Annotated in this window: 177 protein-coding genes, 2 tRNA genes, 2 pseudogenes and 2 other annotated features; of the genes and pseudogenes, 148 read left to right on the top strand and 33 right to left on the bottom strand. The window is 48.9% G+C overall.

Features of this window, described 5'->3' with window-relative positions; all coding sequences use genetic code 11:
- Positions 1–16 precede the first annotated feature (16 nt).
- From KJS65_RS25015 to KJS65_RS25030, 4 genes are all read right to left on the bottom strand, one after another.
- Entirely contained in the window at positions 17–1729 is a 1713-nt protein-coding gene (locus KJS65_RS25015; RefSeq protein WP_213652536.1) for an extracellular solute-binding protein, read from the bottom strand.
- Positions 1726–3456: a sensor histidine kinase gene (locus KJS65_RS25020; RefSeq protein ID WP_213652537.1), complete on the bottom strand. Its 1731-nt coding sequence runs from the start codon at positions 3454–3456 to the stop codon at positions 1726–1728. The genes KJS65_RS25015 and KJS65_RS25020 overlap by 4 nt, the downstream gene beginning before the upstream one ends.
- 18 nt (positions 3457–3474) lie before the next feature.
- Positions 3475–5112, bottom strand: coding sequence for a response regulator (locus KJS65_RS25025; protein ID WP_213652538.1), 1638 nt, complete (start codon positions 5110–5112; stop codon positions 3475–3477).
- 444 nt (positions 5113–5556) lie between these two features.
- Entirely contained in the window at positions 5557–7092 is a 1536-nt protein-coding gene (locus KJS65_RS25030) for a glycoside hydrolase family 31 protein (RefSeq protein ID WP_213652539.1), read from the bottom strand.
- A 429-nt stretch (positions 7093–7521) separates the two neighbouring features.
- On the opposite strand from KJS65_RS25030, the gene KJS65_RS25035 reads away from it, so the two are divergent.
- The 7 genes from KJS65_RS25035 to KJS65_RS25060 all read left to right on the top strand — a co-directional run bounded on the left by KJS65_RS25035 (position 7522) and on the right by KJS65_RS25060 (position 15387).
- Positions 7522–8826 (top strand): ABC transporter substrate-binding protein, encoded by a 1305-nt coding sequence (locus KJS65_RS25035; RefSeq protein WP_213652540.1) that lies wholly within the window; start codon positions 7522–7524, stop codon positions 8824–8826.
- Between the two features lie 75 nt (positions 8827–8901).
- On the top strand, positions 8902–9771 hold the full coding sequence (locus tag KJS65_RS25040; protein WP_213652541.1) for a carbohydrate ABC transporter permease: 870 nt from the start codon (positions 8902–8904) through the stop codon (positions 9769–9771).
- Positions 9772–9945: 174 nt separating this feature from the next.
- A complete protein-coding gene (locus KJS65_RS25045; RefSeq protein ID WP_306432994.1) occupies positions 9946–11064 on the top strand; it encodes a carbohydrate ABC transporter permease in 1119 nt (372 codons plus the stop codon).
- A gap of 98 nt (positions 11065–11162) precedes the next feature.
- A complete protein-coding gene (locus KJS65_RS25050; protein ID WP_213652542.1) occupies positions 11163–13076 on the top strand; it encodes a DUF4832 domain-containing protein in 1914 nt (637 codons plus the stop codon).
- 54 nt (positions 13077–13130) lie between these two features.
- The gene (locus KJS65_RS30130) at positions 13131–13265 is read left to right on the top strand and encodes a hypothetical protein (protein ID WP_280531358.1); all 135 of its coding nucleotides are present in this window, start codon (positions 13131–13133) and stop codon (positions 13263–13265) included.
- A gap of 243 nt (positions 13266–13508) precedes the next feature.
- The gene (locus KJS65_RS25055) at positions 13509–14519 is read left to right on the top strand and encodes a phosphotransferase enzyme family protein (protein WP_213652543.1); all 1011 of its coding nucleotides are present in this window, start codon (positions 13509–13511) and stop codon (positions 14517–14519) included.
- A gap of 10 nt (positions 14520–14529) precedes the next feature.
- Positions 14530–15387: an SDR family oxidoreductase gene (locus KJS65_RS25060; protein ID WP_244864794.1), complete on the top strand. Its 858-nt coding sequence runs from the start codon at positions 14530–14532 to the stop codon at positions 15385–15387.
- Here KJS65_RS25060 and asd read toward each other — a convergent pair.
- Positions 15384–16190: an archaetidylserine decarboxylase gene (gene asd, locus KJS65_RS25065; RefSeq protein ID WP_213652544.1), complete on the bottom strand. Its 807-nt coding sequence runs from the start codon at positions 16188–16190 to the stop codon at positions 15384–15386. The genes KJS65_RS25060 and asd overlap by 4 nt on opposite strands.
- Before the next feature lie 483 nt (positions 16191–16673).
- Between asd and KJS65_RS25070 the strand changes: the two genes are divergently transcribed.
- From KJS65_RS25070 to KJS65_RS25080, 3 genes are read left to right on the top strand one after another with little or no spacing between them, the layout of a single operon-like run.
- Positions 16674–17282: an ECF transporter S component gene (locus KJS65_RS25070; protein WP_213652545.1), complete on the top strand. Its 609-nt coding sequence runs from the start codon at positions 16674–16676 to the stop codon at positions 17280–17282.
- On the top strand, positions 17275–18813 hold the full coding sequence (locus KJS65_RS25075; RefSeq protein ID WP_213652546.1) for an ABC transporter ATP-binding protein: 1539 nt from the start codon (positions 17275–17277) through the stop codon (positions 18811–18813). The genes KJS65_RS25070 and KJS65_RS25075 overlap by 8 nt, the downstream gene beginning before the upstream one ends.
- On the top strand, positions 18810–19619 hold the full coding sequence (locus tag KJS65_RS25080) for an energy-coupling factor transporter transmembrane component T family protein (RefSeq protein ID WP_213652547.1): 810 nt from the start codon (positions 18810–18812) through the stop codon (positions 19617–19619). The genes KJS65_RS25075 and KJS65_RS25080 overlap by 4 nt, the downstream gene beginning before the upstream one ends.
- 28 nt (positions 19620–19647) lie before the next feature.
- Here the strand turns inward: KJS65_RS25080 and KJS65_RS25085 are convergent, their stop codons facing one another.
- Entirely contained in the window at positions 19648–20730 is a 1083-nt protein-coding gene (locus tag KJS65_RS25085) for a YheC/YheD family endospore coat-associated protein (RefSeq protein ID WP_213652548.1), read from the bottom strand.
- Positions 20731–21015: 285 nt separating this feature from the next.
- On the opposite strand from KJS65_RS25085, the gene KJS65_RS25090 reads away from it, so the two are divergent.
- The 23 genes from KJS65_RS25090 (at position 21016) to KJS65_RS25200 (ending at position 46244) form a co-directional block, all read left to right on the top strand.
- On the top strand, positions 21016–22173 hold the full coding sequence (locus tag KJS65_RS25090) for a glycosyltransferase family 4 protein (RefSeq protein WP_213652549.1): 1158 nt from the start codon (positions 21016–21018) through the stop codon (positions 22171–22173).
- A gap of 63 nt (positions 22174–22236) precedes the next feature.
- Entirely contained in the window at positions 22237–27693 is a 5457-nt protein-coding gene (locus tag KJS65_RS25095) for a WIAG-tail domain (RefSeq protein WP_213652550.1), read from the top strand.
- A 213-nt stretch (positions 27694–27906) separates the two neighbouring features.
- Entirely contained in the window at positions 27907–28731 is an 825-nt protein-coding gene (locus KJS65_RS25100; protein ID WP_213652551.1) for a glycosyltransferase family 2 protein, read from the top strand.
- Positions 28732–28820: 89 nt separating this feature from the next.
- Positions 28821–29855, top strand: coding sequence for a glycosyltransferase family 2 protein (locus tag KJS65_RS25105; RefSeq protein WP_244864796.1), 1035 nt, complete (start codon positions 28821–28823; stop codon positions 29853–29855).
- Positions 29852–30610: a glycosyltransferase family 2 protein gene (locus KJS65_RS25110; RefSeq protein ID WP_213652552.1), complete on the top strand. Its 759-nt coding sequence runs from the start codon at positions 29852–29854 to the stop codon at positions 30608–30610. The genes KJS65_RS25105 and KJS65_RS25110 overlap by 4 nt, the downstream gene beginning before the upstream one ends.
- A 26-nt stretch (positions 30611–30636) precedes the next feature.
- Positions 30637–31368: a sugar phosphate nucleotidyltransferase gene (locus KJS65_RS25115; RefSeq protein ID WP_213652553.1), complete on the top strand. Its 732-nt coding sequence runs from the start codon at positions 30637–30639 to the stop codon at positions 31366–31368.
- A complete protein-coding gene (locus KJS65_RS29985; RefSeq protein WP_244864798.1) occupies positions 31365–32591 on the top strand; it encodes a GT-D fold domain-containing protein in 1227 nt (408 codons plus the stop codon). Before KJS65_RS25115 ends, KJS65_RS29985 begins: the two co-directional genes overlap by 4 nt.
- Before the next feature lie 48 nt (positions 32592–32639).
- Entirely contained in the window at positions 32640–34019 is a 1380-nt protein-coding gene (locus tag KJS65_RS25125) for a glycosyltransferase family 2 protein (RefSeq protein ID WP_213652554.1), read from the top strand.
- 133 nt (positions 34020–34152) lie between these two features.
- Entirely contained in the window at positions 34153–34440 is a 288-nt protein-coding gene (locus KJS65_RS25130; RefSeq protein ID WP_213652555.1) for a nucleoside-diphosphate sugar epimerase, read from the top strand.
- 30 nt (positions 34441–34470) lie between these two features.
- Entirely contained in the window at positions 34471–34809 is a 339-nt protein-coding gene (locus tag KJS65_RS25135) for an alpha-helical endospore appendage domain-containing protein (RefSeq protein WP_213652556.1), read from the top strand.
- The gene (locus KJS65_RS25140; protein ID WP_213652557.1) at positions 34806–35078 is read left to right on the top strand and encodes a hypothetical protein; all 273 of its coding nucleotides are present in this window, start codon (positions 34806–34808) and stop codon (positions 35076–35078) included. Before KJS65_RS25135 ends, KJS65_RS25140 begins: the two co-directional genes overlap by 4 nt.
- 26 nt (positions 35079–35104) lie before the next feature.
- A complete protein-coding gene (locus tag KJS65_RS25145; RefSeq protein WP_213652726.1) occupies positions 35105–35461 on the top strand; it encodes a hypothetical protein in 357 nt (118 codons plus the stop codon).
- 243 nt (positions 35462–35704) lie between these two features.
- Positions 35705–36790: a CgeB family protein gene (locus KJS65_RS25150; protein WP_374706218.1), complete on the top strand. Its 1086-nt coding sequence runs from the start codon at positions 35705–35707 to the stop codon at positions 36788–36790.
- Between the two features lie 59 nt (positions 36791–36849).
- The gene (locus KJS65_RS25155; RefSeq protein WP_244864821.1) at positions 36850–37962 is read left to right on the top strand and encodes a CgeB family protein; all 1113 of its coding nucleotides are present in this window, start codon (positions 36850–36852) and stop codon (positions 37960–37962) included.
- Between the two features lie 142 nt (positions 37963–38104).
- Complete coding sequence (locus KJS65_RS25160) at positions 38105–39526, top strand: glycosyltransferase family 4 protein (RefSeq protein ID WP_213652560.1); 1422 nt, start codon at positions 38105–38107, stop codon at positions 39524–39526.
- Between the two features lie 12 nt (positions 39527–39538).
- The gene (wecB, locus tag KJS65_RS25165) at positions 39539–40630 is read left to right on the top strand and encodes a non-hydrolyzing UDP-N-acetylglucosamine 2-epimerase (RefSeq protein ID WP_213652561.1); all 1092 of its coding nucleotides are present in this window, start codon (positions 39539–39541) and stop codon (positions 40628–40630) included.
- On the top strand, positions 40623–41609 hold the full coding sequence (locus tag KJS65_RS25170) for a polysaccharide biosynthesis protein (RefSeq protein ID WP_213652562.1): 987 nt from the start codon (positions 40623–40625) through the stop codon (positions 41607–41609). Before wecB ends, KJS65_RS25170 begins: the two co-directional genes overlap by 8 nt.
- Positions 41606–42454, top strand: a complete 849-nt coding sequence (locus tag KJS65_RS25175) for an SDR family oxidoreductase (protein WP_213652563.1) — start codon at positions 41606–41608, stop codon at positions 42452–42454. Before KJS65_RS25170 ends, KJS65_RS25175 begins: the two co-directional genes overlap by 4 nt.
- Complete coding sequence (locus tag KJS65_RS25180; protein ID WP_213652564.1) at positions 42415–43347, top strand: NAD-dependent epimerase/dehydratase family protein; 933 nt, start codon at positions 42415–42417, stop codon at positions 43345–43347. Before KJS65_RS25175 ends, KJS65_RS25180 begins: the two co-directional genes overlap by 40 nt.
- Entirely contained in the window at positions 43347–44066 is a 720-nt protein-coding gene (locus KJS65_RS25185; protein WP_213652716.1) for a glycosyltransferase family 2 protein, read from the top strand. The genes KJS65_RS25180 and KJS65_RS25185 overlap by 1 nt, the downstream gene beginning before the upstream one ends.
- Positions 44067–44151: 85 nt before the next feature.
- Entirely contained in the window at positions 44152–44589 is a 438-nt protein-coding gene (locus KJS65_RS25190) for a hypothetical protein (RefSeq protein WP_213652565.1), read from the top strand.
- Positions 44590–44823: 234 nt separating this feature from the next.
- Positions 44824–46044 carry a glycosyltransferase family 4 protein gene (locus KJS65_RS25195; protein WP_213652566.1) on the top strand — a complete coding sequence of 407 codons (1221 nt, stop codon included), beginning with the start codon at positions 44824–44826 and terminating at the stop codon, positions 46042–46044.
- A gap of 32 nt (positions 46045–46076) precedes the next feature.
- Positions 46077–46244, top strand: coding sequence for a hypothetical protein (locus KJS65_RS25200; protein WP_213652727.1), 168 nt, complete (start codon positions 46077–46079; stop codon positions 46242–46244).
- A gap of 72 nt (positions 46245–46316) precedes the next feature.
- Here KJS65_RS25200 and KJS65_RS25205 read toward each other — a convergent pair whose 3' ends face one another.
- The gene (locus KJS65_RS25205) at positions 46317–46946 is read right to left on the bottom strand and encodes a DUF1796 family putative cysteine peptidase (protein WP_213652567.1); all 630 of its coding nucleotides are present in this window, start codon (positions 46944–46946) and stop codon (positions 46317–46319) included.
- A 190-nt stretch (positions 46947–47136) separates the two neighbouring features.
- Here KJS65_RS25205 and KJS65_RS25210 point away from each other — a divergent pair, with 190 nt between their 5' ends.
- Genes KJS65_RS25210 through KJS65_RS25220 form a run of 3 tightly spaced genes read left to right on the top strand, consistent with a single transcriptional unit; the run spans position 47137 to position 48954 of the window.
- The gene (locus tag KJS65_RS25210) at positions 47137–47472 is read left to right on the top strand and encodes a hypothetical protein (RefSeq protein ID WP_213652568.1); all 336 of its coding nucleotides are present in this window, start codon (positions 47137–47139) and stop codon (positions 47470–47472) included.
- A gap of 19 nt (positions 47473–47491) precedes the next feature.
- Positions 47492–48553 (top strand): glycosyltransferase family 4 protein, encoded by a 1062-nt coding sequence (locus KJS65_RS25215; RefSeq protein WP_213652569.1) that lies wholly within the window; start codon positions 47492–47494, stop codon positions 48551–48553.
- 14 nt (positions 48554–48567) lie between these two features.
- Positions 48568–48954: a hypothetical protein gene (locus KJS65_RS25220; RefSeq protein ID WP_213652570.1), complete on the top strand. Its 387-nt coding sequence runs from the start codon at positions 48568–48570 to the stop codon at positions 48952–48954.
- A gap of 68 nt (positions 48955–49022) precedes the next feature.
- On the opposite strand, the gene KJS65_RS25225 is transcribed toward KJS65_RS25220, so the two are convergent.
- Positions 49023–49946 (bottom strand): NAD-dependent epimerase/dehydratase family protein, encoded by a 924-nt coding sequence (locus KJS65_RS25225; RefSeq protein ID WP_213652571.1) that lies wholly within the window; start codon positions 49944–49946, stop codon positions 49023–49025.
- 182 nt (positions 49947–50128) lie between these two features.
- Between KJS65_RS25225 and KJS65_RS25230 the strand changes: the two genes are divergently transcribed.
- Both KJS65_RS25230 and KJS65_RS25235 read left to right on the top strand, forming a co-directional pair.
- The gene (locus KJS65_RS25230; protein WP_213652572.1) at positions 50129–50716 is read left to right on the top strand and encodes a hypothetical protein; all 588 of its coding nucleotides are present in this window, start codon (positions 50129–50131) and stop codon (positions 50714–50716) included.
- A gap of 102 nt (positions 50717–50818) precedes the next feature.
- The gene (locus KJS65_RS25235) at positions 50819–51847 is read left to right on the top strand and encodes a YhcN/YlaJ family sporulation lipoprotein (protein WP_213652573.1); all 1029 of its coding nucleotides are present in this window, start codon (positions 50819–50821) and stop codon (positions 51845–51847) included.
- A gap of 149 nt (positions 51848–51996) precedes the next feature.
- On the opposite strand, the gene nagA is transcribed toward KJS65_RS25235, so the two are convergent.
- The 7 genes from nagA to KJS65_RS25270 form a co-directional block, all read right to left on the bottom strand.
- On the bottom strand, positions 51997–53172 hold the full coding sequence (nagA, locus tag KJS65_RS25240; RefSeq protein WP_213652574.1) for an N-acetylglucosamine-6-phosphate deacetylase: 1176 nt from the start codon (positions 53170–53172) through the stop codon (positions 51997–51999).
- Positions 53169–53897, bottom strand: coding sequence for a glucosamine-6-phosphate deaminase (gene nagB / locus KJS65_RS25245; protein WP_213652575.1), 729 nt, complete (start codon positions 53895–53897; stop codon positions 53169–53171). Before nagB ends, nagA begins: the two co-directional genes overlap by 4 nt.
- Positions 53898–53902: 5 nt before the next feature.
- Positions 53903–54778: a MurR/RpiR family transcriptional regulator gene (locus KJS65_RS25250; RefSeq protein WP_213652576.1), complete on the bottom strand. Its 876-nt coding sequence runs from the start codon at positions 54776–54778 to the stop codon at positions 53903–53905.
- A 221-nt stretch (positions 54779–54999) separates the two neighbouring features.
- A complete protein-coding gene (locus KJS65_RS25255; RefSeq protein ID WP_244864800.1) occupies positions 55000–56841 on the bottom strand; it encodes an FTR1 family iron permease in 1842 nt (613 codons plus the stop codon).
- 53 nt (positions 56842–56894) lie between these two features.
- The gene (gene efeB, locus KJS65_RS25260; RefSeq protein WP_213652577.1) at positions 56895–58184 is read right to left on the bottom strand and encodes an iron uptake transporter deferrochelatase/peroxidase subunit; all 1290 of its coding nucleotides are present in this window, start codon (positions 58182–58184) and stop codon (positions 56895–56897) included.
- A gap of 4 nt (positions 58185–58188) precedes the next feature.
- The gene (gene efeO, locus KJS65_RS25265; protein ID WP_244864802.1) at positions 58189–59055 is read right to left on the bottom strand and encodes an iron uptake system protein EfeO; all 867 of its coding nucleotides are present in this window, start codon (positions 59053–59055) and stop codon (positions 58189–58191) included.
- A 240-nt stretch (positions 59056–59295) separates the two neighbouring features.
- Complete coding sequence (locus tag KJS65_RS25270) at positions 59296–60315, bottom strand: LacI family DNA-binding transcriptional regulator (RefSeq protein ID WP_213652579.1); 1020 nt, start codon at positions 60313–60315, stop codon at positions 59296–59298.
- Positions 60316–60707: 392 nt separating this feature from the next.
- Here KJS65_RS25270 and KJS65_RS25275 point away from each other — a divergent pair, with 392 nt between their 5' ends.
- From KJS65_RS25275 to KJS65_RS25295, 5 genes are all read left to right on the top strand, one after another.
- A complete protein-coding gene (locus KJS65_RS25275; RefSeq protein WP_244864804.1) occupies positions 60708–61844 on the top strand; it encodes an ABC transporter substrate-binding protein in 1137 nt (378 codons plus the stop codon).
- 16 nt (positions 61845–61860) lie between these two features.
- Complete coding sequence (locus tag KJS65_RS25280) at positions 61861–62796, top strand: carbohydrate ABC transporter permease (protein ID WP_213652581.1); 936 nt, start codon at positions 61861–61863, stop codon at positions 62794–62796.
- A gap of 18 nt (positions 62797–62814) precedes the next feature.
- Positions 62815–63639 carry a carbohydrate ABC transporter permease gene (locus KJS65_RS25285; RefSeq protein WP_213652582.1) on the top strand — a complete coding sequence of 275 codons (825 nt, stop codon included), beginning with the start codon at positions 62815–62817 and terminating at the stop codon, positions 63637–63639.
- A 19-nt stretch (positions 63640–63658) separates the two neighbouring features.
- A complete protein-coding gene (gene melA, locus KJS65_RS25290; protein WP_213652583.1) occupies positions 63659–64960 on the top strand; it encodes an alpha-galactosidase in 1302 nt (433 codons plus the stop codon).
- 102 nt (positions 64961–65062) lie between these two features.
- Positions 65063–66589: a right-handed parallel beta-helix repeat-containing protein gene (locus tag KJS65_RS25295; protein ID WP_213652718.1), complete on the top strand. Its 1527-nt coding sequence runs from the start codon at positions 65063–65065 to the stop codon at positions 66587–66589.
- A gap of 209 nt (positions 66590–66798) precedes the next feature.
- Here the strand turns inward: KJS65_RS25295 and KJS65_RS25300 are convergent, their stop codons facing one another.
- Positions 66799–67092 (bottom strand): transposase, encoded by a 294-nt coding sequence (locus KJS65_RS25300; protein ID WP_213652584.1) that lies wholly within the window; start codon positions 67090–67092, stop codon positions 66799–66801.
- 233 nt (positions 67093–67325) lie between these two features.
- Here KJS65_RS25300 and KJS65_RS25305 point away from each other — a divergent pair, with 233 nt between their 5' ends.
- Positions 67326–67550 (top strand): helix-turn-helix domain-containing protein, encoded by a 225-nt coding sequence (locus tag KJS65_RS25305; RefSeq protein WP_036649309.1) that lies wholly within the window; start codon positions 67326–67328, stop codon positions 67548–67550.
- Between the two features lie 351 nt (positions 67551–67901).
- On the opposite strand, the gene KJS65_RS25310 is transcribed toward KJS65_RS25305, so the two are convergent.
- Positions 67902–68252: a DUF3888 domain-containing protein gene (locus KJS65_RS25310; protein ID WP_213652585.1), complete on the bottom strand. Its 351-nt coding sequence runs from the start codon at positions 68250–68252 to the stop codon at positions 67902–67904.
- 240 nt (positions 68253–68492) lie between these two features.
- On the opposite strand from KJS65_RS25310, the gene KJS65_RS25315 reads away from it, so the two are divergent.
- Together KJS65_RS25315 and KJS65_RS25320 are read left to right on the top strand one after the other, a co-directional pair.
- Complete coding sequence (locus KJS65_RS25315; RefSeq protein WP_213652586.1) at positions 68493–68963, top strand: hypothetical protein; 471 nt, start codon at positions 68493–68495, stop codon at positions 68961–68963.
- Positions 68964–69229: 266 nt separating this feature from the next.
- Positions 69230–69454 (top strand): annotated as a pseudogene (locus KJS65_RS25320) (helix-turn-helix domain-containing protein).
- Between the two features lie 154 nt (positions 69455–69608).
- Here KJS65_RS25320 and KJS65_RS25325 read toward each other — a convergent pair.
- Positions 69609–69839 (bottom strand): DUF2188 domain-containing protein, encoded by a 231-nt coding sequence (locus KJS65_RS25325; protein ID WP_136608353.1) that lies wholly within the window; start codon positions 69837–69839, stop codon positions 69609–69611.
- Positions 69840–70083: 244 nt separating this feature from the next.
- On the opposite strand from KJS65_RS25325, the gene KJS65_RS25330 reads away from it, so the two are divergent.
- Together KJS65_RS25330 and KJS65_RS25335 are read left to right on the top strand one after the other, a co-directional pair.
- Complete coding sequence (locus tag KJS65_RS25330) at positions 70084–70509, top strand: hypothetical protein (RefSeq protein WP_213652587.1); 426 nt, start codon at positions 70084–70086, stop codon at positions 70507–70509.
- A 690-nt stretch (positions 70510–71199) separates the two neighbouring features.
- Entirely contained in the window at positions 71200–71934 is a 735-nt protein-coding gene (locus tag KJS65_RS25335; RefSeq protein WP_213652588.1) for a class I SAM-dependent methyltransferase, read from the top strand.
- A 275-nt stretch (positions 71935–72209) separates the two neighbouring features.
- Here KJS65_RS25335 and KJS65_RS25340 read toward each other — a convergent pair whose 3' ends face one another.
- Positions 72210–72431, bottom strand: coding sequence for a DUF6199 family natural product biosynthesis protein (locus tag KJS65_RS25340; protein WP_213652589.1), 222 nt, complete (start codon positions 72429–72431; stop codon positions 72210–72212).
- A gap of 244 nt (positions 72432–72675) precedes the next feature.
- On the opposite strand from KJS65_RS25340, the gene sigY reads away from it, so the two are divergent.
- The 5 genes from sigY (at position 72676) to KJS65_RS25365 (ending at position 75747) form a co-directional block, all read left to right on the top strand.
- Positions 72676–73206, top strand: a complete 531-nt coding sequence (sigY, locus tag KJS65_RS25345; protein ID WP_213652590.1) for an RNA polymerase sigma factor SigY — start codon at positions 72676–72678, stop codon at positions 73204–73206.
- Complete coding sequence (locus KJS65_RS25350) at positions 73193–73606, top strand: YxlC family protein (RefSeq protein WP_213652591.1); 414 nt, start codon at positions 73193–73195, stop codon at positions 73604–73606. The genes sigY and KJS65_RS25350 overlap by 14 nt, the downstream gene beginning before the upstream one ends.
- 250 nt (positions 73607–73856) lie before the next feature.
- Positions 73857–74054 carry a PLD nuclease N-terminal domain-containing protein gene (locus KJS65_RS25355; protein ID WP_213652592.1) on the top strand — a complete coding sequence of 66 codons (198 nt, stop codon included), beginning with the start codon at positions 73857–73859 and terminating at the stop codon, positions 74052–74054.
- The gene (locus KJS65_RS25360) at positions 74051–74971 is read left to right on the top strand and encodes an ABC transporter ATP-binding protein (protein ID WP_213652593.1); all 921 of its coding nucleotides are present in this window, start codon (positions 74051–74053) and stop codon (positions 74969–74971) included. Before KJS65_RS25355 ends, KJS65_RS25360 begins: the two co-directional genes overlap by 4 nt.
- Positions 74968–75747 (top strand): ABC transporter permease subunit, encoded by a 780-nt coding sequence (locus tag KJS65_RS25365; RefSeq protein WP_213652594.1) that lies wholly within the window; start codon positions 74968–74970, stop codon positions 75745–75747. Before KJS65_RS25360 ends, KJS65_RS25365 begins: the two co-directional genes overlap by 4 nt.
- An 87-nt stretch (positions 75748–75834) precedes the next feature.
- Here KJS65_RS25365 and KJS65_RS25370 read toward each other — a convergent pair whose 3' ends face one another.
- Complete coding sequence (locus tag KJS65_RS25370; RefSeq protein ID WP_213652595.1) at positions 75835–76296, bottom strand: DinB family protein; 462 nt, start codon at positions 76294–76296, stop codon at positions 75835–75837.
- A gap of 128 nt (positions 76297–76424) precedes the next feature.
- Between KJS65_RS25370 and KJS65_RS25375 the strand changes: the two genes are divergently transcribed.
- The 4 genes from KJS65_RS25375 (at position 76425) to KJS65_RS25390 (ending at position 79139) form a co-directional block, all read left to right on the top strand.
- The gene (locus tag KJS65_RS25375) at positions 76425–76796 is read left to right on the top strand and encodes a hypothetical protein (protein ID WP_213652596.1); all 372 of its coding nucleotides are present in this window, start codon (positions 76425–76427) and stop codon (positions 76794–76796) included.
- Positions 76797–76872: 76 nt separating this feature from the next.
- Positions 76873–77622: a 2,3-diphosphoglycerate-dependent phosphoglycerate mutase gene (gene gpmA, locus KJS65_RS25380; RefSeq protein ID WP_213652597.1), complete on the top strand. Its 750-nt coding sequence runs from the start codon at positions 76873–76875 to the stop codon at positions 77620–77622.
- Positions 77623–77735: 113 nt separating this feature from the next.
- Positions 77736–78080: a DUF1904 family protein gene (locus KJS65_RS25385; protein ID WP_213652598.1), complete on the top strand. Its 345-nt coding sequence runs from the start codon at positions 77736–77738 to the stop codon at positions 78078–78080.
- Between the two features lie 129 nt (positions 78081–78209).
- On the top strand, positions 78210–79139 hold the full coding sequence (locus KJS65_RS25390; RefSeq protein WP_213652599.1) for a manganese-dependent inorganic pyrophosphatase: 930 nt from the start codon (positions 78210–78212) through the stop codon (positions 79137–79139).
- Positions 79140–79300: 161 nt separating this feature from the next.
- Here KJS65_RS25390 and KJS65_RS25395 read toward each other — a convergent pair whose 3' ends face one another.
- Positions 79301–79465 (bottom strand): hypothetical protein, encoded by a 165-nt coding sequence (locus KJS65_RS25395; RefSeq protein WP_213652600.1) that lies wholly within the window; start codon positions 79463–79465, stop codon positions 79301–79303.
- Between the two features lie 274 nt (positions 79466–79739).
- Here KJS65_RS25395 and KJS65_RS25400 point away from each other — a divergent pair, with 274 nt between their 5' ends.
- Together KJS65_RS25400 and KJS65_RS25405 are read left to right on the top strand one after the other, a co-directional pair.
- Positions 79740–80636, top strand: a complete 897-nt coding sequence (locus tag KJS65_RS25400; protein ID WP_213652601.1) for a TetR/AcrR family transcriptional regulator — start codon at positions 79740–79742, stop codon at positions 80634–80636.
- A 20-nt stretch (positions 80637–80656) separates the two neighbouring features.
- On the top strand, positions 80657–81877 hold the full coding sequence (locus KJS65_RS25405; RefSeq protein WP_213652602.1) for an MFS transporter: 1221 nt from the start codon (positions 80657–80659) through the stop codon (positions 81875–81877).
- An 85-nt stretch (positions 81878–81962) separates the two neighbouring features.
- Here KJS65_RS25405 and KJS65_RS25410 read toward each other — a convergent pair whose 3' ends face one another.
- A complete protein-coding gene (locus tag KJS65_RS25410; RefSeq protein WP_213652603.1) occupies positions 81963–82478 on the bottom strand; it encodes a hypothetical protein in 516 nt (171 codons plus the stop codon).
- 185 nt (positions 82479–82663) lie between these two features.
- Here KJS65_RS25410 and KJS65_RS25415 point away from each other — a divergent pair, with 185 nt between their 5' ends.
- The 3 genes from KJS65_RS25415 to KJS65_RS25425 all read left to right on the top strand — a co-directional run bounded on the left by KJS65_RS25415 (position 82664) and on the right by KJS65_RS25425 (position 85045).
- Complete coding sequence (locus KJS65_RS25415; RefSeq protein WP_213652604.1) at positions 82664–83197, top strand: GNAT family N-acetyltransferase; 534 nt, start codon at positions 82664–82666, stop codon at positions 83195–83197.
- Positions 83198–83289: 92 nt separating this feature from the next.
- Positions 83290–84045, top strand: a complete 756-nt coding sequence (locus KJS65_RS25420) for a class I SAM-dependent methyltransferase (protein ID WP_213652719.1) — start codon at positions 83290–83292, stop codon at positions 84043–84045.
- Positions 84046–84061: 16 nt separating this feature from the next.
- Positions 84062–85045 carry an MBL fold metallo-hydrolase gene (locus tag KJS65_RS25425; RefSeq protein WP_213652605.1) on the top strand — a complete coding sequence of 328 codons (984 nt, stop codon included), beginning with the start codon at positions 84062–84064 and terminating at the stop codon, positions 85043–85045.
- A gap of 62 nt (positions 85046–85107) precedes the next feature.
- Here KJS65_RS25425 and KJS65_RS25430 read toward each other — a convergent pair whose 3' ends face one another.
- On the bottom strand, positions 85108–85674 hold the full coding sequence (locus KJS65_RS25430; RefSeq protein WP_213652606.1) for a phosphatidylglycerophosphatase A family protein: 567 nt from the start codon (positions 85672–85674) through the stop codon (positions 85108–85110).
- A 233-nt stretch (positions 85675–85907) separates the two neighbouring features.
- Between KJS65_RS25430 and KJS65_RS25435 the strand changes: the two genes are divergently transcribed.
- The 10 genes from KJS65_RS25435 to lacZ all read left to right on the top strand — a co-directional run bounded on the left by KJS65_RS25435 (position 85908) and on the right by lacZ (position 99541).
- Complete coding sequence (locus KJS65_RS25435; RefSeq protein WP_213652607.1) at positions 85908–86975, top strand: GerMN domain-containing protein; 1068 nt, start codon at positions 85908–85910, stop codon at positions 86973–86975.
- A 134-nt stretch (positions 86976–87109) separates the two neighbouring features.
- The gene (rph, locus tag KJS65_RS25440; RefSeq protein WP_136608330.1) at positions 87110–87868 is read left to right on the top strand and encodes a ribonuclease PH; all 759 of its coding nucleotides are present in this window, start codon (positions 87110–87112) and stop codon (positions 87866–87868) included.
- Positions 87869–87870: 2 nt separating this feature from the next.
- A complete protein-coding gene (locus KJS65_RS25445) occupies positions 87871–88506 on the top strand; it encodes an XTP/dITP diphosphatase (RefSeq protein WP_213652608.1) in 636 nt (211 codons plus the stop codon).
- 148 nt (positions 88507–88654) lie between these two features.
- A complete protein-coding gene (locus KJS65_RS25450) occupies positions 88655–89533 on the top strand; it encodes an endonuclease/exonuclease/phosphatase family protein (protein WP_213652609.1) in 879 nt (292 codons plus the stop codon).
- 192 nt (positions 89534–89725) lie between these two features.
- Positions 89726–91276: a response regulator transcription factor gene (locus KJS65_RS25455; RefSeq protein WP_213652610.1), complete on the top strand. Its 1551-nt coding sequence runs from the start codon at positions 89726–89728 to the stop codon at positions 91274–91276.
- Between the two features lie 15 nt (positions 91277–91291).
- A complete protein-coding gene (locus KJS65_RS25460) occupies positions 91292–93094 on the top strand; it encodes a cache domain-containing sensor histidine kinase (protein ID WP_213652611.1) in 1803 nt (600 codons plus the stop codon).
- Between the two features lie 204 nt (positions 93095–93298).
- Positions 93299–94600 carry an ABC transporter substrate-binding protein gene (locus tag KJS65_RS25465; protein ID WP_213652612.1) on the top strand — a complete coding sequence of 434 codons (1302 nt, stop codon included), beginning with the start codon at positions 93299–93301 and terminating at the stop codon, positions 94598–94600.
- Positions 94601–94711: 111 nt separating this feature from the next.
- Positions 94712–95608 carry a carbohydrate ABC transporter permease gene (locus KJS65_RS25470; protein WP_213652613.1) on the top strand — a complete coding sequence of 299 codons (897 nt, stop codon included), beginning with the start codon at positions 94712–94714 and terminating at the stop codon, positions 95606–95608.
- Positions 95605–96429 carry a carbohydrate ABC transporter permease gene (locus KJS65_RS25475; protein WP_213652614.1) on the top strand — a complete coding sequence of 275 codons (825 nt, stop codon included), beginning with the start codon at positions 95605–95607 and terminating at the stop codon, positions 96427–96429. The genes KJS65_RS25470 and KJS65_RS25475 overlap by 4 nt, the downstream gene beginning before the upstream one ends.
- A gap of 43 nt (positions 96430–96472) precedes the next feature.
- Entirely contained in the window at positions 96473–99541 is a 3069-nt protein-coding gene (gene lacZ, locus KJS65_RS25480; RefSeq protein WP_213652615.1) for a beta-galactosidase, LacZ type, read from the top strand.
- 97 nt (positions 99542–99638) lie between these two features.
- On the opposite strand, the gene KJS65_RS25485 is transcribed toward lacZ, so the two are convergent.
- Positions 99639–100436 carry a histidinol-phosphatase gene (locus KJS65_RS25485; RefSeq protein WP_213652616.1) on the bottom strand — a complete coding sequence of 266 codons (798 nt, stop codon included), beginning with the start codon at positions 100434–100436 and terminating at the stop codon, positions 99639–99641.
- Between the two features lie 156 nt (positions 100437–100592).
- On the opposite strand from KJS65_RS25485, the gene KJS65_RS25490 reads away from it, so the two are divergent.
- Together KJS65_RS25490 and fucU are read left to right on the top strand one after the other, a co-directional pair.
- Positions 100593–101438 carry an AraC family transcriptional regulator gene (locus KJS65_RS25490; RefSeq protein WP_213652617.1) on the top strand — a complete coding sequence of 282 codons (846 nt, stop codon included), beginning with the start codon at positions 100593–100595 and terminating at the stop codon, positions 101436–101438.
- Positions 101439–101568: 130 nt separating this feature from the next.
- Positions 101569–101994: an L-fucose mutarotase gene (fucU, locus tag KJS65_RS25495; RefSeq protein WP_213652618.1), complete on the top strand. Its 426-nt coding sequence runs from the start codon at positions 101569–101571 to the stop codon at positions 101992–101994.
- 94 nt (positions 101995–102088) lie between these two features.
- Here the strand turns inward: fucU and asnB are convergent, their stop codons facing one another.
- Positions 102089–103933 carry an asparagine synthase (glutamine-hydrolyzing) gene (asnB, locus tag KJS65_RS25500; RefSeq protein ID WP_213652619.1) on the bottom strand — a complete coding sequence of 615 codons (1845 nt, stop codon included), beginning with the start codon at positions 103931–103933 and terminating at the stop codon, positions 102089–102091.
- 293 nt (positions 103934–104226) lie between these two features.
- On the opposite strand from asnB, the gene KJS65_RS30135 reads away from it, so the two are divergent.
- Positions 104227–104358: a hypothetical protein gene (locus KJS65_RS30135; protein ID WP_272915022.1), complete on the top strand. Its 132-nt coding sequence runs from the start codon at positions 104227–104229 to the stop codon at positions 104356–104358.
- A 74-nt stretch (positions 104359–104432) separates the two neighbouring features.
- On the opposite strand, the gene KJS65_RS25505 is transcribed toward KJS65_RS30135, so the two are convergent.
- A complete protein-coding gene (locus tag KJS65_RS25505) occupies positions 104433–104726 on the bottom strand; it encodes a magnetosome magnetite crystal formation protein family (RefSeq protein ID WP_136608317.1) in 294 nt (97 codons plus the stop codon).
- A 140-nt stretch (positions 104727–104866) separates the two neighbouring features.
- On the opposite strand from KJS65_RS25505, the gene KJS65_RS25510 reads away from it, so the two are divergent.
- Positions 104867–104940, top strand: a tRNA-Arg gene (locus KJS65_RS25510).
- Between the two features lie 387 nt (positions 104941–105327).
- The gene (locus tag KJS65_RS25515; protein ID WP_213652620.1) at positions 105328–106080 is read left to right on the top strand and encodes a hypothetical protein; all 753 of its coding nucleotides are present in this window, start codon (positions 105328–105330) and stop codon (positions 106078–106080) included.
- A gap of 189 nt (positions 106081–106269) precedes the next feature.
- Here the strand turns inward: KJS65_RS25515 and KJS65_RS30340 are convergent.
- Both KJS65_RS30340 and KJS65_RS25520 read right to left on the bottom strand, forming a co-directional pair.
- A pseudogene (locus tag KJS65_RS30340) lies at positions 106270–106387 on the bottom strand (transposase); the annotation flags it as partial.
- A gap of 250 nt (positions 106388–106637) precedes the next feature.
- Positions 106638–107549, bottom strand: coding sequence for a serine hydrolase domain-containing protein (locus KJS65_RS25520; RefSeq protein WP_213652621.1), 912 nt, complete (start codon positions 107547–107549; stop codon positions 106638–106640).
- 471 nt (positions 107550–108020) lie between these two features.
- On the opposite strand from KJS65_RS25520, the gene KJS65_RS25525 reads away from it, so the two are divergent.
- The 7 genes from KJS65_RS25525 to KJS65_RS25555 all read left to right on the top strand — a co-directional run bounded on the left by KJS65_RS25525 (position 108021) and on the right by KJS65_RS25555 (position 119613).
- Positions 108021–108779: an alpha/beta hydrolase gene (locus KJS65_RS25525; protein WP_213652622.1), complete on the top strand. Its 759-nt coding sequence runs from the start codon at positions 108021–108023 to the stop codon at positions 108777–108779.
- 20 nt (positions 108780–108799) lie between these two features.
- Positions 108800–109759, top strand: a complete 960-nt coding sequence (locus KJS65_RS25530) for an ABC transporter permease (RefSeq protein ID WP_213652623.1) — start codon at positions 108800–108802, stop codon at positions 109757–109759.
- Between the two features lie 17 nt (positions 109760–109776).
- Complete coding sequence (locus KJS65_RS25535) at positions 109777–110682, top strand: carbohydrate ABC transporter permease (protein ID WP_213652624.1); 906 nt, start codon at positions 109777–109779, stop codon at positions 110680–110682.
- A gap of 152 nt (positions 110683–110834) precedes the next feature.
- Positions 110835–112433 carry a type 2 periplasmic-binding domain-containing protein gene (locus KJS65_RS25540; RefSeq protein ID WP_213652625.1) on the top strand — a complete coding sequence of 533 codons (1599 nt, stop codon included), beginning with the start codon at positions 110835–110837 and terminating at the stop codon, positions 112431–112433.
- Between the two features lie 412 nt (positions 112434–112845).
- Entirely contained in the window at positions 112846–115008 is a 2163-nt protein-coding gene (locus tag KJS65_RS25545; RefSeq protein WP_213652626.1) for a glycoside hydrolase family 3 N-terminal domain-containing protein, read from the top strand.
- Between the two features lie 149 nt (positions 115009–115157).
- Complete coding sequence (locus KJS65_RS25550) at positions 115158–118517, top strand: GH36-type glycosyl hydrolase domain-containing protein (protein ID WP_213652627.1); 3360 nt, start codon at positions 115158–115160, stop codon at positions 118515–118517.
- Positions 118518–118620: 103 nt separating this feature from the next.
- Positions 118621–119613, top strand: coding sequence for a LacI family DNA-binding transcriptional regulator (locus KJS65_RS25555; RefSeq protein WP_213652628.1), 993 nt, complete (start codon positions 118621–118623; stop codon positions 119611–119613).
- An 85-nt stretch (positions 119614–119698) separates the two neighbouring features.
- On the opposite strand, the gene KJS65_RS25560 is transcribed toward KJS65_RS25555, so the two are convergent.
- A complete protein-coding gene (locus tag KJS65_RS25560) occupies positions 119699–120571 on the bottom strand; it encodes a TetR/AcrR family transcriptional regulator (protein WP_213652629.1) in 873 nt (290 codons plus the stop codon).
- 147 nt (positions 120572–120718) lie between these two features.
- Between KJS65_RS25560 and KJS65_RS25565 the strand changes: the two genes are divergently transcribed.
- Complete coding sequence (locus tag KJS65_RS25565; RefSeq protein WP_213652630.1) at positions 120719–121456, top strand: MBL fold metallo-hydrolase; 738 nt, start codon at positions 120719–120721, stop codon at positions 121454–121456.
- On the top strand, positions 121446–122537 hold the full coding sequence (locus KJS65_RS25570; RefSeq protein WP_213652631.1) for an AbrB family transcriptional regulator: 1092 nt from the start codon (positions 121446–121448) through the stop codon (positions 122535–122537). Before KJS65_RS25565 ends, KJS65_RS25570 begins: the two co-directional genes overlap by 11 nt.
- A gap of 61 nt (positions 122538–122598) precedes the next feature.
- On the opposite strand, the gene KJS65_RS25575 is transcribed toward KJS65_RS25570, so the two are convergent.
- A complete protein-coding gene (locus KJS65_RS25575; RefSeq protein ID WP_213652720.1) occupies positions 122599–123546 on the bottom strand; it encodes an MraY family glycosyltransferase in 948 nt (315 codons plus the stop codon).
- Between the two features lie 224 nt (positions 123547–123770).
- On the opposite strand from KJS65_RS25575, the gene KJS65_RS25580 reads away from it, so the two are divergent.
- The 7 genes from KJS65_RS25580 (at position 123771) to KJS65_RS25610 (ending at position 131296) form a co-directional block, all read left to right on the top strand.
- On the top strand, positions 123771–125210 hold the full coding sequence (locus KJS65_RS25580; protein WP_213652632.1) for an LpqB family beta-propeller domain-containing protein: 1440 nt from the start codon (positions 123771–123773) through the stop codon (positions 125208–125210).
- Between the two features lie 30 nt (positions 125211–125240).
- Positions 125241–126095: a phosphate ABC transporter substrate-binding protein gene (locus KJS65_RS25585; RefSeq protein ID WP_213652633.1), complete on the top strand. Its 855-nt coding sequence runs from the start codon at positions 125241–125243 to the stop codon at positions 126093–126095.
- A 146-nt stretch (positions 126096–126241) separates the two neighbouring features.
- The gene (gene pstC / locus KJS65_RS25590; protein WP_213652721.1) at positions 126242–127147 is read left to right on the top strand and encodes a phosphate ABC transporter permease subunit PstC; all 906 of its coding nucleotides are present in this window, start codon (positions 126242–126244) and stop codon (positions 127145–127147) included.
- A complete protein-coding gene (gene pstA / locus KJS65_RS25595) occupies positions 127144–128025 on the top strand; it encodes a phosphate ABC transporter permease PstA (RefSeq protein ID WP_136608301.1) in 882 nt (293 codons plus the stop codon). Before pstC ends, pstA begins: the two co-directional genes overlap by 4 nt.
- Positions 128026–128526: 501 nt before the next feature.
- A complete protein-coding gene (locus KJS65_RS25600; protein WP_213652634.1) occupies positions 128527–129195 on the top strand; it encodes a phosphatase PAP2 family protein in 669 nt (222 codons plus the stop codon).
- A gap of 177 nt (positions 129196–129372) precedes the next feature.
- Positions 129373–130086 (top strand): FadR/GntR family transcriptional regulator, encoded by a 714-nt coding sequence (locus KJS65_RS25605; protein WP_213652635.1) that lies wholly within the window; start codon positions 129373–129375, stop codon positions 130084–130086.
- Complete coding sequence (locus KJS65_RS25610; protein ID WP_213652636.1) at positions 130079–131296, top strand: CynX/NimT family MFS transporter; 1218 nt, start codon at positions 130079–130081, stop codon at positions 131294–131296. Before KJS65_RS25605 ends, KJS65_RS25610 begins: the two co-directional genes overlap by 8 nt.
- A 117-nt stretch (positions 131297–131413) precedes the next feature.
- Here KJS65_RS25610 and KJS65_RS25615 read toward each other — a convergent pair whose 3' ends face one another.
- Positions 131414–132193 carry a class I SAM-dependent methyltransferase gene (locus KJS65_RS25615; protein WP_213652637.1) on the bottom strand — a complete coding sequence of 260 codons (780 nt, stop codon included), beginning with the start codon at positions 132191–132193 and terminating at the stop codon, positions 131414–131416.
- Between the two features lie 301 nt (positions 132194–132494).
- Between KJS65_RS25615 and KJS65_RS25620 the strand changes: the two genes are divergently transcribed.
- Positions 132495–134240 carry an ABC transporter ATP-binding protein gene (locus KJS65_RS25620; protein WP_213652638.1) on the top strand — a complete coding sequence of 582 codons (1746 nt, stop codon included), beginning with the start codon at positions 132495–132497 and terminating at the stop codon, positions 134238–134240.
- Entirely contained in the window at positions 134233–136053 is a 1821-nt protein-coding gene (locus tag KJS65_RS25625) for an ABC transporter ATP-binding protein (protein ID WP_213652639.1), read from the top strand. The genes KJS65_RS25620 and KJS65_RS25625 overlap by 8 nt, the downstream gene beginning before the upstream one ends.
- Before the next feature lie 381 nt (positions 136054–136434).
- Here the strand turns inward: KJS65_RS25625 and KJS65_RS25630 are convergent, their stop codons facing one another.
- The gene (locus KJS65_RS25630) at positions 136435–137370 is read right to left on the bottom strand and encodes a ketopantoate reductase family protein (RefSeq protein WP_213652640.1); all 936 of its coding nucleotides are present in this window, start codon (positions 137368–137370) and stop codon (positions 136435–136437) included.
- Positions 137371–137527: 157 nt separating this feature from the next.
- Here KJS65_RS25630 and KJS65_RS25635 point away from each other — a divergent pair, with 157 nt between their 5' ends.
- Entirely contained in the window at positions 137528–138091 is a 564-nt protein-coding gene (locus KJS65_RS25635) for a TetR/AcrR family transcriptional regulator (protein ID WP_213652641.1), read from the top strand.
- A gap of 553 nt (positions 138092–138644) precedes the next feature.
- Here the strand turns inward: KJS65_RS25635 and KJS65_RS25640 are convergent.
- Positions 138645–138718 (bottom strand) — tRNA-Arg (locus KJS65_RS25640).
- Between the two features lie 370 nt (positions 138719–139088).
- Here KJS65_RS25640 and KJS65_RS25645 point away from each other — a divergent pair.
- The 52 genes from KJS65_RS25645 to KJS65_RS25900 all read left to right on the top strand — a co-directional run bounded on the left by KJS65_RS25645 (position 139089) and on the right by KJS65_RS25900 (position 195548).
- Complete coding sequence (locus KJS65_RS25645) at positions 139089–139934, top strand: hypothetical protein (RefSeq protein ID WP_244864808.1); 846 nt, start codon at positions 139089–139091, stop codon at positions 139932–139934.
- 141 nt (positions 139935–140075) lie between these two features.
- Entirely contained in the window at positions 140076–141401 is a 1326-nt protein-coding gene (gene tig / locus KJS65_RS25650) for a trigger factor (RefSeq protein WP_213652642.1), read from the top strand.
- 508 nt (positions 141402–141909) lie between these two features.
- Positions 141910–142500 carry an ATP-dependent Clp endopeptidase proteolytic subunit ClpP gene (gene clpP / locus KJS65_RS25655; protein ID WP_213652643.1) on the top strand — a complete coding sequence of 197 codons (591 nt, stop codon included), beginning with the start codon at positions 141910–141912 and terminating at the stop codon, positions 142498–142500.
- A 12-nt stretch (positions 142501–142512) separates the two neighbouring features.
- The gene (gene clpX / locus KJS65_RS25660) at positions 142513–143769 is read left to right on the top strand and encodes an ATP-dependent protease ATP-binding subunit ClpX (RefSeq protein WP_213652644.1); all 1257 of its coding nucleotides are present in this window, start codon (positions 142513–142515) and stop codon (positions 143767–143769) included.
- Positions 143770–143896: 127 nt separating this feature from the next.
- Positions 143897–144994 carry a flavodoxin-dependent (E)-4-hydroxy-3-methylbut-2-enyl-diphosphate synthase gene (ispG, locus tag KJS65_RS25665; RefSeq protein ID WP_213652645.1) on the top strand — a complete coding sequence of 366 codons (1098 nt, stop codon included), beginning with the start codon at positions 143897–143899 and terminating at the stop codon, positions 144992–144994.
- Positions 144995–145207: 213 nt separating this feature from the next.
- The gene (lonB, locus tag KJS65_RS25670; RefSeq protein ID WP_213652646.1) at positions 145208–146974 is read left to right on the top strand and encodes an ATP-dependent protease LonB; all 1767 of its coding nucleotides are present in this window, start codon (positions 145208–145210) and stop codon (positions 146972–146974) included.
- A gap of 88 nt (positions 146975–147062) precedes the next feature.
- Complete coding sequence (gene lon, locus KJS65_RS25675; protein WP_213652647.1) at positions 147063–149399, top strand: endopeptidase La; 2337 nt, start codon at positions 147063–147065, stop codon at positions 149397–149399.
- A gap of 15 nt (positions 149400–149414) precedes the next feature.
- The gene (gene yihA / locus KJS65_RS25680; protein WP_213652648.1) at positions 149415–150047 is read left to right on the top strand and encodes a ribosome biogenesis GTP-binding protein YihA/YsxC; all 633 of its coding nucleotides are present in this window, start codon (positions 149415–149417) and stop codon (positions 150045–150047) included.
- Positions 150048–150340: 293 nt separating this feature from the next.
- Positions 150341–150928, top strand: a complete 588-nt coding sequence (locus KJS65_RS25685; RefSeq protein ID WP_213652649.1) for a non-ribosomal peptide synthetase module — start codon at positions 150341–150343, stop codon at positions 150926–150928.
- 343 nt (positions 150929–151271) lie between these two features.
- A complete protein-coding gene (speD, locus tag KJS65_RS25690; RefSeq protein ID WP_213652650.1) occupies positions 151272–151670 on the top strand; it encodes an adenosylmethionine decarboxylase in 399 nt (132 codons plus the stop codon).
- A gap of 138 nt (positions 151671–151808) precedes the next feature.
- The gene (locus tag KJS65_RS25695) at positions 151809–152333 is read left to right on the top strand and encodes a hypothetical protein (protein ID WP_213652651.1); all 525 of its coding nucleotides are present in this window, start codon (positions 151809–151811) and stop codon (positions 152331–152333) included.
- 255 nt (positions 152334–152588) lie between these two features.
- On the top strand, positions 152589–153983 hold the full coding sequence (gene hemA, locus KJS65_RS25700) for a glutamyl-tRNA reductase (protein ID WP_213652652.1): 1395 nt from the start codon (positions 152589–152591) through the stop codon (positions 153981–153983).
- Between the two features lie 21 nt (positions 153984–154004).
- Complete coding sequence (gene ccsA / locus KJS65_RS25705; RefSeq protein ID WP_213652653.1) at positions 154005–154826, top strand: cytochrome c biogenesis protein CcsA; 822 nt, start codon at positions 154005–154007, stop codon at positions 154824–154826.
- A 7-nt stretch (positions 154827–154833) separates the two neighbouring features.
- A complete protein-coding gene (locus KJS65_RS25710) occupies positions 154834–155481 on the top strand; it encodes a precorrin-2 dehydrogenase/sirohydrochlorin ferrochelatase family protein (protein ID WP_244864810.1) in 648 nt (215 codons plus the stop codon).
- A gap of 2 nt (positions 155482–155483) precedes the next feature.
- The gene (gene hemC, locus KJS65_RS25715; protein ID WP_213652655.1) at positions 155484–156440 is read left to right on the top strand and encodes a hydroxymethylbilane synthase; all 957 of its coding nucleotides are present in this window, start codon (positions 155484–155486) and stop codon (positions 156438–156440) included.
- A gap of 12 nt (positions 156441–156452) precedes the next feature.
- Entirely contained in the window at positions 156453–158006 is a 1554-nt protein-coding gene (gene cobA / locus KJS65_RS25720) for a uroporphyrinogen-III C-methyltransferase (RefSeq protein WP_213652656.1), read from the top strand.
- Between the two features lie 23 nt (positions 158007–158029).
- Positions 158030–159031, top strand: coding sequence for a porphobilinogen synthase (gene hemB / locus KJS65_RS25725; protein WP_213652657.1), 1002 nt, complete (start codon positions 158030–158032; stop codon positions 159029–159031).
- 24 nt (positions 159032–159055) lie between these two features.
- Positions 159056–160357: a glutamate-1-semialdehyde 2,1-aminomutase gene (gene hemL / locus KJS65_RS25730; RefSeq protein ID WP_213652658.1), complete on the top strand. Its 1302-nt coding sequence runs from the start codon at positions 159056–159058 to the stop codon at positions 160355–160357.
- 32 nt (positions 160358–160389) lie between these two features.
- The gene (locus tag KJS65_RS25735; protein WP_213652723.1) at positions 160390–161256 is read left to right on the top strand and encodes an RluA family pseudouridine synthase; all 867 of its coding nucleotides are present in this window, start codon (positions 160390–160392) and stop codon (positions 161254–161256) included.
- A gap of 192 nt (positions 161257–161448) precedes the next feature.
- Positions 161449–162768, top strand: a complete 1320-nt coding sequence (locus tag KJS65_RS25740; protein WP_213652659.1) for a LysM peptidoglycan-binding domain-containing protein — start codon at positions 161449–161451, stop codon at positions 162766–162768.
- A 199-nt stretch (positions 162769–162967) separates the two neighbouring features.
- Positions 162968–163260, top strand: a binding site (T-box leader).
- 61 nt (positions 163261–163321) lie between these two features.
- Positions 163322–165988, top strand: a complete 2667-nt coding sequence (locus KJS65_RS25745) for a valine--tRNA ligase (RefSeq protein WP_213652724.1) — start codon at positions 163322–163324, stop codon at positions 165986–165988.
- A 70-nt stretch (positions 165989–166058) separates the two neighbouring features.
- Complete coding sequence (locus tag KJS65_RS25750) at positions 166059–167429, top strand: bifunctional folylpolyglutamate synthase/dihydrofolate synthase (protein ID WP_213652660.1); 1371 nt, start codon at positions 166059–166061, stop codon at positions 167427–167429.
- Positions 167430–167433: 4 nt separating this feature from the next.
- Positions 167434–168798 (top strand): UDP-N-acetylmuramate--L-alanine ligase, encoded by a 1365-nt coding sequence (murC, locus tag KJS65_RS25755; RefSeq protein WP_213652725.1) that lies wholly within the window; start codon positions 167434–167436, stop codon positions 168796–168798.
- 237 nt (positions 168799–169035) lie between these two features.
- Positions 169036–170289 carry an SPOR domain-containing protein gene (locus KJS65_RS25760; protein ID WP_213652661.1) on the top strand — a complete coding sequence of 418 codons (1254 nt, stop codon included), beginning with the start codon at positions 169036–169038 and terminating at the stop codon, positions 170287–170289.
- Positions 170290–170457: 168 nt separating this feature from the next.
- The gene (locus tag KJS65_RS25765) at positions 170458–170700 is read left to right on the top strand and encodes a DUF4321 domain-containing protein (RefSeq protein ID WP_213652662.1); all 243 of its coding nucleotides are present in this window, start codon (positions 170458–170460) and stop codon (positions 170698–170700) included.
- Positions 170701–170726: 26 nt separating this feature from the next.
- Positions 170727–171329, top strand: coding sequence for a Maf family protein (locus KJS65_RS25770; protein WP_213652663.1), 603 nt, complete (start codon positions 170727–170729; stop codon positions 171327–171329).
- Positions 171330–171368: 39 nt separating this feature from the next.
- A complete protein-coding gene (radC, locus tag KJS65_RS25775) occupies positions 171369–172058 on the top strand; it encodes a RadC family protein (protein WP_213652664.1) in 690 nt (229 codons plus the stop codon).
- 39 nt (positions 172059–172097) lie between these two features.
- Positions 172098–173132 carry a rod shape-determining protein gene (locus KJS65_RS25780; RefSeq protein ID WP_136608267.1) on the top strand — a complete coding sequence of 345 codons (1035 nt, stop codon included), beginning with the start codon at positions 172098–172100 and terminating at the stop codon, positions 173130–173132.
- 58 nt (positions 173133–173190) lie between these two features.
- The gene (gene mreC / locus KJS65_RS25785) at positions 173191–174063 is read left to right on the top strand and encodes a rod shape-determining protein MreC (protein WP_213652665.1); all 873 of its coding nucleotides are present in this window, start codon (positions 173191–173193) and stop codon (positions 174061–174063) included.
- The gene (gene mreD, locus KJS65_RS25790) at positions 174063–174593 is read left to right on the top strand and encodes a rod shape-determining protein MreD (RefSeq protein ID WP_213652666.1); all 531 of its coding nucleotides are present in this window, start codon (positions 174063–174065) and stop codon (positions 174591–174593) included. Before mreC ends, mreD begins: the two co-directional genes overlap by 1 nt.
- A gap of 77 nt (positions 174594–174670) precedes the next feature.
- Positions 174671–175327, top strand: coding sequence for a septum site-determining protein MinC (gene minC, locus KJS65_RS25795; RefSeq protein ID WP_213652667.1), 657 nt, complete (start codon positions 174671–174673; stop codon positions 175325–175327).
- Positions 175328–175330: 3 nt separating this feature from the next.
- Positions 175331–176125, top strand: coding sequence for a septum site-determining protein MinD (minD, locus tag KJS65_RS25800; protein ID WP_136608263.1), 795 nt, complete (start codon positions 175331–175333; stop codon positions 176123–176125).
- Between the two features lie 182 nt (positions 176126–176307).
- Positions 176308–176823, top strand: a complete 516-nt coding sequence (locus KJS65_RS25805; protein WP_136608262.1) for a DUF2179 domain-containing protein — start codon at positions 176308–176310, stop codon at positions 176821–176823.
- Between the two features lie 614 nt (positions 176824–177437).
- Positions 177438–178601 (top strand): ABC transporter ATP-binding protein, encoded by a 1164-nt coding sequence (locus tag KJS65_RS25810; protein WP_213652668.1) that lies wholly within the window; start codon positions 177438–177440, stop codon positions 178599–178601.
- A gap of 1 nt (position 178602) precedes the next feature.
- The gene (locus KJS65_RS25815; protein ID WP_213652669.1) at positions 178603–179262 is read left to right on the top strand and encodes an ABC transporter permease; all 660 of its coding nucleotides are present in this window, start codon (positions 178603–178605) and stop codon (positions 179260–179262) included.
- Between the two features lie 47 nt (positions 179263–179309).
- A complete protein-coding gene (locus KJS65_RS25820; protein ID WP_213652670.1) occupies positions 179310–180212 on the top strand; it encodes an osmoprotectant ABC transporter substrate-binding protein in 903 nt (300 codons plus the stop codon).
- A 13-nt stretch (positions 180213–180225) separates the two neighbouring features.
- The gene (locus tag KJS65_RS25825) at positions 180226–180924 is read left to right on the top strand and encodes an ABC transporter permease (RefSeq protein ID WP_213652671.1); all 699 of its coding nucleotides are present in this window, start codon (positions 180226–180228) and stop codon (positions 180922–180924) included.
- Between the two features lie 158 nt (positions 180925–181082).
- Positions 181083–181922 carry a M23 family metallopeptidase gene (locus tag KJS65_RS25830; RefSeq protein ID WP_213652672.1) on the top strand — a complete coding sequence of 280 codons (840 nt, stop codon included), beginning with the start codon at positions 181083–181085 and terminating at the stop codon, positions 181920–181922.
- Positions 181915–182769 (top strand): M50 family metallopeptidase, encoded by an 855-nt coding sequence (locus KJS65_RS25835; protein WP_213652673.1) that lies wholly within the window; start codon positions 181915–181917, stop codon positions 182767–182769. The genes KJS65_RS25830 and KJS65_RS25835 overlap by 8 nt, the downstream gene beginning before the upstream one ends.
- Before the next feature lie 104 nt (positions 182770–182873).
- Complete coding sequence (locus tag KJS65_RS25840; protein ID WP_213652674.1) at positions 182874–184118, top strand: Rne/Rng family ribonuclease; 1245 nt, start codon at positions 182874–182876, stop codon at positions 184116–184118.
- 57 nt (positions 184119–184175) lie between these two features.
- Positions 184176–184256: a sequence feature (ribosomal protein L21 leader region), on the top strand.
- 13 nt (positions 184257–184269) lie between these two features.
- Complete coding sequence (rplU, locus tag KJS65_RS25845) at positions 184270–184581, top strand: 50S ribosomal protein L21 (RefSeq protein ID WP_136608255.1); 312 nt, start codon at positions 184270–184272, stop codon at positions 184579–184581.
- A gap of 14 nt (positions 184582–184595) precedes the next feature.
- Complete coding sequence (locus KJS65_RS25850; protein ID WP_213652675.1) at positions 184596–184940, top strand: ribosomal-processing cysteine protease Prp; 345 nt, start codon at positions 184596–184598, stop codon at positions 184938–184940.
- Between the two features lie 5 nt (positions 184941–184945).
- Complete coding sequence (rpmA, locus tag KJS65_RS25855; RefSeq protein ID WP_076174421.1) at positions 184946–185257, top strand: 50S ribosomal protein L27; 312 nt, start codon at positions 184946–184948, stop codon at positions 185255–185257.
- A 388-nt stretch (positions 185258–185645) separates the two neighbouring features.
- Positions 185646–186281: a Spo0B domain-containing protein gene (locus KJS65_RS25860; protein WP_244864813.1), complete on the top strand. Its 636-nt coding sequence runs from the start codon at positions 185646–185648 to the stop codon at positions 186279–186281.
- A gap of 13 nt (positions 186282–186294) precedes the next feature.
- On the top strand, positions 186295–187608 hold the full coding sequence (gene obgE, locus KJS65_RS25865) for a GTPase ObgE (RefSeq protein WP_213652677.1): 1314 nt from the start codon (positions 186295–186297) through the stop codon (positions 187606–187608).
- A gap of 179 nt (positions 187609–187787) precedes the next feature.
- Complete coding sequence (locus KJS65_RS25870) at positions 187788–188225, top strand: ACT domain-containing protein (RefSeq protein ID WP_136608250.1); 438 nt, start codon at positions 187788–187790, stop codon at positions 188223–188225.
- 46 nt (positions 188226–188271) lie between these two features.
- On the top strand, positions 188272–189558 hold the full coding sequence (locus KJS65_RS25875; protein ID WP_213652678.1) for a homoserine dehydrogenase: 1287 nt from the start codon (positions 188272–188274) through the stop codon (positions 189556–189558).
- 41 nt (positions 189559–189599) lie between these two features.
- Positions 189600–190670 (top strand): threonine synthase, encoded by a 1071-nt coding sequence (gene thrC / locus KJS65_RS25880; RefSeq protein ID WP_213652679.1) that lies wholly within the window; start codon positions 189600–189602, stop codon positions 190668–190670.
- Positions 190667–191635: a homoserine kinase gene (gene thrB, locus KJS65_RS25885; protein ID WP_213652680.1), complete on the top strand. Its 969-nt coding sequence runs from the start codon at positions 190667–190669 to the stop codon at positions 191633–191635. Before thrC ends, thrB begins: the two co-directional genes overlap by 4 nt.
- Positions 191632–192522, top strand: a complete 891-nt coding sequence (pheA, locus tag KJS65_RS25890; RefSeq protein WP_213652681.1) for a prephenate dehydratase — start codon at positions 191632–191634, stop codon at positions 192520–192522. The genes thrB and pheA overlap by 4 nt, the downstream gene beginning before the upstream one ends.
- A gap of 3 nt (positions 192523–192525) precedes the next feature.
- Entirely contained in the window at positions 192526–193410 is an 885-nt protein-coding gene (ilvE, locus tag KJS65_RS25895) for a branched-chain-amino-acid transaminase (protein ID WP_213652682.1), read from the top strand.
- A gap of 167 nt (positions 193411–193577) precedes the next feature.
- Positions 193578–195548, top strand: coding sequence for a LysM peptidoglycan-binding domain-containing protein (locus KJS65_RS25900; RefSeq protein ID WP_213652683.1), 1971 nt, complete (start codon positions 193578–193580; stop codon positions 195546–195548).
- Positions 195549–196056 lie beyond the last annotated feature (508 nt).

The raw sequence follows: 196056 nt of genomic DNA on the forward strand, positions 1-196056 counted from the left end.
GGGATGAACGCCACGCTCAGCGCGTTTCCTTTAGCGATGCGTACCATTCGTTCACTTCGTCGGTCATTGCGTCGCCACCCAACGCGTGCCATCTGGCAACGACGCGATCGAAGTAAGTCAGCGGCTCCTGGCCGTAGACGATCTTGAGCATCGCATCGTGGAGCAATTCATCGAGGGCGTCGCCGATTTTTTCCATCATTGGCGTCGGTGCGCCGGTGAAGGCGTCTGTCTTATAGACGGTGGGATTGCTTTCGACGATGTTCCAGCCCCTCAGTTCTTGAGGCGTACGCTGCAGCTTGTTTTTGATGTCGTATGGTGTCTGGTCGGACACGCTTTGGTTGATGCGGGCGATCGATTCGCTGAGCAAGTTCGGGACAGAGGGGAGCGACAGGCTCAGCAGATACTTCTGGGGGTCCGCCAGACCGCCGGGCACCTGGCTCTCCCGGAATGTCAGCTTACCGCCCGAATAGCCGTAGTCATAGCCCTCGGCGATGCCCCAGCGATACGGTGATCCGGCAGGGGGATCGACGAAGTTATCGTAGACGAAGTTCATATACCTGAAAAAAATTTCGGGATTCGCCATGTCCGCGTTGATGGCGACCGCGCCGAATTCCGGGGGCGTGCCGCGCGTGCCGGACAGGCCTCCCGGCCCGGTGGGGATGGGATACGCGTCGAACTTGGCGCCCGGCACGCTTGCGGTCACATCCCCGAGCGGCCAGCCGGCGGCCCACAGCGGCGCCAAGATCATGCCGGCCTTGCCCTGCTTCCATGCTTCCGTCGCCTGAACCTCGTCGAGAATTTCGGCATCCTTCGGTACGTAGCCCCGCTCCATCCACCGCTTCAACGTCGCCAGTCCTTGCCGGACGCTTGGCTGGACCGAGCCGTAAGACAGCTTCCCGTCTGCGCCCAAGTTCCAGATGTCCGGCATCTCACCGTAAGCCCCGAACACGAAACCTGCGTCGGACATCCAGGAAAAAAACGAATTTTTCAGGCTGACGCTGAGCCCGTAAGTATCGTTTATGCCATTACCGTCCGGGTCCTGATGGACGAACGCATCCATGACGGACTCCATATCTTCGATCGTGGAGGGCGCCTTGAGGCCAAGCTTGTCGAGCCAATCCTGACGGATGTACAGCACCTCGTTCGAGTTCATTTTGCCGTCGAGAATCGGTACCGCCATCTTTTTGCCGTTGACCGTATACCGGTCCCACGCTTCGGGAGCTTGCTCCATGGCCGCCTTCCACTTGGGCGAGGCGTACTGCTCGAAAAGCTGACCGACGTCACGGAAGGCACCGGAGCGCAGAAGCGGATACAGATTTTGTCCGCCCTTGAACGTAACGATGTCGGGGAGCGGCTGTCCGGCCGCGATGGAGGTATTCAGCTTGTTGATGTAAACGTCCTCGTCTCCGGTCGTCGTCCACAGGTATTTCACCTTGATGCCGAGCTTCTCCTCGAATAGACGGCTCAGGACGTTGTTTTGCAGATCCTCGCCGTTTTTGAACTCGATGTCGGGGTACAGATGCCCGACGGTCGTCAAGACGGCGGGGGGCTCGTATTTTCCTCCGACGAAGGAAGGGGGAGGCTCTTTAGATATAGAGCCTGCCTCTGGCCTGTCGGGGGGGCCCTTCTGATCCTTCCAATAGACGAAGGAAAATAACATGACGAGGACAAAAAAGACAATCGCGAAGCCGAACAGTCCCGTTTGTTTCAACCATCTCCAGATGCTCATGATTCCAATCCCTCCTGTTCGCGAACCATTCTCCACCACAGCTTCACCTGGAGTCCGCCAAGTTCTCCGTTCTCAAGCTCCATATGAGCGTCCGGGCCAAGCAGCGCGCCCATCCGTTCATATACATTATGAAGCGCCCACGCGGTATTGGTATCCGAACCGCTGTAAATCGCGTTTCGGAGCGCGGCGAGTCGGCCGGTCTCGACGCCGCGGCCGTTGTCGGCTACGCTAATTTCGCAATATTCTCCGTCAATATGACCCGCAATTCGAATGTCTCCGACCGTGCGCAGCGGCTCGATGCCATGCAGAATGGCATTTTCCGCTAGCGGCTGCAGCAGCAGCCTCGGCACCTGCAGATCGAGAATGCTTTCCTCGACATCTATGGCGAAGACGAAGCGGTCCATCTGCAGGCTCTGGATCGTCAGGTATAGCCGGACGAGCTCCAGTTCCTCCCGCAGCGTCGTAAACGTATTCTCGAACTTGATGGATTGCCGGAAATAACGGCTTAAGCTCATGGACATGTCAATGACGGCCTGCTTTTCGTCGAGCTCGGCCATGCTCTTGATAAACGCGAGCGAGTTGTACAGGAAGTGCGGCTGGATTTGGGAGTGAAGCTGCCGCAGCTTTGCCTCCTTGGAGCGAATTTGCTCCATGTACACCTTTTCGATCAATTCCTTGATTTCTTTGGACATCTCGTTAAAGCGGTCGAACAGATAGGCGAATTCGTCGTTGCTTTCCTGGCGCAGCGTGATCGTATACTGGCCGGTCGTGATCTTTCGGACGCCCCAGATCAGCTTGCGGATTGGAATCTGCACGTCCCGGTAGAGCAGTAGGGCGAGCAGGATGCTGAAAAGGAGCAGAAAAATGCTGGAGAAATAGTACAACCGCTGGTTGGCATAGATCGGATCCAGCACTTCGTTGATCGGGGTATAGTCCGCGACGTACCAGTCTTTAAAGCTGCCCAGCGCGGAAAAGTTGACGAGATAATGCTCGCCGTTCAGTTTGATAAGCCGGTTACCGCTCGTTTCTTCTCCTACCCCGAGCAGACGGGTTAGCTCGCGGATGAACGGAAGCTTCTCCGTATCGCCGGTCAGTACGTCTCCGGCCGCAGAAAACAAGATCGGCCCATTGTCGTTCGTCCCCTTGGCACGGTCCAAATAATCGAGCACGTTTTTGGTGTCGATCTTGGCCCTGATGACATAGGACACCTTGTCCGGATCGAAACGGAATGTGTACGGATGCGCCAGATAATACGTCAAATACGCGCCGCCGTTGGCATGCTCGTACTGCCAGAATGGGCGGAAGTGCGTTTCCAGGTAAAGATCGTTAAGTGTGGGCGACGTGGCCAGCGGGGAGTAGGCAGGGCTGTCCTCCGCATAGACCACCGTGAATTCAGCGTTCCAGTTATTCAGGGCATGCAGCAGGTTCAATTTGTCCGACACCCGCAGCTTCAGCTTATTCAGCTCGAAGTCCCCTTCCAGAAAGGAAGGGGTCGCGAGCAGCCGCACATCTTTGTCTAGCACGAGAAAATCGCTGAAGGAAGATATTTTGGACAGATTGTTGTCGATGTCGCCGGCCAGAAACGTGAGCTCGTTCAGTTTCACGCGTTGAATTTCCTGTTTGATAAGCCGCACGCTGGAGCGGTTTGTCAAGTAGTACAGCAGCAGCGTGGAGACGAGCAGCAGGAAGATGACGAGCACGATTTTTGTAAATATGGTAAGCCTCATGCGAGTGTCTCCGTTCGGTCAGGAATATTGGTGGCGGAAGTCTTGGGGCGTTAGTCCGTAATGCTCCTTGAACAGCTTGATAAAATATTGCGGTTTGTGGTAGCCGATCGCCGAGGCGACGTCGCTAACCTTTAGTTCCGGCTTCTCAATAAGCATTTCCCGCGCCCGCTGCATGCGCATCTTGTACATATACTCGCTGATATTCTCTCTTGTCTTGTTCTTGAACAGGGAGGACAGGTACGCCGGATGCAGGCCGACGTGATCCGCTGCTGTCTGCAGCGTGGCGTCGGCGATTCGATCGGTGATGAACTGCCGGACCTTGCGGATGAGCACCGCCTGCTCGTTGTTCCATTCACTCTTGGTCATCTCCCGCAACCGGTCGAGCGTATGCAAGACCCAGTCCTGTAATTGACGCATATGGCGGAAACGGCTCGCATCGCCGGCCTTATCCGACTCTGCCGGAATGATGTCATGCAGGCTGAGCCCGTTTTTATGGGCAAAAAAGCTGAATGCGCCCATGGCGTGATAATAAAGCTCCAGAAGCGTCTCGCGCGACTCCATCCGTTTGTCTGTCACCTCCTGGAAAATGGCGTCCCACTTGGCGGAAATAGCCTCCCACTGGCCGATCTCGAACAGCTGGATCAACGGGGGGGATTCGTAAAGACTGTGGATGCGGTATGGTAAATCGGGCGCGGCGGCATCCTGCAGCCCAATGAACAGATCCGTTTCGCCGCCGAGATGACGGGCGAACACGGCCAGCGAGTCCTGGTATGTTCCGCGCAAACCATGCGCCATCACATGCCAATGGCTCACGACGATCGAGATGCTGCTTTTGAGAAAGTGCCTGACGTGACGCTGCAGTCTGGATGCCAGATGCTCGAGAGACTGCTGCCGTGCACGCTCCGGCTGCGGTTCCCGCTCCAGCCACGACGCCTCCCGGGCCTTGAGAATGAAGATTTCATGTTCGAATGGATCACGACCGCGCCAAACGTAGAACAGATCCGAGAACGTCTCTTCCGCGATATTGACGACGGCCGAGGCAAGCAGTGATTGGTCCTGCCAGTTCAATTCCTCTGCTGACGATTCGATGCGAAGGACGCACATTGCCGTTTCGTCGCTTGAACGAAACGGCATCTGATAATAGGCGAGCTTCTCTTCGAGCAGCTCAGTCGAAAGCTTCCGCCCTTGCAGCAGATCAATGAGCAGTTTTTCGCGCAGCAGAGGCATATGCTCATGCAGCAAGCGCATGGCATTCTCCTGCTTGCCCCGCTCGTCCCATTCAATTTGGAGGTCTTCCGTCAGGCGTTGCAGCATGCAAGCCAGTTCCCCATGGTCAACTGGTTTGAGCAGGTAGCCGTCCACCTGCTGACGGATTGCCTCCTGCGCGTAGTCCCATTCGCCGTAACCGGAGAGCAGGATGCTTTTGAAGTGCTTGTCATATTTTTTGATATGCTCGATCAGCTCAAGTCCGGAGATGCCGGGCATGCGGATATCGGTGATGATGATATCGACGGGATAGCTCTTGCAGTATTCGAGCGCCTCCTCGCCGGAGAAAGCCTTGTGAACCTTGCCGATGCCGAGCGTTTCCCACGGTATATTACGCTCGAGACTGTCCACGAGGTGTGCGTGATCGTCGACGATAAGCAGCTCATACATATTTGACACCTCCCAGAACGGTCTTCGGCTTATTGAGGACTGGCGCCTCTCCGGTGAAGGAGGTGCGTTCCCGATTTTTATAAAATACTAGAATTATCAGTTCACCACGAAATGGATCATTTCAATTGTAATCGCAAGTATATGAGACTTCTATAAAGCGTTCTGTCTTTTTTAGGATATCAGAAAATAATCATCCTCAAAGCATAACATCCTTGTATCGCAAGAAAAACTTCCGCTTAAGACGGACTGTCTTTCTTTGAAGTGCGTTTATAGACGTTTTCTTATGAAGGCACGCCGACGTTCTCTTTTGTTGATATATCTATACATTTCAGCAGAGCTGAACCATTCTATCTTTCATTAAAACTTACAATGGGGTCTTTTACTCTATCTGCGATCTTTCGCTGGCAGGATGGCCTTGATTTCGTTTTTGCCGGCGCCCGTGTCCTATTGATTACTGCGGTACCAGGGCAGCCGCGATAGGGGAGCCTCGACTTCCAGCTCGGTCGGACCGATGACCACGCTTCCGTCATCGCCCTGCCACCGACCCTCGGGGAAGACGACGCGCCTTGACGTTTGGCCTTTGACGACGACCGGCGCGACGAGCAGGTTCGATCCGAGCAGAAACTGGTCCTGTACGAGTTCATAGCCGCATCCGGGATATTCGAACTCTAGGCTGCGCAACATCGGCAGGCCATCGGCAGCAGCCTGGCGGGCGAGCGCGAGCAGTTCGGGACCTAGCTCTGATCTAAGCCGTACGGCGTCCAGGCACCAGGTCAGCTCCTCACCGCGCAGCACGCGCCAGGGGGCCATGGAAAACTGCATGACCGGAAACAGTGCGGCACATTGGGCGTACCGGACAAAAAGCTCGCTGTCGAAATGGAAGTCGGGGGAGTTGATGTCCCCGTCCATGCCGCCGCCGATCATGTCCGGGCAGTTGAATGCGTACCCGAGCAGTCCCTGCGCGATCGCGTTCGGAATCAGGCCGCCGAGCCCTCCCGTGTCCCAGGTATGCGTCTTGTCCCGCTGACGCTGGATGAGCGCTTGCCCGCCGAGCTTCCAGCACATGCGCAGCTCGATGAGTGGATAGCCAACGCCGAGGGACGCATAGGCCTCGCAATCCTCAAGCAGGCGCAGCGGGCGCGACCAGGCGACAGGCTGCGTCGTATCCGGCGCTCCGGGCAGGATAGGCTCGCCGGCATCGAGCTTGAAGCCGTCGACTCCGTAGTCCCCAGTCAGCCTGTTCATTTGCTGCCTGAACCAAGCCACGCCTTTCTCCTTCGTATAATCCACGACGGCACTGTACCCGTTCCACCAATGTCGAAGCACGGGCGCGCCACCCTCGCCCTTCATGAGCAGGTCGCTGCCGTGCAATTCCTTGAACATCGTGCAGTCCGGACTCACGTAAGGACACATCCAGAGCATTACCTTAAAGCCCATGCCGTGAAGGGTATCAATCATCGCCCGGGGATCGGGGAAGCGGTGCTTGTCGAAATCCCACATGCCGTAGTCTTCCATCCAGTTGTCGTCGATGATGAGAATGCCGGGCGGCAGCCCGTTCGCGAGAATTGACTCGGCGTAGCGTATGATCTTGTCCTGGGTAGGTGCATAGAACATCTCAACCCAGGTGCAGTATTGCGGAGCCGTAAACGCGAGCGCGTCGGGAAGCAGCCCGGAAGGCGGGAAGTGCGCGCCGGAGGCATGTCGGTAGGCGCCTTGCAGCGAGCGGTGCCCTTCCTCGACGATGATTTCGCCGGCACTGTCAAAGACGGACAGCCCGTTCTCGTCCACGCGGAAGGCGAACGGCTCCTCGCTCCAGATGTACCGGCCTTTGCTGGAGAGCAGCAAAGGCGAGGCCTGGTTGTCGTCCGTCGTGCGCAAATCCCTCGCATGTGCCGCCTGGCCGAACGGCATAGAACTGCCTTCGTTGATCGCGCCGCCCCACCAGTATTCGCCGGGTAGACGGGAAATTGTTTTGGTCATGGCTGAATTCTCCTTGTCGATAGCGGGCAAATTCTTGCGGATTTTATGCCCCAAATCATCTGAATTTTGATCCTGATTGTTAGATGATAGAGTTTATGAGTTTTCAGGGAGCTGAACAATTCTATCATCGCAAGAAAAACTTCAACTAAACGCGGTCTGTCTTCTGTGAATGTACGTGTCGACAGGCGCCTTTCTATTATGCAGACAACGTCCGCGACTGGGAAGAGGATCTTAAAAATGGGGCTTGAATCTTAAAATCCGGGCATTTAAACCCGAATTCGCCATGATTTATGATTATAGCGTCAAGAGCTCACGACGACTCAAACGGGGGAATGATGGTTGCGCAAATTCCCTATGTTCTAGCAGCTCGGACATGTTGGCGGAACGTTAAGGTACGGCATATTTCAAAATAACCGAGGGGGATTCACGATGAACTTGAGAAAAAAATGGGGGACGGCCGTCGCTGCGCTGCTCGCCTCATCGCTGGCACTGGCCGGCTGCGGTCAATCGAATGACGGAGGCAAGACTGCGGATAGCGAGCCTGCCGGCGGCAGCCAGAAGAGCGTGACGATTTCCTACGCGATCTGGGATAAAAACCAGCAGCCGGCGATGGAAGCGATCGCCAAAGCGTTTACCGGGCAGCACCCTAACATTGAAGTCAAGATCGACGCCATTCCTTGGGGCGAGTATTGGACGAAAATGTCCGCTGCCGCTCCGGCAGGCACGCTGCCCGATGTATTCTGGATGCACGGCGGCCAGTTCATCAAATACGCGTCCGGCCAGTTTCTGGAGCCGATAACGGACAAGGTACAGGCCGGAGAGATCGATCTGAACAACTACGCGTCCAACCTCGGCTCGATCTATACGATGGACGGGCAAAACTACGGCGTCCCGAAGGACTTCGATACGATCGGCCTGGCCTACAATAAGGAGTTGTTCGATCAGGCAGGCATAGCGTATCCGAATGATACCTGGGATTATGCCAAGCTGGCGGAGGTCGCAGGGCAGCTCAGCCAGCCGGACAAAGGCATTTACGGCTTCGGCGCCAAAATGGACACCCAGGCCGGCTACTGGAACGATATGCTGGCGTACGGCGGCCACATTTTAAACGCCGACATGACCAAATCCGGGTATGACGAGCCTGCCTCGATCGAGGCGTTAAAGGCCCGTTACCAGATGATCCTCGATAAGGCTTCGCCGACGCACCAGCAGATGACCGACACGGATTCGGTCGAGATGTTCAAGTCGGGCAAGCTCGCAATGATTTTTGACGGCTCCTGGGACAACGGTAACCTGGCTAGCAGTGACATCATTAAGGGCAAGTATAACTGGGCCCCGCTGCCGAAGGGCAAGGCGGGACGCGGCAATATCATCAACGGCCTCGGCAACGTTATGTCCGCGAAGGGCAAGCATAAGGAGGAGTCGTGGCAGTTCTTGAAGTTCCTCGGCTCGAAGGAGGCTGCCGAAATCACGGCCCAAATGGGCGCGGCGATCCCGGCGTTCCAGGGTACTCAGGATGCATGGGTGAAGTCCAAACCCGAACTGAATCTGCAGGTGTTCATCGACCAGGCGGCGGACGCAACGCCGTACCCGAGCGGCTCGAAGTCGTACCCGGTCTGGTTCGCGAAAGAGGGCGAGATCATGTCCCAGGCATGGGGCGGCGCGATCTCGATCGAGGAAGGCGCCAAAAAGGTTGCGGAAATGATGAATCAGGCGATCGCGGACGCGAAGTAAGCACCGTACGCAAGGTAAAAACGTCGAAGGCGTTCCGGTATCCGGGGCGCCTTCGGCAAATATGAGGTGAAGGCAATGAATTCGAAAAGCAGGTACGCATGGGCCTATTTGATGATCGCTCCGACATTGATCGGAACGTTGGTGTTCTGGAGCTGGCCGGCCGTCTACTCCATCTATCTGGGCTTCTTGAAGTCCGAAAACTTTGGTCTCGTCAGCCATTGGGTCGGCCTGGCCAATTACGAGAGATTGTTCAAGGACGCGGAGTTTTGGCAAAATTTACGAAATACGATGTTTTATGTCGTGCTGTTCGTGCCCGCGACGATCGTGCTTTCCACATTTTTCGCCGTGCTGCTGAACGCTAAGATCAAAGGCCGGTCCATTTATCGGGTCATTTATTTTCTGCCACAGGTCACGATGGCGGCCGCAGCTGCCATGGTGTGGGTCATAATATTCGCGCAGGATTACGGACTGCTGAACTCCGTGCTCGGCACCCATATCGCGTGGATCTCGGACAAACGCTTCACGATGTATGCCCTTGTCATGGTCGGCGTATGGGGCTCGATCGGCTTTAACATGCTATTGATCCTTGCCGGACTGCAAGGGATTCCGCGTCCTCTGTACGAGGCGGCCGAGATTGACGGCGCCGCCGGTTTCCGCAAGTTCCGCTCTATCACGCTTCCGCTGCTCACGCCGACGTTGTTTTTTACGTCCATCGTGCTCGTCATCGGTGCAACGCAAATCTTTGACAGTATCTATCTGATCATCGGCAAGACGAATGTTGCGCTGCCCGCCGTGCGCTCTCTCGTGTACGCGTATTACCAAAATTCGTTTATTTACTACGATCAGAACTATGGAGCGGCCATCGTCAACATCCTGCTGCTGATTAACCTGATTTTGACGGGCATTCAGTTCCTGCTGCAAAAAAAATGGGTGGTTTACGACTAGACCCATGCTTCCGAAGCAAGTTTTGTACGAAGTCAAATCAAGGAAGCCATGCTCACAAAACAAAGTAACGCTTCCGAAGCAAGTTTTGTCTGAAGTCAAATCAAGGAAGCCATGCTCACAAAACGAAGTAACGCTTCCGAAGCAAGTTTTGTCTGAAGTCAAATCAAGGAAGCCATGCTCACAAAACGAAGTAACGCTTCCGAAGCAAGTTTTGTACGAAGTCAAATCAAGGAAGCCATGCTCACAAAACAAAGTAACGCTTCCGAAGCAAGTTTTGTTCGAAGTCAAATCAAGGAAGCCATGCTCACAAAACAAAGTAACGCTTCCGAAGCAAGTTTTGTACGAAGTCAAATCAAGGAAGCCATGCTCACAAAACAAAGTAACGCTTCCGAAGCAAGTTTTGTACGAAGTCATATCAAGGAAGCCATGCTCACAAAACTTTTAGGAGGTACGAAAATGAGCAGCGCTGTCTCTGCCAAGCATAGAAGCAACCTTATTATTCATTTGATTCTGATCGCGGGGGCCGTCGTCATGGTGCTCCCATTCCTCTGGATGGTCCTCACGTCTCTCAAAACAACGACCGAGGCGACCCAGATTCCGATCGCTGTTCTGCCTGCGGAGCCCAGCCTTCGAGGCTATATGGACGCACTCAAGCAATCGCCCTTTTTGCACTACTATGCGAACACGCTGATGGCGGCGTTCATGAAGACGTCGTTCCCTGTCATCTTCAGTGCGATGGCGGCCTTCGCGTTCGCACGCATCCGCTTTCCGGGCAGAGGATTATGTTTTTTCCTGATCATCTCGGTCATGATGATCCCGAACCCGGTGTTCTATACGCCGCAATACTTGATGATGAGCAAGCTCGGACTGGTGAATACGGTGACCGCGCTCTGGATCACCTCGCTCGTCAGCCCGTTCGCCACCTTTTTGCTGCGGCAATTTTTCCTGGGCATCTCCAAGGAGTTGGAGGAAGCGGCAGTCCTGGACGGCTGCAATCCGTTTCAGGTTTTTAGCCATATTATGCTACCGCTCGTCAAGTCCGCGCTTGTCGCGGTCGTCATCATCCAACTGCTTTGGTCGTGGAATGAGCTGCAGTGGCCGCTCATCATCAACAGCTCCCCGGAGAAGCTGACGCTGTCGGCAGGACTGGCCACGCTCGTCTCCATGTTCGGTACGGATTATCCGGTGTTGATGGCAGGTGCGTTCATGGCCGTTATTCCGATGCTTGTCCTGTTTTTTATTTTCCAGCGGCGGTTTATCGAGGGCGTCGCTTTCAGCGCCAGTAAGGGATAGAAGGACTGCGCCGGAAAGGGGGTGAATGGCAAGGGCGGCGGGCATGCTCGCCGCTTGCTTCAAATGTGAATCCCATGTGAACAGGAGTGAAAGATAGGATGTTAAATGCAAGAATGGCAAGGCAAGGATGGAAGATGCTCGTCTTCGTTCTGCTCGGCTCGATGCTGCTCATGAACTTCAAGCTTCCGCATGCCGACGCCACCGGCGAGTGGCAGGCTCAAACATACGACCCCAACAAGCCGGGACTGGAGTTGAACCCGCTGAAGGGCTTCTTGCCTTTCTCCAAGCTGCCCTCGGAGAGCACTGACCCGAACAACAGCTTCCCCCATAGCATGGAATGGTTCTACGTCTCGCTCCGCGATCTGATGACCGGCTGGAACACGTACAATTGGGCACCGCTGGACGCCTATCTGGACGATATCGCGAGCCGGGGCAACCAGGCGGCCTTCCGCGTCTACGTGGACTATCCTGGACGCACGACGGGAATTCCGCAGTTTCTGATCAACGGCGGGCTCATGACCCGTGATTACGATCAGAACGGCAATCACGATACGGCCACGCACAGCTTGGCCCCGGATTGGAACGACGCCAATCTCAATTTGGCGCTGCGTCAGTTCGTCACCGCGCTCGGTGCGCGTTACGACGGTGATCCCCGGATCGGCTTCGTGACGGCGGGGCTGTACGGCTTCTGGGGAGAGTGGCATACCTGGCCTTACAATGCCGACCCGACGAATTGGGAGATGAACCCAGGCAACCGGGACGCGCTGCTGTCCTCGTTTAAGGATGCATTCCGCAAGACCCAAGTGTTAGCTCGGTATCCTTATTCCGCGAGCACGGCCGCTTTAAAAAACGCCTTTGGATACCATGACGATTCCTTCTCCTACGAGACGCTGTTCCAGAATGATTGGGACTTCTGGAGTCTCGTCACCCAGAACGGTCTGCAGAACATCTGGCAGACGCATCCGATCGGAGGCGAGCTTTATCCGCCGCTCCAGCAGGATCCGAGCTTCTGGCAGCAGTGGCCGAACCCGAACGGCGAAGATTTCCAGACCTCGGTCGAGACAACGCATGCCTCCTGGCTCATGTACGATCGAGTGTACAAATCCTCGCTTCCGAACGAGACCGCCTCGGCTAACGCACTGCGGGCGCATAAAATGCTTGGCTACACGCTGTACAACTCCTCGGTTCAGCTGGCCGACTCTCCGGCATCCTCGCTGAAGGTTGGCGTCAAGCTCCGGAATAAGGGCGTTGCTCCGTTCTACTACAATTGGCCGGTCGAGTTCGGCGTGCTGAGCGCCAATGATACCTGGATCAAGTCACTGGGGACCGCCAACTGGAATCTGGCAAGCGTCCTGCCTGGCGATACGGACTACGCCTTTTCGTTCAGCGCGAACCACAACCTGACTCCCGGCAACTACAAGCTGGTGATGCGGATCGTCAACCCGCTTGCTGGCGGCAAGACGCTTCGTTTCGCGAATACGCGGCAGGACGCGAACCGTGAGGGCTGGCTGACACTTACGGGCTTCCACGTGTCCGCGAGCGCCACGACTTCGACCGTACTGCCTGATCCGCCCGTGACGCCGGTCACACCTCCGCCTTCCGGCGCTATCGCCTATGAGGCGGAGGCGCCCGGCAACACGCTTGGTGGCTCTGCTGTCGTCGCGAGCTGTGCGACCTGCTCCGGCGGGAGCAAGGTCGGATATCTGGGCAACGGCAGCGGTACGCTGCGGTTCAACGGAGTCACGGTGCAATCCGCCGGCGACTACACGCTGAAGATCGCTTATTTGAACGGCGAAGCAAGCCGCTCCACCGTGTTAAGCGTGAACGGCGGCGCGGGCGTGCCGCTCAGCTTCCCGAGCTCCGGCGGCTGGGAGACGGTCGCCTCGCTTGAGAAGACCGTGCATCTGCAGGCCGGGTCCAATACGCTCCTGTTTACCCAGCCGACGGGATACGCGCCGGATATCGACCGCATCCTTGTGAGCGCAAGTCCGGTCGTTTCGAAGAAGCAATAAACGGGGTACCGCATGCCGCTGCATACGCTAGCATCCCGAAAAGGCTAAGACGGCGTGGATAACAGGCGGATCGCCGAGGAAGCCTTCACCTATGCGGACAAAGGGATTGGTCGACGCCAGCCGAATCGATTCCCCGCAGGCATAGAACAGATAAGGCAGACGGTCTTGAAGGACCGTCTGCCTTTTTGAATCTACTTCTTATTGCAACCTTCGCTGCATAATGCGGCGGGGGTATCTTTTGGATTCGCGAGGCTTTTGGGCTAGGCCATTGGGCGTTTTACGCTTTAGGGACGCAATCTTCCAGATCGCTTGGATCAGTTATAGGCTATATGGATCATTCGGAAACTCCATTCCCACGCCGTATGTTTGCACCAAATATGTTATTCTACCATTAAACCCATAATGCAGAAGATGACAAGGAGGAATGAACGAATGAACGAAGCTTTTAACGCGGATACAGAAGACAGCAGAAGATTGCTCCTGGTTCAGGCAGAAGCCGCACTAACAGCCGCACTTGAGCAGTATGAGTTAAATGAAAAAGATATTGATTTTATCCAAGTGTCTGAGCATGTGACGTATAAAATTAAAGACGAAACAGGATGTTCTTATCTGCTGCGCATTCATCCAGGTGTGGCATCTTCGAGAGAAATCGCCTCGGAAATGGAATGGCTCGATTATTTGTCCGAGAAGCGGGGCCTGGTGGTTCCGACAGGAGTTGTGAACCGTGAAGGTTCTTATGTAACTGAGGTGGAAACAGAACGCGGACGCGTCTGGCAGGTTTCGGTTCTGCGCTGGATCGAAGGAGAGCACGAAGAAGGGAATTACAGCGATCGGCAAATCCGGCAGATGGGTGTCCTGCTGGCGCAGATGCATCAAGCAGCCCGTTCGTTTCAGCCCCCGGTGGGATTTATTCGTCCAACCTGGGGAACAGAGATATTCGAGAAGGAAACGGCAAGGCTTAAAAAGCACTATCGAAGCTTCCTGACAGCGGAAGAATTCAGTCTGTATGAGCAGGCTGCGGGGAAAATCACAGACCATATGTCCGCAATGCAGAGGAATGAGGAAAGTTTTGGTATGATTCATGCTGATTTCCATGGAGGAAATTTGGTGTTCAAAGACGGCGACCCTTATCCAATTGATTTTGGACGCTGTGGTTTCGGTCATTATTCGTATGATCTGGCCCAGGCTTTCTTAGGGTTGTATCCGGGGCAGCGCCAGATATTTCTTGAGGGTTACGAAAGCCTTCTACCGATTATTGCAGATACGGATGGCATACATACGCTGGAAACCTTTTTTATCAAGTCGCTGATCGAAAATCAGAGCTATCATGCCCCGCATCCGTGGGAAGCAGCGGAGCTGCGGGAGAGCAAACCGTACAGCTTGGCATTAATCCGTCATTATTTGGATGCAAAGCCTTTTCTGTTCAATGGCATTCCCGTTTAAGGAGGGACACATGATGGGGACTTTGAAGGAGGGAGCTGTTGCGCTGGTTACCGGCAGCTCCAGCGGTTTTGGAATGCTGACATGCATTGAGCTGGCCTTGCGGGGGTTCGTCGTTATCGCAGGCATACGGAGAATGGAGACGCAGGCCAAGCTGATGGAAGCGGCGGAGCAGGCAGGAGTAAGTGCACGTATTCATACAACCCAGCTGGATGTAACGAACGATGCTGAGGTGCAGCAGGCAGCGGCATATATTTGGAATCAATATGGACGTTTGGATGTGCTCATTAACAATGCGGGGACCGCATATGGGGGCTTTATCGAGGAGGTGCCTGCCGAGGTCTGGGTGGAACAGATGAATACGAATTTTCATGGAATGGTACATGTCACGCAGGCGGTACTTCCTTTGATGCGGAAACAGGGCAAGGGCCGGATCATCCAGGTGAGCAGCATCAGCGGCCGCATCGGGTTTCCGGGCTACGGCCCTTATGCTTCTTCAAAATTCGCACTGGAAGGCTTCAGTGAATGTCTTGCGCTGGAGGTCAAGCCTTTTGGCATCGATGTGGTCATGGTTGAACCGGGGGCTTATGGTACACCGATCTGGGATAAGGGTTTTACGCAGATGAGCACAACCTCGGGTTCTCCCTATCAGAGGATGCTGGACAAAGTACTTGCCTTCTCGCGTAAAAGCGCACAACAAGGAGGCAACCCGAAAGAGGTCGCCAGGCTGGTTGCTCATATTGCCTGCATAGAGCGCCCGTCATTCCGGTACGCGCTGCCCCGAAGCACAAGGCTTACGATCGGAGCGAAGGCGTTGATGCCGGCGCGATTGTTCCAGAGGCTCCTGGCATCCGTCCTAGAGCGGTCCTAGCTGTTTTTGCGGGATGACGGGGCGTGAAGCGTCCCAAGAAGCTGTCCCATCCGCATCTGATCTCCAGGCTTCAGGTCTGGGCGCGGAGTAAAGATTCCGTCCTGGATCAGAAGCACAACGGTCGAGCCAAATTCAAAATAAGCCAAGTCATCGCCATTGTTCCATCGTGTTACGCTATCGTCATTATAACGAATGCTGCTCACATTCATGGCGCCTACCTTCACTACCGCGACTTCGCCGTATTCGCCAGCGATATAAGTAATCAGCCGTTCGTTGCGGCACAGAACCGACTTCATTTGCGTCATGCCAAACTCATTGACCGGATAGGCGCGTCCCTTGATATGCTCGCTTTCCGTGCGCACGCCGGTGATCGGGGAATGAATGCGGTGGTAATCGGTGGGACTAAGGTATAACACAAATACATATCCGTGCTTGTACAGCTCCAAATGAGGAGAGAAGTTCAGCAGCTCCGCAACAGAGTAGTCCTGTCCTTTTACATTCAGAATGGTCCCGGCGTTGATGTCGCCCATCGCGGTAATTTTGGCATCTACCGGGCTTGTCAGCACATCCCTTCCATCTTCAACAGGACGCATGCCCGGCTTGAGACGTCTTGAGAAAAACTCGTTCAGGCTCCGGTATTCATGAATCTCTTTTTCCGCTTCATGGGCGGGGATTTGATAGCTTTTTATAAAAACAGGGATGACTCCCCGGCTGAGCCTGCTGTGAGAGAAGCGTCCCATCAATGCAGAAAGCCACTTTCTCGAGGAGAGCTCTGTCATCAGCCTTAAAAATTCTTTTGCCATGCTTTATCTCCCTTCGGATGATGCTGCGTCGATCTATAGAGTTAACGTTCACAGCCGTCTTTTGGTTGCGAAAAAAGATGTGGCCGGAATCGATTTTTGCAAAATGCTGCTATTTGAACACTCTGAAATATATTGACATAGAAAGTCATTTTAAGCAATAACGATAGGTAAGTGACAAATCCGCCGATTATTTTCTTATTGCCAACAAACAGGAAGTTGGTGTATTTTGGAACCAGGATACGGATGCCTTTGTCTGAACAATTTTTGTGAAGGTACATCTGTTACATATGGAATACGGGGGCTTGAGTTGAATCAGGCTGAGATTGCAGCTGTTATCCGCTGCTGACCGGGTATCTGAACTGGATAATGCCAGCGTAGAGAATTCACGTTAAGACCCCTTTGGGGCTTATTTGACCGTCTCTCTTTGCATATCCAGGCGGTTTTTTTTATGCCTATTTTTGTGAAAAGGAGAGAGGATGTACGATGAACAACGCATTAATTACCGAAAAAAGAAGGGGGCTCCGGTTGAGCGATTTGCTGGTAACCATTCTGCTATCGCTTGTGATCGGTGTAGTGTACCATTTTTGGAGCTCGGTGTATGACCTGTTTAAACCGCTGTTTTTCCAGGCTGATGAGCTGGTGTATGGTGTCTGGTTTCTCGCACCAACGCTCGCGATGCTGCTGATCCGCAAACCTGGAGTCGCGATACTTGCGGAGGTTGCTGCAGCCCATGTGGAGATCATGTTCGGCAGCGAATGGGGCATCCAGCTGGTGCTGTACAGTGTAGTGCAGGGCCTTGCCGCAGAGCTGATCTTCGCCCTGCTGCGCTACCGCAGCTTCCGGCTGGGCACGGCTGCATTCGCAGGTGCAGCGGCAGCGCTGGGCTCCTTATTGGTCGATGTGTATTATGGCTATGTTACGGATTACACGCTTTGGATGATGTTGTTTAAATATGCGCTGCGTATCATCAGTTCAGCCGTGCTTGCAGGATATCTGGCGTTTGCGCTGGCAAAGGCTCTTGAGGCTACCGGCGTAACGCAGCTTCTGCGGCCGGTGACAAAACGGGATTACGAAGCACTTGACCATGATTGAGAACAGTGCGGTCGCACAAAACGAGGAAGCCGTTGCCGCAGCGGTTACCGGACTAAGGCTTAAATTTCCGGATGAGGGCAGCTTTGTATTTAAGGATTTGTCTCTTTCAGTCCGCAGGGGGGAGAAGGTTCTGCTGCTTGGCCCCAGCGGCTGCGGCAAATCGACTCTGCTGCAGGTGCTGGGAGGACTGATCCCGCATGTGATTGAAGTGCCGCTAAGAGCGGAGGATGTTGTGGTCCCGAGGTCAAGAGGGTATGTATTTCAGGACCCGGACACCCAGTTTTGCATGCCGTATGTGGATGAAGAACTGGCTTTCGTTCTGGAGAACCGCGGAATAAAGCGGGAGCGTATGATCCCGCAGATGCGGGGGGCCCTTGCTGCGGTCGGTTTGCTGCTGGATGAGCTTCATGTACCGGTGGACAGCCTGTCCCAAGGAATGAAACAGCGGCTCGCCCTGGCGTCTGTTCTGCTGCTAGAGCCAGAGGTTATTTTTCTGGATGAGCCGTCCGCACTCCTTGACCCTGATGGCCGGGAGCAAATGTGGGAGGCCGTGTGGCGCGCGGCGGAAGGTCGTACGTTGATTGTGGTAGAACACCGTATTGAAGAGATGGCGGACCGGGTGGATCGGATCATACTGTTTGCTCCGGACGGAAGCATCATTGGTGACGGAAGCCCGGAATGGATATTCCGCAACTTCCGAAAAGAGCTGCAGCAGTATGGAATCTGGTATCCGGGTGTATGGGAGGACTTCTTCCGAATTCTGGAGATGAGGCAGATGGAGCAAAGACCGGTAATGCCTGGTCATCAAGATCCACTGCTGGCTTTACGCCAATTTACAGGCTTTCGTGCGGATCATCCGGTGATAGAGGTGCAGGCAGCAGAGATCTATCCTGGTGACTTTATCGCTGTTACTGGCCCGAACGGAGCGGGGAAAAGCTCGCTCCTGCTGAGTCTGATGAGCCTTCTGCGTTTCAGCGGGCATTATTCGCTATGCGGAGAGCTGATGCCGGAAACAGCCGGTGCAAGGAGAAAAGAGCGAAAGAAGACCCTTCCCCCTTCAGATCGGATTGGATATGTATTCCAAAACCCGGAGTTTCAGTTTGTAGCCGATACCGTACTGGATGAGATCGGATTTTCCATGAAGACGCGGGAAAATGAGAGCTCAGAGCAGGTTGATGAAAAGGCTCGAGGCTTTCTTCATTCCTTTCATTTGGAGGGTTTGGAGCATCGCCATCCCTATCAGCTTTCCACCGGTCAGAAGCGGAGATTAAGCATGGCCGGAGCCGTTGTATGCGGACAGTCGATCCTGCTGCTGGATGAGCCTACCTTTGGCCAGGATGCCAGAAACACATTTGCAATTCTGAATTACTGCATGGAGATGCAGGCGGAAGGCGCGGCGATTGTCATGGTAACACATGAGGAGGGAATCGCCCGGCATGTCGCCTCTCGTGTCTGGGAAGTGTGTAATGGCGTGCTTAAGGAAGGAACGCCCGCTGGCCGGGAGCAGCCAGAAATGCGGGTGGGGACATGATTGAGCTGCTGACGCCTACTCGATCGACAATTTTGCAGAATGCCAATCCTGCCGTAAAGCTTGCTCTATTTATCGCTCTGTTCTTCGTCACGGTGCAGACTCGAAACATAGATTTCGCAATGGATCAGGCGATTGTCTATACGCTTCTCCTATTTATTCTTGGCGGCTTTCCGTTCCGGAAAACGCTGCTGCTTGTCCTGCCGTTCTTCCTGCTGTTTGTTTCTTCTTCCATCACGATGGTTCTGTTTGGCAAGGGAGATACCCTGTGGTGGCAGTGGGGACTGCTGCGCATTACCGAAGAGAGTTTTTACAGAGGCATGCATCTGGGATTCCGGTCGATTGCCTTTGCGGCGGAAGGACTGCTGTTTGTCAGTACGACCTCTTCCGTAAAACTTTTCTATGCACTGATGCAAAGCTTCAAACTAGCTCCGAAATTTGCATACAGCTTTATGGCTTCCATCCGGCTGCTGCCGATGGTGTGGGAGGAGTTTCTGATCCGCAGGCAAGCACTTCAGGTGAGAGGGGCACGGGTAAAAGGGAAGGGACTGAAAGGATTGGCAGAGCATATCCGCCTGTACGCCGTACCGCTCCTGTCCCAGAGCATCCGCCGCGCACACCGGGTTGCCGTCGCGATGGAAGCCAAGCAATTTGACGGGAAAGGTCCGAGAACATACTTCTATCCCTCAAAAGTATCCTGGATTGACGTAATTTCGATGATCCTGCTTGTCATTGCTCCCTGCTTGGCTTATATGGTTTCTCTAAGTTTTCAGTGGTTTGGCATTGCGGATGTACGCTATCACTCCTGATTCTTTGTGGACGGGGGTGATATGGACATCAGCGACCGAGCAAATACCGGGCATAGGCCATGGGCTGACGGTAGGTCTCCTTCCAGAGCTCGTTCAAACCAGCCTTGCAGAAGCCATACCGCTGGTCACGCCCGTTGCATTCGATAAAATAAGGTTTTCCTGCAGTTGAGAGACCGATATCCAGCCCGAAATCTGCTGCATAGGGAAGATGTAGTTCCAGTTTTTCGGCAACCCGCAATGCAAGCTTCCGCACGCTGGCAATGACTGCTTCAGCTGAAAGATCGGGAAGGCTTTCGCTAAGGACGGTTTCAACACGCAGAGCTTTCCCGCCTTGGGCTACATTGGAGACAAAGGTACGTGAGGAAGCAGCCTTGGCATACATGCCTGTAATACTCCAGCTTCCGCTTATTCCCCGCTGCACGGAAACGCGCAGATCATACGGCCGGTATCTGAATTCCGCTAAGGCAATGCGTTCCTGCACGAGATAAGGGACCTGGGAAACACGGCTTCGGAGCACCGCAGGGAGCTTCTTCTGGCGTAATGTGACTGTCCTCCAGCCATAGGATCTTCCGCTCGGCGAATAGGTAAGCTTCCAGTTTGAACCAGCATGATGCAGCCGTAGTATGCCTCGGCCGATGCTGCCTGCGCATGGCTTCATAATAATATCATCATAATGCCGCATCATTTCCGAAATGGAAGAGGATGTGGCATTTTTGGTTTCAGGAAGATAAGGCGACAGGGCTGGATCATTTTTGAGCAATTGATGTATTTCATCTTTTCCGTAGCGGTTAAAGCCGTTAAAAATAACAAATCCCTGACCCATAAGGGCATTGATTTTATGTTGAGACCCCGCATCCAGGTAGATAGCCCGATTATGAATAACGCGCGGAATAGGTATGCGGACGAGAGTATAGATGTTATCTCTTCGTAAATAGGCGGTGCATTCACCGCTGTCCATATCAATATCCTGAAGCCGGATGTAGCATGGAAGCAGTCCGTAAATGCGGGCGGCCTCCTCGTAGTTGGCAAGGGATTCCTGCCCGGTCCTTCCATGCGGAATGCCCCGGTGCATGGCCGCGTTCAGTAGAATTCCGACATAAGAAAACCACACATTTCACCCCTCCTACATTCAATTAGATAGCCTTCATCGTTCAAAATGATCATTGAATAAGCATTGCCTTGTGGCGTTTCATTCCTTTGGTTGTATAGTCTATGCGGACTGCATCGTACCAGTAATGGACGTTTGTCCGTGCGTATTCCGCCTATTTTTTATGACGGATAACCCTATTTGTCACCCGAGTACCCTAGTTCTGTATAGGCTAGAGTATAAGGAAGTAATTTCATTTTCTGATTTCTCTGGAAAGGAACTGCTTACTGGACAGGAGATGAACAGCAGTTGCATAAGCTAAAAGCCGCTGTGGTAACACCAGGTACATTTTTTATTCCTTCAGGCCGAAGCAGCTCGGTCGAACGGGTCGTAGAGCAGATGATTCCACGTGTGCCCGAAGGCTTTGACATCCGGATCTACGGATTGCAGGAACCAGACCATCCAGTGATCGGGAGCATCGACGGAGGAATACGGGTATACCGTCTTCCAGGCGGAGCCCGCTACGCTTCCGGAATAATCCGTTCTTTGAAGGAATGGAAGCCTCGGATCATCGATGTGCAGAACCGTCCATTTCTCGCCAGCCGGATTAAACAGGCTATACCTGGCGCGAAGGTCGTCACATCCATTCATTCACTGACGTATATTTCTCCACCTCATGCCGATCACCGGAACGCCGAACGTACTTTGCAGTCTGTGGATCGGATTGTTGTGAATAGTGTGTACCTGGAAAAAGAGCTTGGTGCCCGTTACCCCAACCTGAAGAATAAAATCAGCGTCAATCCTCTTGGCGTAAACCTGCCTGATTTTATACCGCGCTATAATCCGCATTCCGAGGCTTTGCGTGAATCCAAGCTGATGGACAGGGGATGGCAGGGGAGACGCATCATAATGTACGCCGGAAGATTACTGCCGATCAAAGGGGTGCATCATGTGCTTACCGCTCTTCCGAAACTGATTCGGGCTGTGCCGGATGTCATGCTGCTTATCGTGGGAAGTCCATTTTACGGCTCAAGCCGCCGGACTCCTTACGAAGCCCATCTGCATAATTTAGCGGAGCCCTATCTGAATCATGTCACGTTCATTCCCTTTGTCTCCCATCCGGCTATTTCATACTGGTACCATCTGGCAGATATTGTTGTTGTGCCATCCGCAGAAGGGGAGGCTTTTGGATTAGTCAATGTGGAGGCTATGGCTTCTGCTGTGCCTGTCGTCGCCTCCGATGCAGGTGGAATTCCGGAAATTGTGGAGGATGGAGTCAGCGGGGTTTTGCTGCCGCAGGCTTCCCTTGATAGTGAACTGGCACCCGAGCTAATCCGTCTCTTGAGCGATGAACAGCTACGCCGCTCGTTAGGGCAGGCTGGCCGCTTGCGGGTTGCACAATCTTTTCAATGGAAGCATACGGCAGAGCGATGGCATGAAATGATGCAAAAGCTGGTTTTACAGTGACAAAGGCCTATTCTGACGCATATGATGCCCAAGGATGATACGGTCAGGAAGGGAGCGAAAGCATTGAAAAAGAAAGGTAACAAACGGGTAGATAGACCGGTCAAACGCCTTTACTATGTGATGGATAATCCGGATATACATGAGCTGGGTATGATCAGTAAGCCGAGCATGGCGACCGAGCCGAAAAACGAGGATACAAATGCTCAGATCAGATCCATTACCACGGAACCTCAGCTGGAGGCGGAAATCTCCGTGCAGGCTGAAGCGTTGGTCTTGGAAGAAATGGAAGAGGAAAATTTAAGTATTGCCGAGACCGCAGTGGAGGAAGAACCCAGACTGGTGGAAGAAGCCGCAGTGGAGAAAGAAGCCGCCGTGGAGGAAGAACAAGAACTGAAGGAAGAACAAGAACTGAAGGAAGAACTCAGACTGGAGGAAGAACCCGCAAATATTCGTTTGCCGCAGCAGGTTGTGGAGCAAAGGTTCGCGGAAAAGAAGCTTCCGGATACGCTGCAGCCCTTTATCTATACGGAAGATTTGAGTGATGGAGCTGTAATCACCTCCAAAATTTCCTTGCGTGCCATTGATTCTTCCAGATTGAAGCCCGGTGCCGTAAATGGCGAGGCTATCGCCGATTATGCGGTTACGAATGTTCATTTAGCAGACGCAGCCGTTACTTCCTCCAAAATCGCTCCGTTTTCTATCTTGGAAGAGCATCTGGTTGACCACGCGATCAGCGGAAACAAGCTTCGGGATCATTCCATTGGCGGGGAGAAGCTTCGCGAAGGCAGCATCTCATCCGCGAAGCTTCAGGATCAGGCCATCGCATCGGATAAAATCGCGGACGGTTCCATCCGTTCACGTCATCTTGCCGAGTTGGTGATCTCAAGTGAATTAATACAAGAAGAGGCTGTAACTGAAAGTAAAATCGCCGGATCAAGCATTCGGGCTCATCATCTCGTTAATGGAGCGATTGACACCTCCAAGCTCGCGGATGGATCCGTGATTTCCTCAAAGATCCGTGACGGAGAAATTACCGGAGAGAAAATCAGGGAGAACTCGCTCGAAGGGACTCATCTCCGTAGTCAATCCCTGACGGGAGATTTGCTGGCAGACGGGGCAATTGGAAGCGACCAGATTGCACCAGGCAGCATCGGTTCGGTTCAGCTTGCAGATGGTTCTGTAATCAGCAGCCATCTCCAGCAAGGTGCAGTGACCTCCGATAAAATTGCACCTTTTGCTGTGACAGGCAATCATTTTGCGGAAGGAACCGTACATGGCAGCCATATTGGAGCAGGAGAGATTACCGCTGTGCATATCGCCGATCACAGCATTGATTCGGTTAAGCTGGCAGAGCAGTCTGTTGGTACAGCCCATATCGTCGAGCAGACCGTAACTTCTTCCAAAATTTCTGACCAGAGCATTTTGCCGAGTAAAATTGCCAATGAAGCGGTTCAGACCCGTCACCTGGCGCAGGGAGCGGTACGTGCATCCCAAATTGCACCGGATTCAGTGGCAGGAGAGCATATTCGCAAAAGAGCGATTCAAGGGGGACATCTGGCGGAAAACAGTGTGGAATCCACGCATTTGCAGCAGGCGTCCATTCAGGGCAGTCATATCGCTCAGAGCGCTGTTGAAGAACGACATATTGCGGAAGAAGCGATCGGGTCCAGCCAACTGCAGTCCACCTCTGTTACGGCAGAGAAGCTAGCCAATGCGAGCGTTACCGTAGAAAAACTGGCACCGCGTTCTGTTAGAGGACAGATTATTGCTGCGGAAGGAGTCCACGGTGAACATATTCAAGCCAGGGCTGTCAGCAGCCGGCATTTGGCGGAGCAGAGCGTAGAATCAGAAGCCATTGTGGACGATGCGGTCTTGTCTCGCCATATTCGTACAGGAGCCATAGCGGCTGAACATCTGCAACGTGGAATTATCGGATCGGATATTCTCGGTAAGAGTTCGGTTACTTCAGATCAGCTTGCTGCCAACAGCATTCAATCCAAGCATTTGAACCCATCCATCGTGGGACCGATTCATCTGACCGATCATGCAGTAACTTCATTAAAATTATCACCCGAGAGCGTGGCTACGGACAAAATACAGGATCTGGCCATTACGGCCAGCAAACTGGCGGACGGCAGCGTCTCATCTTCGAAAATTACCAAGGGAGCTGTGAACAAAGAACATGTGGCCGAAGGGGCTGTTCATTCCCTCGCCATAGAAGACGGGGCGGTTGAATTCAGGCATTTGGCAGCCGAAGCGGTTGGTTCGGAGCAGCTGCAGCCTGGAATTGTGCAGGAGATTCATCTGGCGAGCGGCGCGGTAAACTCGAAAGCCATCCAGGAAGCCTCAGTCACAGCGCTTCATATGGCAGCAGAGTCGGTGGGCAGCAGTCAGCTTCAGACCGGAAGCGTAACAGAATGGCATCTGGCCCCAGGGTCTATAGCAGCGGAAGCACTACAGGAAGAAGCGGTAACAGCAGATAAAATTGCACCAGGCGCGGTCGGGAATAGTCATCTTCAGCGGGAATCCGTAGCCTCAGCACAGCTTCGGGAGAAGGCCGTACAGAAATGGCATATTGCCCTCGGGGCGGTAGAGTATAGGCATTTGGCTGCCGAATCTGTCGGAGAAAGTCAGATGCAGCCTGGCATCATCGGGGAGAAGCATCTGGCGAGCGGCGCGGTAAACTCGAAAGCCATTCAGCAAGCCTCAGTCACAGCGCTTCATATGGCAGCAGAGTCGGTTGGCAGCAGTCAGCTACAGACCGGAAGCGTTACAGAGCAGCATCTGGCTCCAGGGTCTGTAGCATCGGAGGGACTGCAGGAAGAAGCGGTAACAGCAGATAAAATTGCACCAGGCGCAGTCGGGAATAATCATCTTCAGCGGGAATCCGTAGCCTCAGCACAGCTCCAGGAAAAGGCCGTGCAGAAATGGCATATAGCCCTCGGGGCGGTTGAACATAGGCATTTGGCCGCCGAATCTGTCGGAGAAGACCAGCTGCAGCCTGGAATCGTGCAGGAGATCCATCTGGCAGAAGGATCGGTGCATTCGAAAGCCATCCAGGATGCCTCAGTCACAGCACTTCATATGGCAGCAGAGTCGGTTGGCAGCAGTCAACTACAGACCGGAAGCGTTACAGAGCAGCATCTGGCTCCAGGGTCTGTAGCATCGGAGGCACTACAGGAAGAAGCGGTAACAGCAGATAAAATTGCACCAGGCGCGATCGGGAATGACCATCTTCAGCAGGAATCCGTAGGTCCAGCACAGCTTCAGGAGAATGCCGTGCAGAACTGGCAAATTGCCCTTGAAGCGGTAGAAAATAAGCATCTGGCTGCCGAATCAGTCGGAGAAGAACAGCTGCAGTCAGGCATCATCGGAGAGAAACATCTGGCAAGCGGCGCGGTGAACTCGAAAGCCATCAAGGAAGCCTCGGTCACAGCGCTTCATATGGCAGCGGAGTCGATTGGCAGCAGTCAGCTTCAGACCGGAAGCGTTACTGAACAGCATCTAGCCCCGAGGTCAGTAGCATCGGAAGCACTGCAGGAAGAAGCGGTAACAGCATATAAAATTGCACCAGGCGCGATCGGGAATGACCATCTTCAGCGGGAATCCGTAGCTGCAGCACAACTCCAGGAGAATGCCGTGCAGAACTGGCATATTGCCCTTGAGGCGGTAGAAAATAGGCATTTGGCTGCCGAATCGGTCGGAGAAGAACAGCTGCAGCCAGGCATCATCGGAGAGAAGCATCTGGCGGGCGGCGCGGTAAACTCGGAAGCCATCAAGGCAGCTGCGGTCACAGCGCTCCATATGGCAGCGGAGTCAGTTGGAAGCAGTCAACTACAGACCGGAAGCGTTACTGAACAGCATCTAGCCCCGAGGTCAGTAGCATCGGAAGCACTGCAGGAAGAAGCGGTAACAGCAGATAAAATTGCATCAGGCGCGATCGGGAATGACCATCTTCAGCGGGAATCCGTAGCTGCAGCACAGCTCCAGGAGAAGGCTGTGCAGAACTGGCATATTGCCCTTGAGGCGGTAGAAAATAAGCATCTGGCTGCCGAATCAGTCGGAGAAGAACAGCTGCAGCCCGGCATCATCGGAGAGAAGCATCTGGCGAGCGGCGCGGTAAACTCGGAAGCCATCAAGGCAGCCGCGGTCACAGCGCTCCATATGGCAGCGGAGTCGGTGGGAAGCGTAAATCTGCAGCAGGATGCCGTGCGGTCCATCCATCTTCATGAAAAAAGCGTGCAGCAAAGGCATATTTGTCCTGACGCCATCGTTCAGCGTCATTTGGCAGACAATTCGGTTGGTGCAGAGCAGCTCCAGTCCGAAAGCATTGCAGAGCACCATCTGACAGAGTCCTCGGTAAATGGAGGGGCCATTCAAGATGGTGCTGTAACAAGCAGTAAGATTGCTTACGAATCCGTCGGCAGCCATCAGCTGACATCGGACGCGATAGCGTCATATCATCTCCAGGCAGGCGCGGTACAGGAACACCATCTGGCAGATGAAGTGGTGAATACGAACCATCTGGCTTTTGAGTCTGTAGGCAGCAGTCAGCTTCAGACTGGAAGTGTGACGGAAATGCATTTAGCCCTGGGTTCCGTATCGGCGGAAGCTCTACAAGCCGAAGCTGTAACTGCGGGTAAGATTGCACCGGGTTCCATTGGTAATGAACATCTCCAGCAGGAATCTGTAGCATCTGCGCAGCTGCAGGTGAAGGCTGTGCAGAAATGGCATATTGCTCCTGGAGCGGTAGATTACATGCATTTGGCTGCCGAATCGGTGGGAGAAGAACAGCTTCAGCCCGGCATCATCGGAGAGCAGCATCTGACCAGTGAAGCGGTGAATACAGAAGCCTTGGGACGGGGGGCTGTAACAGCCGAGAAGCTGGCGGAATCTTCAATTGGCAGCACGCATATCCAGTCCGGTTCGATTGGCGGAAGGCATCTCGTTCCGGGTGCTATTCATGGAGAAGCAATTCGTGATGGCGCTGTCCATGGAGCCAAGATTGCGCCGGGCTCGATTGGCAGCACGCATATTCAACCTGAATCCATTCGTCCGCTTCACCTGCAGGCAGAGAGTATACAGGAGTGGCATCTGCAGCAGGGAGCCGTAAGCAGCTGGCATCTTCAGGAGCAGTCTATCCAAAGCCGGCATCTGGCTCACCAATCGGTTTCAGCAGCCCATCTCGCATTCGCGCCAGTACGAAGCGCTTCCCAGCAGCCAAGCGTTCAGCAGTTCGGTATTGCTTCATTCCGGATCGGAGAAGGCCAGATGCAGGTAGAAGTGCCAATTACATTGCAGGAGCCGTACCCAAGTAATCATTATGTGATTGTTGCGATGTGTAACCATTCCGATTTTTATGCTGTATTGAAAACCCAACGGGAGGATACGGCCTTTATCGAAGTCGTGCGCAGGCAGGGCGGAGCTGAGACCTTTGGCTTCCTCTCCTGGATTGCTGTGGGCTCCGCTCCAGCAGCCGTCGATGAATCCGGAGGCTTTCCATTTACAGGTCGTTCATAATTTTGTTTAGTTTCGAAATCAGCGATTTTTTCATTAGTAAGCGGAGATTTCAGACGCGGGGAATATTCCCCGCGTCTTTGTTTTACCAGAACGGGAATTCGGCTTGTAACCGAATTTCATGCACAAACGCCGCTTCCAGAGCCATAACGGACGCATAGGATACTCAAGGTAATATCAGCCGACTCGAACAGGGGGGGGGGGGAGTATGCCCGCATGCAAAAGCCATCCAGACGAAAGCGCCAGCCACAATGGAGACGAAAACGAAGCCGTACGGTAAGCCTTTTGGAACGCAGAAGCTGTGAGCACCCGGTCGTCTCGGTCATTATCCCTGCGATGAATGAACAAAAAACAATTGGAAATGTCATCAGGGAAGCATGGCAGGTACATGAGGCCTGTGAAGTAATCGTTGTGGCAAATGGCTGCACCGACCGCACAGCGGATATCGCAGCGGCGATGGGAGCTAAGGTAATACGGTTTGAGCGGCCGCTTGGACATGATGTGGGCAGAACCATTGGAGCTGAAGCATCCACGGGTCAAATACTGCTATTTGTCGATGCGGATATGAGGGTTTCATGCGGGCATTTGCGGCCCTTCGTAAATGCGGTATTGAATGGAACAGACATTGCATTGAACAGTTACCGCGGGCCGGTACAACATCGCCAGGTCCATCCTGTCATTTTAGCCAAGCATACGCTGAATTCGATGCTTAGACGCCCTGATCTGCTGGGTGCCTCGCTGACCGCTGTACCACATGCCATGAACCGCCGTGCAGCAGATATCATCGGGAGCCCCAATCTCTCAATCCCGCCACTAGCACAGGCTATGGCTGTTCATTCGGGTCTAAAAGTCTCAGCCGTCCATGACGTGCCCGTAGGCAAGCTGAATCGGCGCCGCAGGGGAACTGCAAACGGGCAGGATCCGCTGCAGCAGGTGGTCATTGACGATCATCTGCAGGCAATAGATTGGTACTTGTCACGCACAGACCCAAGAGGCGGTTACAGTGACCTTGGGCGGGACAGAGACCGGGTGGGAAGGTGAGACGAATGAGCATCAGAAAAAAAAGGTCTGGCCGACCAGAACGATCAGGCCGGCGGCGGAGTATGGGCAGAGCAAGGAAACATTCTCCTTTGAAAATAAAACACCGTACTTCTGCCACCTCCCGCAAAAATAAAGATCCTTGGGTTCGACGTGCGCTTAAAGCCGGATGGAGAAACGGAAGCCTGGAAAGGGCGGAAGCAGCAGAAAAGAAACTGCATTTTTATGAATCAAGCCTTCAGCTATCTTTCGTGGAATGGATGAACGCCAACATAAATCCAAGGCCTGGATATGCCCTGATGAAGCGTCTTTCGGCGGCCTATGTTCTAGGTTTCAACAAAGGAAAAGGCAGCTCGGAAAATGGAGTGCCTCTTCTTCTGCAGGGCACCGCGGCGGCTGTTGTCTGTGCGAGCAGTGAAGAAGACAGTCTTCATAATATGGTGAATGAGCTGGAGAGGCTGCCGCTGCAGGAAATTATCGTCGTGCTGAATGGCTGCAGGGACAACAGCTATACGATCTTAAACAGTCATCCGCTAGTAACCGTGGTTTATTATCCCGAGCTCCTGGGTCATGACGTGGGAAGAAGCATCGGAGCCAAATTGACTAGGGCTGATGCCGTTCTGTTCTGTGATGGGGATATGGTGATTCCAGCAGAACATCTTGCTCCCTTCTTGTATGCTGTAGACCGTGGATGCGATGCGGCATTGAATGATTTGAACGGCCTCCTTCCTTTGTTTATGCATCAGGATGAATTGACGCATTGTAAAAGCTTTTTAAATATGGCACTGGGCCGAAGTGATCTGGGGGCTAACTCTCTGACAGCAGTCCCTCACGCCCTTTCCGGGAGGCTAATTCGTGAAATGGATGTCCGGCATCTGATTGTACCGCCGAAGGCGCAGGCTCTGGCTATTCTGGAGGGGTACCGGGTGGAAGCGGTTCATACCGTCGATGTCTTTTCAGGAAACCGGAAGCGCGAAGGGAATGTGGGCAAGGGAAACGCAGTCGCAGATATGATTGTTGGAGATCATGCGGAGGCTCTTGATGAAATATTAAAGCGGCGGGAAGCTTCCGGTTCTATGAGGAGCTTATCCCGTATGGATGTCGCATTGCAGAGGAATGCCATATGAGACTGCGAACGGGATTGACCAGCATTATTATACCGACCTTTAACGGACTGTCTTTGTTAATCTCATGCGTTGAATCTATTCGAAGTTATACCGATACGCCTTACGAAATTATTGTAGTAGATAATGCTTCAACCGATGGAACGGATGCTTACTGTATCCGTGAGGGGATTATTTTTATATCACTGCCGGTAAATGAGGGATTCCCCAAGGCTTGCAATCTGGGAATGAAGGTGGCAAGAGGCGATTATTTATTGCTGCTTAACAACGATGTAACGGTGACGCGCAGCTGGCTGTCCAACCTGCTCATAGCTGCAGACAGCAGCGCAGACGTCGGCCTGGTGGGGCCCGTGACGAATGAGGCAAGTGGTGTGCAAAAGATGGAGCTTTCCTTCCGGGATATGCCTGATTTCCAGCGGGTCGCCGCTGAAAATAACCTTTCGGATGCTGGGCGATGGATTGAGGTAAAGCGGATTATCGGCATGTGCCTGCTGCTTAAACGAGAGGTCTTGCACCGAATCGGATATTTGGATGAGGTATTCTCGCCTGGTCATTATGAGGATGATGATTACTGCCATCGGGCGAGGATCTCGGGGTTCAGGCTTCTCATCTGCAAAGATGTGCTGGTACATCATAGGGGCAGCGCCAGCTTCAAGCAATCCCAGCCGGAAGAGCTGAAGGCATTAATAGATAGAAATCACCGGCTGTTTTTGGATAAATGGCATTTTGATCCGCGTGAATTTATCGAAGAACATTAAAGCAAACCCGAAGGAGGAGAAGTGCAGTGAAAGGCATCGTTTTGGCAGGCGGGACAGGAACAAGATTGTATCCGCTGACCCGGCTGATCAATAAGCATTTGCTTCCTGTAGGGAAGTATCCCATGATTGTCTACGGCATTGACCGGCTGCGGCATACGGGGATTACTGATATTTTAATCGTCATGGGCAAGCAGTCCGCCGGCTTGTATACCGATTTTTTAGGCAGCGGAAAAGAATTTGGCGTCAATCTGACATACCGGATTCAGGAAGAGGCAGGAGGTATCGCCGAGGCGCTGGAGCTTGCCCGAGGATTTGTGAATCAGGAAGAACGCTTCGTAGTGCTGCTTGGGGACAATTTGTTCATGGATGACCTGACTCCATTCGTAAATAGCTATGAACGCCAGCCGCCGGGAACAGCCAGAGTGCTACTAAAGCATGTGAAGGATGCCAGACGTTACGGAGTACCCGTATTTGACAAGAAGCAGCCAGAGCTGATCACAGAAATTGAGGAAAAACCTGCGGTTCCCAAGTCCTCCTATTGTGTGACCGGAATATATATGTATGATTCGGCCGTGTTCGATATTATTTCACAGATTAAGCCCTCAGCACGCGGCGAACTTGAAATTACCGATGTCAATAATGTATACGCGGCACACGGTAAACTGGAATATGATATTCTTCAGAAATGGTGGAGTGACGCAGGTACCTTCGAATCGCTCCAGGAAGCCGGTCGGCGCATGAAAGGGATGATCCCGTGAACCGGCAACTCAATAATACAGCAGCCTTCATTCCATTATGGAAGAAGGCTGTTGCTGTAAAGATCATCAGAAAGCCAAAAGTATTGAGTGATAAAGCTTCCGAATTACGGCAGGTAAAACCCGAAGCAGCACGGCAGACAAAACCCGAAGCAACACGGCAGACAAAACCCGAAGCAACACGGCAGACAAAACCCGAAGCAACACGGCAGACAAAACCCGAAGCAGCACGGAAACGCAAGCCGGGGAAAAAAAAGCGCTCTGACCGCCGCAGGTCAAACACTCCATTCAGACTTCCCCGCAAGCATGAACGCATTCCGAAGGGATCCCGCTATCGGAAGGCGGAACCGGAGCCGAAGCCGTTCGTTCCACCCGTATCAACTGAACCTACCGAGTCCTATACGGATGGGTCTGATATAGGGTACAGGGCAGGCGGTACAACCGGAGCAGAAGAAGAAATGGCATCATTACTTCCGCCCTACACGGTGCTGCCCGAAGTGTCTGCAAGAGAGATCATGGCAGCCGGCCTGCAGTTGTATTTGCCCCATCTAAAACCGCTCCTACGGCCGGAGGAAGTTTATCAACGACTTGAGCACTCTTTGGCTGGAGGTCAGCCGCTATCGGTCGTCCGGCTCGGAGACGGGGAACTCCTCGCTTTGGCTCATGATACTGTGCTTCCATTAGAGCATGCCAAATCGGCGGGACACTTTCTTCCGTTTGCCGGCATGACGCTGCCTGATTACCATGCCCGCAGCATACTTGCGGATGCGGTAAGGAAGGCGGATATTATCGGCATACCCTTTTCGCGTCTTCCTACGTATCAGGGGCTTTTGTTTCCGGTTCTGCGCTATTATGGCATTGATTACGGGCCGCTTATCTTTACCACCTCCACAATTAATTACGCGCTTCATGAATATGGATTCCTTCAGTCTTTGCTGCGGGATAAACAGGTGCTGGTGATCGGAAATTTGGCGGAAGAATTGGCTAGAAAGCTTACAGCATCCATGGTAAATGTCTCGGGAGTGATTTCCCCTGTCAACGGATTTCCGGATATTCCCCGCGTGCTTTCGGAAGCGTCGATGCATGCCTTTGATATTGCGCTGGTTGCTAGCGGTATTCCCGCAGTTGTCATATGTCAGAGAATAGCGACGGAGCTTGGGAAATCGGCGCTGGATTTTGGCCATTTGGCGGATAAGCTTATTTCGGGTGAACTGTCATACAGCTGATCATTGCTCCGTTTATATTCAAGTATAGAGGCAGGAGAGGGCTATCAGATGAAGAGAACTTTTAGGCGGAAATCGGTAAGGCCAGGCAGCAAAAAAAGGCGGAAACATATCTGGCTGGATACAGGCAGCAGTTACCGGCTGGGCTACGAGCGGGGTTATGCGCAAGGCACAGCTAAAGGAGAAGAGGCATTCGATCAGCCGTTCCACGGCACGAGTATCGTAATTCCAAGCTATAACCAGGCGGAGTATTTAGCCCGGTGCATTGAGAGCATAGAGACTCACACGATAGAACCCTACGAGATTATTGTAGTGGATAATGGCTCTACAGATGAAACCGGTGATTATCTGAAAAAGAGAGCGGGGCAGCTGCGTTACCGGCAGCTGGAAACCAACCGTGGTTTTTCCGGAGGTGTCAATCAGGGACTGATGATGGCCAAAGGCGATACCATTGTCATTCTGAACAACGATACCCTGGTGACTCCCGGTTGGCTAACCCATATGCTGCGGTGTCTGAAGAGTAATCCCATCATCGGCGCCGTTGGTCCGGTAACGAATTATATCAGCGGCGAACAGCAGATTGCCGTGCCCTACGAAACCGTAGAGCAAATGTGGGAATACGCAGCTTCCCGCGACAAACCGGATGAGACCAAGTGGAAGGAGACCGACCGGCTTGTCGGGTTCTGCGTTCTATTCCGGAGGGAGCTGCTTGGGCGGATTGGTTATTTCGATGAAGGTTTCAGAATCGGGAATTATGAGGATGATGACTGGATCATCCGGGTCCGGCTCTGCGGGTTAAAGCTTGTTATCGCCGGGGATTCTTTTATCCATCACTTTGGAAGCGTCAGTATGAAGAAGCTCGGACAAGAGCAGTTTCATGAGGTTCATGGTCATAATGAGCTGTATTACACAGGAAAATGGGGAAATCCTCATGTATGGGTGGATGAAGTGAAGCAGAATGGTTCTCTGTTCAGAAACGGTAATCCTAGCAATGCCGGGTCTCCTTCTGACTTTTTCCCATCTCATGTGGTCATCCGTGACCAGGGTGGACAGCAATATTTTCTCTATGAAGGAAATAAATATCCCTGCACCGCTATGGACGAGAAGATGGGGATTCGGCCCGTGGTGCTGTCCAGGCTGGATATCCGCAGCATCCCGACAGCTGAAACGGTTATGGATGAGAAAGCACTTCTGTCGGTGCTGAAGTTACCAATGGATGAGCCTGTAGAGGGTCAACTTGTAGGCAGCGGTGACGGAATTGTTTATCAATGGAGTAAAGGCTGCATCCGGCCGTTCGTATCCGATTTTGCGCTGGAACGGTGGAATTTGAAGGAACGGAGTATCTTGAATTTGTCGACGGAGAGGCTGCAGGCCGCTCCACATGGTCTGCCGGTTATCGCACCACCTATTTTGCAGAACCCTGTGCTGTAATAAATTTAGAACTCACTCCTGGTTAGGCGTAACTGTATGTAGGCTTGCGGCATAGGATATAGCAGGCAGAAGCGGATCAGGCGGGGCGGGCCTTCGCGGCCTTTCGCGAAAGCATCAACAGGAGGAATAGATCATGCAGAGCAAAATTGATGAAATGTTAACTCATATGTCCCATTCCCACCAGCAGATGGCTAGAGTTCTGGATGCTGAACGCCAGATGGCGGTTCGAATGGCTCAAATTATACACGACCTGCCGGATAACGATCCTGAATTTGATGGCATTAACGGGTTAATTGAGAACTCTGGACAAATCAATAAAAGCATCATTGCCTATCTGGGAAGTATCGCGGATCTTCAGGAAGCGCTCGCGGAGACTCTGAATCATGTTGTGAAAGAGCTCGGTAGCCATGAGGAAGAGTAAATGGAGACTTGATATAGGGGAGTGCTGCAGATGAGCAGGGAACAGGCCTTTTTGCATATGCTGGACGCCGCTTCCAAAATCCAGTGGAATATCGCCATGATTTTGGAAGCCAAAGCGGTGGAGGCGGAGAAAGTCCGGAATTGGGCACTGAATCATTTGACCGCGGATGCATTTCAGACCCATGATCATCAGCTTAATGAGCCTTTGCAGATTCACGGTCAAATCGTGGAACTGCTCGAGGGGCTGACGAAGCTCGAAAACGGACTTTGCAGCAACTTGAAAGCTGTTCTGGTTCAGGAGGAAAACGGGCTTGGTGACGAGGATGGCATGTTTGGCTCAGGGTTCGACCTGGGAGACATGGGCAAATGAGTATGCTCCTTAAAGAGCAGGAAGCTAAGCTTTCCATCATCGCTTCCATTGCAGACAGCCAACAGGCGTTAGCCCGTATTCTCAGCAGCATTGCGGATATATCCTCCCATTCAGAGATATCGGCCCGGAGTCTGAAAGAGAATATCCGACTTCTTACGCAGTATCAAGCTACCATGTGCGAGATGCTGCAAGGAATCAAGTTATGCCATCCGCGTAGCGGTACTCCTGCGCCTCCCTGGTTAAACGCATCCCGACTGCCGCATACATGACGACCGAAGTACAGGAGGAATAACGGATGAAGACCAAGAAGCGTGTTTCCCGGTCCGTAAAATCCGGCACCCGGAGGCGCAAGCAGCTTATTGCTCGCAAGGCCCGATTGCTGAGAACGAAAAAGCTGCGTCAGCACAAGGTCAAGCGCCAGCTCGTAAAGGGCGGAAAAAGAAGACATCAACGACTTGGCGTGGCCCGCAGAAAACGTAAGCGGAGATGGGTCAATCCCGTTCTTCCAGCACCGGTGGAGCAAAGTGCTCTGCCCCAGGCTCCGGATGCCGCATACACTGAAGGGTATGATGAAGCCTACAACGAAGGATTCAATGCCGGCTTCGCCAAAGGATATGAAGATGGACATCAGTTAGCCTATCAATCGAAATGAGGATTTCACAAGAATCCTGATATAAATAGCAGGTATGGGAACAGTCAAGCCTTCAGCTTCATGGGAAACCATGAAGTTGAAGGCTTTTTTGCTGCTTATTATGCGTGACATGCGCCAATTTCCTGCCTGAAAGGCTGTCGTCCATGATGCAATTGCCTCTTCCGCATATATTTATGATTATAGAATTTATTAGTTTTCAGCGGAGCTGAACAATTCTATTCTTTCTAAATCACAACAGGCAGGGTGAAAGCTGTGGGAAGAAAAGCTGCTGCAGGAAGAAACGCAAGTCACCGGCATGGTTACGGTGATGGGTACAGACTTGGCCTTTGCCAGGCGGTGGAAGAACGTGTGCCTTTGCCACAGCCTTATAGCAGGGACATGAAACTAATGTATGTTCCCCAAGGATTTCCTGCGATCGATCAGGGGGTGACAGCGGCACTCCGCAGCCTGGTCAGAGAATGTATCGTAGGGGAAGCACCAAACATGCTGGAAGTGGCAGCTCGGGAACGGCCCGATCTGGTTCTGGTCATGAATGGACTGCATGTATTCCCTGATAACCATCTGGAGGATATTGCTAAGATTCGCGGGATGGGGATGAAGACGGCAGTCTGGTTTGTTGACGATCCGTATTTTACGGAGGATACGGCCCCGATGTGCACAGGTTATGACATTGTGTTTACTCATGAATTAGGTTGTGTTCCATTTTATCGCGGACTTGGAGCTTCCAATGTGCATTATCTGCCTTTGGCCGTAAATACCGACATGTTCAAGCCGCAGCGCCCGGGACCGGGGCATTTGTATGATATTTGCTTTATCGGTAATGCCTTTTGGAACAGGGTGGCATTATTGGATGAGATGGCCCCGTTTCTGGAGGATAAGAAGGTGCTGATTGCCGGAGGGTATTGGGAAAGACTCACACAGATTCAGAGTCTGGGACGATCGCTGCATATGGGTTATATCGTGCCGGAGGAAACCGTTAACTATTACAACGGCGCAAAAATCGTACTCAATATTCACCGGCCGGACGAGTATGGGCAGGATAACCGGAACAGCCATCACATTAAAGCCAAATCCATCAATCCACGCACCTATGAAATCAGCGCCTGCGGCGCTCTACAGATTACCGACGTGCGTGAGGATACAAACTCGCATTACAGACCGGGGTATGACATTGAAACCTTCGGTTCGGTTAGTGAACTGCAGAATAAAATCAGTTATTACCTGGAGCATGAGGATAAACGGGTAGAGATGGCGTGGCGCGGGTTATGGACGACGCGAAAAGAACACTCTTTTGTTTCAAGAATGAATACGCTGCTAGAGCTTATTTAAATTAAAAAGGATGAGGAGCGGGTTACTACATGTCAACCATTAAGCACCGGAGAAAGACCATGCGGCATGAGGTAGTATTAACCCCGGCTGAAGAAGCACGGGCGCGTGGCCGCGAAGCAGGTTATCAGTCAGGACATGACGAGGGTTATTTAAAAGGGCGCGCCGATTATATTGTCAGCCAACATACTGCCTCATTTCCATTCCGCCAAGTCCATGTGCTCTATATCGCATCCGGTAAAGGATTTCCTTATTCCCCGATCGATGAGGCCATTTCCTCAACGCTGCGCGGAATGGTATCCCAGTTGACTGTTATTGAGCCGGGACAGCCAATCAGTGAAATTGCCTATCAAATTATGCCGGATCTGGTTTTGGTTCTGGACGGCATGTTTATCGAGAATGAGCAGCTTGATCTGATCCGCCAGCAGGGAATTAAAACGGCGATCTGGCTGACGGACGATCCGTATTATACAGATATGACCACGGAAAATGTAAACCATTATGATTATATATTTACTCTGGAATCCAACTGTATTCCATATTATCAGCAGCTCGGCTGCCCTCAGGTGCATCATTTGCCTTTCGCCGCTTATGCTGAGCATTACAAACCTGAAAGAACGCGGTCAGCTCAGCGCAGGGAAGTGAGCTTCATTGGCTCCGCGTACTGGAATCGGGTCGAGTATCTGAATCCGATTATGGACCGTCTGATGCAGCATAATACCATCATCAATGGTATCTGGTGGGACCGTCTGCCTAATTATGCCGCCTATCAGGACCGCATCGAGCTGAACAAATGGATGGGACCGCAGGAGACATCAGAAGCCTACAATGCATCCAAGATAGTCATCAATCTCCACCGCTCCCATGAGGATGATTCCGTGAATAACAACGCCGTCAAAATTCCGGCTGCATCTCCTAATCCGCGTACTTTCGAAATCTCCGCTTGTGCTACCCTCCAGCTAACGGATGCTCGCAGCGACCTCGTCAAATTCTACACTCCAGGCAGGGAGATTGAAACGTACAGCTCTCCGGAAGAGCTCCTCGACAAAGTCGAATACTATCTGACCCATGAAAAAGAACGCAGAGACATTGCTCTGAATGCTCTGGACCGGACGATGCGGGAGCATACCTACGGCAACCGTTTGAACCAAATGTTGTCCATTGTCTTCCCTTAGGCGGCAGTAGCCGCCGGCAATTTTGGACAGATGGAGGGGAACATTTGTCGTGCCGGTACAGATTTACTTCTAATATATTGTATTACTTGGGTCAAAGGAGGTGCGAATCGTACCCTGTACTTTTTGCAGTGGTCCCATGCACATGATAACGTATAAACCCAAACTCATGCTGTTCTCGCATGTCAGTAATACCGGCAGCATCACAGGGGCCGAAAAGCTCCTGCTGTTGTTCTGCCTGCAATTATCCCCTTATTTTGACTGCATCCTGACAGCTCCGCAGGAAGGTAAACTGACAGACTATGCCAGAAAGCAAGGCATTCAGGTACGAATACAAACCTACCCCCTACTGTTTAGCATGTATCATCCCGGTGAGCGGCTGGAACAAGAGGCAGAGGAACTCCGGAACCATCCGGACTTTGCATCCGTCGTCCGCTGTATAACAGAGACTGCACCGGATATCGTGCTGGCCAGCACCATTGTCAACGTATTACCGGCAATAGCAGCAAAAACACTCGGTATACCGGTGTTATGGAAAATCACAGAAATTATGCAAACAACTGAGTTTACGGCTGCAGCGATATCCGTGGTGGAGAAATACAGCGATTGTCTGATCGCCATTTCGGAAGCATCGGCCCGTGTCTTTCGGGGCAATGTTTCTAGGCCGATCACGCTGCTTCCCCCATCTTCCGATAATGAGCTGCTTCATCCATCCCAAAAGCTGATCCGTACCGGATACCGCAAAGTTCTTCGCCTTAAGGATTCCCAGTTCTGTATAGGCTATATCTCTTCCTTTATTCATCCTGAAAAGGGACTTCACGAATTTATCCGAATGGCACTCATTCTAGCTGAATCCTACCCAAACTGCCGGTTTGTCATGATCGGCAAGCCGGCAGATCATAAATATTTTGACCGCTGCGTTGCAGAAGTGAATGCTTCCGACTACAGAACCCGTTTTCGTTTTATACCTTTTGTGGAATCGGTTCATTCTGCATACAGCGCAATGGATATCCTTGCGGTTCCTAGCATGGTGAAGGAAGGATTTGGCATGACCGCACTGGAAGGCATGCTTTGCGGCAAACCGGTCATATCCTTTGATTCCGGTGGACTTGGGGAACTGATGGAAAATACGGGAAACGCGCATTTTACCGTACCGACGGGCGACTATGCCGCACTTGCTGTCAAGGCAGCTGAACTCCTGGGAAATCCCGAACTTATGCGAATCACCGGCAGCAAAAACGCAGATGCGGCAAGGACCCGGTATGGCATGGAAACATATCGTCAGAGGGTTCAGACATTTGTGTATGAGCTGCGAATTGGCTGTCCTGATTGGATGAGCGGAGGCATATCCCGCAGCGTATCAGCATACCGGGAACCTCAGCCCTTGCCTTTGCCGCCGATAAGGCAGACAGCTGAGGTGGTTAGACGGAAGGCAAGGAAGAAGAAAATAGCACAGGTACGCAAAATCCGGAGCAAAGCGCCTGCCTCCAGGCGTTATCATACGAAAAGAAAGAGAGGAGCCGGCAAGCGATCCAAACGCCGCTCCAAATCAATTAAACGAAGGTAGGAGACGGACGCTATGAGAATTATGACGATTTTGGGCACCAGACCCGAAATTATTCGCCTCAGCCTCATCCTTCCTAAGCTGGACCGGTATGCGGAGCGGCATGTGCTTGTGCATACCGGGCAAAATTTTGCAGATAGGCTGAGCGGGATTTTTTTCAGGCAAATGGGCTTACGCTCGCCAGATTATATTTTGCAGGACGCAGCTGCTTCACTGGGAGAACAGCTGTCATCCATGTTTTCTCAAATGGAGGCTATTCTGGAGAAAGAGAAACCCGATAAAATACTGCTGCTTGGTGATACCAACAGCGCGCTGTGCGCAGTACTCGCGGAAAGACTGGGATACCCTGTGGTTCATATGGAAGCAGGGAATCGCTGCTTTGATCTGAATGTACCCGAGGAAAAAAACAGAAAGGTCATTGATGCCATTTCATCCATTAATATGCCTTATACGGAGCAGAGCAAGAAGCATCTGCTGGCAGAAGGCTTCCCCAGCCGGCGCATTGTCCTGACAGGTAATCCGATCTACGAGGTCATGAAGCATTACGAGAAATCTATCGCAGAGAGCGATATTTTGAACAGACTCTCCCTGAAGCCGAAGGAGTATTTTCTGGTCACGGCACATCGCGCGGAGAATGTGGATCACCCGGTCCGTTTGCAGCAGATTGTAGAGGGGCTGAACCGGATTGCAGAGGCGTACGGACGCCGGATTATTTGCAGTATCCACCCGCGTACAGCATCACGTATTACCGGGCAACAATCATTATCGCTGCATCCACTGGTCGAATTCCACGAGCCCTTCAGTTTTTTTGATTTTGTCATGCTGGAGCGGTTTACCTGCTGCGCGTTAACGGATAGCGGGACCGTACAAGAAGAGTGCTGTATCATGCAGGTCCCTACCGTAACCATGCGGTCTACGACAGAGCGCCCGGAGACAGTGGACTGCGGCAGCAATATCGTGTCTGGTCTAGATGCTGAAGCAATATATCGAGCGGCTGATCTGATGATTAGTCTGAACCGGGGCTGGGTGTGTCCGGAAGGTTACTTGACGGAAAATGTTTCAGATAAGGTAGTTAAATTTTTGCTTGGAGGGAAAGTTCATGTTTGAAAATAAACGTATATTGGTGACCGGGGGCACCGGCTCATGGGGGTACGAGTTGATCGCCCAGCTGCTGGGGCTAAAGCCGAAGGAAGTTGTTGTCTATTCACGCAATGAATCTTCTCAGGTGGCCATGAGCCGGGAGTTTGAAGACAGACATCTGAGCTTCCGGATCGGAGATATCCGAGACAAGGATGCGCTGGTTACGGCATGTCAGGGCATAGACTATGTATTTCATCTTGCAGCGCTGAAGCATGTACCGGTTTGTGAGGATCAGCCTTACGAAGCGCTCAAAACCAACGTAATCGGCACTCAGAATGTCATTGAGGCATCCATTGAGAACAAGGTAAAGAAGGTATTTTATATATCTACCGACAAAGCGGCAAATCCATCCAATTTCTACGGTATGACTAAAGCCATCGGAGAAAAGCTTATCGTTTATGCAAATCTTCTGAATAGTGAAACCCGGTTTGTCACAGTTCGAGGCGGCAATGTGCTTGGTACCAATGGCAGCGTAGTTCATGTGTTTAAGGATCAGATTCGGGTCAAAGGGCAGGTTTCGATTACGGATATGGAGATGACCCGCTTCTTCCTGACGCTTCGGGATGCGATCAAGCTGTTGTTCAAGGCCGCTGAAGAGAGTTATGGCGGTGAAATATTCGTTATGACGATGCCTGCCTGCAGAATTGTCGATATGGCGGAAGTGCTGATCGAGGACTCCGGCAAAGAGAATGTGGAGATTATAGAATCCGGCATCCGGCCAGGAGAGAAGATTCATGAGATTCTGATGAGCGATTATGAGAGCCTGACGACGGTAGTGTATGACGAGGAATATCTCGTGATCCTGCCGACTCTTCATATGCCTGAGCTGAAGGAACGCTATAGTCACTGCCGAGCCGTATCGTTCAGCAGCTTTAGCTCGAATTACCATCTGATGAACAAAGAGGAGATCAGAGACATTCTCCAACGCGGGGGGTTCCTGCAATGAAGCTGCTAATTCTGGGAGGAAACGGGATGGCAGGGCATATGCTGGTCGATTATTTTAAGCGTCAGGGAAAGCATCAGGTATTCTATACAACCCGGGATCAACACAGCCCCGGGGGGCTTTTTCTTGACGCTTCTGAATCATGCATGGCCGACAGATTGCTGGAAATTGTCAGACCGGATATTGTGATCAATGCCATCGGTGTTTTGAATCATTATGCGGAAGAAGACCGAATCAATGCTTATCATATCAATGGCTTCCTGCCCCATAGACTGAAACGGACCGCTGATGTGCTTGGAATCCGTCTGATTCATATCAGTACCGATTGTGTGTTTGAAGGGACGCGGGGCAGCTACGAAGAGGATGATACACCGGATGGAACCAGCGCTTATGCCATGACTAAAGCGCTTGGTGAAGTCCGTGCACCAGGACATCTGACTATACGCACATCCATTATCGGACCGGAAATCCGAAGTCATGGCATCGGGCTTATGCATTGGTTTATGTCCCAGAAAGGGATCGTTACCGGTTACCGTAATGTCCTTTGGAATGGAGTGACGACGCTGGAGCTGGCCAAAGCTATCGATCAATTAATGATTTCACCGGTTTCCGGATTGATACATCTTGCCCATCCCATTCCGATAAGTAAGCATGACCTGCTGCTGCTTTTTCAGGAGATATGGAATATACGTGGAGTAACCGTGATGCCTGCTGAGCAGCCGGTGCAGGACCGGACATTGGTATCTACCCGAACAGACATTGACTATTCCGTTCCTCATTACCGAGACATGCTGAAGGAGTTGGAGAGATGGATGAACGAGCTTCCTTCCGCAAGCGTGTCGTACTGATTACTGGGGCTTCGGGCTTTACCGGCGGCCATGCCTGCCGGTATTTTGCCGGTAAGGGCCTGCAGGTAGCCGCCATGGTTCGGAAAATTCCTCTGGGACAGGTTCCGGAGGGGGTTACGTATTATGCTTGCGATTTATTAAACAAGCATGGGCTTGAGAAGTTGGTCCAAAGCATTGCTCCGGATTATGTGCTTCATCTTGGCGGCAAAAATTCAGTCCCGGAATCATGGGAGAATCCACTCCTGTATATGGAAACCAATGTACTTCCGACTATTTATCTCCTGAATTCACTGCGCTCGCTTCCATCCTGCAGAATTGTTATCGCCGGCTCCATGGCAGTGTTCCCGCTTGAACCTCCTTTTCAGCCTCCACATCCATACAGCCTCAGTAAGAGCCTGCAAAAAGCCGCTGCACTATCATGGGAAGTCTTGTTTGGCCAGGCTGTAATTCTTGCTGAACCATCGAATCTCATAGGTCCGGGACCTTCAACAGGATTTTGCGCCCTGCTCGCCCGACATATCGCAGCTTGTGAGCATGAAGGGAAAACCGCATCTTTTAAAATTTCTTCCCGGAATGCCCGGCGTGATTTTCTGGATGTGAGGGATGCGGTAAAAGCATATGATCTTTTACTGAAGAAGGGAACGCCGGGACATACCGTTACGATCAGTTCAGGAACCCAGCATACACTGGAGAAAATAGCGCTCAGTATGATGAATATTGCCGGCAGCAAGGCACCGCTGGAATGGGGGGATGAGCCGGATTCGTCTGTTCCGCTCGAACTCCAGTCACAAGGACAAGGAATGGCGGAGCTCGGATGGAAGCCGGAAATACCGCTTGAGACTTCGCTCCATGATGTTTTGCAGCATTTTCATAAGCGGGAAGGAGGGGCATGATGAGACCGCTGGTGACCATTATTATTCCTTTTTATAATGACCCTTACGTAGATCAGGCGGTGCAGAGTGCTTTGTCACAGAGCTACGCTCCTTTGGAAATCATCGTGGTGGACGACGGATCTACCAGCTATGCAGACAGGCTGGCTCCCTTTCGCTCTCATATCTATTATTTGGGCAAGGGAAATGGCGGAACCGCGAGTGCGCTGAACCACGGTATACGGTATGCATCAGGGGAATATATTGCCTGGCTTAGCTCCGATGATCTGTTTTATCCGGAGAAAATAAGCCATCAGGTCCAGTTTATGATGCAGCAAGGCGCTTTTATATCACATACTAATTTCAATGTTATAGACAGGTTCAGCCAAATCACCTCCTTTAGAGCAGGATGCTCCTTTTCGAATATACTGGATTTCTACCGGATTTTTATGAATGGCAATCCGGTCAACGGCTGCACGGTGATGATGAAAAAGGAATTGTTTTGCCACGTCGGTCTTTTTGACGAAAACTTGCCGTATACACATGATTTGGATTTCTGGAGAAGGGTGATCCAGGCTGGGTTTCCTCTTCCGTTTCTGGATGAACCGCTGGTAGGTTACCGCCAGCATGAGGCTATGGGGACGATCCGCCACAAGGCGGTGATTGAGCAGGAGTATGCCGTGACGCTTGGAAATGTGCGCAGTTCACTGGGACCGCTGATATCTATAATGGAACGATCTTGAACACTTTTGGATGGCAGCCCTTACAGTTCGTCCACGCGAACGTTGAAAGAATAGCATAGTTATAGTATGAAAGGAGGGAAAAACAATGCCAAATGTTTTGGTTGACAGTCAAATTTCTCAAAACGTCTCTACTGCAGGTGCTGTTGCCATTCCTGCAAGCACCACGCCGGCTTTGTTTGGATCTTTGGGTCTGAATACCGCTGCCGCTGGTCCGAATCTTTCCGTGCATTTTTCGGCTACGGTTACGCTGAGTGCGGTTGTTGCTGTCCTTGTTCCGATTACAATCACGATCGTTAGAGTTGTCAGCGGTGTATCCTTCCCCATCTATACTGCAACAGAAACTCTTCCGGTAGGGACACTGCTGCTTACGACCGATGCCTTTACGATATCCGGGGTGGATTTGCTTACGACTAATCCCGAATTCGTTGTCTATCAGGCCTTTATCAGCATTCCGGAAGGACTTGCGGTAGTTCCTACGCGGGTAGGACCGGAGAGCTTCCAGGCAGTGGCTTTCTCAGACTAATATTATAGGATGATTTATGGCTGGTTTTTTCAGCCTCGGGCACCGGTTTCCGGTGCCTTTTTTTAATTCTAGGCATATAACACCAGCGGAGCTTAGTCGATAGACGTTTTTTTATGGTTGATGGGTTCAATAGTCGGGTCGGAACTGGATTTTTATCAATATAGTATATTGTCCGCTAATGATGGATTACCCTTAATGAATCCGGCCCTGCCGGACCCATGGAAAGGAGAAGGCATGAAGATATTACTGGCAACCTACTGGCTGATTCCCCATGTCGGCGGGGTATGGAAATATATGCTGCAGATTCAGCAACGGCTCGAAGCGATGGGACATCAGGTTGATCTGCTCGGCAACAGCCCGGATTACTCCAAATTCCATATCATCAACCGAGGCCAGGAACTGCACAAGACGGCCCTGCGGCCTTTATTATCTGCAAAGCTGTCGGCAGCCCATACTCCACTACTACACCGCGATTCGATTATTAATTTCTATGAAGAAGACCGCTACAATATGGAGTTGTCTGCTGCCTATTTTGGTCTGGGGCAATATGATGTTATTCATACACAGGATATTTTTGCTGCGAGAGCACTGAGCCGTGTGAAGCCTGCGCATGTCCCGCTGGTCGTTCAGGTTCATGGTTCCGTCAGTGGTGAGCTGCATAATCACTTTCGGCTGAATCCGCAGCTTGGTATTCAGGATCATTCGCCCGCATGGAAATATTTTAACTCGATTGAGTATTATGGCGCTTCTTCAGGACAGCTGACGATCACCTCCACCGAGTGGCAGAAAAATGAGCTCGTGCATGACTTCGGCGTGCCGGAGCAGCGGATTGAAGTCTTTCAGTACGGACTGGATGCCATCCCGTTCTGGCAAAGCGCGCAGCTGGGAACCGATATCCAAAAGCCCCCAGGCAAAAAGGTCATTATTTTCCCCGCCAGACTTGCCTTTGTTAAAGGGATCGACGTGCTGATTTCCGCGCTTGGGATGCTAAAATATATGCGGAATGACTGGGTGTGCTGGATTGTGGGAGAAGGGGAAAAGCATGAAGAACTGCAGCAGCAGACGGCAGGCCTTTCCTTGCAGGACGATGTGATTTTCATGGGTGAACGGCGCGATATCCCGGCATTGCTGATGCAATCTGATATTTTTGTGCATTCCTGTATTCAGGATAACCAGCCATTCTCGGTCATGGAAGCGCAAATTGCCGGACTGCCTGCATGTGTCTCGAATGCCGGAGGGCTGCCAGAGATGGTTGAGCATAACGTAACGGGATTGGTCTCGCCGGTAAAGGATCCGCTGACACTTGCGCAGCATCTCAATTTGCTCCTCGAAAATAATGAATACCGGCTTATGCTAGGACAAAATGCGGCTCAGTGGGCGAAGGAGCACTGGTCCATGGATCAAATGATTGCAAGGCTTCTGAATGCGTATGGAAGGGCGGCGTCAAGCCTATAAATTTAGCATGAGAGATGAAAGGAGGATGAGCCGTGCCAGGAGATCCATATATGGTCATCGGAGATTTGTATAACCGGATCTTTGCAGTGCAGTCATCACATATCGGTGTGCTGGTAGACTATGCAGTCTGGAACCGGATTTTTGAACAATTACCCCCGAATTATACCCTTCCTGATATGGAAGTTTTGACTTTTGATTGATCATAATCGTGAAAAAAAGGGGGCCGCCTGTAAGCAGGATATCTGCTTTATGGGCTGGCCCCTTTGGTTAAGTTAATCTTCGTTTAGATGAATCCCGTTAAAAATGTCAGTCCAGAGATGATCATTCCCATCCCATTTCTCGTCGTTGGGCAATTGAATAGAGCAAATCTTTTCAAGCGGCCAGTCTGTCTCCACCACGTTTGGTACAGCGGTGTGATTGATAAGCAGGACTTTGAAATCATGCGCCACAAGGCCAGATAAGACGGTCTGAAGCTCCTGTGCATGCTCGAAGGACCCTTCGGTCCGGATAAAAAGGATGTTGCGGCTGTAAGCCATTTTCTCCATAAAGCGCTGTACACGGCGGTCATATTTTGCCTTTACTTCCGGGTATGCGGCGAGATAGGGAGGAAAGTTGTTGTGCGTAAAAAAATCATGATTCGAGAGGAAATCATAGTTGGTTTCTCTGACCAGATAAAGCTGGTCACTGATCCGTTTTTCTACGACCAGATTGTTGTACTCCATAAAATTGGCAAAATGGTTCCGCAGCAGGCGATTCACGTCAGCCAAATTGTAAGTAGCCATCCAATCAAGCGGGCCGGCATAGGGGCGCAGATCTAACTTCTCAAGCTGCATGGAAGCCAGACATAAATCTCCAAGGCTGAAAATGGCATCATAGGTCCCTTTGAGATCAGCTATCCGCATGTTTGAGTCCTTCCTTTCATAGGCGAATTTTGAATTCTTCACTCTATAGTAAATGCGCTTTGCTCCAAGTTCGCCTGTATGCTCGTTTACTCCTGTCTGATATTTAGGTGAGCGGCTAAAGCCATACGCCCGTACCATTGGCCGGGAAAATCATACGATGGGATATGACTAGATTTCAGGAGGATGGGTTATGTCCATATTACGACTCGAATCAGCGCCCTTTTCCCCAATTGATTGCCGTTATATTGAATCCTGTGATATTGAGGTAACCAACGGCGGAACTGAAGGCTTTGAGATGCTCGTTCACGGCTATGGCAATCAGGGGCTTTTTTATGTACAGCTAATTCATGTAAGTCCGGGCAGTACCGTACCCTTATATGATATTTTGACGGGATATCTGCCTTTTCAGCTTGTACTGGTAACGAATGTGAACCATTACGACCATACCTGGGTTACCGTAAGAGTCCGCGATCATGGCAATTTAATTGCTTTATATACGCAGGAGGATACCATCCGTACGTTATAAACGGGGGGAGGGATATGACATGAATGTATTGTTTGTGTTCTATGTACCTAGCGGCGGTATGGATACGCTGAATCGGCTGCGGTGCAAGGCTCTGAAAAAATACGGAATTCATGCTTCCTGCCTCTACTACTTTTGGGGGGCGGGAGTGCAAAACAATGATGAAGTTCCGATGTATATCACCAATAATGATGATGAAATTCGCGGCATACTAACTTCCGGAAACTATGATGTGATTGTAGTTACAACGGATCATACCAGTTTTCCGAGATTCAGAGAGCTTGGCTATACAGGTAAGCTGGTGCTGGAAATTCAGGGTTATGGTCCAAAAGAAAATGCCAGAAAGCAGCTGATTGAAGCACTGCCTTATGTGAACAGATACGCCGATGCATTACTTAATCCCTGCACGCCGCATATTGCTGCATTGTTCCGGGAATTGTTTCCCCATATTCCCCAGTTTCATTTTCCAAACTGCTTTGATTCCGAAGCCTTCACGTATCGGCCAGCAGCCAAACCGGAGCATCCTGTTATCGCCTGGCTTGGGCGGATGGAGGATAATAAAAACTGGAGGGAGTTTCTTCATATCGGCCACCAGCTCTCCTACTATATTCCTGATGTGAGCCTGTGGATGTTTGAAGATCCCAATCTGTCCGATCCCCATGAACGTGAGCAGTTTGAGCAGATGGTCCATAATTTGGGGCTTCGTTCGCGTCTGACTCTCCGTTCGAATGTGGCCAATGCCCAGATGCAGTATTTATTTTCGTCTATTGGCGATTCGGGTGGGCTCATGTGCTCCACGTCCAAAGTGGAAGGAGGCCCCCTATCCGTCCTGGAGGCCATGAGCTGCAGATGCCCGGTACTCGCTACGAATTCAGATGGGGTGGCATTATTTATCCGTCATAACGACACCGGCAAGAGCTATACACTTGGCAATATCGCGCAGGCGGTACAGGAAGCACTGGATTTGATGACCAATACCGAACACAGGGAAAACATCCGGAACAACGCTCTCAGGCTGCTGCAAACCGAGTTTAACCCCCATTTATATTGCTTAAGCTTCATACGTATGCTGAATCAAATATAGAGGAGATGGAGACGATGACACTCAAGTATAAAACCAGGCAGGAAGCCGTAGCGGGTTCATTTGACTCGTTTGTAGTAGGGGCTGATGAGATCGTGCTGACCTCCGTTACGCTGGAAGGGATTTCTGAAGGAGACCGGGTAGTTCTGGCCATTGATGCATCCTGGTTAAAACCGTTGTGTGATCTCGGGGAGCTTGAGTTCTTTTTGAGAAGGGATATGCCCGATGGACCTGCCGTGTACTGGACACTGGAAACCTGCTTTGCCAAGGCCCGCACGAGAGAAAATTACACACTGGTCGCAGACAGCAGCATGCGTCATTTCTATTTAACCGTACGCTCCAGCGAACAGAAGGCACGTCTTGTCGCGTATGCTTTGGAAGGAAGCGTATTTACTCCGGAATGACTTGTAAGACGGAAAGGCCGACCCGGTGTTAAATAATGCATGGATCGGCCACACACTTTCGCTGACGTTCATGATACGGGTTTGATGAAATGAAGGTAGGTTTCTTGAAGTCCTTCCTCGATGCTGAATTGATGCTTCCAGTTTAGGCTGCTGCGGATTCGGTCGTTCGAGAGACAGCTGTTTCGAATATCTCCAGCCCTGGCGGATCGGTTTTGAGTAGGGATGTCCTGGCTGTGGTACTGCCTGAGCAGAGCAACCAGCCGGTTGACGGAAGTTGCTGTGCCGGTGCTGACATGAAGTATATCGCGGCTGTCTGAGCTTTGGGCTGCCGAAAGTGCCGAAACGACATCTTTTACATAAATAAAGTCTCGGGTCTGCTCTCCATCTCCGTTAATTGTAAGGGGCTTATCCTGCAGGAGCTGGTTTAAGAAAATGGAAACAACTCCGCCTTCGCCTTTGGAGGTTTGACCGGGACCATAGACGTTGGCAAAGCGTAGAACCGTCCAATCGATATCAAACAATTGGCCATAAAGACGGATATAATGTTCAGCTGCATATTTGGACAAGCCATAAAATGAGATAGGCATAGCTGTGTCGGTTTCTTCAAGCAATTCCTTATCCAGATTGCCATACACTCCCGATGTCGAAGCAAAAATGAATTTACGGACGCCAGCCTTCCTGCAGCCCTCCAGCATATTCAAAGTCCCACCGGTATTGATCTCCATATCCAGCCTTGGATTGCTTATAGACTGCTGAACATCCGCCTGTGCGGCTAAATGAAATACCGTATCCGGCTTCAAGGAGATGATCGTCTGAAGCGCCGCTGGACTCCGTATATCCTCAACATGCAGAACAGCAGAGGGATGGACCTTTCCAGCCGAGCCAGTGGACAGATTATCGATGATATGGACATGCTGCTTCAATTCAACCAGTTCCTGTACAAGATGAGACCCGATAAATCCGGCTCCGCCTGTTACCACCACCGTTTTCATGTCATTACCTCCTGAAGGATGGGTTATGATCTATCGTATGTGGAAGGTAATTTATTGGCATTAGGCATCTCCCTATTTCAGTGGGGGAGTTCAGGAATTATAGGAATGAAGGGTAGTAAAGATCAGTAACTGGGGTAACATGTTAATAGTGGTATAGGTTCATAGGAAAGGAGATAAAGACTTTGAATAAAAAATGGATACCCGCCATCATCATCGTTATATGTATGATTCTGATTGCCTGTGCAGCCTATTTTTTCCGTCCTTATGAAACGAAGGATCCATATCCAAAAGGTACCGTTTCCTCACCGGCAGAGACAAAGGAACAATCTGGAGCGGAAAAAACTGAAGTTTGGATAAACAAGGATGTGACTTCCATTGAGTGGGATGGTAAAAGAACTTCATGGATCCTCAAGCAGGCAAGCAAAGAAGAGAATGTGGCAGATAGCGGATGGACTCTGAACGGGGAACCGATCACTACTGATCATGTAAATATGATCATCTCGAAAATGAATGCGATGCTGACCAAGGATTCGGATTCCTCACGAAAAGCTTCTTCATTAAAAGCCGAAGTCATTGATTCAACCGTTACTCTCTTAAGCGGTCCGGACAGCAGTGATAAGGTATACCAGATCGCGGTTGAACCGGCGTATCCGGAGACACTTTGGATCGTTCCGGCTGGAAAATCCATGGTATATCCAGTAACTTTAAAGGATGTGCAGCAACTGGAAAAGGAAATTGACCAATTGAAGGCTGCATCACATGCAGAATAACATTATGGCATCGGAATGCCAAATCCTTTCAGCATAGCGTCATGATCGCACGGTCATCCTAAAAGATGTTACTACATCAAACTCATAACGGAGGATGAACTCATGATGCGATCCAAAGCGATTAGTCTTTCGATATCTGCTGCACTGCTTGTAAGCGTGGCTGGTGTGGCTGGTTGTACAACGAAAGAGCCTGCCAACACCAATGTCCGCACAAAAAATGTCCATGATGCCCGCGGGCTGAACGGAATGAACGGACGCCTGAATGTGAATTCCTTAAGAGACGGAAATCGCTTATCGACGTATAGTACGGATGGGGCAAGACATAACACCAGCAACCTGACGTCTTCCCAAGAGCTTGCAGACAAGGTTGCAGCATTAAAAGAAGTTCGTACCGCAAATGTGCTGCATACAGGCAATAGTGCATATGTGGCCGTAACTCTGGAAGACGGTACCAAAGGCCATATGGGAACCAAAGGTATCACAGGGAACTATGGTATGAAAAGTACCAATAGCAATTTCCGCAGCAGCAGCTTCGGAACGATGAACAACAGCAGCTTTAATAATAACAGCGTTGGCAGCGGCTCCACGAGCGCTAATAACCGCGGTTTGTACGGCACGATGGGGACCGGCAGTTATGGCATTATGCGTGGTGTGACTGGAAATGGAACAGGAACAGGAACAGATATGGGAACCGGAACAAGCCGGTTGCATAATTATACTACTAGCTCTGGCGAACCCATTACGAAGAGCAATGGATTCAATGCTACGACATCGGGAACCTCTGGCACGAATGAAACCTTATCCGAGAATAAGGACAACGTGAGTGCGGAAATCAAAACCAAAATTACCGATGTCATCAAAAAAGCAGATCCAAATATCACCAATGTATATGTTTCTGCTAATCCTGATTTTGTCCAACGGGTCAGCAATTATGCAACCGAGGTGAAAAACGGCCATCCGATTCATGGTATGGTATCCGAGCTTTCAACTATGTTTGAACGTATTTTCCCGATGCACACTGGAACTGATAACAATATAAATACCAATAATACGAACCGTGTGACACCAATGGGTAACACACCTTCCGCACCACTCGGCAAAACGCCTGCTGGCCATCATATGATGCAGTAACCAATGAAAAAGCAGCCTTCGCGCCTAAACGCGACTGCTTTTTTATTTTGGCTCAGAATTAGACAAGTCAACCTACCATGATCAAAAAAAGCCCTCCAGATATGAAGAATCCAGAGGACTTTAATAAATCATTGTTGTGTAGTAAAGAATTAAAATACCTGGCGTCCACGTACCCATACGCCTTGAATGTTCAAGCTGTCATCCAGCAATAGAACATCGGCCTGCTTACCTGCTTCCAGCGTACCTGTGCGGTCTTGAATACGAAGACGTTTGGCTGGATTATAGCTGGCAACGCGGGAAGCATGTTCTACGGTCAAGCCTACGGTTTCAACCAGATAGCGGAAGCCCTTAATCATGGTCAGCGTGCTTCCGGCCAGACTGCTCGATTCGCCTTTCAGCATGGCGATACCGTCTTTGACTTCCACTGGCAGGTCGCCAATGGTATAGTCGCCGTCCGGCATACCCGCAGCGGACATCGCATCCGTTATCAGAATGAGGTTATCATTGGTTTTCAATTTAGCGAGAATAGAAATGCAGGCCGGATGTACGTGAATGCCGTCAGCAATAATTTCGGCATGGATCCGGTCATCGCTAAGAACGGCGCCGGCTGTTCCCGGTTTGCGGTGATGGAGCGGTGTCATGGCATTAAACGTATGCACGCCTTGACGGAGACCGGCTTCCACCGCGGCTTCCACTTCCTCATAAGTAGCATCCGTATGACCCAGGGCGGCATTGATGCCATGCGCATCCATCCAGGCAATAGCGTTCAACGCACCTTCACGCTCTGGAGCCAGGGTAACTTGTTTAATCAATCCAGGATACTGAGTTTCCCAGGCTTCCAGCCATTCCACGTTCGGATTGACGATATGCTCCGGATTTTGGGCCCCAGGCCATTTCGGACTGATAAAAGGTCCTTCCAAATGCACGCCTTCGATGATGGTGTAAGGCATATCCTGTTGTTGGTATTCACTGACTTCCTTCAGCACCTTATCAATCGAAGCTTTAGGAGCGGTCATCGAGGTGGCAAGCATGGCTGTTGTCCCTTGGGAACAGTGGAATGAGGTAATTTTATCAAGCTCTTCCTTGCCAGAATACATGAAGTCCTCGCCACTCCCGCCATGCACATGAACGTCGATGAAGCCTGGAACGATGTATCCGTCTGTTTTTTTGCATCCCGGGATTAACTCCTGCCAACGTTCCGGCAGATTTTGAACCTCGCCCGCATAGACAATGCTGCCGTCTTGAACGGCGACAACGCCTTCTTCAATCACTCCGCCCGGAATAACGACTTTTCCGTACAGCAGTTGGCCTGATACGTCACTCATGATAGCAACCTCCCAGCTCCTTGATCCAGTAACACGACAACGTTAGGGTGACATTGCAAAAGTGATGCCGGGCATTGGGACGTAATCGGCCCCTTTAAGGCCCGTTTGACGATTTCAGCCTTATCTTCTCCGCGAACGAGCAGCAGGATCTGCTTGGCTTTCAAAATGCTTCCTACGCCCATCGTAACGGCCTGAGTTGGTACGTCAGCGAGTGAAGGGAAGAAGCGTGCATTCGCAGTCCGTGTTTTTTCCTGAAGCTCAACGACATGCGTCCCGCCAACAAGGCTTTCATCCGGTTCATTAAATCCGATGTGTCCATTATGTCCCAGTCCAAGAATCTGAAGATCCACCGGGCCATACTCTTCCAGCATCGTATCATAATTTCTGCATTCGGCTTCGAGATCTGCGGCATTACCGTTAGGTACATGCGTATTTTCCATTTTGATATCGATATGGTTAAAGAGCTTGTCGTTCATAAAATAACGGTAGCTCTCGGAATGACCCTCTGGCAGACCTACATATTCATCCAGATTGTAACTGGAAGCTTTGGCAAAGCTGACAAGTCCCTGCTGATTCATTTCAATCAGGCGCCGGTAGATGCCGATCGGCGAACTGCCTGTCGCAAGGCCCAGCACCGACCGCGGTTTCGTGTGAAGCAGACTTGCAATGAGGCTCGCACCGGTGGAAATAAAATCGGCCTCCTGCTTAAATGTGTAGATGTTCATACTTGTTAATGACCTCCTTTTGGTTTTCGGTAGTTCCGGACATTCTGATAAGATTGCTCCAGCTTGGGAACATACTGTCCGAACTGCTCGCTGCTCATGCCCATGAAAAGAATATCAATAATATGAAGCTGGGCTACCCTTGAAGCCATATCGCCTCTGCGCATGCCTTCCTCGAGAGAAGAAACAAACAGGGGAATGTCGGCCAAGGATGCCAGCGTGTTGCTGCTGTAAGAAGTAAGGGTAATGGTCCGTGCTCCGCTGTCTTTGGCACAGGCAAGAGCATTGAGCGTTTCCTCGGTTTCCCCGGAATATGAAATGGCGACAGCCACATCCCGGTCCGTGAGTGTCGAAGCAGATGTGATCTGCATATGGGGATCTGCGAAGGCGGTGCAGTTTTTACCGATGCGGATCAGCTTCTGGTAGAAGTCGAGTGCAACAACCGATGAGGTTGCAACACCATACAAATCGATCCGCTGTGCCTTACACAGCAGCGTTATGGCCTCTGAGAGCCGGCCCATATCCAGCAGTGAAGTGGTATCCCGGATGGAGGTGAGATGGTTGGCTTCCATAGCCTCCACAATTTTGGATAACGGGTTGTTGGCCACGATGTCCTGGTAGGAAGAAGCGTGACTTCGTTCCTGCATTTCCGTATGGGCAATTTCAGCGGACAGCTTGACCTTCAAATCGGGATAACCCTTTAAATGGAATACTTTGCAAAAGCGGGTCACCGTGGCAGGACTGGTTCCGCACTGCTCGGCCAGATCCTTGATTCCCATATGCACGACTTCCGCCGGGGATGAGAGAATAAAATCGGCAATCCGGCGTTCCTGCTGGGACAGTTTTTCTTTTTCCTGTGCCAGGGCATACAAGATAGGTGCCACGAAAGGACCTCCTTACTCATAAAATGAATGAAAATTATTTTAGCTATTGTTTTTCATAATAAGAAAATTATTTTTATGTCTAACCCCATCATAGGTCAAAAGTCTCCTGGTGACAAGGGGCAATCCGGATTTATTTGGACAGTCATTCCCCAGGAAATGACAAAGCCCGCGTTCACCGGAACACGGGCTTTGACTCGGGTACATTTATGTCGGATTAGCGATTATGCACTAATACGCGTTTTTTTTGTTCTTCCAACTTCCTGCCGCAAGATTTGCCATACAATATAGGCCAGAATAATCATTTGCGGTATAAAGGTTTCCCAGGTAGGATACATGCCGAGCCATGAGATGGACGGCAGGGAAGACTGAGAATGTGCCGACAAACGGCCCGCAACCTGCAGGGAATGAACGCTGTCACCAAGGAAGCGGAATACCAGATAGTAAATCAGCAGCGTGGCTCCCAGGAAAAAGGCCCGAAGCGGCAGCGATGCGCTGAGGACAATAATCGCGTATCCCAAAATGGCAAGAATGACAAGCGCGATCACGACGCCTAAAATCAGCTGAAGCATCGGGATGGAGGAAGCCATACCGACATAAAATATGGTTGTTTCCGCCCCTTCCCGCAAAATGGCCAGCAGAGCCACAGAGTACAGCGACCAGAGACTGCCTTTGGCAAGGGCATTGCTGACTTGATTGCCTACATATTGATTCCAGGCTTTTGTATTGGATTTATTATGCAGCCATTGACCGACCGTAATCATCATAACAACGGCAACCAGACCGGTGATGCCTTCAATCATTTCACGGGCACTGCCAGAAGCAGCTTGTGAAATGGTGTAGGTGAGTACAACCGCCAGAATAATCGACAGGACAAACCCGGTGCCAGCACCAGACCATATGTATTTACGTCCCGCACTATTGCCGCTGCGTTTCAGATAGGACAGCAGTGCTGCGATGACGAGAATGGCCTCCAGACCTTCACGGAGCAGCACGAGTGCAGCATCCCAAACGGTATAGCTATGACTTCCCGCGATGGGTGTCAAAGAATTTTTCATTTCTTCGATTAAGGTTAATGCTTCCTTATCACGTGGAGGGGATGATAGAAGGTACCCTGAAACTTCAGACATTTGATTCTCGACTTCGGTGTACAAGGCCGGCGATGAAATACGGACTTCGCCTTCGACGGAAGGCCATGCCGCGATAAATTTGTTCATGTTATCCGCAGCCTTATCACTTTGACCTTCCACTGTCTGCTGACGGACCGTTTCCAGAATGCCCAGAAGATCGGACAATGTATATTTGCTTCCGCTTTCAGCTAAGCCGGTATTCTGTATCTTTCCTTCCGTATAATCGGTCAGGAGCGTGAGCAGCTTCTTCATTTCCTGTGCTGCCTGCTCTTCACGAACCGGGTCAGCCTGCAGGGCAATTCGTACTAAACTGATCTGCGTTTCCAGTTGACCGTATACGGCAAAGTTTTCGCTGCGGATGGGTGTTTCGCTTTTTGGCCATGCGTCGACAATATTTTGGTAGCTGGACTTGGCCTTGACCCAGTCCTTGCTCTCAATGGCAGAAAGGCTCTCTTTGGCAAAAGGGATGAGCTTACTGGCGGCTTCCGTGCCGCCTGATGCCTTGTTGCTGCCCCCTTGCTGTTCCGCAGATGCCTCGACATATGTATTGACCGCTTTGGCCAGTACGGAAAGAGCCTGTTTGGATCCGGCATCTTCTGCCTGAAGTTTTGACTCAGCGTCCGCCAGGGCAGCATCGACCTGGGCTTCAGCATCGGCGAGATCCTTCCTTCCCGTTTGTTTAACGAGAAGCCACTGTTCCTTAAACTGCTGAAGATCCCCGGCAGCTTCTTTCCATTGCTGCTGCCCTGCTTCCACAAGGGCGCTGCCTACAGCTGGCAGGAGATGGTCAACGGATGAGGCGGGTGCAGTCTCTGCAAAAGCCGGTGCCGCAGTCAAATGGAGAACGAGGAGCATGGCTAAGAACAGAAAGGCCAACGCGGCAGGTCTTTTTCTATTGTGTTGATTACATGGCATGAAATGATTTCTTGGCCGCATACGCAGTGATCTCCTTTAAAGCAAATTAATGAACAGGTGTAAGTCAACCAGCTCTAGAACAAGGTGTCTCCGATGTATCCGCCCTTGGAGGCCCCTGGAAAGCATGCAAATACGGCACTGCCAACATGCAAAATATATTCATTCAAGCGGTCGCTCTTCGAGAGCTTCTGCTGCATAGCAACGAATTGTTTGATCAAGTCGCGCTGGTAGCTGATAAACAACAGCCCGGCGTCAAGCTGCCCAGTCTTGAGATCGATGCCGCCGGAATAGGAGTATGAGCGGCGTAGCATCTGGAGAGAGCCGTCTCCTCGGGCAAGAGCAACATGGGAATTTGCCGGAATATGAGGATTCCCTTTCTCATCCTTCGCGCTGAGATCCACAGGATCAAATTCATTCTTGGAGCCGAGAGGGGCACCGCTGGTACGATAGCGGCCAAAAGTATCCTCCTGGTCCTTCAGACTAGAGCGGTCCCAAATTTCAATGCGCATCCGGATGCGGCGGACAGCCATATAACTGCCGCCCCCCATCCAGGCAGCTCCGTCACTGCCCTGCGCCCAGACAACCTTATCCATGTCCTGCCCGCTGGTAACAGCAGGATTACCCGTGCCATCCTTAAAGCCGAGCAGATTCCGGGGAGTTCCTCCGGATGGATCGGCTTGGGTTGAACGCTGAAAGCCTTCCTGCACCCAGCGCAGAACTGCCGTTCCGCGCGCCATCCGGGCCAGGTTACGGACCGCATGGAAGGCTACCTGCATATCGTCAGCGCAAACCTGCACGCCGATATCGCCTCCGCACCATTGTGGTTCCAGCTGCTCGCCGTTAAAGGCGGGCAGCTCTTTAAAGGAAGGAGGGCGCTTCGAGGACAAACCAAAACGGTCGTCAAAGAGTGAAGTTCCCGCTCCGAAGGTAATTGTCAGGCGGGATGGATTCAGGCCAACGGATTCACCGGTGTCGACTGGCGGCAGATTGTGATTATTGTTCTCCTCGCCGACCTGTTTGCCTTCGGACATCGCCGCCGCAGCCGCCGTCCATGTCCGGAACAGCTTTTGCAGTGAATTGCTGCCGCTTCCGGTTACATCGAATGCAGCAAAGCAAACGAAATTTTGCGCGGGAGTGATAATGCCCGCCTGGTGCTGGCCATAAAAAGGAATACGGTCTTCCGCTACCGGAGCCTGGGCCGCTTCTGTTTTATGGTTATTCTCCGCCGTGAACAGGCCGCCAATGGCGCCGCCTCCAAGAAGAAGTCCAAGACCTCCGGTGCCCGCCAGACGAAGGACGTCACGGCGGGTCATTGGTTTCTTCATTATTGAATCATCGTTTGAATTCTTATTACGGTCTGACATGTGTTTACACTCCCAAAATCTTGCCCATATTGGACAGCGGTTCAGCTAGCGCATCAAGGTTCTGGCTGAGCTTGCGGATTTGATCTTCTTTCAGCTCGGTGTAATCCACATAGCCATCGCCTTTTTTAAACGCATCGAGCTCCTGCTTCAGAGTGGCGAAGCGGTCACCGATTTCTTTCTCCAGATCAGCATCCTTTTTTGCCACTTCCGGTTTCAAAATTTCGAAAATTTTGTTGGCACCTTCAACGTTGGCAGCAAAGTCATACAAGTCCGTATGGGAGTAAAGCTCTTCCTCGCCGGTCACTTTGGAGGAGGATACTTCATTCAGAAGCTCCACAGCACCGGTAACCATCAGGCTGGCATCGATATCGATCGTTTCGATTTTTGCTCTAAGAAGCTGAGCGTCCTTCAACAGCTGATCGGCAAAACCTTCTTGGCCAGCTGTAGTTTTATCTTCCCAAAGGGCTTTTTCTATACGGTGGAAGCCGCGCCATTCAGCTGCGTCAACATCATTCACCCGTGCATCGATGTTCGGGTCCAGATCTCCAAGGGCCTCGGCAACCGGCTCAATCCGTTCGTAGTAAGCACGAGCAGGTGCATAAAGCTTTTTGGCTTCGTCCAGCTTTCCGGCTTTGACCGCATTTGTGAATTTTTCCGTTTCTTTCACAAACAGATCGCACTGCTCAACCGCGAAGTTCCGATATTGCTCAATCGCAGCGGTAAAATCGGCTGCAGCAGGAGCTGCACTCGTCTCCGTTGTGGCTGGTGCGGCAGGCGTAGGATCAGCTTCAACGTTTTCCTTTTGCCCGCATCCGCTGAAGAGCAGGGAGGCGACCAGTATACCCGTGGGAAGAATGACATTGTATTTCAAGTAAAGCAGCTCCTTTTTATATGAAAATATGTATCCTGACATATAAATGATAATGATTCTCAGTATCATGCCTGAGATAATAATATAGAGTTGCTTGGTTGCTGTCAATATTTTTTTATTGAAGTCATTTTATAGGTTGGAGCCCAGCCAACAGATGCAGATGCCACGTTAAAAAAGCCTCTCTATAGGACTGGAAGGTTTTTTCCTTCAGCACCCTAAGAGAGGCTTCTAACATATCAGTTATATTTTCGAATTGCTGGACTGACGGAAGATGGGCTGGAATGGCAGCAAGATCTTAATAGGCAGCGGATAAGGCGCTTGAATACTTTGCAGGATTGTTCGTGCAGCCACACTTCCAATTTCGAGCGTCGGGATATGAATGGTCGAAAGCGGAGGAACGGTATAGCGGGACGGCTCATTGTCATCAAAACCTATAATGGCAAAATCCTGCGGTATCCGGTAGCCTTTCTCCGAAATGGCACGCATCGCCGCCATCGCCATAATGTCACTGGCCGCAAAAACGGCTGTCGGCAGTTGGACGCTATGCCTATCAAGATATTTCAGAACGAGATGATAGGCGTTATCCGGCTCCCATTCCGCATTCAGGACATGCTGCGGATGGACCGTCAGCCCGGCTTGCTCCAGTGCCAGCTTGTAGCCGCGGAATCTTTTCTCCCGGTCCAATTCTCCGGATAAGCCGGTTCCTCCAATAAACATAATCTCGCGGTGACCCTGATCAATCAGATGCTGAACAGCTGCACGGGCAGCTTCGACGCGGTCATAAGAGATCGTTGGGATGCTTGGATCGGACACGTCGATGCCAACGATATGTTGAACATGTTTTTTGATTTGACTGTACAGTTTGTTTTCGATGCCTTCTATGATAATCAGGCCATCTGTTTGATTCTCGCTTGTAATTTGCTGCAAAACCTCAGGTTTTTTCAAATCTTCCTGCGTAAGAATGAAAGCAATTTTGTTTCCTTGTTGGGACAATTCCTTTTCGATACCTTCAAAAATGACCGAGAAATAAGGATGGTAATGCCGCCCTTGCATGGTGGATACAATGCATCCGATCTTTTTGACCTGCGCAGGGGATTCTTGGGCAGGAAGCTTAACCGTATAACCCAAATCTCGTGCTGCGTCCCAAATCTTTTGCCTTGTCTCACTGTTAAAGAAGCGGTTTGATTCGTCGGCCAGAACGCGGGAAACGGTAGAGATAGAAACGCCGACGCGTTCGGCTATATCTTTTAATGTGGGCATGATATGACCTGCCTTCAATTTCATATAAGATGTAGAGCAGATTGACAATCTCACTCTCTATGTTAAGTAAAAAAAAGGCAAAGGTCAACTCATTTGCGGAAAAAGTTGCAGCAATTTTCAGATATAATTTGCGTATTGATTTGCATAATTATGATTGACTATAGTTTGTAGCAGAGGTATTATTTTCATGTAATCAAGATGAATGAAGCCGATTTAATCAAAAGAAAGGGGTAAACTTAATGCGAATTATCAAATTTTGCAGTGTTTTTGCAATTATTTGCACAATTTTTGCGATAACGGGTTGCGCAAATGATTCGAAAGCCGATTCATCACCCTCCAGCAGCCAGGGTAAAGTAAAACTGGTTTTCTGGAGCCATCAGGAAGACGCCTTCATGAATGCTTATAAAAAAGTAATTTCAGACTACGAAGCGCTTCACCCGGATGTGAGCATTGACTACCAGACCTTTCCTTATGACGTGTACAACCAGAAGCTTAAAGCATCCTTTTCCGCAAAGAGCCCGCCTGATATCGCAGAAATGTTCGGCACCTGGGTTCCGGAGTATTCAAAAAACGGCCTGCTTGCGGAAATTCCGGGAAGTGAACAGCTGCAAACGGAATATTACGAAGCGCCTTTGGGCGGGTACACACTGAATGGCAAGCTGTATGGACTACCGCTCGAATTTAATATTGAGAATGGCGGGATGTTGATCCATCCGCAAATGCTTAAAGAGCATGGAATTGCCAATCCTCCTTCTACATGGGATGAGCTTGTGGCCGATGCGAAGCAATTGACGGTTCGTGACGGCAAGGGAATCAAGGTCAAGGGTTTTGACTTCGTTTCCGGCGACAATATTACATTCACGTTTCTGTCTATGATTTTGCAGCAAAACGGGAAATATTGGGGAGAAAATGACCATGTTGATTTCCAGACACCAGAAGCCCAGAAGGCGATGACTGCCTTAACCTCCCTCATTGCTAATGACAAAGTGGCAGATCTTACGACGTTCGGCGGCGAGCTGGACACTTCCGATTATTTCTTTCAAGGCAGATCGGCAATGACCTATCGAGGTCCATGGACCGTAGCTGCTGGGCTGAATACATACAAAGTGAAAGACTTTGAGTATGTACCCGTGCCTTCCTTTACAACGAATCCTCCTTCATTTTCAGCAGAGTCAGGCTGGGGCATTGTTGCTTCAGAAAAAAGCAAGCAGCAGAAAGCAGCCGTCGACTTTATTACTTACATGTCATCCAATGATAATTTGCTTGCATGGAACCAAAGCACGTTCACTGTTCCTGCCAAAAAGGCTGTGGCGGAAAATCCGGAATTCCTCAAATCAAATCCTTATATGAAAACTTCACTTGATATTTTGCAGCTGGGGAAATGGATCGGTCCGATCGCTGACCGGGATTTCTTTTTCAAAACGATTAATGATCACTTCCAATTGATGGCCACCGGTCAGGAAGCCGTTGAAAAGGGACTTCAGAATATAGAGAAGACCATCAACGAAAGTCAGGATCAACATAAATGATCGGAGTGGAACGAGCATGAATCTTGGCACTGCAACAGGCAGAAATAAAGGAATTGAGCCCGGGGCCGAACGGGCAGGCCGAAAAAACGGGAGGAAATTCATTTACCTGTCGCTGGCCCCCGTTCTGCTGCTGTTCGGCGTGTTTGCCTTTCTTCCTATCGGATGGAGTCTGGGATTGTCGGTATTTAAATATAACCCGCTTAGTGGAAGCGCTCTCTTTGTAGGAGCCGACAACTATATCCGTATGCTGGGCGATTCGGTTTTTCTGAAGTCGCTCTGGGTCACGTTTAAATTTGTCATTATTGCCGTTATGGTGAACATCATCATCACGTTGATGATCGCCGTAGCGATCCAGCGGATTCGGACCGGCTGGCTGCGGAGCTTGATGCGCACCTTGTTTTTTCTTCCGACAATCGCACCGCTCGCAGGTACGGCAATCGTCTGGAGCACCATGTTCAATTTCAACCACGGTTTGTTTAATATCCTGCTCGACAAGATGCATATGGCCCCAATACAGTGGTTAAGCGATCCGCATTATGCGCTGTATTCGGTCATCATGATGACGTTGTGGGCTGATATCGGGTACAATATTGTCCTTTTTATCGCAGGTCTGGATTCGATTCCGGATATGTATTATGAGGCCGCTATTTTGGATGGAGCAAGCCGCTGGCATATTTTCAAGGACATTACGCTTCCGCTGCTTCGCAGATCGATGCTGTTCATATCCGTTACCACCGTCGTTTCTTATTTTCAGGCTTTCGCCCAGTTCCAGATCATGACCAAGGGAGAACCGTTTAATGAAACAAGGGTGCTGGCTTTACACATATACGAGCAGGCCTTTTCCAATTCCAACATGGGATATGCGTCGGCCATGGCTACCGTGTTTCTGTTGATCATTTTAGTGGTTACCTTACTGCAGCTCAAATGGGGGCGTACGGAGTGGGAATATTGACGAGGGGGTCCGGAGCGAATGCACCGCAGAAATAAATGGTTGGATGGTTTGATTATGCTGGTGTTGATAGTAGCCGCTTGTGCGATGCTGATGCCTTATGCATGGATGGTTTTGTCTTCTTTAAAAAGCAACATGGAGATCGTATCCGGTTCACACACTTTTTTACCGAGTAAGGCCAGTCTGGAGGGCTATCGCACCGTGCTGGTGGATGCGCCTTTCGGAAGGTGGCTGATGAACAGTGCGGTGACTTCCGTCGTGATTACGGCAGCGACGCTTTTTACAAGTGCTCTAGCCGGTTATATTTTTGCCAAGCATCAATTCAAAGGACAGAAGCTTCTGTTCATTCTAATTCTTGCGACGATGATGATTCCTTTTCAGGTTATTATGATTCCGACCTATCTCATCACTGCAAAATTAGGTTTGGTCAACCAGTTGATGGCTATTATTTTGCCGAATCTGGTAAGCTCCTACGGCGTTTTTCTCGCCAAACAATTTATTGAGGATATCCCGCAGGATCTGCTGGATGCGGCAAGAATGGACGGTGCGGGCGAGCTGCGACTGATGGTTCGGATCATTGCGCCTCTCATTCTGCCCATGCTGTCTGCTCTCGGCATTTTTACCTTTATGAATTCCTGGAACAATTATTTATGGCCGCTTATTATTCTAAATGATGAGAGCAAAATGACGGTTCCTTTGGCACTGGTTTATTTTAACGGAACGCATATGGTCAACTATAACGTCGTGATGTCGGCGGCCGTGCTGATTACGCTTCCAGTTATTGCAGTGTTTCTCATATTCCAAAAGCAATTTATCAAAGGCCTGACGATGACGGGCATGAAGTAAAGAGAAGGGGAGAATACCGATGACTAAAATATCGATTATTGGCGCAGGCAGCGCATTTACACAGGAGATTACTACGGACATTATGCTCATTGAAGGGATTGAAGGCGGTACGATCGCACTGGTGGATATCGATCCGGAACGGCTGGAGATCGCACGCAAGCTAGTCGCGCAAATTATAGAGCTTTCAGGCAAGAAGTGGGACGTGATTGCTTCCACCGACCGTAGGGAAGTGATCGGGGGTTCGCAGTTCGTCATTAACCAGATTGAAGTGGGAGGACTGCAGACGGTCCGTTACGAGTATGAGATTCCGTTGAAATATGGCGTTAACCAGTGCATCGGGGACACGCTTGGCCCGGGCGGGCTATTCAAAACGCTGCGCACGCTTCCTTCCTGGATGGAAATCATCAGGGACATCGAGGATCTCTGCCCGGACACGACGATCCTGAATTATACGAATCCGATGTCAGCGGTGACGCTGCTTACATCCCGAATTACGCAAATCCCGGTCGTTGGCTTATGCCATTCCATTCAGAATACATCCCAACGTTTGGCCAAATATGCGGGGGTACCTTATTCGGAGATGAAATGGAGGGCGGCAGGGATCAACCATATGTCGTGGTTCGTGGAGCTTTCCCATCAGGGTCAGGACCTGTATCCTCTGCTGCGCGAGAAGATCCAGGATCCGGAACTGCTGAAGAAGGACCCCGTCCGATTTGATGCCATGAAATACCTGGGAGCTTTCGTATCGGAATCCAGCGGCCATTTCTCGGAATACATTCCTTACTATCGTAAACGCCAATCACTAATCGATCAGCACTGCAATTCCGGTTATAATGGCGCAACAGGTTATTACGCGGATAATTGGCCGATATGGCGGAAGGAAAACGATGAAAGGATCATTCAGCAGCTCGAGGGCACGATTCCGCTTGAGCTTAAGCCAAGCAATGAGTATGCGGCCATTATCATTGAAGCGATGCTGAAAAACGAACCGAAAGTGATTTATGGCAACGTGCCTAATGAAGGGTTAATTCATAATTTGCCGTCAGACGGCGTTGTCGAAGTAGCCTGCATGGTTGATCGCAATGGTATAAATCCTTGCCAGTTCGGCAGTCTGCCTGAGCATCTAGCCGCTTTGTGCCGTTCTAATATGGCCTTTTTTGATCTCGCCGTGGGAGCGGTTCTAGGTAACGACAAAGAAATGGCCCGGCATGCGCTGATGGTCGATCCGTTATCCGCTGCCGTTTGCTCGCTTGCTGAGATTGGCGATATGTTTGAGGAGCTGTATGAAGCCGAACATGACTTTATCCCGGCGCTGAAATAAACCTAAGAAACGAATTCTTGGCGGGCCATTTAGATGGATGGACATGGTCATATGTGGTAAACAAAAAAATTAGGGAGATGATCATTCGTGAGATTCGGTAAAATGCTGATTGTGGGAGTTAGTTTGGCTGTATTAGGTTTCGGAATCGCAAGCGTCAAGGCGCCTTCGGCTGCAGCTTCGGGAACCGAGTATTATGTATCGGCAAACGGGAGCGATTCGAATGCAGGTACGAGCAGCGCACCATGGAAAACCTTGCAGCACGCAGCTGATACCGCAGGTCCCGGAAGCACGGTTTATGTTCGCGGCGGAGTGTATAACGAAAAACTCAAGATCACCAAATCGGGTTCCGCGGACCAAGGTCCGATTACATTCACCAGCTATGACTCGGAGCAGGCCGTGATCGATGGAACAGGGCTGTCCGTGAGCGGAACCGAAGGCATCATCGACATCACCGACGTTAATTATGTTGCCATCCGAGGGTTTGAGGTTCGCAACTATACGACTACCAAAAGCAATGTCATGCCCGTCGGGATTTACGTACACGGCTCCGGCAGTTATATTACGCTGTCCAACAACAAAATCCATGACATTAAAAATACGTCAACCCCAGCAGGAACCGATCTTCTCGGGCGGGATGCTCATGGCATTGCCGTGTATGGAACCAAAGCTCCGGAGTCCATCCATGACGTGACAATTGACGGCAACGAGCTCTACAATCTGGTGCTGGGTTCCAGCGAATCGCTCGTGTTAAACGGCAATGTTGATACCTTTTCCGTGACGAACAACAAGATTCATGATAATGACAATATAGGGATCGATATTATCGGGTACGAGGGCAAATCGCCGAATGCGGCCTATGATCAGGCAAGAAACGGGTTCGTAAGCGGCAATCAGATCTACAATATTACTTCAAATAACAATCCGTCCTACGGGAAAAAGCTTCCGAACAACAGCAATGCGGCGGATGGTATTTATGTTGATGGGGGCAAAGACAGCATCATCGAGCGGAACTACAGCTACAATAATGACATCGGGGTTGAAATCGCCTCTGAGCATGCAGGGAAATCCACCAGTAATATAACGATCCGCAGCAATGTGATCTATAATAACCGCTTAACCGGTATTGCCATGGGCGGCTATGATACAAAGCGCGGGTCGACAGTGGGTTGCCATATCGTCAACAACACATTATACAAAAATGACACCCTGGGTGACGGCAGCGGTCAGCTGTACGTTCAATATGATACCCAGAACAATGTTATTGAAAATAATATTTTCGTAGCCAGTTCTTCGAATGTGCTGATCTATAACGAATATATAAAGAATTCTGGCAATGTGGTCGATTATAATCTGTATTTTGCCCCGGGTGGAAGCTCGAATGCCACCTGGACCTGGAAAAATAAAGAGTATACAGGATTCGCCGCATACCAAAAAGGAACAGGCAATGACGCCCACTCCCGATTTGCGGATCCTTTGTTCTTGAACGCCGCCTCTAACGATTTCCACCTGAAGCCAGCTTCGCCGGCCATGGATTCGGGATTAACGGATACCAGCATCATTGGATCACTGGATATCGGCGGGCAGGCACGGGTTCAGGGAGCTGGCGTGAATATGGGCGCGTACGAATAGACTCATGCTGAATGTAATTCAATACCTGATTATTCAGCCCCGATATTAACTAAGTGCATATACACCCCTTATAAGCATGGGAGCCCCTCTGGGTAAGCCGATGAATGTAAGGGGTGTATTTTTGTGCAAACCATGGAAGTTGGAAGTTAAATGGAACACATATGAAATGTATGGATAGACAACAAGAGAAGGCATGCACCGGAAGTAAATTATGGATGCCGGTGCACCCAAAATCCGGCCAGCAGGCGGTAAGGAATATACAGTCCAAGGTAGGCGCCTGTCATCAGAAACCAAGGGTTCAGGAGCACATCATGAACGTTTGTGGTAAACACGGTCTCGTGGGTTCTGTTCATGTAAACAACCGTGGTAATAATGGAGCCTGCAGTATAAAAAGAAAGCAGAGCTACCAAATGCAGCACATACCGGACAAGTTTGTTCCAAATAGCTAAGGCTGTCATGATAAACGGAACAACAATGAAACCTGCGATCAGCAAAAATAGCAAAGCCAGCACCTCCTCTAGTCCATTGTCGGCACCGGTTTGCAAATTTAAACTTTTCACTGATGTGAAAACGTATGAACTCCGGAAGTTTGGAGCGCGTTAAAGTCCGCCATGAAGGCGCAAGCCTATTTTTTAACCCTGACGGCACCATTGCCCTGTACCTTACATAATATGAGTTGACTGTATCCCTTTACCTTGTTATACCACATAAACCCGAGCAAGGAGGGGTGACACCATTGAAAGGGAACGATCATAAAAGCAAATTTTTGCTAACTCACCGTGAACGTGAAGTGTTTGAGCTGCTTGTTCAGGATAAAACGACCCGCGATATCGCCGGGCAGTTATTTATCAGTGAGAAAACGGTGCGGAACCATATTTCCAACGTGATGCAGAAACTCAATGTCAAAGGCCGTTCTCAGGCCGTCGTCGAGCTGATCAAGCTCGGGGAATTAAAGATCTGATCGATGCCTTCAAGCGCCCTTGGCCTTCTGTACTGTGTCTTCCTTATTTATAAGGAGGGCATGGCGAGAAGGTTCTTTGCTTTGAGGGGAGTTAAAACAAGGTAAGAGGATGGATAAGCTTAATCCGAAATTAACGGCAATTGATAAGATAAGACCGCTTCACATACTTATCTGATAAATATCAGATGAAGATCTTAGCAACTTTACTCGAAAAACAGAAACGGAAGACTATTTATAAGAGGTGTTCGATGCCTGCGGGCGGTACGGTATCGACTTGGAGCAAGCGATCACGGAAAGATGGCATAATGCGACGCGGCCGCAACGGCATGGAGGGAAGAAGCTGTAACGAAGCTATTTCTGATCCTCATGATGAAACTTTTGAACAAACTGTGAATCATGGGTCACTGTTATGGGCATCGTCTCTTTACCGGATCGAGAGTTATTCAGGCCGACAAATGTTTTGACCTGGAGTGTGACGTTAAATGATAAATGCCCTTTATGTAACCATTCAATCATTAAAATTTTCGGCTCTGTATACAGTATCGGTTTACCGTAATAACCAGCAAGTGCATTCTGGATCGATGGATTAAGTGAAGTTAGAAGAGCTTCAGAGTATTCATTTTCATCGCTTGGTTCGGCGGATGTTACTGGTGTCAGCAAAAGTAATCCGAAAAAAATAATTGCAAAAGCTTTCCTTATCATATTTAGACCTCCAGTTTTTTATATTAATGTTCCCCTAGGAAATATGCTTTCAATCAAGAGAGGATGAACCGGGATGTGAATTATTGAAGGATCAACCTGTCCTGAAGTTACTTGTGATCAGTTGGAAGAATGTGTAAACTATACTCATTATCACCTTGGAAATAGACATGGAGTCATACTTTCTTATAAGGACGTGATATCATTATTAATGAACTTGATAACCAATTTAAACAGTCAGGTTTGCCCACCCGGTATTCATTAGTAGAAGTTGAAAAATCTCTTGAGGAGAAATTTAACGCAAACGTAGTCGATAAAGAAAATTTCATTGACTTAAATAAAGATGCTTGGGCTAATTATGCAAATATCTATAAATGTTATGAAATAAAGGATCCATCAGTACTAAACTCAATTTTTAATGCTGAAGAAATAACGATGATAAACGAACTTATTGAGTTTAATCAAAGCAATACAGGGCACTTACAATCTGATGAGAATAAAATGTGGAAAGACATTCAAGAGGGAAGACTTATTCGTGTTGTTATTGAAACAACTGATCATCTACATATAAGTGCGTTTACGATGCAGGGGGTTTGCGAGAAAGTAATGGATGAGCTGTTAGTTCTGTCTGGAATAGATCCACAGGAGGCTCATCTTGATAACAAGCGTTATCTAAACTACCTGACTCTATTGAAAAAAACAGGTTATATTTAAACGTCTTATAAAATCAAAAAGAACCAGCACATTTAAAGATGCTGGTTCTTTTTGATTTAATTATATTATGAGATTACCACTTGTTAAAATTATTGGTGCTAAAATTGGTGCTAAAATTGGTGCTAAATTCTAGAATATTAATGAAGAAACAAAAAGAATAGACGGAAAAACCGCTCTTTATGTATATAGATCATATAGGTTATTTCAGTAATAAATGATATTACCAGTGACCAAAAATTAATTAGAGTGAAATTATAGTTTTACATTTGAGAGGGAACGATCATACAAGCAAGTTTTTGCTAACTTACCGTGAACGTGAAGTGTTTGAGCTGCTTGTTCAGGATAAAACGACCCGCGATATCGCCGGGCAGTTATTTATCAGTGAGAAAACGATGCGGAACCATATTTCCAACGTGATGTAGAAACTCAATGTCAAAGGCCGTTCTCAGGCCGTCGTCGAGCTGATCAAGCTCGGGGAATTAAAGATTTGATCGATGCCTTCAAGCGCCCTTGGCCTTCTGTACTGTGTCTTCCTTATTTATAAGGAGGGCATGGCGAGAAGGTTCTTTGCTTTGGAAGGGATTTTGAAAGATATGAAAGAATATCCGGCTTCCCGTTTAAATACCGAAAGCCGGATAGATGATATTATCCTCTTGGCGGGAACGGGTCATTCCCATAACTATTGGACTCTGATATTATCCCGTCCTTGTTATGAATAACATGTTCTGTCTTATCTTTCATTGCTTGTTGCCTTCCAAGCTTTTGGGCATCAGCTTTTGTTTCACCATGACTCATAACTTTTCCATCTTGTTGGTTGTCCCAACCACCTTCAGGATTTGGAACAGTATGAACAGATGGCTTCTTGTTATTAGGCATAGTCGCACCTCCTTATATTGTCGACATTTTTTAGTATTGTTGAAGCCCCTATGTATCTATAAACAGAAGGAGTGGAAGTGAATGCGAATAGGAGGATTGAGCGGCTAGCAATTATACCAAATCACAAATTTGCCGTGGTAAGAAAAAAGGCGGTTTGATTTAAGATAAAGGAATTCGAGCATAGCTAATGGAATAATCTTCTTGATAAGAATGGACGAAAGAGAGAGGGAGGCGTTAATCGTTCATGAAGCAGAGGATAACCATTGATGATCTGAATGAACTGTCTACCGAGCAAAAAGAGAGGTTGCGTAAATGGTGGATGGTGAGGGATCCCGGATTATCTGATCTCTACGTGGTTAAGGTAAAGTATGATGATGTCACTCGCTATGAGGGACCTTTCGTAAATTCCGGTCACAGAGACTTTAATGAGGATTATCATAAAGGCGAAGCGCTGCCGCTTCTTTCCATCGGACAAATGATTGAGATGGTTCAGGAAAACCTGGAGAGTGGCTTACTGATTGAATATAATAATGATAAGGTGAGTCATTATTTTCATTGGAAACTCTCAAAGCGTATTTTACCGGACAGCCTACCAAGTAATGACATAACTAATCTTGAGTTATGTGATCTACTCTGGCTTGCGACAAAGACCGTATTAGCCTTCGCATAAATTCCAAATTTCAAGGTCACTCATTCGAGTGGCTTTTGTTTTGAGGAGAGAGTGAAGATCGGGAAGCTGAGCCGATGAGTAATCAAGATGAATTAAAGGCAAACCATACGATCAAATATATCAACCCATAGACACCTATTAATCCAAATACACAAATAGACACGATCAAGAGCACAAGTTTTTTACCACTCATGGATGTACCTCCAAATAGAATATAGCACGTAATTTGGGTGTTTAACCAAAGCACCATCATTAGTTATGAAGGGATATAACCTAAAACCTTGGAACGGCAATGACGCAGTAGATACATAATGCGCTACAAATGCTATTCGTTTTTCTTCTGTATCTGCTTCTCAATATAAATCCAAACATAGTATGTAATCCAAAATGCAAACGTGGCTAAAAATGCAAAATACCTTTTATCGTTTGGAAGAGTGAAAACCAAGATGATCGTTAGAATGAGGAACGGCGGTAAAAGGGTTAAGTATTTCTTTTTTTGCAATAGGACGATCTCCTTATTAATAAATAATTTGTTTTAAATACATTATCACTTTTAACAAATTTTCAGGGTGCTTCCTCTGAGCTTTAGCAACAACAGATATTTGAAATGAGAATTAACTTTAATAATTGTTGTGTTAATATTCATGATAAGGTGCGAGTAGAGCTCGCCTAAAGGAGTTGAAATATACGATGAAACAAAACAAATATGATGATGAAAATTTCTTTTCTGCTTATGAAAAAATGCCAAGGTCAGTCCAAGGACTCGAGGCTGCAGGAGAATGGTACGTACTAAAAACATTAATTCCAAATCTGCAGAATAAGAATGTACTCGATTTGGGCTGCGGTTTCGGTTGGCATTGCCGGTATGCTCGTGAGCAACAGGCTAGTTCGGTGATTGGCGTGGATATTTCCGAAAAAATGCTTCAAAAGGCTCGGGAAATGACAAATGATCCTTTGATTTCGTATATAAAAATGCCAATTGAAGAGATCCACTTTTCTAACGCTCCATTTGATGTGGTCATCAGTTCATTAGCTATTCACTATATCGAGTCATTCGAGTTGATTTGCAAAAAGGTCTATGACTGTCTAGCGACAGGTGGTACATTTGTTTTTTCAGTGGAACATCCGATTTTCACTTCGCGCAGCGAACAAGATTGGTATTACGATGACCAAGGGAATACGCTGCATTGGCCAGTGGACAACTATTCATCAGAAGGTTTGCGTGAAACAACGTTCTTAACGGAAAACGTTCTAAAATATCATCGTACCCTATCAACTTATATTAATGACTTAATCCATGCTGGTTTCAGCATCCAGGCAGTCAAGGAATCTACGCCTTCAGATGAAATGTTAAGGAATATCCCCGGGATGAAGGACGAAACTCGAAGACCTATGTTTTTAATGATCTCAGCGGAAAAGAAATAAATAGAATGAATTAAAGAAAGGACATACTTCAGCGAAGGAGGCGGAATCATTCTGAAGAAGCAAAGCGGTCGCCTTTGTCCCCGGATTTTAACCGTTAAACCAAGCATTATAAAGAAATCCGGGGACAACAGCGATCGTAAGAATGATCCGCATCCGTAGCGATGTAATTGCCTATAATTCTTTAGTTCTGCTTATATAGGTACTTACTTTATGGATACGACAGTAAAGCGGACGCCTGAAAATGAAGGCAATCGCTTGTTTTGCCTATAGAATCCTTAATAAAATAACTTGAATATCCCGACTAATATAAGAAATGCTCCCATGACAACAATCAAAATACCACCGATCTCTGTCAAAACCAGGTATGCCTCGCTTGGTTCAGATTCACCTTCTACCTTCCAACCTTCATTAGCTCTCCAGCCCCAGGCGGGCTTGCGGATCTGAATCACGCCAAGCGCAAGTATGATAATGCCAAACAAAATCAAAACGACTGACATCGAACCATCTCCTTAAAGATAGAACGTTTCTTATAACAAATAGTTACCTCTTGGAGAAACAAAAAGTATCGTCCTTTATGCTGAAAAATGCTACGGAATAAACTTCCTGAAAATATTTTTAATATCCCGTGAACGAATCAAGGAACCTAAACGTATTATGGGTGATTGCATGGGTCGCGTACGGACTAAGCAATCATCGCTGCAGCGATACGAATGAAGAAATGAAAGGAGCGAGTGGCAGCAGTTGGACGAACAAAAGCAAATCAAATGCGCCCAGCGCGGAGATAGTCAGGCGATGGCGCAGCTGTTGCAATCCCACTACTCCTTTTTAATGAAATATTTGATCAAAATGACAATGAACCCGGCATTGGCGGAGGATATAGCGCAGGAAACCATGCTGAGGTGCATCGAGAAAATCAAGTTATATAACGGAAAATCCAAATTCTCCTCCTGGCTCATCACACTGGCGACACGAATCTATATCGACCAGATGCGCCGGAAACAAGTCGAGAAACAATGGAAGGACCAGGAACAGGCTCTCCGCCAGACCGAATGGCAGCTGAAGCACCAGTTGGAAGCCTGGACGGATGCCGTACAAGCTCTGTCCCGACTGAGTTACGAGTGGCGTCTTCCGATTCTGCTCAAGCACTATTACGGCTACACTCAAGATGAAATTGCTGAAATCATGGACATTCCGCCGGGAACGGTGAAATCGAGAATATATCACGGACTGCAGCAGTTACGAAAGGAGCTGACGACTGATGAAAAGGAATAAACGGGAACATGGACTCATGAACCCGAAGAAACCGGACCTGCCGCCGCAGGCAATAAACATGGACGAAAAAGGATCTGCGGAGGATGAGGCTCTGCTCGCACAGTTGCTGCATGGGTTCGACCAGATGGATCTGGCCATCCGGGATCCTGAATCGCCGGCGCTGCATGAATTGGAGCAGCTTGTGAACGGTCACATGCATAAGCTTCGCAAACAGGCCGCTCGGGAGTGGGCGTTGTTCCTGATCATTGCACTCGTGATTATCGGCGGCAATTTACTTTTGGCATCGAGCAGCATCGTGATCTTCGCAGTGATTCAGGGGATTGTGTTCGTGGGGGTCATCGCCTTTGCCTTGCGTACCCTGCAAAAATCACGGAAGAAGGTGAAGTCGGGTCATGCATAGTTCACACTCTGAGTCACTGCCCATTTGGGTCATTGTTCTGGTTATAGCCATTTTACTGACTCAAAGTCTGTGGTTGTTCATACATGCCCGCCGCCATACGAAGGTTTACTGGTTCTGGGGAATCATCGGGCTGATCCAATGCCCTTCACCACTTATCGCTTATTGGTTCGTTTATATATACTGGCCGCGGAGAAAAGAACGACAAAAAAATCGGGAAACATAATTTTTGAAACGTGAAGGGGGAAACCGCGTGAATACGGATATTCTATGGAATCTGATTGCGCCTCTGATTGTCATCCAGCTGATTTTGGCTGTGGTGGGACTTATTTCATTATATAAAGCAGAATCGACCCGGGGGCCTAAATGGTTATGGGTCATCATCATACTGTGCGGAAACCTGCTGGGATCAGTTGCTTACTTTGTTGTGGGAAGGAAGGATGCCTCATGACTCCGCTGCTTCGGGTTGAAGGATTAACCAAGCGCTTCAAGGAGCGTACGGTAGTAAATGGAATCTCATTTTCGGTTGCCGAAGGAAGCTGCGCAGCCCTTCTCGGGCCAAACGGAGCAGGGAAAACGACAACGATCAGCATGCTTGCGGGCCTGCTTCAGCCGACGAAAGGATCCATTCAATTGCTGCACGGTGGAAGAACGGTTCAGGACCATCGGCCATACATCGGATATTTGCCGCAAATGCCGGTATTTTATCCATGGATGAGCGGCAAAGAATTTTTGAGCTATGCCGGAGAACTTGCCGGGCTTACGACCCGCGAGGCGGCGCTTAAGACCGGTGAGTGGCTTGAAGCCGTGGGTCTTGGGGATGAGGGAAAACGTAAAATAGGGGGCTATTCCGGCGGGATGAAACAGAGGCTGGGACTGGCACAGGCCTTGATCCACCGTCCCAAGCTGCTCATTCTGGACGAGCCGGTCTCTGCGCTGGACCCTGCAGGGCGTAAAGACGTACTCAGCCTGCTGCGGCGCATCCGCCGCGAAACGACAGTCCTGTTCTCGACCCATGTCCTGCATGATGCCGAAGAGATTTGTGATGAAATTCTCATGATTAAATCCGGAGAAATCGCATTGCAAGGCAATCTGGATCATATCCGCAAAGAGTACAGCGAGCCTGTGATCCGCTTAGAAGTCGGCGGAGAGAAGGCATCCCGGGACTGGCTGGCTTCGGTTGGCAGCAAGGCCTTTGTACTGCAGGCGGAGATTGCCGGAACCCGGGCGGAGCTGACGGTAGCGGATGTGGAGCAAGCGTCAAAAGAGCTGATGGCGGATGCGGTAGCTCATCACGTATTTTTCCGGAAATTCGAATCGGGCCAAAGCACGCTGGAGGATTTATTTATGAAGGTGGTGCAGGCATGAGACAGTTCGGATTGTTTTTTCGCAAAGAAATGCTGGAGATGGGGCGCAGCTATAAATGGCTCTGGGTGCCGCTGGTCTTTCTGATGCTGGGGGTAATGCAGCCGATCGTGACCCGCTTCATGCCGGAAATCCTGAAGTCGGCGGGAAACATGCCTAAAGGCATGACGATTACGATGGAGCCGCCTTCTGGAGCGGAGGTAATGGCGCAGACGCTTGGCCAATACAATTCGGTCGGACTGCTCATTTTGGTGCTGTCATTGATGACGATGATTTCGGGTGAACGCCAAAGCGGTGTTTCGCAGTTGATATTTTCCAAACCGGTCTCGTTCGTATCTTATACCGCGGCCAAATGGATGAGCATGCTTTCCTTGATCACCGTTTCCTTCGTCCTCGGATACGCTGGGGCCTGGTATTATACCGTGCAGATGATCGGATCGGTTGATGCCGGCGCAGCTTTGACAGCGGGGGGATTTTATCTGCTGTGGATGTGGTTCGGGGGATCATTGACTCTGCTTGCCAGTTCGCTTTTGAACCCTGCGGCGGGTATTGCCTTTGTCAGTTTAGGGGCGGCACTGCTGCTATCGATGGCTTCCGGATGGCTTCCTCGGTACCTGGCCTGGAGTCCCGGTTCGCTGCCGCAAATATCCGTAAATTGGCTCCTGCAAGGACAGGGAATGACGGAAGCAGCTGGCGCGCTCATCATCAGCATTCTTTGCTTACTGGCTTGTTTCGCAGCTGCCACCTATAGGGTCAAGCTAGTTAAATCCAAAATATAGAAAAAAACCTTTGCAGGCATGATAAAATATGTAATAATATGGATATAAAAGAACCCTGACTTTTTACAAAGCCAGGGTTCTTTGTTTCTAGCCGAGTATTTTCAGCATGGCATTGATCATGCCAGAATGAGAGCTTTCGTGGCTAATGTTCATGATTAATATTTCGCCGACGGTCTCTGCCTTGGCAAAATTATCCTTCACAGCCAGGGGCTCATGAAGCTTGCCGCCGAAAGTGTCTTCAATCAGCTTGCACTGCTGGGTCAGCTCCTGAATTAGCGAATCCCAAGCCGGAGGCTCCCCTGTCCAGTCTGCAGGTTTGGTGCCGGATGCGAAAAATGTTTTGTAGTTTTCCGGAATGGCGGATTCTTTCCCCGCAAACTGGAACACGATGATATCCGTTATCGTCAGCAGATGCCCGAGCTGCCAGTGAATGCTGTTGCTGAATCCCTCTGGAATCACATTGCGTTTTTCCTCGGGAAGCTTTTCAACCTTTTGGATGATGCTGCTTCGCGTACGCAGCATGAGTCCGAATACATAAGAGTCTCTCACTTTATTTCCTCCTTACAATATGTAACCTTCATTCAATTTTACAGTATGGTGGCTGAAGGAGCAAATCTCGCTTCGCTATATGAACCGCACTTCATTTTTAATCGATTCGTAAGGAATGGTGATATCGCTTGGATAAAAAGAATAACATTTACATGTTGTTGTTTTATGGATTGTTAATCATTGTCGTGATTTATTTGCTGAATATGAATGTTCAGTCGCCAATGAAGCTGCAGACAGGAACCTACATTACCGGAGGCAGTCTGGATGTTCGGACCAGCGGAACCAATATGCAGAGCTTTCCCAATCAAATGGACGTGAAAACCGACCTGAACGGAGGGGGCGTCTATCTTGGCGGCAGCCGTTTCGCTGTCATTGACAGTAACATGAACTCTGACACTTACGGTACGATCCTGATCTACGAATACGACGAAAAGACCCAGAAGCTGAATTATCTTACCACCGATAATTATGTCGCCCGCATGCATCAAAAGACGGAATAAAGGTTAAAAAAATAAGATAGGCAAAGAATAGACCATGCAGTTTACGCCGCCATGGCAGTGAGGAGGGTTGAAATCGATGTTTAAAGTAGTGCTGGTAAGACACGGCGAAAGCATATGGAATCAGGAAAACCGTTTTACAGGCTGGACAGATGTCGATTTAACGGAAAAGGGTGTCCGAGAAGCGATTAAAGCAGGAGAACTGCTTAAAAAGGTACCGTACGAGATTGATATTGCGTTTACGTCAGTCCTGAAAAGGGCAATCAAGACGCTGAACTATATACTTGACGTCAATGATCTTCTCTGGATTCCCATTCATAAAAGCTGGAAGCTGAATGAGCGCCATTACGGAGCGCTTCAAGGGCTGAACAAGCAGGAAACAGCCGAAAAATATGGGGCTGAACAGGTTCAGCTATGGCGCAGAAGCTATGATGTACCGCCATTGCAAATTACTGCCGAGGATGACCGGTATCCGCAAAAGGACAAACGATACGGCCGGTTGACCGAGCAGGAGATTCCGCTGGGCGAAAGCCTCAAGGACACCATCGCTAGGGTTGTTCCATATTGGGAGGCGGAGATTGTACCCCAGATCAAGGCAGGCAAAAAGGTGCTGGTTGTAGCGCATGGCAACAGTCTCCGCGCACTGATGAAGGTGCTTGAGAATATCAGTAATGAAGATATTTTGGATTTGAACATTCCGACCGCCGTGCCGATACTGTATGAGCTGGACGAGAACCTTAAGCCGCTGAACCGCCATTTTCTGGGGGACGAGGAACGGGTGCAGGAAAAGATCGATGTGGTTGCCAACCCGTCAAAAATTATGGAGTAGCACATATTCATGGAGGGGTTCCTTTGCGCGAGGTGACTCCTCCTGTGTTTTTGTGGTAGGGTATATAATACCAGTACTGCTGAAACACCAACTCAGGAAAGAAGGGAACAGCTTTGCCTTTTGTCAGATTTACGGGATTTGAAAAAAACGTGGTGGAAACTGTCGCACCCGCGATTGTCGAGGATTTGGCGGCTATTGCCAACATTCCGCAGGAAATTGTAAAAATCGAGCTCTTGCATGTGGAAAAAATCACAAACAGTCCGCAGTCCGTTGAGATTTTCATGTTTCCGAGAGAGCAGGAGAAGCATGACGCCATTGCTAAAATGATAGACGGACACCTGAAGAGCCAGGGCTTCACACGAACTCATATTTTTTATATTCTGCTGCAGCCATCGCTGTACTATAAAGAAGGACTGCCCCTGAACGAGATTCCGAGAAAAACGGTCCATGAGGCCTGAGCAGATATTTGTAAATAAATCTCTGTAAAGGAATTGGAATATTAGTGAATTACCGCTATAATCGAATGTAGACCAAGACATTTCTGGAATGTCTGTACTTTATAAATGGATAAGGAGCAATGAAAACTCATGGCTAAAACTTTGATTTTCGGGCATAAAAATCCGGATACGGACACAATTACTTCAGCTATTGTATACTCCTATTTGAAAAACCAGCTCGGGTTGGAGACGGAAGCCGTCCGTCTGGGCAATGTAAACGGTGAAACTCAATACGCGCTGGATACCTTCAAGGTTGAAGCTCCCCGTCTAGTTGAGAAAGTGGCAGGCGAAGCCAGTGAAGTGATCCTCGTTGACCATAACGAGCGCCAGCAAAGCGCTGATGACATCGATCAGGTTCGCGTCACGGAGGTTATTGACCATCACCGCATCGCGAATTTTGAGACTGCCCACCCACTTTACTATCGCGCTGAGCCTGTTGGCTGCACAGCGACTATCCTGAACAAGCTGTTCAAAGAAAAGAATGTTGCCGTTCCCAAGGAAATCGCTGGATTGATGGTATCGGCAATTATCTCGGATACGCTTCTTCTCAAATCCCCAACCTGCACGGACGAGGATGTAGCTGCTGCACGCGAGCTGGCCGATATCGCCGGTGTAAGCCTGGAGACTTACGGTCTTGAAATGCTGAAGGCAGGTGCAGACGTAAGCAGCAAAACGGTAGCAGAGCTTATTTCCCTGGATGCCAAGGAATTCCAAATGGGCAGCCACAAAGTAGAAATCGCTCAAGTAAACGCGGTGGACGTAAATGATGTACTGAACCGCCAAACGGAGCTGGAAGACGCTCTGAATAACATCATCAGCCAAAAAGGTCTGGATCTGTTCGTGTTCGTCGTAACGGACATCCTGAACAACGATTCAGTAGCCTTGGCTCTTGGTAATGCTGCTTCTTCCGTAGAGACTGCATATCAGGTGAAGCTGGAAAACAACAAAGCCGTGCTCAAAGGCGTTGTTTCCCGCAAATCGCAAATTGTACCGGTTCTGACCGAAACACTGAGCAAATAATATACGATTGAATATAGAACAGGCGTTTGACTCCTTAACGGGTCAAGTGCCTGTTTGTTTTCTAAGATCTATGCCCCGTATAAACAGTGAAAAACCTGTTCATGACTGAACAGGTTGGGTTTGTAAAAGTCTGTAGTTCTGGGAGAAGGGATTTGGAACCATTATTGCTCGGGATCTTCGTCTTCCTCTGAATCTTCTTCTTCGGATTCAGCCTCAGCTTCTTCAGCTTCCTCGTCTTCCTCGTCTTCGCTTTCCTCGATGTCTTCGATTTGAGATTCTTGTGCCTCTTCTTCAGACAACTGCAGTTCGTTTTCGAAATTTTCCATGTTTAATCCCTCCAATTTATACACCTATTCATAAGTGCAATATCAATATATCACTTGTCTATGAAAACGTTTGTCATAATATGAGACCGCTATCACTTTATTTTCTTTAATATTTCGGCAAAAAACGGGTTGTCCTGCAAAGCTGTCGAATGTTCATTTTTTCTTGACGAGGAGGGTACCGTAAAGTTATAATTCGATAAAACTATATAGTTTAGTTGCAAAACCGTATAGTTTTCAGGGGTGTTGAAATTCCAAGAGGAAGTGAATAAGCGCCATGTCCAATGACCGTAAACAGGAAATTATGGATGCAGCCATCCATGTTTTCTCCCGCAAGGGCTTTAACGGTTCCACCATGCAGGATATCGCCGAGGGTTGCGGTATGTCCAAAGCAACGCTGTACCAGCACTATAAATCCAAGGATCAGCTGCTGCTGTCTATTTTCCATATGATTAATGACAGGCTTTATGTCAAACTGCAGGCCATGATGAAACAAGGGGATGTAAATTCGGCAGACAGTCTGAGGCATCAGATTGAGCTTCAGCTTCAGGACTCTCTGGCTCACCGCGATTTGATCCGGATGCTGATCACGGAAAACCCGAATTCATACACAGAGGAAGTTCTCAAGGCATCGGGTGCCTTACGTGGCAGAATGATCCGCCATTTCGAGCAGATGTTCAAAACGGTCTATGGCCCACGCATTGAACCCTTTGCAGTGGATTTGGTATTCTCCATGTTTTCACTGCTGGAGCAGTACAGTGTACTGATGGTCCTGGAAAATGTGGCGATCGGCGTGAGCGAGCTGTCCCTTTATATTTTAAAGCTGCTGGATTATATGGCGAATGGGCTGATGAAGGAAGATGGCGTAAAACCGATTCTCGGCGAGCATAACTATCCCGAATATCTGAGATCCGAAATGCCGGAGCCTGAGACGGACAGTGTGGAAGGACTCATATGCCGGATGTACCGCAGCGCGGATTTGCTGGGGAAATCCGGAAAAGAGGAGCAGGATGTCCGTGACTCGATTCTGATGCTGGATAATGAGCTGAAAAGCCAATCACCACGAAGAATTATTGTACAGGGGATGCTCCATAATTTGCTTTTGATCCAGGAACTGTCGGAGCTTGCCGGCCGATTGGCCGCACTTCCGAAGATCAAGAGCTATCTAGCTTAGAAAAGGAGAACTATCGATTCATGTCATCAAGTACAAAACCAAACAAATCTCTTATTGTATTAATGGTCAATATGTTTATAGCCATGCTGGGCATCGGACTCGTCATTCCGATTCTGCCCAAGCTGCTTGAAGATTTTAACGCAGGAGGCACAGCGGCAGGTTATCTGATTGCAGCCTCTGGCCTGACACAGTTTCTGTTTTCTCCGCTTGCAGGTGAATGGTCGGATAAGTACGGCCGCAAACGGATGATTGTTCTAGGGCTCTTGCTGTTCACGCTCTCTCAATTTTTATTTGCCATCGCAAATGTGATGTGGATGCTGTACATATCCCGCTTCCTTGGGGGCATCGGCGCAGCCATGATGGTTCCGGCGATGATGGCCTATGTAGCTGACAGCACAACGGAAGATACACGCGGTAAAGGTCTCGGCATGCTGGGGGCCGCGATGTCGCTTGGATTTGTTATCGGGCCGGGCATTGGCGGATTCCTTGCGGATTTTGGACTTCGTGCACCATTTTACATTTCAGCTCTGATTGCGGCGATTGCCACCGTCCTGTCCTTTTTTATGCTGAAAGAAACCTTGTCTGAAGAGCGCCTGCAGGCGGCAAGACAATCACAGCAAAAGCGGGAAAGCATCGTCAAGCAGCTGATCACTTCCGTTAAAGCACCTTATTTTATCTATCTGATTCTCGTGTTTACCCTGACCTTTGGCCTTGTCAATTTTGAAGCGGTGTTCAGCCTGTACGTCGACAACAAGTATGCTTACACCACCAAGGAAATTTCTATCATGATTACGGTTGGAGCGCTTGTGGGCGTTGTCATTCAAGGAGCGTTTATCAATAAGCTGCTTCATCGTTTTGGTGAGAACAAGCTGATTAATGTTTCCTTCCTGATCTCGGCTATTGCTATGGTGTTGATGCTGCTCTCGGGCAATTTCTGGTACAATTTGCTGCTGATCCTGATATTCTTCACCTTCACTTCCATTATGAGACCGGCGATCAATACGGTTTTATCCAAAATGGCTGGAAATGAGGAGCAGGGCTTTGTCATGGGGATGAACAATGCCTATATGAGTCTTGGTAATATTTTTGGCCCTGCGCTCGCAGGTATTCTATTCGATGTTCATGTGAATTTGCCTTATTCCTTCGGGGCTATCATTCTGGTACTGAGCCTGATTTTATCCGTTTCATGGGGAAAAAGGATGACCGGCCGCAGTAAGCAAAAGCTTGAGGCTGCCAGCTAGTCAAGGGTAAGTTTACAAATGGAAATACTGTCATGATGTATCCATGACAAAAACGCCCGGATTCGTTTTCCGGGCGTTTTTGATTTCATTTCCCAATGCGCTTAGATTCAATTGAACTAAAAATGGTGGAGTATGTGGTTTTGACATTCGTTTCGTTTTCCACATCGTTGTACAGGCCGAATCCCCACAGATTCGGTTCATCTGCGCCAGGAGCTTGATAGACGGCGGATGCGAACATAAGGTTAAAAGCATCTGGGACGTCATCATAGGATAACTGCTCAACTGTATATGCGGCGAGCAGTTTATCCAGCTTGATAAAGATGAAGGGGATAGCGGCCGTTTTGTAAACTTTTGTGTATTGTGGTTCAGAGGCTTTGCGGAAATAATCCTTGGTAATGAAGACGGCATCAAATTGCGATGAAAGCTTTGTCGGATTCTTTTCCAGCTCCTCCAGTGTGAGTGGCTTGAAAGTAATGTTTGATTCCCTTACGACGGGCTCATCGCCGATCACGCCTATGGTTAAGGGCCGTCCTTTATACAGGGGTCCATTCATTGTATTGCGGTTCTGGCAGCCGGTGACGACCAGAAGAAACAGAAGCAAAAGTATGCACATGCTCTTTTTTTTGATAAAGATCCCTCCGCAGGCTTGATTTCTAACATATAGAACGCTTTGCAGCATCCATTTGTTACACGGTTCCGGTGACCATTGTCCGCGACTCCGCTTGGCAAGGGACCGATCTTGCTTTAATCTGGAAGCAACAGATCCGTAAAATGGGAGGGATCGAGATGATCATGGAAACAGATCGACTTATCATTCGTGAATATCAGCAGGATGACTATGCCGGCGTGCATCGATATGCTTCGAATCCACTCGTAACGACTTATACGCTGTGGGGGCCCAATTCGCCAGAGGAGACACAGGGACATATCGAAGCGATGCTGGCAATGCAGCAACAAGAGCCGCGCACAGGATATGAGTTTGCGGTTACATTGAAACACAGCGGGGAGATGATCGGCGGCGTCGGCCTGCATAAGAACGGCTTTAACGGAGAAGTAGGCTACTGCTTCCACCCCGATTATTGGGGCCGGGGATATGCTTTCGAAAGCGCAGAAGCCATGCTCGAGCTCGGCTTCGGGCAGCTGGGGCTGCACCGGATTTATGCGACCTGTCGTCCGGAAAATACAGGCTCGGAGCGTGTGATGCAGAAGCTCGGCATGCAGAAAGAGGGCCATCTGCGCGAGCATCTCCTTTCCAATAAAGGTGGATTTGTTGATTCATACCTCTATTCCATTTTGATTCAGGATTATGAAACGAAATGAAGTTCTTTTAAACATCGATGGGCAGAATATGGTTCATGCTGTTGCATTTTACTGTAATTATAAAATGACACCATATTCGGAGGGACATCATGATCAAAGACTGGTATGAAAAAAGCTTTGGAGAAGATTATTTGCTTGTATATAAACACAGAGATGCGGCGGGGGCTATGCGGGAGGTCAAAAAAATGATTTCTTGGCTGGATCTGCCGCAGGACGCCCGGGTGCTTGATTTATGCTGCGGCACCGGCCGTCATTCGCTGGCACTGGCAGATGCGGGCTACCGCGTGAGTGGTGTGGACCTGTCAGGAGTGCTGCTGCGGGAGGCAAGGAAGCTGGACACGGAGCAGCGTGTGGAATGGCATCAAGCCGATATGCGGGAGCTTCCGCTGGATGGGGATTTTGATGCCGTGCTGAATTTGTTTACGTCCTTCGGTTATTTCCGTGAGGATGAGGAGCAGATGAAAGTACTGCGGGAAATTTACAGAATGCTAAAGCCCGGTGGCTGTTTCATCATCGATTTTATGAACTCGCCCCATGTTCGGTCCCATCTGGTGCCGGAATCCGAACGCGAAACGGATGGCCAGCGGATTACAGAAAAACGGAAGATCGAGGATAACTTTGTGAAAAAGGATATCACGATCATTCCGCAGGATGGTGATGGCGAAGAACGCCACTACCATGAACGGGTAAAGCTATATACGTTGGAGCAAATGAAACAGATGCTTGCAGCGTCAGGGCTCGTCATTGATGAGGTTCATGGAGGATACGACGAGGATGAAAGCTACCGGGAGGAATCTTCAGAACGGATGATTTTCGTGGGCCATCGCCCCCATCCGCAAGAGATGTGAAAAGAGGTTTAGTGACGTGAACATGCCGGAAATAACAGATCATTACAATGGTATCATTCAAGTGAAAATATCCATGTCCTTCCCGCTTCGCTGGGTGAACAGCTATGTTCTGCGCGGACCGGAAGGATTGACCATTATCGATCCAGGGCCCCATACGCCGGAGAATGAGGAGGAGTGGAACCAGGCTTTTCGGGAGCTTGGTATCGCCCTTAGTGATATAGAGGCTGTTGTCCTGACTCACCACCATCCGGATCATTTGGGCTGTTCAGGCTGGATTCAGCAGCAGACAGGCTGCAAGGTATGGATGTCGGAGCGATCTTTTCAGGAAACACAACGGATGTGGGGACCACAATCCACGATGAATTCGGATTTACCTGATTTGTTCCGCAGACAGGGAATGCCCGCGGATTGGACGGATCAGCTAGAAGTACATATGAACAGCTTTATGCCGCAGATCACACCGCTTCCGGAAGTATCTTTTATTCCGTCCGAACAGCTGTTCACAATGGGCGGAAGGGACTGGTTGCCGGTTCAAACTGCTGGGCATGCGCCGGGGCATCTATCCTTTTACCATGAAGAGAGCGGCGAGATTCTGTGCGGTGACGCCGTCCTTCCGCAGATTTCGCCGAACGTTAGCCTGATGCCGGGCAGTGATCCGGAGCCGCTGCAATCCTTTTTGATGGGACTGCTTAAGCTGAAGAACCTGGAGGTCAGCACCGCATATCCGGGGCACCGGAACCCTTTCCGGCATTTTGAGGAGCGGCTTGAGGCGCTGCTGCTCCATCATGAAGAGCGGCTGGTGAAGATGGAGCAGCTGCTCGCTTCCGCTCCGGCATCAGGCTTTGAGCTATGCGTCTCGCTCTTCAGCAGCAAGCTGGGTATCCACCAGATGCGGTTTGCCATGTGCGAGACCCTCGCCCATACAAGAGAGCTGGAGCGAAGAGGACGAATCGCTGCATTTCTCAATGAGGACGGCATGATTCAATACAAGATGATGTGAGCGAATATGTACGCTATAAAAAGGGACAGCTCTTATTGAGCCGTCCCTTTTAGCATTTCATTTTAATCTTCCGGTATTACAAGCTCATTGCCTTCAACCTGCTGCTCACGTTCGGCTTGTTTCCGGTGTGCAATCCGGCTGCTTGCCGCGGCCGCAATCGCGCCAACGATGTCGTCCAGGAAGGTGTGTGTTTCACCTGTGCTTTTATCATTCAAACGCTCAAGAATACCCGGCTTTAGCTTGTCTACATATCCATAGTTAGTAAATCCGATGCTGCCATACACATTGACGATCGAAAAGGCCAGAATCTCATCAACGCCATATAAGCCTTCATCATTTTCGAGCATTTCCTGCAGAGGTGAAAAAAGCTTTCCTTCCTCCGCAAGCACATCGAGCTGGATGCCGGTTAGCACCGCATTTTGCACCTCGCGTTTGCTTAGTACCTTATCCACGTTGTCCAAGCATTCTTCCATCGTCAGATCGGGATAATATTTCTTCTGAAGGAGCATGACGAGCTCCGCAATTTCCTCGAGTTTTACGCCTCTTTTATGCAGCCATTCCCGGGTCGCGCTGGCTACCTTTTGACTGTTCAAACTATACGGAATCTTTTCATGGTTCGGATCACTCATCTTATCCCCCCCTTTATCGTTATGGTAGTAAGATTGTACGTTTCTCCCCTACAGTTTGTCCAGTTTTACCCAAACTTTCTTCCATAGCAAGAAAAAAATCCGCCAAGAGAAGCATGTCTCCTGTGAAAGTACACCGCCGGAAGTTTTTTTATCGGACCAGCTGTTATTTTTTGATGAGAGGGCTCGTATACATGATAGTACAATCTGTACAAAATGATTAGGAGGAACAACATATGAAAAAAGGTAGTAAAATTCGCGGCATTTCCGCTGCCGGATTGCTGGCTGTTCCTGTATTGCTGTCCGGCTGCAGCTTGTTCGGCTCACAGTCTTCCATGGATATCGATAAGCCGCCGGCAGGAGTAGAGCAGCAAATGCTGAACATGACAGACGGAGGCTCAGCAACAACCAATAAGACCGAGCAAACTGGACCGAAGACGACCGTTTATCTGGCTAATGAAAAAGGATTGCTGGCTCCCGTTTCCTTGGGGATTCCCGAAGCAAAAGATACGGACAACATGAAGCAGGCGCTTCAGGCACTCGTGACGGGTGGAACTTATGCCAAGTATGTGCCGAAGGGGTTCTCCGGCGTGCTGCCAAAGGGAACCGAGATTAACAGTGTAACCGTGGATAAGGAGCAAAAACTGGCGGTTGTGGAATTCAACAATGCGGTGAACAAATATAACGCGCCGGATGAGCGCAAAATAGTGGAAGCTGTCACCTGGACATTAACGGGGTTCTCCGGTGTGCAGAAGGTACAGTTCATGGTCGACGGCCAAGCATTGACGGAAATGCCGGTCAAGGGCACGCCGTTGAATCAGCCGCTTAGCCGCAGCTTTGGCATCAATCTGCAAAAGGCGGACGGCGCCAGCTTGACGAACTCGACACCGGTAACGGTCTATTTTTCAACCTTATCCGAGGATGGAGTATCTTACTACGTGCCTGTAACCCGGCTGGTAAAGCCAGGACAGAATAAATTGACTGCAGCTGTGAACGAGCTTATCCATGGTCCGCAGCAGAATGATGGACTGGAGCAAGTCATGACTGACGGTACCACTTTAGACTCGGTAAAAACAGCCAAGGACGGAACCGTTACGGTTTCCTTGAAGGATGATATGTTCGAGAAGGATGAGAAGATTCCGAATGAACTCCTCCAATCCGTCGTCCTGACTATAGCCGAAAATGCCGGCAATCCAAAGGTGAAAATTGATATGAATGAGGAGACCAAGGTGATTGGCCTTGACAACCAGGATTACAGCAAGCCGGTGTCAAGACCTGAGTATATTAATGAGATTCCACTGTAAACCGCCTTTCAAGGGTGCTTTTGTGCCGACACTTTGTTAAAATGAAAGTTGCTTATATATGGAATGAACCAAAGATAAACCAATTTTCAGTTCATTCCATATCACAGGACGCGTAAATGTAGGAGGCAGAAAAGATGAGATCAAACGGACGCAGCAGCGATCAGCTCAGACCGATGAATTTGACAGTAAATGTGAACAAGTATGCGGAAGGCTCCGTGTTCATAGAAATGGGAGATACAAAAGTATTATGTACGGCAACAGTAGATGAGAAGGTTCCCCCATTTTTGAAGGGACAGGGAAAAGGCTGGGTGACGGCGGAGTATTCCATGCTTCCGCGGGCGACGCAATCCCGTAATCAGCGGGAGAGCGCGCGCGGCAAGCTCAGCGGCCGGACGATGGAAATTCAGCGGTTGATCGGAAGAGCACTGCGCTCCGTTGTTGATCTTCGTGCTTTGGGAGAGCGTACGATTACGCTGGATTGTGATGTCATCCAAGCCGATGGCGGTACGCGTACGACCTCGATTACCGGTTCCTTCGTCGCGCTTGCGATTGCTGTTAGCAAAATCGCACAGCAGCACAAGCTGCCAGTATTCCCAATCACGGACTATCTGGCCTCGGTTAGTGTAGGTGTCGTGAATGGAGAGCCTTTGTTGGACCTGAATTATGAGGAAGATTCCAGCGCCAAGGTTGATATGAATCTGGTGATGACTGGCGGCGGAGCATTTGTCGAGCTGCAGGGAACCGGTGAAGAAAGTCCATTTACCCGTGAAGAGCTGAATCAGCTTCTGGAGCTCGGGGAGAAGGGGATTTTGCAGCTGATTGAGAAACAGAAGGAATTGCTTGGACCGATTGCTCTCATGATTGGCTCCGGCCAAACGGGGAAAGGGGTTTAGGCATGATTCTGGATAGTGAACTCATCATTGTGGCCACCCGGAACCAGGGCAAGGTGAAGGAGTTTGAGCATGCGTTTGCCCAGCTTGGAAAACAGGTGAAAAGCATGTTCGATTATCCGGAGCTGCCGGATGTAGTGGAGGACGGAGTAACCTTCGCCGAAAATGCGCTGAAGAAAGCCAAGACGGTCGGAGATGCTCTGGGTCTGCCGGTTCTTGCGGATGATTCAGGGCTATGTGTAGATGAACTGGATGGCCGCCCGGGTGTATACTCGGCACGTTTTGCCGGGGAGCATGCCACGGATCAGGAGAATAACGACAAGCTGCTTCGTATGCTGGAGGACAAGAAAATGGGAGAGGATACGGATCAGCCTCTTCTCAGTCCGGCGCGCTTCGTCTGTTCCCTGGTGCTGTATGATCCAGCGACTGGCGCTTCCGTGGAAGCCAGCGGTGCGGTGGACGGATTGATTACAGATGAGCCCGCCGGCTGCGGCGGCTTCGGATATGATCCGCTTTTCTACCTGCCGCAGTATGAAAAAACGATGGCAGAGCTGTCTGTGGAAGAAAAGCAGGCGATCAGCCACCGGGGTGCAGCCCTGCGGAGTTTGATCGGCATGCTGAAGCAGCAGCCGGAAATATAATTACAAGCATCATTCAAGACCACAATGGCTCCGGTTACCGGGGCTGTTGTGGTCTTTATTTTTTTTGCTGCCAAGCCTCTGCTGTACCTTGTTTTTTGATATGATGGGGCATATTGGAGTTCAATTTTTTCAGAATGGAGTGAGAGGAATGTCAGCAGAGAAGCTGAATGTGGAACATGATCTGCGCTGCATGTCCTATAACATCAAAAACGCCTACGAGATGGAAGGCGAAAACGGCTGGACCAGCCGGAAGGAGATGGTGGCGGGCGTTATCCGTTTTCATCGTCCGGATCTGGTCGGCATGCAGGAGGTGCTTTATAACCAACTGGAGGACTTGCAATCGCTACTGCCGGAATACGGATGGGTTGGTGCAGGAAGGGATGACGGTGATAAGGAAGGAGAGTTCTCTTGCATATTTTATCGTAAGAACAGATTGAAGCCACTGCGTCAGGATACCTTCTGGCTGTCGGAGCATCCGGAGGAGCCAGGTTCAATGGGCTGGGATGCCGCCTGCAGCCGTGTGGTGACATGGGCGGAATTTCAGGATACATATACCGGGCGAACCATCCTGCATTTCAATACCCATTTTGATCATATAGGGCAGGTGGCTGTTGAAAGAAGCGCTTATCTGATTCTGGAGCGGATATCGGAACTCGCGGCAGGCATACCGGCTGTGCTGACTGGAGACTTTAACGTTACATCGGATTCCCTTCCCTACCGGGTCCTCATTCAACAGAACGAACCGGGAGCCGCCTTGCTGCGTGATGCCAGTGCGGTAGCGGATTATAAGCATTTCGGCCCCGCGTTCACCTTCCAGGGCTTTGATTCCAGGGAGGTGGCTGCACGGATGTTTCCGGCTTTTCTGGAGCAGCAGGAGAAGCATGAGATTGAATTTGAAAATCCAATTGATTTTATCTTCGTAACCGAGCAGGTTCAGGTACTAAGCTATGGTTCAATTACAGACCATTATGATGGCAAGATGCCTTCGGATCATTTTCCGGTGGTATCCGATATCCGCTTTGTGTAAGGGGAATTCTTATTTCAACAGCTCTTCGCAGCGGAAATGAAGCTAATCCAATCATTATAGAAATGGCAGACCAAGAGGCAAATGCTTGGTCTGCCATTTTTTTCACAATCAGGATATGTAAAACGCTTTCTAGACGGTTTGCAATGAAATATCCTATAATTAAGAACATGTTTTTGGGAAGGGGGAGAACACATGAGAGAATTATGCAAAGTTCTCATCGTCGATGATGAGCTTCTGGTGCGGCAGGGTATCAAGCATTTATTAAACTGGGAGCTGGATGGTTTTCGGATGGTGGGCGAAGCAGCGAACGGCAAGGAGGCACTTGCGCTGATTAAGGAGCTGCGGCCGCACATCGTGCTTACGGACATTGTGATGCCGGTCATGGACGGTGAAGAGCTGACACGGATGATTAAGCACAGCTGGCCGGAAATCGAAGTGGTCGTGCTGAGCAGCTTCAGCGAATTCGACTATGTGCGGTCCACATTCCAGAGCGGTGTATCGGATTATATACTGAAGCCCCACCTGGAGACGTCCAAGCTGCTGGAAGTGCTGCGCAAAACAGCAGCGAAAATTGCATCCCTGGAAGCACCTGCAAAAGCCGACTACCAGGTATCGATCAGCCAAGTGCTGGAGAAGTATCTTAGCGGCTACGCGACAAATGCGGACAAGCTTCTGGTCAAGGACTGGTTCCCGCTGCCAGATTTCTATTTGTTTGGGTCGGATGAGGAATATGAAATGCAGGGTGAACAATCGCTGATCGAATCTCTGAGGGCGCTGCTACAGGGGATGAAGGCTATGTCTATACCAGGCTATTCGATGACAGGATATCCGGATATGAAGCTGTATTTGCTGAATGTCAGCAGAGAGGAGCGGGATCTGGTGCCGGAAAAGCTTGAAGTTCTCCGGCCATCTGCTGAAAAGGATGGCAGCTCCATTGCCGCCCGCTGGGTGCTAAGCCGATCCTTCCAGTCATTAGAGCAAATTGGAAGCGTATACTCGGACTCACTGCTCGCCCTGCTTCGGTACAGGTTCTTCCTGCCCGCTGGAACCGCATTAACCCATTCGAAGCTGCCCGCTGCAGAAACCGCTGATGTTTTTGCCTTGCAGCCGTTTATGGAGCAAGTCCGAAGACTCCAGCTGGATGAGGCCTTTGGGGAACTGAGAGAGCATATCCGGCTTCAGTCTCTTGATTATACTTCGGATGTATACGAGTTTAAATCATTCATCGGTAATATGATATTTAACGTCATCCATCTGCTTGGCAGCATGAATTATGACATGAAGCAGCTGGATGAAGCCAAATATTCGTATTTTAAAGCGATCGATGACGCGGGCCATATCAGTGACATTCAGCGCATCGTGGACGATTTCCAGGAGCAGGTACAGCTGCATCTGCAGCCGCCCAAGGCTTCCGCGGCGGAGCATTCCAGTATGAAGCTGCTGCTGGACTACGTTGAACAGCATTACTCGGAGCCGATCACCTTAACCTCGATGGCTGGACATTTTCATTTTAATCCTTCGTATTTGTCCAGCTTTTTTGCCGGTCATCATCATGAGGGTTTCAAGGAGCATTTAAACCGGGTCCGCATTAATAAAGCCGCAGATTTGCTCCGCTACAGCGATTCACCCATTTCGGAAATCGGCAGCATGGTCGGCTATGGCGATCATAGCTATTTTTGCAAGGTATTTAAAAAAAGCCTGGGATTGTCTCCGACCCAATACCGGAGACAGCATCAGGCATAGGAGAGCGAAGAAGCCATGAAAGCATTTTTGGAACGCTTTAGATTTCACGGCCTTTTCATCAAAATGTTTGCCGTTATGTTTGTGAGCATCATCGCCATTGCGGTCTCTGTTGCCTGGACAAACCTGCGCATGACGGAGGATTTGTTCCTGAACACCTTCAGCATTACCAACTCAAAGGTGATGAACCAGGTCACAAACAATTTTGAATCATTCCATTACTCGAACGTGCTGGCGGCCATGACGGCGCAGCAGAGTGGTACGCTCAAAACCTTTTTGACTGAAAAAGGTTCGAATGAGTCGATCAAGGAAATGAATGCATATTACGGCATGACGCAGCAGATGCGGAAGGTTCAGAGCTTTGTTGACGCTTATTCCGCAGGAGTTGCCGTAATGGGCAAGAACGGACGAAACTTCTCGGGTAACTATAATTTTGTCAGGCCGACCGCGGGGGAATTATATAACAGCGCTTTAACCCATGAGGCAGAGGCTGATCCGGGAAAACTGATGTACCATCTGTACTCAGGCTCCGGCAAGGAAGGGCAGAAGCCGGGTATTGTGGCTACCAAGGTACTGCAGGAAGCAACGACAGGACAGGAATACGGCATGCTCTACATCACGATTGACGAAAATGAATTCAAACCGTTTTACAGCAGCTTTACGAGCGAAGGCAATGATGTTGTCATCATCGACAGCGCCGGAACCGTAATATCCAGCAATCATTCCGCACTGATCGGAAAGAAAAATGCAGAGCTGCTGTCTTATGCCCGTGAAATCGAAGATCAGGGACTGCATGTTAAAAAGGTGAAGATGATGGGCAAAGACGAACTGATGCTGGCCCAGTATCTTCCTTCGTACAGCTTTTACTTGGTGAATATGATCGATCAGCAGCAGGTGCTCGGGCAGATGATTAACACCAAATCCATTATCCTGCTTTGTCTGATTATCGTGCTGGTCGCGTTGGTGATTGTGTTTCTTATTTCCAGAAAAATGACACGTTCTCTTACGCTTCTTTCGCGCCAAATGTCAAAGGTGACGCGCAGAAATTTCCACAACTACGTGAATGTGTCCGGAGGATACGAGATCCGTCAGCTTGGCGAGGCGTACAATTACATGCTGGATGAGGTTAATGATTATGTCGGCCGTCTGGTTCACACCCAGCAGGAGCAGCGCAAAGCGGAGCTGGCAGCCCTGCAGCAGCAGATCAATCCGCATTTTTTGTATAATACGCTTGCATCGGTCAAGTTTCTGGTTCAGCAGGATAGCAAGGATAAGGCGGTGGATACGATCCATGCGCTCATTTCGCTTTTGCAAAATACGATCAGCAATGTCAGTGAGACGATCACGGTTGAACAGGAACTGGTCAATTTGAAGCATTATGTGTTTATTAATCATGTGCGCTATGGCAGCCGCATTCGTGTAAGCTATTTTGTTGCTCCGGATTGCAGCAGATACCATGTGCCGAAGCTGATGATTCAGCCTTTTATCGAGAATGCATTTTTTCACGCCTTCAACGAAAAGGGAGAAGGATTCATTCATGTACTGATCTCAACCGAAGCGGGCCGGCTGATTTGCGAGGTGATCGACAATGGGGACGGAATGGACATGGAGCAGCTGGAGCATGCAAAGGATCGGAAAAATAAAAGCTCGCGGCAGCTGTTCTCGGGAATCGGCGTGGTGAATGTGCATGAACGCATCCGGCTTTTGTATGGCGAAGAGTACGGAGTTACGATTACGAGTCAAAAGGGAGACGGAACGAGAGTGCGTATCAGCTTGCCGCTGGTTGAGGTGAACGACAATCGGGATGAAAATCCAATATAATTACCAGAATCCAAAGAAATGACACACGCTTTCAGAAAGCGCATTCATCATACTGATAAAATGACAAGTCTGCACAAAGGAATTTCTAACGATGCGTTTCGTCCCGGTGCTACACTGATTTCAGACCTGGTGGTAAGCGCTTGCAGATACAACGAGCAGGCTGCCATACCGGGAAGACATGAACACATAAAAGGGGCTGAAACGATGAAAAAGGTTATGGTGTTATTGCTGACCTGTATGGTCCTGCTGACTGCCTGCTCCTCGGGTAGCAAAGATAAGGATCAAACGGCTTCCGGCGGCGAGGGCGATTCCAAAACCAAGGAAATCACCATTTGGGCTTGGGATCCGAAATTTAACATTGCGGCATTGAACATTGCCAAAGAGGCTTATAATGCGAAACATCCCGATGTCAAAGTTAACATTGTTGAATTCGCGCAGGCTGATATTATTCAAAAGCTGAACACCGGCCTCAACTCAGGCACGACCAAAGGTTTGCCAAATGCGGTGCTGATTGAGGATTACCGCGCGCAGGGTTTCCTCCAGGCTTACCCGGATTCTTTTGCGGATCTGACCGGTAAAATCAAGCCTGAAGACTTCGCCGATTACAAGATCGGCACGACCAGCTATGATGGCAAACAATACGGCGTTCCATTTGACACCGGCGTTGCCGGACTCTATATCCGTAAGGATTACATCGAGCAGGCCGGTTACAAGCTGGATGATCTGAAGGACATGGACTGGAAGCAGTACATCGAGCTCGGCAAAAAGATCAAAGAAAAAACAGGCAAGGACATCATTTCGCTTGACCCGAACGATCTTGGAATCCTGCGCATGATGATCCAGTCTGCAGGGTCCTGGTATCTGAAGAGCGACGGCAAGACTCCTGATCTGAAGGACAATGCAGCACTGAAGGAAGCCTTCACGCTGTATAAAGAGCTTATGGAGTCCAACATCGTCAAAGTCAATGCGGATTGGAGCCAGTTTATTGCCTCGATTAATAACGGTGACGTAGCTACGGTTCCAACTGGTAACTGGATTACGCCTTCGGTCAAAGCAGAAGCCTCCCAGTCCGGCAAATGGGCGATCCTGCCGATGCCAAAACTGCCTGCTACGCCAAACTCCGTGCATGCAACGAACCTTGGCGGCAGCTCCTGGTATGTGATGAACATTCCTGGATCGGATACGGCTGCTGAGTTCCTTGCAGAAACCTTTGGTTCGAATGCGGATATGTACCAAACCCTGCTTACCAAAGTTGGCGCGATCGGTACGCTGAAAGCTGCTGCCGAAGGCGAGGCTTACACGAAGCCGGACGACTTCTTCGGAGGACAGCAGACCGTGAGTGATTTCTCTAAGTGGACAGCGGAAATTCCAAAGGTTAACTATGGCACTTCCACATATGCGATCGAGGATATTCTCGTGGTTGAAATGCAAAATTTCCTGAACGGTAAAAGCTTGGATCAAGTGCTGAGCGACGCTCAGTCTCAGGCCGAAGCACAAATCAAATAAGCGGCTGTCAGCTTGTTTCATAGCAGTTGGTGTAACCCCATGGGCGCTTTGGAGTCGCGGACAGCGAAAGCGTCCGGGGGTTATATTTTTGACCGAAAGGGGAATTGGACCATGTTGAAAACAGAGCGGCAGGGAGCCAGCATCCGTGCCAAAAACGCTTTTACGGGTTGGAGCTTCATCCTGATCGCGGTATTAATGATCGCTGCTTTTTACTTTTATCCCATGATCCAGGCGCTTATCCTGTCCTTTAAAACCGGCAGGGGAATCAATCTTTCTTATACGGGTTGGTCGAACTATGAGCGGCTGCTCACGGACAAAACCTTTTTCACGGCACTCAAAAACACGTTTATCTACTTGATCGTGCAGGTGCCGATTATGATAATTCTGGCGCTGTTTATCTCGGTGCTGCTGAATGACAGCAATCTGAAATTCCGCGGTTTTTTCCGGACGGCAATCTTCCTGCCTTGCGTCACCTCACTGGTTGCTTATTCCGTCGTATTCAAATATCTGTTTGGAACGAGCGGATTGATCAACACCATGCTGATGAAATTGTCCATTATCGGGGCACCCATCGAATGGATCACCGATCCGTTCTGGGCAAAAATCACAATCATTATCGCCATTACATGGCGCTGGACCGGCTATAATATGATCTTTTATTTGTCGGCACTCCAGAATATTGACAGCTCGATCTACGAAGCGGCGCGGATTGATGGAGCGTCCTCCGTTAAGCAATTTTTCAAAATTACCATTCCGATGCTGAAGCCGATTATTTTGTTTACATCCATTACATCGACGATCGGAACGCTGCAGCTGTTTGACGAAGTATTGAATATTACGAAAGGCGGTCCGGGCAATTCGACCCTTTCGATTTCGCAGTATATATATAATTTATCCTTCAAGTACACCGCGGACTTTGGTTATGCGGCAACGGTCTCCTATTCCATCGTCATTATCATCATTGTGCTTTCGTTGATTCAATTCAGAGTGGCAGGTGATCGGAAATGAAGAAGTCCAAACGGATTTTTACGTATGTGTTTCTAAGCATTGCCTCGATTATATCCATATTTCCTTTTCTATGGATGGTGGTCAGCGCGACCAATAAATCGGTCGACGTTACCAAAGGACGGCTGCTGCCCGGCAGTCATTTAATTCAAAATTTCAAGAATTTGCTGGATACAACCGACCTGGGCACCGCGCTGTGGAATTCCGCCAAAATTTCGGTGATTACCACGGTGCTTGCCATCATCATTGCCTCTTTGGCGGGATATGGCTTTGAAATTTTTCGCAGTAAGGTCAAGGACGCCGTGTTTAATGTATTGCTGCTGTCGATGATGATTCCATTTGCGGCTTTGATGGTGCCGCTGTACCGGATGTTCGCCGATGTGTCCAATGCAGCGCCGTTTTTTGGCATCGATTCCAAAGCAGCGGTGATGCTGCCGACTGTTACGACGGCTTTTTTGATCTTTTTTTTCCGGCAGAGCTCGAAGATGTTTCCGAAAGACATGATCGAGGCAGGCCGGATCGACGGCCTGAGCGAAATCGGGATCTTCTTCCGGATCTTTATGCCAACCATGAAAACAACCTATGCAGCGGCAGGGATTATCACATTTATGTCCAGCTGGAATAACTACCTCTGGCCGCTGATTGTGCTGCAGTCACCGCAGCAGAAAACCATCCCGCTGCTGATCTCGAATCTGGGATCGGGATATGCACCGGATTACGGCATCATCATGCTGGCCATTGTAATTGCCACGCTGCCAACCGCACTCGTGTTTTTCCTGATGCAGAAGCATTTCGTAGCAGGTATGATGGGCTCTGTAAAATAGGAATTTTCTCCACAGAACATATATATAACAGGAGCGATGCTATATGAAACGGGAACAACCCAGCCTGGACTGGCTGAGCGACGTCAGCGTCTTCGCGGTCAACCGTCTGCCTGCGCACTCGGATCACCGCTACTACCGCACGGAAAGTGAAGCCCGTGAGCGGGCGGACATGAGCCTGAGACATTCTTTGAACGGGACATGGAAATTTGCTTACTCGCCGCATCCGAACAGCCGCCCCGAGGGTTTTTATGAAGTGAGCCATCAGAGCGGGGGCTGGGATACAATCCAGGTACCGGGCCATATTCAGCTGCAGGGCTTTGCAAAACCGCAGTACGTAAATACGATGTATCCTTGGGATGGTCACGAGGAGCTGCGTCCGCCACAGCTTCCGCAGACACGAAATCCGGTAGGCAGCTACATCAAGGAGTTTGAATTGCCTTCAGCGCTGCTTAACCAGCCGGTATATGTCTCCTTTCAGGGCGTGGAGTCTGCATTCTATGTGTGGCTAAACGGACAGTTTGTCGGTTATAGCGAAGACAGCTTTACACCTGCTGAATTTGATCTGACGCCCTTTATAGAGCAAGGACAGAACAAGCTGGCCGTTGAAGTATATCAGCGCAGTACGGGAAGCTGGATCGAGGATCAGGATTTTTGGCGGTTCTCCGGTATCTTCCGTGATGTGTATTTATTTACGGTGCCGAAGCTGCATGTGAGGGATTTATTTGTCCGTACTGAACTCGACTCGCAGTATCAACAAGGTCTCCTAAGTGTTGATGTGCAGGTGCAGGGAGAAGATCTTGGACATGCCGAAGCTGTTCTGATCGACCCGGACGGGGTGGAAGCAGGGCGCGCGCGGTTGGATCAGGCGAATGACGGCGGGAAAGAGCTGAGTTTGTCGGTTGAGCTCGCTGCGGCGGATACCCGTCTTTGGAGTGCGGAGCTTCCGGAGCTGTATACGCTGCTGATCTTCCTTTATGATGACGAAGGCCAATTGATCGAAGTAACTCCGCAGCAGGTCGGCTTCCGCAAATTTGAGTTGATTGACCGCGTTATGCGCCTGAACGGTAAACGGATGGTCTTCAAAGGGGTAAACCGGCATGAATTCAACTGCCGCCGCGGACGCGCCATTACAAAAGAAGATATGCTCTTTGACATTCGCACGCTGAAACAAAACAATATCAATGCGGTCCGTACTTCACATTATCCGAACCAAACCCTGTGGTACGAGCTATGCGACCAATATGGCATCTATGTTATCGATGAGATGAATCTGGAAAGCCATGGATCCTGGCAGAAGATGGGGGCGATTGAGCCGTCTTGGGTCGTTCCGGGCGACCGTCCGGAATGGAAGGATATCGTGATGGACCGCGCCGTTTCCATGCTGGAGCGCGATAAGAATCATCCCTCGATCCTGATCTGGTCCTGCGGCAACGAATCTTTTGGCGGTGAAGTCATTTATCAGGTATCTGAATATTTTCGGAATACCGACCCGGGCCGTCTCGTGCATTATGAAGGGGTATTTAACGACCGCAGATTTAATGATACGAGCGACATGGAGAGCCGGATGTACGCTAAGCCGGTCGATATAGAGGCCTATTTGAACAGCAACCCGGCCAAACCGTATATTTCTTGCGAATATATGCATGCCATGGGCAATTCCCTTGGCGGAATGCATAAGTATACGGAGCTGGAAGCGAAGTACCCCATGTACCAGGGCGGATTTATTTGGGATTATATCGATCAAGCTCTGCTGACGGAAGACAGCCATGGCAAGCCTTATCTGGCCTACGGAGGGGACTTTGACGACCGCCCGACCGATTATAATTTCTGTGGTAATGGTATTGTGTATGCTGACCGCAAGTGGTCGCCCAAGATGCAGGAGGTCAAGTTCCTATACCAAAATGTGAAGCTGATTCCGGCTCGTGACAGCTTGACGATCGTGAACGAAAGTTTGTTTACCGGCATGGATGCGTATGATCTGGAATGCGTATTGTACCGCGACGGAGAAGAAGTCAATCGTACCTGGCTTCCGGCCAATACAGCGCCACTAAGTAAGCAAACACTGCCGCTTGGACTGGCAGATGAGGAGCAGACTGCGGGCGAATACTGCATTCAGGCCTCCCTGAAGCTGAAAGAACGTACGCTTTGGGCTGAGCAGGGACATGAAGTCGCATTCGGTCAGCATGTATTTATCATCGAAAAGCGGGCTATGGGGGAGACAGCAGAGGCTAGAAGCCCACATGGGCTCGAAGTCGTTCGCGGAGACGTGAATATCGGCGTTCATGGTCGTGACTTCTCGGTTATTTTCTCGAAGCAGGCGGGAACTCTGGTGTCCCTGAACTATGCCGGAAGGGAAATGATTTCGCTTCCTCCGCAGCCGCTCTTCTGGCGTGCAACGACGGACAATGACCGCGGAACGGCTATGGATTTCCATGCCGCAGGCTGGTACGCAGCAAGCCTTGCACCGAAATGCACGAATGTATCGATCCTTGAAGATGATTCCAGTGTGAGCGTCCTCTTCACCTATAAACTGAGTATCAGCAGAGAAGTCGGAACAGCCGTCCGGTACACGGTGTTTCCGGATGGAAGCATCCGCGTGCAATCGGAGTATAAAGGTGCAGCAGATTTGCCCGATATGCCAATCTTTGCACTATGCTTCAAGATTCCAGCGCGCTTTAACAAGCTGAAGTGGCTCGCCATGGGACCGGAAGAGAACTACAGCGATCGCTGTTTAGGCGCAAGGCTCGGTTTGTTCGAGACAGAAGCTGCCGTCAGCGACGCAGGCTACCTGGTTCCTCAGGAATCAGGCAACCGCACGGGAGTCCGCAGCGTTCGCATCGTGGATGAAGAAGGAGCCGGACTGTTCGTTAAGGCCCCTATGGGGCAGCCCGTGGAATCCCGGATTTCGCCATACACCGCTTTTGAGCTTGAGCATGCACGACATCGCTTTGAGCTGCCGCCGGTTCATTACACGGTTGTGACCATAGCCTGCCGCCAGATGGGCGTTGGCGGAGATGACAGCTGGGGAGCGCCTGTACATGAGGAGTACCATATACCTGCTGATCAGGACATGAAGTTTGAATTTTGGCTTCAGGCGGAAAATTTGATTTAAGCATAAACTGAGTACCACGCAGAGATAACCCGGCAAGCTTCAGCCTGCCGGGTTCTTTTTTTGATATGGAATGAGAGCTGCTTATTGTTTGTAGAAGCTACACTTGTAATGGCAGCATAATCCGCTCCCGGTTTTTAAAAATAGCCCATTCCCGGTACCCGATTTCTATAAGATGCTTCCGGATTTCATTAAAATACTCGCCGACGCTGGAAGGCTCATGCGCATCGGAACCGAAGGTAACTTTGACGCCAAAATGCAATGCCCGCTCCAGAAGCCAACCATCCGGAACCCAAAGCTCATCGGATGAATTGATCTCAATCACGATGTCATGTGCGGCAATGGTGCTCAAGGTGTAATCTGCCATCTCCGTCCGCAGCTTGTCATATCCGGGGAAATAGCGATTCAGCGCATCGACATGTCCTAAAATATCATAGAGCCCGGATTTGGCGGACTGTGCAATATAGCTGTAATAGCTGTTTTTTAATTCAAGTTTGCCTTCCGGCGAAAGCTGTTCCCAATGTCTGGTATCATAGAGGCTCACACCGTCAAAATCATGTACGGAGCCGATGATGTAATCAAAAGGATAGGCATGTAAAATACTGCGGTACAAATCCACATGATCGGGAAGAAAATCGGCTTCCACGCCGAGAAAAACTTCAATTTGCCCGGCAAACTCCTGTTTCAGGGCGAGCACTTCACGGATGTATTCAGGAAACTCGCTTTTGGCCATACTGGCTTCGGGAGAGGGATGGTCGTCTGTCTCCGCGAACAAAGGCGTATGGTCGGAGATGCCGATATACGGCATGCCCTTTTCTACAGCGGCGTTGATATAGTCACGAATGGAACCGTGCGCGTGTCCGCAGCGGTTGTGATGCGTATGCAGGTCAAATGTCATGGGAGATCCTCCAAACCCTCGGTCTTTTTTAGCTTGCAACCCACTATACCGCATGATAAGATCACAATCATTACATATAGGATTATATTTGGGGTATTTTCTACATATCTTATCATTTGTTTTGCGAATCGGGTTAGCAGAAGGGACGGAAATGGAATGGAAACGAATTTCTATGAAGCTTCCACATTTTATATTGACCGGGAGCGGAAATTTCAGTCCAGTATGCCCACACATCACTATCACAACGGATACGAAATTTTCTATCTGGTTTCCGGTGATATTTGTTATTTTATCGATGATAAAGCCTATCAAGCGGTCAGTGGAGCGCTTCTCATCATCAATATGAACGAAATTCACAAGCTGATCAATTCCAGCGGAGCAACCTTTGAGCGGATCACACTGGAGTTCAAGAAGGAATTTCTGGACGATTTGTTTGCTGGGGGCTTGGCTGTCGATGTGATGTCGAGCTTCTGCGAGGGACGTCCTTTTGTTAAACTGACGGGTCAGGAGATGAGCTTCGTGGAGAGGTTGCTTGAACAAATGATCCATGAATTCACAAAAATGCCGACAGGGTATGAGCCACATCTCAAAACGCTCCTGTTCCAGCTGCTGCTGTTCATCCACCGTAAAATGTCCGCCGCTCCTGCTTCAGAACAGACGGTGATTAGCTCAATTCACAAAAAAACGTTTGAAATCGTTGATTATATAAACCGGAATTATGACCAAAAGCTGAGTATCGAGCAGATTTCGGGACGCTTTTATATCAGCCCTTCTTATTTTTGCAAAACATTCCGCAAAAGCACGGGATTTACCTTTACCGAGTATTTGAACAATGTACGCGTCAAGGAGGCAAAAATACTCCTGACCCGTGGCAGCGACAAGGTGGCGAACATCGCGGAGAGGGTCGGATTTGAAAGCCTGACCCATTTCGGGCGTATTTTCAAGGAGTTTACTGGCTTGCCGCCGTTGAAGTACCGCCAGCAATACAAATCACCACTATAGAGATACGGGATCTATTGGCAGAGTGAAGCGCTGATAGATGTTTTCTTGCACTTCAGGAGGATTGCTCCGCATGATGTCGTAATTAGTAGAGAACGCCGATATAGTGTGGATACTTAAAGGAGGTTTCAAGATGCTGAAAGGTATTTCCCCCTTACTATCGCCCGAGCTGCTGAAGATCCTGTGCGAGATGGGCCATGGGGATGAGATCGTATTTGCCGACGCGAATTTCCCCGCCGTTTCGATGGCGCAAAGATTGGTCCGGGCCGATGGCCACGGAATTCCCGAGCTGCTGGAGGCTGCGCTTGACCTGTTCCCGCTAAATAGTTATGTAACCCACCCGGTAATGCTGATGCAGGTTATGCCTGGAGATCCGGTGGAAACGCCGGTTTGGGATGTGTACCGCAGTTTGGTGGATAAAGCGGAAGAAGGCATTGAATTTGCAGAAATTGAACGCTTTGAATTTTATGAGCGTGCCCAAAAAGCCTATGCTGTGGTTGCGACCGGAGAGAAAGCTTTGTACGGCAATTTAATCTTGTCCAAGGGCGTTATTGCATAATCTATAAACCCATCGGTCGTACATCCTTAAGAACGTATCATAAGTGAAAGCCCGTTTCGAGGAAACGGGCTTTTTTTTGTGCTGAAACTGCAGTTTATTTAATGGCGATATTATAGGTTCTTAACCAGTTGTTGACTTGAGCGAGATAAGCAAAAAGCTGCGGTCCGGACATCAGCTGGCCAAACCAAGGCAGGTTGGAGGATGCCTCAGGAGAGGCAGCAATCTCAAGAATTTTCTCCTGGTTGATGAGCGGAAGAATGGGGGAAGAGGAGTCATCGAGAATGGCAAGCATCTGCGATTTGACGGCAGCAAGAAAATCGGGGTTATGGGTTTTGGGATAAGGGCTTTTCTTGCGGTACAGAACTTCATCCGGCAGAACGCCTTCCAACGCCTTGCGCAGAATGCCTTTTTCCCGGCCGCCGGTCATTTTCATTTCCCAGGGGATATTCCATACATACTGCACGAGGCGGTGGTCGCAAAAAGGAACACGGACTTCCAGGCCGACCCCCATGCTCATGCGGTCCTTGCGATCCAGCAGCGTTGGCATGAAGCGGGTAATATTCAGATAGGACATCACGCGCATTTGTGCCTGCTTGCCATTCTCACCACGGAGCTTAGGTACCTCTCGAACGGCTTCGGCATAGCGGTCGCCAAGATAATCAATCGGTCGCGTCCATTCCCGGATTTCGGGAGAGAGCAGGCTTGCACGCATTTCAGAAGCCACAGCCCAGGGGAAGGTGCCGGAGTTCAGCATTTCTTCCCGGTGAAACCATGGATATCCGCCGAATATTTCGTCGGCAGCTTCTCCGGATACAGCCACGGTGGCACCTTTCTTGATCTCCCGGCAAAAGAGATAAAGGGAGCCGTCCACGTCCGCCATCCCGGGCAGATCACGCGTCAGAGTGGAATCGTTCAGTGACTCAATCAGCTCCGGTGTATCAAATTCGATATAGTGATGATTGGTTCCCAGTTCTTCGACCATCCGGCGAATCCAAGGCGCATCGGCTCCGGGCTGGAAAGCATGGGATTTGAAATGTTTATCATTGCCGACGTAATCCACCGAGTAGGTGTCCATCTGTCCCTGCCCGGTACGGTTATAATACTGCACGGCAAGAGCAGTTAAGGCGCTGGAATCCAGCCCGCCGGAAAGCAGCGTGCAGACAGGGACGTCGGAAACGAGCTGTCGCTCCAGCGTATCTTGCAGCAGCTCCCTGAGCTGTGCAGCCGTCGCTTCGGTATTGTCCTCATGCAGATGGCTGTCGAGCTTCCAGTATGCGTAGCTTCTAAGACCGCTGCGGCTGAAAATCATGGCATGCCCTGCGCGCAGCTCTTTGATATCGCGGTAAACTCCCTGTCCCGGTGTACGCGCCGGACCGATAATAAAGATTTCAGCCAATCCTTCCGCGCCTACAACCGGCTCCACTTTCGGATGCTGGAGCAACGCCTTAGGTTCGGAGCCGAAGACCAGGGTGCCCCCGATCATGCTGTAAAAGAAGGGCTTTACACCAAGCCGGTCACGCGCCATAAATACCTGTTCACGCACGCTGTCCCAGATGGCAAATGCGAAGATGCCGTTAAATTTATCGACACATGCAGGTCCCCATTCGATGTAGGAGACCAAAAGCACCTCCGTATCGCAATTCGTCCGGAAGTGATGTCCTCTTTTCAGCAGCTCCCGTTTGAGTTCCGCCGCGTTATACAACTCCCCGTTATATACTATGGTGTATAGATCCTCATCATCGTATACAAGCATGGGCTGTGCCCCGTTTTCCGGATCGATGACGCTAAGCCTCCGATGACCGAAGGCGCATGGATTGGAGATCCATGTTCCGTATGCATCTGGTCCCCTTTGGGTCAAGGTTTCCGTCATCTTAACGAGTGTCTTCGAATCCTGCGTCAAATCGCCACTCCATTGAACAAAACCAGTTATTCCGCACATGACGGCTCATCCTTTCTTTGTCGTTTATCCACCTGTTATCCTTCCTTATCAGGAATTTGCCTAATTTTCATTTGTCAAAGTGATACAGTTATATGCCGAAGAAGGGCATAAAATGTCTGTCCTTTAACGAAGACTACAGGGGATAACTTGTCACAAGAAGGGGGATGCTGTCATGGAAAAGGATAATGTCTGCGCTTTCCTTCACTTGTGTAACGCTGTAAGCTCAGCCATTAATTGAAGCTTATATCTGCCCCTTTTGCTTCCCATACTATATAGCAGGGGGGTGAGCGAAAGTGGCGTTCACGTATAAAAAGACGAAAGGCAACAAGTATGCCCACCAAACTGAATTTGCCGAGGAAGTCCTGAGCAAGAACGACAGAAATATGGCTGTTCCGCAAAGCCCAAGACGTTTTGGCAATAAATAAGTAACCCCTGCAGTGAAAAACCTCCGGAAGCCGGAGGTTTTCATTACATATAATGGAGGAGATATTTTTTGAATCTAAGCATATTCGCGCAAAACCTGAATGCCTTTAACAATATTGTAAATAAAGGTTCCGAAATAAATGATTACGAAGAGGAGAATATAGCCGAGAACCGAACCCGGGTGGTTGGCTCCAAATGTTAATATAAGCAGCGGAACCGCAGCGATGAAGGGCAGTATATGCGAGATCAGCGCACGTTTCGAATGCATGGCCACATATGGGTCTCTGGATGCGATCCAGACAATGATGGGGAAAATAAACGGCGCGAAGAATATGCTGAAATAGGATAAGGCCGATAACAATTGACGCATGGCGCAAGCTCCTTTGCATTAGTGTTGGTGTTATCATATTACCCTGAGCATCTCCCGATGATTCATTATTTAAAATTTCCCTTTGAATTTTACGAAGAATGAGTTATAATAATAAACGCATCACTTTTCATACATATTAAGTCCCAGTAGCTCAGCTGGATAGAGCAACGGCCTTCTAAGCCGTCGGTCGGGGGTTCGAATCCCTCCTGGGACGTACAAAAAGCCACTCTTCGGAGTGGCTTTTTGCTTTATAGAGGGATGAGAACCCATCGGGGTTCGTCGAAGCATAAGCATCGTTAGCATTCGCTTCGCAGTCAGCCCGAAGGGGCTGTATCCCTCCTGGGACGTACAAAAAGCCACTCTTCGGAGTGGCCTTTTGCTTTATGGAGGGATGAGAACCCATCGGGGTTCGTCGAAGCATAAGTATCGTTAGCATTCGCTTCGCAGTCAGCCCGAAGGGCTGTATCCCTCCTGGGACGTACAAAAAGCCACTCTTCGGAGTGGCCTTTTTGCTTTATGGAGGGACTGGACCTTGGAAAATAAACTATAATACAATAAATAGAGAAACCCTAATTTACTCCAAACAATCCGGAGATGCCCTATGAAAAAAAGAATCGTCCTGCTTGTAACTGCTTGTACAATGGCTGTACTCATCATCGCTGGTATTCGTAATATACTTGCTCCTACCGCAAAACCAGCACAAAATACGACTGCCATTGAAAAAACTGAAATCACAACCGAAGCCATGCAGCAAGAAACATCAGATATACCAAGCATGTTAATCTTGAATGTTGAAGATAAAGATGTTGAAATACAGCTTAACAGCCTGCCAGAGCTTGCAGCCTATTTGCATGAACAGGAGGACAAGCCTGGTGAGATCGCAAGATTACGTACATATCCGGTGAAGAAGACAAGTGAGGAAAATTTGTTTGTGATCGGTTATGGCTGTGGGACTAAACTTTGCAGCGGTTTAGAGCTGGTCAAAGTGACAGATGGCAGAACAGAAGGGCTGCGTATGCCAAGCGGGTTATTCATCAACAGCGTTACGTCAAAAGACCAGAACAAAGCAATTTTTCAGTATGGATCAAGTGAGGGTGGCATGGTAACGCGCAGTTTTATTGCTGTAGTAGACCTGAGAACACTCTCGAAAATACCCTTCGAATCGTCAGAAATGGAGTCGTTATACAGCGAGCATCCGCTGGTTCCTATAACAGAAGTACTATGGACAGGAAGCCGGACCATTAAGCTGACGGTAGCGGATATCACTGCGACCGATTTTGCTTCTTTGGAGCAATGGTATGCATCTGATTCGCAAAAGGTAAAAGAAGTATTGATTGAGCTAAGAGATAGATAAGAAACTACTGAGTAGTTTGGAGATTATAAAAGGGGCTGTCTCATAAATGGATTTCCCACGACATAGACAGCCTAGTTTTATTTTAGGAACCGAAAAAACTCAACAAAGGAGCGATTCTTCCGTTATTGGAGAACCGTCCCGCTGAAAACGGAAACGATTAAGGGTACGGAAGTCTGGACGTTGCCGTCAAGCCAGCCAAATGAAGGGGACGTGTTCCCGGACGGCTTTGGCGATTTGTCTTGAGGAATAGATGCGCTGTGTGCTAGGCGTAGATAATGACTTTGGTGAGCGTTTCAGGATGGTAACTGGTCACGGTCGCCTTGGTCCCGGGTTTTCACCGTAAAGGAGAATGAAAAAAATCTGGAGAGCACAGCGATTGGAACAACGGTCCGTTTACGCAGCGTCCACCCCAAGTGCTAACGTACATCCTACTCCAAAAACAGGGGTGTCCCAAGCAGCCATTTCATGGCGGACACCCCCTTTGTATTTGAATCCTTAACTTCAAAGCAGCGAGCAGGCGAATCAATCCCCAAAAAGCGTTAAAATCTTGAGTCCTCCTACAATAGCGGCAAAATCTCCGCCCATACCGCATCCAGAATCCCCTGTATATCGTCTTCATAACTATTGATAGCAACGACTGCATCCTTGCCTGGGATGACTACACAGAGCTGCCCATGCGCTCCATCGGCGCGGTAGGCCTCATGCGTGCACATCCAGAACTGGCAGCCGTAGCCTTGGCTCCAATCCGGGCTCCCCTGATTGTCGATTTGCTTGCGGGTCACAAAGTCAATCCAATCCGCAGGCACAAGCTGCTTGCCATCCCACTGCCCCTTTTGCAAAAGCATCTGGCCGAAACGGCTTAGCTCTTCATTGCTGATTTCAAGCCCCGCACATCCGAGTGTTACGCCCAGAGGAGAAGTCTCCCAGTTCACATCCTGAATGCCAAGCGGCTCGAACAAGCGCGGAGTCAAATAGTCTTTCACGGTTTGGCCGACTGCAGCTTGCACTAAAGCAGAAATAATAAAGGTATCTCCACTGCTATAAGTAAAGATATCTCCTGGAGCTCTGTCCAATGGAAGTGACATATAATATTTAACCCAATCTTTCTCCTGGAGTGAGGCTCTTTCTTCAGCCCACAGCGGGGGAGAATCATGACCGGAGGACATCCGCAGCAGATTGTATAACGTAAGTCCGCCCGGACGAAGGTCCGGGTCGTCTGTCAAGCTCATCTGGGCATATTGCGGGAAGTACTCTTGAAGCTTTGTTTCGAGCGAGAGTTTCCCTTCTGCAATTGCCATCCCCACAGCCATGCAGGTAAAGGATTTGCTGACGGAATGCTGAAGCCGCCGCTCATCGCTGCTTAGATCCCACTTAGCGACAGAAGTTCCCTTTAGAAGCACACGCACAGAAAGAACATTTAATCCTTGCTGGGTAACGCGGTTAACAAATCCGTCTAGTGATATGAGCATAGATATGGCCTTCTTTCTATTGAATAGAAACGTTTCCATGATATTCTTATAAACTAGAATCTATTACAAATCGAATGGCATGTCAATTCGATAAAGTTTACCGCTTACAATTTGCATTAATAACAAAAAAAGGGTTATTTATTACCGAAAAGTGAACAATGCCTTATCCATTATTAGGTTTTTTGAAATGCTAGTTGACATGACTTGTCTCGAGGATTATGATGTTATCGAAACGATTCGAATGAATCGCTTACAATTAAATAATAAATACAATGTTTGTTATTCAATTCATGGAATGTATGGGCTTTAAAGCTATACAGAACAGGCTGTAAGGCAGAATTTAGGCGGAACGGTCTCTTTTTTTGGAAAAGAGAGAAACGTTTCGTTTCAACGCCGCGTCTGGATGGTATATAAATACCGATGAGGGCTCTGGAACTGTCTGGAAATTGTCTTAAATGAAAGGGGTTACATATGGCGCATATAACGATAGACACAGGATCGCCTACTTTAAGAATGACAACCAGTATCCATGTGATCTCCCCTGTTGATACCGGTATACCGACAAACAGCACACTTTATCTGCTGCACGGTGCAGGTGACAATGCGAGTACATGGCACCGCTTGACGACGGTAGAGCTATACGCTGCCAAGTACGGCTGCACTGTTATCATGCCGGAAGTGAACCGAAGCTATTACACGGATATGGAATATGGTCTCGATTACTTTTACTATGTGACACAAGAGCTTCCGGAAATTTGCGGACGTCTGTTCCGTTTGAATGATGATCCCAAAAAGACTTTTGTCGCGGGCTTGTCCATGGGTGGATACGGCGCAATGAAAGCTGCACTTACTTACCCGGACCGTTATGCCAAAGCCGTATCGCTATCCGGAGTTACCGATATCCAGCAGCGTCTTCGAGATCCGAATATGGAGCCGGGGATGGCTAAGGAAATGCAGGCGGTATTCGGAACAGAGCTGACCATCAAGCCGGATCAGGATTTGTACGCGCTTGCTGCGAAACTCATCGAAGAGGGCGGAGAACTGCCTCCGGTGCTTTGCTGCTGTGGAACCGAAGATCCGTTTATCGGGATGAATCGTGAGTTTGCAGCTTATATGCAGAAAACGCCGTTCGACTTCAAGTATGCGGAAGGCCCAGGAACGCATGATTGGCTTTTCTGGGAAGAGCATTTGAAGACGGCATTTGACTTCTTGTTTAACGAAAAGAATTAAGTAAAGTGAGGCGATGCACATTGAAACCCGCAGCCTTAGGGCCTGACAAAAGTTTAAAAGGGCGTTCGAAATCCAACCCCTGGTTCAAGGAAATCTGGAAGCACCGTATGACGTACACCCTGCTCGTTCCGGGACTGATCTGGCTGATCCTGTTTGCTTACCTGCCGATGGGCGGCCTGTCCTTAGCATTCAAGCATTACAGAGCCAACGATGGAATTTGGGGCAGTCCCTGGGTGGGATTTGAAAACTTCAAATATGTTTTCCGGGATCCAACCTTTGCACAGGCCGTGTGGAGAACCCTATACGTCAATATTATCAAACTCGTCATTACGTTCCCGTTCCCGATTATTCTAGCCTTAATGCTGAATGAGCTGCGGATGGGGCGCACGAAGAAATGGTTCCAAACTGTGTTTACGTTCCCGCAGTTTTTGTCCTGGATTATCGTTTCCGGGATTGTCATCAACGTCCTTTCTTATGATGGGTTGCTGAACAGCACGCTGTCGCTTATCGGGCTGCCGACCATTAACTTTTTGGGCTCGGAAAAAATGTTTCTCCCGATGCTGATTATGACGGATATCTGGAAGTCGACGGGCTGGGGCGCCATCATCTTCTTGGCCGCTATTTCCGGAATCGATCAGGACCAATATGAGTCGGCGCAGATTGATGGCGCTTCGCGTATGCAGCAAATTTTCAAGGTTACACTGCCTAACATTCTTCCTACCGTAACCGTGATGTTCATTCTGAATGTGGGCGGTCTGATGTCCGCCGGCTTCGACCAGATCTTTAACTTGGCGAATGCGGCAACGCAGAATGTATCTCAAGTGCTGGACGTGTACATTTACCGGATTACGTTTCAATCTTCGACGGACTTTTCGTTCTCGACGGCTGTCAGCTTGTTCCGATCGCTCGTGAATATGGTTCTGCTGCTGGCTGCTGACCGGATAGCTAAATGGATGGGTGGAGACGGTTTATTCCGATAGGAAGGGAGTGTTAATAGATGAGTACCACAGCAGTAAAAAAACAGCGTAAATACCGCGTAGGTAAAATGACTGTCCTGGATTATATCCTGATGGTTGTGCTGATTATTTTATCCTTAATGATTCTGATTCCGTTCTGGAACGTTATTATGATTTCATTTTCCTCGCAAAAGGAATACGCAGATAATCCAATGATGCTGTTTCCGAAACATCCGACACTCGATGCATACAAAGCACTGTTTCAGGATGGAAGGATTCTTACAGGCTTTTGGAATACGATCAAGGTTCTGGTCGTTGGACTGCCGCTCAGCTTGTTCCTGACCAGTACGATGGCTTATGGTCTGAGCCGCAACAAATTTCCGGGCAAAAAGCTCATCTTTTTCCTGGTTTTGTTCACGATGATATTCAACGGCGGTATCGTACCGCTCTACTTGGTTATGAAGTCGCTGCATTTGACCGGCTCACTGTGGTCCGTCATTTTGGTAGGCAGCTTCAGTGCTTTTAATATGATTCTGATGATGAATTACTTCCAGGGTCTGCCGGAATCGCTAATGGAATCCGCAAGACTGGACGGGGCTGGGGAATGGAAAATTCTCTTCTCCATCGTTCTTCCGCTGGCTGCGCCGATCATGGCTACAATAACGCTGTTCTACGGCGTTGCGTTCTGGAATGGATGGTATGATGCCATGATATTCCTCCGAAAGGCGGAAATGCTGCCGCTGCAAAACGTGCTGAGGACGATCATTGTCGAATCATCAACCAACGTGTCCAACGCATCGAGTGTGGATGCAATCGGTAAGACAGGCTTCTCGACGGGAATGAAAATGGCTTCGGTCTTCGTTTCGATGATACCGATCATGTGTTTCTTCCCAATGCTGCAAAAGCACTTCGCTAAAGGGGTGTTAACAGGGGCTATCAAGACCTGATTCACTATATAAAATGAGCTAGAGGTTTAATGAGGTTTAACTTGCTTCTCCTTGATTTCATGATTTATTCAGGAGAAGTGCTTCCTTCTTTCTTTAGTTCAATTTATGTAATAGATTTTTGCCAAAAAATCTTAACAACATGGGGGTAAAACATGAAAACGAACAGAAAGATGCCTTTAAAACCGCTTTTGGCTATCGCAATGTCATTAGTTTTGATGACGGCAACTGCATGTTCCAAGCAGGACGCATCTGGTGGCAATGAGAAAGACGCAGACGGGAAATACAAGGACAAACTCAAAATTTCCGTCGCGCAAACGACCGAGGTGAAGGACGGTCAATTAAACAACGAGTTCCACAAGTTCTGGATGGACAAATTCAACGTCGAATGGGACTACAACTATATCCAGTGGGATTCCTGGGCTGAGAAGCTTCGCCTGTGGGTCAACTCCGGCGATCTGCCGGACGTAGCGAGCTGGAACTATGTGCATGGCGATTTCATGAACTACGTGGACCAAGGACTCTTGTATAAATTCCCGGATGACTGGAAGGAACGCTGGCCGAACATCGCCGCAGCTTACAAGCTGACTGGCCTCGGGGACAAGCTGGAAGAACTGACGGGCGGCACCTATATCTTGCCGAAACCGGTGTATTACCAGAACAAACCTGCAGATCCGCTGGTCAACCAAATCGGCGTTATCGCACTGCGCAAAGACTGGGCGAAAGCGGTTGGATTTGAGCTCAAGGATGAATACACCACAAGCGAATTGATGAAATACGCTGAGCTGATCAAAGAAAAAGACCCTGGTAAGCTCGGTTCGAAGCTCATTCCGATCTCTTATAACGCGGATGATGCTCTGACAAATATCATCATGGCTAATAGTGAGCACTCCCGTGTGGAATCTGCATTCTACAAAGGTGAGGACGGCAAATTCCACTGGGGTCCTGCAGACCCTGAGACCCTTACCGGTCTGAAATTGATGCAAAAGGCTTACAAAGAAGGTCTCTTGAATCCTGAATTCTATACATGGAAAAACAATGAAGGCGGCGACAACTTCAAAGTTAAAGGCGTAGCCGGAATCACCAGTCTTGGCGGTCTGGCATCGTACAGACAAGACATGGATAAAGCGATGAAGAAGAATCTGAATGTAAACAGCGATGACCTCGTTCATACAGCTATTGTTGTAGGCGACGATGGTAAATACCGCAACCTGGAGCAGCCGAACTTCTGGTCTTCTCTGATCTTCTCGCCGAACATCAGCAAAGAGAAATTCGAACGGATCATGGATCTGATCGAGTACTCGACAGGCGAAGAGGGACAATTGCTGCTGAATATGGGCTTTGAAGGCAAGGACTGGAAATATGATGATAAAAAAGAGCTTGTAAGTCTGCTGCCGGAAGGAACATCTCTGGAAGATAAATATCCATCGCGTTTTGAAGGACTTTACGTCCTCGGAGACGATTTCAGTATCGTCAACCCGGCCATTAAGAAAGAATACCGTGATACTGCAGTGAAGCATTTCCAAGATAAAGCGAAGCTTGGAAGTGAAGGCGGCAAACTTGCTGAGTATGATTGGGATGTCCAATTGTACGATTCCAAAGCCAAAAGCCAGGCATCATTTGAATACCAAAATGAATATGCCAACCTGATTCTGCAAAGCGGGGATCTGGAAGCTAATTGGAAGAAATGGGTACAAAGCAAACAATCGCTTGTTCAGCCGGTTCTGGATGAACTGAACAATCAGAAAAAGTAGGAATACCGCTTCAAAGTGAGTTGGTCTGAGGCCTCTGCCCGCAGTCCGAGTCTGTGGAACCCGGTGTGCAGAATGGTTTATTGCAGCCGGGTTCTTCTCTTCCAGGGTGGTTCCGGGATGCCTCTCTTAGGGGATGCATCTCCTGAACCATAAAGGAAGGGAATCTGAATGCTCTTCTGAATGAGGAATTTGCACAAACGATGAAAGCAGGAGACCTTCTGCCTTTCCCGTATACATTGGACATCGGGGTTTGTGCAAGCTCCTGAGAAAGGAGAAAGAATCTAAGAGACTGCCTGATGAAAACTCTATGATTCTATAATGAAGGTTTTTTTCGGCATATGAGCCGCTTAACTGCAACTTAAAAATAGCAACCGGTTCAATTAATTTTAAGCAGGTAGTGGAGGGGAACTGTATGGATATTCAGCAATTACAAGGCCTTGTAAAACAAATGACACTTGAAGAAAAGATTGCCCAATTGCTGCAGCTTACCGCCCATTTTCATGAAGGCACGGACAACGAAGGACAAGTGACGGGCCCGATGGAAGAAATGGGAATTACCGAATCGATGGTAACAGCCAGCGGTTCCGTACTCGGTCTTTCGGGTGCGCAGGCCATTATAGATGTACAAAATTCATATCTAAGCAAAAGCCGTCTAGGCATTCCGCTCCTGTTCATGGCTGATGTGGTGCATGGATTCAAGACTATTTTTCCAATTCCGCTGGCAATTGGCTGCTCCTGGGATACGGAACTGGCCGAGAAAAGCGCGGAAATCGCCGCAAGAGAATCTGCCGTATCGGGTATTCATGTAACGTTCGCACCCATGGTGGATCTGGTTCGTGATCCGCGCTGGGGAAGAGTCATGGAAACAACAGGAGAAGATCCATATCTGAACAGCCTGTTTGCACGGGCATTCGTCCGCGGCTATCAGGGAGATAATCTGAAGGAGGATCCTGACCGCCTTGCAGCTTGCGTGAAGCATTTTGCGGCGTATGGTGCTCCGGAAGGCGGACGCGATTACAATACGGTTAATATGTCTGAACGGAATTTGCGCGAATCTTATTTGCCGGCCTATAAAGCAGCGCTCGATGAAGGCTGTGAAATGGTCATGACATCCTTTAATACGGTTGACGGTATTCCGGCTACAGGCAATGAGAAGCTCATGCGCGGAATTCTGCGCGACGAGTGGGGATTTGATGGGGTGCTCATATCTGACTGGGCTTCGATTCGTGAAATGGTCGCACATGGAGCGGCTGAAGATGATTGCGAAGCAGCCTATCGGGCTATCCGTGCGGGGGTGGATATCGAAATGATGACGCCTTGTTATGTTCAGCATCTACCGAAGCTGATGGAGAGCGGCCGGGTGGATGAAGCGCTGATTGACGAAGCTGTACTGCGTATTCTGCGTTTGAAGGAAAAACTCGGACTCTTCGAAAATCCGCTTCGTGCAGCAGACCCTGATAGAGAACGCGAGGTTATTTTCTGCGCTGAGCATCGAAACGTTTCTTATGATCTTGCAGCCAAGTCCAGCGTTCTGCTTAAAAACAATGGCCTCTTGCCGCTTCAAACCGATGCAAACGTGGCTTTAATCGGTCCTTTTGCTCAAAGTGATGACATTCTCGGCTGGTGGTCCTGCGTTGGAGCGAAGGAAGATGCAGTTCAGCTTGGCAAATCGCTGCAAGAGCGGCTGTCCGGAGGCAAACTCAGCATTGCCGAAGGTTCCGGCATCGACAGCATTACACAGCAGCAGATTGAAGCAGCTCTGGAAGCAGCGCGAAACGCTGATATTATTGTTTTGGCATTAGGTGAAGATTCAGCAATGAGCGGTGAGGGGGGCTCGCGGACGAACATCCGTCTCCCAGAGGCGCAGCTTGAGCTGGTGAAACAGCTGAAAACACTTGGCAAGCCGCTGGCAGCCGTTATTTTTAACGGCCGTCCACTCGACCTAAATGGTATTTTCGAAGAGGCGGATGCAGTGCTGGAAGCATGGTTCCCGGGCAGTGAAGGCGGGGCTGCTGTCGCAGATATTCTGATTGGTAATGTGAATCCTTCCGCTCGTTTAACCATGTCCTTCCCGCAATCGGTAGGCCAGGTTCCGGTCTACTACAACCATTTCAACACAGGCCGTCCGCTGGATCCTCAAAAAACGGAGGAACGTTACGTTTCCAAATATATCGACAGCCCGAATGATCCTCTGCTTCCGTTTGGATTCGGACTTTCGTATACCAACTTCGAATATAGTGATTTGACGATTTCAAGCCAGGAAATGAAGGCCGGAGACCCGCTGACGGTTCAAGTCAAAGTGACGAACACGGGAGACAGAGCGGGAGTGGAGACCGTACAGCTGTATATCCGCGATATCGCGGGTGAGGTTGTACGTCCGATGCGCGAGCTCAAAGGTTTTGAGAAACTGGAACTAGCGCCAGGAGAAAGCGGCACTGCGACCTTTACTCTGACAGAAGAACAGCTACGGTACCATCACTCTGATCTCAGCTTTAGCAGTGACCCGGGAACATTCCAGGTATTTGTCGGACCCAATAGCCGCGACACCTTGGAGCAGTCTTTTAAATTGATCTGAGTTTAGTTACGGAAATTCATCAAATACAGATTCCGGAAAGACTCCTTATGTCTTGCCGGGATCATCACATACTGTAAAAAAGAATAGCTGCCTTGAAAAACAACCGTCTTCTGCCGGATTGTTTAACAGGATAGGAGGAATAAACATACATGACAGCCACCATGACGAATTCTAAGCTTAACATTCAAGCAGGTGATCTGTGCTTTACATTTTGGAAAAGCGGAGATTTGTATCAGGCCGTTAGCGGCCGGACGATGATCAATCAATTGATGACAAGCCCTCTTGAAGGGTCTTTGAATAACTTATACCTGCGTATCCATAACGATTCGGGCATCTCTTCTTACCCGCTGCTTGGACTTCATTCCCGAAGTACGGTTAGCACCGGGGGGAACCGGATGGTGTGGGAAGGAACTGCTGAAGATGTTCAATACCGAGTGACCTTTGCCTTATCAGCTCAGGGTGTATGGTTCTGGGATGTGGTTACTCACGGTGAAAACGTGAAGATAGACATCATTTACGGGCAGGATATCGGCAATGCGGATGTCGGAGCTGTACGCAGCAATGAGGCATACTTATCTCAGTATATCGATCATTCTGTTTTCGAGGACAAGGATCATGGCTATGTGGTTTGTTCGAGACAGAATCAGCCGCAAGGCGGGACGTTCCCTTATATACAGCAAGGCTCTCTGACTCGTGCGTCAGGTTATTCAACCGATGGTTTTCAATTTTTTGGACTGTCTTACAAAGAAACGAATATACCGTCATGCCTAAGTCAAACTGGGCTTGCCAATGAAATCTACCAATACGAATTTGCCTACACGGCGCTCCAGTCAGAGCTGGTTTCGCTCAATGGTGAAGCTCGCTTTGTATTCTATGGCCTTGTGAAAGCTGACCACGCTTCTGCAGTGACGGAGCTGGAATTCAAGGATGAAGTGCAGCAAGCTTGGGATGCCTATCAGGCTGAAGAAATGAAAGAACCGATGCAAAAGCTTTCTCCGATTAGTCTTAAAAAAGTCATGGGTGATCCGCTGCAGACGCTTTCCATGACGGATGAAGAAGTGAATTCGCGTTTCCCGAGCCATACAAGACATCAGGAAGAGCGTGAAGACGGGCAATTGATTGCTTTCTTTACGGATTCCTACGAACATATCGTTTTGAAGGAAAAGGAACTGCTCGTTGAGCGTCCACATGGACATATCCTGATGAGCGGAAACAATGTGCAGTTGGGGGCCAAGGTGGTTACCACCACTTCATATATGTATGGTATTTTCAACTCGCATCTTGTTGTAGGCAATACGAACTTCAATAAAATGATGAGTAATGCTCGCAGTGCCCTTAACATTCCCAAGACCTCTGGCCAGCGGATTTACATGGAACTGGATGGTCAATACCAGCTGCTCACGATGCCTTCCTTGTTTGAAATCGGCTTTAACTATGTGCGCTGGTATTACAAAACGAGTGACGACATGCTGATCATTACAAACTTTACGACTGTGGATACGCCAGAGGTTCGTCTGAATGTGCGTTCCGAAAGTGGCAAAGCCTACCGCTTCCTGGTGACCAACCAGATCACCATGGAAGTGAATGAATATGAGAAGCCGGTTCGCATGACGAATGATAACGGCATACTTACTTTCTACGGCGGGCAGGATGCAATCCGCATGGAAGCCTATCCGGATCTGCAATACCGGATGTGGGTTGAAGGTGCAAGTGTTGAAATCGGTGATGAAACCGTGCTTGCTGATGGTGTCCAGGCCGGCTGCGCGTCCCTGGTGACGATGAAGATCGATTCTACCCAGGAATGGACACTTACGGTTCAAGGATTGCTCGATGGAGAGGAACTTCCGTCGTCTACCAAGAATATAGAAGAAGAGATTGTAAAATATCATGATTTTTATAAGCAGGTTATGAACGAATTCCATCTTACTGGGGCAGATGGATCAGAAAAGGATGATTTATTTAAAGTCAACGCGTTGGCCTGGTGGTATACGCATAATATGCTCGTCCATTATTCGGTCCCGCACGGTCTTGAACAGTATGGCGGAGCGGCCTGGGGAACCCGGGATGTATGCCAGGGTCCTACCGAATATTTCATGGCAACGCAAAAATTCGAACAAGTCCGCGATATTCTGCTTACAGTCTATACCCATCAATATGAAGATGATGGAAACTGGCCGCAGTGGTTTATGTTTGACCGTTATGCGCCTGTCCAGCAGGAAGAAAGCCATGGAGATATTATCGTATGGCCGCTAAAGGTACTTAGTGATTATTTGACGGCTACACAGGATTACAGTATTTTGAAGGAAAAGGTTTCCTATACCATGAAGGGGAGCTTCCAGTTTACGGAGCAAACATTTACGGTATTGGAGCATGTGAATAAAGAAATCGGTTATATCCGGAGTCATTTCCTGCACGACACTTACTTGTCTTCTTACGGAGATGGAGATTGGGATGATACGCTCCAGCCTGCGAATGCACAGCTCAAGAAGTATATGGTCAGCAGTTGGACGGTTGCATTGACTTACCAGACATTAACCCAGCTTTCTGCGGCATTGCTTCCTGAAGAGCCAGCGCTAGCGGCAGAGCTTCAGGAAATGGCTTCCGGAATCAAACGCGATTTTAACCAATACATGCTGCAGACAGAAGTCATTCCTGGTTTCCTTTACATGGAAGATCCGGATTCAACCAAACTGATGCTGCATCCGACAGATACCGAGACCGGCATCCAGTACCGTTTGCTGCCGATGACACGGAGTATGATCGCAGAGCTTCTGGATCCGGAGCGTGCAAAGGCGCATTATGATCTGATCAAGGAAAAGATGTTCTTCCCTGATGGCGTCCGCTTGATGAACCGTCCTGCCCAATATGCAGGTGGAGTCAGCACGCATTTCAAACGGGCGGAGCAGGCTGCAAACTTCGGACGTGAAGTAGGGCTTCAATATGTGCATGCCCACATCCGGTTCGTGGAAGCCATGGCGAAGCTGGGACATGCTGACGATGTATGGAACGGGCTAAACGTTATTAACCCGGTAGGTATTCGTGATGTGGTTCCGAATGCGGAAATTCGCCAAAGTAATTCTTATTTCAGCAGCTCGGACGGCAAGTTTAATACACGTTATGATGCTCAGACGAATTTTGATGAGCTTCGCAGCGGCAAGGTTCCGGTGAAGGGCGGCTGGAGAATCTATTCCAGTGGACCGGGGATCTACATGAATCAGCTGATTTCTAACGCACTTGGAATACGTCAGGACCATGAAGGGCTTGTGGTAGACCCTGTGCTGCCTTCTTCATTGGATGGTATGCATTTTGATTTCCAATATAACGGAGTGAAAGTAACCTTTATCTATCATATTACCGGAGCTCCCGTTAGCAAGGTCGTCCTGAATGGAAAGGCACTGAATACCGAGAGAATATCCAACCCTTACCGTGAGGGCGGAGCACGCATTTCAAGAGAAGCCTTTGAGGCAGCGATGAATGGTGAACATAATGTAATTGACATTTTTATGTAATTTCAAGGCGATCTTTAGGGATCGCCATTTTCCATAGGTATATAGATCTGCGTCATGTGAACGAAGTAAGAATGGAGCTAACCAAAGTAAGGAGCGAGGACCATTGGTAAGTATAAAAGATATCGCCAAAAAAGCCGGGGTTTCAATTTCAACGGTATCTTATGCGCTTAACGGAAGCAGCAAGGTAACGGACGAGACAAGCTCAAAAATACTGGCCATCGCCAGAGAATTGAACTACGTGCCCAACGCGGCTGCAAGAACATTAAAAAAGAGGGAATCCAGAATCCTGGGTGTGTTCCTGACAGATTTTAAAGGTGATGTATACGGGGAACTGCTGGATGGGATGAAGGAGGTTTGCAATTCACAAGGTTATGACCTGATCGTGTGCAGCGGCAAGCAGTCTCACCGGATGCTGCCGGAGCGTATGATCGACGGCGCAGTGATCCTGGACCATACATTTTCCAGTGAAGAGCTTCTTAAATATGCGGAACGCAATCATAAAATCGTCGTATTGGACAGGGAACTGGAACACCCGAACATTAATCAGGTATTGCTGGATAACAAAGCCGGGGCAACATTGGCTACAGAGTATTTGGTTGAGCAGGGGCATAAGAAAATTTATGTTGTTTCCGGGCCTGAGGGATCGTATGACTCTACGCAGCGGATGAAAGCTGTGAAGATGGTAGCGGACCGGGCCGAGGACGTGGAATGGATTGAAATCCAAGGGGATTTCAAGAAGAGCGGCGGTGAAAAGGCTGCGGAGCAGATCATGCAGGAATACACGGAGCCGGTAGCTGTGTTCTGTCTTAATGATGAGATGGCGATCGGTCTTTGCAACCGGATTGCCGATACCGAATTCAAGATTGGTGAGCATGTTCATCTGATCGGCTTCGATAATATCGAGCTTACCCGTTACATGCAGCCGCGGCTGGCCACCATTGATTATTCCAAGCGGAAATGGGGGGCGCTCGCGTCGGAGCAGTTGATCAAAATTATATCCGGCGAAAAAGTGGATCATGAGCGTATTTATGTCACCCTTGTAAAGGGAGACTCTGTCGGAACAGAAACCACAAGGAACGTACCCCGTCCAAACTAACAAATGACCCGAAGAGACACTTGAAAACAGGTGCTTCCTCTCGGGTCATTTGTATATTTTCCGGCTTCTTGCCTCAGACAGACTTCTATATCATATATCGGAGCTGTCTGGCATAAGGGCCAAGTACAGGGCTGTTTTCGAGATAGGAGGCATAGACGCGGAGCAGTGTCTGGTTGGGATTTATCTGCATCAGTTCCTTCCGGAGCATACGGATCACGTCTTTTAGCTCATTTTGCAGATGCTCCGCCATGGGCAGATCATCGATTTGTTCCTCCAGGGAATCCAGAAAGCTTTGAATAGTTGCCACCCGCGTATGAGGGTCGACCGGATTCAGTTCGTTATAATAGACGTTCTTTTGGTTCATCACGGGCGTTGGTTTATTTTCAACGATATCACGCACGACTGCATCCATACGCTCCTCGATAAAACCGGAGAGTTCAGCCATCGGCAGTGAAATCACCTTTTGAATAGCGTAGGACAGATACTCTCTCAGCATTCCTCTGAAAATAATGACAACATCCCATATATGAGACTCGATTGTCTCTCCATATGCTTCATAAAAAAAGTCGCGGTGCAGTTGAAGAAGGGTTACTCTTTTCTTCTTCCAGGCGGCAATGAAATGCTCGTTATCCTTGACCGGCAGCTCTTTGAATTCACTCGTAAAGTAGTAGTTTTCAAGCATGTACTGCAATTGGAATTCAATCTTCCGCCGCAGCTTCTCTTTGGGTGGAGATTGCTGTTCGAAATCCAGTTCTCTTGCACGGGTGAACATCGTCTGATGACATGCCACAAAAACGGCGGTGAAGAGCTCTTCTTTTGAAGGGAACAGCTTATATATGCTTCCTTTTGCCATGCCGCAGGCTTCGGCAATTTCCTTCATCGAAGCCGCAACATATCCTTTTTCTTTAAATATCTCCATTGCTGTGTTCACAACTTGCTGTCGTTTCAATGCTTCCATAACGTCCACCTCATCTTGTATTTTGACATGCCGGCATGGGAAGGTCAATGGTGTGGATTGACGGCAGGAACCCGAGAGTCATATAATGAACTTGCGAGTTTTTTGAACACACAAGGAGGTGAACCAAAGCGTCATGCTTTGGAACATATGAAAATAGCTCAAGAACTGGAAATGCTGGAATTGTCCATCCCGGGCTCCGGTATGGTGCTGCATCCGGTGGTGATCGGCAGCAAAGATAGCTGGGTACTGGTGGATACGGGGATGCCAGGTCAATATGGAGCTATCAAGGAGTTGGTGCAGCAGGCTGGTTATACAGCTTTGGAACCAGGATCCATTATATTGACGCATCAGGATGTTGATCATGTGGGAAGCCTTCCGCAATTCTTGGATGGGAGTCACGGGACTATGGAGGTGTATGCCCACAAAGATGATCAGCCTTATATCGACGGTGAACTTCCATTTATCAAGCTGCGTCCGCAGGTAGTCGATATGCTCCGGAAGTCGCTGACGGAAAAAGAATATACCGGATTTGAACATGCCTTTTCCAAGGAATCGCCTGCCCAGGTTACTCACATCGTTGCTGAAGGGGATGTACTTCCTTTTGGCGGCGGACTCACCGTCATTCACACACCGGGACATACGCCCGGACATATCAGTTTATATCATGCAAACAGCAAAACGCTGATTGCCGGTGACGCATTAACGGTCAATAACGGCGAGCTTTGCGGACCGAATCCGCCGGTTACACCTGATATGAATCTGGCACTGAAATCCGTCCGTAAATTCAAGGATTATGATATTGAAGCGATTATTTGTTATCATGGCGGTGTCTTCAAAGGTGATATCCAGAAACGGATTGATGAGCTGACGGCGGATGTCCAGTAAAGCGGTCCGGCTTATCTATACTCTATTCTGCGGCATCATTGGCGCAATTATTTTTCAATGGATTCATATGCCGATCCCATGGCTGCTTGGGCCTATGATATGCACCTTGATCGCTTCGAAGTCATTCAAGCGGGTTAAGCCGTTGTGGCCGCCAGTTCTCCGTAATGCAGGGATGATTATAATCGGCTATACGGTCGGACTATCCTTTACGCTGGAGACGCTGCAGCAAATTGGACGGCAGCTGCCGTCCATGATTCTGCTGACGGTCCTTCTGCTGTTATGCAGTTTGATGATTGCCTCGTTGGTATCGCTGCTGTCAGGGGTCCCGTTTCCAACAGTACTCATGGGAAGCATCCCCGGTGGATTGACTCAAATGATACCGCTGGCTGAAGAGATCAAAGGTATTGATATTACTGTCGTGACCTTTTTGCAGGTTTCACGATTGATGATGATCATCTTCTTTGTGCCGCTGCTTGTTTTCAGTCCCTTGTTTGAAGGTGCAGGCGGCAAAACGGTCGAAGGGGTTGTGCACAGTGCTGCTGCCGCAAGCTGGGAGGGACTGTTTCCCCACATTATTGTGTTTGCGGTTCTCTGCACTCTCTTTGCCATCGTGGGGCAGCGTTTCAAATTCCCGACAGCTTATCTGCTCGGGCCCATGATTGCAACCGTTCTTCTTAACTTATCCGGCTATACGGGTCATGCTTTGCCAACCGTATTTCTGAACGCCTCACAGCTGGTGATCGGGATATATGTAGGAATGCTATTGAAGCCTGAGCAGCTAGGGAATAAGCTGCGGATTATCATACTGGCGATTTTCAGTGGAGCTTCGCTGATCGTATGCTCCATCGGTCTCAGCCTGCTGCTTACCAAGCTCCACACCGTTTCCATGGTAACCGCCTTTTTGGGTTTGGCCCCCGGTGGTATGGATCAGATGGGGATCATCGCTAAAGAAGCGGGAGCGGATCTATCCGTTGTGATTTGCTACCAGCTGTTCCGAACATTGTTTATATTCCTGGCGGTGCCTCCGCTGTTAAAGGCTATCTTTAAAGCGATGGCCCGTAAACAGCCTTCTGGCAGTTAACAGATTTTTATACAAAAAAAGCTCCACTGCCTGTGATCAGGTCAGTGGAGCTTTTTAAAATTCAGCTTAGGAGCATCAATATAATGGACGAGAGGGATAAGCAGGCGCTGATCAAATAGATGAAGACAACGGCCTGTTTCGGACTAAGCCCCCAGGAGATTAGGCGGTAATGAATCTGACTGCGGTCTGCCTTATACACCGGTTGTCCGTTCAAATAACGCTTGATCACAACATAGATGTTATCAAAAATCGGAACTCCGAGCGCCAGCACCGGCACCAGGATTGAAATAACGGTAACCTGTTTGAATGCCCCGTCCAGTGCAATTATGCCAAGCATAAACCCGATGAAGGTTGCACCTGCATCCCCCATATAGATTTTGGCTGGCGGCTTGTTGTATTTCAGATAGCCGAGCGCAACACCGACGAGAATGATCGCCATAATGGCTGAGTGGGACTGGCCCTTGGCAATCGCCACAACGAAGAGGGTCAATGCCGAGATGCCGGCTACGCCTCCGGATAGACCGTCAAGTCCGTCCATGAAGTTAATGACCGTGGTCACACCGAAGATCCATAGAATGGTCAAAATGAACTGGAGCCATTCGGGAAACACGATCATATGGCCTACAAAAGGAATGGTTACTCCGACAAACGAAATACCGGAGAAATAAACAATAACAGCTGCCGCCACCTGAATCACGGTTTTCGGCAGGGCTGCAAAATCCTTGCCCCGCGTTTTATACCAGTCATCCACCATTCCGATTCCCATGATCAGGAGTGATCCGGCAATGACACCAGCCATTTCACGGTCCCAATGACGTGTCAATATCAGATACGGAATCATGAACCCAAGGAAAATGGCGATGCTCGCCAAATGAGGTACCGGTTCCTTATGAATTTTCCGGCTGGTGGGTCTGTCGACGAAATCAACCCGAATCGCCAACTTCCGCAGAGGTGGGATGAGTGCGAGCACAATAACGAGCGATAATATAAATCCGATTACATACACGATTTTTTGGCCTCCATAACTTCAGTTAACAATAGGACACATGCAATAACTTCCATATTCAGGCATATTTCTGGGATAAGCTCTATTTCTAACTAGGATAATACCTATTTTTACAAAAGACAACGATAAATATTTAATATTTCCATAACATACCAATCGAACGCTTTTAACAAATGTATACGAAAATAGACCTATATCCATTAAGCGATAAGAAAAGGGTGAGCCATTTGAAAAATAATAAAATGTTCCAAATTCTTGCGGCAGCTGCACTGGTAACGACAGCCCTGTCGGCAGGAACCGCCGAAGCTGCAACGGCAAAAGCACCAGTCAAAAGTCCTGCTTCCAAAACGACAGCGGCTAAATTTGCTGTAACGACAACGCAGATTTTGGTAAACGGTCAAAGCGTTTCCGTGCAAATGCTCCAAGCGGGGAATGGCAAACTGATTGCGGTTGGCGACCTGGTTAAGGCCTATGGAGCGGCTGTCACCTCCTCCAAAGGAGTCATCACAATCAAATCGGACAAAATCGGACATAGCCTGCAGCTTCAAACAGGCTCTAAAACATTCAAGCTGGACGGAGAAGCGCATTCTTTTACAACAGCTCCGCTTATGCAGGATAACCGTTCGTATGTCGAGCTGAAGCCGGTTGTTCTTGCACTCGGTGGTGAAGTTTTGGATGCCGGACAAACCCTTCAGATCCTGACGAAAGAAAGAATCGCTGGAAGCTTCGCTTCCGTAAACTTTGACGCTCAGGGCCAAGTGATTGCCATTAAGGATGATGCGGATCCGGCTCAACTATTTCACCTGAATACCGATTACAGCTCACGTTTATTATCTTCAGACAACAACGTCTTGAATATGTCAATTTCTCCGAATGGGGATTCAGCTGCCTACACAGATGAAACTGGACAGCTTTACCTGACCAGCTTATCGGGCGGCCAACCGTTAAAACTTGGCGCGGATACTTCAGTGAAAACAGATTTGGCCTGGTCTGCTGACGGTAAAAAAATCTATTTCGTGCAAGGCGACAAACAGGAAAAAATCTCATACATAGCGGTTGATAGCGGCAAAATCACCGAGATTTTGGCCGACAAGGTTGAAAATAAATCCGAAGTTCATGTCTCGTCTGATGACAAGAAAATTGCATATATCGTGAACATTACGGGCGTAGCTCAAAGCGATAAGGACAGCACGGAGGATTCGCTCAAGATTGATTACTCCGGTGCAGGAGAGCAAATCTACACACTTGATCTTGATGTGAAGGATGCCAAGCCGGCAGCCCTGACAACCTCCAGTGATAATAAATTGTATCCGGCATTTCTCACGAACGGCAGCATCGCTTTCCTGAGTGCCGATTCCGAAAACAGCAGTGCCAAAGGCGTGATTAAGTCCATTTCTGCTGATGGAAAAATCCAGGATCTGATCGGTGACGTAGACATGGCTCTGAGTGCAGCAAGCGCGAATGGTAACATCGCTGCAGCAGGGGTAGCCGCTGATGGCAGCACGAAGGTTTATAGCGTCGTAGATGGTATTAAAACCGAGCTCTACAGCACAAAGTCGGATATTACTGATCTGGCAATCTCATCAGATGGTACCCGCGTTGCGATCATTGCAGACGGTAAAGTCATCGTCGTTCAAAACGGTAAAGCAAGTCAGCTTACCAAATAATTTGTTCCAAATCGAGAGGAGATTATTCACATGAAACTATTTAAAAAAATGTCCCTGATGGCTGCAGCTTCACTGGTAGCCGTATCTACACTGGTAGGTTCCGCATCTGCGGCTTCGAGTTTGTCTGGAAAAATTACAATTAACGGTTCCACAGCACTGCTCCCACTGACGCTCCAAGCGGCAAAGGAATTCCAAAAGCTCAACCCTAAGGTGAAAATCGCAGCTTCAGGTAAAGGCTCCGTTACAGGGCCGCAGGCCGTGAAAAAAGGCATCGCCGAGATCGGCGCATGCGATTGGGATGCAAGCATGGATGTTCCCGGCTTTAAAGCCTTTGACGGACAGGTGGCAAACAAGGTTGCGGTGATTCCGTTTGCGACGATTGCCAACAAAAACGTAAAGGTCAACAATCTGACCACAGAACAGCTGAAAGGCATCTACTCCGGCAAAATCACGAACTGGAAGGACGTTGGCGGCGATAATGCGGACATTGTTGTCATCACCCGCGCATTCGGCTCCGGCACACGCGTCAACTATCAGACTAAAGCACTGGCAGGCGGCGACATCGTGAAAAAAGAGAAAAATTACAAAGAAGTGGGTTCCAGCGGCGATATGAAAACGGCTGTAGCCACGACTCCAAATGCAATCGGATATATCGATCTGGTGTATGTAAACAGTGATGTGAAGGCGATCAGCTACAACGGTGTGGCTCCGACGACGGACAATGTCATTAACGGAACTTATAAAATTTGGGCTTATGGATACTACATGACTAAAGGACAGCCTACCGGTGCAACCAAAGCTTTCATTGAATATGTACAAAGCCAAAAGTTCCAACAAGGCTCACTCAAGAAACTGAAATTCATCCCAGTCTCCGCTATGCACTAAACGCAAGTAGAGGCAGCACCCGGTTTGAATAATAAAGATGTATTCTACAGCCAGCCCTGATCGGATATGGGGCTGGCTGCTTTATAGGAGGAAACCTTGTGAGCACGTCCACCCAGCAAGTTGTGCCCGAAGATCACGCATTATTCATGAAGCCATCCAGCAAGGGCCGGTTCAGCCGATATATGCGTGTACGGATGGCAAATCGGCTATTTAAGTATTATTTTCTGTTTAGCATATTGGCCCTGTGCTTTGTTCTCGGATTGGTCATCTTTTTTATCGGCAAAACAGCGCTTCTTACCTTTTCACATATTTCCTTCGCTGAATTTTTCTTTTCTTTTAATTGGACACCGGAGGAAGATCATTTTGGCGCGGCGGCAATTATCGTTAATACGCTCTCGCTTACGGCACTGACCTTGGTGCTGGCGGTTCCAATTGCTGTGGGATTGGCGATACTCATCGCTGAAATTGCCCCAAAATGGATCAAAAATATAATGCGTCCGGTTCTGGATCTGTTGGTCGGCATTCCTTCCATCGTCTACGGATATTTGGGTTTAACCGTTCTGATCCCCTTTTTGCGGAGACTGAGCGGTGAAAATTTGGGCGACGGATTACTTGCAGCAGCATTGGTTCTAGCATTGATGGTCCTGCCGACAATTTGCCGCATTAGTGATGAGGCCATCTCCATGGTTCCGAAAAAATACCGGGAAGCCGCATATGCGTTGGGATCAACGCGTCTTCAGGTGATGATGAGAGTGGTTATTCCTGCGGCGGGCAGAGGGATTATTACTGCGGTTATCATGGGTATGACACGGGCTATTGGCGAAACAATGGCGGTTGTGATGGTGATCGGAAATACAGCTCAGCTGGCGAAGACGCTCTTTACACCGGCATCCGTGCTCACAAGCAATATCGTCATGCAGATATCTAATGTAGAATTCGACTCGACCTGGAACTATGCTCTGCATATGATGGCATTTCTGCTGCTTGTCATTTCATTTATTCTTATTCTGTTTATCCGTTATCTTGGACGGAAGGGAAGTGCAAAGGCATGACAGACATGACGCGCAGCCGCAAGATGCAAAGATCGCTTGTTTATAACAAGCTGGCAACATTTGCTTTTTACGGACTTGGAGCACTCGTGCTGCTCCTGATCCTGTGGCTCCTTCTGACCATTCTTGGCAGAGGGCTTCCCGGACTGTCTTTGGATTTTCTGATGAAACTGCCAGAAGATATGGATGCCGGGGGTGGCATCGGGCCGGTTTTGTTTAATTCCTTCTATATTCTGTTCCTGTCGCTGGTTATTTCGATCCCCATTGGGGTAGGTGCCGGCATTTACATGGCAGAATATGCACCGGAAAATAAGTTTACAGAAGTGCTGCGCATTTGTGTGGAGAGTCTCTCCTCTGTGCCTTCGATTGTATTCGGTATGCTCGGCTTGGCGATCTTCGCGGAGTACTTCCAGATCGGTTTAACGATTCTGGGCGGCGCAGTCAGTCTTGCTTTTCTGAATCTGCCGATGCTGGCGCGGGTAACGGAGGAAGCCGTACGTGCAGTTCCAACGGATGTGAAAAATGCTTCTTATGCACTTGGAATGACCAAGTTCCAGTGTATCCGCACCGTGGTTTTACCGATGGCACTTCAGGGGATTATTACGGGCATCTGCCTTGTGGCGGGCCGTGCATATGGTGAATCGGCCGTCATTTTATTGACAGCGGGTCTCAGCACCTCGGGAGAAATGTGGGACTTCAATTTATTTTCCCCCGGCGAAACGCTTGCCGTTCATCTCTGGTATGTCCAGTCGGAGGCAATCGTTGAGGATGCCGCGCAGATTGCCGATAGATCGGCAGCGGTATTGGTCATTATCGTTTTGCTCATCAATCTGTTGTTCCGTATTCCGCTCTGGATCAACAACCGCAAGCTTAAGCGGTAGCAGTTGATACAATATAAGAACCTTCTTACCCGTGAGGATAAGAAGGTTCTTTTTGGTTTGCCCGTCTTGATGCCTGCCTGGAAAATGCCATCAGCTGGTCAGCGGTATATTCGAGGGTTGGTGCGGGGGTAACTCCGGAAGACCTACCATGCTTTCTTGAGCTGTGCAGGGGTAACTTTTCGGAAATTCGTCCGTCTATATATAAAGAAGCTATTCGTCTTGGCGATGCATTGGCCTTGGATATTAATGAGGAGATTGCCGAGCATTTAAGCGCCGGTATTGTAAATCTGGGGAATTTGTTTGATTGGCGGGGCTGCGGTTGTACTGCGTCATATTTTCCGGTTTTCCCTGGCAGAGACCTGAATCTTCCGCTAAATATCTACATATATTGGTGTTGAACGATGACGGATCGCGGAGTACAATAATTCAGCAGGGTTTTGCAGCAATGCCAGGAGGCGTTGTCCAAAACGCGATTTTGAATTTAGAAAGGTACTGATTGAAATGTCATGGCTTAAAAACAGGGATCTCAAGCAGCTGCTCCGCTTGGCTCCTCTCGCACTTATGCTTGTTTTTCCTTTTCTGGGCAGCCTATATCATTTGGTGAACCAGCCGACGGATAAAGTATATTCACTTGTTACACCCCTGGATCAGGCGACGCCTTTCATTAAATATTTCGCTCTTCCGTACGGAGTCTGGATTTTCTACATTTACGTCTGTCTGGTCTATTTTTTCTTTCGGGATCGTCCTTCCTATTACCGCTCGCTGCTGGTATATACAATTTGCGCACTTACCTGCTACGGCGTCTATTTGGTGTTCCAAACTACTGTGCCGCGGCCGGAAGTGATCGGAAACGATCCTTTTTCACAGCTGACTAGGTTTATTTATAACCGTGATCAACCATTCAATTGTTTTCCGAGCATTCACTGTTTCTCCAGCTATATGGTGATGCGAATGATTTGGAAGAGCCCGGCCCGCAATCGTCTGAATGTCACTTTGATCAGCGGTATGTCTCTTTTGATTATTGCCTCGACTCTGTTTATGAAACAGCATGTGATTATGGATGTCATTGGAGCCATCGCGATTGTGGAAATCTACAGTTTTCTTTTCTTTAAGGTTCCGGCTCTTTACCGGAACAAGGCAGCATCCCAGCATAGAGAGTTTCAGGCATAATTTATAAAATCACATATTGTTTCGTCCTCAATATGCAGGCTGCTCCTCTGGAGCAGCCTTTTTGTTGATCAAGAGAGCATTCCAGAATTTTATACATATTACTTTTCAGAAAAAAGACATGTAATTGAAAATATATGCTATAATGAACCAAACATCCTATGTTTGGAGGAATCGCTTATGACCTTACAACGTCCAACAAAGCGAACGTTGGTCGAACAAATTGTTTCTCAGCTGGAGCAGCTGATTGAGAACGGAACCTGGCCAGTAGGAGAACGGATTCCTGCAGAACCCGAGCTTGTCAAAGAGCTGGGCGTCAGCAGAAATACGATCCGGGAAGCCGTTCATGCCCTCATCCACGCGGGAATGCTGCGGACAAGACAGGGCGATGGGACTTATGTATGCTCATCCAGCAGTTTAACACCGGTATTGGCACGCAGGCTGGAACGTTCCAAGCTGAGCGAGACACTGGAGGTGCGTTCAGCGCTTGAGCAGGAAGGGGCACGCTTGGCTGCTTTGCGGCGGACAGCCGAAGATATAGAGCGGATTCAGTCGGCTTATGTTGATTACCGAAAGGCTGAAGAAGAGGGGGATATAGAAGCTTTTACCCGTGTAGATTATGCTTTTCACAAAGAGATTATCAATGCTGCACATAATTCGATTTTAAGCGATCTGTATGATTCGATAAGTGAAGCTGTTCAGCAGGTTGTTATTTACGGAAGTGGCCATTTGGCTTTGACTCGCCTGCACGCAGAGTTTAACGAACGCTTGATCCAAGCTATTATTGCCCAGGATGAAGCGGGATCGGCCGATTCCGTTCGGGCTTATATTGATGCTTCGCGCGAAATGCTGCTGAAGGATATACAAGGGGGAAATGAACTACATCATGAATAACGTAACTCAAGCAAAAAAGACAGACAATGAATCGGTATCAACCGGAATGAAGGCGGCTTTGCTGCTTGTCGGCATCATCATGATTGCAACAACTCTTCGTTCGCCGATTACCGCAGTGGGTCCACTCATTGAAACGATCCGCAGCGACACGGGAATGTCTCATACCTTGGCTGGACTACTCACAACTTTTCCGCTTCTGGCCTTCGCGTTAATGTCCCCGCTCGCTCCGAGAATCTCACGCCTTTGGGGAATGGAACGTGCCTTATTCCTTGGTGTATGCGCGGTGACTGTCGGTATTGTCTTGCGGTTTATTCCGACGATTACGGCTTTGTTTGCAGGGACCATTTTGCTTGGATTAGGCATTGCTCTAAGCAACGTACTGCTGCCGAGTTTGATCAAGCGTGATTTCCCGCTTCGTACGGGTGTAATGACGGGTATTTATTCCGTATCCATGAATATCTTCGCGGCTATCGCATCGGGGATCAGTGTTCCGGTAGCGGGTCATTTGCATTCTGGCTGGCGCGGGTCTCTGGTTATGTGGGGTATCCTGGCCGTCATCTCGCTGCTGGCTTGGCTTCCGCAGCTGCGTTACCGTCACGAAGTCGCCAAGGTACAAGTATCTGCCAAGAGCAGCAGCGTCTGGGGCTCCAAGCTTGCTTGGCAGGTGACCATCGTTATGGGTCTTCAATCCTTTGTATTCTATTCCGTGGTGGCGTGGCTGCCGGAAATATTGACCCAGCGCGGCATGACCCCGTCGGCGGCAGGGTGGATGCTCTCCCTGATGCAGCTGTTCAGCGTACCGGTAACCTTTATCGTTCCGGTTCTGGCCGCCAAATTTAAAAATCAACGACTTCTAATTTTCCTTACGTTTCTTTGCTTTATGATCGGCTTTATAATACTGTTGACCGGAGTTCAGGCTCTGGTACCGGTTGCAGTCATTCCAATTGGTATGGGAACCGGAGCAGCTTTTGGCCTGGTTACGATGTTCTTCGTGCTTCGGACCCGTCATTCTCAGCAAGCTGCAGAATTGTCCGGCATGGCTCAATCGATAGGTTACCTGCTCGCAGCGGTAGGGCCACTGCTGTTCGGTCTTGTCCATGATATGACAGGCAGCTGGACGGCGGCATTGCTCCTTCTTCTGGTAGCTGGTGTTATTTATATGATCGCTGGCTGGGGAGCAGGGGATAACCGCTATATAGGAGAGAAATAAGTTAGCTAACATTGGAATCTGGATCCTTGTTTCGAAAAACAACATAAATGAGCATTATGAAACAAAAAAAGAGCTGTTTCCGCAGCTCTTTTTTTGTTTCATAAGAAAAGGAAGCAGCTATTTATGATGATCAGGCTTTTCGGCAACGATCCGGAGACGTTTATAATCTGCATAAACCGCCCCGTCTCTCCACAAGTTTCTATGAACCTTTTCACCGATCCTTATGCAGGCCTCGCGTATTTTATCCGGACTTAGTCCAAGAAAAAAGTCATCACCAAATTGGGCGAGCCAGCTGATCATCCCATCCTGCCCGTCATGAAGCCTGGTAGGACGTTCGAAATAATAGACCAGGCGAACAGTGAATCCCTGGCGCTCCAGAAGCGAGCTGTATTCTCCCGGGCTAGGGAAATACCACGGGTTCCGTTCTGCAGCATGAATGCCATACTCTGCCGTTAAGACATCGGTAATTGCGTTTACGATGGTGCTTACATTGCCTGCTCCGCCGAACTCTGCAATGAAACGTCCGCCGGGCTTGAGGGCATTCCACACACTGCGTGCAACTCCTTCAGCATCCTTCATCCAATGGAGTGCGGCGTTGGAAAATACGGCATCGCAGCAAGGTTCCATTCGGAGCTTCTGAGCATCGTCAATACGAAATTCCAAGGATGGATACTTTTCACTGGCATGACCAATCATCTCTGCAGATGCGTCTATGCCGACGACCTTGGCACCCGATCGTGAAATCTCATGCGTTAAGTCACCCGTACCGCAGCCCAGATCGAGAATCATTTCTTCTTTTCGTGGGTTTAATAAAGACAGCAGATCTTTTCCGTACTTGGATACAAATCCAAGCTTCTGGTCATATGAGAGCGGCTGCCATTGGTTCAAAGAATCCATTTTGAACACCTCCATTTCATGGTTGGCATTATTGTTGCATATTTCTTCTTATAAGTTAAATATATTAATGTTATAACGTTTATAGGATTAATCTATAAGATGGTTTTATATATTGCCAGCTGTGATTGACAGTAAATTTGTGGATATCCTTTTTTTTATCAAATGAAAACCCAGTCATATCAACGGTTTATTGCCTAAAGTGTCCGGGTGCCATGCCGCAGATTATTTTTATATATGCTATATTTTAGTTGAAGATTTAGAAAAGGGAATTACAGTACCAGCATAAGGAGGGACGAAACCATTGAAAAACTTTGAACTGCTCACCAGCTATTTGAAGCAAAACAAGCTGCTCTATCTCACAGCCATTATTTTGATTATTTTATCTAACGTAGATCAGTCTTTGCTGCCACAGATACTGGGAAAAGTAACGGATGGACTCAAGGAAGGCTCACTGGGACGGGATGGAATCATTCAGTACAGCCTTATTCTGCTTGCCATTGCAGTATCTTATGGTATTTTGTTTGGGCTCGGCCAATTTACGATCATGAGGCTTGGACGTCGCTTCGAGTTTATCACACGCAGTCGTATTTTTACGCAGTTCTCCAGGTTGAGCGAGGATTTCTTCTCTAGACAGGGTACGGGCAAGCTGCTCAGTTACGTCATGAATGATGTGACATCGGTGCGCGAGGCGATCTCCTTTGGTGTCACGCAAACGACCAATGCAGTGTTCATGGTCATTTCCTGTGTGGCGATGATGCTCATTACCGGTATTCCCGTGACACTGATCTTGGTGAGCGTAGGTCCGTTGATCCTGATCCCGTTTCTGGTTATTTTCTTCGGTCCGCGAATTCGCGAAAGATCCATGCAGGTGCAGGAGAATCTGGCCAATATGACGGAATCGGCGGATGAACAAATTGGCGGAATCCGCGTGACGAAGACGTTTGCCATGGAAGAAACGGCCCAGCAGCGATTTGACAGTACCGTTGACGGCGTCCGGGGAGCACAGCTCCGCCTGGTGCGGATGTCTTCTCTTTTCCAGGCTATCCTGCCTTTTCTCGGAGCTTTGTCACTGGTGGTTTCGCTACTTGTTGGCGGGTACATGACTATTCAGCATCATCTGTCTCTCGGCAGCTTCGTTGCCTTAACCTTTTATCTGCGGATGCTGACCGGACCTCTCCAGCAAATTGGCAACGTTATCAATATGATGCAGCGTTCGGGTGCATCCCTGGAACGGGTGAACCGTCTGCTGGCTGAAGTGCCAAGCGTGAGGGACCATAATTCGGCCATCGAGCTGAGTTCTGTTGGAGATATTGAAATCAATCATCTGAATTTTTCCTATCCGGGTGCTTCGGAAAAAGCGCTTGACGATGTTAGCTTTTCCATTCGGAAAGGTCAAACCATCGGCTTAATCGGACGCACGGGCAGCGGGAAATCCACCTTGGCGAAGCTGCTGCTTCGGGTCTACGAGCCTCCGGCCGGCAGCATACGTGTAAGCGGGGAAGACATTACAGAAGTATCTCTGGAAACGCTGCGCAGGAAAATCGGTTATGTACCGCAGGATGGGTTCTTATTCAGTACGGACATTGCTGATAATATCGCGTTCAGCGATCGGTCGGCGAACATGCAGCAGATACGAAACGCAGCGGATCAGGCTTTACTGCTGGACAGCGTAAATACATTCAAGGAAGGCTTTCAAACCAAACTGGGAGAACGCGGACTTACGCTTTCTGGCGGACAAAGGCAGCGTGCCAGTCTGGCGAGGGGGCTGATGAAAAGACCTGAGCTGCTTATTCTCGATGACAGTATGAGCGCGGTGGATACACTGACAGAATCAGGGATCTTGAGCAATCTCGTCAAAGAACGGCAAGGTAAAACCACACTGATCATCGCTCATCGGATCAGCAGCGTGCAGCACGCCAATGAGATTATTGTGCTTGATGAGGGCCGAATTGTGCAGCGCGGCAGCCATGAGCAATTGATGGCACGCAGAGACGGTTTATACGCGTCTTTGTACCGGATTCAACAGGAGGGATTGCAGCATGCCTAATTCTTCAGCAGCCGCTGCTCTAGCGGGCAAGAAATCATCTGACGGGAGCAAAGGAAAGTCATTTGAAGCATTTAAAAATATATTAAAGTATGCCAAACCGCATAAGCTTACGTTTACAGCCATTTTTTTCTGCGCTTTGCTCGGGATATCAGCGGATTTGCTCCAGCCTTATCTGGTCAAAATCGTCATTGACGATCATCTGGCCAAAGGGAATGCGCAAATTGGTTTTATCGCGATGATGGCGGGCATCTATTTGGGAATCTCTGTTATAAGCTTTGTGTTCACTTATGTTCAAAATAATTTGCTCCAGTATGCCGGTCAGGGCATTGTGGCAAAAATCCGTAAGGACTTATTTCATCATATCTCCAAACTTTCGATGTCATATTTTGACAGGGTCCATCGCGGAAGCCTGGTCACGAATGTATCGAGCGATACGGAGACCATCAGCCAGTTCTTTACCCAGGTGCTCTTGAGCCTGATTCGCGACGGAATGACTTTGGTTCTCATCGTTTATTTCATGTTCCGGCTGGATACGACGCTGGCATGGTATTCGCTTATTATTTTGCCTGTCATCGGTCTGGTCGCTTTCATGTTCCGGCGTTATCTGCGGGAGGCTTATCAAGTGACCCGGAGCCGTCTTTCGCGGTTGATTGGCTTCATCGCAGAAAATCTCTCCGGCATGGGACTGATTCAGACTTTCCGGCAGGAGGAAGAGCAGACCCGTCGGTTTAACGAGCATAACGAAAGTTATTGGGAAGGGAATATGCGCGAGGTTCGTGCCAATGTTTTATTCAACCGGACCTTTGATATTTTAGGAAACCTTGCCCTGGTGTTGGTCGTTTGGCTTGGTGGGATGGCTGTATTCCATAAAAGCATGGAGGTTGGCGTTCTGTACGCTTTTACCAGCTACATCCGCCAGTTTTTCCAACCGATTAACCAGATTACGATGCAGTGGAACACGTTTCAGTCAACGATGGTATCCATGGACCGCATTTGGAAAATACTCAGCACCGAACCGGACGTAAAGGATCCACTGCCTGATCACAAGACTGTTCTGAAGGCGGATGAAGCCAGAGGTAAAGTGGATTTCGATCATATTACCTTCGGATATGCACCATCTAAACCCGTTATTCCCCATCTTGATCTGCATCTGGATGCAGGGGAGATGGTCGGTATTGTGGGTACAACGGGGGCTGGTAAAAGCACACTGATCAGCCTGCTAAACCGCTTTTATGATGTGAATAGGGGCAGTATTCGGATAGATGGAATCGATATCCGTGACATTCCCCAGCAGCAGCTGCACCGCCTTGTCGGCCTGATCCAGCAGGAGCCGTACCTGTTCTCAGGGAGTGTGCTGGACAACGTCAGACTCTTTCAAGACAGCATCACCCGTGAACGTGTCATGGAGGCATGCCGGCATGTCGGCGTACATGATATGATCATGCGAATGCCGCAGGGCTACGACTCTCTGCTGTCTGAACGAGGCAGCGGATTGTCCGCAGGTGAACGCCAGCTGATCTCCTTTGCGCGTATTATGGTATTCGAGCCTAGGATTTTGATTCTCGACGAGGCAACGGCGCATCTGGACTCGCAGACGGAGCAGCTGGTGCAAAGCGCCCTGCAAACCGTATCCGAAGGACGGACGACGCTCATCATTGCCCATCGTTTATCGACGGTGATGCATGCTGACCGCATTCTGGTCATGAAAGATGGAAGAGCGGTCGAGGAGGGGACGCATGATGAGCTGATTGCCATGCATGGCTACTATGAGCAGCTGTACACTCATGCGCGGCAGGCGTCGGAGGAGGAGTAGGCTGCGGGGTTCACAATGCTTAGTTCTGGCATTGATGATGAGTTTGAAACATTCCTCTGATCGCTGTTGCCCCCAAGTTTATTGAATGAATATTAACGGTATTAAACTCGGGGTCAAAGGTTATGCTTCCGATGTTAGCTTTCCTTCGGAAAGCTTTTAGGCGAACGCTTCGCTTCTCCGAAATTGTTTCGTCCTCTCCGCTGCTACGACGTTAATAAGATTCGGCCCCCTCCGCATTGCGAAGGGGAGAGGACAACAACAGCAGCCACCATTGCATATGGTGGCTGCTGCTTTATTTAGTAGTTGTTCGCGATTCAAGTGGGGTGTATTTTAGGAAAGGCAATATGGCTATAATGAGTGGATGGAATGAGATTCGGGAGTTTAGCGGCTAACAAACTTGGACATCGTTCGCTTCTCCAACTCATCCCAATAAGGAGTCTCGATATTTATATGTTTTTTCAGCTTTTTGAAGGATTCGAACAAAGCGGAAATTTCACTGAAAGAACCATCTATCAATTTCATAAACGACAATTTGTGAACGAAGATTAGACCCAGGTATGTGATCCATCTATGCTTACGAATAAGGATAACCTGACTGGCAGGTGTGATCGTGTAATTTAGCTTCTCCAATAGACGAAACCCCTCGTCCATTGCGGAAATGGCCTGGTTAAAGAGTTTCTTGTCCTTCGTTGCTTTCTTTAAATCGCCGTCGTAAAGATAACTAACCGAGTTCAAGGCAACGATCGTGACGATATGGCTTTTAAGCCAGGCGTCGATATCCTCATGATAGGCTAATTTATACTTCACTTTCTTAAATGCGCTCTCAAGGGTAGGCTTTATTGAGATCTCGCCGTCTAAGCTGCCTAATATCATTTGCCCGCCTCCGCGGATGCAGATCATGCGTCCGCTCTCCTCCCGGATTCCAGCGCTAATCTGAAAGCCGAAAATGACGTTTTTCTTCGCCTTACTCTTTTCTTGAATTTCATTCTGCATCCCGAGGGCATCCGCATTATTCCCAACGAGGACGATATTGGAAGACCGATTCTCGGCTAGTATAGATAGAACGGATGGGAAATCATTGTATTTCATAACGACAAAAATGAGATCGTAGAGATCGTCGGCAGTAAGCTCTTGAATGACGTTTACTTCATCGACCGTGGTGCGACGCTGAAAATAATGTCGGATGACAAGCCCATTCGTCTTCAGTTGCACAGCTCTCTTGCCTCTTGCCAGCACGGTAACCTCATTCCCTCCGCGCACCAATACATGAGCAAGATAACTACCCAGAACGCCCGCCCCGTAAACCAATATCCTCATCTTCATATCCCCTTTATTGAACATCTGTTGATTTTTGACCATTCATTGAATAAAGTAAGGATAGCAGTCACTCTAACCGGCAGCAATCGCTAGATTTACCGGTTTTGTTGGTTTTTCAACAGATTAATATGAATTGTTTAAAAAGGTGGGCTCTTTCGTGGACAGAAGAATCAAAAAAAATCAAGCAGCCATAATGAATGCCTTAATGCAACTGATAGCGGAGAAAGAATTCGAGAAAATAACGATCAACGATATCGCGGAGCGTGCCGACGTCAATCGAGGCACCGTGTATTCGCATTACTCGGATAAATACGATCTATTGGATAAGTTCATAGAAGCCCAACTGACACATTTGATGAAAAGCTGTTACTCTGTGGATGCGGCGGAAATTCCAACGAAGACTTTCTTGCACCATACGATTAAAGAAATCAAGCAAAACGCTCCATTATATAAAACCTTGTTGAGCATTAAAGACGTTTCTTCCTTCAGGATACATCTGAACAGCATGATCAATAAACAGATCATGGAACAGATGGACGAAACCAATTTAAGCATAGATGACCTGAGCAAATCGATATATGCGCAATTCATGAGTTCGGCGATCGTCGGTGTGATCGAGTGGTGGTTCAATCAATCCATGCCATGTTCTACGGAAGAATTGACGGACCGGTTATGGACCCTTCTGGAGATGAATCAGCTGATCCCATTGAAGATAAGTTAAATTACATTTACCCATACAACATAAATTATTACAAAAAAACAGAGCGCCTCAGTTCCTTCTGGAACGGTACTGCTTCCCGAAGCTCCGACGAACCCTGATGGGTTCTCATCCCTCCATAAAGCAAAAAGCCCCTCCGAAGAGAGGCTTTTATATACGTCCCAGGAGGGATACAGCCCTTCGGGCTGACTGCGAAGCAGATGCTAACGAAGCTTATGCTCCGACGAACCCTGATGGGTTCTCATCCCACTATAAAGCAAAAATCCACTCCGAGGAATGGATTTTATGAACGTCCCAGGAGGGATGCAGCCCTATCGGGCTGACTGCGAAGCAAATGCTAAGAAGCTTATGCTCCGACGAACCCTGATGGGTTCTCATCCCTCTATAAAGCAAAAAGCCACTCCGAGGAGTGGCTTTTATGAACGTCCCAGGAGGGATACAGCCCTTCAGGCTGACTGCGAAGCAGATGCTAACGAAGCTTATGCTCCGACGAACCCTGATGGGTTCTCATCCCTCCATAAAGCAAAAAGCCCCTCCGAAGAGTGGCTTTTATGTACGTCCCAGGAGGGATTCGAACCCCCGACCGACGGCTTAGAAGGCCGTTGCTCTATCCAGCTGAGCTACTGGGACATAAAAAATTCAAGCAAGAAATATCATATCATACGGATAAACATTTTACAACAATAAATTAATAATATTAATTAAAACGGATTGTACAGCCTAAAAATATACCAAAAAGCTGTTTCAAGGGCTTCATAATTCATTAATATTTTCTGTATCTGATTTTTACGCCTATACGGTTTAAATATTCGAAAGAGACATGTACATATGCAGGCAGTTTTTTTTCATGTGCAAAGCGGGTATGCTATAATCAACAATTAATTGACCTTACCCGGACAGAAAGGAGGAACCCCCTATTAATGATTCCAATTCCCCAGCGAAAGACAACTTAGTCCTCTTTCCAAAGACACTCGACTTCTATCAGATTCAGCTGACAGTCATGCTGGAAAATGAACGATACGGGGAAGCAATGGAGCTTCTGCGTTTTTTGCTGCAGTGCCAAGGACAGGATCAGCGGCATTATGATGAATGGCAGGCGCTTCTTGAATGGCTGGAAGCTGCGTTTCCCCAATACAATCACAGCAATTCGGACGGTGAGCATTCGGGGGAGGCAGATGAGAGTGAGCCAAACGAGGATGAGATGAAACGTCAGAATGTTCACGCCAAGCTGGCAGAGGACAGCTTCTATGCGGATAAGCTGCTGCAGACGGCCATGCAGGAACCGCTAAGTGAACAAAATATGCTCGCGCTGGAGCAGTTGTCTTATCTCGAAGGTTCTGCTATCGATGAGGAGCTTGTACAATGGCTGCAAAGCCAGGAGCTCCATCCACTGCTTCAATTCAGAGTCTTGCAGACGCTTCGCAAACGTGGAATGCAGGGGAACATAGAACTGCTTCGGGGTCAGGAACGTGCCAGGATCGATGTAGAAGCAGTACCGCTGAGCCCGGATGAATTTCCAACGCAGGTCGGTCTGGTTACAGAACGGGTAGCCGGGCAGACAGAGGTTCAGGAGCCTACGCTTTTTTACTTTGCGCAGGAGCTGTGGACACAATTTATCATGGCTATTTACGGTACGGATGATTACTTTTCCATAGTGGATGAAAATGATGAGACGATCGACATCTGGGCAGCGTCTCTGCACCAGATTGTTTCCGAGAGTCTGACGGGCAGCCGCAGCGATGAAGAGATCAGATACATGTACGGAGTAACGGACACGATGCGCTTTATTTTTGAGCAGGCGTACCGCACGATGAAGCAGTTTGTTGCCGCAGGGACGAATGTATAGAAAAAACGGGAAGTTCTACCTGAGGACTTGCTAGAGGGTTGCCCTTGAAAAAGGGGACGATCTTGTTTATACTATAGTGGTTATTCTGTGCGTGTTAAAACTAATGACCATGTGAAATATTTTTGGAGGGGAAGGCATAAAATGAAAGCAACTTGGGAAAAAATAGAGAAGAACCTTGGCGTTCTTGATGTTGAAGTAGAAGCGGATCGTGTGTCTGATGCGCTAGATAAGGCCTTTAATAAAGTAGTTAAAAAAGCGAGTGTACCTGGATTCCGTAAAGGTAAAGTACCTCGTCCGATTTTTGAAGCTCGTTACGGAGTAGAAGCTCTGTACCAAGACGCCATTGATATTTTGCTTCCAGAGGTATATTCAGAAGCCGTTAACGAAACGGATATCTTTCCTGTAGACCGTCCTGAAGTTGAAATTGATCAATTCGAAAAAGGACAAGCCTTTAAATTCAAAGCAAAAGTAACGGTTAAGCCTGAAGTTACTCTTGGCGATTACAAAGGCGTAGAAGTAACTACACAAAAAGTAGAAGTATCCGAAGAAGAAGTGAACGAAGAATTGGGTCGTCTGCAAGAGCGTCATGCTGAGCTTGCTGTTATTGACGAAGGCGCAGCTCAAGACGGCGACATCGCTGTTATTGACTTTGACGGCTATGTAGACGGTGCTCCTTTTGAAGGCGGCAAAGCAGAACGTTACTCCCTTGAACTTGGAAGCGGCACATTCATCCCTGGTTTCGAAGAGCAGGTTGTCGGCCTGGCAACAGGCGACTTCAAAGATGTTGAAGTGACATTCCCTGAGACTTACCATGCGGAAGAGCTGGCTAATAAGCAAGCAATCTTCAAAGTCAAAGTTCACGAAATCAAACGCAAACAGCTGCCTGAGCTGGATGACGAATTTGCAAAAGACGTAAGTGAATTTGAAACGCTGAACGAATACAAGGAAGATCTGAAAAAAGAACTTCTGGCTCGCAAGGAACAAGAAGCTAAAGGCAAAAAAGAATCCGCTGTTGTAGACAAGGTTTCTGAAAATGCTGAAGTGGAAATTCCACAAGCGATGATCGACGGCGAAATCGAAAACATGATGCGTGACTTTGACAACCGTCTGCGTGGCCAAGGCATGAACCTTGAAATGTTCCTGAGCTTCTCCGGACAAACAACAGCTGATCTGCAAGAGCAAATGAAGGACGACGCTGAAAAACGCGTTCGTAACAACCTGGTTCTTGAGCAAATCGCTAAAGAAGAAAACATCGAAGTAACTGAAGAAGACATCAACAAGGAACTCGAAACAATGGCTGAAGCCTACAAACGTTCCACTGACGAAATTCGCAACATTTTGGCAGCAAACGGATCGCTTGCAAGCCTGCGTGACGAAATTTCCCTTCGTAAAACCGTTGAACTTCTCCTTGAAAGCAGCAAGGAAGTTGAAGGTAGCGAAGAAGCTGCTGAAGAAACAGCAGAATAATAAACGGAAGATCATTGAGAATTCAATTGCAGGCATGACGTAAGTGATGCCTATCATATGAATCTATAGAGAGATAAGGCACGTATATTCCATTGCGTGCCTTATTTTTAACTGGGAGTATCCATTTTATTCCTAATTAAAGTATAAAATGGATAAAATTCTCTCTTCCATACATAAGAAAAACGTTTATCGATGTACATCCTGAAAGACAGACCGCGTTTAGAGGTAGTTTTTCTTGCGATATCAGGATGAATTTTCCCGGAAGGTTATACTATCTGACATCTAAAGAAAAACGTTTTATCGATGTACATCCTGCCTTGAAGCTTATGTTTCTGATATCTTATAAAGGTGTCAGGTTTCGTGCAGGCTATATTTCGGGGCCGGGTTCATACACTGTATTGCGGGGTATAAAGTGAAAAATGACATCATGCTTTGAACATGTTAAAATAATGCTGTAAGATTGATGGATGCACGCATTACATCTTTGAATAGAAAAGAGGTTGGACACATGAGTCTGATACCTATGGTTGTAGAGCAAACAAGTCGAGGAGAGAGATCTTACGATATCTACTCCAGATTATTGAAGGACCGCATTATTTTTCTCAGCAGCGCAATCGACGATGATGTCGCCAATCTCGTCATAGCACAGTTATTGTTCCTTGCTGCAGAGGATCCCGAGAAGGATATCCATTTATATATCAATTCTCCTGGTGGCTCTGTCACAGCAGGGATGGGGATATATGATACAATGCAATACATTAAACCGGATGTATCTACCATCTGCGTGGGCATGGCGGCGAGCATGGGCTCACTTTTGCTGACAGCTGGAGCACCCGGTAAACGATTTGCGCTAACCAACAGCGAAGTGATGATCCATCAACCGCTGGGAGGAGTTCAGGGGCAGGCAGCCGACATCCAGATCCATGCGAGCTGGATCATTAAGACAAGAGAAAAGCTCAATCAAATATATGTGGAACGCACAGGTCAGCCCCTTGAAAAAATTGAACGCGATACAGATCGTGACTTTTTCATGAGCGCGGAGGAAGCGAAGGCTTACGGCCTTATCGACCAGGTTCTCACTTCACCGATTATATCTTAAAGGGGTGTTTACATGTTTAAATTTAACGATGAAAAAGGGCAGCTGAAATGCTCTTTTTGCGGGAAATCACAGGAGCAAGTGCGTAAGCTTGTTGCCGGTCCCGGAGTTTATATATGCGATGAATGTATTGAACTCTGCACGGAGATTGTAGAGGAAGAGCTCGGCCATGACGAAGAGCTGGATCTCAAAGATATTCCGAAGCCTAAGGAAATCTGCGATATTCTGGATCAATACATCATTGGCCAGGAGCAAGCGAAAAAATCGCTCTCAGTTGCTGTTTATAACCACTATAAACGGATCAACACAGGCAGCAAAATTGAAGATGTGGAGCTGCAAAAGAGTAACATTCTACTCTTGGGTCCTACCGGTTCAGGTAAGACGTTGTTGGCTCAAACCATGGCTAAAATTTTGAACGTGCCATTTGCGATTGCCGATGCAACTTCTCTGACGGAAGCCGGCTATGTCGGTGAAGACGTTGAGAATATTTTGCTGAAACTGATCCAGGCTGCGGATTATGACGTGGAAAAAGCCGAACGAGGCATTATTTATATTGATGAGATTGATAAAGTAGCCCGTAAATCCGAGAATCCGTCGATTACGCGTGACGTTTCCGGGGAAGGTGTGCAGCAGGCGCTTCTGAAAATTCTTGAAGGAACGGTTGCTTCTGTTCCACCTCAAGGCGGACGTAAGCATCCTCATCAGGAATTTATCCAAATCGATACGACCAACGTTCTTTTCATTTGCGGCGGTGCCTTTGATGGTCTCGAACAAATGATCAAACGCCGGATCGGCAAAAAAGTGATTGGTTTTAATGCTGCTGGCGAAAACCAAAAGGATCTTAAACCAGGAGAATATCTTGGTTTGGTGCTTCCGGAAGATCTGCTGAAATTCGGTCTGATTCCGGAATTCGTAGGACGTCTTCCAATCATCTCCACACTGGAGCCGTTGGATGAGAAGACTCTCGTGCGTATCCTTTCCGAGCCGAAAAATGCGCTGACAAAGCAGTATCAAAAGCTGCTTGAGATGGATAATGTCGCACTTAAATTCGAGCCGGATGCCCTCGAGGCCATCGCGAGAGAAGCGATTAAGCGCAATACCGGCGCCCGCGGCCTTAGAGCGATTATCGAAGGCATCATGCTCGATGTGATGTATGAAGTTCCTTCTCGTGATGATATCAAGGACTGCGTCATTACAGAGCAGGTTGTAAAGGAAAAGATCGTACCGGAATTGATCAGCAAGAAAGAGAATAAACAGGAAGAAAGTGCCTAATCCTTTCTTTGGAAGGTAAGGCTGCTTTCGGAAATTCATTGCCGGTTCTCCACTTCTTCCCTCTGGCCATAGGCCTTTATTGAGGGGCAGGGGTGGAGTCTTGGCGTTATGGGAGAGAAAAAAGATCATGTTTTTGAGAAAAGACACAAGACCTGTTAAAGTCGGTAATTTGACGATCGGCGGAAGCAATGAAGTCATCATTCAAAGCATGTGTACGACGAAAACCGCAGATGTGGAAGCGACTGTAGCTGAAATCCTTCGCTTGGAGGAAGCCGGTTGTCAGCTGGTCCGCGTGACGGTGAATAACAAGGAAGCTGCTGAAGCGATCAAGGAAATCAAAAAACGCATTCATATACCGCTTGTTGCGGATATTCATTTTAACTATCAGCTTGCCCTAAAGGCAATTGAGAATGGCATCGATAAAGTTCGGATTAATCCAGGAAACATCGGCAGCCGTGACAAAGTCGAAGCGGTTGTCAAAGCATGTAAGGAGCGTGGCATCCCCATTCGTATTGGTGTGAATGCGGGCTCGCTGGAAAGCCATCTGCTTGAGAAATACGGATATCCGACTCCGGAAGCGATGGTAGAGAGTGCCTTGTTCCACATTAATATTTTGGAAGAGCTGGATTTTCACGATATTATCGTATCGCTGAAGGCATCCGATGTGCCAATGGCCATTGAAGCTTACCGCAAAGCGGCGGAAGTCATTCCTTATCCGCTTCATCTCGGGATTACGGAATCCGGAACATTGTTCTCGGGTACAATCAAGAGCTCGGCGGGCATCGGCGCGTTGCTGTCTATGGGGATCGGCAGTACGCTGCGCATCTCGCTGAGTGCGGATCCGGTTGAAGAAATTAAGGTGGCACGTGAGCTCCTGAAAACCTTCGGTCTTATTTCCAATGCAGCTACGCTGGTATCCTGCCCGACCTGCGGACGTCTTGATATCGATTTATTCTCGATTGCGAACGAGGTTGAGGAATACATTTCAAAATTGAAAGTGCCAATTAAGGTATCGGTTTTGGGCTGTGCTGTTAATGGACCGGGTGAAGCGCGTGAGGCAGACATCGGCATTGCCGGTGGACGTGGTGAAGGTCTGCTGTTCCGCTACGGAGAAATGATCCGTAAGGTACCGGAAGCAGAAATGGTGGTCGAACTGAAGAAAGAAATTGACTCCATCGTCAAAGTATTCGAAGAAACCGGGGAAATCCCGGGACGTAAGCATTAATCATGTGAAGATAAGCTGCATTGCCTTTTGCTTTCTAAAGGGCATGCAGCTTTTTTTGTGCAATATTTTTGAAAATTGTGTCCTTAAATCATGCTTCGGGCGTTTACCTGGTTGTGAAACGGCTATACTACCATGTATCAGGCCAACCCGTAAAAAGCAAAGTAGAATCGAAGGGAAAACTGGCCACTCATGAGAAACGGGAGGGTTTATGAAATGAATTTAAGCATGGTTATGATGTTGATTCAATTTTTCTTTGCCGTCATCATCGGCATCTATTTCTGGAATTTGCTTCGAGGTCAAAAAACCAACCGTACTGCTGTGGACCGGGAGTCCCGAAAAGAAATGGACAAGTTGCGGAAGCTGCGCTCCATCTCGCTGACGAAGCCGTTGGCAGAGAAAACGAGGCCGCAATCACTTCAGGATATTGTAGGCCAGAAAGACGGCTTAAGAGCGTTGAAGGCCGCGCTGTGCAGCGGTAACCCGCAGCATGTCATTATTTATGGACCACCGGGGGTAGGGAAAACTGCTGCTGCTCGTGTTGTGATGGAGGAAGCCAAACGAAATCCTGCTTCTCCATTTAAAGCCGATGCCAAGTTTACGGAAATTGATGCAACAACAGCCCGTTTTGACGAGCGCGGCATTGCCGATCCATTAATTGGTTCCGTACATGATCCAATATATCAAGGCGCAGGCTCCATGGGCGTTGCCGGCATTCCACAGCCTAAACCGGGTGCAGTCACCAAAGCGCATGGCGGAATGTTGTTTGTGGACGAAATTGGGGAATTGCATCCGATTCAGATGAATAAGTTGTTAAAAGTACTGGAAGACCGTAAAGTTTTGCTCGAGAGTGCATACTACAATTCAGAAGACAATAATACGCCTGCGTATGTCCATGATATTTTCCAGAACGGACTGCCGGCGGATTTCCGTCTTGTGGGAGCCACGACGCGTTCACCGCAGGAATTACCGCCTGCTCTGCGTTCCCGCTGCATGGAAATTTATTTCCGTCCCCTATTGCCGGATGAGATCGGAAGGATCGCTGAGGATGCCATTCAGAAAATTGGACTCAAGCCATGTCCCGAAGCGGTTGATGTTGTAAAGCAGTATGCGACCAACGGACGCGAAGCCGTAAACATCATCCAGCTTGCAGCTGGACTCGCTCTGACGGAAAAAAGGGATTCGCTTGCTGCTTCCGATGTGGAGTGGGTTGCCAGCAGCAGTCAGCTTCAGCCGCGTCCGGACCGCAAAATTCCAGACCGCCCACAGGTGGGATTCGTAAACGGTCTGGCGGTTTATGGACCGAATATGGGGACCCTGCTCGAAATTGAAGTGACCGCGGTGCCGGTTGCGGCCGGGCAAGGCAAGTACAATATTACGGGTGTGGTAGAGGAAGAAGAAATCGGCGGGAATAGCAGAACGCTGCGTCGAAAAAGCATGGCTAAGGGATCGGTTGAAAACGTACTTACCGTCCTCCGTTCCCTGGGGCTTAAACCAAGTGATTATGATCTGCACATCAACTTTCCAGGAGGGACGCCGATCGACGGTCCTTCTGCAGGGATTGCGATGGCTACAGCCATTATGTCGGCAGTCAGGGGACTTCCCGTTGATAACCAGATCGCCATGACAGGAGAAATCAGTATCCATGGCCGGGTGAAGCCAATTGGCGGCGTTATCGCCAAGGTCGAAGCAGCATTCCAGGCGGGGGCCACAACGGTAATTATTCCGAAGGAAAACTGGCAGACACTTTTCGAGGACCTGGATGGTCTGAGGGTTATTCCGGTGGAAAATGTGCAAGAGGTATTCCTGCATGTCTTTGGAATTGAACTGGAGCCAGCGCTGGATGTACAAATGCATGAGGATTTGAATGATGCGATGGATAAGAGTGCGGCTCCGGAAATCTTTCCGCAGGGGCCTGCTGCTCCATTTTTACAGGCGAAGCCTGGCCGTTCCGGACAAATTACCGATGCAGGGTCATGTTGAAGAAGCTTAATTATTGGTGTTTTCTGTGAACATTTGCTAAAATATAACCGGATGTTATAACCTGAGAACGGCTGGAGGTGCGAAAGCGATGGGGCTGAGTAAAGCGAAAGGCCGCCGTTTTCCGTTATTGCCTTTGAGAGGCCTTCTGGTCTACCCGAGCATGGTACTGCATCTCGATGTAGGCCGGGAGAAATCGGTCAAGGCTCTGGAAAAAGCAATGGTGGAAGATAACATGATTCTCCTTTGTTCTCAATCTGAGGTGAACATAGAAGAACCAACGCAAGAAGATATTTTCCGTATTGGCACAGTAGCCAACGTGAGACAAATGCTTAAGCTTCCAAACGGCACCATCCGTGTCCTTGTGGAAGGGATGGAGCGCGCCGAAATTATACAGTATACGGACAACGAGGAGTATTATGAAGTCCTCGCCCGGGAACTGCATGAAGAGGACAGCGACAATCCTGAAGTGGATGCGCTGATGCGTACAGTTCTGAGCCAGTTTGAGCATTATATCAATTTATCCAAAAAGGTCACTCCCGAGACGCTTGCTGCGGTATCTGATATTGAGGAGCCCGGACGTCTCGCAGATGTCATTACCAGTCACTTGTCACTTAAAATCAAGGATAAACAGGAGATTCTCGAAACGGTCGATGTCGGCAAACGTCTCGAAAAACTGCTGGATATCCTGAATAATGAGCGTGAAGTGCTGGAGCTGGAACGCAAGATCAACCAGCGTGTCAAGAAGCAGATGGAGAAAACTCAGAAGGAATACTATCTGCGTGAGCAGATGAAGGCAATCCAGAAAGAACTTGGCGAGAAAGAAGGACGCACCGGGGAAGTTGAAGAACTGCGTGATCTTATGGAGAAGCAGGAACTTCCGGAAAAGGTGAAGGAGAAGGTCGAAAAGGAAATAGACCGTCTTGAAAAAATGCCTTCCAGTTCTGCAGAAGGCGGCGTAATCCGCAACTATCTGGACTGGCTGCTGGCCCTTCCCTGGAGCAACAAAACAGAAGATGACCTGGATATCCATAAAGCCGAGCAGGTGCTAAACGAAGACCACTACAGTCTGGACAAACCGAAGGAGCGGGTACTGGAGTATTTGGCGGTACAGAAGCTCGTCAAAAAGATGAAAGGGCCTATTCTTTGTCTGGTTGGCCCTCCAGGCGTGGGTAAGACCTCACTCGCACGTTCCATCGCCAGATCGCTGAACCGGAAGTTCGTCCGCATTTCGCTTGGCGGAGTCCGTGATGAAGCCGAAATTCGCGGTCATCGACGTACCTACGTGGGGGCGATGCCGGGACGTATTATCCAAGGGATGAAAAACGCCGGGGCTTTGAATCCTGTATTTCTCCTGGATGAGATCGATAAGATGGCATCCGATTTCCGGGGTGACCCGTCTTCCGCATTGCTGGAAGTGCTCGATCCTGAACAAAATAACACGTTTAGCGATCATTTTATTGAAATTCCTTTTGATCTGTCGCAGGTTATGTTTATTACGACTGCGAATGCAATTCACAATATACCTCGGCCTTTACTGGACCGGATGGAAGTGCTCAATATTCCAGGCTATACGGAGCTGGAGAAACTGCAAATTGCCAAGCGCTATCTTCTGCCGAAGCAGAAAAGAGAGCATGGCCTCTTGGAGGAGCAGCTTCACATTGGAGAAGAAGCATTGCTTAAAGTAGTCCGGGAGTACACACGCGAGTCTGGAGTCCGTAACTTGGAGCAGCAGGTAGCGGCGCTTTGCCGCAAAGCTGCCAAACAAATTGTTTCCGATGGAACGGAATCCATTACGATGGAACCCGATGATATTAAAGAATATCTGGGCGCTGCCAAATTCCGTCATGGCGTGGCAGATCTTGAGGACCAGATTGGAACGGTTACAGGCCTTGCCTGGACAGAGGTTGGCGGTGAAACGCTGATGATTGAAGTAACTGTCGTACCGGGCTCAGGCAAGCTCACATTAACCGGTAAGCTCGGCGATGTGATGAAGGAATCTGCCCAGGCTGCATTCAGCTATACACGCAGCAAGGCTGAAGAGCTCGGCATCATGCCCGACTTCCATGAGAAGAATGATATTCATATTCATATCCCTGAAGGTGCTATTCCAAAAGACGGCCCATCGGCCGGAATTACGATTGCGACCGCTCTTATTTCGGCTCTTACCAAAAAGCATGTATCCAAGCATGTGGCGATGACCGGCGAAATTACACTGCGCGGACGGGTGCTTCCCATTGGCGGCCTGAAGGAAAAATCACTAGCGGCGCACCGTGCAGGCTACAAGAAAATATTGCTCCCGAAAGACAACGAGCGGGATCTGCGCGACATACCCGACAGTGTTAAAAATGAAGTGGAGTTTGTTCCGGTGTCCCATATGGACCAAGTGCTGAAGCATGCGCTTGTGGAACAGGCGGGAGTGCATTAGAGAGGATACATTGACATGAAAGTAACCCAAGCGGAATTTGTAATCAGTGCCGTTGGCCCTGACCAATATCCTGAGGACGCCTTGCCGGAGATTGCTCTGGCAGGGCGTTCCAATGTAGGCAAGTCATCATTAATTAACCGTATGATCAACCGCAAGAATTTAGCCAGAACCAGCTCTACACCCGGTAAAACCCAGCATCTCAACTATTACCGCATTAATGAGGATTTGTATTTCGTCGATTTTCCCGGATACGGTTACGCAAAGGTGTCTAAGACACAGCGGCAGGTTTGGGGCAAAATGATCGAAAGATACCTGCTTGAGCGTGAGACGCTTAAAATGGTACTTCTGATCGTCGACCTGCGTCATCCACCATCCAAGGATGATGAGTTGATGTATGACTGGCTGAAGCATTATGAGATTCCGATCTGCGTGGTGGCAACCAAGGCGGACAAGATTCCGAAGAGCCGTTGGCAAAAGCATGTGAAGCAGATGAAGGAAGGTCTCCTGATGCGTAAAACAGATTCTTTCGTCATGTATTCATCGGAGACCGGAGTGGGTAAAGATGAGTTATGGGCCCATATTGAGTCAATAGCAGGTCTGAACCAGGAAGAAAACGATCATCCTGAACCGGAGCAAACGCCTGAATAAGGGAGAACGCGTAACGGAAATTGCATAAAATTTCAGCGTATCGCGTAGGGATTCAGACTTTATCCGGCAGGAAAGTGAGCATCCCGTAAAAAGTTTGCTCAAAAATCCGTTTTAATCCGTTTTTTTATGAAATATGAAGAAAAATCATGGTTCCGTCCGCAAGCAATCGTTTTAAGTTGTGCTGTATAATAATACTAAGGATTCGGAAATTTTTCTTGCGATTATAGAATCATTTCAGCACCGCTGAAAACTTATACATTCTATAATCATAAAAAAGAATTGAGGAGATTTTTATGGCTCAGCGGTTAGCCACAGAGTATGTTAAAGCCACTTTTCAAATGACGGAGCTTCAATTGAACCAGTTTATGCATTCGGCTGAATGCTGTCACATGCAAGCGATTGTTAAGGTGCTGGACAGCGGAGGACAAGAGATTGTGCTGGAAGACGAAAGCGGTGAGGAGGTTCATTTTCCTCTTGAAAGTAAGAATGGCTTGTACTTCTGTGAGTTGTCATGCCGCTTGGTGAACCCTCGTATGACCAACCTGGTACGCAAGCTTTTTATCGCCTGCAAGGGCGAAGGCATTGTTAACCGGATTTATCATGGATTCACAATGATGTATTATTATGAAAATGGCTCCGTTCGAAAAATTGCGGAAGTTACCCCTTCTCACAGCAAGCTGGTGTATGAATACAAACATACTGCAGGTGAATTGCAGCGTGTGTATCAGCTGGATGCTGTTGAACAGGAGATCTCGCGTCTTTATCAGAATATTAACTACTGGCTTGATGAACGAAATAAAGCGAAAACCAGTGAACAAATTGCCCGCATTGATGAAAAACTGCGGCAGGGCGCCGCTAAATGGTTTGCATTAGAGGCTTAAACCCATACATTGACAGAGGAACTCCTTCACTATGAAGGAGTTCCTTTTTTGTTGGAAGTCATGTGCTTGCGCCGCTAAGCAAAAGTATTATTAACATGAGTTTATCCGCATTTTGACTGGGACAAATGTGGAAAAATAAAACGCAAAGGATATTCAAAAAAAGTATTGCAATTCGCCCTGATAGATGTTATTTTTAATCTCGTTGAAAAGAATATATTAGGAACCAGGATTCACTCAGGACATTGAATGTTGCGAGAGATTATTCCCTCGGGAAGTGAATGACGTAGGTCCTAGCGGATGAAATTTTCAAATATTTTATTCCTAGGAAGGGGGAAACCGGAAGATGGAATACTCAACTTTCGGAAGACACGTTGCTGTTGACACTTGGGGAGTCGACTTTGATATGCTGAACGACGCGGAATTTTTGCAAGCTCAAATGGTTGAGGCTGCAGAAGCATGTGGTGCTACAGTAATGTCCGTACAATCCAAGCAGTTTGAACCTCAAGGAGCGACAGTGCTTGTTCTGCTGTCAGAAAGCCACCTCTCGATTCATACTTATCCCGAGAGAGGATTTGCAGCGATTGATTGCTATACCTGTGGCGAAACAGTCGATCCACAACTGGCAATTGATTACCTGGTATCCGTATTGAAGCCTGAGAAAACGTATGCGAAGAAGCTTGTACGCGGTTTGGGCGAGTTGAAGGTGGAAACACCGGAAATGAAACAAGTCGAGCTGGTATAGAGGCTGGACGCTTAAAATGATAATGATTCATAACCATGGAGATCGCTCTCCATGGTTATTTGTTTTCAGAAGGCCCCATATACTCTAGGTATGGAACAAGCTCAAGCACATGAACGATGCTTTAGGGGGCTGGTTTAAATGAGAAAACGAAGATCTAGAGATCTGCTTTTTGCAGGACTGATTCTGCTGCTGCTTACCATTCTCGTGTATCAGGGTTACCGAATGATGCGGCCGCAGGCAGGGCACGCGGATGCAGAGAAAATGTTGTACGAGGTCTCTCTTTTTCAGATGCAGGTGCTGAACACCTCGCTCATGGACGCGTCGGATAGTGAAAACACGAGCCAATTGAATGCTCTGAAGCTGGCGGCATATTCGGCTGCTTTCGCCCATGACCGGCTGGTGAACTCGCTTGGTAAGGATAAATTATATGCTTTTTCAGCAATAGGGGACCTCGTAGATACTCTGACTACTTGGCAAATCGGCGGAAATAGGCCGCTGAGTGAAGTGGAGAGGGAGCTTCTTGTCAAATACAGTGAGCTCTTTTCAGGGGCGGTTCCGTCCTATCAACAGCTCCTCAGCGAAAGTGGACATGTGATATCTTCGAAAAACGATGAGCTTGAAAATACGGGCAAGCAGCTTGCAGCTCTGATTAAAGGTAATTAGATGGTGGTTAATGAGACAGTATAAACTGCTGTCATTTATGGCAAGATAGTAAAAACCTCCTGAACAAACAGAATGAACTAAAGGTAATCAGGCTTTAGCTCAATCTATGTATTTTCATAAACATTTCATAAAATAATTCAGGGGACACTTTACAACTGTGATATAATTAACATAGTGAAAATGAATAGAAACCAAAAAAACTATCCTAAATTGGGTCTTTTTTTTTGAAACGAAACTTAGGCAGGTGAACATCAAATGCACATCGTCGTTGTCGGATTGAACTATCGCACAGCGCCTGTAGAAGTAAGGGAACGTTTTACGTTTGAACAAAATGAATTGCCGGAAGCGCTCAGCCAGCTGATGCTGACCAAAAGCGTGATGGAAGGCGTCGTCGTTGCGACATGTAACCGTACGGAAATTTATGTTGTGGTGGACCGCTTGCATATGTGTGGATACTTCATCCGCAGTTTTATGGAACAGTGGTTTGATATTCCTCGCGAGGAATTTACCCAGCATTTATATATATATGAAGATCAGCAGGCGATCTCCCACTTGTTCCGCGTAACTTGCGGACTGGATTCCATGGTGATTGGAGAAACGCAAATCTTAGGCCAGGTCCGTACAGCATTTTTGCAAAGTCAGCAGGAAAAAGCGACGGGTACATGGTTCAATATGTTGTTTAAACAAGCTGTAACCCTTGGCAAAAAAGCGCATTCTGAAACCTCAATCGGCGAAAGCGCCGTTTCCGTCAGCTATGCAGCTGTAGAGCTGGGCAAACGGATTTTTGGCATGTTTGATGATAAAAAGGTGCTGATTCTCGGTGCCGGTAAAATGAGCGAGCTCACGGTGAAGCACTTGTACGCAAACGGTGCGGAAGAGGTTATTGTGGCTAACCGTACGCTGGCCCGTGCGGAAGAACTCGCAAGCAAATTCAAGGGAACGCCTTGTACGATGGAAAAGGCCCTGGAGCGGCTGCATGAGGTGGATATCCTGATCAGCTCCACAGGAGCCAAGGATTATGTCCTGGACCGCGCCCAGGTCAGTGAAAGCATGAAGAAACGCCAATCCCGTCCTCTGTTCATTATTGATATCGCCGTTCCACGGGATATTGATCCGGCGATTGCCGAACTAAACAATGTCTTCCTGTATGATATTGATGATCTTGAAGGGATTGTCGAGAGCAATCTGGAGATGCGCAGAGCCGAGGCGGCTAAAATCGAAGTGATGATCAAAGAAGAAATGGACGAGTTCTATCATTGGCTGAAGACACTGGGTGTTAGACCGGCGATTCGGGCGCTGCAGGAAAAGTCCTCCAATATCCATGAAGAGACCCTTCAAAGCTTGTTTAACAAGCTGCCGGAGCTGGATGAGCATCAGCGTAAAGTCATCCGCCGTCTGACGAAGAGCATCGTCAATCAGATGATGCATGATCCGATTAACAGAATTAAGGAAATGACGGCAGGAAAGAACGGGAATGAAGCGCTGGATTACTTCACCCAGATTTTTGCTTTGGAAGAGGATTTGAATGAAACCGGGCAGGTTGAAAGTAACCTGAAGCAGTCCAGTCCAGCCAAAAGTGAACTCAACCGAGAAACGCATGAAAACAAACCGTTTGCCTTTAAAGGTTCGCTGACACCAGCAGGCCTTTAATGGCCGTCAGGGGGAGTGGACATGCTCACTGGATTTTATGATGCCGGTATTTATATCTTTGCCCTGAGCCTTCTGTTTTTTATCTCGGATTGCATTCGACGCAATCGGAGCGCGAAGCGGATGGGCACAGGGCTTCTTGCTGTAGTTGCGGTCTTGCAGGCAGGCGCACTGTTTATCCGGGCTATAGAGGAACGGGCGCTTCCTATTTTTACGCCATTTGATTTTCTGCTCCTGCTTGCGTTTAGTCTTGTCGTTGCTTCCCTGATTATCAATTTGCTGCAGCGGGCGGAATTTGCTGTTTTACTTTTAGGTATTGTTGGATTCAGCATCCAGATTTTGAACAGGCTCTGGTTTTCGCCGGGAAACAATCCGCTTCGGCATTGGGAGACGGTTCATGGGCTGCTAGTGCTGCATATCACACTGGCTAATCTCAGCTTTGTCATCTATACGGTTGCCGCGGTTTTCGCGGGGATGTATCTTTTTCTTCACCGAAAATTGAAAGGAAAGAAATGGACGGATACGGTACGGCGTCTGCCGAGTCTTGAAATGCTGGATAAGTACGCCTATTCTCTGGCATTTATCGGTACACCGATGCTAACGGTTTCCTTTATCGTAGCGGCTTTATCAGTCATCTCGGAGGGAAGGCTGAACCTGCTTTTGGACTTGAAGGTGCTGGCTACTTTGGCGGGACTGGGATTCTATTATTTCTATCTGTTCAAGAAACGATCGCATCAGCATACCGGCTCGCTTATGGCTAAATGGATTTTGACAGGGTATGTTTTTATAATCATCATTTTTGTGCTCAATACATGGTCTGACTTTCACGGTTGGAATGGGGAGTGATGACGGCTTGCCTACATATGTACCTATCATGCTGGATTGTGAAAATAGGATCTGCATGGTCATTGGAGGAGGGCAGGTCGCCGAGAGAAAGATCAAAGAGCTGCTCACGGGCGCTGCGAATGTGACCGTTATCAGCCCTTCGATAACCGTGGCTCTCCGGCAATATCATGATCAGGGCAAGCTGAACTGGCTGCCCCGTAAGTATGCTGAAGGGGATCTGGAAGGGGCGTTTATGGTTCATGCCGCCGCAGATGATCCGGAAGTGAACAGACTGGTAGCAGAAGAAGCCGGGGCGAGAGGGATTATTGCCAATGTGACTGACCAACCGGCTCTGGGCAGTTTTATACATCCCAGTGTTCTTCGGCGCGGCCGTCTTCTGATAGCTGTTTCTACCTCGGGTGCGGGTCCTCTCGCTGCAAGAGCCATCAGAAGGAAGCTGGAAGATGATTTCGGAACGGAATACGAGGAATATCTCGATAATTTATATGATATACGGAAGATGATCCAAGAACAGGTTAGCGATCCGGCAGTCCGGCAAAAATTGCTAAGGAAGGCATATGGACCGGATATGCTGGAATCGCTGCAGCAGGGTACTTTCAGGCTCTGGAGTCCGGAGGAAATCAGGCAGTGGATCAACGACAATCAGGAGGAATGAGAATGCGGACAATCGTAGTGGGAAGCAGACAAAGTGCGTTGGCACTGACACAGACAGGCCAGGTCATCGATGACCTGAAACGGCTTTGCAAGGAGCATGGCTTTGATTTCGATTTTGAAGTGAAGAAAATCGTCACCAAAGGTGACCGCATACTGGATGTGACCCTCTCTAAGGTGGGAGGCAAGGGATTGTTTGTCAAAGAAATCGAGCAGGCTTTGATAGACGGCGAGATAGACATGGCGGTACATAGCATGAAGGACATGCCTTCCGTACTGCAGGAGGGTCTGGTGAATGGCGCAGTGCCCCGCCGAGTGGACCCTCGGGATTGCCTGATTACGCTCGAAGGAAAAAGCCTTGATGATCTGCCGCATGGAGCTAAAGTAGGGACGAGTAGTCTCCGCCGTTCCAGCCAGCTCAAGGCATACCGCCCTGACTTGGAACTTGAGCCAGTTCGCGGCAATATTGATTCACGTCTGAAGAAGCTTGAAACTGAAGGGTTTCAGGCGATTCTGTTGGCAGCTGCCGGGCTTTACCGGATGGGCTGGGAAGACAGAATAACTGCTTATCTTCCGGTTGAAACCTGTTTGCCTGCAGTTGGACAAGGTGCACTGGGCATTGAATGCCGTCAAGATGATGCAGAGCTGCTGAAGCTGCTGTCCTTATATAACGACAAAGAATCGGAGCTGACTGTCACTGCTGAACGTAAATTTCTGGGCGTGCTAAATGGCGGCTGCCAGGTTCCCATAGGAGCATATGCCGTACTGGTCGAAGCGCCGGAGGGACATTCCCTTGCCGGGCAAAACGTTATACAATTGACAGGAATGGTTGGTTCTCCAGATGGGGATGTAATCCTTAAGGAAACACTGCTCGGTACGGATCCGGTGAAGCTTGGTGAAGAGGTAGCCGGAATGCTGATTGAGCGGGGAGCGGAGAAAATTCTCGAACAAGTCAGGGAATAAGGGGATGGGGAGATGGCGGGAAAAGTATATCTGGTTGGTGCAGGCCCAGGCCATGCCAAGTTAATTACTGTGAAAGGTCTGGAATGTCTGCAAAAAGCGGATGTGGTTGTCTACGATCGTCTTGCGGCCCCGCAGCTTCTTGGGGCTGTGAAGCCGGGTACACGTAAAATATATGTTGGCAAGCTGCCGGACCGACATACGATGAAGCAGGAAGAAATCAATCAGCTTCTGGTCGATCTGGCTCTGGAAGGCAATGTGGTTGTCCGGTTAAAAGGCGGCGACCCTACCATTTTCGGCCGCGTCGGTGAAGAAGCCGGATTGCTTAAGAAGAATGGTATTACTTACGAGATTGTACCCGGTGTAACGGCCGCCATCAGCGTTCCCGCTTATGCCGGTATTCCTGTCACTCACCGGGAGATGGCATCTTCGCTTTCGATTATTACCGGGCATGAAAGTCCGGACAAGCTTGACCGGATGATTGATTGGGAGAAGGTTACGAATGCGACGGGTACACTTATTTTCATGATGGGTGTGTCCAAAATTGGATATATTGCGGATCAGCTCATGGAGCATGGCCGTCCCGGTCACACGCCGGTGGCTCTTGTACGGTGGGGGACCCGAGCTGAACAAGATACTCTGACGGGGACTCTAGCGGATATTGAGCAGCGTGTACTAGCTGCTAATTTCCAGCCGCCAGCTGTTATCGTGGTTGGCGATGTGGTGCTCCAGAGAGAGCAGCTGAAGTGGGCGGAGTTCCTTCCTCTTTTCGGCAAGCGCATCCTGGTCACTCGTGCAAAGTCCCAGGCTTCGGAGCTCGTTAACCGGATTGATGAGCTTGGCGGTGAGTCCTATGAATTCCCGGTCATTGAAACAGTCTATCCGCAGGATCGGGATAAACTTGTCCGGATTCAGGACTCGCTTTCCCGGCTTAATACCTATGATTGGGTGTTTTTTACCAGCGTTAATGGCGTTGAATATTTCTACCGGCATCTGGCAGAGCAAGGTCAGGATGTTCGTAGCCTTTACGGGGCCAAGATCGCCGCTGTAGGTCCGGCTACTGCACAAGCGTTAACAGAACGCGGGATTGTACCGGTCGAGCTTCCGGAGCGTTTTCAGGCTGAGGGGCTGATTGAAACGCTTGGCAGCCAGCTCGAGCCTGGTCAGAGGGTACTTCTGCCTCGCGGTAATCTGGCAAGAACCTGGCTGCCTGAAAAACTGGAAGAACTAGGGCTGGATGTCACTGCTATTGATACCTACCAGACGGTGATGAGCCAAGAGGAAGATCACGAGCTCATCAGGCTGCTTGAGGAACATGCAATTCATATTGTCACCTTCACCAGTTCCTCGACGGTCACGCATCTAATCGGGAAACTGAAGCAGATGGGTGTTCAGGATCCGGTGCAGCTGCTCAGCACAGTCGAAGCCGCCTGCATTGGAGAAGTGACAGCCCAGACAGCCCGGGATGCCGGACTGCGTGTGAGTATGGTTGCCGAGCAAGCGACGATTGAAAGACTGGTGGAATCGCTCTGTTCATACATGAAAAATGATCATCAACAAGTGAAATAAAAGCGATACAGGAGGTAATAGATATGAGTTTTCCAATTGTAAGACACCGGCGTTTGCGCCAATCCGCAGGCATGCGTAATTTAGTGCGTGAAACCGCACTTCATGTTAACGACTTGATTATGCCGATTTTCGTTACCTATGGAAAAGGAATTAAAAATGAAATTTCCTCGATGCCTGGCGTCTATCATTTTTCGCTCGATACCCTGAAGTCTGAAGTAGACGAAATTGTGGCACTTGGCATTCCTGCCGTACTGCTGTTTGGTATTCCGGAGACGAAAGACAGCGTAGGCACATCCGGCTTTGTTGAAGACGGTATTGTGCAAGAAGCGACCCGCCTGATCAAAGGCTGGTACCCTGATCTGCTCGTTGTAGCTGACACCTGCTTATGCGAATTTACCGATCATGGTCACTGCGGTATGGTTCATACCTTTGAAGTCGACGGTCAAATACATGGCGATGTAATGAATGATGAATCGCTTGAGCTGCTTACGAAAACTGCTGTATCCCAGGCCAAGGCCGGTGCGGATATTATTGCACCATCCAATATGATGGACGGATTTGTACAGGCGATCCGTGCGGGCCTGGATGAAGCCGGATTTGAACATGTGCCGATTATGTCTTATTCAGTTAAATATGCCTCTGCCTTCTACGGGCCTTTCCGTGAAGCGGCTGATTCCGCTCCGCAGTTTGGTGACCGCAAAACCTATCAGATGGATCCGGCCAACGTACGCGAAGCTCTGCGCGAAGCCGAAACGGATGTACTCGAGGGTGCAGATATGCTTATGGTTAAACCGGCACTGGCGTACATGGATGTCATTCGGATGCTGAAAGATCAGTTTGATCTGCCGCTGGTTGCCTATAACGTGAGCGGTGAGTATTCCATGGTGAAGGCTGCAGCAATGCAAGGCTGGATCAATGAAAAAGCGATTGTGCAGGAAATGCTGACTGGCATGAAGCGTGCCGGAGCCGATATCATTATCACTTATTTCGCAAAAGATGCCGCCCGCTGGATGCAGGAGCATTAAAATAATGACACGGGAGTGACTTACATGAGCAATATGTCTGGAAAACGTAAAGAAGAGGCTTCCCGCACGGCATTTGAAGAAGCCAAGCATTATCTTCCCGGCGGGGTTAACAGTCCTGTACGGGCTTTTAAATCAGTTGGCCTGACACCCATTTATGTGGATCATGCCAAGGGCTCACGGATCTATGATATCGATGGCAACAGCTTTATTGACTATATCGGCTCCTGGGGCCCGCTTATTATGGGACATGCCCATCCGGAGGTTATCTCGGCCATTCAGGAAACGGCATCAAAAGGCACAAGCTTTGGCGCTCCAACCCTCATCGAAACGGAAATGGCCAAACTGGTCTGTGAACGTGTTCCTTCGATTGATGTTGTGCGGATGGTCAACTCGGGAACGGAAGCAACGATGAGTGCGATCCGTCTCGCACGCGGGTATACAGGACGCGGCAAAATTTTGAAATTTGAAGGCTCGTACCACGGACATGCCGACAGCCTGCTGATCAAAGCAGGTTCAGGTGTAGCTACGCTTGGTCTGCCTGACAGCCCTGGCGTACCAGAAAGTGTTGCATCGAGCACGATTACAGTAGCCTATAATGATCTCGAATCCGTAAAAGTGGCCTTTGAACGTTTTGGCGAGGAGATCGCCTGCGTCATTGTCGAGCCGATTGCCGGCAATATGGGGGTCGTGCCTCCGCTTCCGGGTTTCCTGCAAGGTCTGCGTGATATTACAACACGCTATGGCAGCCTTTTGATTTTTGATGAGGTGATGACGGGTTTCCGTGTGAACATCAACTGTGCGCAGGGCTTGTTGGGCATTACACCTGATCTGACTTGTCTTGGCAAGGTTATCGGCGGTGGCCTTCCAGTGGGCGCTTATGGCGGTAAACGCGAAATTATGGATCAGATCGCCCCATCCGGACCGATTTACCAAGCGGGAACGTTAAGTGGTAACCCGCTGGCAATGGTTGCCGGATATACGACGCTTAAATTGCTGACACCCGCGGTGTATGAGCAGCTCGAGGAGCGCGCTTCGCGCCTTGCGTCAGGTTTTGAGAAAAATGCCAAGCAGCTGGGCGTTCCTGTGACCTTGAACCGTGTAGGTTCCATGGTTTGTCCGTTCTTCACGGAAGGACCTGTGGTGAACTATGATACAGCCAAAGCTAGCGATCTTCAGCGCTTTACCAAGTATTTTGCCAATCTGGTAGAAGAGGGCGTCAGCGTAGCTCCTTCCCAGTTCGAGGGGATGTTTGTATCGGCTGCGCACAGCATAGAGGATATCGATGCGACGATTGAAGCCAACTACAACGCCCTGAAAAACCTGTGAGAACCTGGACGCGCCGCGGACAATGGCTGGAGATGATTCCCGAGAAAAGCTTGAGCGGGGCTGCAAACCGCGACGAAGCCACACCGGCTTGGCTGCTGGAGACACTCGGAATGCCGGAAAAGCTCATGAAGCAGCTGCAAGCAAATAAGGCGATAGAATGGAAAGGGGACCGGCTGCGGCTGGCCCTCTTTCCCGTTCAAGCAGCGGGCATTGAACCTATATGGCATGAGCTTGATATCCTGTATGAAGATGATTTCTGTCTGGTTGTGCATAAGCCCGCAGGCATGAATATTCATCCTGATGGCAGCAAAGGCAAGGCAGAACCGACACTCGATCATGCGGTTGCAGCGTATTTTCAGATGCAGGGCGAGGAAATAGCCGTTCGGCATATTCACAGGCTTGACCAATTTACTACCGGACCTGTTCTGTATGCCAAAAATGCGTGGTCTCAGCTGAAGCTGGATGAGGATATGCGCCACAAGCGCATTGCGCGGAGCTATGTAGCCTTCGTGGAGGGCAAAGTATCGGCCGAGCTATCAGTAATTGATCTGCCAATCGGCAAGGACCGCCACCATAAGCAGCGGAGACGGGTCTCTCCATCCGGTCAAAACGCAGTCACGCGCATGCGTGCAGGTGAGGTGTTCAAGAATTCCTCTCTCGTACATCTTGAGCTGGAGACAGGACGTACACATCAGATCCGTGTTCATCTCAGCCATTTGGGGCATCCGCTGCTGGGCGACTCGCTTTATGGCGGGAGTACGGCCTTGATCGGAAGACAGGCGCTGCACGGCGAACAGCTTGGGTTTACCCATCCTTTCACTGGAGAACGAATTGAAATTGTCGATCCTTGGCCCATTGATCTGCAGCAGCTGCATAAGAAGCTGAGCAATATAAAATAAGCACATATGATTCTTGGCAAAGAAGCGAACACATCGCAGAATGTCCAGAAAATATCGGCGCAAACTGCCGGACTGGTGCAAAACTGGAATGCCCTTATATTTGGAGCATATAGATAGAATGAGTAACGCATTTTGGGGCTCATGCCGTGAGCAGACTCATGGTTAGAAATATGCCGAAAGGAGGACAATTCTGTGTTCGACCAGTCCTACGGTTTGCGTTTTGATATTTATGAACGAATTCATCTATCGGAAGATGTATCTGGAATTGCCGAGCTGGAAGAAATCGAGCTGCTGCCCCATATTCAGGTCATCAGCCAGGGGGAGCAGGTCGCGCTTCGTGGCCACTTGCTTTTGAGCGGGCTGTACAGAGGCGACGGGGAGGAGGAAGGTACACAGCGTCTTGAGCATTTTATTCCTGTGGAAATTACCGTACCTACGAATCGCGTGTCTTCACTGGACGAGATTGCCGTTGAGATTGAAAATTTTGATGTGGATCTCCTGTCCAAACGCAGCTTGAACATCACGGGTGTGTTATCCCTACGTGGAATCGAAACCGCAGTGAGCGACCCGGCACCTGCATGGAATGCTGATGAATTTACGGTCATACATGCTTCAGATGATCCTGCTGAGGATGCAGTACTGGCTGCTTTTTTGGAGGAAGAGGAGGGCAGCGCGGATGAGGCGGAGATCAGGGAAACGAACGATGCATCGTATTCAGCGGATAACCAAGCGCCGACATATGCAGCGGAGAGCTTTACCGTCCCTGAAGGCTTTGAAGCATCAGGTATCTCCGAAATCCTGCCGCAGGCCGAAACGGCTGCCGAAACTCATCTCCAGCAGCGGACCCCTGAGGAGACGCCGGAGCCTGAAGAAGAACCTGCTCCCACCGCGTTACATACGGACAAGGAATCCCCGGAACGCAGCGGGAATAAGGCATCTTCGAACGTCTGGCATTTTGAGCATGAAGATGAATCGGAACTGTTACATCCAGAAAATATCGCGATTCCGGCGGAAGAGGATAAAGAGACGAATATCTACCTGACTTCTGTTGATCAGGAATCTATTCACGAGCCGGCATTTCCGTTCAGTGCCTTCCAGCAGGAATCGGTACCAAAGGAAGAACCAACGGATGAGCGGGAAATGCGGATCGCTCTCGGCAGCAAAAAGGATGCACAAACGGCTGACAAGGAATCCATCGGTTTTTCCTCAATACTGGCTTCGAGCCGTTCATTGAAAGAGCAGGAGCAGCAGCAGGCTGTATTGGAAGAGCCTAAACGTGAAGAAACGGAACGGGAAACGAACGGCAGCGATGACATTCAGTGGCAGAATCTGTTTCTGGGAAGCAGCTCGGAAAAAAATCAATTCCGCAAAGTGCGGCTATGCATTGTTCAGCGGGAGGAAACGCTGGAGACGATTGCTAACCGCTATCAGCTCAGCGCCCGCGAAATCCTGCTCCATAACCGGCTGGCCGAGCAAACGGTTGAGGAAGGCCAAATTTTATACATTCCGTAGGAATGACATGATGAAAATCATAAGAAGGGCGTCCGGTACTTGAAGAAAGGGCCGGGCGCTTTTTTGTGTTATTGCCTGGTACCCTTGTTTAAGATTCATACATAAGTTAATAATATTAAAGCGTGAAACGACGCCAGGATAGCAGCACGCTCTATGTTGACTTAAGTCAACAACCAAGTTATGATATTCTTATATTTTGTCAAGAACGATGATCGGGAAGAGTAGGATGATATGCCCTTCAGAGAGTGGAATTGCTTTGCTGCGCTGTGAGATTCCGCAGGATGCATTCAACCGAAGTCGCCCGGGAGTTGTCTGTTTGAGCCCATTTCTCGGGTTAGAGCAGACCGGCTGCAGCCGTTATCTGCATGAAGTGTCGCGTACATGAAGGCATATGCTTGAGAGCAGTTTGCCATGTCTAAGGTGAGATGTATTTCCATAAGGCATACGCGAAACAAAGGTGGTACCGCGAAAGAACAGCCTTTCGTCCTTTGAGGACGAGGGGCTTTTTTGTTTTTTTAGCACAAAGCTGATCTTGTGATGGAGGAATGCAATGATGACAGAGCAGGACAACAAACTTACGACAGAAATGCCGACGACCTATGATCCGAAGGCAGCCGAAGAAAAATGGTATAAATACTGGATGGAAGGGGAGTTTTTCAAGGCTGGGCAGCGCAAAGACGCGAAGCCTTATACGATTGTCATTCCCCCTCCGAACGTTACAGGTATGCTTCACATCGGGCATGCGCTCGACTTTACGCTGCAGGATATCCTGATCCGCACCAAACGGATGCAGGGCTATGACGCTCTCTGGCTTCCAGGCTCGGACCATGCCGGTATCGCTACCCAGACGAAAGTGGAGCAAAAGCTTCGTGAAGAAGGCGTTACTCGCTATGATCTGGGCCGGGAGAAGTTCCTGGAGAAGGTATGGGAGTGGAAAGACAAATACGCTGAAACCATTCATGAGCAGTGGTCGAAAATGGGCTTTTCCCTTGATTACTCCAGAGAACGGTTTACGCTGGATGAGGGCCTGTCCAAAGCCGTACGCGAGGTTTTTGTAAAGCTTCATGAAAAAGGGCTGATCTACCGCGGCAAGCGTATCATCAACTGGGATCCGGCTGCTCGTACGGCCCTCTCTGATATTGAAGTTGAATATAAAGAGGTTCAAGGGCATCTATATCACCTCTCCTATCCATTGAAGGATGGAAGCGGGCATATTACGGTAGCCACCACACGTCCGGAAACCATGCTTGGGGATTCGGCTGTAGCCGTTCATCCAAAAGATGAGCGCTATAAGGATATGATCGGAAAAATGCTCGTTCTGCCGATTGTTGGCCGTGAAATTCCGGTCATTGCTGATGAGTACGTTGATAAGGAATTCGGAAGCGGCGCTGTTAAAATTACACCTTCCCATGATCCGAACGATTTCGAGGTAGGACTGCGCCATGACCTGCCGCAAATTACGGTTATGGATGAAACGGGTACAATGAATGAACTGGCTGGCAAATACCAGGGCATGGACCGCAGCGACTGCCGTAAGCAAATCGTTCAGGACTTGAAGGAGCAAGGCGTCCTGATCAAAATCGATGACCATCTTCATCAGGTTGGACATAGTGAACGTACGGGCGCTGTCGTTGAACCGTACCTGTCCACACAGTGGTTCGTTAAAATGCAGCCGCTGGCTGAAGCGGCCATAGAGGCGCAGAAATCTGGCAAAGGCGTAAACTTTGTACCGGACCGTTTTGAAAAGACTTATCTGAACTGGATCGAAAACGTGCGTGACTGGTGTATTTCCCGCCAGCTCTGGTGGGGTCACCGCATTCCGGCATGGTACTGCGAAGCCTGCGGCGAGATTCATGTTGCTCACGACGATGTAACAAAATGCTCCAAGTGCGGCAGCACCGATCTTCGTCAAGATGAAGACGTTCTGGACACCTGGTTCAGCTCCGCTCTATGGCCGTTCTCGACCCTTGGCTGGCCGGACCAGACGGAGGATCTGAAGCGTTACTATCCGACAGACGTTCTGGTTACCGGATATGACATCATCTATTTCTGGGTTGCCCGCATGATCTTTACTGCACTTGAATTTACCGGTGAGATTCCATTCAAGGACGTACTGATGCATGGTCTGGTACGTGATCCGGAAGGCAAGAAGATGTCCAAGTCGCTTGGCAACGGTGTGGATCCGCTGGAAGTCATCGAACAGTACGGCGCGGATGCGATGCGCTATATGATCTCTACCAGCAGCACGCCTGGGCAGGATCTTCGCTTTCGCTGGGAGCGCGTAGAGCAGGCCCGGAATTTTGCCAACAAGATCTGGAATGCATCACGTTTTGCCTTGATGAACCTAGAGGGCTTCACTTATGACGACATTGACATAAGCGGTGAACTCAGTACGGCTGATCGCTGGATTCTGCATCGCCTGAACGAAACTTCCCGTGATATCACGCGTCTAATAGATGCCTATGAATTTGGTGAGACTGGCCGCCTGCTGTATAACTTCATCTGGGATGACCTCTGCGACTGGTATATCGAATTCTCCAAACTGTCCCTGTACGGGGAAGACGAGACAGCGAAGAATACGACAAAATCAGTACTTGCCTACGTGCTTGACCGTACGCTGCGCATGATTCATCCGTTTATGCCGTTCATTTCCGAAGAGATCTGGCAGCATCTGCCGCATCAAGGCGAGTCCATTACACTGGCTGCTTGGCCCGAATTTGATGCTGCTCTTGAAAATGAAGGAGCTGCGCGTGAAATGTCACTGCTGATGGATATCATCCGAGCAGTACGGAATATCCGTGCCGAAGTAAACGTGCCGATGAGCAAAAAGGTTGAGCTTATGCTGAAGGCCGGAGATGATCAGGTGCTTCAAATCGTAACTCGCAATGAAATTTACGTGCAGCGTTTCTGCAATACTTCAAGTTTTACGGCAAGTCTGGGACTTGAGAGTCCGGACAAAGCGATGACCGCGATTGTTACAGGCGCTGAGCTGTATCTGCCGCTTGCGGGTCTGATCGATATTGATCAGGAAATTGCCCGTCTAGAAAAAGAGCTGCAGAACTTGAACAATGAAGTACTGCGCGTTGAGAAGAAGCTTGGCAATGAGGGCTTTGTATCCAAGGCACCTGCGAAAGTCATTGAAGAGGAAAAGGCGAAAATGGCTGATTACTCTGATAAGCGGAGCAAGGTAATTGCACGGATCGAGGAACTGAAGGGCTGATTTTAGAAAAACGATTCACTGGGGAGCATGCAGTATCCTGGACAAATAAATTCAGAAGGTGAAATGGTAAATGGGAGATCAATTTGAAGCCTCTGCGTACCTGCACACATATACAGAAGCTGTAGACTGGATTAACGGGCTGATTCCTTTTGGGATCCGCCCCGGTATGTCAAGAATTGAAAAGATGATGGAGATGCTTAATAACCCTCATCGGCGCCTGAAATTCATTCATATTGCGGGAACGAACGGCAAAGGCTCTACCTGTGCGTATTTAACTCGGGTTCTCTTGCAAAGCGGCTACTCGGTGGGAACATTCACGTCCCCCTATATCACCAAATTCACGAACCGTTTTCAGTATAACGGTGAGGATATTCCTGAGGAGACCCTTTTGGCGTTTGCGAATCGCCTGTATCCGATTGTGGAGGAGATCGCAGCAACCGAGCTGGGTTCGCCAACCATGTTCGAAGTTTCGACGGCTCTCGCGATTTTGTATTATGCGGAGGAATGCGTGCCGGATATTGTCGTATGGGAGACGGGACTTGGGGGAAGGCTGGATGTAACAAATATTGTATTTCCGGTGATTTCGGTCATTACCAATGTGGGCATGGACCATACCGATGTACTCGGCGATACCGTAGAGCAGATTGCTTTCGAAAAAGCGGGCATTATTAAATCGGGTGTGCCTGTGGTCAGCTGCGTGGATCAGCCGGGAGCTGTTGAAGTACTGCGGACAAAAGCGGAGGAATGCCGGACAACGCTGTATTTGGCAGGCGAAAAATTCAGCTATGAATATACGGGTGAACAGGGTCCGTATCAAACCTTTCATTTCAAGGGGCCATTTCGTGAATATGATGTTGAAATCGGCATGAAGGGTGTGCACCAGGTTGCCAATGCGGCCGGGGCGCTTATGGCTTTGGAGATTTTGCGTCAGTACATGGCTTTTGTAATGGATGAAGAGGATATTTTAAAAGGATTCCGCGAAACGGTGTGGGCAGGGCGGATGGAGGAAGTATCCTCTGCGCCCCGCATCGTACTGGATGGAGCCCATAATCCGGAGGGTGCGGAATCCTTACGGAAGAGCATTGAAAGGCACTATCCGCATGAACGTTTAATTTTGATGATGGGAATGCTGTCGAATAAGCATCATGAATCCTATTTGAAGCATATACTTCCTATAGTGGATACGCTTATCCTGACCGAGCCGGACTTCCGGAAAAAAATGGACGCTGCAGCGCTGCATGAACTTGCGGAGGGGCTAATGCATTCCTATGGCAAACCAGGTTTGCAGATCATCGTAGAACCGGATTGGAAAAACGCGCTAGAACTACTTAAGTCACGGACAGAAGCGGAGGATTTGGCGGTGGTATCCGGCACGCTTTATTTAATATCGGATGTGCGGGCCGCTCTGCTGGGTCAGACCGATTCTGAAAAAGGTTGGTGAAAATCTGTTGAATTCTGAACATGTTCATTTTATCGGTATTGGTGGCTACGGGATGAGCGCCATTGCTAGGGTTATGCTGGAAATGGGATACAAGGTCACGGGTTCGGATGTGGCTTCCCAGGAATTAACGGAAAAATTGGCTGCCAAAGGCGCCAAAATTTATATCGGACATACGGCAGAGCAGGTACACGGAGCAGATTTGGTTGTGTATTCGACGGCTTTGTCCCAAGACAATGTGGAGAGAGTGGAAGCGGAACAGCTTAACATTCCGATTCTGCATCGATCACAGATGCTTGCAAGACTGCTGAACGAGCGCAAGGGCGTAGCGGTTGCTGGCGCTCACGGCAAGACAACTACATCCTCCATGATCGCTTTGGTGATGGAAGAATGTGGCGTTGACCCGACCTATATTATCGGTGGGGAAATTATGAATGTGGGAACGAACGCGAAGGCCGGAAAAGGAGACTTCGTCGTTGCCGAAGCGGATGAAAGCGATGGCTCGTTCCTGCAGTATCATCCATGGCTGGGTATTGTGACCAATATCGAAGCCGATCATCTGGAGAACTATGACGGGGACTTTGAGAAGCTGAAGAAAGCTTATGTTCAGTTTTTGAATCAAATCCGTGAAGACGGAACGGCTGTGGTTTGCGGGGATGATGTCAACATTCAGGCCATTATTCCAGGCATTCGCTGTCAGGTAGCCACTTACGGCATTGATACGGACGCGGAATATACAGCAACCGATATGGTGCTGGGCGACCGGCATGTATCCTTTACCATGAATCATAAAGGCCAATCTCTTGGAAAAGTGGAATTGTCGGTACCGGGACGCCATAACGTTTACAATGCGATGGCAACAGTCATTTCCTGCTTAAAAGCAGGTATCCCGTTTGAGCAAATCGTGGAGGGAATCTCCAAGTTTCATGGTGCCAAGCGCCGCTTCCAGGTGCTGGGCGAGAAAAACGATATTCTCATCATCGATGATTATGCCCATCATCCAACGGAGATCGAAGCGACGATCAGTGCTGCTAAGGCGACCGGTAAAAAGATCATTGCCGTGTTCCAGCCGCAGCGTTACTCGCGCACTTTTTTCCTGCTGGATGCCTTTAGTAGAGCGTTTAGTGAGGCAGACGAAGTGATTATCACCGATATTTATTCGCCTGCAGGAGAAAAGCAGATTGAAGGCGTGCATTCTTCCAAGCTGGTTGAATTAATCGTACAGAACAGTAATGCCGGAGCCAGATATCTGCCGACGAAGGAAGATGTGCTGTCTGATTTGAAGCAGAGAATTCAGCCGGGGACGCTTGTGATTACAATGGGCGCCGGTGATATATGGAAAGTTGGTTACGAGCTGGCGAAGGAGCTATAGGCCTTTTTAGGACTGCTGCTTACATAGCTGAGAGACTGCCTCATCCGCTGATCACCGCGGATCGGGGCAGTCTCTTTTTTGTATTCTAAAAGGCTAAAAAGAGCAGTAACCAATAGCCCTTGCCCGCACTGCTAGAGAGTTATATCAAGGTTGACTTTCTTGTTTTTGACTTTTTTATGCAGCATAACTTCGGACAATCTGTCATATATACTTTGTAATGAGACAAGGGTGAGGTGTATGACATTGAACAAAGCGAGAATGACTTTCCGCTTCAATGAGGAAAGCTCCCATAAGCTTAAAGTTGTGCAGGAGGAACGGAAAACCGCCCAGCATACATCTGAAGAGAAGATGTCCATGCAGGATATACAGGGGCTGGAGCATCCTGATAGCAGTCATGCCCTGCAGCGTGAACATACAGAGGAACCAGTTCAAAAAAATCGGAAATCATTGACTGTGATCCCGGGCCCTATGCAGGGCTGGACAGATCCTTTTCACAAAAATGATCCCTGGAGCGAGATGCTGTCGGGCGAACAGCCGTATCAGGTAGAAGAGGGTTTTAACCGAAATGATGGGTATGATCTTGATCCATATGACAACGGAGTAATGGATCATAAGGATGAATGGGGGGACCTTGCAGACTCAGTATATCCGGAGCTGGGCGATGCATCGTATCGTCCGAGACGACCAGCCTCTCTGTGGAAGGTAATCGGTACCGTCACGGGCGCGATTGTGACTGGAGCCTTGTTCGGATTTGTGGTGCTGTCCTTCTTCAAGGACGGTTCCGAGGGCTCTATAATCCCCGTGAAGCCAAGTACGGAAAGTGTGTCACTGGCGCAGACAGAAACGGGTAAAGCTGCTCCCGTGGCTGTAAAGGTGCAGGGTCAATCGTATTATATGCTGCAATACGGAGTGTTCAGCAGTAAGGAACGAGTGGAGCAGGCTCAAAAAGAGCTTCAGCAATATGGTATTGCTGCGGGTACGGATTCAGATCAGGAAAACCGCGTGTATGCAGGCATGTCGACGGACCGTGAGCAGGCCAAGCTCCTCAGTAATCAGTTGAAGGCTCAAGGTCTGGAGCTGTATGTCAAAGAAATCACGCTGCCTGCGGCCAGTACGATGGAATTCAGCGGGGAAGCAGATATTGTTAACCAATATTTTGCCGTGAGCTCTGAGCTTGTGTCGAATCTTAGCCAGCTATCGGCGGCATTGCTTGGTCAAGAAAGCCCGGCAGCCCTGAATGCCGAGAACACCGCTGCTCTTACTGACCTGCACAGCCGCTGGATGGAGGCGATGAAATCGCTCCAAACCGGACTTGGAACAGGCGAGGAAGAACTCGGCAAACAAATGGAGCAGACAATGAACAGCGCGGTATCCGCAATAACGGAATACAATCGGAACCGGTCTAAAGGACATTTATGGGAAGTGCAGTCCAGCATGATGCAGTATATCTCGGAGCAGAAAGAACTGATCTCAAAACTGGAAAAAGCATAGTCCTATAAAATGAACTGCAGGTAAGCATGTACCGTAGCTCAATTCATATAACAAAGCGGGTCCGGTATGGAACTGGAAATAGTTCCCCATACCGGATTTGTGTTTGTATTGATGTCCAAATAACCGTATAATAAATTGGGTGTCAAAATATGGCGAGGGAAGAGAAGGATGAAAAAGAACGTAGGAATACTGCTCTTGTTTTTGCTGCTTGGCTGGCTGGCGGGTGCTTGGATCGCAAAGGCCCTGGAACCTGTACAAGCCCTTTCTTTTCTGACTGCATCAACACTGATTAAGTGGTCACCGCAAGCTAATTTAGACATTATCAGCTACGACATCACCATTCAAATGAAATTGAGCCTGCTAAGTTTGATCGGCATCATTGTCTCCGTGTGGCTGTATCGCAGGCTGTAACTACAGAGTCAAAGGAGATCCTTTCATTGAAATCAAACCATTCACGCCGTATCGTACTGGCATCGACCTCACCCAGAAGGCAGGAGCTGATTGCTTCTCTACATATACCGTACGAGATCCATCCCAGCCATGCGGATGAACATACTCCAGACGACTGGACTCCCCAGCAGATTGTTGAAGGTTTGGCGCTGCGTAAAGCGCAAGCTGTATACTCTCTTATTGCGGATCCGGAGGAAAATGCCGTTATTATTGGCAGTGACACAATCGTTGTTCTGGGGAATCAGGTTCTTGGAAAGCCCGTGGATGATAGAGACGCCTTTCGGATGCTGAAGTCTCTGCAGGGTAACACCCATCATGTATACACGGGAATTGCATGTATTGATGCGGCCAATGGTCAAACGCTTGTGCGTCATCGATCAACCAAGGTAACCATGAAGGAGCTTTCGGATTCGAAAATAGATGCTTACGTAAAAAGCGGCGAGCCCGGCGACAAAGCTGGCGCATATGGTATTCAAGGACTTGGCGCCACTTTGGTGGAACGGATTGAGGGCTGTTATTTTACCGTCGTTGGATTGCCTGTTTCGTTACTTTCCGACATGTTGTCGGAATTTGGGATAGACATCCTCTGAGCGTGGATGAGATTTGAGTGAAGGGAAAGTAGGGGAACTATGGAGCCGCAAACGTATATGCTGCGCGACATCCCCCATCAGGAAAGACCCAGAGAACGCATGCTGCAGTATGGGGCGGGCGCCTTGAGCCACGCTGAATTGTTGGCTATTTTACTTCGGACGGGTACACAGCGGGAGTCCGCCGTGCATCTTGCCCAGCGCATATTGAAGCAGGTCGGCAGTATGCGCCAGCTTGTGGATATGAGCATTGAGGAATTAATGGCCATTAAAGGCATCGGCAGTGCCAAAGCCGTTCAACTCAAAGCTGGCATCGAGCTTGGGCAGCGGCTTGTCCGTACCCGAATGGACGAGCCGGTAATTATCCGCAGTCCGCGAGATGCGGCCGAAGTACTTATGGAACAGCTGCGTTATTTGCAAAAAGAACATTTTGTTTGTTTATTTCTAAATACGAAAAATCACATTATTGCTCAAGAGACGCTTTCGATCGGCAGTCTGAACGCCTCCATCGTACATCCGCGCGAGGTGTTTCGTGCAGCCATCAAGTGCAGCAGCGCATCGTTTGTCTGCGCACATAACCATCCGAGTGGAGATCCCACGCCAAGTCCAGAAGATATTTCCCTTACTTCTCGTTTGAAGGAAGCAGGAGAAATTGTGGGTATAGAGGTGCTGGATCATCTGATTATCGGTGACGGGGAATTCGTCAGTTTGAAGGAGCAAGGCTTGATGTAATATAATAGTTGAGATTGACGAAGAAAGGGAGATTACAGCATGTTAGGAAGTTTCACGAAAGACTTGGGAATTGATTTGGGGACAGCAAACACGCTTGTCTATGTCCGTGGAAAAGGAATTGTTGTTAGAGAACCTTCTGTTGTTGCGATCCGTACGGATACGAAAACCATTGAGGCTGTAGGTGAGTCCGCCAAGAAAATGATCGGACGTACGCCGGGCAACATCCGTGCCATCCGTCCGATGAAGGACGGCGTTATTGCTGACTTCGACACGACGGCAACAATGATTAAATATTTTATCCGTCAGGCACAGAAGCAGCGTTCGATGTTTCAACGCCACCCGAATGTAATGGTATGTGTACCTTCGGGTATTACGGCCGTTGAACAGCGCGCAGTTGAAGATGCAACCAAACAGGCTGGTGCACGTGAAGCCTATACCATCGAAGAACCATTCGCAGCAGCCATCGGTGCTGATTTGCCGGTATGGGAACCGACAGGCAGTATGGTGGTAGATATCGGTGGCGGTACAACAGAAGTTGCCGTTATTTCTCTTGGAGGAATTGTAACTAGCCGCTCCGTGCGGGTAGCCGGTGATGAAATGGATGAATCGATCATTCAATACATCAAACGCCAGTATAACCTGATGATTGGTGAAAGAACCTCGGAATCGCTTAAAATGGAGATTGGCTCCGCACTTCCTTTGGAACAGGTGGAGACCAGCGAAATTCGCGGTCGTGACCTGGTGACAGGATTGCCAAAGACCATTACGATCACATCTGATGAAATCAGTGAAGCCCTTTCTGACACCGTGAATGCCATTGTAGAAGCTGTAAAGGTTACGTTGGAGAAATGCCCACCGGAACTGGCAGCAGATATTATGGACCGTGGTATCGTACTTACAGGCGGCGGAGCTCTGCTGCGCAATCTGGACAAGCTGCTTGCCGAAGAAACAGGCATGCCTGTCATTGTGGCTGAGAATCCACTGGACTGCGTTGCAATCGGTACAGGCAAGGCGCTTGAGAACATTCATCTGTTTAAATCCCGCAGCAGCTCTGCCGTACGCTCCAAACGCTAAGGCTGATATGATGTGGGTCAACCCCTGATAATGGGAGAGAAATCAGTAGAGTTAGAGGGTGTTGAAACTGTTTAAGCTGCTTGGCAACAAACGCTTATTTGTGATTTTGATAGCCCTTGTCATGTTTATCGCGCTGATGGGTTTCACGCTCGGTCCCAGGGCAACACTATCCTGGCCCGAGAAGTTTCTCAGAGACACTGTCGGCTTTGCCCAGAATATATTTTATAAGCCCGCTGGCTATGTAGCGGGCTTGTTTAAAGATATCGGCAATATGCGCGATACGTACAAGGAAAATGAGAAGCTGAAAATTGCGTTGGCTCAGTATACACGTGAAAAGGCCAATTATAATTTCATGGAAGAAGAAAATAAGTCGCTCAAGGAGTCGCTTCACTTCACGAAAGCCCAAATGGAGAAGTTCGATTACAGCTATCATATTGCGCAGGTCATCAGTGTGAACTCGGACACCGTGAACCGTTCCCTGGTGATCGACCTTGGTGAACGTGATGGTGTTAAGGTCGGCCAGTCGGTGATTTCTATTAAAGGACTTGTGGGTGTGATCAGTCATGTCAGCAATTTTACATCTACTGTAAAGCTGATTACGACGATGGATGCGAAGGACCCGAACTCCAACGGAATTGCAGCGACATCGATGAATAATCATCAGACTTTTGGTATTATTGAGAGCTATGACGATGCAACTCAAATGCTCTTGATGACTCAAATCAAGCAAACAGACCCGATTAAAAAGGACGACATGATCGTGTCATTGGGAGATACAGATAAGTATCCACGCGGCTTGATTATCGGCAAGGTGAAAAGTGTTCAGGAGAGCAAATTCGGTAAAACGAAGACAGCAACGATTGAGCCTGAGGCGGAATTCCAGGACTGGAAGCAGCTGTTCGTCGTCTTTACTCCGGAGGTTCAGCAGTAATGATGGTGCGCAAGCAAGTTTTAGTCCTGCTGCTGTTTCTTCTGTTTATTATTGAAGGGACAATCATTCCGTGGCTGCTGCCCGTCTCCTGGCAAAATGTCATCATGCCGAATCTGGTTTTTATCGTTTTGTTATTTGTATCCGTATATCATCATCGACACACAGCACTCGTTCTCGGCATTATATTCGGTATGCTCCATGATGTGGTTTTTTATGGAGAAATGATCGGCACTTATTCCCTCGTTATGGGATTTTCAACTTACATTATGGGATTTATTTTTCGGGTTCCACGGGCTCCGATGCCGCTTATGATGACTGTGGTGATTTTGGGCAGTCTGCTATTTGATAGCATGCTGTTTGCCATTTACCGGGTGTTCTCGTTAACGCAGGTCTCCTATGACTGGAATCTCCTGCATCATATTCTACCCGATCTCGTTGTCCATTTTGTGTTCGGGCTTATAATCTATGTTCCTCTCCGGAAGCAGCTTGAAAAGATTGCAAGACGGGAGAAAAAAGAGAAGGCGGCGTAATCCTCACCGCCATTTTTCTTTTCCAGCAGGAACTTCGCCATCCGAAGACGAAATGTAATGAGATAGGGGGGACAGGCATGGCAGTGAAATCGAATCATGTCACGATCAAGGGCATCAAAGATGGCCTGGTATTCCTGCTTGACGATGAATGTGAATATGATGAACTGTTGAGTGAGCTCCGGTACAAATTGGAGCACAGCCATCAAAATATTTTGACCGGCCCCATTATTCATGTGGATGTAAAGATGGGTTCAAGGCGCATTACGGAAGATCAGAAGCAAAACATGCTCGATATTTTAAAACAAAAGGGAAATTTGCTCATCCGCTCTGTCGAATTCCCTGAATCGGAGCCGGAGCAGGCTCCCGTCTATGCGATTATGAGCGGTATGGTGCGCTCTGGACAAGTGCTGCGCCATAATGGAGATTTGCTTTTTTTGGGAGACGTGAACCCGGGAGGCAGCATTCTATGCACGGGTGACATTTATATACTGGGTGCTCTGCGGGGGATGGCGCATGCAGGGCTGGAAGGCAATGAAGAAGCTATTATCGCTGCATCCCATTTTGCCCCGACACAGCTTCGGATTGCAGAACAAATCAGCCGTCCACCCGATGAATGGGAAACGCGTGAAACCAATATGGAATTCGCATTTTTGCAGAATGGAGCCATGCAAATCGACAAGATCAGCAACATTGTAAGGATACGGCGTGATTTTAACGTGTTTAAAGGGGTGTAGCACATGGGAGAGGCTATTGTCGTTACTTCCGGTAAAGGCGGTGTTGGGAAAACCACCACATCGGCGAATATCGGGACTGCGCTTGCGCTGCTTGGCAAGAAGGTCTGTCTGGTGGATACGGACATTGGCCTGCGCAATTTGGATGTGGTCATGGGTCTGGAAAATCGGATCATCTACGATTTATGTGATGTTGCGGAAGGACGCTGCCGTTTGAATCAGGCGCTTGTAAAAGATAAACGTTTCGATGAGCTGTATATGCTGCCGGCCGCCCAGACGAAGGATAAAAACGCCGTGTCGCCAGAGCAGGTCAGAGATATTATACTTGAACTGAAAAAAGAGTATGAGTATGTAATTATCGACTGCCCGGCGGGGATCGAGCAAGGATTCAAGAATGCCATCGCCGGCGCGGACAAGGCTATTGTCGTGACAACGCCTGAAAATGCCGCTGTTCGTGATGCCGACCGGATTATCGGTCTGCTGGAAAGCTCCTCTGTGGAATCTCCGAAGCTGGTCGTTAATCGTATCCGTCCGAATATGGTGAAAACGGGGGATATGCTGGATATTGAAGATGTACTCCAGGTTCTGAATATTGATCTGATCGGTATCGTACCTGATGATGAGTATGTTATCAAAGCCGCAAACAGCGGAGAGCCAACGGTGATGAATCCCGACTCGCGGGCAGCCATCGCTTACCGCAATATTGCCCGTCGTATTCTGGGAGATACGGTGCCTCTGATGCATCTGGATCAGAAAAAGGGCATGTTCTCGAAATTTAAAAAGCTATTTGGCATGGGTTGACCTAAATGCCTGAAGCCGCTGCTATCTAGCAGCGGCTTTTTTAAATTGTAGAATTATTAGTTTTCAGTGGGCCTGTATAATAGGGCTTCAAATCAGGTTAAGTTACATCATACAGAAATTTTTTGTCCGGCACAGCCGTAAACGCCGTTACTCATCTCAGACTGACAAAGGAGTGATCCGGAATGCTTGGAATACTTGCATCCATTTTTATTATTCAAATTGTATATGTCTCTTTTTTTACATTGCGTATGATCTTGACGCTGAAAGGCCAGAAGTATTTGGCCGCGGTTCTCAGCATGTTCGAAATTACTATTTATGTGCTTGGCCTCAGCATCGTCCTTAAATATGTGAATCAACCGATCAGCCTTGTGGTTTATGCCGTCGGTTATGGGCTTGGAGTTTTGGTTGGTTCTTGGATTGAGGGACGGATTGCGCTTGGATATATCACTATGAAGGTTATTCTTAATGATCCGGAGAGCGGTATGGCCAATGTTCTGCGCGATAACGGATACGGAGTTACCTCATGGATTGGGAGTGGCCGAGACGGTCATCGGCTGGTGTTCGAGGTTTTGGCGAAGCGTAAAAATCAGAAAAAGCTGTACAACATGATTCTCGAGCTGGATCCAAAGGCCTTTATCGTTGTCACAGAGCCGGTCCAGCTTCATGGAGGATTTTGGACCCGCGGCACTAAAAAATAATATTTATGTTTCATCCCTAGGCAAAATGGGTAAATGTATAAAACATATTATTGCAGGTATACAGTCCTAGTCTTAAAGGGGTTGTTGCCTGCATACGCATTTTGCATATTATCCATTTGGGCTAGGAGAAGCAGCTGAATGCTTCATAAAGGGCAGCAGCATGATTTCTCGTAGATATACAAGAACGGGGTGTTTGCGCATGAGAGCGCATACTTACTTGTATATGAACATGGGCTTGCAGGCTTGGAATGTTTCGGATGGATGGCATGGATATTATAGGGTGATTGCACAGTTTGGAAAGCTACATGCATATTAAGGTGGAATTTAAGGTATGTAAGTTAATGCCGTAACGGAGATTTTTGACTTGAATTTGTTAATACCCTCAGGCCTTCCTCTTTGATCGTTTTTCCAACCCTTATCAATGCGCTTAATCCCATTCCATTAATCTTTGAGAGCCATCTTACTTAGTTTTATTTCCGTTCCTACATAACAAGGCTGTCGCCTTCCCTTGACTCTGGCATCACATATTTCTTTCAGCAGTTTTTTGGTTCCCCGATGGATGATTTGCCAAATGCTCCGCATAATATGGATACTGCTTGCAAAGGGGCGATTGAATGATAGTACTGGAGCATGTGAACAAGGTTTATGATAATGGCTTTCACGCATTGAAAGACATTAATCTCGAATTCAAAGAGGGGGAAATTACTGTCCTTATTGGGCCAAGCGGCTGCGGCAAATCGACAACGATGAAGCTGATTAACGCGCTCAATACGTCCTCATCAGGCAAGGTGCTGATCGATGGTAAGGATATCTCAGGATTGAATCCGGTTGAACTGCGGCGCAATATCGGCTATGTCATTCAAAGTGTCGGCTTGTTTCCGCATATGAATATCTCCAAGAACGTGGGTGTTGTTCCGCGTCTGAAAAAGTGGGATAAAGACAAAATCGATCAAAAGGTCAATGAACTGCTGGATATGGTTGGTCTGGATCATACGATATACAGCAACCGTTATCCATCGGAGCTTAGCGGTGGACAGCAGCAGCGTGTGGGCGTTGCGCGCGCACTTGCGGCTGATCCTGACATCATACTGATGGACGAGCCGTTCTCCGCATTGGACCCCATCAGCCGCGAGCAGCTGCAGGATGAGCTGATCCGGCTTCAGCAGGACCTTCATAAAACAATTATCTTTGTTACGCATGATATGGATGAAGCCATCAAGATTGCGGATACTATCATTTTGATGAAAGATGGCGAAGTGGTACAAACCGGTAAACCGGACACCATTTTGCGTCATCCGGCCAATGATTTTGTCCGTAACTTTATCGGTTCCAAGCGTCTGGAGAACGAGAATGAAAGTATCTATGAAATCCCGCTTGTGGATGAAGTGATGATTACCAACCCGGTAACTGCCTTCCCGGGCAGGGGACTTGCGGAAGCCATCAAGATGATGGAGATGAAGCGGGTTGATTCGCTGCTGATTGTGGATCGCAACAAACAGTTGCAGGGCGCGGTTTCTATCTATCGAGTACTTGACCAGTACGGTGAGGAAGGCAAAACCGTGGCGGATGTTATGCATCCGGTTCGTTATTCCGTTGCTTCCGGAAGTACGCTTCCGCAGGCAATCGAAATTATGGACAGCCATCAGCTGAGCAATCTCCCTGTAATAGACAGTAATAACCGATTCCTCGGGTTAATTACAAGAGGCAGTGTAGTTAAACATTTGGCCGAAGTATATCCTACCATGGTCCCTCCGCTGCTGAACGGAGAGGATGAGTGATATGAATGCATTCTGGAGCTTTATCACGGAACGTTATCCGGATATTCTGAAGGCTCTGCAGGAACATCTCGTTTTGTCGTTCTCTGCAGTGATCCTGGGTACGATTATTGCCGTGCCGGTCGGTATTCTGCTGGTATACAGCCGGGTGGGCTGGATAAACAGTGTTGTATTTTTTATAGCCAATTTGTTTCAAACGATTCCAAGCCTGGCGCTTCTGGCCATTCTGATTCCGCTGCTCGGTATCGGCATGAAGCCTGCCATTCTGGCGCTGCTGCTATATTCCCTGATGCCAATCCTGCGGAACACCTATGATGGTTTTCACTCCGTCGATGAAGGTGTGCTGAATTCCGCCAGAGGGATGGGGTACAGTACGGCACAGACGATTTTGAGAATTCAGCTTCCTTTATCGCTGCCCTACATTATGTCGGGGATCCGAATTACCACCGTTTATATCATCAGCTGGGCAACACTCGCCTCCCTGATTGGCGCTGGAGGTCTGGGCCAGCTCATCGTATCGGGGCTTGGTGTTAACAAGCCGGAGATGATATTTATCGGCGGCATTGGCGCCATCCTGCTTGCTCTTGTCGCTGACGGCTTGCTTGGACTCCTAGAGGGCTGGCTTAGCAGACGCTATCATCAGACACGGGATGCTGCCATATGAGTAGGATCTTTTGGAACCGGCGACCCAGACTGAACAAGGGAGGCGTGATGAAACTGAATAAGCTCAAATGGATACCGATGCTGGTCTGTGCAATTATTCTTACCGGTTTAACTTCCGCCTGTGGTATAAAAAGCGAAGTCACAATCGGTACACAAACCTATACCGAAACTAAGATTCTAGCCGAGATGTACAAGGCTCTTATTGAAGACCGTACCAATCTGAACGTGGACATCATTCCGGATCTGGCATCGAGCTCCCTGGTCATCAATGCGATGAAAAGAGACGATGTACAGATGGCGACTTTATATACAGGTGAAATTTTCAATAACCATTTTCCGATCAGCGGTACCAAAGACCGTAAAGAGGTTCTGAAGGAAGCCCAGGAGGGCTTTCAGAAGCATTATCAGTTCACTTGGATGGAGCCTCTTGGATTTGAAAATACTTATGCATTCACAATAAGAAAAGAGCTTGCAGAATCCAAAGGCTATACCAAGATATCTGATGTCAAAAAGGATATGGCCAATATGAAGCTTGGTGTGGATACAACGTGGCTGGAGAGAAGTACGGATGGATATCCTGCATTTTCCAAGGCATACGGAATCAAGTTTGGCCAGATTTTCCCTATGGAAATCAGTCTGGTGTACAGCGCCGTTGCCAACAAGCAGGTCGACATTGTGCTGGCCTATTCAACAGACTCCAGGCTGAAAGCTTATAATTTGCAGACACTGCAGGATGACAAGCAATTCTTCCCTCCGTATGATGCCAGCCCGGTGCTGCGTTCGGATCTTCTGAAAAAGCATCCCGAAATTAAGGATGCCATAGCGCCTTTAATCGGTCATCTGGATGCGGATACGATGATATCTCTCAATTATCAGGTGGATATTGAGAAGAAAAGCGAGCGTGAGGTTGCCAATGCGTACTTAAAGCAAAAGGGCCTCTTGAAAGGCTAAAGGAGGGTAAGCAATGGAAAGTAAACATTTAACGTTTTCGGACTTTATGTCTTATGTTTCCCGTAACAGCGGCATGCTGTGGGAATATTTCATCCAGCATCTTACGATGGTGGTTATCGGGCTCGGCCTCGCGGTTATCGTTGGGGTGCCGCTGGGTATCCTTTGCTCCAAAAACAAATGGGCTGCCAAGGTCATTTTGTTCATCACGAACATTCTTCAGGTAGTACCAAGCCTGGCCATGCTGGTTGTGCTCATGCTGTGGCTGGGACTTGGAACGAAGACAGTCATGGTGGGACTTTTCCTGTATTCATTGAATCCCATTGCGCGGAACACCTACGTCGGTTTGAAGCAGGTTGATCCAAGTTATCTCGAATCCGGTAAAGGAATCGGTATGAGCGCTTTTCAGCTGCTCATCAAAGTTCGGTTTCCGTTGTCCTTGACTTATATCATGTCGGGATTGCGCATTGCGGCTGTCATCGCAATTGGGGTCGTAACAATCGCACCTCTTGTCGGCGGAGGCGGGCTTGGCCGGGAAATATACGCTGGATTGAACAGCAACAACTCGCTTCGGATCTTCGCGGGTGCGATACCGGCAGCTTTGCTCGCTATCGTGGCGGATATCGTTCTCGGGATATTGCAGCGCAAAATGGATTTGACCAAACGAAAGTCCGGCGCTGCTCCAGCTCCAACCAAAGTGCAAAAAATTCTTTAGTGGCATATTCGGTTCAAAGTCCCTCTTCATGATGAAGTGGGACTTTTTTTTGTCTATCCCCTTACTGCTTATCCATACGACAAGCTCAGGCTTGTTCTAAAACAGAGACATCCCCTCATAAAATAGATTAAAAACAAGCCTCGAAAGGGGATCACTCAATGGATACGAAATCCTCCATCAAACAGCGCAGGGAAGAGAGAATCAGGGATCTTTTGCTAAGTGAGGATCCAGTCGTCAAGCCGATGCCGCAGCCCATTTCGGACACGCCCAAACTCTGGAATAAAGGCAGATTGCCTGAATCACTGATGCCGGAGCCAGATCCGGAGAAATTGTGGAAAAAAGAGAATTCAAAAGGACACGGCCCCTTTCGTCATAAAACACGTTTCGTTTCAGGATTCATGTGGCGGTTATTTTTCAGCGCGATTATATTTGCTCTCATCTGGGGGCTGTTTAAATTTCCTCAGCCTTGGAGTATCAAGGCGCAGGATTATGTGATGCAGTCGCTGAACCGTGAAATGGATTTTCAGGCAGCCGAGGCATGGTACGAGTCCCATTTCGGCAAGGCACCGGCATTCATACCGATTTTCAGGCAAAATCAGATATCCCCGCTTAAAGTAAATGCCTCCAAATCACTGTATCCACCCATCGAGGGCGAGATCGTCCAGGCTTTCGCAGTGGACCTAAAAGGCGTTGAAATTGCACCCAGCAAGGTTTCAAATGTTCCACTTGAGGTGAAGAGTGTAGAAACAGGGCGTGTCATTGATGTTTCAGGTAATGCCGAGACGGGTATAACCGTTACCATTCAGCATACCGGAAAGCTTGTGGCTTCCTATGGTCATTTGGCAGACACCCGACTGCAAAAAAATGACTGGGTCGAAGGCGGTGATGCGGTGGGTCAGCTGAAGGCCGCAGCGGAGGGAGAGACGCCGACCTTATTTTTTTCCTTGAAAGAGGACGGTGATTACGTGGACCCGGCGGGCGTGATCCCTATTGATTAATATTCGGGGGATCAAGCTGTCACTGCATCCTTTTTTCGTTATCCTCATGTTGTTTTCCGTCATTACCGGTCATTTTTTAGAATTGATCGTTTTATTTTCTATTGTGTTTATCCATGAACTCGGGCATATGACAGCTGCTCTGCTTTTTGGCGTGCGTATCCGCTCGGTCCAGTTGCTACCGTTTGGCGGTGTAGTGGAAATGGAGGATCACGGGCAGCTGACTGCGTGGAAAGAGATCGGCATTGCGCTCGCCGGCCCGTTTCAAAATGTTCTGATGATCGGTGCGGCGCTGCTTCTGCGTGAGATAATTCCGGGGGACGGAGCCTTTTTGAACTATGTAATTTATGGTAACGCCATGATCGCGTTATTTAATCTTCTGCCGGTTCTCCCTTTGGATGGGGGCAAGGTTGTGCATGCTGCCGCCAGTCTGCTTTTCCCCTATCATCCAACCCTGCTCTGGTCTTCAAGAATCAGCGTTGTATGCAGTATGGGCGTGGTTTTCTTCTCGGTTTTGCCGCTTCTGCAGGGAGAAGGGCGGATACAGCTGAACCTGCTGCTTATCGGTATTTTTCTACTGTACTCCAACTGGATAGATTATCGGCATGTACCATACCGGTTTTCCAGATTTCTCATGAACAGGGAAAATAGATTCGGCGCTGGGGCTCGGGCAGGGGTGTTGGTACAGCCGATCATTGTGGATCAGGCGAAACATTTGGACAATATTTTGCGTCTATTTAAAAGAGAGAATTATCATGTCATTTATGTGATTAACAAGCAGGGCAGCCTTATTGCTATGCTTCCGGAGCAGCGCCTGATTTCGGCTTATTTCGCCGGGCTCCACATATAAATTAATAAATGAAATGAGATCAAAATTTGAATTTGAGCTATAAGCTAAAAAAGGGGATTTCATGGTAAAATGGAATGGAAATGTCTTCTAGCAGGGGTGGAGCCATGAAACAAATGATTGTTCATTATGAATCGAAGCAGACGCAGATGGCCCTCGTGGAGGAAGGCAAACTGGTAGAGTTTGCGATTGAACGCAGCCATAATCACAGTCTGGTAGGGAGCTTTTATAAAGGACGTGTCGTCAATGTGCTTCCGGGCATGCAGGCGGCTTTTGTGGATATCGGTCATAAAAAGAATGCTTTTTTGTATGTGGACGATGTGCTGCATCCCCATCTGGAGAAGCAGCCTAAAGAGAAACCGTCGATTGAGAATCTGCTCCGCGTCGGGCAGGAAGTGGTTGTACAGGTCATGAAGGAGCCGCTTGGTAGCAAGGGTCCGAGAGTCACCACCCATTACTCACTCCCGGGAAGATGGGTTGTGTATATGCCGAATGCCGATTATGTTGCGGTTTCCAAAAAGGTCAGCAAAGAGCATGAACGCAGCCGCCTGAAAATGCTGGGGGAAGAAATCCGGCATGAAGGGGAAGGCATCATCATGAGAACGGTCTCCGAGGAAGAGAATCCGGGCGCAATTGCTGGGGATCTCGATTTGCTTCGTGAGCAGTGGCGGATGATTCAAAAACGCGCAGACGCCAGCGTGGCTCCCTCACTTTTGCATCAGGACCTAAGTATTGTACAGCGGTTTATCCGGGATGTGTTTGATCCGCAGCAGGATGAATTGCAAATCGACAGCGCCAAAGGAGCCAGGGAAGCGGAAATGTTCCTGGAGGAAATTGCACACGGCAGTCATTTGCCTGTTACAGTGTATCAAGGACAAGAACATATTTTCAGAAGCTTTGGCATCCAGGAGCAGATGGAGCGGGATTTTTCGCGCAAGGTCATTCTGGAAAGCGGTGGCTCGATCGTCTGGGACCAAACGGAGGCTCTTACGGTCGTTGATGTGAATACAGGCAAATATATTGGCGGGGACAGCCTGGAGGATACGGTGACGCGCACCAATTTACTAGCTGCGGAAGAGATCGCCAGACTGATCAGACTCCGCGATGTAGGCGGCATTATTATTGTTGATTTTATTGATATGGAGCAGGACCAGCATCGTCAGGATGTGGTGGACAGGCTGGAGGCAGGTATGAGTAAAGACCGTACGAAAAGTCATGTAGTCGGGTGGACCAAGCTGGGTCTGTTGGAGCTGACACGCAAAAAGGTACGCGATGATACGGCTATGCTGTTCGCGAAGCCTTGTGATACATGTGAAGGTACGGGTAAAATAAACCTGTTAGGCATCCATTGACTCGGATAGCTGGGTTATGTTAATATCTATGAGTATGTGTCCGGTATTTATGCTTGTCACATGCTGTAACCGCTCCGGTCGGGTTGAAAAGTGCAGCTTTAGGGCGGCCACCTGGATCAGGCGAGTCTGAGACATGAGGAGGTGCAAGCAAATGTACGCAATTATCGAAACTGGCGGTAAACAATACAAAGTTCAAGAGGGCGACGTATTGTACATCGAAAAATTGAATGCGGGCGACGGCGAAAGCGTGACTTTCGATCGTGTATTGGCCGTATCTAATGACAACGGTTTGGTAGCAGGTACGCCACTGGTTTCCGGCGCAGCTGTAACCGCAAAAGTGGAGAGACATGGCAAAGGTGCAAAGGTTGTAGTATACAAATACAAACCTAAGAAAAACTACCACAAGAAACAAGGCCATCGTCAACCTTACACTAAAGTAACCATCGAAAAAATCCAGGCGTAAGAAGGTGCACTGATTTGATTAATGTGCGCATACTACGTCAAGAGGATGGCAGCATCCATGGCTTTGAGGTAAAGGGACATGCGAACTATGCGAAACATGGTGAAGATATTGTGTGCGCCGGCATATCGACGGTCACGGTCGGAACTGTGAATTCCTTGGAGGCATTAACCGGAACCGTAATGGACAGCAGAATGAATGATGGTTTTTTAAGCGCCTATCTTCCCGTTGACGGGAATGGAAATGCTGAAAGCCAAGCACAACTGCTGCTCGAGTCTATGGTAGTCATGCTGAATTCGATTGCAGAATCATACGGGAAGTATATTCAAATAAAAGAAGTTATTACTCAAAGAAGGAGGTAGACAACATGTTAAAGTTGAATCTTCAATTGTTCGCATCGAAAAAGGGTGTTGGTTCCACAAAGAACGGACGCGACAGCCAAGCAAAACGCCTCGGCGTTAAGCGTGCTGACGGACAAACCGTTACTGGCGGAAGCATTTTGGTTCGTCAACGCGGAACTAAAATTCATCCTGGTACGAACGTGGGCATCGGCAAAGACGATACTTTGTTTGCAAAAGTGGACGGCGTTGTGAAATTCGAACGTTGGGGCCGCGATCGCAAAAAAGTGAGCGTCTACCCTGTTGATGTCGCTCCGGTAGCGGCAGCAGTGGAAGCGTAAGTTGTCTTCACAAAACGGGTTGGATTAACGAGAAGAGCCTTCGGCAGTGCTTGCCGAAGGCTTTTTTTAAATATTTGAGGTCTATATAAGTGCTGTGGCAATATTGCAATTAGGACGCTTTTGAGCAGAATATGGCCTTTCTCCGGGCGATCAAGAGATAAGTTATGGCTGCGGGACAAGAGGATACTGTTTTTTCTTGCAGTTGATAGATGATCTATCAAGGATTGCTGTGTTATACTGGTAATTGATGTAAGAATGATCGGTGATCAGGAACGGGGAGAGGCTATTGAAATCCTGGAAGACCATATTGGCTATATTCGCTATATCCTTAGCTATACCATTATATTTCGTTATACAGGACAAGTCTCTCATCTGGAGTATTGTGCTGGTGATATGGGTGACGGCTGTACTGGCAGGAGGCTTTATGCTAATTATCCGCCGTCATGAGCAAGAACAGCAGGTATTGCTGCGAAGCTTTGAAGAGGCGGCTATACGGACGCTGAATCACCATCGGCATGACTGGATGAATGACCTGCAGATATTGTACGGTTATATTCAGCTTGGGAAAATTGATAAAGCCGTACATTGTGTGGAAAGAATAAAAGAGCGGATGAATCAAGAAAGCAAAATTTCAAAGCTTGGCATACCGTCACTTGTTTTCTATCTGCAATCGTTCCGGACTTCAAACAGCAATCTGGAGCTTGAGATTGCAGTGGATCATGATATGCAGCTGGATAAGCTGAGTCCACAGGATGGTGTCGACTTGGCTGCTGTGATCATGCAGACGATTCGCGCTTATCAATACAGTGGAAGAGTATCTTGGGGGGATACCCGTAAACTGCTTTTGAGTTTACGTCAGGAAGGTGCGGATATTATCGTGAGCTTTGAAGAAGATGGATCCATGGGAGATCCGGAAATGCTGAAGCAGCAAATTTATAATGTGGTACAAGGCAAAAAAATGAAAGCGGAGCAGCTCCATCCCTCCCAGGCTTCGTTTCAATTGCGTGTGCCGTGTGAGTCATGAGGAAGGTGAAGTCATGTTTGTAGATAAAGCGAAGATTTACGTTAAAGGCGGCGACGGAGGTGACGGGCTAGTGGCCTTTCGCCGGGAGAAATACGTCCCTGAAGGTGGACCTGCCGGCGGTGACGGCGGAAGAGGCGGAGATATCATTTTCCGCGTTGACGAGGGTCTGCGTACGCTGATGGACTTCCGTTACCAGCGGCATTTTAAAGCCCAGCGCGGCGTGAAAGGCCGGAACAAGAGCCAGCATGGTGCGAATGCAGAAAATATGATCGTACGGATTCCGCCAGGAACCGTTCTGATTGATGATGATACAGGCGAGGTAATCGCGGATATGGTTCGACACGGCCAGCAGGTCGTTGTAGCTCGCGGTGGACGCGGTGGGCGTGGTAATACCCGTTTCGCTACGCCTAACAATCCAGCTCCTGAGATTGCTGAAAATGGTGAAGAGGGCCAGGAGCGTTATCTAGTTATGGAACTGAAGGTCATGGCTGATGTAGGCCTCGTAGGCTTCCCGAGTGTCGGGAAATCTACTCTGCTGTCTGTGGTTTCTGCTGCAGAGCCTAAAATCGGCGCTTACCATTTTACAACGATCACTCCGAATCTTGGTATGGTCGAAGCAGGAGATGGCCGGAGCTTTGTCATGGCTGATTTGCCTGGACTGATTGAGGGTGCCCATGAAGGCGTGGGTCTGGGACATGAATTTCTGCGGCATGTAGAACGTACGCGGATCATTATCCATGTCGTCGATATGGCTGGATCCGAAGGCCGTGACCCATTCGAAGACTGGGTGAAAATCAACGATGAGCTTAAGCTGTACAATGCCGCTCTCGCAGAGCGCCCACAGATCGTGGCTGCGAATAAAATGGACATGCCTGAAGCTGAGGAAAACCTTGCAATGTTTCGTGAACAAGTTCAGAAACTGCGACCTGACATCGAGATTATGCCGATTTCTTCTCTTACGCGTCAAGGCGTTCAGGAACTCCTTTACCGTACGGCAGATATTCTTGACGCCATTCCGGAAGAGGTTCATATCGAAGAAGTGGCCGAGACTACGGAGAGAAAAGTATACAAGCTGGACAAGAAAGACGATAACAATGCATTTACCATCACAAGAGATAATGAGGCATATGTCGTACACAGCGTGAAGATTGAAGGAATGCTGAAGAGAATTCAGATGAATTCGCATGAGGCTATTCAGAAGCTTGCGCGTACGATGCGTCATATGGGCATTGATGATGAGCTGCGTAAACGCGGCGCGGTTGAAGGAACGATCGTCCGTATCGCCGACTTCGAATTTGAGTTCGTGGAAGGCAGCAGTTACTATTAAAATGAGGAGCCGTTTAAGGTGCAATAAGCACCCTGGACGGCTTTTTTTCTTAAAAACAAAACGTAAGCGCTTCCTTGTAACTCTTCCGTACAAAAAGGCTTAAATCTATTGACCCGTCCGAAACATTTCTTTATAATGTCCACTATATAAAAACATCAGTCTTTGAGGAGAGGACGTTCGTGAAAGAACGCTATTATTTGGTCCGTGAGGATATTTTACCTGAAGCCGTGGTTAAAACCATGCAGGTAAAGCAGCTGCTTGCGGCCGGTGACGCGAAGACGGTGCATGAAGCTGTGGAACAGGTTGGAATGAGCCGCAGCGCATTTTACAAGTATAAGGACGGTATCCATCTGATTAACCAGTTGGAAAGAGAGCGTATTGTTACAATTTCCATAGACATGGAGCACCGCTCTGGAATGCTGTCCAAAGTATTAAGTCTCGTTGCTGGCTTTGGCGGGAACGTACTGACGATTCACCAAAGTATCCCACTCCAGGGAATTGCGAATGTCGTGATATCCGTTGAGGTTTCCAGAATGAGCGATGAGCTTGGAGATATGCTGGAAAACCTGCGGGATTGCGCTGGTGTCAAACGTGCAAATCTCATCGGTCAAGGCTAGAATGAAATGAATATAGAATGTAACGTATGAAACAGGAGGTAAGGGAATGAAGCCGGTAAAAGTAGGGTTATTGGGACTTGGCACCGTAGGTACGGGAGTCGTAAGGATTGTGGAAGGACATCAGGAAGATTTGAGCAGCCAGGTCGGTTCTCCAATTATCATTGAGAGAATCGCTGTGAAGAACAGCGACAAGATCCGCAGCATCAACGTGGACAAGAGCAAGCTGACAGAAGATCCATGGGAAGTCATCCGTGATCCGGAAATTGATGTGGTCGTTGAGGTCATGGGCGGCGTTGAAGATACAAAGGCATATATTCTGGAAGCTTTGGAACGCGGCAAGCATATCGTAACCGCAAACAAGGATCTGATGGCTCTGCATGGATCGGAAATTTTGGCCAAGGCACAAGAAAAGCAATGCGATGTTTTCTATGAGGCCAGCGTAGCCGGCGGCATTCCAATTATACGGACTTTAATTGAGGGCTTTTCGTCCGACCGCATATTGAAAATCATGGGGATCGTGAACGGGACAACGAACTTTATTTTAACAAAAATGAGTCAGGAAGGCGCTTCGTACGGGGATGTGCTTGAAGAGGCGCAAAAGCTTGGTTATGCGGAAGCGGACCCGACCTCGGATGTGGAAGGACTGGATGCAGCCCGTAAAATGGCGATTCTCGGTACGCTGGGCTTCCGCACCAATGTGGAGCTGAAGGATGTCAGTGTACGCGGTATCTCTCAAGTATCAAAAGAAGATATCACGTATGCCAAGCGTCTAGGATATGAGATGAAGCTGCTGGGCATTGCCGACCGGGAAGATGATCATGTGAGCATCAGCGTTCAGCCGACCATGGTACGCAAAGGACATCCGATTGCTTCCGTAAATGGCGTATTTAACGCGGTTTATGTGTATGGTGAAGCTGTAGGCGAAACGATGTTCTACGGTGCTGGTGCGGGCGAGATGCCAACGGCTACTTCAGTTGTGGCGGATCTGGTCGCGGTGATCAAGAATCTGAAGCTCGGTGTGAACGGCCTGAAGGCTATCGTCCCTTACAAGCCGAAGAAGCTGAAGAACGACGAGCAAATCTCGTTTAAAAATTTCATTTTGCTTCATGTGGATGATAAGGCAGGTGTCCTGGCAAGAATCACCCAGGTGTTCGCCGAATTTGGAGTCAGTCTGGAATCGGTGGTCCAGCAGCCGAATGAATTAAATCCGGAAGCAGAAATCATCATCGTCACTCATAATGCCACCAAATCGAGCATGGACAAAGTGCTGCAGCATTTCGAAGGACTTCAGGTCATCCGTAAAATCAAGAGTGTATACCGCGTGGAGGGATAATTCCCTCTGCCTTATCTATAAAGAGAAAAGGAGCCATACCCATGTCATACCAAGGACTACTTCAAAATTACAAATCGTACCTGCCAGTGAATGAAAACACGCCTTTACTTACATTAAAGGAAGGCAACACACCGCTCATCCGTGCGGAGAATCTTTCGGAGGAATTGGGACTTGATCTGTATTTCAAATATGAAGGACTGAATCCTACGGGTTCTTTTAAGGACCGTGGCATGGTCATGGCCGTTGCCAAAGCAATCGAAGAAGGCAGCCGTACCATTATGTGTGCCTCTACCGGTAACACTTCTGCAGCAGCAGCAGCATATGCCGCCAGAGCAGGGTTAAATTGCATCGTACTTATCCCGAACAACAATATCGCGCTCGGCAAGCTGGCTCAAGCGATGATCTACGGAGCGAAGGTAATAGCCATCGAGGGCAATTTTGACCGGGCTTTGGAGATTGTCCGCGAAATTACGGCGAAGCATCCGATCACACTTGTGAACTCGGTTAATCCATATCGCATTGAAGGTCAAAAGACGGCGGCATTTGAAGTTGTCGATCAGCTGGGCAAAGCACCAGACGTGCTGGCTATTCCTGTCGGTAATGCCGGCAATATCTCGGCTTACTGGAAAGGCTTTAAGGAGTACCATGAAGCAGGTAAAGCAGCCTCGCTGCCGAAAATGGTAGGTTTTGAGGCTGAAGGCGCTATGGCAATTGTGAAAGGCGAGCCGATTCTTGAGCCTGAAACGATCGCTACAGCAATTCGGATCGGTAATCCAGCGAGCTGGAAAACAGCGGTTGCTGCAGCTGAGGAGTCAAACGGACTCATCAATTATGTAACGGATGATGAAATTCTGACTGCTTACCGCATGATCGCATCCCGAGAAGGCGTTTTTGCTGAGCCAGCTTCCGCGGCTTCCGTTGCAGGTGTGCTTAAGCTCAAGCGGGAGGGTTATTTCCAAGGCGGGGAAACGGTCGTATGCGTTTTGACAGGGAATGGACTTAAGGATCCAAACGTCGCGCTGAAAACGGTCAATGCTGATCCTCTTGTTGTGCCAGACAACGAAGCAGCTGTTATGGAGGCCATCGCTAGACTGGAAGAGGCCGGAGCATGATAAAACCAGAAGGCGTATGTGTGAGAATTCCTGCAAGCACCGCGAATCTGGGTCCGGGGTTTGATACGCTTGGTATGGCACTTTCAATGTACTCATGGATTGGAATGAAAGGATCTAAGGAAACGGTCATTCATTTATATGGAAACGAAATGGATGGGATTCCAACAGATAAAAGCAATCTGGTGTACAAGGTTGCCCAGATGGTATTTCGCGAAGCTGGAGTACAGGTACCTGAGCTTGAGATATCCATGTACTCCGATATTCCGCTGACACGGGGCCTGGGCAGCAGCGCATCTGCAATTGTCGGTGCGTTGTTCGCTGCGAATGAATTAATTGGGTCGCCACTTTCGAAAGCAAAGCTCTTTGATATGGCAACAGCCATCGAGGATCATCCTGATAATGTCGGAGCCTCGTTGTTCGGCGGGCTCATTACAGCCATATGGGACGGCCTGCATGCGGACTACATCCGCATGGAACCGCATGAGGAGTTGGAGGTGCTTGTCGTTATTCCGGATTTTCAGCTCTCCACCTCTGAGGCGAGAAAAGGACTTCCTGCACAGATCAGCCGGAAGGACGCGGTATATAATATCAGCAGATCTTCTTTGCTGGTAGCCGCCTTGGCCCAAGGCAGATTGGATTTAATCAGCCGTGCAATGTCTGATCGTCTGCATCAGCCTTACCGTGCAGAGCTCGTCCCTGGTATGGCGGAGATCCTGGAAAATGCTGTTGCCCATGGAGCGCTGGGCATTGCACTTAGCGGTGCGGGTCCAACATTACTGGCCTTGGTGGAACGACAATCACAGCGCAAAAAGGAACTGGAGACTTATCTGCTGAATACGATGAAGGCTGAGGGCATTCGTGCTTCTGCAAGCTGGCTGAGCCCTTCGCGTAAAGGAGCTCTGCTGATCGGCAGCATGCCGTCTGGCTCATTTTTGGAAATGATAAAAGGGGAAGTAAAAGCATGAAGCGTATAGCATTATTGCCTGAAGGGTCGGTATCACACGAAGCGGTTGTGCTCCTGTTCGGGGATGAACCAGTAGAACTGGTGTACCATAAGCTGATCTCCGACGTGTTTTTGTCGACGGTGCATGGGAAAACGGAATACAGCGTCATTCCTATTGAAAATACTATTGAAGGCTCCGTGAGTCTTCATATGGATTGGCTCGTCAACGAAGTGGACATTCCGATGCAGATTGAATGGGTATATCCGTCGATCCAGAATTTGATCGGAGACCGTGAAGAGTTTATTACGGAGTCCGGTGAGGTGGATTACACCCGGATTCAGAAAATATTATCCCATCCTGTAGCCATGGCGCAGTGCCAGCAGTTTATCCGCAAGCATGCTCCCCAAGCGGAGCTTGTGAATGCAGGCAGCACCACGGAAGCTGTCGGGATTGTAAAGGATAACCCAGGTATTGGAATGGCGGCCATTGGTACGACGCTCGGCGCTGCCACGCACCAGCTGGATATTTTGGCTGAACGTGTGACAGACCATGATAACAATTACACCCGGTTTATATTGATTGGCAAGGAGGAACTGACGCAGGTCCCACAGCCGGTTAAGCAAATGAAAACAAGCGTCCTGGTTACGCTTCCTGAGGATTTTGCCGGAGCGCTGCATCAGGTTCTAGCTACCTTTGCGTGGAGACGTTTGAACTTATCCCGTATTGAATCGCGCCCTACCAAGAAAAAGCTGGGCAGCTATTATTTTTATATCGATGTCTTGGAATCGGTGGATTCCGTTCTACTGACCGCAGCGATTGAAGAAATCGAGGCACTTGGCTGTCAGGTGCGTGTCCTAGGATCTTATCCAAGCTATACTTATCAGGAATTAATTTCGGAGGTGCTGTAGTTGATGTCAGAGCAATGGATCTATTTGGATGGTGAATACGTAACCAAGGAGAACGCAAAAGTATCAGTTTTTGACCACGGATTTTTATATGGAGATGGAATTTTTGAGGGAATCCGCATTTATGAAGGTAATATTTTTAAATGCGATGAACATCTGGAGCGTCTTTATGATTCTGCAAAATCCATTGATCTTGTCATTCCATTGTCATTCGAGGAAATGCGCGAAGCCATGGCGGAAACGATTCGCCGTAACGATATGAGAAACGGTTATATCCGTTTGGTGGTGTCCCGTGGAGTAGGCAACCTGGGTCTTGATCCAAGACGCTGCCCAAATCCGACGGTGCTCATTATCGTTGAACAGCTTGCCATTTACTCGGATGAGGCTTATTTGAAAGGATTGCGAGCCGTTTCGGTATCCCAGCGCCGCAATCTCCCGGATGCTTTGAATCCGAAGATTAAATCCCTGAACTATTTGAACAATATCCTGGTGAAAATTCAGTCGAATCTGGCTGAAGCGGATGAGGCGATTATGCTAAATGCGCAGGGATATGTGACCGAAGGCTCCGGTGATAATATTTTCTTAGTGAAAAAAGGTGTTGTGTACACCCCTCCATGCTATCTGGGTGCTCTTGAAGGCATTACACGCCTGGCTATTATTGAGTTGTGCGAGAAGCTTGGTTACAAGCTGAAGGAAGAACCGTTCACAATGCATGATGTGTATATAGCAGACGAGGTATTCTTCACAGGTACGGCCGCAGAGGTTATCGCAGCCCGTGAAATTGACGGACGAGTGATTGGTGAAGGCCATGCAGGTCCAATAACGCTGAAATTGCTCGAAGAATTCCGTAAAGCGGTAACTCAGGACGGCTATAAAGTCTGGGAAGCTTAAGAATTCAGCCCGGTTCACGCGCGCATGTTCCCAAAAATCCTTTCATGACAAGCTCATGGAAGGATTTTTTTGTCATAAGGGATGTCATCCGCCTATCCTGTGCATAAGATGTAGTAACGAAGGCGGACGATTTATGCGCCTATAAGAGTTTAGGAGGTATTTGCCGCGTGAAGATACACATTGTGAAAAATGGCGACACTTTATATGAGCTTTCCAAAAAGTATGATATTCCTCTGCAAAAAATCATCGACGCTAATCCCCAAATTTCCGATCCCAATCAGCTGCAAATCGGACAAAAGGTGAAAATACCTGCAGTTCCGGTGCAGGTGCCCAGCAATGATCAAATTATCCATAAGCATGTCGTCAAACAGGGGGATAGCCTCTGGAAGCTGTCGAAAGCATGGGGTGTTTCACTGAAGGAAATGATCGATGCCAATCCCCAGCTCAAAAATCCGAATGCATTGCTGGTGGGGGAGGTTGTGAACATTCCTAAAACGAGTGGGAATTCAAATGCAGACACAAACTCAAATGCAAACACAATCGCGAATGCGAATGCGCATCCCGACAAAGTACTCCCTGGTGGGAAAGCTTATACGGGCCCTAAAGAAGAAACGGCACCGAAGGCCGAGGTTACTGCTCCAATCAACGTGCAGCCTCAGCAGCTTGAAATACCTAACCTTCCACTTCCTAATCTTATGCCCGAAATGTCCCTTCCAAATGTGCCCAATGTCATGCCAAACATACCTAACATTATGCCCGAAATGACGGTACCGAATGTGATGCCAAACATAATGCCCGAAATGGTAAAACCGAATGTGACACCGAATATTATGCCTGAGATGACAATGCCGAATGTCATGCCGAATGTGATGCCTAATATGACGCCAAACGTTATGCCTGAAATGACAGTCCCCAATGTCATGCCTAATATAATGCCTCTTGCAGAAAATAAGCCGATGGCTGTTAAGCCTGTTCATGAGGAGCCTTGCGGATGCGAGGATAATTATGGGGGAGCGCAGCATCCTTTTATGCAGTTCCCAGTGCCAGCCCAGGAAGTAGGATCGTTCTACAATATGCCATGTGATGAAGGTGTTCTTGGAGAACATAGCTACAACAACATGCCTTATCCAGGAAAGACATCGAATTATCCGGGCATTGTAGAGAGTGCCCAAGATGATGATTGCATGCCGAATCAATCTTGGGTAAGTCCTTATTCCCATATACCGGGTGGAGGACAATGGGGAGAGAATCATTGGGAAAATCACCAATCACCTGTAGCTTATGAACCCAATATACAGTCACCAGTAAGCAACCAACCTAATCACGCTTATCATCACAATCAGGTATCTCCTATGTTCTATGAACCGAATATGCAGTCACCGGTAAGCAATCAACCTAATCACGCTTATCATCATAACGATGTGTCTCCTATGTTCTATGAACCGAATATGCAGTCACCAGTAAGTAACCAACCTAATCAACCTTTTCATCATAACGATGTGTCCCCTATGTTCTATGAACCGAATATGCAGTCACCGGTAAGCAATCAACCCAATCAGCCTTATCATCATAGCAACGTGTCCCCTATGTATTATGAACCTGCTGCTTATAATCCTTGTGGTTGTTCAGATGTCTCACCAGCTTATCATGGACCTAATCCGAATTACGTGGATCCGATGTTTAATTATCCAGGAGGATGCCCTCAGTTTGTCTACCCAGCATGGTGCTATCCGTATCCTGCTCCAATGATGGGTAATTATGGAGCGATGCCGAATGCTCAGCTGGGTGCTTACGGCCATGACCCGAATATGCAATTCCATGATCCGAATATGCAATTTCCAGGTTGGGGAGGGATGGGCCATCCAGAATGGGACCGGGCCCAGTCATATGGGTATCCAGAGCAAATGACTCAGCCTGAGCCGGTTTCAGCAGCTAGTGTAAATTCGGCACAAGCTTCAAGTACATCATTTGAAGCTGCGGAGTCTAATGAAGAGGTTAAAGTAGAATCCACCAAACAGGTAAAAACACTTAGCAGCACCAAGAATAGCGCCAAAGCTACTCGTGAAAAAGCAGCACCCCAGAAATCCAAAAAACAAGGTTCTTCTTTAAAACGGAAGAATCCTTGGATTAAAGGTTGAACCAAAAGTATATGGTGTAGAAAAGCAGACATACTTTTTATGTCTGCTTTTTCGTGTACATAGAATGGATTCTTCATAAATTAATTTAAAAATAAGCTTGCTATTTAACTGAATAATATGTTATATTATTATTCCGGCCAAGAAATCTACTAAATGCCGAACGGTTTTGAGAGATAAAGAAAAAAAGCTTGCAAATCTCGAAAGACCATGATATATTATAAAAGTTGCCGCTGAGATGCGGTGATGAACGAAAGAAAGAATTTGATCTTTGAAAACTGAACAACGAGTGAGATACAGACCTTGCTTGCAAGGTCGACCGCGAAGCAAATTGGTTCAAGCCTTCTGGCTGAATGATTTGTTGAGCAAAAATGAGATTAACATTAATGAATATTTTGATTAGCATTGCTTAATTCAAAATTTCATTATATCTCGTCAGTTTCAAAATGAGCTATCAACTTTCTTGGAGAGTTTGATCCTGGCTCAGGACGAACGCTGGCGGCGTGCCTAA

Origin of the sequence: Paenibacillus sp. J23TS9 (genome assembly GCF_018403225.1) — a bacterium.
Taxonomy (GTDB): Bacteria; Bacillota; Bacilli; order Paenibacillales; family Paenibacillaceae; genus Paenibacillus_AQ.

Excerpts from the sequence above, each read along its gene's own strand:
- nagA (WP_213652574.1), bottom strand. The coding sequence starts at position 53,172 with ATGAGTGACGTATCAGGCCAACTGCTGTACGGAAAAGTCGTTATTCCG.
- KJS65_RS25605 (WP_213652635.1), top strand. The coding sequence starts at position 129,373 with ATGACCTTACAACGTCCAACAAAGCGAACGTTGGTCGAACAAATTGTT.
- KJS65_RS25695 (WP_213652651.1), top strand. The coding sequence starts at position 151,809 with ATGAGAAAACGAAGATCTAGAGATCTGCTTTTTGCAGGACTGATTCTG.
- KJS65_RS25485 (WP_213652616.1), bottom strand. The coding sequence starts at position 100,436 with ATGACATTTGACCTGCATACGCATCACAACCGCTGCGGACACGCGCAC.
- lonB (WP_213652646.1), top strand. The coding sequence starts at position 145,208 with ATGAATTTAAGCATGGTTATGATGTTGATTCAATTTTTCTTTGCCGTC.
- efeB (WP_213652577.1), bottom strand. The coding sequence starts at position 58,184 with ATGTCAGACCGTAATAAGAATTCAAACGATGATTCAATAATGAAGAAA.
- tig (WP_213652642.1), top strand. The coding sequence starts at position 140,076 with ATGAAAGCAACTTGGGAAAAAATAGAGAAGAACCTTGGCGTTCTTGAT.
- KJS65_RS25205 (WP_213652567.1), bottom strand. The coding sequence starts at position 46,946 with ATGCGGATAGCTGATCTCAAAGGGACCTATGATGCCATTTTCAGCCTT.
- KJS65_RS25070 (WP_213652545.1), top strand. The coding sequence starts at position 16,674 with ATGAACAACGCATTAATTACCGAAAAAAGAAGGGGGCTCCGGTTGAGC.
- KJS65_RS25455 (WP_213652610.1), top strand. The coding sequence starts at position 89,726 with ATGAGAGAATTATGCAAAGTTCTCATCGTCGATGATGAGCTTCTGGTG.
- KJS65_RS25350 (WP_213652591.1), top strand. The coding sequence starts at position 73,193 with ATGAAAAGGAATAAACGGGAACATGGACTCATGAACCCGAAGAAACCG.
- thrC (WP_213652679.1), top strand. The coding sequence starts at position 189,600 with ATGTCATACCAAGGACTACTTCAAAATTACAAATCGTACCTGCCAGTG.
- KJS65_RS25765 (WP_213652662.1), top strand. The coding sequence starts at position 170,458 with ATGAAAAAGAACGTAGGAATACTGCTCTTGTTTTTGCTGCTTGGCTGG.
- KJS65_RS25395 (WP_213652600.1), bottom strand. The coding sequence starts at position 79,465 with ATGGAAAATTTCGAAAACGAACTGCAGTTGTCTGAAGAAGAGGCACAA.
- KJS65_RS25390 (WP_213652599.1), top strand. The coding sequence starts at position 78,210 with ATGGCTAAAACTTTGATTTTCGGGCATAAAAATCCGGATACGGACACA.
- KJS65_RS25820 (WP_213652670.1), top strand. The coding sequence starts at position 179,310 with ATGAAACTGAATAAGCTCAAATGGATACCGATGCTGGTCTGTGCAATT.
- KJS65_RS25135 (WP_213652556.1), top strand. The coding sequence starts at position 34,471 with ATGAGCAGGGAACAGGCCTTTTTGCATATGCTGGACGCCGCTTCCAAA.
- KJS65_RS25415 (WP_213652604.1), top strand. The coding sequence starts at position 82,664 with ATGATCATGGAAACAGATCGACTTATCATTCGTGAATATCAGCAGGAT.
- KJS65_RS25125 (WP_213652554.1), top strand. The coding sequence starts at position 32,640 with ATGAAGAGAACTTTTAGGCGGAAATCGGTAAGGCCAGGCAGCAAAAAA.
- KJS65_RS25020 (WP_213652537.1), bottom strand. The coding sequence starts at position 3,456 with ATGAGGCTTACCATATTTACAAAAATCGTGCTCGTCATCTTCCTGCTG.
- minD (WP_136608263.1), top strand. The coding sequence starts at position 175,331 with ATGGGAGAGGCTATTGTCGTTACTTCCGGTAAAGGCGGTGTTGGGAAA.
- KJS65_RS25325 (WP_136608353.1), bottom strand. The coding sequence starts at position 69,839 with ATGCCTAATAACAAGAAGCCATCTGTTCATACTGTTCCAAATCCTGAA.
- KJS65_RS25750 (WP_213652660.1), top strand. The coding sequence starts at position 166,059 with ATGGGAGATCAATTTGAAGCCTCTGCGTACCTGCACACATATACAGAA.
- KJS65_RS25630 (WP_213652640.1), bottom strand. The coding sequence starts at position 137,370 with ATGAGGATATTGGTTTACGGGGCGGGCGTTCTGGGTAGTTATCTTGCT.
- KJS65_RS25565 (WP_213652630.1), top strand. The coding sequence starts at position 120,719 with ATGAAAATAGCTCAAGAACTGGAAATGCTGGAATTGTCCATCCCGGGC.
- KJS65_RS25280 (WP_213652581.1), top strand. The coding sequence starts at position 61,861 with ATGAATCTTGGCACTGCAACAGGCAGAAATAAAGGAATTGAGCCCGGG.
- KJS65_RS25360 (WP_213652593.1), top strand. The coding sequence starts at position 74,051 with ATGACTCCGCTGCTTCGGGTTGAAGGATTAACCAAGCGCTTCAAGGAG.
- KJS65_RS25035 (WP_213652540.1), top strand. The coding sequence starts at position 7,522 with ATGAACTTGAGAAAAAAATGGGGGACGGCCGTCGCTGCGCTGCTCGCC.
- hemC (WP_213652655.1), top strand. The coding sequence starts at position 155,484 with ATGCGGACAATCGTAGTGGGAAGCAGACAAAGTGCGTTGGCACTGACA.
- KJS65_RS25540 (WP_213652625.1), top strand. The coding sequence starts at position 110,835 with ATGAAAACGAACAGAAAGATGCCTTTAAAACCGCTTTTGGCTATCGCA.
- KJS65_RS25875 (WP_213652678.1), top strand. The coding sequence starts at position 188,272 with ATGAAGCCGGTAAAAGTAGGGTTATTGGGACTTGGCACCGTAGGTACG.
- KJS65_RS25780 (WP_136608267.1), top strand. The coding sequence starts at position 172,098 with ATGTTAGGAAGTTTCACGAAAGACTTGGGAATTGATTTGGGGACAGCA.
- KJS65_RS25505 (WP_136608317.1), bottom strand. The coding sequence starts at position 104,726 with ATGCGTCAATTGTTATCGGCCTTATCCTATTTCAGCATATTCTTCGCG.
- asd (WP_213652544.1), bottom strand. The coding sequence starts at position 16,190 with ATGGCAAAAGAATTTTTAAGGCTGATGACAGAGCTCTCCTCGAGAAAG.
- KJS65_RS25515 (WP_213652620.1), top strand. The coding sequence starts at position 105,328 with ATGAAAAAAAGAATCGTCCTGCTTGTAACTGCTTGTACAATGGCTGTA.
- KJS65_RS25275 (WP_244864804.1), top strand. The coding sequence starts at position 60,708 with ATGAATGCTTATAAAAAAGTAATTTCAGACTACGAAGCGCTTCACCCG.
- KJS65_RS25525 (WP_213652622.1), top strand. The coding sequence starts at position 108,021 with ATGGCGCATATAACGATAGACACAGGATCGCCTACTTTAAGAATGACA.
- KJS65_RS25600 (WP_213652634.1), top strand. The coding sequence starts at position 128,527 with ATGTCATGGCTTAAAAACAGGGATCTCAAGCAGCTGCTCCGCTTGGCT.
- rph (WP_136608330.1), top strand. The coding sequence starts at position 87,110 with ATGAGATCAAACGGACGCAGCAGCGATCAGCTCAGACCGATGAATTTG.
- KJS65_RS25075 (WP_213652546.1), top strand. The coding sequence starts at position 17,275 with ATGATTGAGAACAGTGCGGTCGCACAAAACGAGGAAGCCGTTGCCGCA.
- KJS65_RS25060 (WP_244864794.1), top strand. The coding sequence starts at position 14,530 with ATGATGGGGACTTTGAAGGAGGGAGCTGTTGCGCTGGTTACCGGCAGC.
- wecB (WP_213652561.1), top strand. The coding sequence starts at position 39,539 with ATGAGAATTATGACGATTTTGGGCACCAGACCCGAAATTATTCGCCTC.
- KJS65_RS25430 (WP_213652606.1), bottom strand. The coding sequence starts at position 85,674 with ATGAGTGATCCGAACCATGAAAAGATTCCGTATAGTTTGAACAGTCAA.
- KJS65_RS25025 (WP_213652538.1), bottom strand. The coding sequence starts at position 5,112 with ATGTATGAGCTGCTTATCGTCGACGATCACGCACACCTCGTGGACAGT.
- KJS65_RS25235 (WP_213652573.1), top strand. The coding sequence starts at position 50,819 with ATGATGCGATCCAAAGCGATTAGTCTTTCGATATCTGCTGCACTGCTT.
- KJS65_RS25830 (WP_213652672.1), top strand. The coding sequence starts at position 181,083 with ATGGATACGAAATCCTCCATCAAACAGCGCAGGGAAGAGAGAATCAGG.
- KJS65_RS25050 (WP_213652542.1), top strand. The coding sequence starts at position 11,163 with ATGTTAAATGCAAGAATGGCAAGGCAAGGATGGAAGATGCTCGTCTTC.
- KJS65_RS25130 (WP_213652555.1), top strand. The coding sequence starts at position 34,153 with ATGCAGAGCAAAATTGATGAAATGTTAACTCATATGTCCCATTCCCAC.
- KJS65_RS25735 (WP_213652723.1), top strand. The coding sequence starts at position 160,390 with ATGATTCCCGAGAAAAGCTTGAGCGGGGCTGCAAACCGCGACGAAGCC.
- KJS65_RS25170 (WP_213652562.1), top strand. The coding sequence starts at position 40,623 with ATGTTTGAAAATAAACGTATATTGGTGACCGGGGGCACCGGCTCATGG.
- melA (WP_213652583.1), top strand. The coding sequence starts at position 63,659 with ATGACTAAAATATCGATTATTGGCGCAGGCAGCGCATTTACACAGGAG.
- KJS65_RS25840 (WP_213652674.1), top strand. The coding sequence starts at position 182,874 with ATGAAACAAATGATTGTTCATTATGAATCGAAGCAGACGCAGATGGCC.
- yihA (WP_213652648.1), top strand. The coding sequence starts at position 149,415 with ATGAAAGTAACCCAAGCGGAATTTGTAATCAGTGCCGTTGGCCCTGAC.
- clpX (WP_213652644.1), top strand. The coding sequence starts at position 142,513 with ATGTTTAAATTTAACGATGAAAAAGGGCAGCTGAAATGCTCTTTTTGC.
- speD (WP_213652650.1), top strand. The coding sequence starts at position 151,272 with ATGGAATACTCAACTTTCGGAAGACACGTTGCTGTTGACACTTGGGGA.
- fucU (WP_213652618.1), top strand. The coding sequence starts at position 101,569 with ATGCTGAAAGGTATTTCCCCCTTACTATCGCCCGAGCTGCTGAAGATC.
- KJS65_RS25475 (WP_213652614.1), top strand. The coding sequence starts at position 95,605 with ATGAAGAAGTCCAAACGGATTTTTACGTATGTGTTTCTAAGCATTGCC.
- KJS65_RS25310 (WP_213652585.1), bottom strand. The coding sequence starts at position 68,252 with ATGATAAGGAAAGCTTTTGCAATTATTTTTTTCGGATTACTTTTGCTG.
- ispG (WP_213652645.1), top strand. The coding sequence starts at position 143,897 with ATGTTTTTGAGAAAAGACACAAGACCTGTTAAAGTCGGTAATTTGACG.
- cobA (WP_213652656.1), top strand. The coding sequence starts at position 156,453 with ATGGCGGGAAAAGTATATCTGGTTGGTGCAGGCCCAGGCCATGCCAAG.
- KJS65_RS25110 (WP_213652552.1), top strand. The coding sequence starts at position 29,852 with ATGAGACTGCGAACGGGATTGACCAGCATTATTATACCGACCTTTAAC.
- ccsA (WP_213652653.1), top strand. The coding sequence starts at position 154,005 with ATGCTCACTGGATTTTATGATGCCGGTATTTATATCTTTGCCCTGAGC.
- mreD (WP_213652666.1), top strand. The coding sequence starts at position 174,063 with ATGATGGTGCGCAAGCAAGTTTTAGTCCTGCTGCTGTTTCTTCTGTTT.
- KJS65_RS25295 (WP_213652718.1), top strand. The coding sequence starts at position 65,063 with ATGCTGATTGTGGGAGTTAGTTTGGCTGTATTAGGTTTCGGAATCGCA.
- KJS65_RS25045 (WP_306432994.1), top strand. The coding sequence starts at position 9,946 with ATGCTCACAAAACGAAGTAACGCTTCCGAAGCAAGTTTTGTACGAAGT.
- KJS65_RS25805 (WP_136608262.1), top strand. The coding sequence starts at position 176,308 with ATGCTTGGAATACTTGCATCCATTTTTATTATTCAAATTGTATATGTC.
- minC (WP_213652667.1), top strand. The coding sequence starts at position 174,671 with ATGGCAGTGAAATCGAATCATGTCACGATCAAGGGCATCAAAGATGGC.
- KJS65_RS25255 (WP_244864800.1), bottom strand. The coding sequence starts at position 56,841 with ATGCGGCCAAGAAATCATTTCATGCCATGTAATCAACACAATAGAAAA.
- KJS65_RS25435 (WP_213652607.1), top strand. The coding sequence starts at position 85,908 with ATGAAAAAAGGTAGTAAAATTCGCGGCATTTCCGCTGCCGGATTGCTG.
- ilvE (WP_213652682.1), top strand. The coding sequence starts at position 192,526 with ATGTCAGAGCAATGGATCTATTTGGATGGTGAATACGTAACCAAGGAG.
- KJS65_RS25175 (WP_213652563.1), top strand. The coding sequence starts at position 41,606 with ATGAAGCTGCTAATTCTGGGAGGAAACGGGATGGCAGGGCATATGCTG.
- KJS65_RS25180 (WP_213652564.1), top strand. The coding sequence starts at position 42,415 with ATGGATGAACGAGCTTCCTTCCGCAAGCGTGTCGTACTGATTACTGGG.
- KJS65_RS25460 (WP_213652611.1), top strand. The coding sequence starts at position 91,292 with ATGAAAGCATTTTTGGAACGCTTTAGATTTCACGGCCTTTTCATCAAA.
- KJS65_RS25535 (WP_213652624.1), top strand. The coding sequence starts at position 109,777 with ATGAGTACCACAGCAGTAAAAAAACAGCGTAAATACCGCGTAGGTAAA.
- KJS65_RS25815 (WP_213652669.1), top strand. The coding sequence starts at position 178,603 with ATGAATGCATTCTGGAGCTTTATCACGGAACGTTATCCGGATATTCTG.
- KJS65_RS25080 (WP_213652547.1), top strand. The coding sequence starts at position 18,810 with ATGATTGAGCTGCTGACGCCTACTCGATCGACAATTTTGCAGAATGCC.
- KJS65_RS25365 (WP_213652594.1), top strand. The coding sequence starts at position 74,968 with ATGAGACAGTTCGGATTGTTTTTTCGCAAAGAAATGCTGGAGATGGGG.
- KJS65_RS25220 (WP_213652570.1), top strand. The coding sequence starts at position 48,568 with ATGACACTCAAGTATAAAACCAGGCAGGAAGCCGTAGCGGGTTCATTT.
- KJS65_RS25450 (WP_213652609.1), top strand. The coding sequence starts at position 88,655 with ATGTCAGCAGAGAAGCTGAATGTGGAACATGATCTGCGCTGCATGTCC.
- KJS65_RS25155 (WP_244864821.1), top strand. The coding sequence starts at position 36,850 with ATGCGGCATGAGGTAGTATTAACCCCGGCTGAAGAAGCACGGGCGCGT.
- nagB (WP_213652575.1), bottom strand. The coding sequence starts at position 53,897 with ATGAACATCTACACATTTAAGCAGGAGGCCGATTTTATTTCCACCGGT.
- pheA (WP_213652681.1), top strand. The coding sequence starts at position 191,632 with ATGAAGCGTATAGCATTATTGCCTGAAGGGTCGGTATCACACGAAGCG.
- KJS65_RS25625 (WP_213652639.1), top strand. The coding sequence starts at position 134,233 with ATGCCTAATTCTTCAGCAGCCGCTGCTCTAGCGGGCAAGAAATCATCT.
- KJS65_RS25270 (WP_213652579.1), bottom strand. The coding sequence starts at position 60,315 with ATGCCCACATTAAAAGATATAGCCGAACGCGTCGGCGTTTCTATCTCT.
- KJS65_RS25405 (WP_213652602.1), top strand. The coding sequence starts at position 80,657 with ATGTCATCAAGTACAAAACCAAACAAATCTCTTATTGTATTAATGGTC.
- KJS65_RS25760 (WP_213652661.1), top strand. The coding sequence starts at position 169,036 with ATGACATTGAACAAAGCGAGAATGACTTTCCGCTTCAATGAGGAAAGC.
- KJS65_RS25685 (WP_213652649.1), top strand. The coding sequence starts at position 150,341 with ATGGCTCAGCGGTTAGCCACAGAGTATGTTAAAGCCACTTTTCAAATG.
- KJS65_RS25610 (WP_213652636.1), top strand. The coding sequence starts at position 130,079 with ATGAATAACGTAACTCAAGCAAAAAAGACAGACAATGAATCGGTATCA.
- KJS65_RS25190 (WP_213652565.1), top strand. The coding sequence starts at position 44,152 with ATGCCAAATGTTTTGGTTGACAGTCAAATTTCTCAAAACGTCTCTACT.
- KJS65_RS25645 (WP_244864808.1), top strand. The coding sequence starts at position 139,089 with ATGCTGGAAAATGAACGATACGGGGAAGCAATGGAGCTTCTGCGTTTT.
- gpmA (WP_213652597.1), top strand. The coding sequence starts at position 76,873 with ATGTTTAAAGTAGTGCTGGTAAGACACGGCGAAAGCATATGGAATCAG.
- obgE (WP_213652677.1), top strand. The coding sequence starts at position 186,295 with ATGTTTGTAGATAAAGCGAAGATTTACGTTAAAGGCGGCGACGGAGGT.
- KJS65_RS25570 (WP_213652631.1), top strand. The coding sequence starts at position 121,446 with ATGTCCAGTAAAGCGGTCCGGCTTATCTATACTCTATTCTGCGGCATC.
- KJS65_RS25055 (WP_213652543.1), top strand. The coding sequence starts at position 13,509 with ATGAACGAAGCTTTTAACGCGGATACAGAAGACAGCAGAAGATTGCTC.
- hemB (WP_213652657.1), top strand. The coding sequence starts at position 158,030 with ATGAGTTTTCCAATTGTAAGACACCGGCGTTTGCGCCAATCCGCAGGC.
- KJS65_RS25015 (WP_213652536.1), bottom strand. The coding sequence starts at position 1,729 with ATGAGCATCTGGAGATGGTTGAAACAAACGGGACTGTTCGGCTTCGCG.
- KJS65_RS25210 (WP_213652568.1), top strand. The coding sequence starts at position 47,137 with ATGTCCATATTACGACTCGAATCAGCGCCCTTTTCCCCAATTGATTGC.
- KJS65_RS25490 (WP_213652617.1), top strand. The coding sequence starts at position 100,593 with ATGGAAACGAATTTCTATGAAGCTTCCACATTTTATATTGACCGGGAG.
- clpP (WP_213652643.1), top strand. The coding sequence starts at position 141,910 with ATGAGTCTGATACCTATGGTTGTAGAGCAAACAAGTCGAGGAGAGAGA.
- KJS65_RS25560 (WP_213652629.1), bottom strand. The coding sequence starts at position 120,571 with ATGGAAGCATTGAAACGACAGCAAGTTGTGAACACAGCAATGGAGATA.
- hemL (WP_213652658.1), top strand. The coding sequence starts at position 159,056 with ATGAGCAATATGTCTGGAAAACGTAAAGAAGAGGCTTCCCGCACGGCA.
- KJS65_RS25225 (WP_213652571.1), bottom strand. The coding sequence starts at position 49,946 with ATGAAAACGGTGGTGGTAACAGGCGGAGCCGGATTTATCGGGTCTCAT.
- rplU (WP_136608255.1), top strand. The coding sequence starts at position 184,270 with ATGTACGCAATTATCGAAACTGGCGGTAAACAATACAAAGTTCAAGAG.
- KJS65_RS25160 (WP_213652560.1), top strand. The coding sequence starts at position 38,105 with ATGATAACGTATAAACCCAAACTCATGCTGTTCTCGCATGTCAGTAAT.
- asnB (WP_213652619.1), bottom strand. The coding sequence starts at position 103,933 with ATGTGCGGAATAACTGGTTTTGTTCAATGGAGTGGCGATTTGACGCAG.
- KJS65_RS25335 (WP_213652588.1), top strand. The coding sequence starts at position 71,200 with ATGAAACAAAACAAATATGATGATGAAAATTTCTTTTCTGCTTATGAA.
- KJS65_RS25040 (WP_213652541.1), top strand. The coding sequence starts at position 8,902 with ATGAATTCGAAAAGCAGGTACGCATGGGCCTATTTGATGATCGCTCCG.
- KJS65_RS25100 (WP_213652551.1), top strand. The coding sequence starts at position 27,907 with ATGCAAAAGCCATCCAGACGAAAGCGCCAGCCACAATGGAGACGAAAA.
- KJS65_RS25285 (WP_213652582.1), top strand. The coding sequence starts at position 62,815 with ATGCACCGCAGAAATAAATGGTTGGATGGTTTGATTATGCTGGTGTTG.
- pstA (WP_136608301.1), top strand. The coding sequence starts at position 127,144 with ATGACAGACATGACGCGCAGCCGCAAGATGCAAAGATCGCTTGTTTAT.
- KJS65_RS25215 (WP_213652569.1), top strand. The coding sequence starts at position 47,492 with ATGAATGTATTGTTTGTGTTCTATGTACCTAGCGGCGGTATGGATACG.
- KJS65_RS25140 (WP_213652557.1), top strand. The coding sequence starts at position 34,806 with ATGAGTATGCTCCTTAAAGAGCAGGAAGCTAAGCTTTCCATCATCGCT.
- KJS65_RS25615 (WP_213652637.1), bottom strand. The coding sequence starts at position 132,193 with ATGGATTCTTTGAACCAATGGCAGCCGCTCTCATATGACCAGAAGCTT.
- KJS65_RS25030 (WP_213652539.1), bottom strand. The coding sequence starts at position 7,092 with ATGACCAAAACAATTTCCCGTCTACCCGGCGAATACTGGTGGGGCGGC.
- KJS65_RS25545 (WP_213652626.1), top strand. The coding sequence starts at position 112,846 with ATGGATATTCAGCAATTACAAGGCCTTGTAAAACAAATGACACTTGAA.
- thrB (WP_213652680.1), top strand. The coding sequence starts at position 190,667 with ATGATAAAACCAGAAGGCGTATGTGTGAGAATTCCTGCAAGCACCGCG.
- lon (WP_213652647.1), top strand. The coding sequence starts at position 147,063 with ATGGGGCTGAGTAAAGCGAAAGGCCGCCGTTTTCCGTTATTGCCTTTG.
- lacZ (WP_213652615.1), top strand. The coding sequence starts at position 96,473 with ATGAAACGGGAACAACCCAGCCTGGACTGGCTGAGCGACGTCAGCGTC.
- KJS65_RS25470 (WP_213652613.1), top strand. The coding sequence starts at position 94,712 with ATGTTGAAAACAGAGCGGCAGGGAGCCAGCATCCGTGCCAAAAACGCT.
- KJS65_RS25400 (WP_213652601.1), top strand. The coding sequence starts at position 79,740 with ATGTCCAATGACCGTAAACAGGAAATTATGGATGCAGCCATCCATGTT.
- KJS65_RS25520 (WP_213652621.1), bottom strand. The coding sequence starts at position 107,549 with ATGCTCATATCACTAGACGGATTTGTTAACCGCGTTACCCAGCAAGGA.
- KJS65_RS25585 (WP_213652633.1), top strand. The coding sequence starts at position 125,241 with ATGAAACTATTTAAAAAAATGTCCCTGATGGCTGCAGCTTCACTGGTA.
- KJS65_RS25745 (WP_213652724.1), top strand. The coding sequence starts at position 163,322 with ATGACAGAGCAGGACAACAAACTTACGACAGAAATGCCGACGACCTAT.
- KJS65_RS25465 (WP_213652612.1), top strand. The coding sequence starts at position 93,299 with ATGAAAAAGGTTATGGTGTTATTGCTGACCTGTATGGTCCTGCTGACT.
- radC (WP_213652664.1), top strand. The coding sequence starts at position 171,369 with ATGGAGCCGCAAACGTATATGCTGCGCGACATCCCCCATCAGGAAAGA.
- KJS65_RS25550 (WP_213652627.1), top strand. The coding sequence starts at position 115,158 with ATGACAGCCACCATGACGAATTCTAAGCTTAACATTCAAGCAGGTGAT.
- KJS65_RS25330 (WP_213652587.1), top strand. The coding sequence starts at position 70,084 with ATGAAGCAGAGGATAACCATTGATGATCTGAATGAACTGTCTACCGAG.
- KJS65_RS25195 (WP_213652566.1), top strand. The coding sequence starts at position 44,824 with ATGAAGATATTACTGGCAACCTACTGGCTGATTCCCCATGTCGGCGGG.
- KJS65_RS25340 (WP_213652589.1), bottom strand. The coding sequence starts at position 72,431 with ATGTCAGTCGTTTTGATTTTGTTTGGCATTATCATACTTGCGCTTGGC.
- KJS65_RS25145 (WP_213652726.1), top strand. The coding sequence starts at position 35,105 with ATGAAGACCAAGAAGCGTGTTTCCCGGTCCGTAAAATCCGGCACCCGG.
- KJS65_RS25810 (WP_213652668.1), top strand. The coding sequence starts at position 177,438 with ATGATAGTACTGGAGCATGTGAACAAGGTTTATGATAATGGCTTTCAC.
- KJS65_RS25185 (WP_213652716.1), top strand. The coding sequence starts at position 43,347 with ATGAGACCGCTGGTGACCATTATTATTCCTTTTTATAATGACCCTTAC.
- KJS65_RS25825 (WP_213652671.1), top strand. The coding sequence starts at position 180,226 with ATGGAAAGTAAACATTTAACGTTTTCGGACTTTATGTCTTATGTTTCC.
- pstC (WP_213652721.1), top strand. The coding sequence starts at position 126,242 with ATGAAGCCATCCAGCAAGGGCCGGTTCAGCCGATATATGCGTGTACGG.
- rpmA (WP_076174421.1), top strand. The coding sequence starts at position 184,946 with ATGTTAAAGTTGAATCTTCAATTGTTCGCATCGAAAAAGGGTGTTGGT.
- hemA (WP_213652652.1), top strand. The coding sequence starts at position 152,589 with ATGCACATCGTCGTTGTCGGATTGAACTATCGCACAGCGCCTGTAGAA.
- KJS65_RS25445 (WP_213652608.1), top strand. The coding sequence starts at position 87,871 with ATGATTCTGGATAGTGAACTCATCATTGTGGCCACCCGGAACCAGGGC.